We start from the raw sequence: 230,686 nt of genomic DNA on the forward strand, positions 1-230,686 counted from the left end.
ACCAACATCTGATGGAACACCTTTGACTACTTCACCAGTTGCTTTATTGATAAAGACAAAGTCATTATTAGTCGAATTACCAGGGTTCTTGAGATCTGAACCAACCGTAATATTAAACTTAGGTGCACTGTCTCCATAAGATGAAGAAGCATCATTAACCTTAACTGTGGTATCAGCATCACCAGGGGTAGTGTCTTTCGCTGAAATAGTATAAGTTCCAGCAATAAAGTCATCTGCACTGAAGATATAACCTGGATTAGCATTCTTGATCTTTTGTTGCCCTGCCGCATTAATGCTAATGACATAGTCACCAACATTCGTTGGAATACCAGTAATTGCCTTACCATTTTGGTCTGTAAAGCTAAAGTCTGAATTTGTTAGACCAGCGTCTTTAACTTTGTTTCCATATTTAGCAGTAAAGAATCCTTCTGCAATTTGATCACCATAGTTGCTATTAGCATCATTAGCAGTAACCTTCGTATTTGCATCTGCTGGATCAGTTGGTGCCTGTGTAATCATGAAGCGACCGGCAGTTGGCACAATCACATAGTTGGCGTTGTTGCCCACCGTAATCGTTTCAAAGTAACTACCAACATCTTCACCGGCCTGACGGCCAACCGTGTAATCCAAGTCAGTATCAGTTCCGACCAATTGCGTCTTGTCATAACTGGATCTTAACGTTGGATCCTTGGTCCCATAGACCTTGCTATCACTGCCTGCGGTTACGTCAATTTGCTTTGGCTTAACCGTAATGGTTCCAGCTGTGACTGAATCAATCTTGTAGTTACCATTAACGTTATTCAGTTTATCAATACCCGATTGATTTAGAACGACCGCGTAATTGCCAGCGGCTAAATACTTGCCATCGTTGGTGTATTTCGGATTCGTAATGGTGTAGTCGTCATTAGTTAAACCGGCACCATCCGTAGTCAGATCCTTACCAACCGTGATACTGAACGTTGGTTCATCATCACCATAGGTGATCGTCTTGCTATCCGTCGTAACGGATGCATTTTCATTACCCGTGGTGGATGCTGGCGTAATCGTGAAGCGACCGGCAGTTGGCACAATCACATAGTTGGCGTTGTTGCCCACCGTAATCGTTTCAAAGTAACTACCAACATCTTCGCCAGTCTGACGACTGACTGTGTAATCTAAGTCAGTATCAGTTCCGACTAATTGGGTCTTGTCATAACTTGAACTTAACGTTGGATCCTTAGTCCCATAGACCTTGCTATCACTGCCTGCGGTTACGTCAATTTGCTTTGGCTTAACCGTAATGGTTCCAGCTGTGACTGAATCAATCTTGTAGTTACCATTAACGTTATTCAGTTTATCAATACCCGATTGATTTAGAACGACCGCGTAATTGCCAGCGGCTAAATACTTGCCATCGTTGGTGTATTTCGGATTCGTAATGGTGTAGTCGTCATTAGTTAAACCGGCACCATCCGTAGTCAGATCCTTACCAACCGTGATACTGAACGTTGGTTCATCATCACCATAGGTGATCGTCTTGCTATCCGTCGTAACGGATGCATCTTCATTGCCCGTGGTGGATGCTGGCGTAATGGTTAATTGAGCGGTATCAGTCGCCGTAATATTGTAATTGGCATTCACCGCATCACCTGCAGTCAACGCAATCCCGACTGTCTGTGATCCAGCTTCAGTTCTACTATTATTCGTCAGACTATAACCTAATTGTTCATCGCCGACGGCGCCAGTAATGTTGACTTTACCGTCTGGAATAGAATGACTTGCGCCATCATAATCAAAGGCATCATCATCTACCGTAATTGTCGCGTTGGCTTTATCAATTGTAACCGACCCACTTGTCACATTGTCATTTGTCAACGTATAATTTTTAACAGCATTTTGAACAGTAGCTAAACCAGCAGCAGTTAAACTATAATCATAAGTTGCTGCATCCATACCATCCGTAGCAAACGTGACATCATTGCTGGTCAATGCAACCATAACTGTTGAACCACCGTCATCTCCAGTTCCAGCTGTAACTGAAACAGTAGCAAATAAACCAGTTTCAGCACTCGCGTTAGTACCATCGTAAGCGAAACTTGGTGTGCTTAACGTCGCCGTTGCGTTGGCCGCCGCAATTGTGTAGGTGCCTAAATACACGGGCGTAATTGCAAAATTTTTGGCAGCTGCCAACTTAGCTAAACCTGCATCACTAAATTCAATTTTGTAAATTCCCACATCTGTAGGATTAGCAACTGTTTTCCCATTCAGTGAATATGTGAAATCAGCGGATGTCCAAGCGGGTATCTGATCAAGTAGATTGGTACCTTCATTAGGTGTTAACGTGCCGCCGTCAGTTCGTGCAAAAACAACGCTCGGTACGTAGTCGGAAATAGCCGTGCCATCATAAACTTTTGTCGCTGTACCGCCTGACGTAACGGTTGCGGTGACTGGTGCGGCAGTAATTGTGTAATCACCTGAGTTAACGCTCAAAAAATCATACTGCGGGTTCGCCGCCTTAAAAAGTGCCAGGTTTTTCCCTGTAACATTAACAACACCAGGGTACTTCCCAACATCAGCCGATTTATAATAGATAGCATCGTTTTCTATGTCAGACGCATCTATATTGCTAACCAATACATTACCCTTTGAATCAGTAAGTACAAACGTTAAATTTTTATAATCATCCTGTTCACTAGTAGCACCATTATCTTGACCATCAAGACCATCATAAACCCGGGTACCCGAAACACTTGCCGTTACATTAGTTTTGTAGGTTAGCGTAATCGAAGTAACTGGATTACCACTGGCATCCGTTGCGATGACGTTACCATCTGCATCAAGTATAAATGAAACTTTTGTCGCAGGAACATTGACTGCATCAGTGGCGCCCAACGTGTAACCGTCAATGGCGACAGCAGTAGTTGCATTTGTCGTCAAATTATCTACATCACCATAATTGCCTGTAAACGTAGTGGTACCTGTTTTAATTGGGTTACCAAAATAATCTACGTAATTAACCGTGATTGATGCCTGATTAGCAACGTAGGTCACAACATCTGTTTCATCAGCTGCACCAGCTGCTACTGCCGGAATTGTTGTCATTGCAGCCGCAGTTGCCCCGTTTATGCTGACCATTGATGTATAGCCAGGTATCTGAGTAACATTTACTGCGTCATACCCTTTAGCAGTTTCTTTGGTTGCATCAATAGTTGATGCTTCTGTGGCCTGCTGGGTTTGAGTTGAAAAATTGCCAGTTGCACCAGTAGGTACATTATCATAGCTAACCGTTTGAGTCCCAGCGTTTTTTAAATAAGTAACCGTAATCTCATTAGTAGCGCTCGTATCAATATTGGTATTAACAACCGTCACAGGATCAGTAGCCGCACCAAATGTATAACCATCTATTGCCTTTGCCTGATAAATACCAGAAGTAGCTGTATTACTATCTAAAGTATTAGCACCTGCTCCAAAAGTAGAACCAACGTTAACGGTAATGGTATTGTCAGTTGAAATTGGAGCACCACTTTGATCTACGTAATGAACCACAACCGGCATTGTCACACGAGTTCCTGTAAATGCCGTAACTGTAGCCGTTTGTGTGCCTGCTGTACCACCAGTTGCACCAAATGCAGCCAATGACACTGCCCGACTTAACGTAGTAACAACGTTTCCAGTAGATTGAACACTTGTTGTATGAGCTGCATCCAAATAAGATGTGTAGTTCAACGTTCCCGTCACAGTACCCGTTGTTTCATCAACACTTGTAGGTGTCCAAGTCAATACATAATATTCGCCCTTCGTCACAGCAGCCGTCTGATTTGCACCCGGTGTAACATTAGCTAGCGGTGTCAATACCATATTTCCATTGGCGTCCGTTTGGCGAATTGTAAGATGATTCCAAGTCGTATCATTTTTGGAACTATCAACATAGAAATCACGACCAACAAAAGTTGTGCTCTTTAGTCCATCAATTCCTACATCAGCTGTCGTATTCGAGTTATTACCAGCATTTTGCGGGTCAACCGGCTGAATAATGATGCCTAATCCACCACCAGTGCCATTATAAGCAGTACTTGAATAACTACCAGTAAGCGTAAACTTTTGCGAGGTATCCACTTGGTTATCAAAAACATAAGAACCATTTTGTTCTTTGCCATTCGTCAGTGTAATTGTACCAGGAGTACTCGTTATAGCGGCTGCACCAGTAGTCTCAAATGAATCTGGAATATCATCTGCAGTCAGATTACTAGTAGCTGCATTCGCACCAGCGGGATTTGTGCCATCTAGACTACCTGTATTAACTGGATCAACCGCTTTTTCAGTTGCTGAGGGTGCTACTGCATCCGTAACCATTAACTGACGCAGTTCTATATGATGGAACAGCTTCTTTTGTAACAACATCGCTTGCCTTTGAACTTGTTGTTTCTGCTGAACTATTCTTACTTGAGGTGGCAACTGAACTGGTTACATTCGACGATTTGTTCTGATCGGATACAACACTAGAACTAGCAGCACTTGATCCATTTGAAGAAGTTGCTGAGCTTGTTGCAGAGGAACCTGTTTTCTGTGCTGTACTGCTTGACGCTAAAGCAGTTCTATCTGTTGAAGTAGCTGCCGAGCTTGCATTAGAACTCGACTTATCATTTGAACTACTTGTTACTGCATCAGTCTCACTACTCTTTGTTCCATCACTTGCAGCAGACTCACTCCCAGAACTTTCGGACGAAGAACTGCTGCTTGCAACTTCCGTTATCGGTGTTTTCGAGCTAGTATCTGCCTCAGTGGCAGCATATGCTGTCGGATGGCCAAAGAAAACGCCCGTTCCGAAAAACAAAACAGTTATGCCGGCAAACAGCCAACTTTTTCGCACTTTATACATCTTAAAATGTTCCTTAGCCTGTCCCGTATCCTGTAATAATTTCAAACGTTTCAATTTTCTTTGACGATTATTCATAACACACATCTCCCTATTTGTAAGGAATACTAAAATATCCCAAATGTAACTAATCTCATTATATCACCATTAAAATCAAAGTAGTCTAAAACGTTCTAAAGATTTTTTGTAAATATTCATATTTTAACCAAAAACCTAATCAAAACCGATTTATTACTCGTCAAAGAACTTTTTTATTTGAATTGAATGTCTATTTTTATCAGCAAGCGTTTCAAAAGATACTTATAAATACAAAAAACAGCTTATTATATAAAACAGTACTTTTTCTTATATGCTAGCTTGTTTAAATTGTAATCTTTCCAGCTACAGTATCAGTATTTAATACCATTTGGGAAAATTCTAAGTAAGAACAGATAAACTTTTGATAAAAGATTACCTGATTGCATGTCTCTAATTAAATTCTTTTCTATTTTGTTTGGCTGTCCCTATCTGCTCAATCAACAATTACCCCCAATTTTGACTCTTGAAATACAAAAAAGGAAACTCGAAATTCGAGTTTCCTTCATTTAAACTATTTCTTTTTTGCAGAAGTCTTACGACGTTTTGCATCTTTTTCACGTTCATTCGTACTTAAAATCTGTTTACGTAAACGAACATGCTTTGGTGTGATTTCGCAGTACTCATCTTCATTGATGAATTCCAATGATTCTTCAAGTGTCAAATGAGTTGGTGTTTTAATCTTAGCCATATCATCTGATCCAGCAGCACGGACATTGGTCAAGTTCTTACCACGGGTGATGTTGACAGAAATATCATTTTCACGACTATTTTGGCCAACGATCATACCTTCATAAACATCCAAGCCTGGGTCAACGAAAACTGTGCCTCGGTGTTCAACACCCATGATAGCGTATGTCGTTACTTTGCCAGAATTGATAGAAACCAAGGTTCCATTACGACGACCTGGATTCCACTTCTTGATAACTGGTAAATACTTAGAAAATGTATGGTTCATAATTCCGTAACCACGAGTCATTGATAAGAAATCAGTTGAATAACCAATCAAACCACGTGATGGTGCAAGGAATGTCAAACGAGTTTGACCATTATCAGTAGTTTCCATGTTCTGCATCTCAGCTTTACGTTGTGACAAGCTATCAATGATTGAGCCTGTGTATTCATCAGGGGTATCAATTTGAACTGATTCAAATGGTTCACAAAGCTTACCATCAACTTCTTTGTAAATAACTTCTGGACGAGAAGCTTGTAATTCATAACCTTCACGACGCAAAGTTTCAATCAAGATTGACAAATGTAACTCGCCACGACCTGATACAACCCAAGCACCAGGATCGTCGGTATCATCAACTCGCAATGAAACATCTGTATGCAATTCTGCCTTCAAACGTTGTTCCAATTGACGTGAAGTTACAAACTTACCTTCACGACCAGCGAAAGGTGAATCATTGGTTCTGAAAGTCATCTGTAAGGTTGGTTCATCAATTCGGAGTAAAGGTAATGCTTCTTGATGAGCAGGATCAGTTACAGTCTCACCAACGAAAATATCTTCCATTCCGGAAACAGCAATCAAATCGCCAGCTTTGGCTTCATTAATTTCCAAACGTTTCAAACCAAAGAATCCAAATAACTTCGTAACTCGGAAGTTCTTCGTAGATCCGTCAAGTTTCATAACTGTAACGTTATCGCCAACTTTAATTTTGCCTCGGAAAATTCGACCAATTCCCACACGACCAACAAAGTCGTTGTAATCTAACAAGGCAACTTGGAACTGAAGTGGTTCTTCACTATTATCAACTGGAGCTGGAATCGTTTTAACAATTGTGTCAAACAAAGGCTTCATTGTGTGTTTTTGATCGGCAGGATCTGCTGAATAACTAGAAGTCCCATTAAGGGCACTTGTATAAACAATTGGAAAATCAAGTTGATCTTCGTCAGCGCCTAAAGCAATGAATAGATCCAAAACTTCATCAACTACTTCGCTAGGCCGTGCACCTGGGCGATCAATCTTGTTGATAACAACAATTGGTGTCAAATGTTGTTCAAGGGCTTTTTTAAGCACAAAACGTGTTTGTGGCATAGTTCCTTCAAATGCATCAACAACTAATAGCACACCATCAACCATGCGCATGATTCGTTCAACTTCACCACCGAAATCGGCATGCCCTGGGGTGTCCAAAATATTAATCTGTCTGTCGCCATACTTAACGGCTGTATTCTTAGAAAGAATCGTAATACCTCGCTCACGTTCGATCGCATTGGTATCCATTGCACGATCCTCAATGTGGGTATGTTCATCCAATGTATCTGATTGTTTCAGCATTTCGTTCACCAAAGTTGTCTTACCGTGGTCAACATGGGCAATAATTGCGATGTTTCGAATATCATCTTGTCGTTTCAAAAGTGTTTCTCCTTTTCCTGGGTATCTCCATAAAAAAACTGCAACTAGTTTGTCACAGTCAGACTACCTAATCATATTTAGTATATCTTTTTGTGTATTTCTGGTCGACACTAATACATCATTTGATGATAGCATATCAACCGGTGTTCCGTCAACCTTTGTTACTAAAAGTTCAAGTGTTTCGCTCAAGATCTTCCCTGCTGCAAAATCCCATGGCATCAAATGGGAAATGTAACCGTTTTGCTTTCCAGTTAGCACCTGAATAAATTCCATTCCGGCGCTTCCAAGAATTCGAACGCCAGAACTCGCTTCATCGATTGCTTGCAAATTGTAGCAATCGTGAACCAACATTGGCCCACTCACACCTAGCAATCCTTCTCGTAAAGTAAGATTGGCCGGAGCTTTAAGTTCATGAGACTGGGTAAACACCCCAATCTCAGGACCACCTCCATAAATAATATCAGAGGTAACATCCATAATATAGCCCAGCACGCCCTTGCCGTCAATGTACAAGGCAATCATAATGGCAAAATTATCACGTTGTTTCACAAAGTTCAAAGTACCATCCAACGGATCAATAATCCATACGTGGCCATGCATGTCCTTGACATCGTCGCCTGATCCCTCCTCACCCAAAATTTGAGCTTGTGGATCAAACTTACGAATAAAACTTACTATTTTTTTCTCGTTGCTTTTATCAATGTTAGTTACCAAATCTTTACGACTAGTTTTTTCCGAAACAGCCAGTGGATCACGCATTTCACGTAACACATCCATTCGGAGTTCTTCAAGCCAGCCGCGAATGATTTGATCAGTTTGCTGTAAATTATTCATTTTAATCACCTATTTGTTTAATGGACCGATGCGTTTTGCATTAGAAGTTTGGGCAGCTTTAACAGCTACATATATATCAAAACCGGAAGATTGCAGAAACTTTTTCGTTAGTTGTTTTTCTTCAGCCTTGCTTTTGACTATTTGCTTAAATTCATGATACTGCTGCAAGAAAAGTTGCCGATCAATCCCGTTTAAGTATGCCGTCTCAACGGCAGTATACAAAGCCACGACGGTCGTGATCTCTTCAATTTTCCATTCTGGTTCTAACGGATACGCATAATTTTCGCTCAATACCGGATCTCCCTCTCATAAAACTGAATATTTTTATTCTACCGCAAAATAGACCAATTTAAAAACATTCTCCCCCTTTTAAAGCTAATCAAGTATGGTAAAATTATTTTGAAGAACTATTTGGAGGTTTTGACAGTGATTAAAATGAATGACATTACCCGCGATGGGGATCCCGTTTTACGCAAACGGGCTAAAAAAGCTACTTTTCCACTCTCTGCGGAGCAAAAAGAGCTGGGCAACAAAATGATGGAATATTTGATTAATAGTCAAAATCCTGAAATTGCCGAAAAATATAAACTACGTGCCGGTGTCGGACTGGCAGCACCACAGGCAGGCATTTCCTTGCAAATGGCCGCAGTTCTCGTCCCTGGTGACAAGGATCAACCGCCTCTGTTTAAAGAAGTGCTTGTGAATCCTGTAATTATCAGTGAATCTGTTCAAGTTGCCGCTCTTGAGGAAGGTGAAGGCTGCCTCTCCGTTGACAAAGAAATTCCCGGATATGTGCCAAGACATGACCGCATTACCATTAAATACCAAACCGTTGATGGTGAAGATAAAAAGATCCGTTTGAAAAACTATCCCGCAATTGTTTGCCAGCACGAAATTGATCATCTAAAAGGAACCCTTTTCTATGATCATATCAATAAAGAAGAACCTTTAAAGATCGATGATGACGCCATTTTAATTGGCTAATTAAAAAATCAGCGTTTAACAGGATTAATTCCTATTAAACGCTGATTTTTTTATTCTACACGATGTAAGTCTTCAATATATTCTCTCGTCGGATCATTAATCACATTTGCGACATCAACATGCAGATTTTCTTGATATAACCAAATATCCGTTACATAAAAAACTGGGAACTCATAGTCACTATGAATATGATGCTCGGCAGCATATTCTTCAATTGACTGATTAATTTGATGGCGCAGTTCTTCAAGTTGACTCTTTTTTAAATCGGTTTTCCCAAACGAAAATTCGAAGGCCAGCACACCGCGTCCCCAAATATCCGCCACCAATTTAGGTATTGCTTTAGGCTGTCCAGATTGGATAATATTTTTTTTCACTAGTGTGGCTGCCACTTTGGTCATGGCTAACCCCACATTCTTTTTACTGGTAGTTTGCAGCATCACTAGAGCTCGTTTTCGCTTAGAGCGTCGAACTGCTACCCAAATTATCAAACTAATCACAACGACAGCAAGTAAAACAACTAATATGATCATATTTAAGCTCCTTAATTTGCTACCTCCATTTTAGCATATTTCTTACTTAAACAACGACTTACCGCCCACCGATTCTATACTTATGAAGGCCAATATGCTAAAATAGTCTTGATAGTTATTAGTGACACCTGCATTCAAATAACAGGCCAACGAAATATTAAACTTTTTCAAAGGAGCTCACAATATGGTTTTTAAAGTGTTATTTCAGACAGCAGCAGAATCCACCCCAAAACGTGAAGCAACTAAAGCGATTTATCTTGAGGTACCTACTAAGGAAGATGCAATTCAATTGGTTGAAACCCACACCGATTATCACATTGAGTTTGTGGAACCACTTGAAGGTAAATTTTTGGAGTATGAACAAAAGAACCCCGATTACAAAATAACCACATTTTAAATTGTTATCAAAAAGATTCACGAGTAGTTTTCCTACTTGTGAATCTTTTTTTATCCATTAAAAAAGGTTCTGACAATATTGTCAGAACCTTCATTTTTTATTTATTTTACGGTACCAGCAAAACTTGGTGCAAAGTAGCTACTGATTGTTTCAATATCTACATTTTGACCAGGTTGTGGTGCAGCTACATATTGGTTGTTACCAATGTAAATAGCTACATGGTACGTTGCACCTTCTGAACCCCAGAATAAGAGGTCACCAGGTTGAGCTGCCGAAACAGACTTTTGAGTTACTTGGCTTTCAAGAGAAACTGTATAATGTGCTAAGTTAATCCCTTCGGCATGTGCATAGACATATGAAACTAATCCTGAACAATCCATACCACTTAAGCTAGAACCACCCCATACATATGGAATGTTGGCATTGGCTAATTTCACTGCCAAACTAACCACTGATCCAGATGTTAATGCTGAATTAGAAGTTTTGTTTGTGGTAGTTGAAGCGCTGCTTGCGACAGGTTTGTTACTTGTTGCAGCTGATGAAGCAACTGGCTTTGCAACTGCAGAAGAAGCTGGTGTTGCAACTGAAGCTGTACTTACAGGCTTAGCAGCTGTTGTGCTTGATGCTACACTACTTGGTGCAGCACTAGAACTTGCTTGTGAAGCAACGGATGGTGCTGGAGCACTCGATACAGCACTACTTGGTGTGGCATTAGAACTTGCTTGTGAAGTAGTAGATGTTGTTGAAGCACTTGATACAGCACTGCTTGGTGCGGCACTAGAACTTGCTTGTGAAACTGAGTTAGAACTTTGTGAAGCAACACTAGGAACTGCAGAAGATGGAGCTACACTACTGCTTGCAGAACTAACAGCTGTTGTGCTACTTGCAGAAGTTGAAGCTTGTGAACTACCCTGTGTGGATACTTCATTATTCGTTGAAACAGTATCACTAGCAGCTGAGCTCGTTGAACTTGAAGCAACAGTTGCTGAGGTACTTGTTGCAGCTGTCTCAGCTTTACTTGAACTAGCAACTGAAGCTGATGATGGTGTACTCTCCACAGAATTTTCTGCAGAAGTACTTGTTGATGATGTAGCAGCACTATATTGAACAGTAGCTGCAGAACTAGAAGCCTTTGCAGCTGTACTACCAGCAACAGGAACTTTTAATGATTGACCAACTAAAATCAAGTTATTGTTTAAGTTGTTTGCATTTTTAATTGAAGCAACCGAAACACCATTGTCTTGAGCAATTTGCCAGAGACTATCACCGGATTTAACGGTGATATTTATGTATTGTGAACTTGCTTTAGGTTGTGCCTGATCATTAGTTCCTGGAATCTCAACATTTTGACCAATCAGAATAATATGTGAATTCTGATCAATCTTGTTTAATGTCTCAATACTTTTAATTGAAACATTATACTTTTGTGAAATACCCCAAACTGTATCGTTTTGAGCGACCTTAACAGAATCGGCATTAACACTTTGTGTAGCTCCAGCAACGAACAAACCAGCCGCTCCAGCAACACCTGCGAGAACTATTTTTGTTTTTGTAGAATTACCATGTGATTTAACCATAAACACAACTCCTTCGAATTAGTTTCTAAACTATTAAATAATCACTTTTCATACATTTAGAATAAACTTATTAAATTAACTAGGTGTATTGTAGCATGATATTTCTTAAAAAAATAGCCCTCTTATGCGCATATTTTTTAGGTAATCTTGGAAACAATACATGAAAGCTTACTACGAAAGTTGTTAAGGTATCCGATTTCCTTTAAAAAAATTTAATCTTTTTAATCACCGAATCTCAAACAGAACGCCTGTTTTGTCTAGTGTTACAAACGTGTTACATAAATTTGCTTATATTACAGCATCCTGTAACATTACCATAACGGGCTTCAATTTTGAATTGAACTTTAAGTGCATAAATATTAGTAATCTAGCGAACTAATGTTTATATATTCATTACACTATAATCAAAACTACAAGCTTATTATGTAAATAGTTTCACTATTTATTCATTCCAACTAGCTTGAACCCGTTTGAATGCCGCCAATTTATTTGAAGCTTGGGTAATTGAACGCCCGACGACAATATAGTCAGAACCAAATATATGAGCTTTCTTTGGGGAAACAACTCGTTGTTGATCTTGATGACTCTGTCCAGGTAATCGAATTCCCGGAGTCACACACAAAAAGTCTTTTACGATGTTTTTGTGAATCATTGGTGCTTCTGGTGCCGCACAGATAACACCATCTGCGCCGTTACTTACGGCCAACCTGGCCAAGCTAAGAACTGACTCTTGTAACGTCAATCCAATATGTAATTCCTCGTGCAAAACTTTCTCAGAGGTTGATGTGAGTTGGGTGACTGCTAAAAGCTTAGGTATTTTTTTAGTACCCGCTCCTGAAACCAAACCGTCATGGGCAGCCTGAATCATTTTTGACCCACCAGCTGCATGGATCGTTACCATATCCACCCCAAGTTGACTTAAAATCTTAGCGGATTGAAAGACGGTATTGGGAATGTCATGCAATTTTAAGTCTAAAAAAATTTTATAGCCTCGGACTTTCAGCTGCGTCAGAATTTGATTGTCTTCCCGATAAAAAAGTTCCATCCCTACTTTTACAAATAAAGATTGCGATGTGGGAAACTGATCGATAAAGGCTAATGCCTCTTGACCAGTTTGAAAATCTAAAGCAATAATAATTGGATTCATCTGATAAAACTCCTTTCAAAAAAGTTCCTGGTTAACAGACAGTCAACAGGAATCCTTACGATCTCCTTTTGCCTCTCTGGGCCAAATTAAGAATCAGTTATATTTGATTTTTATTAAGCCTATCTATTTATTTAATGTCTGTCAACTGCTTAAATATAGAGTTTTTGAAACCCCTTGTAATTTATTTTAAAGACGTGCATAATCAATAATTGAAAAAATAAAGATTGGCAGCGATCAATCATTTTGGAGGAATTATTATGGAATCAACACTTGTACACCAAAGAACCACAACTTATCAAAAACACGTGATTGCTTCAACAGCTTCAGGCTTTGTCCTTGAAAACATGGATATCATGTTTTTATCATTCACCCTATCCTCCATCATCAGTGAACTACATATTTCTAGTGCTGCAGCTGGTTGGATTGGGACGATCACTAACTTTGGCATGTTAGTTGGTGGCGTTATATTTGGAATCTTAGCAGATCGTATCGGGAGAATTAAAACTTTCTCTCATACGATCTTTATTTTTGCTTTGGCCACTGGAGCTATGTATTTTGCCAATAATCTCGTCCTAATCTACATCTGTCGCTTTCTCGCCGGTGTCGGGGCCGGTGGTGAATACGGAATCGGCATGGCCATTATTGCTGAAAGCTTTCCTCGTCATCAAGTTGGCAAAATCACTTCCGTTGCTTCAATTGGTGGCCAAGTTGGCGCACTAGTTGCCGCGTTCTTGGCTGCTTGGATTCTTCCGAGCTTTGGCTGGCATACACTCTTTCTTTTCGGAATTGTGCCCGTCATCTTAACCTACTTTGTTAGACGGCACTTGAAAGAAAGTCCCAGTTTTCTTAACGCCCAACCTACTAAAAAAACCGACCATAACGGCCTTGGAAATGCCCTAAAAATATTATTCAAATCTCCACAAGCCACTCATCAAACGTTGAGCTTAATGGTTATGACTATTGTCCAAATTGCTGGCTATTTCGGCCTTATGACTTGGCTTCCTTCAATTATGCAAGCCCGTTTGCATTTAGGAGTTGGTAGTTCGTCGCTATGGATGATTTCAACCATTATTGGCATGAGTTTAGGCATGGCAGTATTCGGTCTCTTACTGGATAAATTTGGCCCTCGGTTAACCTTCGGGATCTTCTTGCTAATGGCGGCCGCATCGGTTTATCTGCTGCTTGCAGCCCAGAATATGCAAACCTTAGTCCTGTTCGGAACGGTCGTTGGGTTCTTCTCAAATGGAATGTTTGGTGGATATGGCGCGGTCATTAGCCAGCTGTATCCAACCGAAATTCGGGCTACGGCAAACAACATCATTATGAACGTTGGCCGCTGCATTGGCGGATTTTCATCAGTTTTGATTGGCGTCCTCCTTGATCACTTTTCCATTACCATTGTCATTTTAATGTTATCTATCCTGTATATCATTAGTTTTATCAGTATGCTATCCATCAAAAACTTACGGGTCTGCACTTTCTGGTATTGGTGAATAACTAATACCGGTTTTTTGTCTGTTTTGAAAATCAGAAAAATAAAAAAGGACATCTGTCCTCTTTGTGCTACGATTTAATCGCCAAAACAAATCGAAAAGAGGAAATTCAGATGTCCCTAACTAATTCTATCTTATGCTTATTCGAAATAACAGACCCAAACTTAATTGTCACTGGTATTTCTAAAGAACGGTGTTCCACAAACCAACGTATTCATGTCGTCCATGCAACTTTGTCTTATCAACTTTTAAAGTGCCCACATTGTGGCCATAAAAGCTTAATTAAAAACGGAACTCACATGAGTCACCTGCGTTTAGGAACCTTATCCGGTGGTCGTTACGAAATGCATTTAAAACGTCAAAGATACCAATGTAAAGATTGTTCAAAAACCTGTGGTGCTAAAACTAAGTTGGTTAATCGTAACGAAACTTTCACACATAATATCAAACATCAAGTGATCGTTTTGGCACGCGATATGTTGACGAGTAAAGAAATTGCTAAACTTTGTGGAATTTCGCCAAGCAGTGTTCAACGAATCCTAAATGCCAATATTCACTTAGCCTATCGTGTTAAACATCTCCCAGAGAATCTTTGCTTTGATGAATTTCGTTCCTGTAATCACTGGATGTCCTTTAATTGTTGCGATGCCGTTAGTCATCGCCGAATTGTTACTTTAAAAGATCGGCTAAGTAAAGATATCATTGACTACTTTGAAGCTCGTTTTTCGGTTCAAGAACGTGCCCAAGTTCAATCAGTGACGATTGACATGAATGCTGAATATGGCAGCTTCATTCATCGCTTATTTCCTAATGCGGCCACGATTATCGATCGTTTCCATATTATTCAACTGGCTGGGCGTGCCTTAGATAATGAACGCACGCAGACCATTCGTACTATCCAAGATAAGCATTCACGAATTTATCATATTTTAAAATCTCAATGGCGTTTATTTCATCTTGATGAAATAAAAGTTAATGATTCTAAGGCTGTTTATTTACGCGGAATTAACGAGTATATGACGCAACAAAACGCCATTGATTTAGCTCTAGACGCTTTTCCCAGATTTAGATCTGTGTATCAAACCTATCAAGGTATCTTAAGTGCCATACACCAAAAGGATGCTAATGCGTTCCAATCCTTACTTACTAACTACCAACCCACTAGTAATCAAATGGACATAACGATCAACACGTTTATCAAAAATGGTTCAGCCCTTCTAAACAGTTGTCGTTATCCATTTTCCAACGGTCCAATTGAAGGACTTAATCGTAAAATCAAGGCATTAAAACGTAACTGTTTTGGTTTTCGAAATATTGACAACTTCTTTATCCGGATTAGTTTAATTCATGAGTAAACAAAAAGCACATTCACCGAAGTGAATGTGCCGTTCAAAATCTCCACCAATACGATTTGACAGAGACCCAAACTTACGAACCCTTAAATAAACAGCAAATACAAAAATATGGTATTAGGATTAAATTCCTAGTACCATATTTTTTGTGTAAATTATGCTTTTTCTGTTTGTTTCTTGGCTGGTCGCCAAATTCCTAGAATCACACCAGCGACAACCGCACCAATCACAACTGCCAGAATGTAGAAGTACCAATGTGAAGCCAGTGGTGTCACCCATAGACCACCATGGGGAGCTGGAACACTAACATGCCAGAACTGTGTTAAACCACCACCGATTGCGGCACCAATGACACTAGAAACAATCACATGCAGTGGATCAGCTGTGGCAAATGGAATTGCTCCTTCAGTAATAAACGAAATTCCAAGCACCCAGTTGGAAATACCGGCCTGTCGCTCTTGTTCCGTAAACTTCTTTGGCCAAAAAGTTGTGGCAATGGCGGTTGCTAATGGTGGAACCATTCCGCCAACCATGACAGCTGCCATTAATTTTCCACTTCCAGTTGACGTATATGCCGCAATGGCAAAGGTATAAGCAGCCTTGTTGAAAGGACCTCCCATATCAATTGCCATCATGCCGCCAACAATCGTCCCTAGCAATACCTCATTTCCGGTTCCCATCCCGTTCAGAACATGGGTAATCCAAGCATTAACAGCTGCAAAAATAGGATTAATGATGAAGAACATTGCCACACCAACAATGAGCAAACTCAAAATTGGATAAAGTAACATGGGTTTCAGTCCTTCCAGACTCTTAGGCATGTTTTTGAAGACTTTTTTAAGCCAATTGACCACAATTCCGGCTAAGAAGCCGGCCAATAAACCACCAATAAATCCAGAAACACTTGTCGTTTTTACAATATTAGCAGCCGCCGTGTTGGCCATAAATCCACCAACAACTCCGGGCATTAGAGCTGGTAAATCTCCAATCGATTCAGCAATATAACCAGCTAACATGGGTACCAAGAATGCAAAAGCATAGTTTCCTAACTGATTAAAGAAAGTGAAGTAGATGCTGCCAGAACCCACAAAGCGTTCCAAAATAAACGAGAACGCCATGATGATTCCGCCACCCACAACGAAAGGTAACATGTGAGAAACGCCATTCATCAAATCTTTATAAATCTCGTTCCAAAGCCCACCTTTTTGACCATCATCGTCAGAAGTTGGCTCATCCCCGGCTGCCGCATGATAAACGGAAGCATTACCAGCCGTAATCTTGTCCAATAAGTCATCCGATTTATTAATACCATCAATCACGGGCCGATTTAAAAGCTTTTTACCATTGAAACGGCCCATGTCAACTTTCTTGTCAGCCGTGATGACGACCCCATCAGCGCGCGCGATATCCGCTGAGGTTAACCGATGTTTGACACCTTCAGAACCGTTCGTTTCAACTTTAATTTCAATATTTTTCTCTTTGGCTGATTTGATCAACGCAGCCTCGGCCATATACGTATGGGCAATTCCATTAGGACAAGCCGAAACAGCTACAATATATGGACGTTTCTCCGCTGTTTGAACATCAGTGGCTTTTTTAGCGGCCTCAGCCTTTTCATCAGCCGCATCCTGAGCCTCTTTAGCAGACTGCGCATCGCCAAATAATTGCTGTACTTCATCTGGGGTTTTTGTCTGTTTCAACTTAGCTACCAAATCTGGATTAATCAACAAACTCGACAAAGCTGCTAAAGCTTGTAAATGAGTATTATTAGCACCTTCTGGAGCTGCAATCATGAAGAATAACTGAACCGGTTTGCCATCGAGAGCATCAAAATCAAGTCCCTGTTCACTTTTAGCGAACAAAACGGTTGCCCGCTTGACCGCCTTGTCTTTGGCATGGGGCATCGCGATCCCATCACCAATTCCGGTCGTTGATTCTTGTTCTCTTTTTAAAATATCTGCTTTGTAAAGCGATTCATCATCAATCACACCCTGCTCAAAATACTTATGTACCATTTCATCAATGGCGTCATTTTTATTTTTCGCTTTTAAATCCATGATCATGACGTCTTTAAGTAGCAGTTCACGAATGTCCATGCTAGTACTTCCCTTCTAAAACTTCTCTATTTTTATCTGTGGCAGAATTTCATCAATTTTTTCTTTCGTGGCAATGTCGGCCGAAAATGCCGTCGCACTCCCCGACGCTAACCCGTACCGGAAACTTTTCACTGGATCATGAGTGGCATCAAATGTTCCTGTAAATCCAGCTAACATTGAATCACCTGCTCCAACTGAATTTTGGACGGTACCTTTGGGAGCTGCACTTCGATAACAATCATCTTGCGTCACTAACATGCCCCCGTCACCAGCCATCGAAATCATCACATTTTGGGCACCCATTTTGATAAGCTCCCGTCCGTAATGTTTAATCTCTTCCAAACTGGTTAACTCAACGCCAAACAAGTCGGCCAATTCATGATTGTTAGGTTTGACAACAACTGGATGCGTTGCCAAAGTCTTTTTGAGTGCTTCACCCGTTGTATCCACAGCATACTCTGCCTTTTGGGCCTTCACTTTTTGAATCAAGTCAAAGTAAAAGGTTTCTGGTAAACTACTTGGCACACTCCCTGAAAAAATCACCATATCTCCGGCTTTTAGCTCATCAAATTGAGCCACAAACGTTTGTTTTTCAGTCTCTGTGATTTTTGGACCTGGCGCATTTAGTTCAGTTTCTTGGTCTGCTTTTAGCTTAACGTTAATTCGTGTAGCATCCCCAATTTCCGTAAAATGGGCATCCAAGCCTAACTCTTGTAAACTTTGGCTTACAAATTTGCCTGTAAAACCGCCCAAAAATCCCCAGGCCTGATTGGCATACCCTAATTCACGTAAGATTCGTGAGACATTAATTCCCTTGCCACCAGGAAACTTATATGTTGTTTTTAAGCGATTAACTTCACCTAATGTCAATTGTGGAAGTTGAACCACATAATCAATCGAAGGATTCAAGGTCACTGTATAAATCATTTTTCAGCCTCCATAATTTGTTTTACCTGATCAAAATCCTGTAAAATAGTTTGATCAGTTTCATCTGTTAAAAGAACGCCATTTTCTAAATCAGCTATCTTAGCAAACGAAACCTCGTTTAGTTTGCTGGTATCTGCTAAAAAGTACCCAACTTCACTTTGTGCTAAAACTGCGCGTTTAACGGCCGCCTCATTTGGATCTGGAGTGGTAAATTCAAACTTGGGATGAACACCATTTACACCCATAAAAACACGGTTAAACCTGAAGTTCTTAATTGTTTCAACCACATCAGCACCCACAATGGCTTTCGTTGTGTTTTTCAACTCACCACCAACTAAATACGTTTTCACATTGATATCTGCCAATTCAGAAGCAAGTTGGACCCCGTTAGTCACAACCAAAACCGAATCTAGATTGTCCATAAACGGAATCATTGCTTCTGTAGACGTTCCGGCATCCAAGTACACAACCTCATTTACTTGGATCTGCTGAACCGCCAATTTCGCAATTTGCCGTTTTGCATGAACGTTTTTGGTTGATTTTTCTATGATGCCGGGTTCGGATTGCAGTGTGGTAATTTCTTTGGCCCCACCATGCACTCGCACTAGTTTACCCTGATCTTCTAATTCTTGTAGATCACGTCTAACTGTTGAGGTAGAGCTGTCTAATTCCTGGACTAAATCCTGTAGTTTCACAACCCCGTTTTTGGCTAACTGCGCTAATATAATTGTTTGTCTCTCTTCTGTAAGCACTTTCATCACTCCACCTTTGATAGAATACCACCAAAATCATTCAAGCTCAACCATAAAAGCTCATTTTTTTAAATTATTGTTCGATTTCCGAATCAATACTCTGTTTCAGATTCTTAGGCCGCTGTTTGCGGACGTTTACCCCAAGTAATTCAATAAAGAATGCCACAATCGGAATCCCGACAATTAATCCCCAGGTTCCAAACAACTCGCCACTCACAATTAAGGTCACAAAAGTCACAAAAATTGGTAGAGCTGTTGCGTTTGCCATCAGTTTTGGATGTAAGAAATAAGACTCAAATATGTGCACAATTACTACCAAAATAAGAACCTCAAAAACAGTCACAAAACCGTTTACTGAAAAGCCAATGACTGATAATGGAATTAGCGAAATTAAAACACCAGCTACTGGAATCAAACCGAGTACAAACACCATCAACTCCAAAACCAGAAGACTTGGCATTCCAATAATCCATAGGCCGATGGTCATTAAGATTGTGTTAATTGAACAAATGATTAATTGCGTTTCAATTACTGTGCCAAAAATATGAACAAACATTGCTGCTAATTTATAGATATTATTAAATAAATGTTTGTGGCGACTATTTAAAAAGGCCTGCCCAAAATGACACAAATGATTATAGGTCAAATTAAAAATAAAACTCAAAAAGACACCCATAATGACATGTTCAATTCCGCGTCCGACGTGCCCTAGTTTAATCAATCCAGTGAGGGCAAGATCTGAACTATGTTTCAAAACTGAAGAATTATGAATGGCTTTTTGAGCCCAAGTATACATTTGCTGATCAAAAACTGGATGCCGATCAATTGTTTTCTCAATTAATTTTGGCAATCCACTAAATTGATCTGCCAATACTGGTGCAGCCACTCCTACAATTGTCACAAACAAACCAATTACCAACACATAAAGTAAAATTGTTGCAATCGGTTGATTAATTGGCAATAGTTTTCGTAAATTTTTGGTCCCCACGTGCCCAAGAAATGAAAAAATGATCACAAATAAAATTAAAGAAAGAAACGGTTTTAACAAAAAAAGGACAATGATCACACCTACCAAAGTACTGTATAACTCAACATCCTCACTTTTAAAAAATTTAATAATGTGTTCCAAATATAATCCCTCCAACCACTGTTTGCTATTAACATATCATTAAATTACATAGAATAAAACCATAGTTCGTATGACTTAACAATAAAAAAAGGTCATACAAAAAGCATCTCAGCTGCAACTTACCCACGTAACCATACACGAGTTGCAAAAGAGATGCTTAAAATTTATATATATTTCCAGTCACTAGTTATTTTTTAATGGAGCTTCTAAATAATGGCTCTAAAGGCTCGTTATTAAAGATCATCTTAATAGCATTCCCCACTAATGGGCCCACTGACATTTCGACTAATTTATCAAATTGCTTTTCTTTGCCGATTCGAATTGTATCGGTCACAACAACTTTTTCTAATTGAGAGCTTTGCAAAATTTTAGGCGCTTGTTTGGAGAAAATGGCGTGGGTTGCACATCCATACACTTTTGTAGCTCCCGCATTTTTCAAAGCTTCGGCAGAAATGGTGATCCGTGTTCCCGTATCAATCATATCATCGACAACCACACAAGTCTTGCCCGCTACTTTACCAATAATTTCAGTTGGAATTTCATCTAATGATTCACTTGATTCAACGTTACGATTATCAATAATGGCAATCGGCGCCCCAAGTAAATCTGCCATTGTGCGTGCTCGGGAAACCCCGGCATGATCAGGTGAGACAACCACAAGATTCTCTGTAATTTTATGATCTGTAAAATAACTTGCCAGTAACGGGGCTGCTACCAAATGGTCAACCGGCACATCAAAGAATCCTTGAATTTGAGCGGCATGAAGATCAATTGTAAGTACCCGGGTAATCTTATCCATTTCCAACAAGTCTGCAATTAGTTTTGCAGTAATGGGCTCTCGCGAACGGGCCTTCCGATCTTGACGTGAATATCCATAATAAGGAATGACCACGTTAATTTCACTGGCACTCGCACGCCGGAGTGCATCCACCATAATCATTAATTCCATCAACATGTCATTTACAGGTTCTGAAATTGACTGAATGACGTATACCTTGGCGCCACGAATACTTTCATCAATATTCACCTGAATTTCACCGTCGCTAAAATGGTTAACGGTTGCCTTGCCTAAAGGAACGCCTACTTCGTGCGCAATTTTTTCGGCTAAAGGGCGGTTCGAATTTAACGCAAAAATCTTCATTCGTTGCTTAGCAGTTTCTGCTGTCATGACATCCTCCATTAAAAACTATCAAATTTATCTCATTCCTATTATTGCAGTCCTCGTTTAAAAGCGCAATACCTTAAGCCTTCATAAAACTTTGTGGAGTAATTCCATTCATCCCAATCATGGGGTCCACTTCTTGGCTTTGGGCCTTGGCTAACGTCAAAACTGTTTCTGATTCAGAAGCTTTTTTCTTAGGCTTTGTTACTCCTTTTTGGTCAGAATCGGCTGTTATCGGATTTGTTTCTGCAACTGGCTTTTCTCCAGCTTGTTTACCCTCGAAAACAGTGATTAACCGTTTTTTTAACGTTGTTTGCCGATTTACGGCCAAGTTTTGAACACATCTTTCAAAAGCTCTTTCATCCCCCAAAAGAATTAAAAGTGATTCTGCCCGCGAAACTGCGGTATATAACAAGTTTCGTTGCAGCATCCGTGAATACTGCTGAACCATTGGTAAAATCACCATTTTAAACTCACTACCCTGTGATTTATGGATTGATGTACAGTAAGCCAATGTGATTTGGATCCAATCCTTGCGCCCATAAGTAACTTCCGTTTCATCAAAATCAATTACAAGTTTATCTTGCTTATCAGTATTACCCTTATCCTTTGCAAGAATAATTCCTTTGATAATCCCCATATCACCATTAAAAACGTTATTCTCAGGGACGTTCACTAATTGCAAAACCTTGTCGCCAATGCGGAAAAGTTGCCCGCGAAATTCAACTTCCTTGGTCCGTTCGTTTTTCTTCGGATTTAAAATCTGCTGTAAAGAACTATTTAGCCGGTCAATTCCCGCAATTCCCCGATATATGGGTGCTAGAACCTGGATATCTTGGGCGGTAAATCCTTTTTGTTCAGCTTTTTTCACTACTTGCGTAATCACACTATCAACTTGGTTGGTCGGACATGGAATAAAGGAACGATCCTTTTGATTTTGACTGAAGTCAGCTGGTAAATGACCCTCTTTGATGGCATGAGCCAGCGGAATAATTGAGGATTGATCATCTTGACGATAGATCTTAGACAATTCAATTTTTGGAATCTCCTGACTTTGCAATAAATCATTAAAAATTTGACCGGCCCCAACGGATGGTAACTGATCTTTATCACCTACCAAAATCACTTTCATACTATTCGGAATTGCACGGACAAGGGTTCTAAACAAACTCGTATCTACCATGGACATTTCGTCCACAATCAAAAGGCCACCTTCCAGGTCCTTGGTCTCCTTATCCGGATCATCTTCGCGTCCCGTTAATCCCAACAAACGATGAATGGTGCTAGCAGGCAATCCGGTTACTTCACTCATCCGTTTAGCAGCTCGGCCAGTTGGTGCCGCCAATAAAACCGGAAATGGGGTATCATGATACTCATTAACATCTAACGAAACTTCATTCAACGTGGCATACGTCTTGACGATCCCATTGATAATGGTTGTTTTTCCTGTTCCAGGTCCACCGGTCAGCAAAAACATCTTCGCTTGCATGGCCTCTCTTAAAGCCTGACGCTGTGAGTCATCATACGTAATCTTAAATTGCTTCTGAGCTAAATCGATGACACCATCAATTTCTGAAGTTTCAAAATGATGGTTTTCCTTTGCATCCTGCAGCCGTTTAAGATGCTCAGCAATTTGCCATTCAGCTTCATATAAAGTCCGCAAGTATATGCGATTTTCATCCCCCACAATTTTGTTGTCTTTCGCCAGACTTAACAGCTCATCAGCAACTTTTTGCGGATCAACTGCCTGATTACGACTGTGTTCCAACAGCGACAAGGAAGCTTTTAGCAATGATTGGGCATCAGTATATGTATCTCCATTAGAATTACTCAGGTCACTTAAAGAAGTTAAAACAGCCCCATCAATCCTTGCTGGCGCATCAAACTCGATACCAGTTGCCTCCGCAATTTGATCGGCCTTTTTAAACCCAATGCCATCGATATCTTCAATGAGTTGATAAGGATTTTTATGAATAATGTCTAACGTTTGTTCCCGATAACGATTGTAAATACTAGCTGCTAGTTGACTTCCAAATCCATAGCCATTAAGGCCAATAATGATTTGTTCCATGCCATTATTTTCATTAAGCTTATTTACTAATTCAGTTTGCAATGTGTCTTTTAGTTTGAGTGGCGCCAGCACTTTCGGGTCACGGATGATTTTATTAATCGCATCCGTTCCAAGCAGCGCCACAATTCGTTCGGCGGTCTTTTTCCCTACGCCTTTAAAATCAGAACCAGATAAATAGGCCACCAGTCCCTCTTTCGTAGTTGGTGTAGCATTTTCATAATTAGTTGCCTGAAACTGCATACCGTATTTAGGATGGGTCACCGATTTTCCAACAAACCGATAGGCCTGCTCTTCTTTGATATCTCCAAAACTACCAGTAACCACAATTTCATCTTCATGCCAGTCAATATTTGTTTCACTAATTTTAATTAAAACAACTTTGTAAAAACTGTCTGGGCTCTCAAAAAAAATTGCGGAGACTTTCCCCACAACAAATTGTTCTGTTGGTTTCCCTGTAGCCTTGGAATCTTCATCAAATAAGTTGAGTGACTCATTTTGCATTACTTCTCATCCTTTGACTCATCACGAGTTTTAATGTATTTCTCGATATCCACTAATCGTTTCTGACCTTTTTCAAAATAGGCAGGATCTAATTTTTTTGCCTGTTTAAAATATTCGGTTTCTTCCTCATCCAAAACGAGGGCAATAATTCCCCGCTCAAACTGATATTGACCATTTTTAGGATCAGCCTTTAAGGCATCGTCATAATAAGTCGCTGCATGGGTAAAATCACCCATCGCCAAAAATATTTCACCAATTAGTCCGTTAATTGTCGGATCTTGCTTATGTTTATCCTGCGCCGTGATCGCGAATACCAGCGCATTTTTATAATCATCCTGAGCCATATAAGTCTGGGCAATCATCAAATAAGCCGAACTTTTTAATTCTGAATCTTGAACAACTTTAAATTGAGCAAAGGCTTTTTGAAACTCACCCGCTTCATAATACGTATTTCCTAATCCATAGTGTAATAAGCTTTCAGCTTTATCATCTTTCTGAAAAAGACCTAATGACTTCATATACAGCTCTTCAGCCTGCTCAAAACTCTTGGAAGTTGTTAAGAAAACGCCAAGATTATAATACTGATGATAATCGTCAGAGTTATCATCAATGGCTTTTACCAAGGCAGAGGCTGTTTTTTGCGCATCTTGTTTTGCTTGTTCTTGTTTTGAATCCTCATTTTCAGTCATGTTTTCCCTCAAATCATATCTGTGGCATCTGGTTTACGTTTAATATAACTCGTATCATTCCATTTTATTAATGAAAAAGTCTTTCCAGCATCTTTGGTTTCTAAAATTGTTGTACTTGTATTAGACAACCCACCGCGTTTCCGCAAGTCATGCAGATTAGCTCCCAAAAGCGTATTAACTAGCGCATTCAAAGCAGCTCCGTGGCTCACGATTAAGATATTGTCAGTTGACTTTTGATAAATATCGGTAATGCGTTTTATGGTAGGCGTCATCCGCTGAATTAGCTGTGGAAAAGATTCTCCCTGAATTGGTTGCGGATCATACTGATCAGGATGATTTCTAAAGTCATCAAATTCGCGTGGATATCGTTTTTGAACATCCGTAAACTTCATGCCTTCCATTTTTCCTAAATTAAACTCTCGCAATCGACTCGCAATGGTTAATGGTGTGGAATGCCCTTGAAGTTCATCTAAATCGTGCTGCAAAGTACTTCCAGTCACTCTTGCTCGGCGAACGGGACTCACATATAGATGTTGAAACGTGGTGGGACTCAGGTGATGAGCCAACGCATCAATTTCCACATAACTTTCTTTAAGTAATGGCGAATCGCCTCTTGCGCCTTGATAACGTCCTTCTAGATTCCACTGTGTTTTTCCATGGCGAATAAAATATAATTTGGTCACGTTTATCTTCCTTCTCATCTCTATAGCTAAAACTATTATGCCAGTGTCTGGAGAAAAATTCAAAAAATAGTGAGCAATTAGTGAGCGGATTAAGACGTTTAAGCTCTAAAAAATAAGAGCATTGGAAGCGGGATCGCATCCCGCCAGAAATGTTCTTATTTTTTGAGTTTGTCTTAAGAAACTGTCCTAAAAACAGTGAGTGCAATGAGACGATTAAGCTTTAAAATATAAGGATGGTGGAGCCGGGATCGCAATCCCGGTGGAAACATTCTTATATTTTAAAGGTTGTCTCATGAAGCTGTCCTCAAAATAGTGAGTGCAATGAGACGGGTAAGCTTTAAAATATAAGGATGGTGGGACCGGGATCGCAATCGCGGTGGAAACATTCCTATATTTTAAAGATTGTCTCATGAAGCTGTCCTCAAAAGTTGCATCCAAGGGGAAAATCATCTTAACCAGCTACCCTAAAATCAACAAAAATAAAAAGGCATCAGTCACCCAAAAAGCACTTGGATAACTAACGCCCATTAAAATTCAATTTTAGATATATTGTAACTCGCGGTCCTTACTGTAAGCAGCATCAATAATTCCGCCGCCTAAGCACTCCTCACCGTCATACAAAACAACGGCTTGGCCTGGTGTGATTGCGCGAGCGGGATCATCAAAATCAACGGTCATTTGTGTTCGATCCGCATTGAAGTGAACTGTAACATCTACATCCATCGCACGGTAACGGAACTTAGCTGTGCAACGGAATGAATCACCACGATCAGAAATATCATTTACGAAATGCAAATCAGATGCAACTAAACGGTCCGCATATAAATGCTCGTTATGGTAACCCTGGCCAACGTATAAAATGTTTTTCTTCAAATCCTTACCAATGACAAACCAAGGATCATTATTCTGACTGCCACCGCCAATTCCGAGACCTCGGCGTTGTCCAATGGTGTAATACATTAAACCGGCATGATCGCCCTTAACTTCACCATCGATCGTCATCATTTTACCAGCCTTTGCAGGTAAGTAGTTGCCAAGAAACTCTTTGAAGTTCTTCTCGCCAATAAAACAGATCCCAACAGAATCTTTCTTATTTGCAACGGCTAACCCAGCCTTTTCAGCAATCTTACGAACCTTAGCTTTTACCATGCCACCTAATGGGAACATGACATGATCTAATTGCTTATGAGTCAATTGGTTCAAGAAGTATGTTTGGTCCTTGTTCATATCCTCTGAACGCAATAAATGCTGATTGCCTTGTGCGTCACGCTCTAATTTTGCGTAATGACCAGTGGCAACATAATCGGCACCTAAACTAATCGCATAATCTAAAAAGGCCTTAAATTTAATTTCATTATTGCAAATTACATCTGGATTGGGTGTCCGACCTTTTTTATATTCATCCAAAAAGTACGTAAATACACGATCCCAGTACTCTTTTTCAAAATTAACTGAATAATAAGGAATTCCAATTTTTGAAGCGACTTTCGCCACATCCTTATAATCCTCAGTTGCCGTACAAAAACCATTTTCGTCAGTGTCATCCCAGTTCTTCATGAACACACCAACGACATCGTAGCCCTGTTGCTTGAGCAAATAAGCTACTACTGATGAATCAACACCACCACTCATGCCAACAACGACACGAGTCTTGCTATTGTCTGTCATCAAAAATCACCATCATTTCTATCAGATTCTGGAGAATCTACGATTGAAGGTCGCAACATCCAGTAACGCTTATTATAACAAAGTAAGCAAATTGAGCAAGCATTTAGCCAGCGGGTCAATTTTTTTATTTCTGAAAATATAAAAAAGCAGTAATTCAACTTGTGAACTACTGCCCCTATTGATTCAATATTAAGCCTTAATAAAAATTTCGCGTTTAACCATATCGTCTAAAATATAATGATATTGTTCTACTAGTGGCTTGTCATTTTCCTTTGTGAAAATATTAACCCGTTTTAATCCGTTAGCTGTTGTAACTGACATTTTAAAACCACTTAGATCTTTAGCAAAAACCACTCTTAACTTATTACCTTGTTTGTATGGTGAAGTTGGATCTAACGTCCGTTCATACACAAAGTTCCCGCCATTTGATACCGTAAACCCAACGTCACGTAACGTGTACTTCTTCACCTGAGGGCTCATTTGATAAGTATCTTTATCACCGTCAACTTTTACTTTTGTTAAAAATGCCATTATTTTACAGTCTCCTTTGATTTTAAACGCTGAATAATCTGAACTAAGTTACTAACCAAATAATCAACGTCATCACTCGTATTATATTTTCCAAAACTAATTCGAATGGATTCCGAGATTCGGGGTGAGTCTTTGCCAAACATCGCAATCAAAACATGGGAAGGTTCCAAACTCCCTGCTGTACAAGCAGAACCACCCGAAATCGCAATCCCATTTAGATCCAGATTGGTCTGCATAACATAGGTAGAAACACCCTTAATCCAAAGATTGAAAACATGCTGTAAATTATTAGGATCAAGCGACCCGTTGATTTCAAAATCAATGTCAGCATCGTTTAGACCTTTAATAATTTGCTGTTTAAAACCCATGTACTTCTTCTGCATACCTGTTTTAACTTCTGGCGTTAATAACGAAACAGCCTTCGCAAATCCAGCAATTCCTGGCACATTTTCGGTTCCGGCACGCCGTTTATCTTCCTGCTCGCCGCCCCTCAGAAAACTTGGAAAATTCACGCCATCGCGTTTATACAAGAAGCCAAGAAACTTGGGTCCATTCAGCTTGTGGGCAGAGGTTGATAACATATCAATATGATCACGTTTAACATCGATATCCAACAAACCATAAGTTTGCACAGCATCTGTATGAAACCAAGCCTGATGGTCCTTTAAAATCTCGCCAATCTCATGAATGGGCATATGACTACCAACTTCATTGTTCCCCATCATAATGGTTACTAAAATGGTGTCATCCCGCAAAGCAGCCTTAAACTCATCTAAATCAATTAATCCATTTTTATCAACTGGTAAATAAGTCACTTCATACCCAAGTGTTTCTAAATAAGCCAGTGTTTTTAAAACGGCCGGATGTTCAATCGCGGTTGTAATAATATGCTTGCCAAGTTTTTTTCGGGCAATTGCGGTTTGCATAATTGCGGTATTATCACTTTCTGTACCGCCACTGGTAAAAATAATTTCATCTTCATTGGCATTGATACTATCGGCAATAATTTGTCGACTTTGATCTAACGTCATCCGCGCCTTGCGTCCAAATGAATGCGTACTTGAGGCATTGCCAAAGTTATGACTCATTTCTTCAGTCATTTTTTCAACCACTTCGGGAGCCATTGGCGTCGTTGCGGCATTATCAAAATAAACTTGCTTCATGGTAATCCTACTCTCCTTTAAGACGCGCCTACTCATTGGTCGCGCCAGTCACTCTTATTTATTGAACAAGGCTAGTAACATCTTTGCAGATCGCTTACCAGCATCGATAATAAAATCATCGAATGAAACCCCTGCATTTTCATCGCCAACATCAGACATCGCTCGAATCACTACAAACGGCACCTTAAACTGATGTGCTACCTGGCCAATTGCGCTGCCTTCCATTTCACAACAGAGAGCATCCGGAAAATTCTTCAAAATTTCTTGAATTTTTTCGGAACTACTGATGAATTGATCACCTGTAACAATAAGCCCTTTTTTGATATTCAAACCAGTTTTTTCACCGGCTACTGCAACTTCATTAATCAAGTCTTTATCTGCATCGAAACGTGCAGGTTGGCCTGGTAATTGCCCTAACACATAACCAAACGCTCTTGCGTCCACATCATGGTAAAGGGTTTGTGTAGAGATAACAACATCCCCTACAGATAGGCCACTTCCAATTCCACCAGCTGAACCAGAATGAATTAAAGCATCTACTTTAAAATTAGTAACTAATAAAGCGGCTGTAATCCCAGCTTCAACCTTACCAATTCCGGAACGCACTAAAACGACTTCAGTGTCTTGGATAGTTCCCTCGTAAAAAGTAATGCCATTAATTTCTGTTTCTTTTTTGATATCTAAAGCACTGTGCAAGCTCTTAATTTCTTCTTCCATTGCACAAATTACACCATACTTCATGTTTCATCCTCATTTCACGAAAAATAATATTAAATAGACGATCACAATTGCCACGATTAATCCTAAAATAACCCAATTTAAACGTTTTCCAAGGTTACGACTCTTTCGTTCCGCCGTACTGCGAATATTTGGTTCTTCGGTTGAATCTGGCTGTAAATATTCATCATGCGTTCGCGCATAATCTTTTTCAACCTGCACCCGTTTTCGGTCCCGTTGGGTAAACTGATCCGCCTCAGCCTGCTTTATTCGTTGATAATCCTCACGAGTGAGATTATCTTGTTGCTTGTCATCCTTCACAGATTTCACCTACTTATTTAAACTTTGCCAGTAATAAATGGCCAAAACTGTTTTTGCGTCTTCAATAGAACCATCAGCAATGCCCGCCAGAGCCTCACTTAATGAAAGTTCAAACAGCTGTAAATGTTCATCTTTATCTTGGGGTAACTCGGTTGCTACCGGATGCAAATCAGTTGCCATGTAAAGAGTCATATATTCATTTGCAAATCCGGGAGTTGAATAAAACCCAGAAATACGTTTAAGCTCTCCGGCTTGGTAACGGGTTTCTTCATTTAATTCCCGAACCGCGGTCGTTTCTGCCGTTTCTCCATCCTCTACCTTACCAGCTGGAATTTCGATTGTAACCTTTTTAATTGGTGCTCGCCACTGTTTTTCAAAAATAGCTTTATTATCCTTTGTAATTGCCAAAACCGCAATCGCATTTTGATGTAAAACCACGTCTCGATTTGCTAAATCACCGTTTGGCAGTTTAACTGTTTGTTGATAAACATCAATAATTGCACCCTTATACCGCGACTCGTTTTTGACAACTTTCTCTTCAAAATTCATAAAATATCTTCTCTTTCGCTTAATTAGGCTTCTGGTTCACTATCATCAGGCAACACGCTAACTTTAACCGCCTGTAATCCCTTGGCACCCTGGACAACTAACAAGCTAACTTCATCGCCTTCATGCAAGTAACGGAACCCTTCACCTTCAATGGCTGAATAGTGCACAAAAACTTCTGTTCCATCATCTAAATTAATGAACCCGAATCCTTTGTCTTTATCGAAACTTTTGACTGTGCCGTGTTCCATACCAGAACCCCCTATTAGTCTAGGCTACGTTCTACTTCTTCTATCATCATACTGATTATTTTTAAAAAAGTAAATTAATTACCGTACAAATTTACTAAAACTGAACAAAAAATCCGATCCCAAATTTTGTCAGAATAACGCTTAAACAAAATTTCGATCGGATTTTGAAAATTTAAGGTTCTAAACCAGTTTCAACACTTTCAGGATAATTTTCTCGAACAATCTTAGCACAGCGTGCACAAAGTGCTGGATAAGCATCATCAGACCCAACATCGGTCTTTGTCATTCGGCATCGTGAACAAACAGAACCTTGCGCAACAAGTACCTTAACTGCCATTCCTTTGAATTGTTCAGCATCATCAGGAGCATCTTTTAAATCGTGAATTTCCAATTTTGACACGATCAGAATCAAACGAACATTCGTATTCAAATCGTTCAAAAGTTGCTTGGTATCACTATCGACGTACAGGTTAACCTGAGCTTCCATTGATTTACCAATCATCTTGCTATCACGGGCTTCTTCTAACGCCTTTAGCACATTAGAACGAATATCCTTGAATTGTTCCCAATTTTCAAAGATGTGATCTTGATTATCAAATTTCTGAACAGCAGGCATCTCTGATAATTGAACAAATTCTTCAGGCTCTTTCAAGTACTCCCAAATCTCTTCCATAGTGTGAGGCAGAATTGGGGTTAAGAGTTTCGTTAAACCAACTAGAATTTCATAAAAGACAGTCTGCACTGAGCGTCTGGTCTGACTCTTTTCAGGATCAATATATACAACATCCTTAGCAAAATCAAGATAGAACGCAGACAGATCGGTAATCACAAAATTCATCACGCGTTTGTAAATATTTAAAGAATCATATGCTTCATAATCATCAAGCAAAGTTTGAACCAATTTATTATACTTAATTAACATATATTGATCAGCTGATTCCAAATCTGCAAAGGCTACTTTATCCGTCTTTGGATCATAGTCAGTCGTATTAGCAATTAAGTAACGTAACGTGTTTCGCAACTTCTTGTAACTATCGGAAGTCTTAGTAAAATTATCCATTGAGACGCGCACATCTGATGAAGAATCTACAGATGCAACCCACCAACGAACAATCTCTGCACCCATTCGTTTAATAACTTCACTTGGCACGATTGTATTACCAAGTGATTTGCTCATCTTATGACCTTGGCCATCAAGAGTAAATCCTTGTGAAACCACTTGTTTATAAGGCGCATGCCCTGAAACAGCCACACTAGTAATCAAACTAGAATTAAACCAACCACGATACTGATCAGAACCTTCCAAATACAGATCTGCCGGATAAGTCAGGTAGTCACGCTCTTCCAGTACGCCTTGATGGGAAGACCCAGAATCAAACCAAACATCCATAATATCAGTTTCTTTAGTAAACTTGCCGTTTGGTGAATGTTCACTAGTGAAACCATCTGGAAGTAAGTCTTTAGCATCCCATTCAAACCAGATGTCAGAGCCATGTTTTTCAAACAGATCAGCAACATGACCAATGCTTTCCTTCGTCATAATTGCTTCACCATCTTCGCCATAGAAAATTGGCAATGGAACACCCCAAACCCGCTGACGTGAAATGACCCAATCGCCACGATCACGAATCATGTTGTAGAGACGTTTTTTACCCCAATCTGGTGAAAATTTCACATCATCAATCGCACTTAAAATCTGATCGCAAATTTTATCTACTGATGCAAACCACTGTGGTGTTGCACGGAAAATAACTGGCTTTTTTGTCCGCCAATCAAATGGATAACTATGTTTGTACGGCATGTAATCTAGTAAAAGGTTTGCATCCTTAAGTTTATCCAATGCAATTTTATTAGCATCTTCATAGAAAACACCTTCGAAATCTTTTCCGGCCTCTTCAGTCATGTAACCTTGATCGTTTACCGGCACTAAAATATCTAATCCATATTGCTTACCAACTCGGAAATCATCTTCCCCGAACCCAGGTGCCGTATGCACTAATCCAGTACCAGTATCTAACGTTACAAAATCCCCTAACATGACCACTAATTTACGATCAGGATAAAAAGGATGTTGCGTGAGCACTCGATCTAAATCTTTACCCTTAACCGTTTTAAGAATTTTAACGTTTTCCCAGCCAAACTTTTCAGAAACATTATCAACTAGTTCAGCCGCAATCACGAATTTACGTTTTTCACCGTCTGGTTGAACAACCGCATAATCAAAAGTAGCATCAATCGTTACACCTTCAGAAGCTGGAATTGTCCATGGGGTTGTCGTCCACACGACCAAATACGTATCGGTATCCAAAACTCCCTTGCCATCAACTACCTGTTCTGCAAAGAAAGCTGATGGTGACGTAACGTCATGATACTCAACTTCTGCCTCGGCCATTGCTGATTCGGAAGACCATGACCAAAATACGGGTTTCTTACCTTTAAAGATCAGACCCTTTTCAGCCATTTTTCCAAAGGTTCGAATTTCTTGGGCTTCAAATTCTGGATCTAACGTCAAATAAGGATTATTCCATTCGGCGGCCACACCTAAACGTTTAAAGTCTTCTCTTTGCATATTAACTTGCTTTAGGGCATATTCACGACAGAGCTTACGAAATTCACTCGTTGTTAATTTTTTCCGGTCATAGCCAGCCTTTTTTAATTGTTGTTCAATGGGTAGACCATGGGTATCCCAACCAGGTACATAAGGTGCTCGATATCCTGACATTGACTTGTAACGAACAATGATATCCTTAGAAATCTTATTCATGGCATGGCCCATATGAATATTTCCATTTGCATATGGAGGCCCATCATGTAAAACAAATGATGGTTTGCCTTCATTTAATTTCTGACGCTTTTCATAAACCTTATTTTCTTCCCAAACTTGTTCGCGTTTAGCTTCATTAACAGGTAAATTGCCCCGCATTTTAAACTTGGTTTTTCCCAAATTAAGGGTTTCTTTTATACGCATAACTTGTCACTCCTCTATTTTTTTGAATATAAAAAGACCTCGTCACAAGGGACGAAGTCTTCGTGGTACCACCCAATTTTAAAAACTTTAACAGTTTTTCTTAATTCAATAACGGCCTTTTAGCCGATCAAATCTACTAAAAATCGATTTGATGCCTCAGAGATGATATCATAAAATGTTTTCTGATTAGCCTCTCACCAATTTGCTAACTCGCTGCCAGTTGTCCATTTTAGACGTATTCTCTTCAAAGAAAAATTATTTATTTTTTGCGTTGACATGTAATCCTGAATCCTGATGAGAAGTTGTAACCTTATCATCAGGGAAAACCACCATAGTTTCTTGTTGAGTAGTATCCTTAACATCCGGTCTCTCATCAGGTTCAACAGATACTTCCTTTTCATGAGGTTCGATAATTTCTGCTCCATCCCCACCAGCAGGTCTACTTTCGCTAGTTGGGTCTATGGCAGGCGTAATATCTCCCGCATCTTCCTCATTGCTTGAGTTTACACTTGGAGCTTTAATCTTGTCAAGGGTTCCTGTATGCAACATTGCTTCTTTCAGGTCGCTAACTTGCACATCTTGGTCTTCCTTTAGAATACTATCCCACTCACTACCATTGATCATCTGCAGTTGTGAATCAACTAGTACTTGGACTCTTTGTCGATATAAACGTGCATTCTTTCTTAATTCATTAGTTGCTAAAATTAATTTTTTCGCTTTTTCGGCCTGCTCATCAATAACAGCCTCAGCGCTAACCTTCGCCTTTTGGACAACCCCATCCGCTTTCTTTTGGGATTCTTCCATGGTTAATTCGGCTTCACGCTTCGAACTACTTTTAACTTTATCGGCAGCATCTTGAGCTACTAAAATTGATTTGTTAAGTGCTTCTTTCATATCATCAAAATACTCAAGCTTAGTTTGGGCATTTTCAACTTCTTTTTCTAAAGCCGAAATTTTGTCTAAAGCCTGGCGATATTCAATGGCAACTTGTTGGATGAAGCTATCCACTTCGGTGGGATTATATCCGCGCATTTTATTCGAAAATTGTTTATTCTGAATATCAACCGGATCTAAAGACATACTAGTTCCTCCATTATTTTTTCTTTTTACTTCTTATAACTGAAAGTAAGACTCGAATTTTACTCTTTTTTGTTTTACCTTCAATACTGTCAAGTCGAATTCGACCATAGCCACGAACCGATAATAAATCATTTGCAACTAATTCAAAATCAGGACGTTGATGTGGTTTCCAATTTAACGTAACTTTTCGTTCTTCAATAAGCTCTTTGGCATGATTTCGTGAAATATGAAAGCCTTCTGCAACCACCGCATCTACTCGAACCGATGCAACCGTTGTACTGCCAGATTCCCAATCATTTTCCGGTTTGATGACCTCATCCAATGTTTTCTCAACCAATCGAACTTTAATATTTCCGATCTTACCAACTTCAGATAGAAAAAAGTCACTCATTTCTGATTTTACAAAGAATTGCCAATCTTCACCATTAGAAATAATATCCCCGAATGTATTCCTTTCGACACCCATATTGGCAAGTGTCCCAAGCACATTGCGATGGTGAATCACCGCAAACTTGGTTGGATACTGAATCTCCAATAGGGTCACATTGAAGTCCTGTAATTTGGGAACAAAATAATCCGGAAAAATGAGTGATCGACTCATTTCTGCACCCGGATATCCGCCATAACTTTGAACTTTTATTTCATCCAACCGATTTACTAAAGTGGTCAAAATAAATTGTTCTCTCGGATTAAGAAAATTGGTTAGGATGGACCGATACTGATCGCGAACTTCTTGGATCCATCCTGCGGCCTCTTCCACAAATGGGGCTTCCTCAGGACGAAAATGTTGCATAATATTGTCCATTTTTACTTACCTCTTGAAAGCATTCAATACCTATTAAACATCTTTATCTTTTAGGTAATAAATGTTCAGTCCTAAAAGAATCTGCTAAGTGCAACAAGGCCGTATTGAGCCATTTCCAGCACCAATATTGCCACAACTGGTGAAAAATCCAACCCCAAAAATGTGGGAATAAACTGGAATAACTTTAAATATGGCAAACACATTTTTGCCAGCCATTGCCCTAGTTTTGTTTGATAGGCTCCTGGGAACCATGACATTAAAACGAAGACAAAAATTAACAGCATATATAACTGAATAAGTTTACTTAGAATCGAAAGTATAAATATAAAGATCAAATGTTTTACTCCTTATTTAGATCATTGTTGCTTAGATCTCCATTTTGAATGTTTGAATACAGACTACCATTTATTTCAAAACTATTTGGGGTACATAAAAATATCTGTGTACCCACCTCTTCGATTGAGCCATCGATGGCAAATAATGTACCCGAAAGAAAATCAACAATTCGTTTCGTTTGATTATCATCAATCCGTTCAAAATTTAGAATTACGGCTTGCCCCGAAATTAATTGCTTAGCTGCCTCCTTGGCATCACTAAAAATACGCGGTTCAAATAACGCAATTTGACTTTTAGAACCCGAAATATCGTCCATGGTATTCACCCTATTATCTGTCGTTGTATCCGCATTACTTATAGAATCATGATCCGATGCTGTCTGATCAGTTTCATCATCTATGCCGAACAACTTGTTGAATCGATCGCTTAATGCCATACAGAACGCCTCCTAATTGACGCTGTATCAAATAACTGGGACAAAACGGTAGTCTTGTTCCCAGTTTTAAATTGCTATTTAATTATTTACGACGACGCTTAAAGAATGGTGGTGTATCTACGCCCTTGTCGGAATCATTGTCAGAATCATTAAAAACCTTGAAATCTTTCTTTTCAATATCTTTAAATTCATCATCGTCTTCAACTGATGTTGGACGAACACCATTTGTATTATTCTGACGTAATTGCCAGTCACCAAACGGATCATCTTTTTTTGTTGCTTTTTTCTCTTGTTTTGGTGCCTCACTATTAGCAGATGGTTCACTAAATGATGGTTTTGATGTTACAGACGAATTTGTGTTTGAAGGTGCATCAAAACTTGTTCTTGCTGTTGCTCGATGAAGAGAATGGTCATTCTTCTTTTTATCAATTCCAGTTGCAATAATCGTAACTCGAACTTCATCTTTCATATTCTCATCAATAGACGTACCAAAGATGATATTAACATCATCTGTAGCAGCTTTTGCAACAATCTCTGAAGCAGCTTGTGCTTCAAAAAGTGAAAGATCAGGGCCACCGGTAATATTTAACAGAACTTGTTCTGCACCATCAATTGAAACTTCTAATAATGGTGATGAAATTGCTTTTTTAGTTGCTTCCTCAGTACGATTTTCACCGTTTGCAGAACCAATTCCCATAAGTGCTGAGCCTTGGTTAGACATCACTGTTTTAACATCAGCAAAATCAAGGTTGACATAGCCTGGAGAAGTAATTAAATCAGAAATACCTTGAACGCCTTGACGGAGCACATTATCAGCTTCGCCAAATGCTTCCATCATTGGTGTCTTTTTATCGACCATTTCTAATAAGCGATTATTAGCAATGATGATTAAAGTATCCACTTGCTCTTTCATCTGTGCAACACCTTCAGCAGCAAAACGAGCTCGCTTAGGTCCTTCAAAACTAAATGGTCGTGTCACAACACCAACCGTTAAAGCACCTGTTGCTTTAGCTAGCTTAGAAACCAAAGGAGCAGCACCAGTACCTGTACCGCCACCCATTCCGGCAGTTACAAACACCATATCTGCGCCTTCAAGTGCAGAAGAAATAGTTTGTTCACTTTCTTGAGCCGCTTTGCTCCCGACTTCAGGAGTTGAACCAGCACCCAAACCTTTAGTCAATTTCGGTCCTAATTGAATTTTTGTTTCTGCTTTAGATTGTTTCAAAGCTTGTACATCAGTGTTAGCGACGATAAATTCAACGCCCTTTACACCTTCAGCAATCATGCGATTAACGGCATTACTACCACCGCCACCAACACCAATTACTTTGATATTTGCACCAGCATTTTGTTTATCATCCATTGTAAATTCCATCCCTTTTTCCTCCAGTATTTTTAAAAGTTAATCAAAGAATTCGCTGAACCAGCGTTTTATACTAGCAACCATTCCACTAAAAGAAAATGATGATTCTTTTTGAGGTTTGGTTTTTTTAGCTCGTCTAGGAGTCGTTTGTGTATTGGGTTCTGTCTCTGTTTCTTCATCAGTATCCGTTGAATCATCAAATGTCTGCTGTTCAGGAACAGATTTTGTACCCGCGACCATTGCACTTTTTGCTAAGAAATCAACCTCACTCAACGAAGCTTCATAATTTAGTAAAGCAAACGCTTGTGCGAAGGCTGGATGTCTCAAGCCCATTGGTTCAGGAACATATATCTTCACATTCGTGTTAAAGATATCAGCTGCTAAGCTCTGGATTCCAGGAATGGCAGCTGCACCACCGGTAATGACAACTCCACCCGGCATATTCAAGGCATCAATGTTCTCAAGATGATTATAAGCGTTGTTTAAGATTTGTTCTAGTCTAGCCTCGATAATCTCGGCTAAATATTTCTCTGTAACCTGACTAGGTGCTGACTGTCCCACAACTTCCACAGGAAAGGCATCATCACTGGCTCCTTCAGCAAACGCGTAACCATACTCACGCTTTAACTTTTCAGCATTACTTAATGATGTATTTAAAACAACTGAAATATCTTTTGTAACAAACTGACCGCCTTCTTGATCAACGTATGTATACTTCAAATGATGATCATGAATGATTGACGTTGTTGTTTGTCCAGCCCCCATGTCAATTAAGATCGTTCCAAAATCCTGCTCACCATCGTTTAAGACAGTTCTTCCTAAAGCTAATGGATTTAAAACAAGGTCTGTTAAGTGTAATCCGGCCTGCTGAATTGCCCGTTTTGTATTATGAATAATAGTCTTGGGTCCTGTTAAAACGGTTCCGTTCATCTCTAAACGAACACCAACCATTCCACGAGGATCTTTAATGCCATCAAAGCCATCAACCACAAATTCATCGGGTAATACATCAATCACTTCTTGTTCTGGAGGTAAACTGTGCACAGAAGCCGCGTTCGCCACATTAACCACATCTTCATTCGTGATTTCTCTGGACGTCTCTGCAATCGCAATCATACCACGACAAGGCTCAATTTTTAATAAATTTGCTGGAATTCCAGCTACTACTTCGTGAATCTTTAAATTTGCTTTATTTTCTGCAACTGATATTGCTCTCTTAATAGCTGCTGACACCTTGTCAATATCGACAATCACGCCACGGTTCATTCCATCAGAGCGTTCGCTTCCCACTCCAATAACACTCATTTGCCCATTTACGTATTCAGCAACAATGACTTTTATTGAGGTGGTTCCTATATCAAGTCCAACATAAATCCCTGAATTATCCATAATAAAGGAACCTCCTAAACATACCTATTTTAGACTTTTGTATATACTCTCAAGTTTACCATAACTTCAATGCATTTAAATAGTGTATCCTTTTAAAAAAATGAGAAAATAAGCTAAAAAGTGACTTAAATTCAATTATTTATTCATTTTTCTCAATTTGTTGCTTGTACCGTACTCGTCGAACTGCTGGAAGTATTTCCAGAACTAGAACTATTTGATGTTTCATAACCACTATTGGACGAGCTAGAACCGCTCGTTGAAGAACTTCCATTTACGGTTGAAACAGAATTTTTACTTGTGCTACTGTTATTGTAAGAATTTTTAACTGTTTCATCTGATTTATTCTTAAATGGATAAGAATAAGCGCCTACCTCTAAATCAATAACTCCACTTTGTTTCATGTCCGCTGCCATTTGAGGATAATACTTCATTTTAGCTGCAAAGGTGGGTAAGATTGCATAAACTTCATTTCCATCATTCATATATAAATGAAGTCGGTTGGGATTATCCTTACTCGGCGCATAATCGATTTCTGAAATTCCACTGCGGACAACCGGTGGTAACTGTTTAAATTGCGTTAATAAGGCATTTAGGACACTCGTTTTGTGAAAATTCTTAAAAACTGGATAATCACCAGACGGTTGCGTTGTTGACTTCTTTATAACTTTGCCGTTATCCAAAATTGTGTAGTACTTCTGATTTCTAAACACCAATCCGGCCACCATGTTTTCTTTAACCGTAATTTTTAAAGTGTTAAAACCATGACGGTGGACCTGATAACTTAATAATTTAGGCTGTTTTTTGTACACTTGTTTAGATTTATCACGATTACCCATTAAATATGGAAAAATCCAATCGTTTTTATGAATATTTCCAATTTCTTTTATCTGCGCAGTTGAAAAATGTGTATTTCCAGACACCTTAATTGTCTCTACCTTGCTTAATGGAGAAACTAAATAGCCACCGACAATTAAGACAATCAGCGTTCCCCCAAAAACAAAAATTCGTTTCTTACGTGAATTTAAGAATTTAAAGGAATGGTGTTGAGCCTTTTCAGTCTTTTTTTGGTTTTGATTTCCAGAATTTTTTTGAACACGTTGGGCCTTCTCCCATGGTGTTAACTTACGTTCGGTTTGAGGAGTTTTCGTTTTCTTTTTTCCAAACACGATTGCCACCTCATTTTCTACTTTTTAATCACAGATTCGAGCACATTCAGAAGATCATCTGCTGCATGTGGCCGTCCCATTTTCTTAGCAGCAGTACCCATTTTAATTCTAAGATTTTCATCAGTCATCAAAGCATCTGCAGCTTTCAATAAACTTTCACCGTTCAATTTTGACTCTGGTAACAGTTCTGCCGCGCCATTCTTAACCAAACTATTGGCATTTTTTGTTTGATGATCATTTGTCACATATGGGCTTGGCACCAGGATTGAAGGAATCCCCAGAGCTGTAATTTCTGCCAAACTTGTTGCACCTGCACGCCCCAGGATTGCCTCTAAGTCTGGTAAAAGTTGAGGCATTTCTGCAATATAAGAGCGTACGACACAATTTTTGCCGAGTGCGTTAGGATCAATCTGTGCCATGATTTTTTTATAGTGGACACTTCCTGTTACAAATAAAACTTGATAATTTCTTTGCTTAAGTTGTGGTAAAGCTTCAACCGTGGCTGAATTAATTTTTTCTGCACCACGACTTCCACCAAAAATTAATAACGTTGGTACATCACTTTGCAATCCATATTCTGTAAGGGCGTCATTAGGCTTTATACGGGAAACTTGGGTTGCCCTTGGATTACCTGTAAAAACAACTTTTTTAGCCGGAAAATCTTTTCGCGCATCCTCAAATGAAATCCCAATTTTTGTCACAAAATGGCTTGAAAATTTATTAGTAACACCCACGACACTATTTTGTTCGTGAATAACGGTTGGAATATGCTGGAGGCTAGCTGCAAACACCACTGCACCACTTACATAACCACCCGTTCCCACAACAACATCCGGATGAAATTCTTTGATCATTTTATGAGCATCACCAACACTTTTTAAAAAAAGGCCAATGGTTTTGACATTTTCTAAAGAAAGCGACCGTTTAAATCCTTGAATCTTAATTGTCTTAAACGGAATGTTTTGTTCAGGGACAATCCGGCTTTCCAGCCCTTTTTCCGTTCCAACATACAAGATTTCCGAATCAGGCTCACGTTTTCTTAAAGCTTCAATGAGTGCTAAAGCTGGATAAATATGGCCACCTGTACCGCCACCTGAAATCATTAAACGCATGCCTAATTCCTCTTTTCGTTTTGAAGATCGTTAACAGCAGTAATAAATTCATCGCCGCGAATTTCGAAATTCTTGTATTGATCCCAGCTTGCATTGGCCGGAGATAGTAACACAATGTCATTTGGCTCACTTAACCGATAAGCAAGCGGTACTGCGTCGGCAACTTTATCCGCAAATTTAATTACTGGAACACCCGCTTTTTTGGCTGCATCTGCCAATAAATGACTGGTTTCACCAATAAGGACAATCGCTTTTACATGATTTTTAAAATCTGGCACTAATTTTTCAAATGTGTAACCTCTGTCTAATCCACCAGCAATCAAAACGATTGGTTGCTTAAAAGATCGTAAAGCTACTTGAGTTGCTTCAATATCTGTTGCTTTTGAATCATTATAAAAAATTCTCTTTTTAAAGGTCGTAACATATTGTACACGATGTTTAACACCTGAGAAAGTTTTCAGCACGTCGACAATTGCTTCGGTAGAACAGCCACTTAACTTGGCAACTGCGATGGCCGCTAAAGCATTTTCAATATTTTGTACACCTGGTACTTTGATATCGTCAGCAGCCATAATTTTTTCATTACGGAAGTAAAGAAACTCACCGCGTTGATAGGCACCATTTTCACTCAAATCTTTTCGTGAAAATGGTACAACTTGTGCCTTCGTTTGTTGACTTAATTGTTGCCATTCAGGATTATCCCAATTAATGACAAAATAGTCCTCTGCCGTTTGATTTTTAGTAATATGCATTTTATCGCGAACATAGTTGGCTCGAGTACCATGCCAATCTAAATGGTTAGAAAAAATATTTGTAATTACGGCAATATGAGGCTTTAGGGTGGTGACACTTGCCAACATAAAACTAGATAACTCAGTTACCATTGTGTCTTCTTTATGAAGTTTTTGAACAACTGTCGTAGCTGGAATGCCAATGTTGCCGGCCAGATAAGCATGTCCTGCTTTGCGATCTCGATCCAACATCAATTGAATCAAGGTTGTGGTTGTGGTTTTTCCATTACTGCCAGTAATTCCAATCATTTCACCATCCAAGACCTGATAAGCTAATTCTGGTTCTGAAATAATTGGAATATTCTTTTCGAGTGCGCCCTTCACAATTGGATTAGAATAAGGAATTCCAGGATTTTTTACAATTAATTCAAAGCCTTCATCTAAGAGTGTCAATGGATGACCACCCGTAACAACTTTGATACCATTTTCTAATAATTCCTGGGCATCTGGATTCTCATCAAATGGTTTCGCGTCATTAACTGTTACCAGTGCCCCTAACTTTTGTAACAATTTTGCGGCGCTTACACCACTTTTTGCTAAACCAAGTACTAATACCTTTTTATCCTGATAATCCTTAATATCCTTCATGATTTTTCCTTTCACCTTAAATTTAATTAACCTAAAATACCAATCAAAGCAATTACTGCTCCGATTAAGCCAACAATCCAAAACACAATATCAACTTTCCATTCACTCCATCCCAACATTTCAAAATGGTGATGAATTGGACTCATTTTAAAGATTCGATGACCAGTTAGTTTAAATGATAAAACTTGCAAAATAACACTCGCAGTTTCACAGACAAACACAATTCCAATTAACAATAATGCGATCTCATGATGCACTAAAATTGAAACAGCAGCTAGTGCACCACCCAAAGCCAAGGAACCCATGTCACCCATAAAAATTTTAGCAGGCTTATGGTTAAAAATAAAGAATCCAACTAAAGCTCCAATAATTGCTAAGCAAAAGATCAAAACATCAAATTGGTGCTGAACGCCAGCAATGATGGCATACGCACCGAATGCAATGATTGCCAATCCACTTACCAAACCATCTAATCCGTCAGACAAATTAACGGCATTGGAAAAACCAACTAACCAAAAAGCTACAAAAACAACGAACCAAGCACCCATGTGCCAAGAACCGAAGAACGGCACATTTAATGATTGAGAGAATCCCTCATTGTGATAAACAAAAAAGAAAATAACTGCTCCGACAACTTGTCCAAGAAATTTTTGCCAAGCTTTCAATCCTTCATTCTGCTTTTTCATGAGCTTAATGCTATCATCCCAAAAGCCCAGCAGCCCATACATGATTAGAATAAAAACTAGAATTAAGCCGGTCGCATTCATCTGATGAGTAATTAAATCAAATAAAAGGCTGCTTAAACTAATTGCAATGATAAAAATCAAGCCACCCATCGTTGGTGTACCCGATTTTTTTTCATGCCATTTTGGACCCTCTTCACGAATCATTTGCCCTTCATTACGATTCCGAAAATAACTAATAAATGACGGCATGGCAACTACAGTAATTAAAAAACTGACAACTGGCGTTCCAATCTGCGCTATCCAATTCATAATAAACTCCATTCTTTTTTACTTTTGTTTTAATTTAACTGTGAGTGTTTGCCTATTTTGAACAATTGTCCCACTCTTGATTGATTGAGATTTCACAAAACCAGTCCCTGAGAATTTAGCTTCCAAACCAACTAAATCAGTTAGTTTAAGTACGTCATTACGCGACCACCCAGACAAATTAGGCATTTTCATTTGTCCACTCGTCAAAAGAATCACGCGTTGCCCCGCTAACATTTCCGTACCTGTCACAGGCGACTGTTGTGTGACTGTACTACCTGTACCCATCACCGTTGCGGCAATATTTTGCTTGCCCAAATCTTTAACAGCTGTATCAGACGCTTCACCAACCATATTGGCAATTTTTACTTTCCCAGAAACTTGATTCTTGGCAGTTGAATTATTTTCACCAAGTGCTTGTTTCATAACTGGACTAAAAATTTCATTTAAAAGTTGAGTTGCTGTCTTTGTTGCAGGCAGCGTTGGTTGTTTCATCGTGATATACATAATATATTTTGGATTTGATGCTGGTACCATTCCGACAACCGAGTAAAGGTAACTATCATTGCCATTTAAGTAAGTCCCACCAGAGCCAACCACTTGTGCGGTCCCAGTTTTAGCAGCTACTTTATACCCTGGAATTTTAAAATCTTGACCAATTCCATAACTCTTATAAACAACATCCTCCATCAGCTTTCGCACTTTTTTAGCCGTTGAGCTTTTGACTGGTTTGCCAAGGTTCTCTGTTTTCATCTCGTCGGTTACTTTACCTGTATCGGTATCTACAACTTTTTTAATATATTGCGGTTTGACCATTTTGCCATTATTAGCAATTGCCGTAAAACCCTGCAGCATCTGCATATCCGTTACATCAATTCCTTGACCAAATGCCGTATCGGCCTGGTCAATTGGGTATGTAAATTGCATACTTCCACTGGCTTCTCCAGCAAGGCCCGAATCTGTACTCTTTAAAAAGTTAAATCGATTGATATATTTTTTCCACGTTTTGGCACCCATTTTGCGCTCCAAATGAGCCATTGACACGTTACTAGAACGCGCAAATCCTTCTTCGTAGGTAATTAACCCCCAACCGGAAGTTTGCCAGTCAGGCACCACTTGATTACCAATGGTATAAGTCCCTGACTTGTATTTTTCCTTCGCATTAAAGTGGCCACTATCGATTGCTGCAGCAGCTGTAAATACCTTCATGGTGGAGCCGGGTTCAAAAGTATCTTGAACTAAAGAATTACTCCAAGCCTTATTAATGCCACTCTTGGTGGTGGGATTAAATGTTGGTCGCTGTGAGGTCGCCAAAATGGCACCCGTTTTGGCATTCATAAGTGTGGCAGTCATCGACTTTGCATGCACCTGGTCTTGAACCTTTGTCATTTCCGATTCCAGCAAAGTTTGAAGACGGGTATCTAACGTGGTATAGATATTTTGCCCATTAACCGCTGATTTTTCTTCTTGAGACGATGGCAGTTGATAGCCGAATTTATCTTTTTGAATGGAACGTTGTCCATCTGTTCCAGTTAGCTTATTATTAAATGCGCTCTCAATTCCCATCACACCCTTTAGTTGTGTGATGTCAGAATCTTTTTTTGTAGCCTGTGATGTAATGCCAATTAGATTAGATGCAAAAGTTCCATTTGGATATAAACGAGCTTCTGACTGGATAAAATTAATTCCGGTTAGCTTATAGGATTCAATTTTTTCTTTGGTGGCAACAGAAATGTTTTTTCCTGCTGTTCCAAATTCGACTTGAAACGTATTTTCATTAGTTGGATTTAAGGCTGCAAGCGCCTTTTTTTCACTAATTGGTAAATACTTTGCCAGTACTTTGGCCGTCTTTTTTTTGTCAGTTACATAAAGTGGCTTTTTATTTGCGCCAACCTGATTTTTGTTCAAAACTGCATAAACAGAATACGTACTTGTATCTTCCGCAATTGGTTGACCCGAAGCATCCAAAATAGATCCTCGCTGAGCCTTTAAAACTTTATTATCCGTATACAAACGACGGGCCTGTGAACTCAAATTGATGTGTTCTACAGTCCCGCCAATTGCGATATAGGAAAAACGTAGAATTAAAATTACGAACAATGCAATCGCTATGAAAAAAAGCCATTGACCGAACGATCTTCGATTTTGGCTTGATTTGTTATGGTTGTTCTTTTTTAAACGTTTTTCTTTGTTGTTCATTTATCAACATTCCTTATATTCTGAGTTGTTAGGCTTAAACCATATTGCTTTGCAATTTTATTCAAGCGTGAACGACTAGAAAGCTGATTCACTTCCTGTTTCAAATTACTATTATTAGAAGTTACTTTGGTTACCTGTTCTTGCGAACTAGATAACTCGTGTTCAGCACCTGATAATGATATTTTACCAGAAATCACAAAAATCATTAAGCCTGTCAAAATTATACCGCAGAATGTCATTAAAATTTTCTCAAATTTTGAAAATGGTAAAGATTTCGGAATAACGACCGCTTTTGCCTTATGTAAAGTGCCCTCTTTTAAGTCCGGTACGTGCCGTTTTATCGGCTTATGAGCCGGAAATGCTTCTGCTAAATTATTTTGTGCCATTATAAATCAGTCCCTATTTTATTTTTTCAATAACTCGAAGTCTCGCACTATGAGCACGATGATTTTGTTCTAATTCGTCTTTACTAGGTAAAATGGGTTTTCGGGTCGCCAATTTAAAATGTGGTTCAAGTTCTTTAGGAATAACGGGTAATCCTTGAGGAAGATCTGGTAAATTTGCATTTTCCTTAAAAATATTTTTAACTAAGCGGTCTTCTAACGATTGAAATGTAATTACGCTAATTCGCCCACCGACTTTTAATAAATCTAGCGCCTGTTCTAAAGAAGTTTCTAGAACGCCTAATTCATTATTGACGGCAATTCGAACCGCTTGAAAAACCCGTTTAGCAGGATGACCACCAGTCCGTCGAGCAGCTGCTGGAATTGCTTTTTTGATAATATCAACTAATTGACCAGTTGTTTGGATAGGTGCCACAGCCCGTTCACGTTCAATTTCACGAGCAACTTGCTTTGAATAGCGCTCTTCTCCATAACGGAAGAAGATTTTTACTAAGGCCTCATATGACCATTCGTTAACAACCGTTTTGGCTGTGAGCTCCGCAGACTGATCCATTCGCATATCTAATGGTGCATCATGCTGATAACTGAATCCCCGTTTAGCATCATCCAATTGCGGTGAAGAAACTCCCAAATCGTAAACAATGCCATCAACTTTTTGAACCCCAAATTCTGCTAAATCTTTTGTTATATTTTTAAAATTATCCTCAATGAAAGTAACTTGCTTGCTGTCTAAATACTTTTTTAAATGAGTTTGATTATATTCAATAGCTGCAATATCTTGATCAAACGCATATAAATGACCCTTTTGACTCAACTGACTCAAAATTAACTGACTATGGCCACCGCCGCCAAGCGTGCAATCGACATAAATGCCATCTGGATTAAGATTTAATTCAGCAACCGCCTGGTTCAGTAAAACAGTTGTGTGTTGAAATTCACTCATTTTTCCACTCCTATAGGCCAAAATCAATTAAATTTTCGGCAATATCATCAAAGTTTTCTTCAGTATCTGCCGTAACTGCATTCCATTGTGCTTCATCCCAAATTTCAAATCGGTTTGATACCCCAACTAACACACATTTCTTAGTAAGTTTTGCATGTTCACGCAATTGTTTCGGAATATTAATTCGCCCTTGTTTATCAAAATTACATTGTGTCGCATCTGCAAACAAAAATCGGACAAATGCTCGATTATTTCGTTTATTTAGCGGTAATGCTTTTAATTTATCTTGAATCCTTTGCCATTCTTCAAGTGGATAGCCAAACAGACAGCCATCTAATCCACGAGTAATCACAAAATCAGATCCTAAATCTTCTCTAAACTTAGCCGGAACAATTAGTCGTCCCTTGGTATCAAGTGAATGTTGATATTCGCCCATGAACATACTAATTGCCCCTTTCTTTTCCTTCTCAATCACAAATTCAGTTTACCACTTTGTACCACTACCTACCACCAATTTACAAAACATTTTTAAAATGCTTACAAATTATTATAAAAGTGATAATTTGATCCTTTTTTATTTAGACTAAAGTTGTTTACAAATCCTATTATAGCAGCAATCACGTCCATTTATACTAAAATGTGGTGGCTGGTGGGGAATAATTATCTAGTTTTGGGCATTTAAGCAAAAAAATAAACAATTTTAAGAGTTAATCAAAAAAATTTGAATTGTTAAAAATTACACGTTAGAATGGTTAATAACATTTTAGAAAGTGGTGTCGTATGAAAAAGAAGAAAAGTACATTCCAAAAAGTCACAATGGTTGTTGTTTGGGTCATGATTATTACAATGGTTGGTTCAGTAGTTTTAACAGCTTTATCATCATTAAACCTATTGGGTTAAAAAAAGAAACTCCAATTTTAAGTGGCGTTTCTTTTTTTGTGATTAATTATGGCTTATATGTCTATCGCAGCATCTTATTCCCTGATATCACTACAAAGATTTCAAAGAATCTGACAAAAAAATAGCTATGATTTTTGTGAAAATACATTTCACTTTCATCATAGCTATTTTTATTTTTATTTCATTCATCTTTTTTTGTAAATACTTGCCGCGGTTTGCTTCCTTCTTGAGGACCAACCACACCATTTGCTTCTAATTGATCCACAATCCTAGCTGCTCGATTGTAACCAATTCTAAATCGACGCTGTAACATTGACGTGCTCGCTTTTTGCATATCTGTCACTAAAGCTACTGCCTGATCATATAATTCATCTTTTTCATCATGCTTAGCTTGATCCTCGGATGCTGCTTCTTCGTCAGTCACAATCAAAGATTCGTCATACGAAACTTTCTGCTGGCCTTTTACATATTCAACAATAGTTTTTACATCCTTATCCGAGATAAAAGCTCCTTGAACTCTTTCCGGTTTGCTTTTCCCCATTGGATAATACAGCATATCGCCGCGTCCCAAAAGTTTCTCGGCTCCATTTGAATCAATAATGGTCCGTGAATCCGTACCACTTGCCACAGCAAACGCAATTCGTGAAGGAACATTGGCTTTAATTAGACCAGTAACCACATCTACAGACGGCCGTTGCGTGGCAATGATCATATGAATTCCGGCCGCTCGGGCTAACTGAGCAAGCCTGATAATTGCATCCTCCACCGCATTTTGAGCAACCATCATTAAGTCGGCCAATTCATCGACCACCACAACAATATAAGGCAGATGAGGTCGGTTCTTCCCATCTTTTTTATTTTCTTCACTAATGTATTCATTGTAGGTTTTAATATTTCGTTGATTAGTTTCAGCAAACAAGTCATAACGATGCTGCATTTCTGCAACAACTTTATGCAACGCCCGTGCTGCTTTTTTGGGCTCTGTCACAACCGGTGTTAAAAGATGAGGAATATCCTTATAAACTCCTAATTCCACTTTTTTCGGATCAATTAGAATAAATTTCACTTGATCTGGTCTAGCGTTCATTAGCAAACTCGTAATGATCACGTTAATCATCACGGACTTACCACTACCAGTTGCCCCCGCAATCAGTAAATGTTGCATCTTAACTAAATCTGCTAAAACCAAGTTTCCAGAAACATCCCTTCCAATCGGAACTTGCAGAATTGAATCTGGATGTGGAGGTTGAGATTCGACCACATCCCGAAATGATACTGTGGAGACCTCCGTATTGGGAACTTCAATTCCAATCAGTGATTTTCCAGGAATTGGCGCCTCAATTCGAATATCCTTGGCTGCCAAAGCTAAGGCAATATCATCAGAAAGGCCCACAATTTTGCTTACTTTCACACCAATATCTGGATGCAATTCGTATTCAGTTACTGATGGTCCCAAATTCACACTTTTAACCGTAGCTTTAACGCCAAAACTGGTCAATGTTTGCTGGAGAATTTTAGTGTTTTTTTGAATCGTTTTATATTCTTGGCTTTGATCTGTTTTGGGAATCGTTGTTAAAAGATCTGTGGATGGTAACTGATAATTAGGATTCTCTAACTCTTCTGTATTTTGGAAAGCCGATTCCGGTTTTGTATCTTTTTCAATCTGTTTTTTAGTCTGCGGTTGTTCATGTTCTGAAGCGATTCTAATTGCCGGTTGCCCATTTGCTGGGGTTGTTTTTTTAGTCTGCTCATCCATTAAGTCCTTACCGGAAACTAATGGCGTATCGTGCTTCTTTTCCGACTGTTGTGGCTTTGCTGTTCGAGTATTTTTTACACTTTGTTGGCTCCTTATTTTAATTGCCTGTACCAGGTTCTGTGTCAACGTTTTGCCTGAAATAATTAGCCTTCTAAACGTTACCGCTATCGTTTGAAGTACCTTATCCATAGGAATTCCAAAGAAAATTGCAACGCCCAACGCAACTACTAACCAACCTAAAATAAGACTACCAATTTCAGAAAAACAAAATTCAGTGGCTGTATACAAAATACTGCCAATCATTCCCCCACCAACTGGTTCTCCAATCGAAGCATACTTAAATGCATCCGAAAGTGAATGCCATGTCGTCGAAATAAAATGATTATGTTGATTCATTTGTTCAAAAAATCGAGTGGTAATTATTAGAATTGCGCCAATATAAACTAACGCAATTCCAAACACAAATCGAAAACGCCCCTTTAGCTTTGGCTCTTGGCCGGTAAATAATAAAACAGCCCCATACAATCCGAACAACAAAATCAAAACTTGAAAGGCATCACCAACAAATAAACGAAAAACATTCGCAAAAAGAACTCCAATATAACCTAACGAAAAATAACCTAATAATGCCAATAAAACGAAAATTCCGCCTAAAAAATGTTTAGATTGGAGAAATTGTTGCCAATTGCTCTTTCTTGAACGCTTTCGTTTTCGCTTCGTCGTTGTTCTTTTCCTTTTAGCCGCCAATATTTGCCCTCCTTTCGCCAAGTTTGCAATTTTGAAATAGCTTATTTTAACTTGTCATTCTCATAGTGGTGAACTCTTTGAAGACCTGGAAATGCTTGTTGACGCAGCGCTTCGTAGATAACAATCGCCACACTATTAGACAAATTCAAGGCCCGAATATGATCATCATCTTGAGGAATTCGAATCGCTTTTTCAGGATATTGCCGCATAAATGGTTCCGGCAATCCCGTCGTTTCTTTGCCAAACAAGAAGTAATGATCTTTATCATCAGCAGTATAGTCCACATCAGTATAATCATGGTCCGCAAATTTAGAAACTAAGTATAAATAATTTAGATCTGGTACAGAATCAATAAACTCGGGTAGATTTTCATGGTAAACAAGATCAACATCTTTCCAGTAATCTAATCCGGCCCGTTTAAGATGTTTATCATCAACAGAAAATCCAAGTGGTTTAATTAAATGAAGGACCGTGTCAGTTCCAGCACATGTTCGGGCAATGTTCCCCGTGTTGGCTGGCATCAAGGGTTCAAAAAGCACAATATGGTTTGTCATTTTTATTCTCTCTCTCATAATTAATAGTTATCTAAAGGCTATCATACTGCTATAAATTTCTTCCAACAACAAAAAAAGCGTAGACACTCGGTGTAGGCACGGCGAGCTTCTACGTTAAATGAAGTACAACTTGCTAATCGCCAACGATTTCCCGATGTCAATTAACAACCGATTTCTTAACTAAATCCTAACACCATAATTCAAGATGTGCAACCTTCTCAGACCCAGTGTTTAAGCGATCGTTCCCTTTAATAAAGTCACATCCACAGTAATATGATTCAATTGCGAAGCTTGCGCATTTTGAATCATTTCGGGGGTTGCTCCCCAATGTAAGGGGGTCATTTGAATCAAGTCGGACAATAAGTCATCCTCAAATTTAAACGTATAAGTAAGCTGCTTGGTTTGGGCATGCGGAAAATGTTTTTCAAAAAGGCTCACAACCTGATCATTTTGGTAATCAGCATGTTGACTATCCTTTTCATACAACAACTGACGCAATTCACCTAAATAATTTGAATTAGGCACAATTTTCAAAACTTGCCCACCTGGCTTTAGGACTCGTTGAAATTCTGCATATGCTGAAGGTGAGAATAAATCCAGAATAGTTGTAAATTTATCATTGGTGAAAGGCAAATTAGCTAAATCTGCAATACAGAAAAATGCACTCGAATTTAATTGAGTCGCCAAGTTAATTCCCGCCGTTGAGATATCAAAACCAACTGCTGTTGCTCCCTCAGTCATTGAAAGAGTTTTCTTTAGGGGTGTGCCTTCACCAGAGCCTACATCCAAAATAACTTCATCTTTATCTATGTTTTTCGCAAACTCCTGGCAAATCGGATCAAACAAACCGGCTGTTAATATCCTTCGTCTGGAGGCCAGCATCGCATCATCATATTCACTAGTAACGGCGTGATTTAAAAAGTAGAGAGTTCCCTTTTTTGAAATATCGATGGCGTGCTGATTTGGGCAGATAATGCTACCAGATTCAACACGATCATAAGTATCGTGACACACGGGGCAACGAAACAGCGATAAATTGTTTTGAATAAATTGAATACCCTTTTCTCTTTTTTTCATTTTCTGTTCATCCTCATTTTAATTAAAATTATCAAATAACTAACCTTTTAAGCATAACATGGACACGTTTACTGAAGTATTTGAAAAACAAAAAATCCTAAATTTACTAAAGAAAAACGTTAGTAAATTTAGGATAGAATATTTTATTATCAATCAGGTGTCTCATAACCACCATTTTGTTTTTTATACCAATGAAATAGATGCGTTAAAAGCACTTTAGAAACAGCATAGACCGGGATCCCAAAGATAACGCCCAATACTCCAAACATCCGTCCTGACGCCAACAAGACAATCAGAATTGTAACTGGATGAATGGCTAAATTCGTTCCAAGAATTAATGGTGAAAGGATTCGGCCTTCAATAGTCTGTTCAATTGCGAATACAATCAAAACCTTAACTACCATCCATGGCGATATGAAAGCCGCTAATACAAGCGAAGGAACCATCGCCAAGAAGGACCCCAGATAGGGAATCAAATTTAGAATACCAGCTGCAATTCCCAAGGTTAAAGCAAATTTCAGCCCAATGATTAAATACCCAACAAAGAACATAATTGCTACACAAAAGGCAACAATTAATTGACCTCGAATATAGCCACTCACCTTTCCGTTAACTTCATCAAGAATTGACACAAACCCTGCACGTTTCTTAGTTGGTAAGAAATGCGCCAAATATTTAGGTAATTGATGACCATCTTTTAATAAATAAAAAAGGATAAACGGCATTGTAATCAAGCCCACCACAATTTTTGTAACTGAACTAATTACGCCTCCTACTGATGTAAAGGTATGATTAGCTGCATTGCTTACCCAACTAGAAAGTGAGCTCGTAGCAGAATCACTAACCTTTTGAAATTCCTTTTGGAACTGACCAAACCGCGGATCATTCAACCAGGTATCCAACTGATTAGTCAAATGATTCCAATAATCAGGCCAATTCTTCAAAAAGTCGGTCGCCTGACTTCGGATGACCGGAATTAAAGACACGACGCCCAAAACTAAAAGTGCAATCACAACTACAAATAGTCCAATAATTGTCCATACTCTCTTAACATGAAACTTGTTCTCTAACCAATCAACAACTGGATTAAATAAGTAAAATAATACGCCAGCAAGGATAACAGGAAATCCCACAATATCAACAAAGTCATTAATTGGTTTAAAAAACCAGGTGACTTTTGAAAATACAAAGATTATTAGTAAACATAATAAAACAATCATTAAATTGACGATAATTCGATTATTTAAAACGAGCTTTGTAAACCATGAACGCCAAGTATCTTTTTCCGTTTTCAAAGAATCACCACACAATCATTAAAATATATAGGTTATTTTATCATCAACCGAAAACTTAGGGAACTTTTCCGGAGAAAGATAAATTGCACTTTCCAGAGGTGTTTCTGGAATTGGTGTAAAGCACAGCGTTACGTGACCTACTCCTTGCAAGTTTGCATTCACTAATTCACCACAAAAAGTAATTGTGTAAGTTGTGTCATGAATCTTAATTTGCGATCCCCGTTTTAAATTAAATTTAGGATGATCGTCTTCAAAGTCTTGAATAACTGCCACACTTTTAAGGTTACTAGTCGCTTCTGGGCCAAATAAAATCGCAATTGGATCACTTTCTACAATGGCATTAGGACCTATTTCTATAATTTTGGACGTAATCGTCATAAAATACCCTCTTCTCAAATAAATTCTTATTTTTATTGTAGCATAGTCATCTTCATCAAATAAAGAAAATGGAAGCGTGCCCAGCAATTCTTAATTTTGTGCTATACTTTTGTATTAGAGAATACAAGGAGGTTTTTATTTTGAAAGAATCATTTTTTGTTGGTACGTATACAAAAAAAACTAGCCAAGGCGTTTATAAACTAACCTTAGACACTGAAACAAACACACTGAGCAAGGCCGAATTAGTGGCAAAAATTGGTAATCCTACTTATGTCGCCAAATCCAAGCGTAATTTTCTTTACACCGTTGATCAAAAGGGTGCTGATGGTGGCGTGGCAGTCGTTGATCTCAATACGACCCCTGCTAAAATTATCCAACATGCTGTAACTCCTGGTAATTCACCTGCTTATGTTGCAGTTGATGAACAACGTCAACTTCTTTATAGTTCTAATTATCATTTAGCAACCGTAACTGTTTACAAAATTGGCGAAGATGGCCGTCTTAGTCAAACAGATGTTGTTGCACATTCTGGAAAAGGTCCTAAACCTGAACAAGCAGATGGTGCTCATGTCCATTTTAGCGATTTGACACCAGACAATCGTTTGGTTGTTTGTGATTTAGGAACCGATGAAGTTTATACCTATGATGTTTCAGATGACGGAAAGCTCACAGAAGTGACCCGTTATAAAACCAAGGCCGGTTTCGGGCCCCGTCACATTGTATTTACAAAAAATGGTTCAACAGCTTACTTAGCTGGTGAACTTGGTAGTGCAGTAGAAGTTTTAAATTATGATGAACAAAATGGTGAGTTTACCCATTTGCAGACAATTAGTACAATTCCTTCAACTTGGCATGCACATAACGGAGCAGCTGCGATTAAACTGAGTCAGGATGATAAATTCCTTTACGTTTCTAATCGTGGATATAATTCTTTAGCTGTTTTTGCAACCAGTTCCGATGGTTCCTTAAAACTAATTCAAAATATTTCTGTAGAAGGAGATTTCCCTCGTGATTTTGCCTTAGACCCCACGGAAAGTTTCATTGTGTGTGCCAATCAAAATACAGATAACTTAACGTTATTCTCTCGTTCAAAGGAAAACGGAAAACTTACTTTATTAGAAAAGGACATTCCATTACCTGAAGGCGTTTGTGTTTTGTTTGAATAACTAGAATTTAATAACGGACAGGAGCCACAAATGATAATTAAAGAAGTAGCTTTAGAAAATTTTACAAATGTGCCGAAAGCCATTCGTGCTGGTGCCAACCGAATTGAGCTCTGTGACAATCTTGCCGTTGGCGGAACAACTGTCAGCAAAGGGGTTATGGCAGAAACTCAAAAGTATGCCAATGACCACCATATCCCCGTCATGGCCATGATCCGACCACGCGGTGGCAACTTTGTTTATACAGATACTGAATTAAAAATTATGGAAGCTGATGTTTTTCAAGCACAAGAACTTGGCATAGACGGGGTTGTTTTTGGTGCTTTACACAAAAACGGTACTTTGGATACGGATGCTCTTGAAATGTTAATTGCGGCTGCAGGCGGAATGCAAATCACTTTCCATATGGCATTTGACGCGATTCCAAAAGCAAAACAGTCTGAATCAATCGATTGGCTTGCTGAAGCTGGAATTGACCGTATTTTGACACATGGCGGTGATTTAGATACTCCAATTACAACTCATTATGCCGATCTCAAACAAATAATTAAGGATGCTCACCAACGATTAATCATATTACCAGGTGGTGGCATCACTTCGCGTAATTTAGCCGAAGTTACTGATGAGTTAGGAGTTTCCGAAGCTCATGGTACTCGCATTGTTGGACAACTTTAAAAAACACCAAAATAGCGGAATAGCTTGCAACCAATTGGTTGAGCTATTCCGCTATTTAATTTATTTCATAAATAATTGTAAAAAATATTGAGCAATATTGAAATAGATCAGAACACTAGTTAGATCACTGAGGGTCGAAATAAACGGTCCACTTGCTACCGCTGGATCAACCCCTATTTTTTCCATTCCAATTGGAATTAAACTTCCGGCTAAGTTGGCCACAAAAATTGCGCCAGCCATCGCAGTCCCAACAACTGCCCCAAGAAGAAAGTTTTGTTTCCATACACCAACCATAACAAACACACACAGTCCGGTTACAATACCAATAATAATTCCTGTAGCCACCTCGTTTAAAATCAAACGGGCAATTTTTAAATGACTGTTGGTAGCCAAACGACGAACCGCGACGGCTAAGCTCTGAGTCCCTGCATTCCCGGCAGTTCCTGTAATTAAGGAAATAAAAATGGCAAGCACACTTACTTGGGAAAGTAATCCCTCAAAATGGTTAATCAGCGTTGCAGTTAGCATCCCTAGAAATAACAAGGTAATTAACCACGGCAACCGTTTTAAAGCAGTTTGAAAGGGGTTGTGCGAAATGGTTTCAGTATCCACACCAGCTAAATGAGAGTAATCTTCAGCAGACTCTTCATCAATAACATCAATAATATCATCAACTGTGATAATCCCAACAATTTTTTCAGTTTCATCCACAACTGGGATCGCAACAAAATTATAATCACGGACCTGTTCAGCAATGGCCTCTTGATCCTCATTAACATCTACAGCTAACACACGGGTAGCCATAATATCAGTTACTTTCACATCATCCGGATGCGTAATCAAATCTCGAACAGACAATACGCCTACTAATTTGTTTACGTCATCTGTGACGTAAATGTAGGCAATAATCTCCGCATACTGAGCCTCTCGCTTCACGTGTTGCATAGCCGTTCCTATGGTTTGATCTTCATTAACCGCGATAAACTCGGTAGTCATTAAGGAACCGGCCGTTTCATCTTCATAATGAATCAATTTCCGAACCTGATTAGCTTCATCAGTATGCAACAAGCCCAAATACTTTTTGCGCTTAATTGGACGAATATTTGTGAAAATGTCTACCACATTATCCGTATACATCTCAGTTAATAACCGCGACACATATGAATCAGACATTTCATCCAGATACTTGCCCATTTCTCCGGGATCCTCTTCAGTATCATCAAAAACATTGGCAAGCTCTTCAGGAGATATAAACGTGTAAACCAATTTCCTTTGTTCAAAATCAAACGCAGAAAACAATTGGCTTTGTTCATACCCATGAAGGCCTAGAAAAATTTTGCGAAAACCTTTTCGATTTTTTTTATTTAACGTTCCAGATAACTGCTTTTTTAGTTCTTCTAATTCTTCTGCCATAACTAGCTCTCCTCAGCATCATAGCTTTCGGGATTCTTGTTCCAAATATGCCGCCATATCTTTTGGCAAAGGTGCCATTACTTCAATTTGTTGATCTTTAAATGGATTAAAAAAAGAAATTGAAGAACAGTGCAAAGCTTGGCGTTGCATATAGCCACTGCAACTTCCTCCATATAACACATCACCAACTAATGGATGATCAAGGGTTGAAAAATGAACCCGAATCTGGTGAGTTCTGCCAGTATGTAATTGCACTCGTAGTAAAGTGGCATCACGTAAGGACTTAATTACCCAATACTCTGTAATTGACCGCCGCCCCTTTGAATCAGCCGGAACCTCGCGTCGAATAAAGGATCCTGGTTCACGCACAATTGGTAAATCAATTAGGCCATGCTTTTGTTGAAGATGTCCCATCACAACTGCCGTGTAAAGTTTTTTAATTTTATGTTCTTTCAATTCTCTGTCTAACACCGAATGAGCAAAATGATGTTTGGCAAAGATAACTAAACCAGAAGTATCGCGATCGAGTCTTGTTACAACATGCGTAACCTGACTCTCATAGCCTTGCCGCTGATAATACCCCTTCACGCGATTTACAAGGGTATCATTCGAATACACGCGTGATGGCACGGTTGCCATGTATGCCGGTTTATTAACGACTAAAAAATGTTCATCTTCATAACAAATTTCGATTGGTTCATTTGAAACAGCAACATTATCGTTCGCAATCTCAGGTGGCAGCGTAATCGTTAATTCATCACCAGTCACAACCTCTTCTGATGCCCGAACCGAATTGCGATTAAGATCAATGTTACCACCGTGAAATTTAATATCTTTCAATAAAGTTCTTGAAACCCCTTTTTGATACAAAAAAGTTCGGATCTTCTCCGGACTTTCGACTTCAACTCGCCAACTAATCTTCATTTCCGTCACCGATAAATGCATTATGAACACGATTCCAGAATCCAATATGACGATATTTAGCAAAATTGATTTTTTGTTTACCAATTCGATACTCGATTTGTTCAATGGGCGAATTCACGACATCGACTTGATCAGCGGTAAAATTAAAATTGCCTCCATGAGCCGGTCGAATGGTCACCCACTCATCTGGGGCCATAATAACGGATGCTCCCAAAGTTCGAAATACCCGATTGTTAATAGAAGCAATTTCAGCCATTTGAAGAACTTCAAGATGCGGATGAATAACAGCCCCACCAATGGACCGATTGTAAGCCGTTGATCCTGTTGGCGTTGAGATACAAAGTCCATCCCCACGAAAACGTTCAAATAATTGATCCTTAATATAAACATCGGCAACCAACGTTGAGGAAATTTTTTTAATTGTAGATTCATTGACAGCTTGATAACGAATCGGCTTTTTTTCTCCAACTAGCGTGACATCGATATCTAAAATTGGATATCCCACCGATTCACCAGTGTCTGCTTGGATCGCCTTAACGAGATCATCTAGCTCATAATCCTGCCAATCAGTATAAAACCCCAGGTGACCCGTATGAACTCCAATAAAACGCACATGAGCCAATTGGGTTCTATAATGTTGAAAAGCAGACAAGAGCGTACCATCGCCGCCAACTGTGACCACAATGTCTGGTTGCTCATTGTCGACAGTAATTTGCGCTTCTTTTAATTTACTAACTAATTGCTTGCCAACATTTTCGGCATTATTTGCTTGCGTGCTATAAACCGCTACTTTCATTTACTATCAGTCCTTATGTGAGCCATAAATATTATGATCCGAACGATCTCTGGAAAATAATTTTTGGGCTTCTTGAATTTCTTCTCGAATTTCTGACATCTCTTCATCCAGTGAAAAAGCCGCTTCTGCCGCTCTTTGAAGCCGATCACTTAATTCTTTTGGAAATTCACCTTGGTACTTGTAATTCAAAGAATGCTCAATTGTAGCCCAAAAATTCATCGCCAAGGTCCGAATTTGAATTTCTGCCAAGATCTTTTTTTCTCCAGAAATTAACTGAACTGGATACTCCACCACAATGTGATAAGAACGATAGCCACTTGGCTTTTCATTATTAATGTAATCGCGTTCTTCAATAATTGTTAAGTCGGTTCGCTTTCGAAGAAGGTCAACAACTTGATAAATATCTTCGACAAACTGGCACATAACACGCACACCAGCAATATCTTGCATATCTTGCTCAAGTCGATCTTCACGAACTTGGCGGCGAACCATTTTTTCTTTAATACTAGAGACAGGCTTAACCCGGCCTGTTACAAATTCAATTGGACTTTGTTGATCATCATTTTGAAATTGTTTTCGAATCCCTCGTAATTTTATTTTTAATTCATCAACGGTTTGTTTGTATGGTAATAAAAATTGTTCCCAATTGTCAATCACGTAATTTGCCTCACTTTTTTAAAACACTACCGTCAATTTTAGCATAAAACCGGCGTTTAATCTTCTCAAATGCTATTCTGGTTATTCGATCCCATTTTTGATTCGCTTTTCTTTACCTTAAACAATCAAATGAGCTAAGATACAGCTGAACTTGAAATTAATAAAACAATTTATTTGATATTTTTTGAAAATTTGGTAAAGTTTATACTGTTGTCTTATTAAGGGTAACTTAAAAATAAAATTAATTTTTGCAATTTTAATGGAGGAGAGTTTAATGCTTGATGTCTATTTATTCGTGACACCATGGGATGAGCAATGCATCCAATCTGAAAAAGTCATGATAGATTTTGTCCAGAATGTGGATCAAAAAGTGAGTTTTCAAATCATTCCCATGCTAAACATGCAAATCATTCAGAGCTATTTGCATAACACTAAAAACAAGTCTTATGACTCTTATAATCGTCTATCAGAAGATATGTACAATATGATTTTAGATTACAAGGCGGCCCTTTTTCAATGTAAACGTCACGGCCGCAATTTCTTAAAATTAATTCAACAAGAAATTAACAGTAATCACTTACCGTATTCTAAACAACTCGGCTCTGAAATTGCCGAAAGAGCAAAACTAGACCTAGAAATGTTTGAAAATGATCGACGTTCAAAATTAGCAAGAGACGCATTCAAAGCTGATCAAAGAACCGCTTCTGAAATGAACGTTGCCATTTCCCCAGCAGCAGTCATCTTTAACGATGATGGTGACGATTGTGGTATTCTTGTAGAGGATTTTGATGACAAAACATTACAGCAAATTTGCCAAGATGATGCATGTCCGCTCTCTTCTGCTATTAGTTTTTCACACCCATCAGTTTCATTTCCACATGTGTTATAATTTTATTCGCAATACTAAATAAAGAGCTTCTTAACAATCGCGATACTTATCGTTCTTGCTAAGAAACTCTTTATTTTTTACAATAAATTTTCAAATTCGTTTAAACGCTGTTCAAATACATCAAAAGCATCCTCTAAATATTGCTTCTGTGACATATCGACTCCTGCCCTCTTCATCACATCTAAGGGAAAATCTGAGCTTCCTGATTTCAAATACGTCAAATAGTTATCTTTTGCATGTGGTTGATGAGTTGTAATGCCCTTAGCCAAGGCCGAAGCCGCTGCAAAACCTGTTGCGTATTGATACACATAAAAATTGTAATAAAAATGAGGAATCCTAGTCCATTCTGACTTTATTTGGGAATCATTAACAACATCGTCACCGTAATATCGATGGTTTAATTTTCCGTAGTAGTCGGACATCATTTCTGCAGTCAAGGCTTCCCCACGGGCGTCTGCTTCATGAATAAATTGTTCAAATTCAGCGAATTGTGTTTGTCGATAAACGGTCCCCTTGAAATCATCCAAATAATGATTCAAAACAAACAGTTTAATTTGAGGATCATCATATTTATCCAATAAATATTGAGTTAAAATATTTTCATTAGTTGTCGATGCAATTTCAGCAACAAAAATTGGATAATCACCATATTGATAGGGTTGATTATGCGTCGTGTAATAGCTGTGCATACTATGCCCCATTTCATGAACCAATGTGAATAAATTGTCCAAATCATCTTGCCAATTCAACAACATAAATGGATTTGTTCCATAGACACCAGAAGAATACGCCCCACTTCGTTTCCCTTGGTTTTCAACAACGTCGATCCAGCGATTCTTGAAAGCTTCATCAACATGACTTACATAATCATCACCCATGATTTGAAGGGCAGCCTTTGCTTCTTCTTGAGCTTCCAAATATGTGTAATTGAGGGGCGATTTTCCAGTAATTGGTGTATATAAATCATACATATGTAATTCTTTTAAATTAAGAATTTTCTTTCTCAATCCAACATAGCGATGCAGCAAATCTAAATGCTGATTTACCTCAGTTACCAAATTCGTATAAACTGTTTCAGGAATCGCGCTTTCGCTCATTGCCGCCTGACGTGCACTCTCATAACCTCTGATTTGCGCATTAAAATTATGAACCTTAACCTCTCCAGCTAATGTCGTTGCGAAAGTATTTTTAAATTGTTCATACACCGCATAGAGCTGTTTGAAAGCTTGTTTACGCACAGATTGATGAGTAGATTGTAAAAGTGTGGAATACATTCCCTGAGACAGCTGAACGGTTTCTCCAGCTGTATTTTTCACAAATGGAAATTTAAGATCTGAATTGTCCAAAATTCCAAATACATTCTCAGATGTCTCGAAAATGGAACTCGCACCAGCCAAAATTGCTTCCTCTTTGGTAGAAAGAACGTGCTTTCTTTTTAAATTAAGAACGTCGAAATAATGCTTATAGGGCTTAAAATCAGCATTATTATTTTGAAAATTTGCCAATGTAGCCTTAGGAATCGCTAAAATTTCAGGTTCTAACCACGCTAGCTTTGCAGATACCTTGGCCACTAAATCATTTACTTGATCTTTAAGCGCCTGATTCTGATTATTTGACGTGTCTTGATCATTCTTTAACTCCGCATAAACATAAATACGTTCCAATTGATTTTCAATTTTAAGCTCACTTTGTATTGCTGTTAACAAAGTCGCTCCGTTGTTTGCTAAATTTCCAGACGATTCCAGTAAAGCATCGACTTGTGGAGACAATTGTGCGATCGCTTTTTTTAGCGCTGATTCATCTTTGAAAATTGTTGAAAGATCCCATGTCAATGCAACTGGAACTTCGCTACGTTTAGGTAATTGCTTGATCTCTGCCATTTATTTTTCCTCCATGCTGTTAAATTAGTTTTACTGTAACATAACTAGGCCGGAAAAAAATTAAGTTTTTGAGTTAGATCTCTGTACCAACAAGGTAACTTGTTTATTCGGTAACACTCATGATCAAGTTGAACAACCTCATTTGAAAGTAACTCTGCTAAAAATTGCTGGAAATTCATTTCCACATTAATTTTCTGACGAGCAACATTTGGGAACTTTAGCATTGAACTGCCACTTATATATTCAAACCAGGCAAAGAATTCTTGATACGAAAATGACCGTTTTGAACTAACTTGTGTGAGTTTAACTAAAAAACGAACTTTGATTTCCAAAGGTGTCGTCACTCCTGTCGGAAACTCAAACAACCGTCCATGTATCAACCACGGGCAACCAGCCAAATTTAAATGATGTAAGTAACAAAAATTTTGTACTTTACGCAAACGTGGATCCGTATACCTGCCCAACAACCGCCTTTGCAACTCAAGAGCCTCTCGATATGCATGATAACTTTTCAAGACATCATATTGATTATCTTGGCGAAATAGCTCATTAAACGCTTTTTTATCGGGGACAAAATTATAATCTACCCACCTTATTTTTCCAAATAAATCTTGTGTAAGGTGATGTTTTACTAAAAATTGATCATTTGTGGGATTATAAAAAGAAATAAATAGATTAAGTGATTTTTGAAAATACGAGAATTTAGAGAGCTTTTCTAGCGTTAATTTTCTAGCCAAATAAGTTGGCCCCAGAATCCACCAAACCTTATATCCGTGTTCATAATACCCACGTGTCCTTTCAGAAAGCTTTTCTAACGATATGGGACTACATTGAAACTCAATTGCAGTCCAATGATGATGCCAATTCACTAAGATATCCGGTCGCTGATGTAACTCTGGCAAATACGCCTCTAGTTTTACGGCTAAATGATTTTTCCGGCACCAATTGAAAATCCTCGTTTTTCCAGTCAAATGAGCTTGTGTTTCGCCTTCACTAAAAACTTCACAATCGGCACCCGCATGATGTGCAAAATGAGATAACCGCGTTTGACCGTGTCTCAAAATGACAAACTGACCACATCCAGGACAAGTATATTTGCTCTCACGGGTAGCGTCTATTGCCAAAACACTATGATCATCTTTGTTTGCAACAAACATCGTACCATCTCCCTCCATAATTAAAAATACGCAGAAAGATAGTTGTTTTTCCAAAGAATAAAAAATGATCTTAGCTAAAAAGCCAAAACCATTTTGTAAATGTTCTATTTAAAATAGTGTCTCGTTAATTCAAGAGCGCTTTGGCTCATAATCTCTTTTCCATGTTCATGCAAAACATCAGCAGTTACATCCGATGCATCCGCATATTCATAAGCAACTGCAAGTTCATTTTTGACTGTCTCCGGACTAGACTCATCAACGAAGAAGATTAAATCTAAATAGTAATTGTCTCGATATTTGAATAGGTTAGACGCTGCACTTTCAAGATGTAAAACCCGAGCAATCTCCGGCATACTCTCAAAATTTGGTAATTTCAGGACAAACTCTTGAGTATTTGTGTCCGGATCATTAAGATAAGGATCTAAATCAGCTGGACTAGCATCTTTCTTTGGCTCCTGCTTCTTCTTTTTACCATCATCATCATGCTGGACCAACTGGTGTTTGATAAATTCAGAAACATCATCTTCATTATTCATGTTAAAAGTATTATTATCCGCATTCACTTTTGAATTACCCTTCATATCAGAATTTTTACTAATAAAAAGTTCTAATCCATTTTGGTTAGGTAATACCTGGAAAGTAACGGCATCATTTTCCTGAAATTGATGATCCGTATCAACCTCTTGTAAAATACTATAGAAAAAATCTTCTATTTGTTTATGACTTCCTAACAAATCAAGGACAGTAATGCCACGTTCACTTAAATCATCATTACCGATCACAACTCGAATTGTATCATCATTTATTCGTTCCATTTCCATGGGTCGCACCCCCAACCTCTCGTTACTTTTATCTGCTGTGAGTCACAACAGATTCTAACTAAAAAAATAGATTCATGGATATTATCCCACAAATCTAGCTTTTTGCAATTAACCTGCCTTTTATTCTAAAGATCAGCCAAACGTTGTGCCTCCCGAAGTTCATAAGCACGAACATCGCGTGGTAAGAATCGACGAATTTCATCTTCATTGTACCCAACCTGGAGACGCTTTTCATCCAGAATAATCGGTCTTCTAAGCAAGCCAGGATTCTTTTGAATTAATTCGAAAAGTTTTTGTAATGGTAATTCATCAAGATTTACGTTTAGTTTTTGATATACTTTAGAACGTTTTGAAATAATTTCTTCCGTTCCATTTTCTGTCATTCTTAGAATGGATTTAATTTCATCCATTGTTAATGGTTCGGAAAAAATGTTACGTTCCTTAAAAGGAATATTATTTTCTTTGAGCCATGCACGCGCTTTTCTACAAGATGTACAACTCGGTGAAGTATATAAAGTAACCATATTTTTCCTCCTTAACAAATCAAACCAAATTAAGCTTTTAATAAGCAAGTTCGATCTCTTTACAATGACTATTATAACCCGTAACGCTTGTTAAAGCCATAGTTTTTGCAAATTTTTTCCTTACTTTTTGTAAATATTTATAATACACTATTTTATTTTGTGTCTAATATATCGTCAAAACATAACATTTCGCTATATAACGTCAATTTATTCAATAAGTCTTCTTAATTAAATACTTATTAAAGACAATAATTATACATAATAACGATTAAGCAATAAAATCAGATATTTATTCTAAAATTCAAGCTATACCAATTCAAGCTTCTATGCATTAAACTTGATATTCTCGGAGTTTGTGTGCACGTTCCACTTGAACGCCTGTTCCCGCACTATCCTGTGCCTCCTGCTTTAATTGCTCCAAATTACCTGTTTGGGGAAGATGTGTTAATAATAACCGTTTAGCATGCGCTTGGTTCGCTAATTTGCCAGATTCTGTTGATGTCATATGCCATTTTTTCCCAGTTTTATTCGCATAAAAATTCGTATCCGTCATCAAAAAATCAGCATTATGCGCAAATTTAGCCAGCTCGGAAAAATATGCCGTATCAGATGTAAATACCAAAACTTTTTGTGAGCTTCTTTCAACAATTCTAACTGCAAACGCAGGAACTGGATGATGAGTCTTCATAAAAGTGAGTTGCAAAGGCCCTAAGTTTAATGTTTGATCGTCAGTGTATGCTTTACCGACTGTTGACTCCGGCCAAGTCAAAGCTCCAAAATTTAACGGATCCTGAGTGTGCCCATAAATTGGCAAAACTGGTTCCCTCTTATTGCCATCTCTTAATTGCCAAAAATATTGAAGCACACCAACATCTGCCGTATGATCATGATGATAGTGAGACAATAAGACTGCATCCAGTTGCAATGGATCTAAAACCTCTTCTAGTGTAAGTAATGCTTCACTTCCACAATCCAAGAGTAAATTATAATCACCTGACTGAATCAGATAAGCACTTGTACCAACATCATTCCATGGATATCCTCCATAATAACCTAAAACTGTTAATTTCAATTTATCTTCTCCTCTCGTACCTTTATTTCCAGATTATGCTTTCTATCATATATTCGCAAGAAAATCGTCGTTCCCTACGTTTAATTTAACATATTATCCCTAAAAAAAGAAAACCTTTTCATAATTTTTAACGAACAAGGTATAATGAAAGAGTAAGAAGAACAGAGTACTTGAAAATATTCTTTTATAGATACAAAATAAATGTAGCAAACGAGGGAGAGATTAAAATGCTTAATAAAATTTCATCCACTTTTGGAAGTTGGCCAATTATTAATCAAATTAAAAAAAATAACCCAGAACATGAATTCGTCACACTTTCTAGTTCATCTATAAAGAATGACTTTCAATTGTTGGATATTTCAGATAAATCATCTGTTTTTGCTAATCCACTAATTTATAACGTTACATTTCATGAAGGTAGCTCAAAGTGGAATGGTTTTTATCGATTTGCATTTATGACCCTTTCAAAAGAAGAAATTAAGGTCCTTAATGCCAAAATCATGCGTTTTATTGCAGCAGGTCATCTGCCCTTAGGATTGAACGATATTTTTCTTTTACAACCTGACAAAAAACCTAATGAGCGAGTTTTACTCACTATTTGGCAACTAGACTCCGACTATTCATTCTGGCGGCGTTCTGAAAGTTACCAGCCTTTCAAAATCTATAGTGACAGTGGAGCTTATAACTATCACGATACAAATTATAGGGCCTATCAATTGCACAGCCTGCAATCATAGTTATTTTCAAACCAATTTTTACAAAGAAAATGCTAAGTAAATTTTAGGCAATTGTCTAAAGTTACTTAGCATTTCTTTGTTTTATTTAACTTTCAATGTCATTGCATTAATAGCCACGATAATGGTGCTTAGTGACATTATAACAGCTCCTACCATTGGATCCAACATGAAACCAATCGGTGCTAATACACCGGCGGCCAGTGGCAGAGCAATTAAATTATAGCCCGCTCCCCACCATAAATTCTCCATCATCTTTCTATGTGTATTTTTAGCTAATTTAATGAAGCTAACAATATCCATAGGATCACTCTTGACTAAGATAATATCAGCTGACTCAATAGCAACATCTGTCCCAGAGCCAATAGCAATTCCAATGTTAGCTTTGGCTAAACTTGGAGCATCGTTGACACCGTCCCCGACCATCATCACTTGGTCTCCTCGATTTTGATACTCACCAATGATTCGTTGTTTGTCTTCTGGGTGTAATTGAGAGCGGTACGTTGTAATACCAAGCTTATCTGCTACAACTTTGGCAGTCTCATTGTTATCACCAGTTATCATGACCGGTTCAATATTCATATCTTTAAACATTTGAATTGCTTTTTTAGAACTAGATTTAATTTGATCTCCCTCAGCAACCATACCTATAACTTTCTCACCTGTAACTAAATAGGCAATCGAGTTTCCTTCACTAGCCCATTTTTTAAATGAATCAGCATCGTAAGTTATTTTTTGTTCTTTTAAATAAGTTGCAGACACAAGTTTGTAGACTTTACCCTCAATGGTTCCTTGCAAACCTGCTCCAGTAATTTGTTCAATATCTTTAGCTTGAGATACTGTTATTTTTTGTTGCTTAGCCTCGTTTAAAATTCCAACTGCCATGGGATGGCTTGAACCATTCTCCAATGTTGCCATCAATTTAAGGACCTGGACATCACTCAAATTGTTTTGGTAACTTTCGTAATGACGAACTTTAAATAAGCCTTCCGTTAAAGTTCCAGTTTTATCCATCAAAACATATTTAATTTTGTTAATTGACTCCATCGCATCCCGATTACGAATTAATAACCCATGATTGGCCGCTAGAGCCGTGCTACGGGCTGTAACTAATGGAACTGCTAATCCAAGCGCATGAGGACAAGCAATGATCAGAACGGTAACTGTGATGGATAACCCTACTGATAGTCCTCTAAGTGATGTCCATGTGATAAAAGCAATTATACCGATAATTAAGGCTGCATAGAATAGCCAGCCTGCAACTCGATCTGCAGTATTTTCGATTTTTGATTTATTTTGTTGTGCATCAGAAACCAATTTTTGGACCTGAGCAAGATAACTAGTTTCGCCTGTCCCCGTTACTTTAAATTCAAAAGTTCCGTCACCGTTAATTGATCCACCAATAACCTGGCCTTTGACGTCTTTTTCAACTTGCTTTGCTTCACCTGTAACCATTGCTTCGTTAACTGTTGATTTTCCCGAAACTATAATCCCATCTGCCGGAATCTTTTCTCCAGCACGTACTTGTAAAATTTGTTTATTTTGGATATCAGTACTTTTAATGTCTTGCACTTTCTCGTTCTCAACCAGATGAGCCTTATCCGGCAATAACTTTCCCAATGCATCTACAGCACTCCCCGCATGACTAATGGTATTCATTTCAACCCAGTGCCCTAAAAGCATAATGACAATTAAAGTTGATAATTCCCAGAAAAAGCTTTCTTTTTGTGGTTGAATATTTAAAATATCGTTGGCAATAAATGCATACATACTATAAATATATGAAACTGAAATCCCCAAAGCAATTAACATCATCATTGCCGGTTTATGTTCTTGCATTTCTCCTTTTGCACCGCTGAAAAATGGTTTTCCGCCGTAGAAGAATAAAATCGTAGCCAAAATTGCAACAATCCAATTAGAACCAGTAAAACTAAACTGAAAAGGCAGTTTCATTCCCATCATTGGACTCATCAAAATAATTGGAATTGTTAATACTAATGAGACCCAAAATTTTTGTTTCAAATTTCCCATATGCATCATATGACCACCATGATTCATCATGTCATGATCCATACTCATTGTGTCATTTTTTGAATGATTCATTCTGTTGTCTCCTCCTTTGGAATACAATTACATGCGACTTGATCTGGCGCTGTTTGTTCTTTAGCAGTGAGCGCATCTTGAAGTTTCTGTATATCACTTTTACTCAACTGAATTTCTTGGATAAGCTCCGCTAAAACTTTCCCATTTTTCATTGCACACATATTTTTAAAGAGCCTTGTCGCTTCTTCCTGCATAGCAGTCCGCTCGGCAATCGCACATTGGTAAGTATTTGTGTGTCCTTCTTTTGTCGCTGTTAGCATTCCCTTTTGCACTAACCGACCAATCAAGGTTTTAACTGTTGAAGCTTTCCAGGTTCGTTTTTTTACTAGTAAATTTATAATCTCACTACTAGTTGCCTTTTCCAGTGTCCATACTATTCGCATCACTTCCCATTCAGAAGTGGTGATAGGTAAATCATTAGCCATTATAAGTCCTCCGTTTACAAATGTAATCTACAATTAACAGACTACATTTGTAAACGATAATTGTCAAGGAAGAAGTTCATTTGTTTTAGCTTTTTGTGATATGATTAAAACATTAACTTGTGAAAAGAAAGGTTCATTATGAAGATTAAAATTAACCGCACAATCCTTATAAACATCATTCTCGATTTATTATTTGGCATTTTTTTCCTTTACTACCTAAACAGCAGTGCAGGAAATGTTTCTTCTGGTTACCGTTGGTTAATCACAGCCTTTGCCGCTTATGATTTTACAAATGTGATTATGAGTATCAGAAAGATTGTTCTCGAAAACAAAAAAAAATAATTATAGAGACAAAAAAGGAGAATTCATTTTGAATTCTCCTTTTGCATTTAATAAATAAGAACCAAGCCAAACAAAAAGACAGTATTAGAAGTTGCTTAACTTCTAATACTGTCTCTGGCGGTTCATCAACAGGATTTGACAAAGAGACTTAATAAATAAGTATTTTGTATTTTAAGATGCTTAATCTTTAATGCTGTCTTGGACGGTTCATCAACAGTCTTGGCAAAAAGCCTTGAGTATTAAAAAAAAAAAACGATCAATTTCTCTTTTTGAATGAGAAACAATCGCTTATACAGTATGCTCTAAACCAAGGCGGTAACCGGATTTGAACCGGTGATGAAGGTTTTGCAGACCTCTGCCTTACCACTTGGCTATACCGCCATTTGAACCAAATAAAAAAGCTCACACTGAGCTTATATGCCGCCGGTGGGGGTCGAACCCACACTCCCGGTAAAGGGAACTGGATTTTGAGTCCAGCGCGTCTGCCAATTCCGCCACAGCGGCATCTCTTAATATTATCCGGTTAAATTAAGTTCAAAGTAAGAACTTCTAACCTCAAGGATAACTAAAAATCATCCTTAGGGCGGTAGGTGGGAATCGAACCCACGCGTGCCGGATCCACAAACCGGTGCGTTAACCACTTCGCCACTACCGCCAACAATGGCAGGGATAGTAGGAGTTGAACCCACATCGACGGTTTTGGAGACCGCAGTTCTACCATTAAACTATATCCCTATTATAAAAATGGAAGGGAGTGGATTCGAACCACCGAACCCGAAGGAGCGGATTTACAGTCCGCCGCGTTTAGCCAGACTTCGCTACCCTTCCATAATATGGCGCGAGACAGAGTCGAACTGCCGACACACGGAGCTTCAATCCGTTGCTCTACCAACTGAGCTATCGCGCCAAAAAATGACATATTTAATATTCATTTCAAACGGTTCCAACGAGACTCGAACTCGTGATCTCCTGCGTGACAGGCAGGCGTCCTAAACCAACTAGACCATGGAACCAATAATTTAAATGGAGAGTACAGGGCTCGAACCTGTGACCCTCTGCTTGTAAGGCAGACGCTCTCCCAACTGAGCTAACTCTCCATAAAAATGACCCGTACGGGATTCGAACCCATGTTACTGCCGTGAAAGGGCAGTGTCTTAAACCACTTGACCAACGGGTCATAACATAATTAAAACGGAGAGTAAGGGATTCGAACCCTTGAGACGGATAAATCCGTCTACATGATTTCCAGTCATGCTCCTTCGGCCAGCTCGGACAACTCTCCATATCCAAAACCAAACTCCGGCAGGCGGGCTCGAACCGTCGACAACCTGATTAACAGTCAGGTGCTCTACCAACTGAGCTATGCCGGAATATTCGCATGGCAACGTCCTACCCTCGCAGGGAGCGATCCCCCAACTACTCTCGGCGTTAAGAAGCTTAACTTCTGTGTTCGACATGGGAACAGGTGTATCCTTCTCACTATCGTCACCACACTTCTCCGATCCACTTACGCGGCTCGTGTGAAAGAAATTTATTCTCTCAAAACTAAATAATATCGAATCCTTCTCTTGAGAACACCACTTTGTGGTTAAGTCCTCGACCGATTAGTATTGGTCCGCTCCATGTATCACTACACTTCCACTCCCAACCTATCTACCTGATCATCTCTCAGGGGTCTTACTTCCATAAATGGAATGGGAAATCTCATCTCGAGGTGAGTTTCACACTTAGATGCTTTCAGCGTTTATCTCATCCATACGTAGCTACCCAGCGATGCTCCTGGCGGAACAACTGGTACACCAGCGGTATGTCCATCCCGGTCCTCTCGTACTAAGGACAGATCCTCTCAAATTTCCTACGCCCGCGACGGATAGGGACCGAACTGTCTCACGACGTTCTGAACCCAGCTCGCGTACCGCTTTAATGGGCGAACAGCCCAACCCTTGGGACCGACTACAGCCCCAGGATGCGATGAGCCGACATCGAGGTGCCAAACCTCCCCGTCGATGTGAACTCTTGGGGGAGATAAGCCTGTTATCCCCAGGGTAGCTTTTATCCGTTGAGCGATGGCCCTTCCATACGGTACCACCGGATCACTAAGCCCGACTTTCGTCCCTGCTCGACCTGTCTGTCTCGCAGTCAAGCTCCCTTGTGCCTTTACACTCTGCGAATGATTTCCAACCATTCTGAGGGAACCTTTGGGCGCCTCCGTTACTCTTTAGGAGGCGACCGCCCCAGTCAAACTGCCTACCTGACACTGTCTCCCGCCACGCTTAGTGGCGCGGGTTAGAGGGTTCATACAACGAGGGTAGTATCCCACCAACGCCTCCATCGAAACTAGCGTTCCGATATCTACGGCTCCTACCTATCCTGTACAAGTTGTACAAACACTCAATATCAAGCTACAGTAAAGCTCCATGGGGTCTTTCCGTCCTGTCGCGGGTAACCCGCATCTTCACGGGTATTATAATTTCACCGAGTCTCTCGTTGAGACAGTGCCCAGATCGTTACACCTTTCGTGCGGGTCGGAACTTACCCGACAAGGAATTTCGCTACCTTAGGACCGTTATAGTTACGGCCGCCGTTTACTGGGGCTTCATTTCAAAGCTTCGCCGAAGCTAACTCATTCACTTAACCTTCCAGCACCGGGCAGGTGTCAGCCCCTATACGTCATCTTACGATTTTGCAGAAACCTGTGTTTTTGATAAACAGTCGCCTGGGCCTATTCACTGCGGCTGATCTTGCGATCAGCACCCCTTCTTCCGAAGTTACGGGGTCATTTTGCCGAGTTCCTTAACGAGAGTTCTCTCGCTCACCTGAGGATACTCTCCTCGACTACCTGTGTCGGTTTGCGGTACGGGTAGTTAAACTCTAACTAGAAGCTTTTCTCGGCAGTGTGACATCAGAAACTTCGCTACTTAAATTTCGCTCCCCATCACAACTTGTCCTGAAAAGATAAAGCATTTAACTCTACCTAAGACTTGTTGCTTGGGCACACTTATCCAACTGTGTGCTTTTCTTAGCCTCCTGCGTCCCTCCATTGTTCAAACAAGTTTAACTAGTACAGGAATCTCAACCTGTTATCCATCGTCTACGCCTCTCGGCCTCGACTTAGGTCCCGACTAACCCTGGGTGGACGAGCCTTCCCCAGGAAACCTTAGTCATTCGGTGGACAGGATTCTCACCTGTCTTTCGCTACTCATACCGGCATTCTCACTTCTAAGCGCTCCAACAGTCCTCACGGTCTGCCTTCATCGCCCTTAGAACGCTCTCCTATCACGCCACCTTACGGTGGCATCCACAGTCTCGGTAATATGTTTAAGCCCCGGTACATTTTCGGCGCAGAATCACTCGACTAGTGAGCTATTACGCACTCTTTAAATGATGGCTGCTTCTGAGCCAACATCCTAGTTGTCTATGCAACTCCACATCCTTTTCCACTTAACATATATTTAGGGACCTTAACTGGTGGTCTGGGCTGTTCCCCTTTCGACGATGGATCTTATCACTCACCGTCTGACTCCCGGACATAAATCAATGGCATTCGGAGTTTATCTGAATTCAGTAACCCTAGATGGGCCCCTAGTCCAAACAGTGGCTCTACCTCCATGATCCTAAGTCCGAGGCTAGCCCTAAAGCTATTTCGGAGAGAACCAGCTATCTCCAAGTTCGTTTGGAATTTCACCGCTACCCACACCTCATCTCAGCACTTTTCAACGTACACGAGTTCGGTCCTCCAGTGCGTTTTACCGCACCTTCAACCTGGACATGGGTAGGTCACTTGGTTTCGGGTCTACATCTGCATACTCAGTCGCCCTATTCAGACTCGCTTTCGCTACGGCTCCGTTTCTTCAACTTAACCTGGCATGCAAACGTAACTCGCCGGTTCATTCTACAAAAGGCACGCCATCACCCATTAACGGGCTCTGACTTCTTGTAGGCACATGGTTTCAAGAACTGTTTCACTCCCCTTTCGGGGTGCTTTTCACCTTTCCCTCACGGTACTGGTTCACTATCGGTCACTAGGGAGTATTTAGCCTTGGGAGATGGTCCTCCCGGATTCCGACGGAGTTACACGTGTTCCGCCGTACTCAGGATCCTGAACTGAGGGATTTTCATTTTGCCTACGGGGCTGTCACCCGCTCTGGCCAGTCTTCCCAGACTGTTCGGCTATGAAAATCTTTGGTAACTCAAATGTTCGGTCCTACAACCCCAGGAAGCAAGCTTCCTGGTTTGGGCTGTTCCCCTTTCGCTCGCCGCTACTCAGGGAATCGATTTTTCTTTCTATTCCTGTGGGTACTGAGATGTTTCAGTTCCCCACGTCTACCTCCAACCACGTTATGTATTCACGTGGCGGTAACAACGGATTAATGTTGTTGGGTTTCCCCATTCGGAAATCTCCGGATCAAAGCTTACTTACAGCTCCCCGAAGCATATCGGTGTTAGTCCCGTCCTTCATCGGCTCCTAGTACCAAGGCATTCACCATGCGCCCTTTATAACTTAACCTAACTTTATCAAAGATAAAGTGGTTTTGAGTTTAGCGATTATTTTTGAACTAATCTTGTTTTAAAACTCTATAAAACGCAATGTTCTCGGTTTAATTATCTGATAATTAAAATTAGAAAATTTTTCGATATTATTTAGTTTTCAAAGAACAAATTCGACGGCTAAGCCGTCAATGGAGAATAGCGGGATCGAACCGCTGACCTCCTGCGTGCAAGGCAGGCGCTCTCCCAGCTGAGCTAATTCCCCAAAAATGTACCTATGGGCCTAAATGGACTTGAACCATCGACCTCACGCTTATCAGGCGTGCGCTCTAAACCAGCTGAGCTATAGGCCCGTTCGCGCTTATACATTTGAGAGTAGACCTCTCAAAACTAAACAAAGTTTCGACATATGTGTAGGTTTCCGTTTCTAAATATCCTTAGAAAGGAGGTGATCCAGCCGCAGGTTCTCCTACGGCTACCTTGTTACGACTTCACCCCAATCATCTGTCCCACCTTAGACGGCTAGCTCCCGAAGGTTACTCCACCGGCTTTGGGTGTTACAAACTCTCATGGTGTGACGGGCGGTGTGTACAAGGCCCGGGAACGTATTCACCGCGGCATGCTGATCCGCGATTACTAGCGATTCCAACTTCGTGCAGGCGAGTTGCAGCCTGCAGTCCGAACTGAGAACGGTTTTAAGAGATTAGCTTAACCTCGCGGTCTCGCAACTCGTTGTACCGTCCATTGTAGCACGTGTGTAGCCCAGGTCATAAGGGGCATGATGATTTGACGTCGTCCCCACCTTCCTCCGGTTTGTCACCGGCAGTCTCACTAGAGTGCCCAACTTAATGCTGGCAACTAATAATAGGGGTTGCGCTCGTTGCGGGACTTAACCCAACATCTCACGACACGAGCTGACGACAACCATGCACCACCTGTCATTCTGTCCCCGAAGGGAACGCCTAATCTCTTAGGTTAGCAGAAGATGTCAAGACCTGGTAAGGTTCTTCGCGTAGCTTCGAATTAAACCACATGCTCCACCGCTTGTGCGGGCCCCCGTCAATTCTTTTGAGTTTCAACCTTGCGGTCGTACTCCCCAGGCGGAATGCTTAATGCGTTAGCTGCAGCACTGAAGGGCGGAAACCCTCCAACACTTAGCATTCATCGTTTACGGCATGGACTACCAGGGTATCTAATCCTGTTCGCTACCCATGCTTTCGAGCCTCAGCGTCAGTTACAGACCAGACAGCCGCCTTCGCCACTGGTGTTCTTCCATATATCTACGCATTTCACCGCTACACATGGAGTTCCACTGTCCTCTTCTGCACTCAAGTTTCCCAGTTTCCAATGCACTTCTTCGGTTAAGCCGAAGGCTTTCACATTAGACTTAAAAAACCGCCTGCGCTCGCTTTACGCCCAATAAATCCGGATAACGCTTGCCACCTACGTATTACCGCGGCTGCTGGCACGTAGTTAGCCGTGGCTTTCTGGTTGGATACCGTCACTGCATGAGCAGTTACTCTCACACACGTTCTTCTCCAACAACAGAGTTTTACGACCCTAAAGCCTTCATCACTCACGCGGCGTTGCTCCATCAGACTTTCGTCCATTGTGGAAGATTCCCTACTGCTGCCTCCCGTAGGAGTCTGGGCCGTGTCTCAGTCCCAATGTGGCCGATTACCCTCTCAGGTCGGCTACGTATCACAGCCTTGGTGAGCCTTTATCTCACCAACTAGCTAATACGCCGCGGGTCCATCCAGAAGTGATAGCCGAAGCCATCTTTTAAAAATAAACCATGCGGTTCATTTTATTATGCGGTATTAGCATCTGTTTCCAGGTGTTATCCCCCACTTCTGGGCAGGTTACCCACGTGTTACTCACCCGTTCGCCACTCACTTTATAGTTGAAATCATCTTCGATGCAAGCATCTCTAATTCAATCAACGAAAGTGCGTCCGACTTGCATGTATTAGGCACGCCGCCAGCGTTCATCCTGAGCCAAGATCAAACTCTCATATTATACTTGAGTTTTTACAAGCTCATTTGTTGTTTCATTGTTTAAAACGAATTGACTTCGCAAATGTTTGCTTCAAAATTTTCATTTGAAGACCCTACACATTTTACTTTGTCGAAACTTTGTTCAGTTTTCAAAGGTCTACTATGTCGCGATTGGAAGCGTTAAACGCCTCAACACAATTATTTAACTTTATCATCAGTTTTCTCAAAAGTCAACAACCAAATTCAACTTTTTTATAAAACGTTTGAATGTCGTTTTCAAATCTTTCCCTCAAAAAACGACCTTTAATAGCATATCAGGATTTCTGTTTCTGGTCAAGCCCAAACCTTTAAATTTTATTGAACTGATTCGTTCAACCGCCGTCACATAACGTATCCATCAAAAAAACTTTTTTTAATAAAGAAAAAAGCAACAACTCATTAGAGTCATTGCTTTCAAATTTGCTTAGCTTAATTGTTTTGTTCAATTTTCCGCTTTAGTTTATCCGGTTTTGCAACCAGTGCAAACATACCTGCAAATATTCCAAAGTAATATGTTAATAGCCGCCAGAGCAGCATTGCCAATACCAACTTACTGTTACTGTGGATAAAACTAGAAAACAGAACATCAAAACTATATTCAGCACCACCTGATCCTCCTGGAATCGGGAATATTGAAATCACCATCACAATCAAAATATGTAGTGACGTAACCATCACAACATTGATTCCGGAATATCCTAGAGAAAGCATAATATAGTATGGAACAAGATAATAAAATAGCAATTGGAAAAATGTCATAACGAATACTTTAGCTAACAACTTCCACTGTGTCTTTATTCGAACACTCTCTTTATAAAAAGTATCAACTTTCTCATCAATTGTTACTTGCCATCGTTCAAAACGCTCTTTTTTTACAAACCAACCTATAGGAATCATGATCCAACTAATAAGCTTTTTTGTAAATCCATGCCAATACATAACCAATAATAGGCCAATAATAACCGTAAGATGAATTAAGAATCCAAATACAACGAATAGCGATAAATAACTCATTTTTTCTGCAAGAAAATGGAATCCAATTAATAAACTAACCATAAAGTTAATTACAATCATCGCTTGAAAAACGACAAACTTCATCAAAAGAACCGAGCTTGCTCTTCCTGCCTTGACACCACTTTGCATCAAAGCGATTAATTGAGCGGGCTGTCCACCCGAAGAAAATGGCGTTATCCCATTAAAAAGTTGTTCGATTAGAGGAATCCTAATGGCATCCCTAAAAGAGAATCGGTCTCCATTACTAGTTACAAACATCTTCGTAATGAGGGCTTCAATCCCAAAATATAGTAGCATGCAGATCACTGCAACAACTAACCATTGCCAATGAATATGAACAATATCATGCATTAAATTATGCATATTCACATTACGTAACGAGAACGCAAAAATTGCAATTCCCAAAGCAAGCATAATAGCAAGAGCAATTTTATTTCGTTTTGACATTGTCCTAGCCCTCTCTTACCTGACTCAAATAAAATCCGTGCCAAATGTTGGCTAAATGATCTTCTGAATACTGTTCGGAAGCCTGATTAGATTTTGCATGTAATTTCTGTAATGCCTCTGGATGAGTTGTAAGATAACTAATCTGTGTTTGCATATCCTCAACATTTTTTGCCGATACATAGTATCCGTCAATAATCGCTTTATAAAGATCAAGATCTCTCAATAAAACAGGAGTCCCACAACTAAAGGCCTCCAGCACTGACATTGGAAACAGCTCATTGTATGAAGGTAATAGAAATAAATCGGCCACATTATAGTAATTAACTAACGCAGCACGATCAATGATTCCGGTAAATTTCAGGTTTGCAGGTGGATTATCAACTACTTTTTTAAGCTCCGCATAACCATCTGTCATTCGCCCAAATGAAAATCCACCTGCCCAAATAAACTGAATTTGAGGATTTTGCTTAGCAAGTTCAATAAAATCCTTAACACCTTTACGTTCTTGAACTTGGCCAATGCCTAAAATGACGAACTTGTCCTCATCAATTTTCATTTGCTGACGTAAAAATTGCTTTTTGTCTGCATCCATTTCATAAAATTCGCTCTTATGCACAAAATTAGGAATATAGCTAATCTTCTCTTCAGGAATTCCGTAAGCCGTTAATTTAGGAATAAAAGTCGGATTGACCACCACTATATGGTCCATCCGCTTATAAAACGCAATAATATATTTATAAAAAATTCCCCGAAATGGTTGTGGAATTTTTAAACTACCATCAATCGTTTCCGGAAGAAAATGTACATAGCCAATTTTTCTTCCCCTGCCCGGCATGAAAGTCGATAAATAGAATTGCGGATCAATCGTATGATAATGGCTAATTTCTGAACGACTGTACTTATTAATTCGCACTTGAAAGTCATTTGGAAAATGAGTTTTTAGTAATGAAATTAATTCTTCATAGGCACTGCCAACCCCTTGGCCTTTGACTTTTGTTGCTGAAGAAAACATATTAATTCGAATTTGCAAATTTATTCCTCCTTAGTCCGAGAAATTTGAAGATTCTTCCCGATCTGCATACAGCACTAATGCATCTTTATAAAACTCAACAACCCGTTTACCAAACTGATCTGCAGAAATATCGTATAATTTTCTTTCCCGCGGCTCTGGGTCTTCAAAGCTTGCTGGATGATTCAAATAATTTTCAGCAAAATGAACAAATTGTTTTTCTGTTTCAAATGTGACTCCAAGCGACGGATCGTCTAATAAACTGTCTGTATATGGACTAGACTTTACCACCACTTTTAAGCCTGCAGCTATTGCTTCAATATAAGTCAATCCCTGCGACTCAGAGTCGGACGCGGAAACAAATAAATCTGCCATCTGATAAAAACGATAAACAACGTCATTATCAATCTCACCCGTAAACTGAATATGATCTGCAACACCAGTTTCTTGTGCTTGTTGTTCAAGCTTCTCACGTGCTGGTCCATCCCCTACAATTAAAAGCAAGCTGTTTGGAACAGCTTTTAAAATTTTAGGGAAATTTTTTATAACTTCTTGAATGTTTTTTTCATATGCTAAACGACTTAAAGAAAGAATAATTTTCTTATCTTCCGAAAATCCGTATTTTTTTCTCCAGTCAATGTCTTCATGTTGTGCATAGTGGTTCACGTTCACTCCGGTAGGAATTACGCGGATTGGTGCTTTCACACCATACCCATTAAGAGATTTTATCACTCGTTCACTTGGTGCAATCACGCCCATTAGATGGTAACAGAATGCACGCATGGCCATTTTAACGTGATATGGTCGCAGTAAATGCCCATTTGCCACATAATGCAAATAGTCCTCATACATTGTATGGTAAGTGTGGACACATGGAATATCTAAGCTTTTAGCGACAGCCTTCCCAATCCACCCCAAAGAAAACTCAGTTTGAGTATGAACAATGTCTAAATTTAACTCTTTGGCGATTTGAGAAGCCTTAAGTAACCCACTTACAGCTATTCTACGGTCAGTAAACGAAATAAAAGGAACACTCGCAAATCGAAAAATGTTTCTTTCATACACCTTTTTATTAGCCTTAGGATCTGTTGTCGTGAAAATGTATACCTGATGACCTTGTTTTTCTAGTTGCTCACGTAATGTTTTAATAGAAGTAGCTACTCCGCTTACCTGCGGGTAATATGTATCCGTAAAAATTCCGATATTCACAAGTATCCTCCTTAAAAACGCAAACTTATTTAAGTTTAATTATATTGGTTTCATACGTGTTATGCAAATAACACTAGTATATAATCCCGTTAGCTATTCAAAGGCCACTCTCCGACATTTATGTTTCAATCCTCGCGTGCCCATCAAACGCTTCCAGTATACCAAAAAATCTCTCAGGATCTGATTCATCCTAAGAGATTTTAAATAAATTTAAATTCAATTATTTAATGGCATCATTAACCATTTTAATAACATCGTCGTTAGTTTCAGCTTCAGTAACAGCCTTATTAGCTAACTTCTTCATTTCTCTGGTATCTAAGCGTTTCATTAATGAACGAGTCTTCAAGATTGAAGATGAGCTCATTGAGAATTCATCCAAACCAAGACCCATCAAAATTGGAACAGCGGTTTGATCTCCAGCCATTTCACCACACATACCAGTCCATTTACCTTCTGCGTGAGAAGCATCAATTGTCCGTTTGATTAAACGTAACAATGATGGATTATATGGTTGATAGAGATAAGCTACTTTTTCGTTACCACGGTCAGCAGCAAATGAGTATTGGATCAAATCATTAGTACCAATACTAAAGAAATCCACATACTTAGCTAACTTGTCTGCAATAACTGCAGCAGCAGGAATTTCCATCATCATACCAACTTGAATGTTTTCACCGATCTTAGTACCAGCCTTTACCATCTTTTGTTTTTCATCTTCAAAAATAGCTTTAGCTTTCTTAAACTCAGCAACAGTTGCAATCATTGGGAACATGATGGCCAATTTTCCGTATGCAGATGCACGTAATAATGCGCGCAACTGGGTTCGGAATAAATCGGTTCGATCAAGACTGATTCGAATAGCACGATAGCCTAAGAATGGGTTCATTTCTTTTGGAAGTGGCAAGTATGGTAACTGCTTGTCTCCACCAATATCCATTGTCCGGACAACAACTTGTTTGCCCTTCATACCTTCTACAACGGCCTTGTATGCTTTAAACTGGTCATCTTCACTTGGAAGCTCACTAGCATCCATATACAAGAACTCAGAACGAAATAGGCCAACTGCTTCAGCGCCATTATCAACAACACCCTTAATATCATCTGGTGTTCCAATATTAGCTGCTAAGTCAAAGTGAACGCCATCTTTGGACAAAGTTTTTTCGTCACGAAGTTTATCCCACTCAAGTTTTTGAGCCACAAAATCTTTTTGCATCTTGTTATATTTAGTAATTTGATCAGCATCAGGATCAACAATTGCTGATCCATGAATACCATCAATAATAACAGTATCGCCAGATTTAATTTCTGTCGTCGCCTTTTCACTTCCAACAACCGCTGGAATTTCAAGTGTTCGAGACATGATAGCTGAATGTGAAGTTCTTCCTCCAATATCAGTAATAAATCCTTTAACATACTTACGATCAAGCTGAGCAGTATCGCTTGGTGTTAAATCATGCGCCACGATAACAACTTCAGAATCAATCAAAGCTGGATTAGGTAACTTAACACCTAATAGATGACTCATTACACGCTTTGTGACGTCTCGGATATCTCCGGCACGTTCTTGCATGTACTGGTTATCAGTCATAGCTTCAAATGTTTCGATAAAGCCATCTGTTACATCCTTCAATGCTTGTTCTGCATTAACAGAATCGTTCTTGATCTTGTCTTCAATATTCCCAATCAATTCAGGGTCGGAGAGAATCGTAATGTGTGCTTCAAATACCTCGGCTTCATCCTCTCCAAGATTTTCAGCAGCTTTACTTTTGATTAACTCTAATTCTGATTTAGATGCGTCTAAAGCATCATGAAGACGCTTAATTTCGGCATCTGGATCATCAATTGTTTTCTTATCAAATGACAGATCAGGGTCGACAAGCATGTATGCTTTCGCAATTGCAACGCCATCACTGGCAGCAATTCCCTTCAATTCTTTTGTCATTAGTCAGAAAGTCCTTCCTTTTTCATTGTGTCTGCGAGTGCTTCAATTGCTTCTTTTGCATCATCGCCGTCAGCAGAAACTGTTACATCAGCATTCTGACCAACACCCAATGACATTACACCCATAATAGACTTCAAATTAACTGCCTTGTCTTTGTATGTTAATTTGACATCAGCATTAAATTTGCTAGCTGCCTGTACTAATAAAGTAGCTGGACGAGCATGAATACCTGTTTCTGCAATAATATGAAAGTCACGTGTTTCCATTATAATCGATCTCCTTTAAAATATATAAGATTTGGTAAGGGCTTTCTTTTCATAGAAAAAATAAATAACCATTTATTCTTTAACAAATAATTAGCCTTTCCCATTGATAATAGCAATTTCTGGAAATTATTACAAGCCCTTTCACGAATTTTAAATAAAATTAAGATTTACCGTTTTCATCACCTTCAAAATGGTAGACCACTTTTCCGTTTTTTTGAGCTTTACCAATAATTCTTTTCCGTTGCTCATACTTCATATAAATAGGTTGAAAAGCTGGAAATTCATCAGCTTCAACTGTTAATTCCTTTATACTACCCTGCCGAAGCTGCTCTAACAGGTTCGAAAAGTCTCGTGCCATTTAACCACCTACCTTTTTTAATAAATCTAGTTTAGCCGATATCCTTCAAAAGTTCAAACATTGGCACTCATGTCATTAAAGTGCTAATATAATTTTGTGGGCAGTAAAGTGCCTGGTAATGCAATTCTATCAGGCATAGTTTTTTAAAACAAATTGCTTGCACAAATCATGAAGCGAGTTATAATGTGTTCATGGTCAAAGTTGGTCAAACTTTTTAAAGCTTTGACTTTGCGAAAGGAGATCGCAAGATGTTATGTCAAAATTGTCGTAAAAATGAAGCAACGATCCACCTGCACGTTAATGTTAACGGTCAGCAGCGTCAGATCGATCTTTGTCAAAATTGCTATCAACTTCTAAAACAACAAGAAGGTAATAATTTTGGAAATGGAGGTGCTATGAATATGGCACAAGACCCATTCGGATTTGGAAATCTAGATGACATTTTCCGTGCTATGCAAAATGGTAACGTTGAAAATGCTCAGAACTTTAACCAACAAGTTCCCCCTACCCAACCAAGTGGTCCCACTGATAATAATAATGGTGGTACCCGCCAAAATGGCCAGGGTGGCTTGCTAGCTCAGTATGGTTTGAACCTAACTGATTTAGCAAAACAAGGAAAAATCGACCCAGTAATCGGCCGTGATTCAGAAATCTCAAGGGTTATTGAAATATTGAATCGACGGACGAAAAACAATCCAGTTTTAATTGGTGAAGCAGGTGTTGGTAAAACAGCAGTTGTGGAAGGCCTAGCTGAAAAGATTGTGGCAGGCGATGTTCCTCAAAAATTAATTAATAAGAAAATTATTCGTTTAGACGTTGTATCACTCGTTCAAGGAACTGGGATTAGAGGTCAGTTTGAACAACGAATGCAACAACTTATGAAAGAAGTTGAAAAAAATAAGGATGTTATCGTCTTTATTGATGAAATTCATGAAATTGTTGGTGCTGGTAATGCAGAAGGTGGTATGGACGCCGGCAACGTTTTGAAGCCTGCTTTGGCTCGTGGCGATTTCCAACTTGTTGGAGCTACAACTTCAACCGAATATCGAGACATTGAAAAAGATGCCGCCCTTGCTCGTCGTTTACAACCCGTTCAGGTTGATGAACCAAGCGTTGAAGCATCTATTAAGATTTTAAAGGGAATTCAAAAGAAATACGAAGATTATCACCATGTTCATTACACAGATAAAGCTATCGAAGCAGCCGCAAAGCTGTCCAAGCGATACATTCAAGATCGGTTCTTACCGGATAAGGCAATTGACTTACTCGATGAAACTGGTTCTAAAAAGAATTTAACAATTAATACTGTTGATCCCAACACAATCCAGCAAAAGATTGATAATGCTGAAAAGTATAAACAGGATGCAACAAAAGCAGAAGATTACGAAAAGGCTGCTTACTATCGTGATCAAGTTGCCAAGTTAGAGAAATCAAAATCTGGCGCATCGAAAAAAGATGAAATTCCAACTGTTACAGAAAAAGATATGGAACAAATCATTGAAGAACAAACTAACATCCCAGTTGGTGAACTTCAAAAACGTGAACAAGAACAACTCCAGAATCTTAGTGGCGATTTAAGTTCAAAGGTAATTGGACAAGATGAAGCTGTCAACAAGATTGCCCGGGCCATCCGTCGAAACCGAATTGGTTTAAATGGGACTGGTCGTCCAATTGGTTCCTTCCTATTCGTCGGCCCTACCGGAGTTGGTAAAACAGAATTAGCTAAACAATTAGCTAAGGAACTCTTTGGATCTGAGGATTCCATGATTCGGTTTGACATGAGTGAGTACATGGAACCACATTCAATTTCTAAATTAATTGGTTCACCCCCTGGCTATGTTGGCTACGAAGAAGCCGGCCAATTAACTGAACAAGTTCGTCGTCATCCCTATAGCTTGATCCTCCTTGATGAAATTGAAAAGGCTCATCCGGATGTTATGCACATGTTTCTGCAGATTCTTGACGATGGCCGTTTGACTGATTCACAAGGTCGAACAGTAAGCTTTAAAGATACAATCATTATCATGACTTCGAATGCTGGAAGTGGCGATGCGGAAGCTGATGTTGGTTTCGGTGCTGCTGCCAAGGGCAAAACTCATTCCGTTTTAGACAAGTTAGGTAATTACTTCAAGCCAGAATTCCTAAATCGGTTTGATGATATTGTAGAATTCAATTCACTCACAAAGGAAAATCTAATGAAGATTGTTGACTTGATGGTTGGCGATGTCAATAAAATGTTAGCCGTTCAAGGCTTACACGTTCATGTGACAGAACCAGTTGAAGAGAAATTAGTCGAATTAGGTTATAATCCAAAAATGGGTGCCCGACCATTACGTCGTGTCATCCAAGAGCAAATTGAAGATCGAATTGCTGATTATTATCTTGATCATGCGGATGCAAAGAACCTGGTTGCAAAAATTACAGACGGCGAGATTACGTTGACAACAGAAGATAACACTCCTGCTAAAACAACTGAAGATTCAAAAGCCTAATAAATCAAATTCAAAGAACCAAGTCAACTTATGACTTGGTTCTTTTTTATAGCTAAAAAAAGGAGACCGGAATTTTTATTTCCGGTCTCCTTTGGTTTATTTAGATGAAGAAGATGATGAGCTCGAACTACCACTATCATCACTACTACTGCTACTAGAACTTTCACCCTTTAATTCAGGTGCATCAGTCTTATAGAGATCCTCTGTTGACTTTCCCTTGTTTTCTTTTAATAGACTTGTTGGTTTCTTATTTTGCGCTTCACTTAATTCCTTCAGTGCAGCAGACTTTTTATAATTATAATCCGATTTATCTACGGTCTTAAACCAGCTTTGTTTAGAGAACCGAAGTAAATCACCATTAATCACCGAATCAGATAACGACAGTTCTTTATTGACGTAATCCTGAATCTTATCAACTTCTTTTTTCTCAGTTTCCGTCTTATCGGTAATCTGTTGCCCAGTCTTAGTAAAGTACAGGTCATTCCCATACTTGGTATACTTCGGTGAAACAAAGTCCCCATCTCGGAAGGAAACGATTTGATTACGATCCTTTGAAAGTAGGTCTTGTCCAAACTGAATGGCACCAGGATCATTAATTCCCATCAGATTCATTAGTGTTGGCATGACATCAATCTCACCACCATACGTGTGATTAATACCGCCTTTTAAACCAGGCATGTGAATCATAAATGGCACTTTTTGGAACATGGCTAAATTGTAATTATCAATTTGTTTCAGATTCAAGATTTTAGCAATCGCCGCTTTGTGGTTATTCGAAATTCCGTAATGATCCCCATAAAGGACTAACATACTATTCTTTTCCAAACCGGATTTTTTCAGATAATTCATTAATTCACCAATTGATTGATCTAAATAATGAGCTGTTTGTACATAAGGATCAACCGTTGGATCACCAGTATCCCATTCTTTAATCGATGCATCCTTCTTCGAAATTAAATAAGGATAATGGTTCGAAACCGTAATTAGTTTGGCATAGAAAGGCTGCGGTAGCTGTTCAACATACTTAACTGTATCTTTCAAAAAGAGCTTATCCTTCATCCCGTAGCCACTCACATAGCCTGGTTTGATATCGTAATACTCCTTACTGAAGAAATACTGATAACCAAAGGACTTATACGCGTTATCTCGATTCCAGAAACTAGGAACATCCCCATGGAATGAAGCAGTTGAATAACCATTCTGATCTAAAATGGCAGGCATACTCTGGAATGTATTGGTAGTTCCATCCATAACCATTGCTGAACCCTCTGCTAATCCAAATAAGGAGTTTTCAAGCATCATTTCTGCATCAGATGTTTTTCCTTGTCCGACTTGATTAAAGAAGTTATCAAAGCTTAGCGTATCATTCTCGTGATACAACTTATTGAGGTTTGGCGTTATTTCTTGACCATCCCATTTTTTATCAATTACAAATTGTTGCAAGCTTTCCAAATGAATAACGAAAACATTTTTGCCCTTTGCAACCCCTTTGTATTGAATGTTAGATGAAATATGATTATCTTTTAAGAATTTTTGAACCGGTTTTAATTGATTGTTAGACGCTTTTGATTTCTGCTCACTATTTTGATACGTTTTAATCGCATCATACGCAGTATAGGTTTGAAGCCCCAAATATTTAACAATGTAATTATTATCAAAGGTTCTTGTTAAAAGTCCTGAACGATTACTGTACGCCATCCCCAAGTTTACGCCAAACACACCAACTGATAAAATTGTTGTGGCCACGGCATAACGTATCTTAAAGGGCGTCGTATCAATTTTAATAAATCGAATTGCCAGTAATAGAATTAAGAAGATCACATCCACGAACACTAAAAAGTCAGTTCCGCGCATGATTCCCATTAAACTCTTGCCAAGGTTGTCTGAAGTAGCCCCAGATCCTTTAATCAAATTAAACGTAATAAAATCTGAGAACTCTCGATAATACAAAATATTAGCAAACAACCAAGATGATAAAATTGCATCAACTAAAATCATCCAACAATAAGCCCATTTCCCCCGAAAATATAACCCAATTCCAAACAGTAATAATGCTGTAGCAATTGGTGAAATGGCTAAAATTAATTCTTGCATACTTCCCTTGACGCCCAAACTAAATTTAGTCTGGTAAGCCATATAGGATTTAATACAAAATAAAATAACGGCGAACAAGAAAAATCCAAACCGGGTATTTAGTCCCCGGCGAATTTTATGCCACGCTTGACTCATAGTTGACCCTCCATTGCAAATTCACAAATTAAATTTAAACGTTAAATAACACTCATAAACTAAATAAGTATAACTAAAAAATAGCTTTTTTAATAGTCCCATCCCATGCATTCCAAGAGATTTTAATGAACTTTTAAGTTCCTAGACCATCTGAAAAGACTAATTGCGCGTTTTGTTTGAGCAAAAAAGGCAAATTCAATAATAAAATTGAGTTTGCCTTTAGTTATTTAACCTTATAGCTTAGCCGTTAGTTTTACATCTGGATACTTTCCTGTAAACCAACGCTCTGCAAATTCATTTTCAAATAAGAATAACGGGTTACCTGCCCGATCCTTTACTAACAAATTACGTGAAGACGACATTTTCTCGTCTAATTGCTCAGGATCAATCCAACGCGCAATCTTTTTACCCATTGGCTCCATTACAACTTCTGAATGATACTCATTTAACATCCGGAATTGGAAAACTTCAAACTGAAGTTGGCCAACGGCACCCAGAATATAATCGTTTGTATTATAGCTTGTGTACAGTTGCACAGCTCCCTCTTGAACTAACTGTTGAATTCCCTTATGAAATGACTTTTGTTTCATCACATTTTTAGCTGTAACTCGTACAAATAGCTCTGGCGTAAACTGTGGTAATTTTTCAAATTGGACTTCATGTTTACCCGCGTAAATTGTGTCACCAATTTGGAAATTTCCTGTATCATACAATCCCACAATATCTCCGGCCACAGCCTTTTCAACTGTATGCCGAGCATCCGCCATAAATTGTGTGGAATTTGATAATCGAATCACTTTTCCAGTTCGCTGCAAAGTGACATCCATCCCGCGATCAAACTCGCCAGAACAAATTCTGACAAAAGCAATTCGATCACGATGATTTGGATTCATGTTAGCTTGAATTTTAAAAATGAAGCCAGAAAATTGTGAATCATCTGGTTTAATAATTTCATCAGCCCGGTCCTTGTGTGGTGCTGGAGCTGGTGCATATTTCAAATAAATATCTAAAAAGGTTTTAACCCCAAAATTAGCTAGGGCAGATCCAAAGAAGACTGGCGTTAATTTTCCAGAAGCAACTTGGTCCTCGTCAAACTTATTTCCAGCTTCACCCAGTAATTCCATATCGCCGACAGCATCTCGGTAAGTACTATCTTCAGTCAAAGGATGATCACTTGATAGATGACCTTCCTCATCCAACGGCAAATAGCGATTGCCATCTGCATCTTTTCGGTATAAAACAATCCGCTTATTATAGCGATCATATAGACCTTGCAGGCCCTTACCCATGCCAATTGGCCAATTCATTGGGTAAGCATCAATTCCTAAAACTTCTTCAAGTTCATTAACCAAATCCAATGGCTCACGACCATCACGATCCAGTTTATTCATAAAAGTAAAAATTGGGATTCCCCGCATCTTACAAATTTGAAATAACTTTTTAGTTTGGGGTTCAATTCCTTTTGCAGAATCGATAACCATGACAGCCGAATCCACCGCCATCAATGTTCGATACGTATCTTCAGAGAAATCTTCATGTCCAGGGGTATCCAAAATATTGATCCGTTTATCACCGTAATCAAATTGCATCACGGAACTCGTGACTGAAATCCCCCGCTTTTTTTCAATTTCCATCCAATCAGACTTTGCGTAACTGCCTGACTTACGGGCTTTTACCGTTCCGGCTTCCCGAACAACTCCACCAAACAGTAATAGCTGTTCAGTAATGGTCGTTTTTCCAGCATCCGGATGGGAAATGATGGCAAAGGTCCGTCGTTTTGCGACCGCTTGATCTAATTTTGTTTCATTCATAAATAATTTCCTACTTCCTAATTGCATTCACAATATAATTTACTACTTTTCGGGATGCGTCACCACTATTAATCGCACAGAAACGTTTATAGAATTCTTGAAAACGTCGATTATTTGTCATATCTGGATTTTTTAAAGCCTCGTTCATTTCACTAAACAGATCGGTCTCATTATGCACAATTTTACCTGGTAATTCGTGTTCGTAATCCAAATAGAACCCCCGCAGCTCATTTTTATACATCTCATAATCATAAGGATAAAACAAAATTGGGCGTTTTAAATACGCAAAATCAAAAAACACCGATGAATAGTCCGTGACCAGCAAATCTGAAACTAAATACAGGTCACTAATATTTGGATAGTCAGAAAGATTTAATACACAATCCTTAAATTCCAAAGTATCGATCTGATTGGCAATTAAATAGTGCATCCGTAAAATTAAAATTGTTTCTTTCCCATAACGTTCCTGAAAATCTTTTAAACTAAAAGGTAATTTAAAGGTATATTTACCAGTTGATATATAGGAGTTATCTCGATAGGTCGGTGCATATAACACAACTTTTTTATTCGCAGGAATTCCCATTGATTGTTTCAACTGGGTAATTTGCTCTGGTGTTGCTTGAAGCAACTCATCATTACGCGGATAACCTAGCTTAAGAACTTGATTTTTATATCCAAAGGCAGAACGAAAAATGTTAGTTGAATAATCGTTTGGGCTAATTAAGGCATCCCATCGATTCGCCTCACGGGTGAAATTACGATGATAAGAAGCTGTATCAGTTCCAGGCATGGTAACCTGCTTAATATCCAAACCTAATTTTTTTAAAGGCGTTCCATGTCACGTTTGTAAATAAAAAGTAAATTTCGACTTTTTTACCCATGAAGGATACCGCGCATTACTAACCCAGCATTGTGCACGACGCATCAAATTTACCCACTTCGCACTATTACGAACAACATATCGGATTCCATGTTCCCGACAAAAGGCCTTTAATTCAGGATAAATTGCCCAAACGAGATTATAACTTGGATAAAACTCTTTAAAAACTCGATAAATAGCCAACGGACTGTCTGAAACCTGACGACCACCAAAGCTTTCAAAAACAATTGTCGGCTTAACAAATGGGGATCGACTCCGCTTAAATAGTCGCTTAATCCATAATAACTTAAGCTTCGTAGCAAGTACACCGCTAGCGCTTAATAAGCGTTGAGTTTTATTTACCAAACTTTGGGTGATTGTCGAAAATTTTGAACTTTTTTCCAATCGCGTCAAACTGATTACATTATCGTACGATTTCTCCAAGAAAACTGTTTGCCCATTTGCGTCAGTTGCGAAATCTTTACTAAGATCAAATTCACTGATCAAGCCTACTTGTTGATGAATATGGCTCCCCTCAAAATCATACGCAATTTTCAATATATATTTTTGATTCACTTTCAAATCAGTCAATAAAAGTTCAAACACAAACAAATCTGAATAAGTGCTAATGTTGTTCGTTAATCGAAAACTATTGTTCTGATTATCAGTATTCCCAACGGTAATCACAATATTTTTCATCACTTGATCACCAATTTTTGGGGCACCAACTAATCGAATTCGATCGCTTAATCGTTGGACATTGTGAAGTTCAAACACAGCATCCTGATTTTTTTCAGTGAGTTCAATATTTGTGAATCCAGAAAAATCGCCTGAAATTTTTTGAAAAGTCGTCAGATCAATTTGCTTGGTTTCTATATATTCATTTTCAATTTGCACAGTTTCAAAATGATCTGCAACCTGCCATTGTAAATACACTTCCCAAACAAATCTAGTTTGACCAGGAAAATGACCTTTTAACTGATGAAAAGTTAGGGGAAACTCTAAGATATTTTCTTGCAAATTTATTTGGTCAATTGTAAAACTTTCCAATGATTCTTGTTCAATAAAAATAACGCGTAAATTTTTAGCCTGTTGGGTAAGCCCAATCAATTCAACTTCAAATTGCTGCATTTCTTGCTGTGCTTGAACATCGGATAAAATTGCTCGCATATTTGGTTTTCCCCTTCCTAATAGTTAAAAGTTGTGAATGTTTGTAAATAGCCTGACATCAATTCATTACTCTTTAGATCAATAAATATGCCCGTATGTTGTGAGTCATCTACTAATTTACGAATTTGCTCACTATAAAACTCAAAAATATTGGTATAGGGCCGCCATTCAACGTAATCATGGACACTATATTGCGGGTTCTCCACTTCAATTTGCACAACGTTCCGGCGTTTGCTACCTTCAATTTGTTCTTCTAGAATTCTTCCTCGGTTAGCAAATACACTATCACTTGCAACTGTATAAGTTCGCATTTGAGCTGGTTTAACCGAACAATGATATAGTTGTTGGTCAGTTGTATTTAACACGGTGTAATTAATTGGTTTGCTTTCCAAAAATCCAACAATCTCCCGATTACGGGCCTGCTCGTCAAAGCTAAATTGATACTGCAATTTTCCCTGATTAAATTGTTTGATTGTCCTCAACTTTGAATTTTGATAATGTTTTTCATACTCTAAAAAATGATGATCAAAATAGCGTTCAACAGTTTTTTGATTAGCCAGTTGAAATACTTTTTTTGTGAAGGCATCTTCTGATCGATTGGTAAATGGTTTTAATTCACTGTCAATTCCAGATTGATTTTCTACCAGGTCAAACCAATTAACAATTTTTAATTTTTCTTGTGTTCCCAACAAAACTTTATTTAGATTTTCAATTGTCTTTACCGCCGTTTGAAAATTTAAAACCATCACTAAAACTGTCACCTGAATTTGATTACTTAATAATTTTTGAATTGTCTGAAGCAAGTGTGGATTTTCAGCTGATAAGTCATCTGAAACTAGAATTAATGCATTTTTCATAAGCAGCCCTCTCGTATTATATATTTTGAAACTTTGTTTCTTACTATTCACTACTTAGATGCTGCGTGATATTCTCTAATTGTTCATTGGATTTAGGTCCAACTGGTATAGGCTTTCTCCCCTTGTAGTTTATCTACGTTTTAAGCGTGCCGCCCAGACAATTCGAAACACCGCAAACCACAAGCTGTAGCGATTAGAGTGATTCGTGTTCACTCGCGTGACACGCAGCTGAATCACTTAATCTAGTCTACTTATATTGCGAGGATGCCCGTTAGAATTGGAATTAGGGAACATCACGCAGCACCTAAGCTTATCCAATTAATTCACAATGAAAGGAGGTCCTTATCCTATGAATTTATATTTAGGTATTGATGTTGGTAAAAATAAATTAGACTTTTGTGCTTTAGATTCGGATCAACGTTGTTGTTTTCAAGGTGAAACTACTAATGATCTCAATGGCGCCATTAAGATCAAACAGACGGTCCTAACCGAAACTCAAACGCATCATTATGAAAAAATCACAGCTGGTATGGAAGCTACTTCTGTTTATAACTTTCATCCAATGACTTTTTTGGCCGAAGATAGCGAGTTACAAGCCTTAGGCTTATCGGTAATTACCATTAATCCCTACACATCACATCACTTTAGTCAGCTCTTTAATGACGGTAAAACTGATGCAATTGATGCCAAGCAATTAGCCGATTTATTGCGTGTAGAACCACTTGGAACCCCTGTTGCTCGCCAAGAAAATTATGTTGCGCTGCAACGTTTAACCCGTGAACGCTATCACTTGGTTAAACAAATGACCGATTCAAAAAATCATTTTTTGAACAACCTCTATTATCGTTGTAATACTTTAGAACGAGAGTTACCCACCTCAGTTTTTGGCTCAGCTATGATGACCCTAATTACTGATGAAGAGTTAACCTTGGACGAGGCAGCGGCGCTACCTCTTGATGAATTAGTGACACATCTTCAACAGTTAGCCCACGGTAAATTTGGTGATGCCGAAGCCGTTGCTAAAGCCATTAAGAAAGCAACTCGTTCTTCTTATCGTCTATCAAAAGTCGTAACAGATTCTGTTGATGAAATCTTAGCGGTCTATGCTAATGAAATTCGGATGTTAAAAAAACAAATCCAAGTTTTGGATAAAACAATTACACAGATATCTACTCAAAACACAGATATCAATTGTTTAACTAGTGTTCCCGGTATTGGTCCAGTTTATGCGGCCGGTATTGTGGCAGAAATTGGTCAAATTGAACGTTTTCCGGATGAAAGCCATATTGCCAAGTATGCAGGTCTGGCTTGGTTACCACATGAATCAGGTACGAGTGTTCGTCAAGCTACGCCACGAACTCGTAAGGGTAATCAATATCTTCGTTATTATCTAGTTGAAGCTGTCAATTCGATAAGACGTTATGATATTACTTACCAACGCTATTACCACAAAAAATATGAAGAGGTACCCAAGTATCGTCATCGTCGAGCTATTGTCTTGACGGCACGAAAGCTTGTGAGATTGGTGGAAGTCTTGCTTAGAAACCATCAATTTTATATACCACCCAAAGTGGTATAGCCTTCGAGTTTACGATACTGAGTCCCTTCTTAACCCGCTAAATTAACTGTTTTAGTGGGCTGGGGAAGGTATACTCTCAAGAACTAATTAATAATAAAAACAAAGTTTTTTACATACTTGACTTATCACCACAAGGCTTATTTACTTTTTCATATTTGGAATGGATTAAAGCGCCTTTGAGGTAATAAAAAAAACTGGGGTCTTTCCCCCAGTTTTTCTGTCTTTATTTTTGTGACTCGTTTTTACTACCAAGACCCAAATCACGTTTGATCTTAGTGGTTGAAATTCCCTCCGTACGAGGAAGATATATAACCTTACAGTAGTCCTTCAAAAAGTCGAACTTACCTTTCCAGTCATCACCCATAACAAAAGTATCAATATGACGTTCTTCAACATCTTTGATCTTTTGATCCCAACCTTTTTCCGGAATCACTTCGTCCACATAACGGATAGCTTCCAAAATATACTTGCGATCTTCATAACTGGTATAAGCTTTCTTGCCCTTTAAAGCATTGAATTCATCCGTTGACACACAAACCGTCAAATGATCACCCAGTGTTCTGGCTCGTTTTAGCAAACGAATATGTCCCTTATGAATTAAATCAAAAGTGCCATAAGTAATTACCTTTTTCAATGTTCATTCTCCTAATATTTTAATATTAAATCCTTCATCATATTACCACATATAAGTTAATCCATTCCAGTAAAACCAGCATATCAAGACAATGTTAAATCAAAATAAATTAATCATCATTATTCAAAATCCAAATATGATAAACAAATCCAACAATCACCTTGACTACCGCATAGGTTGGAATTGCGAGGATCATTCCCGGAATTCCTGCGATTTTTCCAGCCGCAAGTAAAAGAATAATAATAGTTAACGGGTGGACCTGTAAGCTTCGTCCAATAATATTGGGATAAATTAGGTTTCCATCCACCTGTTGCACGATTAAAACAACTACCACTACCCAAACAACTTGCATCGGATCCTTTGTCAAGGCTACTAGCAACGCTGGAAAGATTCCAATATACGGTCCAATATAGGGCACAATGTTGGCAATCCCGGCGACCACGCCCAATAATAACGCATATGGTTGGCCAATAATCATGTAACCAATTGCCGTAAATGTCCCGACAAAAAGGCATTCCAAGACTTGTCCAGAGATATAAGAAGACAAGGTATCGCTCATTTTATCGAAAAGTTCCATAATGGTATCTGCATTTTTAGCTGGTAATAACCGTTTGATGGTTGGCATCAACTTCCAACCATCTTTTAGCATGTAAAACAACATAACTGGAACCGTAATTATAACGATTGTAACCGAAGTAACGGCCGAAATCAGGGCTCCAATACTACTTGTCATTGTCGTTAAAATTGATTCTGCGTAAGTACCGATTGAATTATTCATCTTTTGAATGTAAGGATCCAAATCAACGTTTTTGGTCCAATCTGAATGCTCAATCAGATGTTGCAAACTCTTCTGAACATTGCTGGCAATGGTTGGAAGCCCTGCAATTAATTGTCCAACTTGATTAATTAATCTAGGAAGCATCCATCCCAATGCACTACCAATAACAGCAATTAGGAGCAAAAAAACGATCACAACCGCCCAAGTATGGCTGATACGAAATTTTTTATACCTGACTTTTTCAATCAATTTAACTAATGGATTAAGTAAATAAAATAGGAACCCTGATAAAATAATTGGGACAAACACCGTTGAAATAAACATACCAATGGGCGCAAATAAAAAATTGATTTTTGTACATACATAAACTAAGGTAGCCACAATTAATAACTCCAGTGACCAAAACAAAAGCGGAGATTTTTTAATCTTATCAAACATAGCATGACTTCCTTCTTTTGAAATGAAATATAATAGCTAAGCCTATATTATGACGACTATTTTATAACTCTTTCATCACGATGCATTTCATTTTTATCGTTCACAATAAGCCCATTATAAGCTATTCGCTTTAATTTAACTTCTAATCTGTAAGGATTTCTGTAAAATACTCTCTTCACGCGTCCCTTTTATAACCCTCCTGATACGTAAACTGGCAATATTCGAGAAACTCAAACATTGCCAGTTAGCTTTATATACAGAATTAAAATCTTTGACCGATCTAATTCGTTATTACGACCAAAATTAACGCCGGTTATTATGATTAACAAGTTCCAGATAACGGTTGTACCAAATGTTAATAAATTCATCAGAAAATGGTCCGGTCCCTTGATCGATCCAATCCGTTAGCGTTAAAACACTAGATTGAATAATCTGTTTGGTATCTTCAGAATAGTGCCATCGCTGACTAAAACGCTCATATTCATCGACATCCAATAATTTTCGATCCCCATTTGGATAAACTTTTACATCCAAATCATAATCAATATATTTTAAAGCTTCCTCATCTAACACATATGGAGAAGCCAAATTGCAGTAGTTTGATACGCCGCCTTTACGAATCATGGTAACCACATTAAACCAATAATCTTTGCGAAAATAAACAATGGCCGGCTCACGCGTTACCCAGCGTCTCCCATCATCTTCAATTACAAGTGTGTGATCATTGCATCCAATAAACTCGTCCTCATTGTTTTTTAACACCATTGTATCTCGCCATGTACGGTGTAAACTACCATCGTGTTTATAGCTTTTGATCGCAATATAGTCCCCCGCTCTGGGTTTCTTAGACTTGCGATTCATTTATGACACAGCTTTCTAATTCCGAAGGTTTTAAAACTTAGAATTCCATTTACCATTATATCAAAAAAGCTACCTTAACAAAAGAACGAGTCCTAAAGTATGTGTCAAGTTTTCCTAGGTGCCTTATAATCAACCAAATATTTATACACAATAATTAGTTTGAAAATATTTTTGCCATTGCTCCGATAGGGCTACTTGTTGGGGCATCAACTGGTATTTTACCTGAAAGAACTCCAATATGCTTAGAATGGTGCTTGTTGCTCAGCTGAGCTGAACTCAACGTCTTCAATGATTCCGTAGCGATCTCAATCGTTAGCTCTTGTAACTTTCTTAAACCACCACGTAAGTATTTATCTAGCTTACCGTTTACCCGAGCTTCAATTAATTTCAACATAGCCTCAAGGCCCTTTTCGGACCATACTTTGCCTTGCTTTTTCATTCGATACGTGTACGCTCTGTGTGAGCTTTCAACGGATCCCAATTTGCCGACCCTCATGAAGCCACGATCGTGTGGAGACTTTATAAACTGCCAATTTCTTGCCAAATATTGTCTTAGGACCCTTAGGCTCTCAAGTTCCTTATCAGTTTTAATTTGCGACTCAAATGTATCTAAAATAACGTTTAACTGATTCTGATCATACAGGCTAACGCTCTTAACGGCCTTATCAACCAATGGATTAAATAAACCAAAGGTTTGTTTAATCTTTTTGACAAAGTGATACCGATCGATAGTAAATTCAACTCTTTGAGCACTCGGAACTATTTCTCGCATACTTTTCGGGTTATACCCTGGGCCACCATCACTTGCTGTAAACACGGTCATTTCACTGATTTTATAATACTTCTCAATGTAGTCAGTTACTCGTTTTTGAACCTTTTTTTGATTGATACCAACAAACTCAACTTTGTTTGATCTTGTTCCATCTAATCCTGATTCAAAAACAATGTAATGGTGGACGTCTTGTCTTCGTCGATTAATTTTGTGTATCTCAAAGGCATCGCCTTCAACCACTAAGTTTTCAACTTTTCGTTTCTTAACTAGTTTCTCTTCGGACGATTTTTCTTCTGTCTTCACGGTATCTGCCATGTCTCTGATAATTCGGTCTACTGACCAGGCACTAATATCCGTCTGACTTGCCAGATTGATCATTGCGGCCGTATTTCTCATCGTTGTCGTTTGCCCAATTTTGGCAACGACACTTTTAAAATAAGGTGAAATTCTTTTTCTTTCTTCCAACTGAAGTTGTTCATCCAACGGGAAGTAATAACTTCCATTGGGTCGAAGATAACATCTTCTTTCAAAATTCACGGCGCCAAACATAAACTCAATTGTTCTGGCCTGTCGATTAATGAATGTATTTTCTGCCGGAATTGATGGAACGAGTGTTTCATCTAATTGCCTCAGATATTCAGCTACAACCAGCTGGAATGACTTCCTAAGATGAAGAATTACCTGCTCCTCTAAATCAAATAAACTGTCTAAATTTCCCAATGATTCAATAAAATCTGCTAAAATATACATGAAAGACCTGTATCCCTTCCTTTAATCTTCGTCGATTAAAAGGCTACAGGTCTTTTTCTATATATTCAACTCAAAATGAATATTCCTAGAATTTTATTGACCATCTAGGAAAACCTTACACTAACAGTCCTAAATGAACCGTAAGTTTGAAAAGATAACTTTTAATTTACATAAATAGGGATTGTTAATAAGCCCCTTGCATTAAGTTTTGATAAATTTGAGCGCATTGCCGTGGTAACGCCGTTTTTTTGACGTGATAGTTGCTTAACATCACCACGGCATTTTTACCATCACGACTAATCATCACACCACTTTCTTCGCCATATCCCACACCGTGACTCCAATAACTAGTTAGATTCTTTGTATAAAGGCCGCCGCCATAATTTCTAGCACCTACCCCTTCATGCAGAATTGCCGTACTCTCCGCAGTTAAAAATCGCGCTCGCAGAATTGCTCGTAAGACTTTATAAAAGTTTCCGGTACTCATATAAACATTCCCAGTACCCAATTCATTATGCTGACTCGCGACTGATTCATGGTCCACCTTTTGATAATTAATCGAATTATCTGAGAACGGTACATTATGATAGGGTGTTGATAACTGGTTGGCTTGATTGGCCTGCATCACAAAACCCGTATGCTGTAATTTCAATGGCGCAATAATATGACGTCTAAACAACTGATAATAGGGTTGTCGCGTAACTTGCTGTAGAATTCCCGCTAACAAGGTGTAGTTTACTGGCTGATACGACCATTTATTATTTTCATCAGCGACAAATTGAACGTGCTTGGCTGAATAATCGGCCACTTGCTGACTAGATAATACTTGTTTGGATAACTTATGAATTCGCAGTCCAGTCTGCATATCCAACATCGATCGAATCGTAATCTGCGAAGCTCCTGGAATCTCTGGATAAAATTTATCTAAGTGGTCTGCAAACTGCAAATTGCCTGCTTGTATTTGTTGCATAATTAACATCGCGGTCATCGATTTTTGCATTGATAGAATTTGGTATTCCGAATTAGCCGTATTTAACGCCTTTTTGGAAATGTTTGCATAACCGTACCCTTGATTATATATTTGATGCCCATTTTTAATAATTAAAACCGTACCCACAAATCGTTTTTCGCCCACAATTGGCTTTAACAATTGTTTGAGTTTTTTCGTTCGATGATTCAAACGGGGCTGCTTCACCACAACTTTCCGTGGGATAAATGTTTTAGTAACTGATTTGTGCGCAGATTCCTGTTTAGCGGAACGAAAGTAGCTTACTGGATATCCTTCTTGTGCCATCCGATAACTATAGTATGCAAAACCGGCTCCACCAAGAATCACTCCTAAAAAAAAAGTAATTAAAATAGCCTGCCAAAAATGTTTTTTCATGTTTCTTTACTCCCCCATAGCCGTTAACTCTGTTCCGAATCGGTTTGTTGTTCAATTAAACCGTTAATTGCATCGATTTTGAAACCTTTTCCGTACAAGGTTCTTTTAGTCCGTAACTTACGTTGTGAAAAATTATAACGGCGATTTCGACGCCAAACTTTAGCAAATTCCATATTTAGCTTTTCGTTCTCTAGCTCTGGATCAGCCTCAAAATGAGTTTGATCAAGAATTTGCGTAATGATATCTCCGGAGAATCCTTTTGTCATCAGACCTTGGTAAATTTTTTGTCTCATTTTGGATAGTGGTTCCCGCTGATAATGATGCGCCAACTTTTTAGCAATTTCAACACCATTCGTTACCTGATCCTCATCTGAGTATTCAGCTAGTCCGCGTTCAATATCATTTTCTAAAACCCCTTTTTGGCGCAAATTTCGTTTAATCACAATGGGCCCTTTATCAGAAGTGCGGGCCATCGTCCGAACATAACTTTCTGCATACTGCTCATCATTTACTAAATTTAAGTCTCTTAATTTAGCTAAAGTGGCTTGAATTGTAGGTTCAGGAATTTCTTTTTCTCGTAATTTTTTTTGAACTTCTTGCTCCGTTCGCAAATGACCTGACAAATAGGCTAAGGCCCGTGAGTACGCTTTTGACACATCGTCAGCAGCTAAAATTTCTTCGCGTAATTTTTTATCGACTTCCATTCCTTTAAAAATTCGGAATTTAATCATCACATCTTCACTAATTGGGAACGCATAGTGATCATCAATAAAAACGTTATAACGTTCTTTCCGTTTTTGGGTGGTAATTTTTGTAATTTTGGGAAGTGCCTCTTTTTCAGCCATTTTGAACCTCCTTGTCTATGGAAACCATTCACTAAATTTCATTTCTCTGCTATAATTCTCTAGGACTTATTAGGTTGTGTCCTTGGCCTGATTTGGAATATTTTTACTAATTAACGCAAACGTGTTTAAAAGAGCAGCGGTCTCCGCTTAGCTACGATAGTCAAACGATTCCTAACCCGAATCATTTAACTATCTAGGCTATGCTCAACCGCTAACCGCTCTTTGAAACACTCTACACGAGAGTGAGGCCCACACCATGCCAACTGCAAAAGTTGTTTTTGCAACCATTACCGGTAACAATGAAGATTGTGCCGACATTATCACCGAAGCTTTAGAAGATTTAGGCGTTGAAGTCGATGAATCCGAAATTTCACAAACTGACGCCGACGAATTCAAGAACTTCGACATTTGTGTCGTCGTCCCCTATACCTATGATGAAGGTGAATTACCAGAAGAAGGAATGGACTTCTATGAAGAACTTCCCGAATTGGATCTATCCGGCAAAATCTTCGGTGTCGCCGGATCCGGCGATGTTTTCTATGAAGAATTTTACTGTGTTGCCGTCGATAAATTTGCCCAAGCCTTTCAAAAATCCAGGGCAACTCAAGGCGCCAAACCTGTAAAAATCAACTTAGCACCTGAATCTGAAGAAGACTTAGATCACCTAGATGCCTTTGCCAAGGAATTGGTAGATAACTACACCGCAAGCCAAAAGTAGAAAAAGATTGAAACCTATCTAACAGACGTTTCAATCTTTTTTTGTACCTTGCTTTCGAAAAATAATCCATTTACTAAATACATAATTAACGATTACGACAACAATATTATCTACCAACTTCATCAAAATTGCGTTCTCACGCAGCAATGAAACTCCTACCCACATGATCACAACTTCCATAAAATAGGTTAACAACCGAAAGAAGAAAAAAGATCCCAACTCCCGCCAAAATGCGCGCCACGTTGAATAGTTCGAACTAAAAACCCAAACTTTATTGGTAAAAAACGCAACCAAAACAGATGCAATCCAGGCAATTGCCGTCCCGACTTGATAGTTCCAATGCATATACAAGTCTAAAAAGGTAAAGACCCCAATATTAACAGCTGTAGTTAGTGCGCCAAACACCAAATACAAAATAATCGATTTATATTTTTCAATGAATGCTTTCACGACAAATTAACTCCGATTATCATTTAATTTTTTGGTTAAGAAATCCAAAATACGTTTTGCCGCATGGCCATCACCGTATGGATTCTTGGCAGTTGCCATTTTTTGATAGGCTGCTGAATCATCCAAAAGTGCCTCCATGGCGTTTTTTACCGTTTCAGGATCAGTTCCCACCAACTTTAAGGTTCCAGCTGTAACTCCTTCTGGACGTTCCGTTTCATCCCGTAATACCAAAACTGGTTTGCCAAGCGATGGTGCCTCTTCTTGAACACCACCGGAATCAGTCATAATAAAGTAACTGTGAGCAGATAAATTATGGAAATCGACAACATCTAATGGATCGATTAAATGAATCCGGTCGTCATTACCTAAGATTGCTTTCGCAACTTGTTGAACCGCGGGACTTAAATGGACGGGATAAATCACTTCTACATCAGGATGCGAATCCACAACCTGTTTAATCGCTTTGAAAACGCGTTTCATCGGTTCACCCTGGTTCTCACGGCGATGCATTGTTAACAAAATTAACCGGTGATCAGGCGCTACTAAATCGAGAACTTCATGATGATAGTCATCACGAACGGTTTCTTTTAACGCATCAATTGCCGTATTCCCAGTTACCACGATGTGATCGGCTTGATGATTTTCTTTCAATAAATTTTGCTGACTTAACGTTGTTGGTGCAAAGTAAAAATCTGCCAAAACGTCAGTTAGTTGCCGATTCATTTCTTCTGGAAATGGCGAATACTTGTCCCACGTTCGGAGCCCAGCTTCTACGTGTCCCAAAGGAACTTGATTGTAAAAGGCACTAATACTTGCCGCAAACGTAGTGGTTGTATCGCCATGCACCAAAATCACATCTGGTTTTGCTTCTTGAATAATGGTATCTAATTTATTCAAGACACGTCCGGTAATCTCACTCAGCGTTTGGTTTGGTTTCATGATATTTAAATCATAATCTGGTTTAATCTTAAAAATATCGAGAACTTGATCAAGCATTTCTCGATGTTGCGCAGTCACCACCGTAATTGGTTCAAACTCGCTACTTCGTTTATTCATTTCTAAAATAATTGGAGCCATTTTGATTGCCTCAGGACGGGTTCCAAAAATGGACATGACGCGTAATTTTTTCAAGATAAGCCTCCGTGTTTTTTCATTCTATATAAATTAGTATAACGCGTCAAACCCGAATATTTAAGTGTATGTGTCAAGTTTTAGTAGGTTGTACTTCTAATTAGATTTTATTTAAGCTTTTACCTGCTTTTTGTTCCGTTCCGGCGCTGATGTGGGGCCGTGTGGGTCGCTTGCGAGCTAACTTCTGTCCCTCATCAGGCCAGAAGTGGATCTCTCCAGTCTTCCCATGTCTCTAAGCGATAAATCGCCAAGTGACATCGACACACTCTTTCATCAACGCCTCCACTACACCTATTATTCAGGTTTTACGAAATAATCTTCACCAAATTACCCATAGCACTACTGGTTGCTGCATCTAGGTGAAGACTACCATGCTTGATTCCTTGATGTTGCGTAAAGGGTTGCTTAAGAAAATGACTTGCAGATATGTTAACTGGTTTGACGTTTATTGGTGAGGCGGCGGGGACATTTAACATTGCCGCTTCCAGTTGACCATTAATTTCACTCGTAATCACATTGACCATTGCTTTTAAGCCAGGTATACTCCAAGAACGACCTTGATGCTTTAATCGGTACGTAAAACGACGATGGTTACTTTCACAACCACCCAAGCACACATTTTCAGCCGTTAAGCTGCGCTCAACAGCTGGTTTTAAGTAATTCCAATTACGCTTCAAATAACGCCGTAAAAGTTGAATTGACTCAAGACTATCTGTATCGCTAGCTATTGATTCACAAGTATCAAGAATAACCTGAATTTGGTCACTATCCCAATTATGAACAGCCTGAAATAACATATTTTGTAGTTTCTTAGGCATCATGCTTAATCGCTTACGAATTTTTCGATTCAAGTGATAACAATCTAAAAAATGTTCATGTTTTTTTGCCCCAATTGCTAATTCATCAAAGCAGGATGGTTCATAACCACTGCCATTATCGCTACCGGTGATCACCGTAGTGTGTTGTAAATCATAGTTTTGACTTAAATAATCTTGTGCTTGCTTAAAAACTACTCGGCGGTTTAATCCTGTAAACACATGCCGGTTTAGCGTCTGTCGGCGCTGGCCATTTTGGGTAATGCCTTCCGTTAATTGAAGTCGGTGCACGAAGATATTCTTATGGTGGTGTTTAGCCTTTATGGCGACACAAAAGGCATCACCTTCTAGATATAAATAAGGAACTTGACGTTTCTTTGCTACAGTTACTAACGTGGTTTCTTCACGCTGCTTTTCACATTGCGTACCTGCTGTTTGATAAAGTTGACCAACTTTCTGATGACTGATAGAAAGTGGGGTTAAAAGGTTAACAGCCAAAGCTGTTGTCCGTAAAACACTATGTGAAGCTAGCTTGGCAACCTTTTCGACCATTAAGGGTGAAAATCTACTTCGTGGAATTAACTGCAAATAACGATCTAAAGGAAATACATATTTTTTATCAGTTAGTTTCACTAACCGGCGTTTGAAAGTCACGGCCCCACACATAAAATTCAAAGTTCTTTCGCGCTTGCCCACAATTTCTTGGTATTCTGTTTCGCCAATTAGAAGATCATCAAGATCTTCTAACGCCTGGCCTAAGGCAGTGGCAATCAACGTCTGACACTGCATCATTAAATTTTGTTCCGCATCAAATAAATTATTACTATCCTTTAAAACTGTCATGATTTCTGTTAATATTTGAGACATGAAGACCGTTACCTCCTAATTTTTGGCTGCTATACCTAATTAGAAGATTAACGGTCTTCTCTTGTTTTGAAAAGACTTTTTTTCACTTTCCTACTAAAACTTTACACTAACTATTTAAGTCCCAAACGATTTTTGATAGCAAACTGCAAAACTTCAAGCACCCCATAAATAGAAAATTCGCAAATTATCAAATTCTATTTTTTAGAATTTGAAATTTGCGAATCTTTTATTTAACTTCTGTTTTTGGTTTTCCTTGTAATTTAAATAGTGAATTTAAAACAACCGCCACAATACTTGTCACCACAACCCCATTACCAAGAATTAAATACAATTCGGAAGGTAAGGCTTGAAAAATACTTGGAACACTGGAAACACCCAAGCCAGCGCCAATGGAAACTGCAGCAACAATTAAATTACGACTATCGTCAAAATCAACATTTTTTAAAATCCGAACACCCTGTAAACCAACCGTGCCGAACATCACTAACATGGCTCCACCTAAAACTGGTGTGGGCACAACCGTTGCCAAGGCACCAACTTTTGGTAACAAGCCCAAAATTAATAAAAATACTCCAGCAAAGTAAATTGGTTTTCGCGTTTTAACACCAGAAAACTGCACAACCCCCACGTTTTCTGAGAAAGTTGAATAAGGAAATGTGTTGAAAATTCCACCCAAGATCTGCGCAATTCCTTCTGCACGATAGCCTCGTTTTAAGTCATCCCCGGTCAAATGCCGATTGGTCATGTCTCCTAATGCAAAGAACACACCGGTCGATTCAATCATGGTAGTCAACGCAATCAAAATCATGGTTAACGATGATGACCATTCAAAGTGTGGCACGCCAAACATAAAAGGTTGGGGAATTCGGAACCAGCTACTTTGGGAAACACTGCTCAATTGAATCATCCCAAGGGCACCAGCCAAAGCCGTCCCAGCTACCAGGCCAATTAAAATGGCAATTGATTTAACAAAGCCACGCCCCCAAACGTTAAACGCAATGATCACTGCCAGCGTGAAACCACCAACAAGCAAATTCTTCGGTGAACCAAAATCACGAGCACCAACTGTCCCGCCACCTAAATCAGTGATGGCAACTGGCATCAACGTAAACCCAATCACCACAATTAACGAACCGGTGACAACTGGTGGAAAGAGTTTTCGCATTTTGGAAAAAACCCCACTCATTAATAAGACAAATACTCCGGAGGCGATGATCGCACCATACATTGTGGTGATCCCGAGCGTTTTTCCGATGGTCCCCAACGGCGTGATGACTTGAACCGCACAGCCCAAAACTACTGGTAATCCGATTCCAACCAAACGCGTCCTGTGCACTTGTAATAACGTGGCCACACCACACATGAATAAATCCATCGAAATTAATAGTGCCATTTGCGTCGCTGAAAAATGCACGATTGCACCAATTAGGAGTGGCACCATCACATCCCCAGAATACATGGTCAGTAAATGTTGCAACCCTAAAATTGCGGCGTGTCCGTTCGAGGTATCGTCCTCTTGGGGAACTCCCTTTTCTGCGTCAAAATCAATCTGTTCTTGTGCCCATTCTTCCTTTGAAACCAACACGTTACCTCCTGTTGAATCCATATATAACCACTATCACGGCAAAACAAAAACGATGTCCGCAAATAGAAGACATCGTTTGATGAGTTTATTGCGTATAGTCCAGAATTTACGGTTCTGGGTAGAAACTTGCCGACCATATTACGGCATTTATATATGCATTTCGTTTTTAATTACTAAAGTACTATAACACTGAATTTTTATTGCTTCAACGTTTGTTAACAGATATAAAAACGGTGTCATCCCAAATAGTAATCGGATCACACCGTTCAAAAAATTATTTAGCTGGTTCCTTTACTTTAACACTTTTGACTTCGTAACCTAACTTGGTAACGACCTCTGCCAAAGCATCTGCATTGTTGATCGTTTCGTCAAAATCGATCTTAGCTTTACCAGCATTAAAGAGAACTTTCACTTTTTCAACACCTGGTTGTTTTTCCAAAGCCCCTTGAATCTTTTGTAAACATGATGGGCAAGTTAATGCACCTAATTGTAAAATTGCTCTTGTCATAATTAATTTCCTCCTATTTCCTTTGATTAACTTTATGAATTCATTCTAAAGCCATTTTGCTACTTTAAAATTGATTCTCATCAAGTTTTTGAAACTTTTTTTAATTTATTTTGTTCGAGCTGGTTGATACCGAATTAAACGCATCGCATTAAAGATGACAACTAAAATACTGGCTTCATGCACGAACATCCCACTGGCCATGTAAATATAACCAAAGATTAACCCAATCAGCAGGAACACAACCGTGCCAATCGCAATCACAATGTTTTGCCGCGTATTAGCAACCGTCTTTTTTGCCAAGCCATAAGCGTGAACTAACTCTTGGAAACTAGATTGCATCAGGACAATATCAGATGTTTCAATCGCGACATCCGTGCCGCCACCCATTGCAATTCCGATGTCAGCAGTCGCAATCGAAGGACTATCGTTAATTCCATCACCCACAAATGCCACTTTACGGCCTTCTGCTTTCAGCTGTTTCACAAACGTCACTTTATTTTCCGGCAATAAATTGGCATGAACTTCATCAATGCCAAGTTTCTTGGCCACATAGTTTGCGGTGATTTCATTATCACCAGTTAACATGACGAGCTTCTTGATTCCCAACCGTTTTAATGCTGCTAAGTTCTCCTTAACGTTATCACGAATGACATCCGAAACACCAATAATTTGTTGAACTTGCTGATCGACCGCCACAATCACCGTCGAACTTCCTGTTTCTTGCAACTCTTTTAAATCAGTTGCTTGGTTTGGGGTTAATTGAACGTGATTAGCAGCCATCAATTTAAGATTCCCCACCAAAACTTGGTGCTGCTCAATTTCAGCCTCAATTCCCTGACCTTTAACGGTATTATTTGAAGCAATCGTTAGGTTTTGATAGTCAACATTATTCTGAGTCGCATAGGTCGTAATCGCCTTGCCTAAGGGATGATCGGATTGACTTTCTAGTTTGGCAGCCAAGGCTAATCCCTGAGTTTGATCAGCTGCATAATTTTTAATTGCAGAAACTTCTGTGTTGCCTTTAGTTAAAGTTCCGGTTTTATCAAACACTAAAGTATCGACTTTAGCAAAGGTGTCAACAACTTCACCACCTTTGATCAGTACGCCATTTTTAGCACCGTTCCCGATTCCGGCCACGTTGGAAACTGGTGCTCCAATGACCAAGGCTCCAGGGCAACCAAGCACCAGCACAGTAATTGCCAGCTTGAAATCACGTGAGATAAGTCCTACCAGGACAGCTAAAACTAACACTGCTGGCGTATAATACTTCGCAAATTGATCAATAAATTTTTCGGCATGTGATTTGGTATCTTGCGCATCCTCAACCAGTTCAACAATCTTCGCAAAGGTGGTATCATCCCCCACTTTGGTAGCCTTGATCTTCAAAGTTCCGTTATCTAAAATTGTTCCGGAAAAAACACCATCGTCAACTTGTTTCGTAACTAATTTAGACTCGCCAGTAACACTCGCTTCGTTTAAATAGCCAGAGCCTTCCACAATGTCGCCGTCAATTGGCACCTGACCACCGGTCTTCACAAGAACAACGTCACCTTCATCAACATCATCAACGTCCGTTGCAATAACTGAGCCATCATCTTGAACCACCTCAGCGGTAGTTGGTGCCATTTCTGTCAATGTTTTAATAGATTCACGAGTTTTCGCTAACGTTTTGGCTTCCAAAAAACTACCAAACAAAAACAAGAAAGTCACGATGGCAGATTCATTAAACTCTTGAATCACAAATGCCCCGATTACTGCAATACTTACCAATAACTCAATCCCAATGACCCGTACTTTTAAAGCTTCAACCGCCCGGATGATAATCGGTGTTGCCGCGATGATCGAGGCAATTACAAGGGCTGCCGTAGACAATCCTTGTGAACCCATCATTTCTCCCAGAAAACCAATAACGATTAACGCTGCTGAAGTCCATGTAATTGGATTGATATTTTTTTGGACGACCTGCTCAAATTTCATCATATTTTTTATCCCCTTGTCTTATTGAATAAGTTTAATATACCTGGAAAACGAGGCTTTGAAATTGACTGGGATCAAGTTCCCCAATTTTTATGAAATTTAAGTTTCTTTCAGTTGACGGCCACTTGCTTATACACTGGTTTTATGGCAAAATACGAAAGGTAACTTGTCTCCGTGGCTCAACTGGATAGAGCAATCGCCTCCTAAGCGATAGGTTGCGAGTTCGATTCTCGCCGGGGACATTTTTTATTGTTTAACACAGACAAATTTCTATTAAAATAAGCAAGGGCATCATCGATTTAATGCGATGATGCCCTTGCTTTATCCATTTTTTCTAATGCTATTTGTGATAAAAAATCGCCTCAGCTCCAGTTTCCAGGCTGCCACCCCAGAAGACTAACCCTTCAGTGATATCTCATATTTAGTTATTTTTATCGACTAATTCACTTTTTTTAATTCCGGTGACAGCTTCCATTCCTTCACGGGTAACAATCAGTTGTTTACCAAACTTACGAATGGTGCCTTCAGGAAAACGTTTTGGATATTTATTATAAATCGTCCGCACGTAATCTTTTTGTTTACCCCACATTACACTGGCTTCATGACTACCCATGTAGTCTTCGTCATTTAAATCAAGTTTCAGCTTCTTCATTTCTCTCTTCCTCTCTTACACTTGCTGTATTTCTTTAATCCATAAAATTGCAAACACGCCGGATCCCAAATGGGCACCAACCACTGGACCGATCTGTCCCGTTTCAACAGCGGCGACATTTGCCAATTTAGATTGAATGCTTTGTTGCCACTTCTCAATTTCTGGTTCGTTATTTGTCCCACATAAAAACACCCGAACCTGATAAGGTAGATTTTTTGTTTCATTAATAAAACGACTGACAATGTTGGCCCGAGAATAAAACGACTGACAATGTTGGCCCGAGCTCGCTTCATAGAGCGGACTTTATCAACAGCCTCAATATTAAACTTCTCTTTGTTAAGCGCCAAAATCGGTTTAACTTTTAGTAAGGAACCAACAAAAGCAGAACTATTTCCTAAACGACCACTGTGAGCCAAATTCTTTAGATCATCTACGATAAAGTACTCCCCGATTGTTGCCCTCAACTCTGTCACTTTGGCCATAATATCTTGGGTTGATTTCCCCTCGGCCGCCATTTTAGCCGCTTGAATTACTAAATAGCCTAATGGCTGGACAGCAATCTGGGCATCAACCACATGGACCTTTATTTCTGTAACGCTCGCCGCGAACGCGCGTAAATTATTGGTAAATCCACTGATCCCGCTAGATAAATGAATGCTGACCACTTCTTCGTAGCCAGCCTCTGCCAAATTATGATAAAGTTCTTCCATAACTCCCATAGATGGTGGTGCCGTTGTCGGAAAAGTTTTCTCTGTTTTCAAACGTTTATAAAATTCTGCGTCACTAATATCGATTCGCTCACGATATTGTTGGTCACCAAAAGCCACCGAAATTGGTGCCACGGTGATATGCAATCTATCGCAAATGTTTTGGGCAAGATAAGCAGTACTGTCAGTTACAATTGCAATTTTAGTCAAATTCTTCACTTCCATATTTTGAGAGTGCCTCAAAAAATAACTAGCGAAAAACTAGTATTTTTTAGGCACGTTAGTTAGTGATCAAAGTATACCCTGTAACTCCACTAAATAACCTTCATATGTTCAACTTAATCTCGCAAATACTTGTACATCGGACTTATCGCTGCACTTTTTCCGTGACAAGCAAAATCGAATTGTCACAATTACTAAAACGTTATCATTAATTACTTCACATCATTGACTACCCTCCATAGAGACTACTAGCTCCCACTCCGAAAGTCAAAAATTCAAGCTTAACCTTACCCAGATTTTAGACACAAAAAACAGAATCACCATAGATCAGCGATTCTGAATTTAAACTTATTTATTTGGAAACGTACATACCCTTCCAGTTCCAAGGAACACCGGCTGTATTGTAAACATACCCTTTGACTTTAGTATTGATCAATTGGGGAACAACGCCATTGTATAATGGGGCATTTCCTTGATCGTTCATCAAAATCTTTTTGGCCTTAACCATGTCTTCCCAACGTTTTTGCGTGTTATTGGCATCAGCATTATTAGCCTTATCGATCAACTTATCGTACTCTTTGTTGCTCCACTTACCATTATTGAAGCTGTTCGTTGATGTAAACAAGCCCAAGTCAGAAATTGGATCCGAGAAGTCAGCTCCCCAGTTTGTAATAACCAACTGGAATTGTCCCTTTGCGGAACGTGCTAAACGAGTCTTATAAGGGATTGTCTGCACATTAATCTTCAATCCAGGCAATTTTTCTAACTCTGTTTGTAAAAATTCTGCAGTCTTTTTAGAAGATTCCGTATCGTCAGCCATCAACGTATACGTCATGCTCTTCTTGCCTTCTTCTTTCAAAGCTTTAGCCCATAGCTTTTTGGCTTGCGTCAGATCGTAGTTGGTTCCATTCCCAGTTGAAGCTTCTTTTGCGAAATCTTCACCCGTCTTAGGATTCTTAGCTAATCCATCCGTCACAAACCCTTTTGGTGCCGTTGAGCCATCAGCCAACACATTATTTACTAATTGTTTCCGATTAATTGCTAAAGACATTGCCTTTCGAACATCTACGTTCCGGAAAGCCTTAATATTCTTGTAATTATACTCGAGATAAGAGTTTCGAGCTTCACGGCCTAAGAAGAAAGCCTTGTTACTCTTCATATTAGCTACTTGGGTTCCAGTTAAAACCGTTTGATCCACTTGTTTACCCTGGAAAAGGTTCAACCCAGTTTGGCTGTCCTTAACCACTTGATCATTAATCTTGGATAGGTAAACGTGTTTCTTATCCCAGTAACTCTTATTTTTAACTAACGTCCACTTGTTGTTCGTTCCGGTCCAACCTTGAAGCGTGAACGGCCCATTGTATACCTGATACTTACTTTGGGTTGCGTATTTATCACCATACTTTTCGACCACTTTTTGATCTTGTGGGAAGAAACTTGGGAATCCCATTAACAACTTAAAGTAAGGGATGGCCTTTTCAAGGGTAACGGTTAATTTGTAATCTCCATCAGCCTTGATTCCTAAACTGTTAACCGGCTTTTTGCCAGCCTGAATCTTGTCCGCATTTTTAATTCCACTGTATAGGTATGCGTATTGTGAACCAGTCTTCGGATTATTGATGCGTCGCCATGAGTACACGAAATCTTTTGCGGTAACCTTATCGCCGTTACTCCATTTAGCATTCTTGCGAAGTGTAAACGTATAGGTTTTTCCATCTTTAGATTCTTTAGTCTTCGTTGCAACTCCAGGAAGAATTTTATTATCCTTACCTAAACGATACAAACCTTCACCAACGTTATTCATGGCGTCAAAACTAATTTGGTCAGTGGCAATGGAAGGATCAATCGAAGGTAACTCCGAAGTTTCCGTCCAATTAACAACCTGTTTATCAGCAAGATTGCCTTTGTTTACTCCATTACTGCTTGAAGAATTACTATTCCCACAAGCTGCCAATAATAATAATGGCAAAGCCACTAAAAATGTGACTGAGCTTTTCTTTAATTTCATAAATCATCCAACTCCCTATGTTTTAAATCAAATTATGAGAAACAATCTAATTTGAATTTAATGTTAAATATAGCTCATTGTCGGGAGCCTGTCAACATGAAAATTAAATAAAGATTAAAATAATTAGTTTAACTGTGATTATTATGAGAAAAATTAAATTTAGGCAAAAATAAAAAGCAACAATATATTTAAATATCGCTGCTTCACTATTTTAAAAATTATGCTTCAATCTTCTTTGCTTCTGCAAAACGAACAATCACGCGACCATGAAGATCATGTAGTTCTTCACTACGAGAATCATCAACACTATCAGCGTCAATATCAATCAAAATTGAGTTTTCATAAACTTTGCCGACCTGACCATCGAAATCAGTTGGGAGTAGAGCAGTTTTCTTAACGTGAACCTTGTCGCCAACATCAAATGGCTTTGGTTCCTCCTCTTCCTCTTTTTTATCGGCTCTATTATTGCCTCTTTTATTTACTTTTTTATCAACTTTTTTATCTGCAGGTTTTTCAACTTTTTTATCTACTTCTTTTTCTGCCATGACCAGCATCCTTTCCTAGGGCGTATCTTTTCATTATAAAGCCTTTCGCCTAATTGGTAAAGTCAGACGTTAGAAACTTCGTTGACCATTCATTAATTTAATCGTTTTTCGCCAAGTTAAGCTGTGACGTTCGTTCTTATTTAGTTTCTTGTAATAAAGTTGTGCTTCAGGGCCTTGGCCCCACATTGCAAGTGCTTTGTAATTCCGACCATTCTTACCTTTGACATTGACTAACTTGAAGAAGAAGCCAAATCCCCAACGTTTGTCAGATAAAGAATAGCTACCTTTATAGTAATATTTGAAGACCATATTTTTACCATATGTTCTCTCCATTACGGTGTGATGCAAGCCAACCATCGAAGTCTTTTTAATATTTAAACCTGTTTTTTTAGTTAGATACCAATTACCACGCATTGCATATGGGACAGGAACTCGGGAAGCGGCCTGAGTTTCCGTATTATTAGCTAATAGAAACACACCCATCGCCATACTTACTATTAATAAAAATCGAATTACTTTTTTCATCAAAACCGCCTCCAAATTTGTTACATTAATATTACAGCTTCTTTACAAGCTCATCATAGAACATTCCTGATTCGATTGCAATCTTTTTTTAAATTACTTTAAGAAACTGCGAAACCCTTAAGGAAAAGTTAACGAAAAACCGCGTTCTGACGGGTTTTATTCCATTATAAATTGCGATACAATTAAAGCATTGATCAAATTAGGGAAGTGGTTCAATGACAATATTTAAGTATGTACCGTTTGTAATACTTTCGGCAATTGTTGCAATTTATAACATTCAAAAATTACATCAGAAACCGTCTCTAACTTCTGCAATTGTGCGGCTTAGTTTCATTGCTTATGCAGTTAGCGTGTTCTACCTGATCTTCACACCTGGCACTTATTCGTTTGGTTCCGATGCCGTCTTTCAGGCTATCGCGATTGGTTATGCTAAAGTTGTCGTGGTTCCTTACCGCGATTATGGGATGCAAGCTATGTTAAACATCATCATGACAATTCCAATGGGGATTTACCTATATATCTTTGGTCATAAAGATCGTCCCCTTTTAAATGAAGTGTTGTTTATCGCTGTGGGAATTGCTTTATTTAACGAAGGTGGCCAGTTTGTTTTAGACCAGCTTATTCATATCAACCGAACTGTTGATATTATGGATGTCATTCATAATGCCCTCGGTGTAGTCATTGGCTTCTACTTGATGACACCGTTCAATTTCATTTTAAAGAACGAAAAAAAAGGCCTTCAGAAGAAGAAATCCTGAAAGTCATTTTATTATCCACATCATTTTATAACTTTAATCTATCTCAAAGGCAGTAATCCAAATTGATAAAATATCTTCCGTTCATAGTAATGTCACTTGTTGTAGTTCTCATCACTATTAAAAAAGTAGTTAGCGCACCATCCAATTTTTCCAAATTAGTATGGCTAAGCCTCATTGTTTACGTGATAAGTGTCTTCTGGCTAATTTTAATACCCAAGGATACGACATTAGAATCTATGTTACCCTATGGTGCCAAACTCATCGGCCACGCAATAGTAATCGCTAAACCTTATTCTGGCTTGGCTGATTCATCAAGAGAAAATGTCATTATGACCATTCCCGCCGGAATTTATTTATACCTATTTACTCGTCATCATCACTTAAACATACTTGAAGTGATCTTAATTGCTTTAGGAACAGGAATATTCAATGAAAGTATCCAGTTCATTTTAGATCAAACATTTCGAATCAATCGAGTCGTCGAAACTATGGACGTTTTAGACAATTCACTCGGTGTATTTTTAGGGTATTACTGGTTACGAATTAGCTTCATTGTTCAAGCTCACACAAAAATCTAACCATTGAAAGATCACCGAAAATATTTTAGTTTTAATGTACTTCAAAACTACTCCAAGAATGCAAGATGGCTTTTAAAGAAATGCATCTCCAGGCGAGAGTTGATAAAGAGCAAAATTAACTCAAATAGACTAGATTGGTTAATCTGTATTTGATACAATTTCAAGACAATTTTTAAGAACACTAGGATTATCTATAATAATTAAGCACAATTGTTTACGAGCCCTTGTCATATTTTCAAATAATGTTTTTATTGCAGAATAGTATGTTTTAGGACCAGTCAAACGACCATTCTCGTAACTAAAATCTGGCCCCACAAATACAGCCACTTTATCAAATTCTTGTCCAATCACTTCATGCGAGTTGGCATATTTTAATTTCATAAACTTATCATTATATTCGGGATCATATTTTGAGGTTGTAGAAGTAATTAATTTCCAACCATTTGCTGCTAACACATTACTGTATAAAATAGCGTCATTTATAAGTTTGAAGTATTGTAAAAACACATTGTCAATATAAACATCATTTTTATTCCTATATTTTTTCCGATCAAAAAATTGTAATATAAAAGAAGCCACTTCTTTATTCGTACGAATCTTTTCGGATAATTTACAATAATTATTTTTAGATATAGAATGTGTATTACTTAAAAGCTCAAAATTCTCCTTTCCTCCCTCCATAGCTTGTAAATATTGTTCCGGATCCCCACAAAAAATCAACTTACCTTTATAATTAGAAAATTTAGTCAACAATCCACTGAGATAATTCCGTCTAACACGTTGAACTTCATCAATAATAATCAAATTGTATCGTGCAATTAGCGTATTTATATCTTTCGATTGAAACGATTTTATAGAAATAATATTCCAGCCCTTACTATTTAAAATTAATTGTCCATCATTCAAATTCCCACAATGAACGATTAATACCTTTTGGCCTTCACACATTTCAGTTCTTGCAATATCATATGCTAACAATGTCTTTCCCGTTCCAGCCTTACCTTCTACAACAAAAGTTCCCCCTAAACTTCGAACAATATATTTTTTTACATTTGTTTGTTGTTGAGTAAGAAAATATGCTTTATTTAAAAATTCTTGCGGTGAATTAAACGGCGATGTCAAATACGCACTTGGATTAAATAATTCATCTAAATTACTTATTCGTCTACTATTTGCTTCAATATACTCAACTATTTGGGATGTGTCACTATCTATAAGTTTGCCTGAATCTGCCAATCTATAAATCTTTTTATCCGAAGACACATACGTAAAAAGGTCAATTTTCTTGTAATTAGGAATAGCGGATAAATAATATTTATTTTTAATTAATTGTTTACCTATTTTTTCTTTACCAATATTTTCACTTTTTAATTCAATATTTAGAATATCACCATTTTTACAAAAACGTAATAAATCAAATTCTTTATTTATTTGTGGTATTTTATATCCAATATAAAAATTACTTAAGTTCAAGTTCTTAGGCAAATCACTTACTAAAGAAGATATATCATTAATCTCTCTTCCCCGGAACTTAATTCCCAGATAGTGTTGATATTCCTCAAAAATTTCATCATTTAACCCTTGCACACCAATAGATTTTAAATCAACCGGTCTTAACATATCAATATCTCCTCGTAGTATTCTAAAAAATATTTAGTTTAATCATTTAATAGTGTTCTAAACATAAAACTTAAAAACCCATGATGATAAGCAAAAAAGATCAAATTAACAATAAAATTTGATCTCCACGTTAAATTAGTTTCCCGCATTCACATTAGCATTCTGCACACTACTGTTAGAACTGGAACTAGTAGCAGATGTACCTAACGCAATGTTTCCGGTTGTTGCATGATCTAAACCAAGGTTCTTCCGGTTCAGGTTCGTTACACGCTGTAACTCACTCTTAGCCATTAATTCCATACTCTGCCCATTCACAGTACCACCAGTTCCTTGTAGATGGGTCTGTGAAACTGTCTTTCTAGCACCACGATAATTTTGTGCAATCGCAGTTAAATCGCTAAACGTTAAATCGGTCTTCATCTGTGCTGAAATTGAATCCAAGAAATTCTTATTGAGTAAAGATGATATTGAACCCGCCTTGCCCATAATCGCCATAATCACTTCGCGTTGCCGCGTTTGACGGCCATAATCGCCATTGGGATCATCGTAACGCATTCGTGAATAAGCCAAAGCCTTCTTACCATTCATATGTGTAGATTCACCCTTTGTAAAGGTATACCCGTCATACTTAAAGCTTAAAGTAGGTGTCATTGTGACCCCACCAACTGCATTAACCACTTTTTCCATACCGCCCATATTCATAACCGCATAGAAATCAATTGGCACATTTAACATTTCTTGTACCGTTTTAATTGCAGTTCCAGAGCTTCCAAACGAATAAGCCGCATTAATCTTCGATGGTGATTCACTTTCATACCCTGGAATCGTTACACCCGTATCACGGGGAATACTTGTAATGGTCGTCTTATCCGTCTTAGGATTCATCGTAATCAGCATCATCGTATCTGTCCGTCCTTTGTAAGAACGTCCCAATGCACCTGTATCAGTTCCCATTAACAAAATTGAAATGGGACGCTTGCTTTGAATCTCAGAACTAGCATTCCGATCCTTCTTAATTCCAGCACTTTGATACGTATTATCAACCGCATGTTTGATATTATAATATTTCCTTGCAGCATACGCTCCCACCGAAACCAGCAGAATCAAAATAACTGTCAAAATAACGTTTCTTACTGTATGGTTCTTTTGCTTAGACTCATGTTCATGTCTCATGCCACGCCTCCTGAAAATTAACTATTATTATTGTATGCCTATGCTTCACGAAATTCACTAAAAATTCACAATCTTAACTTTTACATATATGTACAACTAGTAATTACTTATTACTAGTCTATACTAAACAACTATTTATCAATAATCACCATCATTTGTTGCAAAGCCTCTTGCCACGTTGGAATCTTAAAACCAGTTGCTTTAGTTTTTTCTAAAGACAATACTGAATGAGCTGGCCGCGTTGCTTTTTGTGAATACTCTGCAGAAGTTACAGGTTTCACTTGTGTAGTTGTATTTTTCAAAATTTCTGTAGCAAATTCAAACCAACTAGCCTGATTATCATTACTCAAGTTGTAAACACCATAAGGAACCTTGTTTTCAACTGCATACAGCATAAACTCTGCTAACGTTCTCGTCCAGGTTGGACGGCCGACTTGATCATCTACAACCGTAATCACATCATGTGTTTTCGCTAAATTCAACATAGTATAAACAAAGTTCTTACCATATTTTCCGAATACCCATGAAGTTCTGATGATATAGTATTTACTCATCGTTTCACGAATTGCTTTTTCACCTAAGTTCTTAGTACGACCATATTCACTTTGGGGATTCTGTTGATCCATTTCTTTGTACATTCCTGTATTTTGACCATCAAAAACATAATCCGTACTAATATAAACAACCGTTGTTTCCACTGATTCGGCGGCTGTCGCAACATTTTGTGTGCCTGCCACATTAACCATTTCATCAGCTGACTTACCGGGTTCTTCTTCAGCAGCATCAACTGCCGTATAGGCAGCACAATGAAAAACTAAATCGGGTTTATGCAGTCCAAAATAATCACTTACCATTTTAGCATCAGTGATATCAAGCTCTTTAGAACCTGTAGCCGTATAAATAATCCCCTTTTCATCCAATAAAGTTCTTAGTTCCATACCAAGCTGGCCATTAGCACCTGTAATTAAAATATTATTCATTCTGAATTACTCCTCTTTAAACTTTTCTTTCTATCAAAAAAGCGGGTTACGCACCCGCTAAAACTTATTGACCATTCTTAGCATACTTATTCTCAACATCCTGCTTTTCATCTTTCCACCAATCTTCGTGATCAGTGTACCATTGAATTGTTGCTTGCAAGCCTTCTTCGAAATCGGTAAATTCAGGCTTCCAACCAAGTTCAGTACATAACTTGCTTGAATCAATGGCATAACGCATATCATGCCCAGGACGGTCTTTAACATGGTCATAAGCATCAGCCGGTTGGCCCATACCTTTGAGAATCATTTCAAGAACTGTCTTGTTGTCCTTCTCACCGTCAGCACCAATTAAGTAGGTTTCGCCAAGTTTTCCCTCATTGAGGATCAACCAAACTGCGCGTGAATGGTCATTTGTATGAATCCAATCTCGCACATTTTTACCTGATCCATAGAGTTTTGGCCGAATGCCACTCAAGATATTAGTGATTTGGCGTGGAATAAACTTTTCGATATGTTGATATGGGCCATAGTTATTCGAGCAATTTGAAATTGTCGCCTTTAGTCCAAAGGACCTTACCCAAGCCCGCACTAATAAATCCGAACTAGCCTTAGATGAAGAATATGGACTGCTTGGCTTGTATGGTGAATCAGGTGTAAACTTCTCACCAACGCCTTCACCATGGCCTGGTAAATCTTCACGTAAAGGTAGGTCTCCAAATACTTCATCAGTTGAAATATGATGATAACGCACACCGTACTTACGACAAGCTTCAATCAATGTATAGGTACCAATAATATTGGTCTGAATAAATGGACTAGGATCGATCAACGAATTATCATTGTGACTTTCCGCTGCATAATGAACAACTGCATCCGTATTTTTAACCAGCTTATCAACTAATTCAGCATCAGCAACATCACCGACAACTAACTTAACGCGATCTTTAGGGAGTCCGGCTAGATTAGCACGATTTCCAGCATAGGTAAGCTTGTCTAGAACCGTAATTTTAACATCAGGATGGTTATTCACCACATAATGCACAAAATTAGATCCAATAAACCCGGCACCACCGGTAACAATAATATTTTTCAAATTAGGCATTTTCCTAAATCTCCCCATAAACAAACGGATTATTTTTTTCGAATTCAGTAAATGTTGGTTGGTTGGCATCCTTTTCTGAAGTGATAGCCTGATCAAAATCAATTGGCCATTTGATTCCTAATTCGGATGTTTTAAACGAGAAACCACCATCAGCCTCCGCATTGTAATAATTATCACATTTGTACAAGAAATTAACATCATTAGTTAAGGTCACAAAACCATGGGCAAAGCCTTTGGGAACCAGTAATTGACGATGGTTACTTGCGGATATGATGTATCCTTCCCATTGTTTATATGTAGGTGATCCCTTACGCACATCAACAATCAAGTCCAAAACGGCACCGGTAACGACACGAATTAATTTTGTTTGGGCAGCTTTACCGCGTTGAAAATGCAAGCCGCGTAAAACACCAGCTTGAGAAGACAAAGATTGATTATCCTGAATAAAGTCGAAATTAATGCCCGCCTCTTTAAAATCACGATCAGAATATGTTTCTGTAAAGAAACCGCGCTGATCACCAAAAACAGCTGGTTCGATAATTTTGACATCTTGTAACTTTGTTGTGGTAACTTTCAATTTTCCCATTAGTTGTCCTCCTGAATTAATCGTAACAAATACTGACCATAATCATTCTTCTTTAATGGCTGTGCCAACTTATAAACTTGCTTCTTATCAATATAACCCATCCGATAAGCAACCTCCTCTAAGCAAGCCACTTTCAAATTTTGCCGTTTTTCAACTGTTTCAATAAAGCCCGATGCTTCATGTAAAGAATCATGCGTACCAGTATCAAGCCAAGCATAACCTCGTCCTAATAATTCGACATCAAGCTGCCCACGTTTGAGATACTCTTTATTAACATCTGTAATCTCTAATTCGCCACGTGGTGATGGTTTTAAGTTTTTAGCAATATCCACAACTTGATTATCGTAAAAATACATGCCAGTAACTGCGTAGTTGCTTGCGGGATGCGCTGGTTTTTCTTCAATTGATTTTACGTGATGATTCTCATCAAATTCAACGACTCCAAAACGTTCTGGATCATTTACTTGATACCCAAATACTGTTGCTCCAGAGGCCTTCTGTGCAGCTCGTTGAACTAATTCAGATAAGCCACTACCATAGTAAATATTATCACCTAAAATTAAGCAAACTGAATCATCACCAATAAAATCTGTTCCCAAAACAAACGCTTGAGCTAAACCATTAGGCTCTTCCTGCACTTTATAAGATATATTAATTCCAAATTGCGAACCATCTCCCAGTAACTCAACAAAACGAGGTGTATCACGTGGTGTTGAAATGAGCAAAACATCCTTAATACCCGCCAGCATCATTGTTGATAATGGATAATAAATCATTGGTTTATCATAAATTGGAATCAATTGTTTTGAAACTGCTTCCGTGATTGGATACAATCGTGTCCCAGAACCACCCGCTAAAATTATTCCTTTCATTTCGATATTTCTCCTCTTGTTTATTATTTTCAATATAAAAATACAGCTCAAACAACTTTTTATTAATCGCGATTATTGCTAAAAATGTCATCTAAAAATTTACAATTTTTCACATACCAATAGTTTTATTAACAACAAATTTAACTACCCAGATTTTTTAACTTTACTAATAACTGTTTCATATAACTTTCCCAGCTATATGATTTTACTTCTTTATGTGCTTGAATACACAGAACTTTGTACGACTCAAAACTTTCTGAAAAAATCGCAGTAATTGCTTCTTCAATTTTCTTGGAATTATTATCACAATACTCGCCAAAAGCTAGTTCTGTACCAAATGTTTCACGGAAACTACGGTAATTAGAAGTAATAACCGGGGTATAATTATACATCACGTCCAAGGCCGCTGAAAATGCTGCCCAATGTGGAGTCGTATTAATAAATATGGTCGCACTCGAAACAATTCTATAGTATAGCTCATTATCATCTTTGTTAGATTTGTTCAAATATCCTCTAAAGTGAACACCTGACAGATTTAATTTACTAATACTTCCTTTAATTTGATGCTCAGACACACCAATTACGTCCAATTCTAATTTGGGATACTTTTCTTTTAAATTAGATACAGCCTGAATTAGTGGGATCAGTCCAGGAAGGTATTTTTTTGATCCAATGAAAACTATTTTTTTTCCTTGAAATTTTCTTTTCAGATTTTTCAAATTTAATGTAACATTCTCTGAATTAATTACATTACCCAAGTAAAAAATATTTTTATTTATATACTTTTTTTGCATATATCTCGCAACATCTGGAAACAACACAAAAACACCATTTGCGGAGTTTATAATCTTATATTGTTTGTTTATCTCTTGTCTTTCAAAAATATCAGGATTCCGGTGTTCAAAGTATTTAATCAAATATTCATACGTCCAGTCACAAAAAAGAAACACCGGTTTGGATGTATATTTTTTGGGATGATAGCTAAAACTTAAAGAAATAAAGGCATCAGTTTTGGGAAATCTTTTTATTGATTTTTTCATTTTATAATTAACAAATTGTTGAAAAAATGGTGTGCGTTCAAAAGTATACGTTGACTGATGGAAAAAGATCCTAATAAATTTAAGCAAAATTCGATTCCATAAACCTCTTATAACTCTATTAGGTTCGACATTAACTCTATTAACCTTAATATTATTTTTTTCTAAAGTGCGAGTAAAGTAGTAAGGTACATTTGACCATGTTTCTAAAGAATTTGCATCTCCATATGTATACACAGTAATCTCTTTGAACATCTTCAGGCCACTCCCAAAATTTATTTTTTTAAAACAAAAAATGCATATAAGAATCCAAATCATAGGCTTTCCAAACAACTAATAACAAAAAAAGTCGTGTGTATAAGTTAAAATAACATTAGTGCTCCGTCATCTGGAACACAAATATAGTAAGATCAACTAAACACAAAAACAAGTAAAAAGTCTCTAAAAGTTCAACTCAAATCTTAGATTTTTATGTCTTGCCTTTATTATTTATTTAAAGCATCTATTATCAAACAAATATCACTTTCCGAGTTTTCAAGATCATCATAGGCCAACGATCGATATTTTTTAAATAACTTTGCATCTATAAATGAATAATCGATTTTCAATAATTTATCAATTATATTTTTTTTGAACCGAAACTTAATAAATGAGAGCGTCAAGAAGTTTGTGTAAATAACAAGAAGACTTCTTCGTATCATTTTGTCTAGCTTAAAACATTGATTCTAAAGTATCTTGGCACTGCTTAAAGCCATTATGAGCTCTGCCGAAGTATTTCTCGTTGTACTCTAAGATAATTGTCGCAAGGAAACGGTCAAGTGCTGATTCATTTGGAAATTGTTCTTTGACTTTTGTCTTGCGCTTCAGCTTTTTATTGAATGATTCAATAATGTTCGTTGAGTAAATTGTTCTGCGAATACTCGGAGGAAATTCTAAGAAGGTTAGTAAATTAGACGTACTGGCTAAATTTCTAACCATTCGAGGATACTTTGACTCCCAATGATCGATAAAACGATTTAAAATTAGCTGGGCTTCATCACGTGTTTTTGCTCTGTGGAGTTCTTTGAACTCATTAACGACCTCTGCACGGTCGTTTACGCGAACTTTCTGCATGATATTCCGTGACATATGGATCAGACAGCGTTGAAATTTAGCTTGAGGATAATTGTGGTTAAGCGCTGAATCCAAGCCAACTAAGCCATCTGCGATGACTAACTGGACGTGTTTAATACCACGACTGACTAAACCAGTTAGTAATTCGGACCAAACTTCTGAATTTTCCGTTGGTGCAATACAGTAATCTAAAATTTCTTTATGACCATCTGCTTTAATACCTAAAGCGACATAAACCGACTCTTTTTGAACCGTATCACGACGTAAGGGCACATAAGTTGCATCAAGGAAAAGACAGACGTAGTCTGTCGAACTAAACCGCCGCTGATGATAAGCAGTCACTTGATCCTCAACAATGGCTGTAATGTTGGAAATCGTAGTGGGTGAATAATGAGTTCCATACATCTTTTCGATTAAGTCAGCTATTTCTCGAGTTGTAATTCCTTTTTCGTATAACTGTATAATCGTCGTTTCCAGTGCATCTACTCTTCGAGAATAAGGTGGGATTAAGTTAGCCTTAAACTCGCCCTTGCGATCACGTGGGACACAGATACTCAGCTTTCCATACTCTGAATCAATTTGACGAAAATATTGGCCATTTCGAGAGTTACCAGAGTTGAAACCTTGACGATCATAAGGATCGTAGCCTAGAACAGAAGTTAACTCGGCTTGAAGTAACGTATTTAATGTATCCTGCAGTTGTTTTCTAAAAACTTCTTTTAAATCACCATGAGATAGTAGTACATTTGCCAATTCTTTGTTAAACTGATTCATAGGGGAAGACCTCCGTTGATTTGGTTTAGACGCTTATAATCATACGGGGAAGGTCTTCCTTTTTTCAATACTCATTTACACAAAATATTTTACACTCTCTAATAAATTTTGCTGGATTTCCTGCGACAATAGAAAACGGAGGTACATCCTTAGTAACAACGCTGCCTGCTCCAATTACTGAACCCTTTCCAAGGGTAACGCCTGACAATACCATTACATGAGAACCAATCCAAACATCATCTTGTACTATAATTTTTCCTTTTGTTTCTGCTTCTCTTGAAGCCCCTAAAAATTTAACTTTTATAGGAAAAGTCAAAAAATGCCTATAATTATGATTTCCTCCTAGAATAAAATCTACATGATCTGCAATTGAACACAGACATCCAATCTGTAATGCTTCTTCCGGGTCTCCCCAATAATGAATGTTTAATTTTCCATAAGTATAATTACCAACTTTTACTACATTCTTTGGAAAAATGTTTCCAGCAATTGTTTGATTTAATCTATTTTCATTTCGCCATATTTTTTTAAAAAAATATAATCTAAACAAATATATTAATTTATTTTTCACATTAATTCTCCTTTGCTATTCGTCGCAAATTTTTTATGGATTTTTGTAAGCCATTTTTATTGGTCCATAAGTAAATTACAAATGCTATTGCATAGCTAATCAACGATACTTGTAATGTCTGATTCCAGGTTACTCCCACAAATAGGGCCACCATCAAATTTTCGCCTAATATAGATCGAATAAATGGCACATTCAATTTGTGTGAAACAAGTCCTTCGCCTAGTGAACTTCTAAAAGCCAAAACAATAATTATAGAAAAAACCATAAAATTCAAGCTATGAAAAGCAGAAATATCTAGTAAAATAAAAAACAAACTTAAAGCCACTGAAATACAATTTATCATCAATAACTTACTTTCTAATCTCAAAGATTTCATAAAGGTATTTGTAAGCAACTCAAATTTTCCTTCATAAAAGCATATGGGAAATAGCACTGAAAGATAAGTTAAACTTTGTGCATATTTTGGTAACCAAAGTGGTAGTATAACGGAAATTGGATAATATAAAAACAAAAACAAAAACAAAAATACAAGCGTAATCGTTCGTAAATTTATATAGGTGTTTTTAAAATGTTTTTTATTTGATCGTTTCAATAGTGGAAAGAGGACCAGACTAACAGCTGAAATAAATGTCATTGCAAGATTCGAAATACTCAACGTTAATGAGACCTTTCCAAACGCCACGACACCCCAGAACTTTTCGATTGCAAACCGAATAGAACCAACGTATGTGTCAAGTTTTCCTAGGTGCCTTATAATCAACCAAATATTTATACACAATAATTAGTTTGAAAATATTTTTGCCATTGCTCCGATAGGGCTACTTGTTGGGGCATCAACTGGTATTTTACCTGAAAGAACTCCAATATGCTTAGAATGGTGCTTGTTGCTCAGCTGAGCTGAACTCAACGTCTTCAATGATTCCGTAGCGATCTCAATCGTTAGCTCTTGTAACTTTCTTAAACCACCACGTAAGTATTTATCTAGCTTACCGTTTACCCGAGCTTCAATTAATTTCAACATAGCCTCAAGGCCCTTTTCGGACCATACTTTGCCTTGCTTTTTCATTCGATACGTGTACGCTCTGTGTGAGCTTTCAACGGATCCCAATTTGCCGACCCTCATGAAGCCACGATCGTGTGGAGACTTTATAAACTGCCAATTTCTTGCCAAATATTGTCTTAGGACCCTTAGGCTCTCAAGTTCCTTATCAGTTTTAATTTGCGACTCAAATGTATCTAAAATAACGTTTAACTGATTCTGATCATACAGGCTAACGCTCTTAACGGCCTTATCAACCAATGGATTAAATAAACCAAAGGTTTGTTTAATCTTTTTGACAAAGTGATACCGATCGATAGTAAATTCAACTCTTTGAGCACTCGGAACTATTTCTCGCATACTTTTCGGGTTATACCCTGGGCCACCATCACTTGCTGTAAACACGGTCATTTCACTGATTTTATAATACTTCTCAATGTAGTCAGTTACTCGTTTTTGAACCTTTTTTTGATTGATACCAACAAACTCAACTTTGTTTGATCTTGTTCCATCTAATCCTGATTCAAAAACAATGTAATGGTGGACGTCTTGTCTTCGTCGATTAATTTTGTGTATCTCAAAGGCATCGCCTTCAACCACTAAGTTTTCAACTTTTCGTTTCTTAACTAGTTTCTCTTCGGACGATTTTTCTTCTGTCTTCACGGTATCTGCCATGTCTCTGATAATTCGGTCTACTGACCAGGCACTAATATCCGTCTGACTTGCCAGATTGATCATTGCGGCCGTATTTCTCATCGTTGTCGTTTGCCCAATTTTGGCAACGACACTTTTAAAATAAGGTGAAATTCTTTTTCTTTCTTCCAACTGAAGTTGTTCATCCAACGGGAAGTAATAACTTCCATTGGGTCGAAGATAACATCTTCTTTCAAAATTCACGGCGCCAAACATAAACTCAATTGTTCTGGCCTGTCGATTAATGAATGTATTTTCTGCCGGAATTGATGGAACGAGTGTTTCATCTAATTGCCTCAGATATTCAGCTACAACCAGCTGGAATGACTTCCTAAGATGAAGAATTACCTGCTCCTCTAAATCAAATAAACTGTCTAAATTTCCCAATGATTCAATAAAATCTGCTAAAATATACATGAAAGACCTGTATCCTTTCCTTTAATCTTCGTCGATTAAAAGGCTACAGGTCTTTTTCTATATATTCAACTCAAAATGAATATTCCTAGAATTTTATTGACCATCTAGGAAAACCTTACACTAACAATCGGTACATTTTTAATAATAAAAAAAGAAAACGTCTCCAGACTTATAGAGATGTTTTCTTGTACGATTTTTTAAAAAATTTAAAAAAATTAGGGAAATTTTAAATCAATTTACCCACTTTTTCCATCCGATAAGCTGGGTGAAATACAGGTCCTAAAAACTTATTTAAGTCAAAACCATTTTGAATGGCAGCTGTATCAAATTTCTTTGCTAAATGAACTGCATCGCTCACGCTTAGACCATTTGCTAAGCCACCGGTAACGGCAGCCGCAAACGTGCATCCCGCTCCGGCATTCCGATCAGTGGTTTGTTTCTTGGCACTAAGGGTTTCAAAAGTCTTGCCATCATAAAAGACATCCGCAGCGTCATCACTTTTAAGCCCCTTGCCGCCTTTAACAACCACGTTTTTAGCGCCTAACTCCTGAATCTTCTTGGCAGCTTGTTTCATCTCATCCAAATTGTGCAAAGTGCCCATCCCAGATAAAACGCCAGCTTCAAATAAATTAGGCGTTGCTACATCAGCCAGTGGCATTAATAAATCACGAATCGCGTTAGCCGCATCTGGATTCAACACATCCGTTTCACCCTTACAAATCATTACGGGGTCGATCACCACATTTTTTAGATGATGATCTTTAATCGCATGATACGCAATTTCAACAGTCTCTTGATCACCAAGCATCCCCGTTTTCATTGCATCTGGATTGCCACCGCTAAATACGGTTGCCAATTGATCTTTAATAAGCTGCGGTGCCACTTGATTCACATGGTGACTCCAGTCAGCTGGATCCATCGTCACAATACAGGTTAAAGCAACCATCCCGTAAGTGCCGAATTCTTCAAAAGTTTTTAAATCTGCTTGCATACCACCAGCAGCACTTGTGTCACTGCCAGCAATAGTTAATGTTTTTAAAGGTGTTGTCATTTTTATTTCTTCCTATCATTTCGTTCAATATTCTTATGCCGCATTCCCTTTTTCTTAGAATGCTTATTATGTTTCGCATGCTTTTTTGGTTTGCCGCCAATATAAGCTGGTTTGGTATTCTTAGGTTTAGCCGGATACTTTTTAGTTACTTTTTTAGGTGTAACTGCGGGCATCATCACAACGGTCGCGTTTGGATCAACTTCCGATTTTGACTCATCACTTTTTGCTTCATTCGTTGCTTCAGCTGGGCGCTCTGGCTCAACTTCTTCAAGCTCATCCGTCAGTTTACCATGCATGAGATACAGGGGCTTGAAAGTTGTTTCTGGAAGCAATTTACGCAAATTACGTAAATCATGATCATTTCCCATATTGACAATCATTCCGGTATTTCCCATTCGTCCCGTTCGTCCGGTTCGATGGGTATACGCAATGGCATCTTGTGGTAAATCAAAATTAATCACGGCTGGCAAGTTGGCAATGTCCAGTCCGCGAGCTGCCATTTCGGTCGTCAACATCAATTTTGCTTCACCTTTTCGGAACTTTCGCATGGCGGTTGCCCGCTCCGTTTGGACTTGATGACCAGCCAATTTCACACTCGACACATGTTCATGTTTCAACTCAGCAGCCACATGTTCTAAGGTCGACACATGATTAGAGAAAACTAATCCCTGAAAATGCTTGAGTTTTGCCAAACGCCGTAAATAAACGACTTTCTTATTATCAGCAACCCGAACCAACCCATGAATTACTTCACCTTGTGTCTTATCTGTCTGGCGCACATCAAACTCTTCAATGTCCACGCCAAAGATTGTTTCAAGTTCCTTAGGGGTATGCGTTTGAGTTGCCGAGAAAAAGCCTAACTGCACATCCGTTGGGGAAGCCATCACAATTTCACGAACTTCATCTAACGTATCGCCAGTTAACAGTTCATCCGCTTCATCCACAATAATCGTTTGAATATCTTTCAACTTCAACCGACTTTCATGAATTAGTGACAACATTCGACCTGGAGTTCCCACAACAACCTCTGGATGCTTTTTCAAGCGTTCAATCTGACGTTGCATGTTCGCACCACCAGTTAGAGAAGTCGCCTTGATTTTGTTAACAGCTCCCCACTGACGAAAAACGTCGGTAGTCTGCACAGCCAGTTCTTGTGAAGGTGACAATACCAAAATCTGAGTGCCATCGCCAGGAACAGTCTTCTCTAATAACGGGATTGTGAAAGCCAATGTCTTACCAGAACCAGTGGGCGCTAAACCAATCACCGAACGATCCTGTTTCAGGGACTCATAAACTGCCATTTGAATTTCGGTAGCCGTTTTAAAACCTTGTTGCTGAAAAAATTGTTCAAATTCCTTATCCATTTTCAATTCCTATCTGTCTATTTGAGCATCATCCGGAAAAACAATTTTGCCGGATTGACGTAAATTGTATAGTAACTTGGTAACATTTTGGCTTAAATCAAGCCATGTCCAATAATCATGATCATTTTTCTCATTCTGGGGATCATTAATCACCCGGGCAAAATCTTCAGCTTCTGGAATCATGGGATTGTCTGCAGGCTTCGTACCAATTGACGTTTCCTTGCCCGTCTCATCTCGTAAGCTCACTTTTTCTAATTCAGCGGGACTATCCATCACGATCGTATCTTTTAACCCATAAATTTCTGAACTCAAATATGAATTGCTAGTCTTACCAATATTTAAAGTGACGTCAAACTCTGGATAACGCAGAATTGCGACTCCCTTACCGTCAACTCGTGTTGAGATCAGCGTTGGGTAATAAGCAACGTCATCAGGCATCCCAAACCAACCAACCGCATCATAGGCCACATACACGCCGAGATCTTGCAAAGCGCCACCCGCAAACTTCAGTGTAAAGACGTTCGGTGTTTCGCCAGCTAGAACAGCATCATAACGACTTGAATACTTCATGTAAGTTAAGGTTGCCCCCTGAACGCGGTCAAGCATCGCAACTTGCCCCTTAACAACTGTAAAGTTTTGTTGATGAACCTGTCGGGCTGCTTCAAACAACCGTGCTTGCGGATGCTTTTCAAGTGTCTCTCGTAAAACTTCCATTTGTTTGATGTTTGAAACAATCGGTTTTTCAACGATCACATACTTATCATTTTCAATTCCCATCTTAGCTTGTTCAAAGTGCAAGCTATTCGGCGAAGCAATGTAGATCGTGTCAATTGCGTCGCTTTCGAAAAAGGCGTTTAAATTATCAAAAAAGACAGTTGCCCCATTCTTTTCACCAAATTTTTTTGCTTTTTCAGTCGTTCGCGAATAAACCGCTGTTAATTGATATTTTCCGGTCGCATGGGCCGCTTCTACAAATTGCTGTGTAATCCAATTGGTGCCAATGATTCCCAGTTTAATCATGATTTGCCCTCCAATTTTGTTTACTTCCTATTCCATTTTATCAGTGTTAACAAAGTAAGTATATTTAAAAGCCGCCACTTTCTAAAAATCGGTAAAATTTAATTAATTTTACGTGTGTTTAACAAGTACAAATGCTATTATTTAAGTGTAAGCAGTCATTTGAAAGGATGCGATGAAAATGAAGCCTAAGAGTATTGCCCTAGTGGTTGCTTCATTTCTAACTGGTATATTAACTTCCAAAAAGCTACACAAACAAGACCTTCCGGATCCAGACAATCCGTTATTTTTTGTCGGTTCTTGGAATTATCGGACAAATAGTTCCAATCGCATCCACACTGTTGAAATTCGTCCCAATTTTGACCTTCTTATCGATAAGCATCCGGTAAAAGTTAAAGTCGAAAGCTGGGATAAATATTCCATCACCTTTCTAGATAATTATGGTTACCATATTCGCATTCGGGCTAACGAAGAACGCCCTGTTTCAATTTATGACGAAACTGAAAATGAAACCTACCCAATCCTATTCAGTAACTATAAAATTACCAAAAATCCTTAAACAAGTAAAAGCCAGCATCTGTAATCAGATGCTGGCTACTTTTTTAATTAATTTCCTGCCAAGTTTGTCGTTTACCAGTAAATACAGAAGTCGCAAAACTAGATTTTTGACCATCCACCTTTAAATCAGCACCATCACTATATTGCACAAATTCAGTTTGCGCATTGAGTTTTTGTTTTCGCAAGGCAGCTAAATTTTTCACAACAAGCCATTGGCGACTGTCTGAAAGGTACGGCGTGATCATTTGTTTAGAAATTGTCGGCGTTGTCCAAATCACACAAGGCGTTGCATAATAATTAGCTAGATTACGAGTCAACTCCTGCAACTTTCTTCCCTGTTTAGCTTTGTTAGGGGGATTATTTGCGTAGTCACCATAGTACGCCACTTGAATTGCAATCGGTAAATTACCAACTTTGTAGCCAACTTTTTCTTCAAAATATTTAGCTTGATCCTTAGCCGACTTGCTAAAACTAAACATTAGGTAAACACCGATCTTCAAATCAGCTCCTTGAATCCGATCATAATTTGCGGAGAAATTGTCATCAAAATAAGTCGTGCCACTAGTCGTTCGCAAATAAGCAAACGACATGCCGGCCTTTTTGACACCCTCAAAATCCACAAACCCATCTTGTTGAGAAACGCTAATTCCTCGAATCGGATATTGTCGTAAAGTTTGAGCTTGATGCACGTGCCACAAATGCCATCCGGTAATTCCAGAGCCAATCACGACAATAATCAGAAGAATCCAGAGCCATTTTTTCCAGTTAATCTTTCGTTTGTGTTTATAGGTATTACTATAAATCGGTTTGATATTTTTGCGAGCCAAATCAATTCATCCCTAACCGTTGCTTTTTATTCATTGTACACCAAATCAATTTAAGCTGAATTAGGGTCCTCTCTTCAACCCACGGTTAGTGTAAGGTTTTCCTAGATGGTCAATAAAATTCTAGGAATATTCATTTTGAGTTGAATATATAGAAAAAGACCTGTAGCCTTTTAATCGACGAAGATTAAAGGAAGGGATACAGGTCTTTCATGTATATTTTAGCAGATTTTATTGAATCATTGGGAAATTTAGACAGTTTATTTGATTTAGAGGAGCAGGTAATTCTTCATCTTAGGAAGTCATTCCAGCTGGTTGTAGCTGAATATCTGAGGCAATTAGATGAAACACTCGTTCCATCAATTCCGGCAGAAAATACATTCATTAATCGACAGGCCAGAACAATTGAGTTTATGTTTGGCGCCGTGAATTTTGAAAGAAGATGTTATCTTCGACCCAATGGAAGTTATTACTTCCCGTTGGATGAACAACTTCAGTTGGAAGAAAGAAAAAGAATTTCACCTTATTTTAAAAGTGTCGTTGCCAAAATTGGGCAAACGACAACGATGAGAAATACGGCCGCAATGATCAATCTGGCAAGTCAGACGGATATTAGTGCCTGGTCAGTAGACCGAATTATCAGAGACATGGCAGATACCGTGAAGACAGAAGAAAAATCGTCCGAAGAGAAACTAGTTAAGAAACGAAAAGTTGAAAACTTAGTGGTTGAAGGCGATGCCTTTGAGATACACAAAATTAATCGACGAAGACAAGACGTCCACCATTACATTGTTTTTGAATCAGGATTAGATGGAACAAGATCAAACAAAGTTGAGTTTGTTGGTATCAATCAAAAAAAGGTTCAAAAACGAGTAACTGACTACATTGAGAAGTATTATAAAATCAGTGAAATGACCGTGTTTACAGCAAGTGATGGTGGCCCAGGGTATAACCCGAAAAGTATGCGAGAAATAGTTCCGAGTGCTCAAAGAGTTGAATTTACTATCGATCGGTATCACTTTGTCAAAAAGATTAAACAAACCTTTGGTTTATTTAATCCATTGGTTGATAAGGCCGTTAAGAGCGTTAGCCTGTATGATCAGAATCAGTTAAACGTTATTTTAGATACATTTGAGTCGCAAATTAAAACTGATAAGGAACTTGAGAGCCTAAGGGTCCTAAGACAATATTTGGCAAGAAATTGGCAGTTTATAAAGTCTCCACACGATCGTGGCTTCATGAGGGTCGGCAAATTGGGATCCGTTGAAAGCTCACACAGAGCGTACACGTATCGAATGAAAAAGCAAGGCAAAGTATGGTCCGAAAAGGGCCTTGAGGCTATGTTGAAATTAATTGAAGCTCGGGTAAACGGTAAGCTAGATAAATACTTACGTGGTGGTTTAAGAAAGTTACAAGAGCTAACGATTGAGATCGCTACGGAATCATTGAAGACGTTGAGTTCAGCTCAGCTGAGCAACAAGCACCATTCTAAGCATATTGGAGTTCTTTCAGGTAAAATACCAGTTGATGCCCCAACAAGTAGCCCTATCGGAGCAATGGCAAAAATATTTTCAAACTAATTATTGTGTATAAATATTTGGTTGATTATAAGGCACCTAGGAAAACTTGACACATACAACCCACGCAAAGTTTTTATATCCACGTGGGTTTCTGCTATAATGATACGGCTACTACAAAAAGAGGAGACCATGATCATGCAACCAGAAAACGATGGTTTAAAAAAAGAAGTTGGCACCTTTGCGGCCTTAGCAACCGTCATGGGAACGGTCATTGGCGGTGGCGTCTTCTTTAAAGTGGCAAGTGTCGTTAGTGCCACACAATCAGCGGGGCTCACCATACTGGCCTGGATAGTCGGCGGCCTTTTGACCATCTGTGCCGGACTGACCAGTGCTGAATTAGCGGCCGCCATCCCACTAACTGGTGGTGCCGTTAAATATCTCGAATATACCTATGGAAAATTACCTGCCTATCTATTTGGCTGGGCACAGAGCTTAATCTATTTTCCGGCCAACATCGCGGCCCTTTCGATTGTGTTTGGTACCCAAGTCGTGGACCTTTTCCATTTGAGCTCACAAACTAGTTTGCCAATCGCACTGATCGCCGGATTATCCATTACCTTGATCAACTTTCTTGGTGCCAAGGCTGCGAGTCGGTTACAGTCCTGGACATTGATCATCAAGCTTATTCCGATTGTCGTGATTGTGATTGTGGGACTATTAACGCCAGGTACCGTAGCCCTTCATTTCATCCCAACCCACCTCACTTCCCATTCCGGTTTAGCGGGCGCCTTTAGTAGTGGCCTGTTAGCAACCATGTTTGCTTACGACGGCTGGCTCGGTGTGGGTGCCATTGCTGGTGAAATGAAGAATCCAAAAAAGGATTTGCCGCGCGCCATTGGTTGGGGCCTGGCTCTGATCACAATTATTTATACACTCATTAATTTAGTTTTCTTAAGAACGCTTCCGATTTCAGATATTGCTGGAAATTTAAATGCTGCCTCTGAATCTGCCATTCATCTGTTTGGCACAATGGGTGGCAAACTAGTCACAATTGGCATTTTAATTTCAGTTTACGGAGCAATCAATGGCTACACCATGACTGGTATGCGGGTACCGTTAGCCATGGCCGAAGAAAAGACGCTACCTTTTAGCAAGTTTATTCGTAAGGTTGGTCGGAATTCGGGCTCTCCATACGGAGCTGGAATCCTTCAATTTGCGATCGCAGCGTTCATGATGTTGTTAGGAAGCTTTGACTTATTAACTGATATGCTGGTATTTGTCATGTGGATTTTCAGTCTTCTGCTTTTTATTGCCGTGTTCATCCTTCGCAAACGCGAACCGAATTTAGAACGCCCTTATAAGGTACCCGGATATCCGGTGGTCCCTGCGATTGCCATTATTGGTGGGATTTTCATCTTAGTCACTACAATCGTGACAGAATTTTGGTTAGCAGTTGTGGGAATTTTGATTACATTGCTGGGAATCCCCGTTTACTATCTGACTACTCGGTATTATCGAGGAAAATAAAAACAGATTAGTTTTATAGAAGCTTGACCCTTGTTGGCCAGCTGCCTTTGTAAATTAATCTGTTTTTTAATCATTCATTTACAACTAATTCGTTTAATTCTTCAATAATTTGTTGGACCTCGCCTAAATCATTAGCAGTAGCACCACTAGAGAGTGGGTGATCACCGCCATGATGCTTTTTGGCAATATCAATGATAACTGTTCCTTTAGAACGCAAATTAACATGATATTTACCATCTGATTTTTCTCTAAATATCGCCCAAATTTGGATAGTAGATATTCTCCCTATCACTGGAATAACAGCATCTAGCTCGCCTGAGGATAGTCCAAATTTTTGGATGATATCACGCTTTAAAATGATATGACCAACCCCACTATCTTCAATTTCTAAGTTTTGTAAGGCATAGGCCACCATTTTTGCTACATTAGGAGAAATATCATCCTCATGTCGATTAACAGTCGGTGCATCAAAACCGAATTTCAGTAATTCAGATGCAACCTGCAGAGTATATGAACTTGTATCATCATACAAAAAACGCCCTGTATCACCAACGATTCCAGCATATAAACAACGTGCTCCATCTTGCGTAAGATGTAAATTACCCTTGGATTGGTAAATTAAACAATAAATCATTTCCGAAGCACTTGAGAAAGATTCATCCGACCAGTTAATATCCGCAAAAGCATCCACATTAACATGGTGATCAATTTTGATCGTTTGTGCGCCTCGGTCCCAACGCATATCTGAAATACGATCGCGGCTGCCTGTATCTACAATAATCACTAAAGTATCCTGATATATTTGATCAGCAACATCTTGCATCGGCCCAATCCAGTCAAAAAGTGGTTCATCTTTACCAACTGTATAAATATTCTTTTGAGGATAAGAGACTCTTAGCGCTTGAGCCAACCCAATTTGACTGCCAATCGCATCAGGATCTGCATCCTTGTGACGATGAATGATGATCGTTTGATACTTTTCAATGGTCTTTAAAATTTCATGAATGACAGCTTCATTATCTTTTTTCAATTAAGGCAGCTCCTCGTTTGGACACTTAATTTTTCACTACATAAATGTAACTAATATAACTGCTATAATACGACCACCTTCAATATTTAGCAAAAAAATAAATCAAACCCATTTAACGCCAAGTCCAATTGGCTTTCATAGGATTGATTTATTTTGAATTAATTTTGTGTTATTCCTCAACATTTCGAGCAAAAGTTTCAGCAATTAACGTTGGATTAATAACTCCTTGACCCGTTAATGACCAAGGAGAACCTGCTTGATGTGTTATTCGACTTAATCCCGCAGCAGTTTTCTCGCCATAATCATCCAGAATTTCGGAAAGCAATCCGGATATTTCAGAGTTTGCTTGAATTTCACTAAAATCATCAAACGCGGTATCATCCAGACCGTTCGCAACAATTCCTCTTTGACCATTAAACTTTTTATGAACTTCTTCTACCACTGGTCCATAGGGCATTGCCAATATCCGCGATGTAAACAACTTACCGTGCGTTCTTACAGCATATCTTCCAAAAGCAAAATACAATAACTTAACAACTTTCATTTGAGTCAATTCTTCGACATTTAGATCTTCTTGAGCCTGAAAATAATTAGTCACACGATACCAATTTGTTAATTGAATCGCGGTAAATTTAGGCTTTGGTGCAACTGCCATAATAACTTCATCACTTGCTGTATTCAAATAATCTTTCACTTTTTGAACGACAACTTCTGGTAATGTGTCATCATCAACAATTAATGTATTTAAAAAATGATCATCGTTCATCAAAGCTTTTAATATTTTGTTATTAGATTTAGAAGGAAATGCACCAGTTTCATATAAGGCAACGGTATTAGGACTCCAACCAAGCAGTTTTGCAAACTCGCGCTGTGACAATCCAATCTTAGCTCGATATTTTTTGATCTCCTCAGGTGAAACCAATCCCTTGTCATCACGATACATTTGATTAGCAATCTCAACGGCTTGATCGTCCAACTTAGTATCGTCAATCAATTCGTTAGTTTCACTATCAAAACGGGCAGGTGCGGTAACTTCATACTCATGACCATGTATCATAAATGTATTTGTATAATCCTTAATATACGTATTCGTCATATCATCTTACCTCCTGAGTTAATTTGATATATGAAAACTAATGAATTTTACCATGTTGTTATCATTAATAAATTTAAACTTAATATAATAAACTTCTCCGTATTCTGCTTTATAAACCCAAACAAATTCGTTTAGTCGGTCACGATCTTCCTCATGTTTTTGAAAATCGGTAATGGACAATTGATTAACAATTACTTTAGCCAAAGAAGATGTAACAGCTTGAGTGTGACTTGCACGACGATTTACAAGAATAAATTGATTTTTAGAGATTAAATATTTCAATCTTGCTAGAGCTTCGCTTGTGTTCAAACCATTAACTCCCTCTCTCACTCATGTATAGTATATCTTAAAATCAGTAATCTTGCTACTAAAAAGTAGCGCATCTATAAACAACTAGTAATAAAATAGTTTTCAAAAAAAATAAATCAATCCCACTTATTGCCAACTAAAAAACTGGTTTTGTAGAATTGATTTATTTTTATTTATTAGTCTTTTACTAACACTGTGACACTTTCCACATGGGGCGTTTGTGGGAATTGATCAACTGGAACAACTGGTTGATCTACGTGGTACCCATTATCCATAAAGATTTGTACATCCCGGACTAAGGTTGATGGATTACAACTGACGTACACAAACCGTTTTGGCTGCATTGCAGTAGCTGCGGTAATGAACTCAGGTGCCAAACCCTTTCGAGGCGGATCAACCACGATAACATCTGGTTCTAAGCCATCATGTTGCCATTGGTCCATCTGGTCTTCAGCCTTACCTGTAAAGAATTTCACATTATGAATCTTGTTTAATTTGGCATTAATCTTAGCATCTTGGATTGCTTTGTCCACGACTTCAACACCATAAACAGTTTTCGCATGCTGAGCCATCGCTAACGAAATGGTTCCAATTCCACAGTACGCATCAATGACAGTTTCTTTCCCTGTCAAACCAGCCTTTTTAATGGCAAGGTCATAAAGCTTTTCGGTTTGCACTGGGTTTACCTGATAGAATGAATCAGCGGAAATGGCAAAGGTTAGCCCCAGCAATGTATCATGAATAACACCGCTGCCCCAGAGAAGTTTTTCTTCTTTACCCATTAAGACGTTAGTTTGTGCCGCATTAATATTTTGAACGATACTCTTAACTTCTGGTAATTGTTTGCGAATTTCTTCCACAATCTCGAAGTTCATTGGAATTTTCTTTGCCCGGGTGATCAACACAATCATCATTTCGTGTGAATAATGACCACGACGAACCATAATTGTTTTGATAACGCCGGTATGATTGGTTTCATTATATGGTTCAGTATGATATTTACGTAAAATATCTCTGACCACAATAATTGCCTTATCAATTTCAGGGTCCTGAATATAGAAGTTTTCAATCGGAACTAACTCATGGCTATTCCGACGATAAAAACCGGTTGTCAATTGACCGTTAACTCGGCAAACAGGAATCTGCGCCTTATTCCGATATCCATAAGGTTTATCCATTCCAACTGTTGGACTCACTTCAATCGAATTAAGATGGACTTTATAGAATAATTCCTGAATTTGATGTTGCTTGAATTCCAATTGTGCTGGGTAAGCTAAATGTTGTAAAGGTGCAATTCCTGTCTGCGTATACTGGGCATCCTTAATTTCAACCCGATTAGGGCTCTTGGATTTCCATTCTTCAACCCGTCCAAACGCATATGTTTTGGCAACTTTTGTAACTTTCATCACAATTTCTTCACCAGGTAAACTGTTAGCAACAAAAATTGGAAAACTATCAATTTTTGCGACTCCCATTCCTTGATAAGTTAAATCCATAATCGTGACGTCATACGTTTCATTTTTTGAAACTGGTGCTCTAAATTTCATATTTTTCCTCATTTTTCTTTTGTAAGTAAAATCCACAAAACCGTCCCTTTAAAACATGGTGCTAGTGACACGTCATCACTAATCTTCTCATCACGCCCAAGGACGGTTTTTTAATTATTTTTATTCTGGTTCTGTCTCTTTAGGCTCACCATCTTCTGGAAGTTTTTTAACTTGCTTAATAAAGTTCTCTTCAGCTTTTGAAACCTTTGGCTCAGTTAAATTGTATGCATCATCCGGAATCTTATCCAAATTTGCAAACATTTCAATATGCTTATGCAAATTTTTAAAGTCCATCGGTGCATCTCCACCATACTCACCATCAATATTGACCATAACACGATCGTTCACCGGATTAACCCGAACTTTTTTAGGCTTCCGATAAATAATGCGGGGATCATTGATATGATTACCGTTCAACGCTTTAACCATTAAATGTAAAAGTGAAACCAAGTTCGAAGCCTTAACGATGATCAGGGTAAACCGGCCATCATCTAACGAAGCATCCGGCACAATTTGTTCAAATCCACCAATTGAATTGGTTAACGCTAAGAAAAACATGGAAGCTTTTCCGCGAAAATGTTCGCCATCATATTCGATATCCATATCAACTGGTTTAACTTGTGGCAGCAACTCGGCACCTTTAACCAAATAAGCTAAATATCCAAAAATACTCTTCATATTTGAAGGCACATCATAAGTGAGTTCTGTTAATAAACCACCCGCAGCAATATTAATAAAGTAGTTTTCACCGGCTTTACCAATATCCATTTTGATACGCTGATTTTTCAAAATTACTTTAGCAGCAGCCACAGGATCTTCCCGAGGAATTTTTAAAGCCCGAGCATAATCATTGGTGGTCCCAGCTGGAATGATAGCCATCATTGGGCGGAAATGCAAGTCTGCAATCCCGTTAACAACTTCATTGATGGTGCCATCCCCACCAGCCGCGACGATTAAATCAAAGCCATTTTTGGCAGCGCGCCGGGCTTCATTTTGGGCAGAATTGGGTTTGGGGGTTGTTGCATAGGCACTAGCCTCAAAACCAGCCTGCTCTAAAATATTTAAGATATCGATCATGCTCTGTTTTAAAACTTCTCGTCCTGAAGTTGGGTTATAGATGACCCGAGCTCTTTTTTGCATGGTGTTGTTCCTCCGAGAGTGTTCCAAAAGGTGTTTAGGCTCCGAGTATAGCCTAGGTAATCGAATGATTCGCACTTGGAATCGTTTGATTACCGTAGCTAAACGGAGGGGGCTGCCTTTTGGGACACGTTTAAACTAATTTAATTACTAACGCCTTTACCGACTCTTCAATTCAGCCATCAAGATCTGATTGACAACTTTAGGGTTGGCTTGACCATGAGTTTGTTTCATAACTTGACCAACTAAGTACCCAACGGCCCGATCTTTTCCGTTTTTAAAGTCATCAACAGATTGCTGATTATCATCAACAACACCCTTGATAATTGGTGTTAATTGAGCAGGATCAGAAAGCTGAATCAATCCCTTGCTCTTAACCCAAGCAACTGGTTCTTCACCCTGAGTAATGGCTTTGAAAACTTTTTTAGCAATTTTTGTAGAAATTGTGCCATCGCTAATCATTTTGATCATGCCAGCCAAATTATTAGGCGTTAACTTTGTATCCTGCAAATCTACTTGTTGATCGTTAAGATAAGCATTCACATCACCCATTAAATAGTTGGCCGTCATTTTAGGATCGGCCCCATTTTTAACAGTTGTATCAAAAAAGTCTGACATTTCCTTTGTCTGCGTCAAGACCATAGCATCATAATCTTTTAATCCAAGTTCTTTAACGTAACGTTCACGACGTTTTCCTGGCATTTCTGGCATGCTTTCGCCAATTGATTTAATCCAGTCATCGCTAATCGCTAAGGCAGGCAAATCTGGTTCTGGGAAGTACCGATAATCATCAGCCCCCTCTTTAACCCGCATCAAAATTGTTTGACCAGATGCTTCGTCAAAACGACGGGTTTCTTGTTGAATAGTTCCACCAGACATCAAAACCTGTTGTTGGCGTTTTTCTTCATAAGAAAGACCTTTACGCACATAATTAAACGAGTTCAGGTTTTTAATTTCAGTTTTGGTTCCGAATTTGTCAGATCCATAAGGACGAATTGAAATGTTGACATCAACTCGCATAGACCCTTCTTCCATCTTCACATCAGACACACCGGTAAACTGAACCCGTTGACGTAAAGCTTCCAGATACGCATAAGCCTCATCAGGTGAGGCAATATCTGGCTTAGAAACGATTTCGATCAAAGGAGTTCCCTGCCGGTTTAAATCGACAAAAGAATAGCCATTGGGATTATGGGTATTTTTACCCGCATCCTCTTCAATATGCATTTCAGCAATTCCGACTTTTTTCTTCTCACCATCAACTTCGATTTCAATCCAACCATCATGAGCAATTGGTTTATCAGATTGTGTAATTTGATAAGCTTTTGGATTATCAGGATAGAAGTAATTCTTCCGATCAAAATGATTATGCTGTTCAATTTTGGCATGCAAAGCAAGCGCAGCCTTAATTCCAGACTCCACGACTCCTTTGTTTGTCGTTGGCAAAACCCCAGGATAACCCCAATCGATAACGTTGGTATTGGCATTCGGATCATCACCAAAAGCTACAGGAGAAGGACTAAAAATTTTAGAGTTCGTCTTTAATTCAACATGGACTTCAAGTCCAATTGTCGTTTGAAAATTCATTATTTGTCTCCCCCAATCTCTGGAGTTGCTTTGTGAAAGTCAGTTGCTTGTTCAAATGCATAACCGGCCCGATATAAAGTTTGTTCATCAAATGGTTTTGCGATAATCTGCAAACCAACTGGTAAGTCGTTACTAAATCCAGCTGGTAATGACATCCCAGGTAATCCAGCCATGTTGACAGGCACCGTCAAAACATCATTCATATACATTTTTTTCGGATCATTTGAATCTTCACCAATACCAAATGCTGGTGTTGGTGCAGTGGGTCCAATGATAAAGTCATGATCTTCAAATACTTTCTTGAAGTCATTGATCATTAACGTCCGCACTTCAGCAGCCTTACGGAAGTATGCATCATAAAAACCAGCTGACAAAGAATAAGTTCCTAACATAATTCGGCGTTTTACTTCATTGCCAAAACCTTCAGAACGGGAACGTACATAAACGTCTTCCAAGTTCTTCACATCTTTTGCACGATAGCCATAACGAATCCCGTCAAAACGTTGTAAGTTTGAAGAAGCTTCTGAAGAACTGATGATATAATATGCAGCAATTCCGTATTTACTATGTGGTAAAGAGACCTCATCAACTGTTGCACCAAGTGATTTGAAAGTACTAGCAGCATCTAAAACAGCTTTTTTGACGTTTTCATCCACGCCTTCACCTAAATATTCTTTAGGCAATGCCACGCGCATTCCTTTGACAGAGCCATCTAAGCCAGCAGTAAAATCTGGTACCGCCTTGTCAGAACTAGTCATATCATGGTCATCATGACCAGCAATGATGTTTAATAAAGCGGCATTGTCTTTAACTGTTCGCGTAAAGGGACCGACTTGATCCAAACTAGAACCAAACGCAATAATTCCCCAACGTGAAACTCGACCATAGGTAGGTTTTACACCAACAACGCCAGTAAATGAAGCGGGTTGACGAATTGAACCACCAGTGTCAGTTCCTAAGGCTGCTAAAACACCTCCAGCTGAAACAGTTGTTGCGGAACCACCTGAAGATCCACCAGGAACTTTACTCAAATTCCAAGGATTATGGGTGGTCTTGAAATAAGACGTTTCAGTTGAACCGCCCATTGCAAACTCATCCATGTTTGTTTTACCAATAATCACGACATCATTGGCTCGGAGTTTTTCAATCACGGTTGCATCATAAATGGGATTGAAATCTGCCAACATTTTTGAAGCTGCCGTTGTTTTTAAACCCTTTGTAACAATATTATCTTTGATGGCAATCGGAATTCCAGCCCAGAGATTATCTGCGTTGATTCCTTTTTCATCAACCGCTTTTGCAGTAGCTAAAGCAGCGTCTTCATCAATAGTAATATATGCATTTAATTTTTCGTTATCTGCTTTAATTGTGGCAAGGGTCTCTTTTGTTAATTGTTCTGAGGTGATTTCTTTGTTGACTAACTTCGTATGTAAAGTTGTCAAATCTGTGTCAAAATAATTCATCTAGTTTGCCCCTTCGCTTTCATCAATAATTGCGGGAACTCGAATGTAACCATCCTGAGTATCGGGCGCGTTTTTCAACAAGGCATCTTTCTGATGACTGTTAACTGCGACATCTTCACGCATCGTGTTAAATTGGTCTGTCACACTAAACGTTGGTTCTACGCCGTCTGTATCTACTTCACTAAGCGTATTGAACAGATCCATGATCTCGCCTAACTGCGTTGTGAACTTGCCTAAATCAGCATCATCGAACTCTAACTTAGCCAAACTGGCAACATGTTTTACTTGCGATTTATCAATCTTATTTTCGTTTGCCATGTGTTATCCTTCTTTCAAATCCATCAATTATTTTAACATATATTTACCTGGCTTATTTTGAACATCTTGTGCGAGACTGTTATTGCTGAACTCCGGCCTATCCGAAACGTGTCTAAAAGAACAGATTTTTCCGCTTGCCATGTTTCTTGCGGCTGTACTTCAGCCACAAGAATGGCTAACGTCCGAAGCATAAAAGATTTTCGGAACGAAAATCATCCACAATGCGGAGTAGTAGCTACGGTAATCAAACGATTCCTAAACCGAATCATTCGACTACCAGGCTATGCTCGAGAGCTAAACGCCTTTTTAAGACACTCTTTTTTTAATAACTTCCAAATACGTGCGTTGAGAAACTCTTTGCCGTACTTGAACGACTCAAGAAACTCTGCACACCATCTGTCGTTGAACTTACCGTAATGTCAATTTTAACACCACTTGGCAAATACTTTTCCGCCTGATCCGCTAAGAATTGCGTAAAACTATTGATCTCCGTTTCACTATAAAACTGTGTCGTGACCGCCACATTCATCCCTTGCAATGACCCATTTTTATATTGAGCCTGTGCCGTAATGCCACTTAAATTAGGGAAGAAGTTTTCAACCTCAGTCTTAAAGTTAGAAAACGCATTTGAATCATTACTATTAGGTGCCGTTTCATTAGTTTTCAGTGGGAAGACCACATTTTCAATATCAAGTGCCTTCCATTTATCAACTGAATCGCCGTTGTTCACAGAATAGCTCACAAATTTTCCACCAATCAAACTATCATTAGAGGCTTGTTTATAGATTGCAATGATAATTGGAACATCTTTGAGAGCTTTTTTCTTACGCAACCGTGCCAAAACCTCTTTAGCCATGGCTTTGCCTTCTTTTTCCAACGTCGCGTCACTAATATTTGTTTGATATTGAGATCCATAAGTGGTCTTTCGGTAATAATCGACTGAATTCATTGCCAAACCAATGGTAACGCCACTAAGCTTCATCTTGTTACCACTTTTTTGAATGTAATCCTGTTCTTCCAAGCTCTGCAAATAAATCGGATTACGACCAGTTGGCGTTGTGGATTTATTACTAGCCGGATTTAAACCATCTGGATTTGATTTAGACTTTCGATCCAACCAATTCTGTACAGTATTGCTATTCAAATATTGACCCTCTTGAAAAACATACTTTGAAGGCGAAAATTCGTTTTTCGAAATATCTTGCAAACCACCCTCAAAACTCTTCAGATTCATTAAGTTATCAGAATCTTCACTAGCCGTTATGCCCCGTGCTTTACTCGTTAAATACTTTCCGTTTTTAATCACACCAGCATATTGACTACTGTTAGTTTGCCCAGTTACCTGGTAACTTCCACTTTTGGAACTACTTGTACTATTTGACTTACTATTTGAGTTAGAACCCGTTTGACTACTGTTACCACACGACGCTAGCATCACCGTACTACATAATAAAGCGATTGCTATCAAACTTTTCCTTAGATTCACCGTGTATTTCCTCCGTTTCAATCATAATTCACTGTTGAATTATGAGGACTAGATCCAAAAACTGTCAAGGCTTTTCCTGTGTAAATACTATTTATTTCTTTAAAATTAAGATTTTTATTAATCCAACTTACTAATTGGGGCAAATGCTGCCAGTAATCGTTTAACCCCTTTATCTGGAAAAGCAATATCCAATTCTGCATCTTCACCTTTACCAGTTACTTTAACAACGGTTCCGGTTCCCCAAGCTTTATGCTGAACTTTATCTCCAGCTGCCCATCTCACTTTGTCAGCACCAGTTCCATCATATTTTTGGGGCTTAGCCTGTGGCCGCTGATAGGTCGTAGCCGTTGCCCGTTCCATCTTATGATCAAACGGATATGATTTTTGTTGATTGCTGTAACCACTTGGAGTTGCCCCCGCCGTTTGATTAGCAGATTTCAACACATCGGGATCGATTTCATCGATAAACCTAGAAGCTGGGTTGTTCTGAATACGGCCGTATAACATTCGCGAATAGGCATTTGAAATGTAGAGTTTCTTTTGGGCCCGTGTAATTCCCACGTACGCTAACCGGCGCTCTTCTTCCAACTGATCTTCATCCATTGCTGCTCGCGATAATGGGAAGATACCCTCTTCCATCCCAATTAGGAATACAACTGGGAATTCAAGTCCTTTGGCTGCATGCAAGGTCATGAGCGTAACTGCTGAAGGTTCTTCTTCCATACTATCCTGATCAGAAACTAACGCTAAATCAGCCAAAAAATCAGCTAAGCGCGTTTCGGCAGTTGTTTCTTCATCGTCTTGATGACTATCATCAAACTGCTTAGTAACTGTCAAAAATTCATCAATATTTTCAAGCCGAGTTTCAGCTTCTAGTGAACGTGATTTCTTCAGCTCAGCCCGGTAACCCGTTTTGTCCAAAACTTGCTCGGTCAAATCTGTAATCGGTACAAATTCAGCCATTTTCTTGAGATCTGTCATGATTGTAGCAAATGAATCAATCGCATTCTTAGCTCGTCCCCCAAGATCATTAGCAACTTCAACATTTTGGGCGGCCTCGAATAAGGACCAATGATTATAATTAGCAAAAGCGGTCAGTTTTTCAATTGAACTTGTTCCAATGCCACGTTTGGGCTCATTAATGATCCGCTCAAAACTCATGGAATCATCTGGATTGGCCAGCAACGTTAAGTAAGCCAAAACATCCCGAATTTCTTTTCGGTCGTAGAACTTATGCCCACCAACCATTGTATAAGGAATGCTTGATTTCAGAAATGTGTCTTCAACTGCCCGCGATTGTGCATTCGTTCGGTACAAAACCGCAAAGTCGCCAAATTGATAATTATTATCTTCCATTTGCTGTTTAATTTGTTGAACAATGAAATGTACTTCATCATTTTCACTCTGGCCCCGATAATAGGTAATATCCTCGCCATCGTCATTGTCCGTCCACAGCTTTTTAGGACGTCTCGTTGTGTTGTGTTTGATAACCGAGTTAGCAGCATCCAAAATTTTCTTTGTCGATCGATAATTCTGCTCCAGTAAAATTACCTGAGCATTTTTATAGTCTTTCTCAAAGTTCAAAATATTTTGCATGTCGGCACCACGCCAACCGTAAATACTCTGGTCGGCATCCCCAACCACACAAATATTTTGAAATCGTTTTGCGAGCATATTAACCAGGGTGTACTGGGCCTGATTCGTATCCTGATATTCATCCACGTGAATATAGTGGAACTTATTTTGATAAAAGCTCAGCGTATCAGGATCTTTTTGAAACAACGTAATTGTTTGCATAATCAAATCATCAAAGTCCAATGCCTGATTAATTTTCAAACGCCGTTGATATTCTTCATAAGCGGCTGCCACGACAACTTCAAACGGAGTTTTAGCATTAGCCTTATAATCGGCTGGTGTTAACAACTCATTTTTAGCGTTCGAAATGGCTCCCAATAATGATTTAGGATCAAACTTCTTGGGATCATAATTTAAATCAGCCACAATATGTTTCATTAAAGTTTTTTGTTCACTTGTATCTGCAATCGAAAACGCTCGGTTGTACCCAATTTTATCAATATTAGCGCGTAAAATCCGTACACACAAAGCATGAAATGTGGATACCCAAATATCTGATCCCGTTGCTCCCAACAGTTTAATTACCCGTTCACGCATTTCCTTAGCAGCTTTATTGGTAAAAGTAATTGCTAAAATATTCCAAGGATTAATGGCCTTCTCTTCAATAAGATACGCCACGCGATGCGTCAAAACCCGTGTTTTACCACTACCGGCACCTGCCATAATTAATAAAGGCCCTTCAGTTGCTTGGACAGCCTCTTGTTGCTTGTCATTTAGACCTTTTAATAACCTATTTTCGGGCAAAAGTTTCAATCCTCTCTATCCTAAATCATTTTCTCTTCTGAAAAATTCAATCAGTTCTAATTATACCAAAAACTGGCCAATACTTGACCGTCAAGACCAAAATAACTGCTACTTCTTAAAAATCACAAAAAAAGAATCAAGACGCTGACTCTCTATCTTGATTCTGAATCATTCAATTTATTGTTCTGCTTTACTAAAATCAATCACAGTTTTACGCCAAATCTCTGTGTCGTCAATTTGTTCTTGCGCTTGTTGTACCGAATTAGCTTCAACTAACACATATCCTGCGCGTGTCGCTTTTTCAGTTGTTTTGTTTTGCGCATAGACATGAAAATACCAATTATTCTTAATATTCCACTGAGTACGAATAGCTTCCATTTGATCTTTATCAAAATTAACCATAATTGTTGGTACAAAAAGCTTAATATCACTTAATGGCATTCCGGCAATTGCCCGCAAATGTTGATCAAACACGCTCACATTCGTTGCCCGATTAAACACGTAGCCAGGTCGGTGAATAGATGGCACAATCCGTTTGACATAAATGTCTTCACTATTAGTAATCGCAAATGAAATCTCAAAAACACCTACATAAGCAAGTGAATCAGCAATTTGATTGGTAATTCGTAATAACTCATTTTGAACGGCATCTGAAGTTGTGGCCGGCATAATAGTCTCAACTAAATGTTCTTCAGCATATACATTCTCAGCAATCGGAAAAATCTTCCGTTCACCATTCATCCCTTGGGCAACTGTTATTACCAATTCTTGTTTGGCATCCACTGTGGATTCCAAAATATAAGTTCGTTCGTTCAAAAGGTCGGCTGCTTGAGGAATATCTGTCTGGGTATTGATCCGCAACTCCGCATCACTTGTTAAACTTTTCTGAATTGGCTTCAAAATACTTGGATACCCAATTGAATTAATTGATTCATAAATATCACTTAAACTAATGATGGTGGCATATGGGGTTGAATTTAAATTAAGTTGATCAAAAAATGCGCGTTCAATTAAACGATCTTGTGTGACCTCTAATCCATTCGTCCCTTGCGGAATTTTGGTATATTGTTCAAGATACTTAATCGTTTGAGCATCTACATGTTCAGATTCATAAATCACAGAATCACATTTTTCGCCAAATTCCTGAAGCTTATCGCCGTCGTTCATTGCACCAACGATATGGACATCAGCTAATTGCATAGTTTCACTCACTTCATTAGGTCCGTACGCAATAACTCGTAGCCCTAACCGACGAGCGGCTGTAATTAATTGTGACCCATTAGAACTGTCCCCAATAATTCCCAATGTATTCCCAGGATATAGCGTTGCATTATTCGAAACTGTCATTTAACCCACCCATTCTCGTGCACCGTTCAACGTGCAGTTTTCTTTTAATTATTTCATTTCAATGATTGTCTTCACTTTTTATAGTACTGTTGTCAAGCGCGCTTGGCAAGTGCTTTTGTCGTTTTTAAACCGATTTTACAAATTGAACTTGTCCGTTTTCCAAACTAGCAATTTGTGCTAACGCTACCAATGGAATTTTTCGCTTTGTAATTAAAGCACGGCCCTTCTGGAATGTTTTCTCAATCACAATGCCAATTCCTTGAACTTTAATGTTTGCATCGTCAATAATCGTTAATAATCCCTCAACCGCTTGGCCATTAGCAAGGAAATCATCAATAATCAACACTGAATCATCCGGTTTGATAAAACGTTTGGCAATTGAGATCTTATTGGTTGTTTGTTTTGTGTAAGAAAAAACGTCTGCTGTATACAGATCATCTGTCAACGTCAGACTTTTATGTTTTCGTGCAAAGACTACGGGAACATGCATCGCTAACCCAGTCATCACAGCGGGCGCAATCCCAGAAGATTCAACCGTTAAAATTTTGGTAACTGGTTTATCCGCAAATTGTTTCGCAAATTCCTTACCGACTTCAAACATTAGTTCAGGATCTACCTGATGATTCAAAAAACTGTCCACCTTCAAAACATTGTGTGGCAGAACAATTCCTTCTTTACGAATGCGATCTTCTAATAACTTCACAACAATACCTCCGAATAATTTTTATTATTGATCATACTTTTCTAACTGGTAACTTTGGATTATTTCAATTAATTTGTTTGGGTACCCTGGATCAGTTGCATAACCAGCTGTATAAAGCGCCTGGGCAGCCGTTTTATAGTTTTTTGCAGTCAATACGTTCTTATACTGATTACGATTCCAGTTCGTCCCGTTTACAAATAACATGGTGTGGTCCTTCACAGAATCTTTCCAACTATTATACACCCGAAAACGAGCGGTTACGGTAATCCATTTACCATTTACAAATTCTTCCGTTTTCATTTCTTTGGTAGTCTGATAAATGGTCCCTTTCATCCCAAAATAATTATTATATCGTTCAGAAAGTTGACTAGTTCCCCAGTCGGACTCCAAAATAGCTTGAGCAATCGTAATGCTGGGTAAAACGCCGTAACTTTGATGCATCTCTTTTGCGTATGGCGCGATTGTTTGAATAAATTGTTGATGACTTTTTGTACTTAAATTAGTCGATTGTTGATTATTTGTAAACGAAATTCGTGGTACCAGTTGGACGGCCAAAACGACCACCAAACCAAAGATCAAAATCAGCGAAATAACTCCTGATAACTGAAGTTTGCCCCGTTTAAATAAAAAATTAGTCTTTTTTCGCTTTCTTTTTGCCAAATTTATTTATCCATCTTTCTACTTAACTTCTGAAATGCGTTTAAATCGTTCTTTCCCTAGTTTTGTGTATTTAAGCAATGGTGTTGAGATTAGGGGGACTAAAAATGCGGCTGCAATTGCCTCGGGAATCCCGTTAGTGCCTGCCACAAACAAAATATACGGCGTTAGAGCTTGAAAGTTAATGGCATGTAATACAGTTGCACCATTACCAAAAAATAAGGCAATACCGCCTAAAACTAAAATGGTATTCGTCAAAGAGCCGGCAATTCCACTAACAACCAGTGGTGCGGTAAGCTTAGACTTATCACGAACCAGACTTGAAAATAGCCATCCCGCAACCAACCCAATTAAAATTCGTGGTAATACTGAGATCAACGGATTCACCATCACGATATTTCCAAGAGCACTCGATGTTACTGTCAAAGCCCGAATCCAATCGACAATTCCCCATACACCGCCAATCAAAGCCCCATCGCCTGGTCCAAGCACAACCGCGGCAATAATGACGGTGATATGAATTGTGGTGATATTCAATGGTCCGACCGGTATATAGCCAATCATCGGAACATAATTTTGCAGAATAATAATTGCTGCAAACAAACCCAAAATACTGATTCGGGCTGCTGAACTGTTTTTCCCCATTTTTAGTCCCTCACAAGAATTCACAAGTGTTTTAATTTCTTAATTGTTAAAAATCATTATATCATGAATGTAGCGGAAAAATTAATCCTAACAACTTTACAAAGGAGTCATCAAATATTGGAAAATCTTTTAATTTTACCTCACAATTCAGAATTAGATGTAACTACATATGAAAAATTAGGTGTTAAAATCTTTACACCTGAGACTATTACCCCGAACGACTACGCAAAAATAACCATTATGCTTGGTTGGCAATTGCCGTTATCTGAAAAAATTCTAGCTGCCCCACACAGTGACCTGAAATGGATTCAAACGGTCAGCGCCGGCATTGATTATTTGCCCTTAACTGAACTGAAGGGAAAAAAGATTCTTGTAACCAACATGAGTGGCGTTCATGCGACCCCTATTTCTGAAACCGTGCTGCTGTACGCTTTATACTTTGCCCGTGATTTTCCAACCGTTCTAGCCAATGATAACAAGCATCAATGGGCCCAACACTCAGAGTTTGCTAATATCAAAACCTTAAATCAATTAACCTGGACTATTTTTGGAACTGGTCATATTGGTGCTGAGTTAGCTAGATTGTTGAAAGCTTTTCATGCCAAAACAATCGGCGTAAATCGAACCGGCCACACTGTTCCGTCATTTGATAAAACCTACGCTCAATCCGATTGGCAACAGGCTGTGGCCCATACGGATGTAATCGTAAATATAATGCCTCTAACTAACGAAACTACTCACTTTTTTAATGATCAGTTTTTCCAATCTCTTAATAACACTTATTTATTTGTCAATGTGGGACGTGGAAAGTCCGTTCAGACTTCTGCATTAATTCAAGCTCTCAAAGATCACAAACTTCAGCATGCTGCATTAGATGTTTTTGAGGAAGAACCACTTCCAAGTACGAGTCCTCTATGGAAACTGTCAAATGTTCTCATCACGCCACATTATTCAGCCGAAATGGCAGACCTTGGTAACGCCTGGCAGGCAATTTTCCTACCCAACTTAAAGGCCTTCGTGAAAACAGGTAACGTTATAGAAAATCAAGTTAACTTGTCCAATGGTTATTAAAGTTTTAAAAAAGGATTCCCGAGAATTGATAAACGTTGCAGTTTGTCAGTAACTCAGGAATCCTTTTTTTAGTTTTCTTCGTTTTGACGCGCATGACTATGTGAATATCCATAACTAAAGTAAACAACTAATCCGATAATTAACCAGATGCCAAACATCATCCAGGTGAATGAGGCCAACTGGAGCATCAGATAAACACAGGCTAGAAAAGAAACAATTGGGATAAACGGATAAAGTGGCACTTCAAACGATTTTGGTAAATCGCGGAACCGGCGATCCTTTCGCAAAAAGACGACTCCCAGCGAAACCATCGCGAAGGCAAACAAGGTCCCAATGTTGACTAACTCTGCAATTTTAGCTAACGGAATAACTCCAGCAAACACACTGGCAATAAAGCCTAATACCCACGTATTAATGGTTGGCACATGTGTTTTAGGATTTAGTTTGTGAAGGGCACTCGGCAATAACCCATCTCGGCTAATTGCAAAAATTAATCGCGTTCCACCATACAACATCACAATCAAAACGGTTGTCATCCCCACAACGGCACCCAAAGATACAATTCCGGCAACCCAGTCTTGGTGGATAAAATGCAACGCAAATGCCACTGGATCAGAGACATTTAGTTTGGTATAGTGCACAACCCCAACAAGCACTACGGAAAGTAAAATGTACAAGACAGATGCCACAACTAGTGACGACACAATCCCAATGGGCATGTCCCGCTTGGGATTTTTAACTTCTTCCGAGGCTGTGGAAACCGCATCGAAGCCTATATAGGCGTAGAAAGCCACTGCAGCGCCGCGTACTACCCCTTTCACTCCGAAAGGTAACATTGGACTGTAATTAGCTGGACGAATGTAGAACGCCGCGACAACGATAAATAAGATAATAACTGATATTTTCAAAATAACCATAACGGCATTAACTCGGGCTGACTCGCGTACCCCTTGAACCAACAGATAGGCAATAATCATGGTAATTAAGAATGCCGGTAAATCAAAAAGTGCGTGCGGACTTCCAGCAGTTCCGTACGCGGCTCGAAATATCTCAGGTAAGTGAATGTTAAAGCCCGCCAGTATATTTTGAAAATACGCTGACCAACTTACCGCCACGGAAGAAACGGCAAACAAATATTCTGAAATTAAGGCCCAACCTAGGATCCAAGCAATGAGTTCGCCAAATACCGCATAGATATATGTATAGGCACTTCCTGCCAGTGGGATAGTAGACGAAAATTCAGAGTAACATAAGGCAGCTAACGAACAAACAACCGCTGCAACTAAGTAGGATAGCCACACTCCCGGACCACTATACGATGCGGCAATAATTCCTGGTGTAATAAATATTCCTGCTCCTACAATGGCGCCTACTCCCATTGTGGTTAAACTAAAGGCTGTTAGTGTTTTATCAAGCCCCGTTTTATTAAACATATCCGTATTAACTTCTTTTCGGACAAACAGATCGGCAAATTTTCTTGTTTTAGGCATGTTTTAACTCCAATCGTAGTGGACTTTATTAAATATAATGTTTAATTCTAATCAATATCTAAGAAAATGTCAATTTTGCTTCTTAAATTTTAAATCAGTTTTAACATTTCTGTAAGCCAGTTGCTGTACCCCTGCTCACGATCAATCGCATGTCGTAAAACTAGAGAATGACCAAAATTTTGATCGATCTTCTTTTGCGTGGAAAACTTTTGTTTAAATTGAGTATTTAGCTGCTGTAATTTTTCTTCATGATACTTTTGTTGAGTTATAATCATCGGTTTTAACAAAGGTGATTGCGCATCATCAATAAAAAATAGTTTCAAAATAAACTCATCATACGTATTATCCAGATCTGATGGGCTTTTTAACCATGCATAAAAAATCTTTTGCCCTTTATTTGTAATAAAATATTGTTTTTTTTGAAGTTTCTGACCAACTGTTACATCCTCATGACCAATCAGTTTGTCTTCTTCCATTCGCTTCAATAATGGATAAATTTGACTGTGATTAGCATTCCAAAATTCCCCGATATCTGAATCAAAGGACTTCGCCAAATCATATCCGGTCTGCTTTTTAGTTTTAAGTAATCCCAATAATACATATTTAAGTCGGTTCTTTTGGGCCATAAAATATTCCTCCTTGACGTTTCAATAAAAAGATTGTAACATAATCAAGTTAACTAAAACATGTAATTAATTACATGATAGGAGGAAGCATTATAATGGATAAAACATTTAACACATTAGACGATTTTTTAGGTACCCACTTTATCTATACGTATGATAATGGCTGGGAGTACGAATGGTATGCTAAAAATGATCATACCGTTGACTACCGAATTCATGGTGGTATGTTTGCCGGACGTTGGGTAAAGGACCAAGAAGCAAATATTGTCATGTTGGTTCCCGGAATCTATAAGGTTGCATGGACTGAACCTACTGGCACAGATGTGGCTCTCGATTTTGTTCCTAACGAAAAGAAGCTGAACGGGACAATTTTCTTTCCAAAATGGGTTCAGAAACATCCAGAAATCACAGTAACGTTCCAAAATGAACACATTGACGTGATGAAGGCAGCTCGGGAAAAGTATGAAACTTATCCTAAGCTAGTTGTTCCGGAGTTTGCTCATATTACTTATATCGGCAGTGCTGGTCAAAACAATGAAGACGTCATTAGTGAAGCTCCTTATAAAGAATTACCAAATGACATTCGTGCTGGAAAATATTTTGACAAAAGTTATAAACGACTCAACAAATAGTTTGAATAAAAAAGCAAGGTAGAAATTAAATCCAAAAGTTTTAACTTATCACTGTTAAAACAATAACCGGATTAATTTCTACCTTGCTTTTTAAATACAAAAAAACACCTCTCCGCCAGAAGAAGTGTTTGAAACATTGAAAAAATAATCTTAACGTTTTGAGAACTGACCTGCTTTACGAGCCTTTTTAAGACCGTATTTCTTACGTTCCTTCATACGAGGGTCACGAGTTAAGAGACCAGCACGTTTCAAAGGTGTACGGAAGTCAGGGTCTACACCGAGCAATGCCCGTGCAATTCCATGACGAATAGCACCTGATTGTCCAGAGAAACCACCACCATTAACATTTACAAGTACGTCATAATTACCAGTTGTTTCTGTAACTTCAAATGGTTGGATAACAACTTGACGTAAGTTAGCAAATGGAATGTAATCTTCAATTGCTTTATCATTTACAGTAATTTTACCTGTTCCGGGTACAAGACGTACACGTGCAACAGAGTTTTTACGGCGACCAGTGCCGCGATATTGTGCTTCTGCCAAAATTCGTTTCCTCCTTAAATTAAGTTTGTGATATCAAGCTTTTCAGGTTGTTGAGCTTGGTGATCATGTTCTGAGCCAGCATAGACATGTAATTTGAGTCCCATTTTATGACCAAGTGAGTTATGAGGAAGCATCCCCTTAACTGACATCTCAATTAATCTTTCAGGAGTCTTATCACGAACTTCACCAGCAGTCTTAGTTTTTAAACCACCTGGGTGATTAGAATGGTGATAATAGAATTTACGTGTTGCCTTACGACCTGTTAATTTGATGTTTGCAGCATTCACAACGATGACATAGTCACCTGTATCAACGTTAGGTGTGAATGTTGGTTTGTTTTTACCGCGTAAAATAGATGCAACTGTACTTGCTAGACGTCCCAAAGGAATATCTGTAGCATCTACTACGTACCATTTGCGATCTACCTCGCCTGGTTTTGCTAAATATGTTGTACGCACTTGTAATTCCTCCAATTTCTGTTTTGTTTAACTCAACTTTATAATAAGTTTCCGGGGCCTATTTGTGGAGGTAAACAATACCAAATTTAATTTTACTAATTTACCCCACTAAAGTCAATAATCATTTGCTAAATTTCTCTGGATAATACACTTTTTTTAAATAAAGACCACTTGCTGGTGCTGTTCCACGTGCTTGATTGCGATCTTTTACCTTAAACAAACGCAAAATATCATGTTCCGGACGTTTACCACTGCCAATTTCAGTTAAGACGGCCACCATGATGCGCACCATATTATAAAGAAAGCCACTCCCATAAAATTCAAAAATAATCTCATTTTGAATTTTATCATAAACCGCCGTTGCTTCATAAATTTCACGAATGTTTGTTTTAGTATGACCACCAGCCGCACAGAAGCTTGTAAAATCGTGTTCTCCAATCAAATCAGGTAAAGCTGCCTGAATAGCCTTCAAATCCAACGAAAGCTTCCAGTGGCCCGTATAATTACGTTTAAAAGGATCGATAAACTCGCCTAAAGCAAGCCGATAGCGATACCGTTTTCCTTGGGTACTATATTGCGCATGAAATTCAGACGATATCTGCCGGGCATTCAAGACTTCAATATCTAATGGCAAAAGACTATTTAAAGCATGCAACATAGCATTATCTGATAGGGAAAAAGGAATATCAAAGTGAACTACCTGTCCTAGCGCATGGACACCGGCATCTGTACGTCCTGATCCATACACCTTAATTAATTTGGCTGGCTTTTTGGCAATTTTATTCACAGCTCGCTCTAAAGTTTCTTGAATAGTACGCTGCTTGGGTTGTTTTTGAAAACCTGCAAAATTAGTTCCATCGTAGGCAATTGTAATTTTATAACGGTACATAGAAATCTCCTTAAAGTAGTCGAAGCGCAAATACACCAATGGCCATTAATGAATAAACCAGAGTTGCCAATGTATCCCGAGTTTCCCATTTTAATAAGCGGTACTTAGTTCTCCCTGCTCCTCCTCGATATCCTCGTGCTTCCATTGCTGTCGCAAGGTCCTCAGCACGATTAAACGCACTCACGAATAAAGGAATCAGGATTGGAATTATTTTTTTTAACCGTTGAATAATATTTCCAGTTCCAAAATCAACACCGCGAGCTCGTTGCGCATTCATAATTGTTTCCGTTTCATCCATCAAGGTTGGCACAAACCGTAAGGCAATTGAAAGCATTAACGCAACTTCATAGACAGGAAAATGAATTTTTCTAAGCGGCATTAATAAAGATTCTAAGGCATCAGAAATCTGAATTGGTGACGTTGATAAGGTTAACAAGGTCGAGATTAAAATAATAAGTGTAAACCGCACAAAAATGTACGCTGCGTTTAAAATTCCCACACTCGTGATTGAAAAAATTCCCCAATGCCAATAGGTTTGACCACCAGTTCCAAACAGGATTTGAATCACCATGGTAAAGGCAATGATCCAAAGCAACGGCATGACACCATCCACAAATAATTTAAAATTAATTTTAGAAGCCAAAATACTTACAAACGCCACAACTGCCATTAATAGATAGATCCACCAGTTGTTTGCAAAGAAAATCACGATTACATATAAAAAGCTTAAAATTAATTTTGACCTTGGATCCATACGATGCACAAAAGAATCTAACGGAATATAGCGACCAAATAAAATTTTATTCATGAGTTTGGCCTCGTTTCTTAAAAAAGTCAGCAATATCATCAGCCAACTCAGATTCTGTTAACGGTAGTCGCGTAAATTGGAATCCTCGTTTTTGCATTTCAAAGGCAAATTCTGTGCTTGCGGGAACGTCCAATTGCTTTTCATGTAACCATTCAACGTTCGCAAAAACAGCACGGGGACTACCTTCTTTGACAATTTTGCCATGTTCCATCACGATCACGTGGTCTGCATAATTAGCAACATCTTCCATTTGATGAGTAACTAAAACGATTGTAAATTTCTGTTTTTTTTGTAGATCACCAAAAAGTTGCATGATTTCACGCCGACCACCTGGGTCTAACCCAGCTGTTGGCTCATCCAGAACCAAAACCTCCGGATGCATCGCTAGCACTCCTGCAATCGCCACTCGCCGCATCTGCCCACCAGATAACTCAAATGGAGAGCGGGAAAGAACCGATTCCGGTAAACCAACTAGGGTAATCATTTCTTTGGCAATCTTACTAGCTTCTTCAGCCGTGCTACCAAAATTTTCTGGCCCAAATGCAATGTCTTTTTCTACCGTTTCCGCAAATAATTGATTCTCAGGAAATTGGAAAACAATTCCTACTTTTTTGCGCAAGGGCTTCAAGTTCTTATTACTGGTTTCAGAAGTGATCGTGGTATTGCCAATCATGACAGTACCACCCGTAGGCTTTAATAAGGCATTTAAATGTTGCAGAAAGGTCGATTTTCCACTACCAGTGTGACCAATCACAGCGGTAACGGAATTGTCCTCAATTTTGGTCGAAATATTTTTTAAAGCTTGAAACTCAAATGGTGTCCCCGGTGAATAGGTGTAAGTTACTTCTTTAAAAGTGATTGCCATAACCAGTCCACCATTCCTTCCTCATCAAAATAAGTTTCGGGGGTCTTTATGTGACGTTGGGTTAATTCACGTTTTAGTCGTTGTGAATAAGGAACATCAAGTCCTAATTTCAATAGTAGACCACTATGACTATAAATTGTTTCCGGTGCCCCAGTGCTAACGATTTTGCCATCATTCAACACAATAATTTTATCAGCATCAGTAGTTTCATCAATTTCATGAGTAATGGACAACACCGTTATTCCTAACCGTTTTTTTAATTTTCGAATCACACCAAGAATTTCACGTCGTCCAACCGGATCCAGCATACTAGTTGCTTCATCCAAAATAATAATCTTAGGCTGCATCGCAATAACTCCAGCAAGTGCTACTCGTTGTTTCTGACCGCCAGACAATTGCTCCGGCTGTTTGCGGCGAAACTCACTCATATGCACTTCTGATAATGCTTCATCAACACGCGCTTGCATTTCATCATGCGGAACAGCCATGTTTTCTAGCCCAAATGCCACATCATCTTCAACGGTTGCTCCGACAAACTGATTATCGGGATTTTGAAAAATCATACCGATATTACTTCGAACCGTCCACACACTTTGCTCTGTTAATTTAGTTCCATCAACCCAGATATTCCCAAGTTTAAAATCAATCAAACCATCAAGAGCTTGTGCTAATGTACTTTTACCACTCCCATTGTGCCCTACAATTGCTACCCAGTCACCACTGGAAATTGTAAAAGACACATCATCCAAAGCAGGCTGGCTATTTTGAGTATATGCATAAGTTAAATGTGAAACCTTAATCATTTCATTCATTTGAGAACATTCCCTTGATAGTTATTTTTTCTATTTTAACATACCAAAACCTGCTACCTAGTATACTTTTACTTACTTATGTAGATACAAAAAAATCACTGAAAAGAAGTGATAGTTAATACTAGGTATTAACCGTGGGCTAGACTCGGAATAAATTCCAACATCATTGCACCCTACCACAACTTTTAGTGATAAATTTGTTAATTTAAAAATTTAAACATTCTTCTGAATATTTAGTCAACAAATTCCAAGATAACCATTGGTGCAGCGTCTCCGCGGCGAGGCATAGTCTTAAGAATTCGTGTATACCCACCTTTACGGTCAGCATAACGAGTAGCTAAATCATCAAACAATTTTTGAAGTGCAGAAGTAACTTTAACCTCATCAGCCTCTTCAGAAACGTCAGCAACTACATTACGAAGAAAAGCGGCAGCTTGACGACGTGCGTTTAAATCCCCACGTTTGCCTAATGTAATCATTTTATCGGTAGTTGACCGAACTTCTTTAGCGCGTGCTTCAGTCGTAACAATTTTTTCATTAACAATTAAGTTAGTGGTCAAGTCACGAAGCAAAGCCTTGCGTTGTGAACTATTACGACCTAATTTACGATAGCCCATGAATGGAAACCCTCCTTATAATTAGTCTTCATTGCGTAACGAAAGTCCAAGGTCAGTTAATTTAACTTTAACCTCTTCCAGGGATTTACGCCCGAGATTTCTAACTTTCATCATTTGTGCTTCAGTTTTGTCAGTTAGTTCCTGAACAGTATTGATTCCAGCACGTTTCAAACAATTGTATGAACGAACGGATAAATCAAGCTCCTCAATAGACATCTCTAACATTTTTTCTTTATGTGTTTCTTCCTTTTCGACCATGATTTCAGCATCTTTAGCTTCATCAGTTAAATTAACAAATAAAGCCAAATGTTCTGTTAGAATTTTTGCTGAAAGACTAGTAGCCTCACTAGGAGTAATTGAACCGTCAGTCCAAACATCCAAGGTAAGCTTATCATAGTCATCCCGTTGACCAACACGTGTGTTTTCAACTTGATAATTGACACGCTCGATTGGGGTATAAATGGAATCGATTGGAAGCACACCAATTGGCATATCATCCTTGCGAGCCTTGTTTTCATCAGCTGAAACATAACCACGACCTGTATCAGCTGTCAATATGGCATGAAAAGTCACACCATCGGCAACGGTACAAATATACTGATCTGGATTAAGAATCTCAACATCGCTGTCACCTTGAATGTCACCAGCAGTGACGGTAGCAGGACCCTTAACATCAATCTCTAAAGATTTTTCGTCATCACTTTCGATCTTTAAAGAAACCTTTTTAATGTTTAAGATGATTTGTGTGACATCTTCAACTACGCCTTCAATTGATGAAAACTCATGAAGAACGCCATCAATTTGAATGCTTGTAACCGCTGCACCCGGTAATGATGACAACAAAATACGACGCAATGAATTGCCTAAAGTTGTTCCATACCCACGTTCGAGCGGTTCAACGACAAACTTGCCGTAATTGACATTCTCATCAATTTTATGAATGTTTGGTTTTTCAAATTCGATCATTCTTATCTTTACCCCTTTCAAAACGCGTTGTGCATATTAATTCTGAATGCATCATGAAGTTATCCCTCAAAAAATTGACGCACTATACACGACGACGCTTTGGAGGACGAGAACCATTATGAGGAACTGGTGTGACATCGCGAATTGCAGATACTTCTAATCCAGTGGATTGAAGTGCCCGAATAGCAGATTCACGGCCAGAACCAGGGCCCTTAACAGCAACTTCAACGGTTTTCATACCGTGTTCCATTGCTGCTTTAGCTGCAGATTCAGCAGCTAATTGAGCAGCAAATGGAGTCGATTTACGACTACCTTTAAATCCAAGTGAACCTGCTGATGACCATGCAACAGCATTTCCTTGAGGATCTGTAATCATAACTAATGTATTGTTAAAAGTTGAGTGAATATGTGCCACTCCAGCTTCAATATTCTTTCTTACTCGACGCTTACGAGAAGTCTTTCTGGTTGCCAATATGCTAGCCTCCTTTATTTATTATTTCTTTCTTCCGGCAATTGAAACTTTTTTGCCTTTACGAGTACGTGCATTATTCTTCGTGTTTTGACCACGAACTGGAAGTCCACGACGATGACGCATGCCACGATATGAACCAATCTCTTGGAGACGCTTGATATCAAGACTTACAGACCGACGAAGATCTCCTTCAACACGATACTTATCAACTTCTGCACGAACTTTATCTTCGTCATCAGCAGCAAGATCACGAACACGAACGTCTTCAGAGACGCCAGCATCCTTTAAGATCTTTTGAGCAGTCGTATTTCCGATACCAAAAATATATGTTAAAGCAATCACGATTCGTTTATCACGTGGTAAATCAACACCTGCAATACGAGCCATTAAATTTCACCTCCAGCTTATTATTTTCCTTGACGTTGTTTATGTTTGGGATTTGCTGAGCAAATAACCATAACGCGTCCTTTACGTTTAATTACTTTACAATGTTCACACATTGGTTTTACTGATGGACGTACTTTCATGAATATTCCTCCTAAAAAACGTTAAACTTATCTGAAACGATAGGTAATACGACCCTTTGAAAGATCATATGGCGACATTTCCACAGTTACTTTGTCTCCAGGTAAAATTCGAATATAATGCATCCGAATTTTTCCAGAAACGTGTGCTAATATCTCATGACCATTTTCGAGTTCAACCTTAAACATCGCATTAGGTAAGCTTTCTTTAACCTTACCTTCAATTTCAATGACATTATCTTTTGCCACTAAATGTGCCTCCCATTTTTTACTGATTTTTTTACAAATTCATTTCGTTCAAGCGCTTATTGTCCTTTAAAAGTACTATAAGCTAAACCTGAACAAGTTTACCATAAGGTAATTTCATTTGCAAACAAACAAAATTGACCAATAATAACGAACAGGCAAGCATTAGATAGCTCGTAATACCTTTTGAATTTCTTGGTATACATCATTGATATCTTGATCACCATTAACTGTATATAATAACTTCTTCTCATTATAAAAATCAATGAGTGGTGTATTCAATTTTGTATTAACCTCGATACGATTTTTTACGGTCTCAGGTTTATCATCTTCACGTTGGTAAAATTCATGGTGACCACAAACATCACAAGTTCCTTCTACCTTTGGCTTATTGTACAACTTATGATAAGTTGCACCACAGTTCTTACAGATGAATCGACCTGACAGACGTTCAACTAGCACATTTGCATCAACATGAATATTGATAACCGCACTAATTGGTTTATTTAGTTTAGCCGTCATCGAATCTAATGCCTGAGCTTGTTCAAGATTTCTTGGGTATCCGTCAAGCATAAAACCAACATTTGTGTCATCCTCTGCCAAGCAATCTGCCACAATTCCATCTGTCACAGAATCAGGAACTAAATTACCTTGATCAATAAATTTTTTTGCCTCAATTCCCATCTCAGTTTCATTCTTCATTGCTGCTCGAAAAATGTCACCAGTAGAAATGTGAGGAATTTTAAATTCTTCAACTATTTTTTGTGCTTGAGTTCCTTTTCCAGCACCAGGTAATCCCATTAAAACAAGATTAAGTGTAGTCATCTTATGTTTGTCCTCCGTTTTTAATCGGTCTGTTTTGGTGTTCTAATGAATCCAACGTATTCACGTTTCATCATTAAGCCATCAATTTGACTGATAATTTCAATTGCAACACCAACAACAATTAGTAAGCTGGTTCCACCTAATCCAATTGATTCATCCAAATTCCAGAGGTCTTGCGCAATTAATGGAATCAATGAAACCAATCCCAAAAATAACGAACCAACAACTGATAAGCGAATCAACAAATGAGAGATATAACTCTGCGTTTCATGACCAGGCCAAACCCCAGGAATATAACTTCCCTGTTTCTGCAAATTCTCTGCCAATTTCTCAGGATTAACCTGAACAAAAGCATAGAAGAAAGTGAAAACAACAATCAGGAAGGTATATAGAATTGCACCATCTGTTGTCTGCATATTGAACACGTTTGACAAAACTTTGTACCAGGTATCTTGCGCATGATTATTCGCAAACGCCATCAAAATTGTTTGTGGCGTCGCGATAAACGAACTTGCAAAAATAACTGGAATAACACCAGCAACATTTACCTTTAATGGTAAATAACTACTGTCTGGAGCTGCAGCAGCACGGCGTGTGTACTGAATTGGTACATGCCGACTAGCCTGTTGAACCCAAGTAACAAATATAACAATGGCCAGAACTGCAATAATCAGAACTCCAACAAATATGAAACTACTCCACCATTCACTCCTTGGCGTGTCGACAAATTGTTCTTGATAGATTTGGTATAAACTCGTTGGTGTCCGAGCAATAATCCCGGCAAAAATTAGAATTGAAACCCCATTTCCAAGGCCTCGATCGGTAATCATATCACCCATCCAAGTTGCTAACATTGTTCCACCAGTTAAAATTAATCCAATTGTCATATAAGTTTGGACACCAGGATTTTGAACTAGGTTTAAACTACTTAAAGCATTAAACCCAGCCGTAATTCCGACTGATTGAACAAATGCCAAAACAATTGTTAAATATCTTGTAGCTTGATTAAGTTTACGACGACCAACTTCACCTTGCTTACTCCACTCAACAAACCTGGGCACAATGTCCATTTGTAAAAGCTGAATAACAATTTGAGCCGTGATGTATGGGGAAACTCCCATCGCAAAAATAGAATAATTGGATAAGCCACCACCACTAAAGGTATTTAAGATCCCGACCAATCCAGAGGAAGCAACACTTTGTAATGCTTTGGCGTTAATCCCAGGAACTGTGATATACGAGCCTAAACGATAAACAATCAAAACACCCAGTGTAAACAGAATTTTATTTCTAATATCCTTTACTTTAAAAGCGTTTTTGATAGTCGATAGCATTAAATCACCTCAGTTTTGCCGCCTGCTGCTTCAATTGCTTTTACTGCACTTTCTGAGAACTTGTTAGCTTTAACTGTAAGTTTCTTTGATAATTCACCATTACCAAGAACCTTGACACCAGTAAGTTCTTTCTTAACAACTCCTGCTTTGAAAAGTGCTTCTGGTGTAACTTCAGCACCCTCATCAAATGCATTTAAGTCATCAAGGTTAACGATCGCATATTCCTTACGATTAATATTAGTAAATCCACGTTTGGGAATACGACGATAAAGTGGCATTTGGCCACCTTCAAAGCCCAAACGAACCTTGCTACGTGCCTTTTGTCCCTTTTGACCACGTCCAGATGTTTTACCATTACCAGATGATGTTCCACGGCCAAGACGGTTGCGTTCGCGACGAGAACCTTCGCTAGGTTTTAATTCATTTAACTTCATAAGTTTCAGCACCTCCTAACTTATCTAATTATTTAACTTCTTCAACTTCGATTAAATGGGCAATAAGGAAAATTGCACCACGAGTCGCCTCATTATTAGGTAAGACAACTGAGCTATTAACCCGTCCCAAACCTAATTCTTTAACAATCTTGCGTTGCTTTGGGAGGCGATGTACCGCACTTTTAATAAGTGTAATTTTTAATTGAGCCATCATTGTTCCTCCTTATTCAGCCAAGTGCTCTGCCGAAACGCCACGTAAAGCAGCAATTTCATCAGCACTACGTAAACCCTTCAAGCCTTCAAATGTTGCACGAATTACGTTAACAGGTGTATTTGAACCTAAACGCTTACTTGTAACATCATCAACTCCTGCAAGTTCCATAACGGCACGAACAGCACCACCGGATGCAACACCAGAACCTTCTTCAGCAGGCTTCAATAGAATGCGTCCACCACCAAACTCACCGATGATTTCGTGAGGGATGGTTGTGCCAATAATTGGTACTTGGACCAAACTCTTTGTGGCATTATCAACAGCCTTACGAATAGCTTCTGGAACTTCTTGAGCTTTACCAGTACCAAAACCAACGTGACCATTTTTATCGCCAACAACAACTAAAGCAGCAAAACGAAGACGACGTCCACCTTTAACAACCTTTGTTACACGGTTGATAGAAACAACACGGTCTTCCAAGTCTAACTTTTCTGGATCGATATAATTCGACATGTACGGTATTCCCTCCTTATCTTAGAATTTAAGTCCGTTTTCACGAGCAGCTTCAGCTAATGCTTCAACTCGGCCGTGGTATAAATAACCGCCACGATCAAAAACGACCTTTTCGATTTTCTTTGCTGTTGCTCGTTTTGCAACTAAAGCACCAACAGAACTTGCTTGTTCAGTCTTTGAATCTCCACTAACTTCACTGTCCAATGTTGAGGCACTTGCTAGCGTTACACCCGCTACGTCGTCAATCACTTGAGCGTAGATGTTTTTATTTGAACGATATACATTTAAGCGTGGGCACTCTGCAGTCCCAGAAATCTTGTTACGAACACGCAAATGACGTCTTTGTCGTGTTTTATTTTTATCTGGTTTTGAAATCACAATTTTCACCTCTAGAATTTTTCTAACGATTAGCCTTAGGCAGCATTACTTACCAGTTTTACCTTCTTTAAGACGAACATATTCACCAACATAGCGAACACCTTTACCTTTATAAGGTTCTGGAGAACGAACAGCACGAATTTCTGCAGCAAAATCACCAACATGCTGTTTGCTAATTCCACTGATATTAATATGTGTATTGTCAGGGACCTCTAACTGAATATCAGCAGGGGTTTCCAATTCAACTGGGTTAGAATAACCTAAATTCAAAACTAATGTTTTTCCTTTAAGTTGTGCACGATATCCAACACCAACTAATTGTAGTTCTTTTTTGTAACCCTTAGTAACACCTTCAACCATATTATTGAAGTTGGCACGAGTTGCACCATGTAGGGCACGCATTTTATTATCATTACTTGGACGGTCAAATGTAACCACGTTGTCTTTAACAGTCATTGTGATTTCCATGCTAACAGTACGTGTTAACGTACCCTTAGGACCTTTGACAGTTACTTGATCACCATCGGTTTTAACTTCTACACCTGATGGGATTTCTACAGCTTTATAACCAATACGACTCAATTTAATGGCACCTCCTTACTTTTTAAAATTTTACCAAACGTAAGCTAATACTTCGCCACCGACTTTTTTAGCGCGGGCTTCTTTATCAGTGATTACACCTTCAGATGTTGAAATGATTGCAATACCTAAGCCATTCAAAACCTTAGGTACATCATCAGCTTTAACATATGAACGTAAACCTGGTTTGGAAATACGTTTTAAGCCAGTAATAACTCGTTCTTTATTCTTACCATATTTAAGGAACACGCGAATGATACCTTGTTTGTCATCATCGACATATTCGATGTTCTTGATAAAGCCTTCATTCTTAAGAATTTCAGCAATATCACGTTTGATTTTTGATGCAGGAACTTCTAATGATTCATGACGCACCATGTTGGCGTTACGAATACGTGTTAAGAAATCTGCAATAGGATCAGTCATAGACATTAATGTTTACCCTCCTTTTACTCCGATATAATTTTACCAGCTTGCTTTTTTCATGCCAGGAATTTGGCCTTCATGAGCTAATTCGCGAAGGCAAATACGGCAAAGATGAAATTTACGATATACAGAGTGTGGACGGCCACAACGTTCACAACGTGTGTAGTTCTGTGTCGAATACTTTGCAGGACGTTGACTCTTAATAACTAATGATTTTTTTGCCAAGTTAATTGCTCCCTTCGTTTACTTTTCGAATGGCATTCCCATTTGTGCCAACAATTCACGAGATTCTTCATCTGACTCTGCAGTTGTTACGATAACGATATCTAAACCACGAACATGGTTAACATTATCATAATCAATTTCAGGGAAGATTAATTGTTCACGAACCCCAAGTGTATAGTTACCACGGCCATCGAATGCTTTTGCACTGATACCATGGAAATCACGAACACGTGGTAATGAAACGTTGATTAACTTATCTAAGAAGTCATACATACGTTCACCACGGAGCGTAACTTTTGCACCAATAGACATACCTTCACGTAAACGGAAGCCAGCAATTGATTTTTTAGCTTTTGTAACCAATGGCTTTTGACCAGAGATTAAAGTTAATTCCTCAACAGCTTCATCAAGGTTCTTAGCATTTGTTGTTGCATCACCAACACCCATGTTCAAAACGATCTTATCAACCTTAGGTGCCTGCATAACTGAAGTATAATCAAACTTCTTCATGAGTTCTGGGGTAACTTCTTTAACATATTTTTCTTTTAAACGGTTAGACATGAAAAATTTTTCCTCCTTTCATGAATTATTTATCAATGGTTTCGCCAGATTTTTTAGCAAAACGTACTTTTTTACCATCTACTACTTTGTAGCCTACACGAGTAGGTTCATTTGTAGATGGATCAATTAACATCACGTTAGAAGCATCAATTGCAGCTTCTACATCAATAATGCCACCTTGTGGATTAGAGTTGTTTGCTTTTTGATGTTTTTTAACTTTATTTACGTCTTTAACAACAACGCGATTTTTATCAGCAAGGATTTTTGTAATTGTACCTTCCTTGCCTTTTTCTTTGCCGCTGATTACGCGAACTTTGTCACCATTTTTTACGAACATGTCGTGTTGCACCTCCTTCGATCCAATCCTTAATTACAATACTTCAGGGGCCAAAGAAACAATCTTCATGAAATCCTTGTCACGCAATTCACGTGCAACTGGGCCAAAGATACGTGTTCCTTGTGGGCTCTTATCATCTTTAATTAGGACTGCAGCATTTTCATCAAATTTGATGTATGAACCATCAGCACGATGTGCACCGTCTTTTGTACGAACGACAACAGCCTTGACAACGTCACCCTTTTTGACAACGCCACCTGGTGTTGCTTGTTTGACAGTAGCAACAATTGTATCACCAATATAACCAAATTTAACACGAGAACCACCTAAAACTTTAATTACTAAAATTTCACGTGCTCCAGAATTATCAGCAACTTTTAAACGACTTTCTTGTTGGATCACAGTTAGTGTCCTCCCTTCCATCTTTTGTATCAGAATACGAAATTAAATAACAAAATTAGAGAATAACTGCTTTCTCAACAATATCAATCAATCGAAAACGTTTTGTTGCGGACAACGGACGTGTTTCCATAATTTTTACGATATCGCCAACTTTAGCTTCGTTATTTTCATCATGTGCCTTATATTTCTTTGAATACTTAACACGTTTACCATAAACGGGATGCATCTTAGTAGTACTAACTTCAACGGTGATTGTTTTTTCCATTTTATCGGAAATAACTCGTCCCTGATATACTTTGCGAGAGTTACGTTCTTCACTCATCTGTTATATTCCTCCCTTCGTATTCTTCTACTTACTTAACTCTTTTTGACGTAAAACAGTTTTAATTCGAGCAATATTCTTACGAACTTGCTTCAAACGAGCTGTATTTTCTAATTGGCCAGTAGCTAATTGAAAACGTAAATTAAAAAGCTCGTCTTTATAATCTTGTTCCTTTTTAAGCATCTCATCAGTGGTTAATTCATTAATTTCTTTAGCCTTCATCTGATTCGCCACCTACTTCCTCGCGTTTGATGATCTTAGTTCTTACTGGTAGTTTCATTGAGGCAAGACGTAAAGCTTCACGTGCAGTTGCTTCATCAACGCCACCAATTTCGAACATCACTTTTTCACGTTTTACTGGTGCTACCCATCCTTCAGGAGTACCTTTACCATTACCCATACGAACACCTACACCTTTAGAAGTGTAAGACTTATGAGGGAAAATTTTAATCCAAACCTTACCACCACGTTTCATGTGACGGTTCATAGCAACACGGGCAGCTTCAATTTGACGGTTTGAGATCCAATGTGAATCCAAAGCCTGCAAACCATAATCGCCGAAAGTAACAGTCTTACCGCCCTTTGCGGCACCACGCATCTTACCACGATGTACACGACGGAACTTAACTCGTTTTGGTACTAGCATGACTATTTCCCTCCTTGTTCTTTAGAATTTCCTTTAGAACTTTTTACTTCTGGCAAGATTTCACCACGGTAGATCCAAGTTTTAACACCTAAACGACCGTATGTTGTACTTGCTTCGACCCAAGCATAATCAACGTCAGCACGTAATGTATGCAAAGGTACAGTTCCTTCAGAGTAATGCTCTACACGGGACATATCAGCTCCGTTTAGACGTCCTGAAACTTGAGTTTTAATACCTTTAGCACCGGCACGCATTGTCCGTTGCATAGATTGTTTCATTGCACGACGGAAAGCTACACGACCTTCAAGTTGAGCAGCAATGTTTTCGCCAACTAATTTAGCATCTAAATCAGGCTTCTTAATTTCAATAATATTAATATGAACTCGTTTACCTGTAAGTTCATTTAATTGTTTACGTAAGCTTTCTACTTCGGATCCGCCTTTTCCAATGACCATACCAGGTTTTGCGGTATGGATAGAAACGTTAACACGATTTGCAGCGCGTTCGATTTCTACATTGGAAACAGATGCGTCGGCAAGCTTAGTTGAGATGAATTTACGGATTTGTAAATCTTCACGTAAGTAGTTAGCAAAATCTTTTTCAGCATACCATTTTGCTTCCCAGTCACGGATGATTCCAACACGAAATCCATTTGGATTTACTTTTTGACCCACGCGTGTTCCCTCCTATTTCTCAGATACGACTACTGTAATATGACTTGTTCGCTTGTTGATTGGTGAAGCAGAACCTTTTGCTCGAGGACGGAAACGTTTTAACGTTGGTCCTTCATTAACATAAGCTTCACTTACAACCAAATCTTCACGATCTAAATCAAAGTTATTTTCAGCATTTGCGATAGCAGACATTAAAACTTTTTCTACTATTGGTGATGCGCCTCTTGGTGTAAATTTAAGAGTTGCAATTGCTTCTGCGACGCTCTTCCCTCTAATAAGATCGACTACTAAACGAACCTTACGAGCGGCAACGCGAACAGTCTTTGCAGTTGCATGTGCAGATGTTACTTGTTCAGCCATGATTCATCCTCCTTATTTAGCAACTGTCGTCTTCTTATCATCGGTACCATTACCATGACCATGGAATGTACGAGTAGGCACAAACTCACCAAGCTTATGACCAACCATGTCATCCTGGATATAAACAGGGACATGTTTTCTACCATCATAAACAGCAATTGTATATCCAATAAAGCTTGGAAAAATTGTAGAACGACGTGACCATGTTTTAATTACAGACTTTTTATCTTGACCCTTTTGTGCATCAATCTTTTTCAAAAGATGCTCATCTGCAAATGGTCCTTTTTTTAAACTACGACCCATTATGAAACCTCCTTTAGGGAAATTTGACTAAATATTACCTAAGCGACCGCGCTTACGACCACGAACGATAAATTTATTCGATTTGCTACGTTTGTTACGTGTTTTCTTACCAATTGTCTTCTTACCCCAAGGTGAAAGAGGAGATGGAAGACCAATAGGTGCCTTACCTTCACCACCACCATGTGGATGGTCGTTAGGGTTCATTACAGATCCACGGACATGTGGACGTTGACCAGCATAACGCGTACGTCCTGCTTTACCAACGTTAACAAGTTCATGTTCCTCATTACCAACGGCTCCAATAGTTGCACGGCCAGCAGATAGAATCATACGAACTTCTGAAGAAGCTAAACGTACAAGTACATATTTGCCTTCCTTGCCAAGCAACTGAGCTGAGGCACCAGCAGAACGAGCTAATTGACCGCCCTTGCCAGGTTTTAATTCAATATTATGAATAATAGTACCAACGGGAATCTCTGATAAAGGTAATGTATTTCCAACCTTAATATCAGCATTAACTCCAGATTGAACCTTGTCTCCAACCTTCAATCCTTTTGGTGCAATGATATATGCTTTAGTACCATCATCGTAACCAATTAAGGCGATATTAGCAGTTCGATTTGGATCATATTCGATAGCTTTAACTGTTGCAGCAACATCGTCCTTGATTCGTTTGAAATCAATAACACGGTAATGACGCTTGTTACCACCGCCACGATGACGAACTGTCATCCGACCAGAGTTATTACGTCCAGCCGTGTGTTTTTGAGATTCGAGTAACGATTTTTCAGGAGTCGTCTTGGTGATTTCGCTATAATCAAGCTGTGTCATGCCACGACGAGCATTTGTCGTTGGTTTAAATTTCTTAATCCCCACGTGTTTTTCCTCCTATAATTTTTTTATTATTCTTCGTCGAATAATTTGATTTCTTTTGAGTCAGCAGACAAAGTAACAATTGCCTTACGACGTTTCTTGGTATAACCAGAATAACGTCCCTGACGCTTCAACTTTCCTTTAACATTCATAATGTTAACTTTAACAACCGTAACGTCAAAAACGTCTGCGACAGCCTTTTTAACTTCTGTCTTGGTTGCATGAGTATCAACATCAAATGTGTAGCGCTTGTTGTCCATTTCAGCCATTGATGCTTCAGTGACTACTGGACGTAAAATTACATCACGAGATTCCATTATGCGAGAGCCTCCTCTACTTGAGAAAGAGCCTTTTTAGTGATAACTAGCTTGTCGTTATTGATAACATCTAATACATTAACACCACTTGGTGAAACGATTTTGATGTTTTCAAGATTACGAGCTGCACGAGCAGTTGCTTCATTATCTTCTTCAAGGACTAATAATGCTTTCGTCGAAACTTTTAAGCTGTTGAGTGATTGAGCAAAAGCTTTTGTTTTTGGTTGGTCAAAGCTATAGTCATCAACAACTAACAAACTGTCATCCAATACCTTTTGTGAAAGTACTGACTTCAGTGCTAAACGACGCATTTTCTTTGGCAATTTGTAAGCATATGAACGAGGTGTGGGACCGAATACGATACCACCGCCGCGCCATTGTGGCGAACGGATTGAACCTTGTCGTGCTCGACCGGTTCCCTTCTGACGCCATGGCTTTCTTCCACCACCACGAACAGCACTACGATTTTTAACAGCATGTGTGCCTTGGCGCATTGATGCACGTTGCATAATCACAGCTTCAAAAATCACATTGTCGTTTGGTGTGATACCAAAGATGTCAGAATTTAATTCAACTTCGCCATTCTTTGTACCATCTTGTTTATATAAAGATACGCTTGTCATTTAATTTAGTCCTCCTTTCTACTTTTTGTGTGGCTTAACTGCATTCTTAACAACTAAGAATGAGCTCTTTGATCCAGGGACATTTCCCTTAATCAGCAATACGTTATTTTCTGTATCTGCCTTTACGATTTCAAGGTTTTGAATTGTTCGTGTATTGTTACCCATTCGTCCTGGTAACTTCTTTCCAGGGAAAACACGGTTAATAATTGCACCGAGAGAACCTGGACGACGATGATAACGGGAGCCATGTGCCATCGGACCAATATGTTGTCCATCTTTTTTGATATTACCTTGGAAACCATGTCCCTTAGTAGTACCTGTGACGTCAACAATATCGCCTGCTGCGAATAAGTCAGCACTAATTGTATCTCCGACTTTTAAATCGTCCAGCGCAACATCTCTGACTTCATGGATGAACCGCTTAGGATTCGTATTTGCTTTTGCAACATGTCCTTGTTCAGGTTTGTTGCTTAGCACTTTGCGTTTGTCATCGAACCCTAATTGCACTGCGTTATAACCATCACTTTCAACGGTTTTAACTTGTAATACAACGTTTGGCGTTGTATCAACAACGGTAACGGGAACTAATTCACCGTTATCTGTAAAGACTTGGGTCATACCAATCTTTTTTCCTAAGATTCCTTTTTTGGTCATGAGTACACCTCCAATATATTTATCTTACTAAAATGTAAATCTAAAAATTAAAGCTTAATTTCAATATCAACACCACTTGGCAAGTCTAACTTCATTAATGAGTCGACTGTCTTTGGCGTTGGGTTAACGATATCGATCAAACGCTTATGTGTGCGCATTTCAAATTGTTCACGTGCCTTTTTGAATTTATGCGGTGAACTCAAAACCGTGTAGATTGTACGTTCAGTTGGTAATGGAATTGGACCAGAAATTGTGGCACCAGTTCTTTTTGCCGTCTCAACGATCTTGTCTGCGGATTGATCTAAAATGCGATGTTCGTATGCCTTTAAACGGATACGAATTTTTTGTTTTGCCATTGTGTTACCTCCTTCGTCTATTTTAAAAATGAGACTTGCTCCGTGAAAATTACCGCCACACCTCATGGCAAAGCGGCCGGGTGTGCCGCAACCTTTCACATCAAAGCTCCTTGTTTTCCTTGAATTAGCGGACAGAATTATCCCCTTAAAACTCAAGTACTTGTCCATACTACTCGATATAGCAGGCTTTTACAAGCACTTTTCGCTAAATACTTGTTAGTTCTACAAACTGTAATAAATTTGTAACATTGTATAAAGATGTTTTTCTCGTTTAAGAACCTTTATAATGGAAAATAAATTGGAGGAATTCTTAATGAAAACACCACAAGCTTTACTTATTATAGACTATACAAATGATTTTGTTGCGGACCAAGGTTCCCTAACAACTGGACAATCAGGTCAACTCATTGAACCTGAAATTATCAAACTAGCAAATAAATTTAAGCAAAACGATGATTATGTGATTTTTCCAACCGATTTACACGAAAAAAATGACGTTTTTCATCCCGAAACCAAACTTTTTCCACCTCACAATCTTGAAAATACATGGGGTCATGAACTTTATGGTCAAGTGCAAGGTTGGTATAACGAAAATAAAAGAAGTTCAAAAGTTTATTATTTCGACAAAAATCGATACAGTGCGTTTGTAAATACAAATTTAGATAATTTTTTACGCAGTCGACATATTGAAAAATTAACTTTAGTTGGTGTTTGTACCGATATCTGTATTCTTCACACAGCTATCTCTGCGTATAATCTTGATTATCAACTTAGAATTCCTGAAAATGGCGTCGCAAGTTTTGATCCTGTTGGCCACAAATGGGCAATGAATCATTTCAAAACATGTTTAGGCGCAGAAATTGTTTAACAAAAAAGAACCCTCCAAACAGTTTTGACTGTTTGGAGGGTTCTATTTATCTATCAAGCTTAATGATTAGTCCTTACTTGATGAACCACCATTTTTCTTGATAATATCTTCTTGAATTGACTTAGGAACTGCTTCGTAATGATCAAATGTCATTGTGAATGTTCCACGGCCCTGTGAAGCTGAACGCAATGTTGTGGCATAACCAAACATTTCTGAAAGTGGTACGAATGAATGAATTTCTTCAGCACCCGAAATAGCTTCCATACCTTCAACACGGCCACGACGAGCAGTAATTTGGCCCATGATATCGCCCATGTACTCTTCAGGGACACGAACTTCAACCTTCATAACGGGTTCCAAAATTACTGGAGCAGCTTTCTTAGCAGCATTATGAAGAGACATTGATGCAGCTACCTTAAATGCAGCTTCACTAGAATCGACTTCATGATAACTACCATCGTATAACTTAGCTTTCAAATCAACCAATGGATATCCGGCAAGAACACCGTTACCCAAAGCTTCACGTAAGCCTTGTTCTACAGCTGGGATAAATTCACGAGGAACAACACCACCAACGATGGCATCTTCGAATTCAAATCCTTTTCCTTCTTCGTTAGGCTCAAATTCAATCCAAACATCACCATACTGACCTTTACCACCGGACTGACGCACAAACTTACCTTGTGCAGAAGCTTTCTTTGTAAAGGCTTCACGATAAGCAACTTGTGGTGCACCAACCGTTGCTTCAACGTTAAATTCACGTTTCATACGGTCAATGATGATATCCAAATGTAATTCACCCATTCCGGCAATTAATGTTTCGCCGGTTTCAGGATCTGTTTCAGCCTTGAATGAAGGATCTTCTTCAGCAAGCTTTTGTAAAGCAACATCCATCTTGTCTTGATCAGCCTTAGATTTTGGTTCAACGGCAACCTGGATAACTGGATCAGGGAATGTCATTGATTCCAAATGTAATGGATGATCAGGATCAGTCAAAGAATCACCGGTTGTGGTATTCTTCAAACCAATTGCAGCTGCAATATCACCTGAGAAAACTTCTGGAATTTCTTGACGGTGATTAGAATGCATTTGTAGTAAACGACCAACTCGTTCACGTTTGTCCTTTGTAGAGTTCAAAACATAAGAACCAGATTCCAATGTTCCTGTATAAACTCGGATATAAGTCAAACGACCAACGAAAGGATCCGTAGCTACCTTAAATGCCAAAGCAGAAAATGGCTTGTCGTCTCCGGCAATCAATTCAACTGGTTTGTCTGTTTCTGGATCTATCGCATTGTATGGTTTAACATCCAATGGTGATGGTAAGTAGTCAACAACAGCGTCCAACATCATTTGGACACCTTTGTTCTTGAAAGCTGAACCAGCTAATACTGGGAAGAGTTCAAGGTTTAAAGTACCTTTACGGATAGCAGCCTTGATTTCATCCTTACTGATTTCTTCACCATCAAGATACTTTTCCATGATGTCGTCATCAATATCAGCTAATTGTTCGATCATTGCAGTCCGACGCTTTTCAGCTTCTTCTTTGTAATCATCTGGAACATCAACTGTATCCCATTCAGTACCTAACTTATCTTCATCGTAAAGATCAGCTTTCATTTCAACAAGGTCAATGACCCCTTCAAAGCTATCCTCAGCACCGATTGGCATTTGAATTGGTAAAGCATTAGCTTGTAAACGATCTCTAAGTGATTGAACAGAGAAATCGAAGTCAGCCCCAACTTTATCCATCTTATTTGCAAAAACAATCCGAGGAACACTGTAATCAGATGCTTGACGCCAAACTGTTTCAGTTTGAGGTTCCACACCTGCTTGAGCATCAAGGACCGTAACGGCACCATCTAACACACGTAATGAACGTTCAACTTCAATAGTGAAATCAACATGTCCTGGTGTATCAATGATGTTAATTCGGTGATCTTTCCAAGCAGCAGTCGTTGCAGCAGACGTGATTGTAATTCCACGTTCCTGTTCCTGTGCCATCCAATCCATTTGTGAAGCCCCATCATGAGTTTCACCAATTTTATGAATCTTACCTGTGTAATACAAAATCCGCTCTGTAGTTGTCGTTTTACCAGCATCAATATGTGCCATGATTCCGATATTACGAGTCTTTTCAAGTGGAAATTCTCTTTTGTTAGCCATATTAAAAAATGTTTCTCCCTTCAAGTGGATGGTTAAAGAGTCAAATTAGAAAAAATGACTACTATATGGGCTCCATATAATAGCCATTCGTTGTTGCTCCCAAACTAAATTGGCTAAGCAACAAGTGAAAAATTACCAACGATAATGAGCAAATGCTCGGTTGGCTTCAGCCATTTTATGTGTATCTTCACGCTTTTTAACTGAAGCACCTGTATTATTTGCAGCGTCCATGATTTCACGAGCAAGACGTTCTGTCATTGTGTGTTCACCACGAAGGCGTGAATAATTCACGAGCCAACGAAGACCTAAAGTTGATCGACGGTCTGGACGAACTTCAATAGGTACTTGGTAGTTAGAACCACCAACACGACGAGCCTTAACTTCAAGAACTGGCATAATGTTCTTCATTGCTTCATCAAATACCTCGGTTGGTTCGTTACCAGTCTCGGATTTGATAAGATCAAATGCATTATAGAGAATTTTTGAAGCTGTACCACGTTTACCATCTAACATTAAATGGTTAATTAAACGAGTTACTAATTTTGAGTTGTAAATTGGATCAGGTAATACTTCACGTTTTGATGCTGGGCCTTTTCTTGGCATTTAAACTACCTCCTTACTTCTTAGGTTTCTTTGTACCGTATTTAGAACGGCTTTGTTTACGATCTGTAACACCGGCTGTATCAAGAGCACCACGGATAACGTGATAACGAACACCAGGTAAATCCTTAACACGGCCCCCACGGATAAGCACAACACTATGTTCCTGAAGGTTATGGCCAATTCCTGGGATATATGCAGTAACTTCAATCAAGTTAGAAAGACGTACACGAGCATATTTACGTAAAGCAGAGTTAGGTTTCTTAGGTGTCATTGTTCCGACACGAGTTGCAACTCCACGTTTTTGTGGAGCTGGGTTAGCAACTGCTTTTTTCTTCATGCTATTGTAGCCATAATTCAAAGCAGGAGCCTTCGATTTAGAACCGTGTGAATGACGGCCCTTACGAACCAATTGGTTAATTGTAGGCATTGATTTGTTTCCCCTTCCAAATTTAAAATCTTTTTAGTTTAAGCACACACATCCAGGTGGTCCTTTTTTGATTATAAAAAAACGCGCCTAAACATCGCTTTGTACCACTTTTTCCAGTCAGCATGTCTGTCTAATACAGAACCTGTCCACAAAAGCACCTTTTTTAGATTATCATCATCCGCATAACTTGTCAATGATTTTTCAATAATGTATGTGTCAAGTTTTCCTAGGTGCCTTATAATCAACCAAATATTTATACACAATAATTAGTTTGAAAATATTTTTGCCATTGCTCCGATAGGGCTACTTGTTGGGGCATCAACTGGTATTTTACCTGAAAGAACTCCAATATGCTTAGAATGGTGCTTGTTGCTCAGCTGAGCTGGACTCAACGTCTTCAATGATTCCGTAGCGATCTCAATCGTTAGCTCTTGTAACTTTCTTAAACCACCACGTAAGTATTTATCTAGCTTACCGTTTACCCGAGCTTCAATTAATTTCAACATAGCCTCAAGGCCCTTTTCGGACCATACTTTGCCTTGCTTTTTCATTCGATACGTGTACGCTCTGTGTGAGCTTTCAACGGATCCCAATTTGCCGACCCTCATGAAGCCACGATCGTGTGGAGACTTTATAAACTGCCAATTTCTTGCCAAATATTGTCTTAGGACCCTTAGGCTCTCAAGTTCCTTATCAGTTTTAATTTGCGACTCAAATGTATCTAAAATAACGTTTAACTGATTCTGATCATACAGGCTAACGCTCTTAACGGCCTTATCAACCAATGGATTAAATAAACCAAAGGTTTGTTTAATCTTTTTGACAAAGTGATACCGATCGATAGTAAATTCAACTCTTTGAGCACTCGGAACTATTTCTCGCATACTTTTCGGGTTATACCCTGGGCCACCATCACTTGCTGTAAACACGGTCATTTCACTGATTTTATAATACTTCTCAATGTAGTCAGTTACTCGTTTTTGAACCTTTTTTTGATTGATACCAACAAACTCAACTTTGTTTGATCTTGTTCCATCTAATCCTGATTCAAAAACAATGTAATGGTGGACGTCTTGTCTTCGTCGATTAATTTTGTGTATCTCAAAGGCATCGCCTTCAACCACTAAGTTTTCAACTTTTCGTTTCTTAACTAGTTTCTCTTCGGACGATTTTTCTTCTGTCTTCACGGTATCTGCCATGTCTCTGATAATTCGGTCTACTGACCAGGCACTAATATCCGTCTGACTTGCCAGATTGATCATTGCGGCCGTATTTCTCATCGTTGTCGTTTGCCCAATTTTGGCAACGACACTTTTAAAATAAGGTGAAATTCTTTTTCTTTCTTCCAACTGAAGTTGTTCATCCAACGGGAAGTAATAACTTCCATTGGGTCGAAGATAACATCTTCTTTCAAAATTCACGGCGCCAAACATAAACTCAATTGTTCTGGCCTGTCGATTAATGAATGTATTTTCTGCCGGAATTGATGGAACGAGTGTTTCATCTAATTGCCTCAGATATTCAGCTACAACCAGCTGGAATGACTTCCTAAGATGAAGAATTACCTGCTCCTCTAAATCAAATAAACTGTCTAAATTTCCCAATGATTCAATAAAATCTGCTAAAATATACATGAAAGACCTGTATCCTTTCCTTTAATCTTCGTCGATTAAAAGGCTACAGGTCTTTTTCTATATATTCAACTCAAAATGAATATTCCTAGAATTTTATTGACCATCTAGGAAAACCTTACACTAACTCAATAATCGTTCTTGAACATCGCCTGCTATGACACCATTTAGTGGAATAACAAGTAAATTTAAAACGATCCCAAATCAACCGATTATAATTTAATGCACAAAAATGCTTTCAAACTTCGTATTTATAATTAACGGAGGTAATACTATGCTTATTCAAATTTATTTTTTTATAATCGGTTCAATCGTTGGCTCCTTTTTAACGCTCTGCACTGATCGACTAGCTATTCATCAATCAATCATTTCACCACGGTCGCATTGTTTTAACTGTCAGCATTTATTAGGAATTTATGATCTCATCCCCATTCTCAGTTACTGTTTACTTAATGGTAAATGTCGTTATTGCAAACAGGCATTTCCACCCAATTCATGTTTTACTGAACTCGCTTTGGGGTTACTTTACATAAAACTTAGCACTTTTATACATCAGCCGCTCACACTAATTTTCAATCTTATTATCACCACTATTTTAATTTATTTAAGTATAGACGATTTAAAACACACTTATGTGAATGGTTACTTAATTGGCATTTTAGGACTTCTCGGTCTTCTATATCATCCGACTAACATAACCCTCATCTTATTTTTATTGCTTTTAATAAGTGTTTTTTCTTCTTTTCAGTATTCAACCATTTTTAAAGGGCTTGGTGAAGCTGACTTTGAGCTTTTTATCGTTTTTACCATCCTTCTCGATCTACGAACCCTACCGCTTATTCTTCTTTGCTCGTCTTTAACATGTTTAATTTTTACCCTTGGTTTGCAAAAAATAACTCCTCGTCAAATTCCTTTCATTCCCTACTTAGTATTTGGCTATTTTTTGGCCACTGCGTAATTTTATGTACTCAAAAAGGCAGCCTTGATATGAAATCAAGGACTGCCTTTTTAATTCAACAGATCTAAACACCAATTATTTAGATGTTTCTGTATCCATTTCTTTTTGAACATCACTAAGTGACTTTGGTTCTGCCACTTTTCCACCAACAGCCTTAGGAATAATCTTACGATAATCAGGCATCCCTGTTCCAGCAGGAATGATCTTACCAATAATGACATTTTCCTTCAAACCAACAAGTGGATCATTCTTACCACGAATTGCAGCATCAGTTAGTACTCGCGTTGTTTCCTGGAATGAAGCAGCTGACAAGAAACTATTTGTTTCCAAAGCAGCTTTAGTAATTCCAAGTAAAACAGGACGAGCAGTTGCTGGAATGCCACCGGCAATCAAAGTCTTGTAGTTAGCATCTTTGAAATCATTGATGTCTAACAATGTACCAGGAAGCATATCAGTATCGCCGGGATCCATAACTCGAATCTTACGAAGCATCTGACGAACCATGATTTCCACATGCTTATCCAAGATTTCAACACCTTGCATACGATAAACACGTTGAATTTCACTCAACAAGTATGTTTCAGTTGAGAGAACATCACGAACTTTCAACATTTCCTTAGGATCAATTGAACCTTCATTCAATGCTGAACCACGATGAACAAAGTCACCTTCTGCAAGCTTCATACGAGCTGTAATTGGTAAAGTATAGGTCCGTGTATCAGTTTCACCCTTGATCGTAATATCTTTAGTACGCTCAGCAGGATTTTCTTCAATTGATTCAACGGTTCCTGTAACTTCAGTAATTTCAGCACGACCTTTAGGATTACGTGCTTCCACAATTTCTTGAATACGTGGAAGTCCTTGGGTAATATCTTCGTTACCAGCAACACCACCAGTATGGAAGTTACGCATAGTAAGCTGGGTTCCGGGTTCACCAATTGATTGAGCAGCAACAGTTCCGACTGCTTCACCAACTTCGACACGGTCACCGGTTGACATATTACGACCATAACAACGTTCACACACACCATGACTTGTGTTACATGTAAATGCTGAACGAATTGTAACTTTATCAACACCGGCATCAATAATCTTTTGGGCAGCATCTTCTTCGATCATTTCATTCTTACCAATGATCTTTTCACCTGTATCAGGATTATAAACTGACTTCTGCGTGTAACGACCTAAGATCCGGTCATACAAGGATTCAATCACTTCATTACCATCAACAATTGATGAAATTGTTAACCCACGATCGGTTCCACAATCTTTTTCACGGACAATAACGTCTTGAACCACATCAACCAAACGACGAGTTAAGTAACCTGAGTTAGCCGTCTTAAGAGCCGTATCAGTCATACCTTTACGAGCACCATGAGTTGAAATGAACATTTCCAAAACAGAAAGTCCCTCACGGAAGTTTGAAATGATAGGCAATTCCATGATTTTACCGTTAGGAGCAGCCATCAATCCACGCATACCAGCTAACTGAGTAAAGTTAGAAATGTTACCACGAGCACCAGAATCACTCATCATATAAATTGGGTTTTGAGGATCAAAACTCTCCATCAATTTTTGTTGAATGGCATCTTTAGCATCGTTCCAAATTCCCACAACTCGTTCGTAACGTTCATCATCAGTAATTAAACCACGACGGAACTGTTTCGTAACTGTTGCTACTTGTTTATGAGCAGCATCAACAATTTCTGGTTTTTCCTTCAAGTCAGTAATATCAGCAATTCCGACTGTTAAACCAGATTTCGTTGAAACATCATATCCAAGATCCTTCATACGATCCAAAAGCAAAGAAGTCTCTGTAACCTTATATTGCTTGTAAACTTGTGCAATAATGTCACTCAAAAATCCTTTTTTGAATGGTGAAATCAAAGGTTGATCCTTAATGAAGGCGTGAATATCTTCACCGGACTTCAAGAAGTACTTATCTGGGATTCCATCTACTAAGTTTTCGTCTGTAGGTTCATTCAAGTAAATTAAACCAGCTGGCAAGATATCGTTGAAAATTGCCTTTCCAACCGTTGTTACCAAGATTTGATGACGTTGTTCATCCGTAAATGGCTTTTTAGGCATGGAGCTTACCTGCAAACCAATTCGGGTATGCTCAGAAACATAACCATTTTGCATAGCTAAACGAATTTCATTAAGGTCTTTGAAGATCATGCCTTCGCCGTTGCTATTTTTACGTTCCATTGTTAACCAGTAGTTACCAATAACCATATCCTGAGATGGGGTTACAACTGGTTTACCATTTGCAGGTGCCAAAATATGATGAGCAGCCAACATAAGCAAACGAGCTTCAGCTTGTGCTTCATCTGATAATGGCAAATGAATAGCCATCTGATCACCATCAAAATCGGCATTGTAAGCTTCACAAACTAATGGATGCAAACGCATCGCTTTCCCACTAACCAAAACTGGTTCAAAGGCTTGAATTCCAAGTCTATGCAAAGTAGGTGCACGGTTTAAAAGAACTGGATGTTCTTTAATAACATCTTCCAAAACATCATAAACATCATCATCTTTGCGGTCAATCTTGCGTTTTGCATTTTTAATGTTTGAAGCCAAACCGCGGGAAACCAATTCCTTCATAATATATGGTTTGAATAATTCCAAAGCCATTGGAACTGGTAAGCCCATTTGGTTCATCTTCAATGAAGGACCCACATCAATAACGGAACGGCCAGAATAATCAACTCGTTTACCAAGTAAGTTCTGACGGAATCGTCCTTGCTTTCCTTTCAACATGTGTGAAAGAGATTTCAATGGACGATTACCTGGTCCAGCAACAGGACGACCACGACGCCCATTATCAATCAAGGCATCAACAGCCTCTTGCAACATCCGTTTTTCATTTTGAACAATGATTCCAGGAGCATTAAGATCTAACAAACGTTTCAAACGGTTGTTACGGTTAATTACCCGGCGATATAAATCATTCAAATCAGATGTAGCAAAACGACCACCATCTAATTGCACCATTGGTCGTAAATCCGGTGGAATAACCGGAATGGCATCCATTACCATCCAGTCAGGTTCATTTCCAGATTTGATAAAGGCTTCAATGATATCTAAACGACGGACGGCACGAGTCCGTTTTTGGCCAGAGACATCCTTTAATTCTTCTTTTAATGTTTTGGCTTCTTTATTAAGATCAACATCTTGAAGAAGTTCTTTGATTGCTTCGCCACCAATTTTGGCATTGAATTTATTTCCAAATTCACTTAATTTTTCTCGGTATTCACGTTCAGTTAGTAATTGTTTCTTTTCTAAAGGTGTTTTACCAGGATCAATTACGACGTATGAAGCAAAATAGATAATTTCTTCAAGAGCCCGAGGACTCATGTCTAAGACAAGGCCCATTCGGCTTGGGATTCCTTTAAAGTACCAGATATGTGTGACAGGAGCAGCTAATTCAATATGACCCATTCGTTCACGACGAACTTTTGATTTAGTAACTTCCACACCACAACGGTCACAGACGATTCCTTTATAACGAATTTGCTTGTATTTCCCGCAGGCACATTCATAATCTTTGGTTGGTCCGAAAATTCGCTCATCGAACAAACCATCTTTTTCAGGTTTTAATGTTCGATAGTTAATCGTTTCTGGCTTTTTGACTTCGCCGTATGACCAACTTCTGATCTTGTCAGGGGATGCGAGCCCAATTTGCATGCTTTCAAACTTATTGACATCGATCAAAGGATCGACCTCCTTCTTGATTTATGGAGTGCCTCAAAAGACGGGTAGTTTCTGTGCCTATCATCGTTTGTCTCTAAAACTCTGACTACTCACGTAATCAGTTCTACAGACATTCTAGATAGGTGGAGAAGTCGTCTTTTTAAACACGTTTATGCTAAACAATTAAATAATCACAACTTTAAATTTATTCAAGAACACTGATTATTTTTGATTTTTCTCTGTTTCAGCTTTAGTTTTGCTTGCAGAAGTTGTGTCTTCAGAGGCTGCAGCTTTTTTAGCTGCCTCTTTCGATTTATCTTTCTGTTCTTCAGCATACTTACTAAGGGCATCTACGTTAACAACATCATCATCGTCATCGTCCATGTCACGCAACTCAATTTCCTCATGATTCTTATCAAGAACCTTCATATCAAGACCAAGGGCTTGTAATTCTTTAACAAGAACTCGGAATGACTCAGGAACTCCTGGACGAGGAATTGGATCACCCTTCACAATTGCTTCATAAGTCTTCACACGACCAACCACATCATCTGATTTGTATGTCAAGATTTCTTGTAAAGTATATGCAGCACCATAAGCTTCAAGGGCCCAAACTTCCATTTCACCAAAACGCTGACCACCAAATTGTGCTTTACCACCTAATGGTTGTTGCGTAACTAATGAGTAAGGTCCGATTGAACGCGCATGAATTTTATCATCAACCATGTGGGCTAACTTCATATAGTGCATAACCCCAACGGCAATTCGTTGCTCAAATGGTTCACCTGTACGACCATCGTATAAGATTGTCTTAGCATCTGTTTGCATGCCAGCTTCTTTAACAGCATCCGCAATATCTTTATCGTTTGCGCCATCAAAAACAGGGGTTGCAACATGGATACCCAAATTACGAGCAGCCATTCCTAAATGTAATTCCAATACTTGACCAATGTTCATACGAGAAGGAACACCCATGGGACTCAACATAATGTCGATTGGTGTGCCATCTGGCATGTATGGCATATCTTCTTGAGGAATAACCACGGAAACAGTTCCTTTATTACCATGACGCCCAGCCATTTTGTCTCCAACTTGTAACTTACGTTTTTGAGCAATATAAACTCGAACCATCATGTTAACACCAGGTGAAAGCTCATCCCCGTTTTCACGAGTAAAGATCTTAACATCCTGGATAATACCACCGCCACCATGTGGAACCTTCAACGAGGTATCTCGAACTTCACGAGCCTTTTCACCAAAGATTGCATGCAGCAAACGTTCCTCAGCAGATAATTCAGTTACTCCTTTAGGGGTGACCTTACCAACTAAAATATCGCCATCTGCAACTTCAGCACCGATCCGCACAATTCCATCTTCGTCAAGATCTTTAAGTGCATCTTCACCAACGTTAGGAATTTCACGAGTCATTTCTTCAGGCCCAAGTTTAGTATCACGAGCTTCTGACTCATATTCTTCAATATGAATTGAAGTATAAACATCATCACGAACCAAACGTTCATTGATCGCAATGGCATCTTCGAAGTTATAACCTTGCCAAGTCATGAAAGCAACTAATGGGTTTTGACCAAGTGCTAATTCTCCACCTTCCATAGCAGGGCCATCAGCTAGAACTTCATCATTATCCACATGATCATTAACTTTTACAATTGGACGTTGGTTATAGTTTTTACCACCATTAGAACGGCGGAATTTCATTAATTTATAAGTGTCTAAAGCACCATCATCACGGCGAACTCGGATTTCACGTGCATCCACATATTCAACCGTTCCATCATGTTTACAAATCAAGGCAACTCCAGAATCATGAGCGGCTTTGTATTCAATCCCAGTACCAACTAATGGGGCATGAGGATCTAACAAAGGTACCGCCTGACGCTGCATATTAGCACCCATCAAAGCACGGTTAGAATCATCATTTTCCAAGAAAGGAATGCAGGCAGTTGCGACTGCAACTACTTGTTTTGGTGAAACATCCATGTAATCAACACTATCAATGTTGATTTCGATATTATCACTTTCATGACGAGCCATAACCACATTATCCACAAACGAACCATCATCATTTAATGGTGAGTTAGCCTGAGCAATAACAAATTGATCTTCTTCATCAGCAGTCAAGTAATCAATTTTATTGGTAACCGCATGGGTCGTCCATGAAACACGACGATAAGGGGTTTCAATAAAACCATACTTGTTAATCTTCGCGTAACTAGCCAAACTATTGATCAATCCAATATTTGGACCTTCAGGGGTTTCAATTGGACACATCCGACCATAATGCGTGTAATGCACATCACGAACTTCATATCCAGCACGATCACGAGTTAAACCACCAGGACCAAGGGCAGAAAGACGACGCTTATGCGTAAGTTCACCCAATGGATTAGTTTGATCCATGAATTGTGATAATTGAGATGACCCAAAGAATTCCTTAATGGAAGCCACAACTGGACGAATATTAATCAATTGTTGTGGTGTAACCGTATTGGCATCTTGAATTGACATCCGTTCACGAACAACTCGTTCCATTCGTGAAAGACCAATTCTGAATTGGTTTTGAAGAAGTTCACCAACTGAACGAATTCGACGATTACCCAAATGGTCAATATCATCTGTAGAACCAACACCCTCTTGTAATAAGAAGAAGTAGTTAATTGTTGAAATGATATCTGCAGGAGTAATGTGTTTGAGTTTAAGATCAATGTTGTCATTACCAATCATCGTCAACTCACGTTCTGGATCATTAGGATTGACAATCTTAATCGATTGGACGGTCATTGGATCTGTCACAACTGCTTCCGTAGAAGGTGTATATGTGACAGCCTTAAAGTCTTTTTTATCTAAATAAGGAGCTAAATCCTTCATAACATCTTTAGTTACAACGGTTCCCTTTTGAGCAATAACTTCTCCAGTATCTGGATCTGCTAAAGTTTCAGCCAAAGTCTGGCCAATCAAACGGGTCTTCAAACTTAACTTCTTGTTAACCTTGTAACGACCAACAGGAGCCATATCATAACGCTTTGGATCAAAGAAACGAGCTGTTAAAAGGCTACGTGAACTATCAGCAGTCTTAGGCTCACCTGGACGTAAACGTTCATAAACATCCTTTAAGGCTTCTTCAACACGAGAATCCTCAGCATTTTTATGCACATCTTTGTCTAAAGTATTGTCAAGACCATCAGTCTCGCCCAACATATCCACAATTTCTTCATCTGAACCAAAACCAAGTGCTCGGACCAACTCAGTCATTGGAATTTTACGAGTTCGATCAATTCGAACATATGCAATTTTTTTTGCATCTGTTTCGTACTCTAACCAAGCACCTCGATTAGGAATAACCGTGGTTCCATATACATCCCGACCATTTTTATCAGCAGTCTTAGTGTAATAAACACCAGGAGAACGAACTAACTGAGAAACAATAACCCGTTCTGCACCATTAATAATGAAAGTACCTTGCTCTGTCATTAATGGTAAGTCACCAAAGAAAACATCTTGAGATTTGATTTCGCCAGTTTCGTGGTTAGTTAAACGTAAAGTTACATGCAAAGGCGCTGAATAATTTGCCTCATGTTCACGTGCTTCGGTCTCTGTATACTTTGGTTCTAGTAATTGATAATCCACATATTCCAAAGAAAGATTTCCAGCAAAGTCATCGATGGGCATAATGTCATCGAACATATCCTTTAATCCTTCATCAAGAAACCATTGGTATGAATTACTCTGAATCTCAATCAGGTTAGGAAGCTCTAGCACTTCTTTAATTCGTGCGTAACTTCTACGAGTCCGGTGTTTACCGTATTTTACCAAATGTCCTGCCAAGTTATTCACCTCTCTAAAATATTCCGCAAACGGCCAATTCATATTACAATTTGATTACATTTAGCAAATTGTACTGTTTTTTGGCAAAAAAAAACCAAAAATAGCTCATTTTTCTGATAGCTATTTTTGCTTCTTTATAAGAAATACCACGGACAATAGATCGCAGCACTTCATTTCATTCACAGTTACAAACAAAGTTAATCATACCTATTTTGCTTAAGAATGTCAACTATTTAACTGCGTCTGTTTATTCAATTATGCAGTTGGTTGCTTCGAATCCACCTTAGGATTTTTCACAACAACTTGAATTTTACCCTGACGCGCACCAACCGTGATATTATCACCAATCTTAGCCTGTCCAGAAAGCATCAATTCACTTAACTTATCTTCGACTTGTGTTTGGAAAGCTCGTCGGATTGGACGGGCACCGTATTCTGGATCAAATCCAGCTTTCGCAACGACATCAATCGCAGCCGGTGTAATCTTAACGGTCATCCCCTGGTCCGCAACTCGTTTAAGAATTTGTCGCGACATCAATTTTACAATGCGATGGAGTTGAGGGCGAGTCAATGAATGGAAAATAATTGTTTCGTCAATTCGATTTAAAAATTCTGGACGGAAACTTTGCTTGAGAACTTCTCGAATTTTAGATGACATTGCAGCATAGTCTTGACTTGCATCTTTCGCACCAAAACCAACCGATTTCTCATCTCTGAGCGCAGTTGCTCCCAAATTTGACGTCATAATCAGAATTGTATTTCGAAAATCAACTTTGTGTCCTTTAGAATCAGTCAAATAGCCATCATCTAATACCTGTAAAAGAATGTTGAACACATCTGGATGAGCCTTTTCAACTTCATCAAATAGAACTACGGAATACGGCTTTTGACGAACTCGTTCAGTCAGCTGACCACCTTCATCGTACCCAACATAACCAGGTGCGGATCCGATCAAACGACTCGTACTATAACGTTCCATATATTCCGACATATCAATTCGAATCATGTTGTCTTCAGAACCAAACATCGCCTCAGCCAATGCTTTGGCCAGTTCGGTCTTTCCAACCCCAGTTGGTCCTAAAAACATGAAAGAACCAATGGGACGACCCGGATCTTTTAGGCCACTTCGAGCCCGTCTAATTGCTCTTGAAACCGCCGAAACTGCTTCGTCTTGTCCAATGACTCGTTTATGCAGAATAGATTCCAGATTAACTAATCGGTCACTTTCAGTCTTTTGCAATTGCGTCAACGGTACTCCCGTCCACTCTGAAACAACTTGCGCAATGTCTTCAGCTGTTTCCTTTAATTGATACTTAGGCTTTTTGTCATCTGTTTGGTCGGCTGCCTGAGCCTTTTCGATCTTGCTACGCAGCTTTTCTTCTTTAATTCTGATTTGCTGAGCTTTTTCAAAGTCTTGAACCTCAATGGCAGCTTCTTTTTCATTTGTCAAATCCTGTAACTTAGTTTCTGAACTTGATTTCTGACTTTTTCCCATGTGATCAATTCTAACTTTTGCGGCAGCTTCGTCCATTAAATCGATTGCTTTGTCAGGTAAAAAGCGATCACTAATATATCGATTTGACAATGAAACAGCTTGTTTAATTGCCTCATCCGTAATCTCTACGTGATGATGCTCTTCATATTTAGGTCGTAACCCGCGCAAAATCTGAACTGATTCTTCTGCAGTAGGCTCATCAACCTCAACTTTAGCAAACCGTCGTTCTAAAGCGGCATCGGTCTCAATATATTTTTGATATTCATTAAGGGTTGTTGCCCCAATTGTTTGCAACTCACCACGTGCTAACGCAGGTTTCAAAATATTAGAAGCATCAATTGCGCCTTCAGCCCCACCGGCTCCGATCAACGTGTGCAATTCATCAATAAACAAGACAACGTGCCCATCTTCATGAATTTCGTCAATTACTTTTTTCAGCCGATCTTCAAACTCACCACGATATTTTGTGCCTGCCACAAGTGAACCCATGTCAAGCGCCATTAATCGCTTACTAGCAAGATCTTCAGGGACATCACCATCAATCATTCGTTGCGCAAGCCCCTCTGCAATTGCGGTCTTCCCCACTCCGGGTTCGCCAATTAACACAGGATTATTCTTTGTACGCCGACTTAAAATCTGAATGACCCGTTTAACCTCTTTATCACGGCCAACCACGGGATCAATTTTACCTTCTTGAGCCATTTGTGTCATATTACGGGCAACGGAATCAAGGGTTGGTGTCCCTTGTGGCTTACTAGCGCCGCGCCGTGTTTGAGCCTGGTTTTGCCGTAATTGCGCTGAAGCACTAACACCAAGTTTGCGTAAAATAACCTTGCGCGTTTGAGCAAGATCCATATCTAGACTAATTAAGATTCTTGATGATAAAATATTTTCATCACTCAAAAGTGCCAGCAATAAATGCTCAGTACCAATTTTAGCAGCGCCTAATCGTTTAGCCTCATCACCAGCCAGCGCCAAAACTTCTTTGGCCTTTGGTGAATAAGGTAAATAATCATTAGCGCCCATATTTTTTAATGTCCCATATCCAGTAAAACGTTCAATTTCTTCCACAATATCTGTTTCGGTAACTGAAAACTGTTGAAAGACTTTATAAGCAATCCCATTTTTTTCTATCGCTAGGGCCAACAATAAATGTTCCGTTCCTACTGCTTGATGTTTAAAACGTTTAGCTTGTTCCTGAGAAATAGCCAATACGTTTTTTGCACTTGGTGTAAATAAGTTATCCACGCTAACACCCTACTTTCTTTTTAGCTTTCATACCGTAAACGATTTAAAACTGCAATCAAAATTCTTGCTCGTAACTGATCTTCTTCATCACGATCGCTCATCGCTAACGTTTTCTTATCAATCGCTGCCAAAACCAAATTGCCTTCCCGTTTATCAATTACGTCGTCTTCATATAAACTTTTTACAATCGAAATTGCATCACGCTGATTGATGGAGTCACCAATGACTTGAATAAGTGTATCTAAAACATCCAAATCATCAAGTAATTTGACTTTTTCAATCCGAATATAGCCACCGCCACCGCGCTTGCTTTCTACTACATAACCATTTTGAATCGTAAAACGAGTTTTAATTACGTAATTAATCTGTGAGGGTACAACATCAAACAAGTCAGCGATTTCCGAGCGCCGAATCTCAATTTCCTCTGAATCAGCTAAAATTTGTTTTAAATATTTTTCAATGATATCGGAAATATTTTGACTCATCTCGCACACCCTTTCTTACATCTCTGACTAATGTTGACTTTCATTATACGAAACTCTCATAAAAAAGCAAAGTTTTTTAACTTTCTCGCGGGATTGGGTCTCTTTAACTGTAAATTTTGATTGCAATCTAATTCAGTCTGCCCCTAAAAACTTTTTAAATCCAAAAAATGGATAATAAAAAATCGCGAAATCAAATGATCTCACGACTTTCTTATTATCCATTATCGGGAAAACAGGATTTGAACCTGCGACCCCCACGTCCCGAACGTGGTGCTCTACCAAGCTGAGCTACTTCCCGTTTTGGTAAATAACTTTAAGTGGTTAGTTTTAACGTCAGGGCACCTTTTCCACCGTTCAAGTGCTTAATCGGGAAGACAGGATTCGAACCTGCGACCCCCTGGTCCCAAACCAGGTGCTCTACCAAGCTGAGCTACTTCCCGCTCATATTATCAATCTAATTAAAATGCCAACATGTAAAAGTTACAGTTGGCATTTTAAACTTATTCAGTCTACTGATTCTAAACCAGCAAGCTTCCATAATATTGATGCACCCAGTAGGAGTCGAACCTACAACCTTCTGATTCGTAGTCAGACACTCTATCCAATTGCGCTATGGGTGCTTATTAATGCCGAGGACCGGGATCGAACCGGTACGGTCATCACTGACCGCAGGATTTTAAGTCCTGTGCGTCTGCCAATTCCGCCACCCCGGCAATGCTTGTAGTTAAACCTACAAAGCGGAAGACGAGATTCGAACTCGCGACCCCCACCATGGCAAGGTGATGTTCTACCACTGAACTACTTCCGCAAAGCTATTAAATTGGTGAATGCCGACTAGAGGATTCGAACCTCCGACCCCCTGTTTACAAAACAGATGCTCTGCCAACTGAGCTAAGTCGGCTAATCAATAATTAATAAAAGTTATTAATTAGAAGTGCGGGCGAAGGGACTCGAACCCTTACATCTTTCGATACAAGAACCTAAATCTTGCGCGTCTGCCAATTCCGCCACGCCCGCAATGCTTATATATTTGTAAATGAGCCGTGACAGTCTCGAACTGTCGACCCTCTGATTAAAAGTCAGATGCTCTACCAACTGAGCTAACGGCTCAATGGAGGATACAGGGCTCGAACCTGTGACCCTCTGCTTGTAAGGCAGACGCTCTCCCAACTGAGCTAATCCTCCATCACACGACAACTACATAATATTATCATTGACGCCCACTAATTGTCAATAACATTTTATAGTTGTCGCAAAAAAATTATTAATCAATTAAACGATCCCTAGGTTTTACTTAGTGATTTTTGTTAAACCACCCATATATGGAATTAGGACTTCAGGAATCGTCACTGAGCCATCCTCATTTTGATAATTTTCTAAAATAGCTGCTACGGTACGGCCAACTGCTAAACCAGAACCATTCAGCGTGTGCACGTACTGTAATTTACCATCATCATCCCGATATCTAATTTTGGCACGACGGGCTTGGAAATCTGTACAGTTTGAGCAACTTGAAATTTCCCGATACATATTTTGAGCAGGAATCCAAACTTCTAAGTCATGCGTCATTGCAGCCGTAAAACTCATATCACTGGTTGTTAAAGTAATCACATGATATGGCAATTTCAAAAGCTTCAATAAACTTTCGGCCTGATTCGTTAATTTTTCGAGCTCATCCCATGAATCTTCAGGTTTAGTGAATTTTACCATTTCTACTTTATTAAACTGATGCATCCGGATTAACCCTCGGGTATCTCGACCCGCACTTCCCGCTTCTGAACGGAAGGCTGGTGATAAGGCCGTTTCATTAATTGGCAGCGCATCGGCATCTAAAATTTCGTTACGGTGAAAGTTAACTAGTGGAACTTCTGCAGTAGGAATTAAGGTTAAATCACTGTCTTGAATTTCATATCCTGCATGAGTTTCCTTAAACTTAGGAAATTGACCAGTGCCAAACATAGATTCTTCATTAACCATGTATGGTGTGATCATTTCGGTATAACCCGCTTTAACATTTTGATCTAAGAAAAAGTTATACACAGCCCGTTCAAGTCTTGCACCCAGCCCAACGTAATAAACAAATCGGCTCCCCGAAACTTTAGCTGCTCGTTCAAAATCTAAAATGCCCAGCTTCTCACCAATTTCCCAGTGAGCCTTAGGTGTAAAGGCAAATTTGCGTGGAGTTCCCACTTTACGAAGTTCAACACTACCTTCTTCTGTCAAACTAATTGGAACTGATTTGTTAGGAATATTTGGCAAATGAGCGGCTGCATTCTGAACTTCTTCAGTTAAGGCCTGCAAACGCTGGTCCAGTTCTTTAATCTCACCACCGACTTTACGCATTTCCATAATTTTATCGTTGGCGTCTTCTTTATTACGTTTCAATTGAGAAATTTGATCTGAAACTTCATTTCTCGTTTTCTTCAAGTTTTCACTTTCAACAATTAAATTGCGCCGTTGTTGATCCATTTTTAAAAGCTTATCAATATCTTTTGGATCAATTCCTCTTGTTCCTAAACGTTCCTTAACATAATCTGTATTATTTCGAATTTCTTTTAAATCTAACATGACTAAAACCTCCCTAGTTTTAATTGCATAATAAAAAGCCTTCTCATCCCATCAATTGGGACGAAAAGACTTTATTTCGCGGTACCACCCAAGTTTGCTGTTACCAGCACCCTCAATTATGGTTAACGACCGCAGCCGTGTGAAATTGCTCACCCGTTTGAGCCTATCGGAGTTTCGATTGATAGCTTTCACTAATTCTATCTCGCTTTAAATCTACTTAAAAAAGGCTTTACGTTTATTATTTAATCCCATCATACCCGAAAATAGGTCAACAAACAACTAAATCTCGGCAATTTTTTTATCCACAATTTGAATGACTTTGTCGCGAGCCTTAGGATCCTCAACAAAATCAAACTGATCCCCATCGATCTGAATCTTGGGACTTTCATTATAATTGTCATACCACTCAACATAGCGTTGGTTCAAATCTTGATAATACTCATACAAACTTGGGTCATTATCAATTTGTTCATAGGAACGACCGCGTTTTTTAATCCGTGTCAACATCGTGTCAAACGAAATATTAATATCAATCAATAAATCGGGATTCTTTTTGTAATGAGTTTCTGGTAATTCTTCCATCATATTGGTTAACAAAGAATCATAAATTTGTACTTCTGTCTTGGTTGCGCGGCCTAAATCGGCATTTAAATGAAAAAGAAGTGAATCTTCATAAATTGAACGATCCATCACACTATTTTTAGTTTGAAAAGCTTCTTTGATTCCATCTAAACGACGATTCAAAAAGTAAATTTGCAGCAAAAACGCATAGCGCTTGGGATCTTTATAAAAAAGCGGCAAGATTTGGTTGTCATCAACTGATTCATAATAACCTTTTGTACCTAAATGTCGTGATAAAATTTCCGTTAACGTTGTTTTCCCTGCTCCAATTGGACCTGACAATGCAATCATTCGAAATACCCCTTTATTCATCTTTTAATACTATATATTGTAGCATGAACAGATTCAAAAACAATATATAGTTTAAAAATTCCCCGATTAGCCTAGTTTATTTTTATTACAGCATCTTGAATTATACACTTATTTCTTAGCTTTTCGAGCCTTTAAAATAAAATCAGGTTGCGTTAAATCAACTTCGTCCAAAGGAATCACATGAGTATGGTATTTAACTTTATAAAATACATACAACACAATAAAGATTGGCACACTGATGTAGCTAATCCCAATTGCTTTCCAGTTAAATGTCGCAAATGAGTGAAGATCCTGCCCAGCAATAACTAAGATACAGATTATAAAGGCAAAAATTGGGCCAAACGGGAACCATTTTGCATGATACCGCAGCTCTTCCACCTTATGTCCCTGTTTAATAAACGCGCGACGGAAACGGAAATGCGAGATGGCAATTCCTAACCAGGCGATAAATCCAGTTAAACCACTAGCAGCAACTAACCACATATAAATATGTGGACCCGCAATGCTAGAAATAAAGGTAAGTGCACCAACAACGGTAGTCCCAAGTAACGCCATCAATGGAATTCCTCGGTTAGTGGTTAAACTAAATGTTTTTGGCGCATACCCTTCCAGTGCCAGTGAGTAGAGCATTCTAGTCGACGCATACATCCCCGAGTTTGCCGATGAAATCACCGATGTTAAAATAACAGCGTTCATAACACTGGCCGCCCCAGCCAAACCAGCGCGTTGAAAGACCAAGGTAAAGGGACTAATCTTAACGTCACTTGCTGAAGATCCCAATAAATCAGGACTGGTATACGGAATAATACAGGCAATCACAAAAATTGCCAAAATATAGAACAAGATAATTCGCCAGAACACTTGGTTAATGGCCTTAGGAACACTTTCTTCTGGTGTTTCTGATTCTCCAGCTGTAATTCCAATTAATTCAGTCCCTTGAAATGAGAACCCAGCGACAACAAATACACTAAGAATCATAGGGATCCCACCGACAAACGGTGCTTTTTTATACGTGAAATTATTTAAATAGGTTGCGTGGCCGCCCATGATTCCAAAAATAACTGCCACCCCAACAATCAGGAAAATAATAACGGTAATAACTTTAATTAAGGCCATCCAATATTCAGTTTCACCAAAGGCTTTTACCGTGAGGGCGTTTACTGAAAAGATTAGTACTAACGCTACTACACTCCAGATCCACCCCGGAACATTTGGTAGCCAAAACTTCATAACAATTGAAACGGTACTGATATCCACGGCCAATGTAATGGCCCAGTTAAACCAATAATTCCACCCCATCGCAAATCCCAATGCGGGATCCACGTATTTCGTTGAATACGTTGCAAATGATCCTGAAACGGGCATATACGTGGCCATTTCACCTAAACTGGTCATCAAGAAATAGACCATAATTCCCATTGCGACATATGCCAATAAGGCCCCACCAGGACCTGCTTGTGAAATTGCTGATCCACTTGCCACAAACAATCCGGTTCCAATACTCCCACCGAGTGCAATCATTGAAATATGTCGTGTTTTCAATGAGCGATCGATGCTGTGATTCTCTTTTGCTGCCATAAACCTGTTTCCCCCTTGATTCTCGAATTAGAAAAGGTCTCGGCCAATCTTATTTTTAACCAACAAAAAAAGCCCTTTTGTATAACAAATCGCCATACAAAAAGACTTCCGATAAATTTCTCAGTCAAATCGTAGATAGCGCCCCGTAATGTTCTACAAACATTACGACAGTCCCTGACTTGTTAAACCAGGGCCCAACCCAAAGGTGAAAAAGTACCATCAAATTTCGGCCAACTCCCCTTTCACAACTCTTCATAGATGCTTTATCATCTTTGAGTTGTTACTTATGAATTTGGCAACCTCTTCTTTCGATATGATTTAATTATATACAAGCATACTTACTCTGACAACACCTAATCATCATTTAGATTGGATTCGGCATTTTCGATTTTTTTATTTAGTTCCAAAAAATTTGCTTGTAACTCTGCGTCTGACCCATTCCAATCAATTCCGGGAACAGTTGGTTCACCCATAATTTGGACCAGAATATCACTTAAACTTTGTTGTTTAAGATAGTTTCGCCACAAATTATCCGCATTTTGAAACGTTTTGTTCAAAACATTCTTGCCTCGTTTGGCAATTGGTCGGGCATCTGAAAAAATATTTTCAATGAATCCCATATCTGGATATGTTTTAATGGTCCCTTCACTAGCTTCCACAATATCTAATAATGAGATTTCGCTGGGATCTTTAGCCAGCCGAAAACCACCGTTATTTCCTGGAATTGAAGTAACCAATCCTGCCAACACAAGCTTCCGCATTATCTTTCGGAGATACGTTTCCGAACCTGTTAACCGTTTATGAATAACTGCCGTCGTTAATGGAATTCTCCGGTCCTGCGTGCACAATAACGCAATGATACATGCTGCCTGTTCAAACCCTTTAGTGAGTTGCATAATTACCGCCTTCTTTAAATCTTCGTTCTGTCAATTCATAATAAGTTTCTTGTTTCGGTGCAGGGTTCAAAACGCTCACTGGCAAGGTATGTTGCCCTGTCTGCTTAAACCCAAGGTGTTCTAAAAGAAGTTTTGAACGTTTATTTTCCGTGTAAGTACTCGCCAAGACAACATAGTCCCCATTCGTTTGAAAAACTTGTTGTAAAAGGTAACTAACTGCTTCCTTCATATAACCCTGACCCCAAAAGTCCTGATTCATCATATAGCCAATTTCAAATTTTTGAAAATCACGTTCCTGATGCTCATTACTAACTGAATACAATCCAATGCTCCCAATAACGGCTGCGCTTTGTTTTAAAGTGATGGCCCAAATATTTGTCCGCATAAGTTGCTGCAAAAAAAAATCGGTCTCAAACGAACTGCTAGAAACGCGAAACCCTGCCTGATCAGCAATTTCTTTGTTTTCAACAATTTCTTGAAGTTTAAACAAATCTCCCGACACAAAAGGTCGTAAATTCAGTCTCGGCGTTTTAATTTTTTTATCCACAGGTCTCTCCACCATCCGATCCAACGAATGCTTATCTAATTAAAGGATAACAGATTTCTTGCTTAGATAGGCAATTTTAATCAAAACTAATCGTGTCAAACAACTTTAATTTTGTTTGCGTTTTCGTAATGCCCTATAAATGTGATATAATTTTGATGTTTAAAAAAAGATTAAATCAAGATAAAATCCAATTTAATGGCTACTTAATCGGTTATGCTAAAGTAGATATCGACTTTTATTTTATATTGCTTCAGGAGGCAAATCAATGAATGAGGACCAAACACCCAAAAGATCCGAGCTGCACAACCACTTTAACGTTCCGCCAACCCGAACCGAAATGCATAAAGAATCGGAGAATGGTAACCAGAACAAACGGCCTAACCGTCCACGCCGTTCTCGGCGAAGACGTCTCATTTTTACAATCATTTGTCTTATTGTGGTAGCACTCGGCGTCTTTGCAGCCTACAAATGGTATGCTGCAAAAAAAGCCGCGAATTCCGTTTTCAACAGTGCGGATATTCAAAAAGCACGCGATGTTTCGGATGTCATTAAACAAAATAAACCCGTTTCAATTCTGCTCTTAGGCACTGATACTGGTGCCCTGGGTCGTAATTTTAGGGGTCGAACGGATACCATCATTATTGCCACTTTGAATCCTAAAAAGAAAAGTATGACTTTGACTAGTGTGCCACGAGATACGGCCATTTCCATTCCAGGATACACACAGTACGCACCCTCAAAGCTTAACTCGGCCTATTCATTTGGCGGCGCCGGAACCAGTATCAAATCAATTCAGCAATTATTAGATGTCCCCATTGATTTCTATGGCCTTGTTAATATGGGTGGCTTAGAAAAAATTGTCAATGGCGTTGGTGGTGTTACCATCACTCCTACCCTTAGTTTTAAATATGGGGCAGCTGATGTCACTAAGGGCAAGAAGATTCACTTAGGTGGAAAAGCAGCTTTAGATTATTCACGAATGCGTGATGAAGATCCAAAGGGTGATTACGGACGTCAGGTTCGCCAACGGCAAGTGCTAATGGCCATTGTTCGTAAGAGTGATTCTATAACCACTTTGCTCAGTCAAAGTTTCATGGATTCTCTAAAAAAACAAACTCAAACTGATTTAAGTTTTCACGAGATTGTGGCGCTATCCGCTAAATATCGGGTATCTACGCATCATCTTAAATCTACGCACCTGCAAGGCACCACGCAATTGATTAACGGGCAGGATTATGAAGTCGCTGATCAAACTGAAATGCAACGGGTAACAAACTTTATTCGTAACGGCTTAGACCTTAGTCATAAATCAACTGGAACGACAAATTTAGATAGCGTAACCACCGGAACTAGTGCCGATACCAATAGCTACACAAATGATAATACCCAATCCTCACAACAATCCGGAACAGGCACCCCTGGATATTAAGGTAACTATCAAAATGAACATCAACAAAAAATGGCTCAACCACGTAATTTATTCACGTGGTTGAGCCATTTTCATTATTCTAAATTATTATTTTCATTTAATTCAAAGCACTGCCAAAGATCCAACCAATCTCTTTACCATTGTAGTAACAACGGTAACATGGTGTTTTGTAATCTGTCCGATAGGCAACATTATCTACGGTAACTTGCTTCCCAGCATAATCTTTACTGTAATTCAGTCGTTTTACCGTATATTTACTTCCAGTCACATGATTCAAGAAGTCATGCGGTCCTGGCGCAGCTTTGACTGTCATGGTTTGTTTGGTATTAATGGATTTATACGTCACATGAACTGCCAAACCACCACCATATATCCAACCAATTCGTTTACCTTGGTAATAGCAACGATAGTATGGCGTCTTGGTCCCATCTCGATAAGCCACATTATCAATGGTAACGGTCTTACCTGCATACGTTTTTCCATAATGCAAACGTTTATTAGTATACATGCTGCTTGTGACGTGGTTATAAAAGTCGTTAGACGCTGCAACTTTCACATCCATAGTTTGATTAGTTGCGGAATAACTAACATGTTTGGCTAAACCACCGCCATATATCCAGCCAATTTCTTTACCGTTATAGTAACAACGATAGTAAAGTGTCCCGGTACCATCACGTTTACCAGTACAATCGATCTGAATAGTCTTTCCGGCGTAAGTTTTTCCATAGTGAAGCCGTTTTACCGTATATTTACTTTCAGGGACATGGTTATAAAAATCATGGCCTGGTGCCGATTTAACATCCATTGTTAACTTAGCGTTTGTATACTTCACATTCTTAAAATGGATTTCTTCATAGTACTTTTTAGTTAACTGATAAAATTCAGCCATTGTGTAGCCCTGGCCAAAATACTTTCTCCCGTTATTTATATAATACCCATAAGGATCCGTATGGCTTGAGCCACCAAAATGCTGAGCAACCTCTTTATGTGACCACACGGTGCCCTTACCATCGTAACAAGCATCATTAGGAGTTAAATTATATTTATTCAATAAGTATGCTGTATACCAAGCTGCATTGGAAATTTCATGAGCAAAAGCACTTTTAGAATGGACTTCAATCTGCTCAAATTGAACAAACTTTCCATTTCCAGGATACCCAACTCCCCAAGCCAAATAATTGGTATTCGCAATATTGATGATGTGATCGGCATCAACAAAACTATGCACAAAGGCATTATTATAATTAGCCTTCATATAAGCAATTTCGTTATAGATTGTGGAACTTGCGTTAGCCGTTTCGTGGACCACAACGCCTTCTGGTCTACCGTAACCCCAATCATATTTATACTTTGGAAAACCATTCCAAACTGAGGTCGTAATTCCGGCCGGCTTAATCTTCTTGGCACTAATGTAACTATTAACAGCCTCCGCTTTCACCGTTGGCGTTTTAACAATCAGTAAGCTCACAAATAAAGTTAGCGTTACTAAAAAAATGGTCATAATTCTTTGCTTCTGAATCTCTATCTCTTTCAAACTAATTCCTCCAATGTTATCTCCCCATATGCACAATTAACTAAATATGTATACTTTTATACTAACATGTATGTGTCAAGTTTTCCTAGGTGCCTTATAATCAACCAAATATTTATACACAATAATTAGTTTGAAAATATTTTTGCCATTGCTCCGATAGGGCTACTTGTTGGGGCATCAACTGGTATTTTACCTGAAAGAACTCCAATATGCTTAGAATGGTGCTTGTTGCTCAGCTGAGCTGGACTCAACGTCTTCAATGATTCCGTAGCGATCTCAATCGTTAGCTCTTGTAACTTTCTTAAACCACCACGTAAGTATTTATCTAGCTTACCGTTTACCCGAGCTTCAATTAATTTCAACATAGCCTCAAGGCCCTTTTCGGACCATACTTTGCCTTGCTTTTTCATTCGATACGTGTACGCTCTGTGTGAGCTTTCAACGGATCCCAATTTGCCGACCCTCATGAAGCCACGATCGTGTGGAGACTTTATAAACTGCCAATTTCTTGCCAAATATTGTCTTAGGACCCTTAGGCTCTCAAGTTCCTTATCAGTTTTAATTTGCGACTCAAATGTATCTAAAATAACGTTTAACTGATTCTGATCATACAGGCTAACGCTCTTAACGGCCTTATCAACCAATGGATTAAATAAACCAAAGGTTTGTTTAATCTTTTTGACAAAGTGATACCGATCGATAGTAAATTCAACTCTTTGAGCACTCGGAACTATTTCTCGCATACTTTTCGGGTTATACCCTTGGCCACCATCACTTGCTGTAAACACGGTCATTTCACTGATTTTATAATACTTCTCAATGTAGTCAGTTACTCGTTTTTGAACCTTTTTTTGATTGATACCAACAAACTCAACTTTGTTTGATCTTGTTCCATCTAATCCTGATTCAAAAACAATGTAATGGTGGACGTCTTGTCTTCGTCGATTAATTTTGTGTATCTCAAAGGCATCGCCTTCAACCACTAAGTTTTCAACTTTTCGTTTCTTAACTAGTTTCTCTTCGGACGATTTTTCTTCTGTCTTCACGGTATCTGCCATGTCTCTGATAATTCGGTCTACTGACCAGGCACTAATATCCGTCTGACTTGCCAGATTGATCATTGCGGCCGTATTTCTCATCGTTGTCGTTTGCCCAATTTTGGCAACGACACTTTTAAAATAAGGTGAAATTCTTTTTCTTTCTTCCAACTGAAGTTGTTCATCCAACGGGAAGTAATAACTTCCATTGGGTCGAAGATAACATCTTCTTTCAAAATTCACGGCGCCAAACATAAACTCAATTGTTCTGGCCTGTCGATTAATGAATGTATTTTCTGCCGGAATTGATGGAACGAGTGTTTCATCTAATTGCCTCAGATATTCAGCTACAACCAGCTGGAATGACTTCCTAAGATGAAGAATTACCTGCTCCTCTAAATCAAATAAACTGTCTAAATTTCCCAATGATTCAATAAAATCTGCTAAAATATACATGAAAGACCTGTATCCTTTCCTTTAATCTTCGTCGATTAAAAGGCTACAGGTCTTTTTCTATATATTCAACTCAAAATGAATATTCCTAGAATTTTATTGACCATCTAGGAAAACCTTACACTAACACTAACATCTTGACGAATCAGTGTGATATCGATATTTTTACAATTCTGTAACATTCAGTTCACAGTTCTTTGAACTTTAAGGTTTTTCCACAATTTATTTAATAGTTCGGCAATCAAAAATCCAATCGCGATTGAACCCGTAATTTCGATCACCTGTGTTAAGAAATGCACCCCTTGCGCAGTTTCGCCCAATGCCAGCGTCCGGATCATTTGATAGGCCTGCCCTTCTGGGACTAAAGGAACCAAACTAGGAATATTAAAAATTAACATAGGCATTTTCATTTTTCTTGCAGACACATCACTTAAGATGCCAATTGCCACAGCCGCCACTAAATTGCTTAAAGCTAACCCCAGGTCCAAACTGAATAATCCCCAATAAATCAACCAGGCAACTACTCCGATCAAACCTGCAACCACTAACGCGCGATGAGGAATATTGATGATAATGCCAAACCCGATTGTGGCGATAAAAGCAAAAAATATTTTAATAATCATAATCATTTGAATTCCCACCTTAAAAGAATCGAAAGACGAACGCAATCCCAAATCCAATTGCAGCAGCAGTCAATAACGCTTCGATTCCGCGCGCCGGTCCACTTACAAAATGGCCATTCAAAATGTCACGAACGGCATTGGTTAGCGGAACTCCGGGAACTAAAGGCATCACTGAGCCAATAATAATATCATCCACAGAATGTCCCATTCCAAGTCGCACCGTCAGTACCGCTAAAATGCCAATTAGAAGGGATGCAAAAAACTCACTAATAAATTTAATATTCAGATATTTGTTGATTATGTAGTAAATCGCAAATCCAATTGCACCAATCACTGACGTTAAACCAATGTCATAAAAATTGTTACAGAAGATCGCCATTAATGGGCCACTGACAAGTGCAGCTCCGATCACTTGTAACCAAAATGGAAAATAAGGCACAGCATTATCAAGCGTTTGAAGCTGCCCAAAAAATTCTTCCAATGTGATTTTGTGATCCGCGTAGTTCCGTGATAACCGGTTTACCCAACTCACTTTTTCCAAATCGATGTTTCGCCGACTCACACTGGTAACCTGGGCATTCTTTTTATCTGGAATCGACATAATAATTCCGGTAACCGTTGAAAAAACTTGTGCGTTCGGGAACCCTGAATTTGTTGCAATCCGCATGATTGTATCTTCCGCACGGGCCATTTCTGAACCACTCTCAATCATAATTCGTCCCGCTAACAAGCAGGTATCCACTACCAAGTCCGCTTTATCCACAACTATCACCCCATTAATTAATCAAGATCTATTATGCCATAGCACTGCAGACAAAACGACTATTAATTTGAGATCAACTCTCATTGGCCCCTCCAAGTTAAATTTGGACACAAAAAAAGCCAGGGACAAAATCCCTGACTTGATAAATTCTAATTTTAAATTAGTCTTTGTTTACGTTAACTGCTTGTGGTCCACGGTCGCTTTCTTCTACATCGAAAGTAACTGCTTGGCCTTCTTCAAGAGTTTTAAAGCCGTCGCCTTGGATAGCTGAGAAATGTACGAATACATCGCTACCGTTTTCGCGAGTAATAAAACCAAAACCTTTGTCTGCGTTAAACCATTTAACTGTACCATGTTCCATAATAGAAAATCCTCCTGAGTGCTTTTTGCACTAAATATTTTAATACTTGATCCGGTGCAAATTGGGGATATTTCTTTATGAAACAATCTTACCAAAATTACCTAACCAAAATACAAACTAATTGTAGCATATATTTTTTAAAAAAGCTAGTAAATTTAAAATTAAAACTTAAATTTTTAATTACCGATTCAAAAATGATTAAATAAACTTAATCTTCTTGAACAAAAACATAGTGAGCAGCCTTATAACTAATTTGCCGTTCATCTGTGGGCGATTCATTATCCAACAACTTAACTGTTGTTGGTCCCTCAAATGGGGCATGATGCACAACGTGAATGCGATCACCAATATCTAAATCAATCTCATCTAAATAATTTAACAGTTCGTGGTTATCAATAAATCGATCCACTTTAACCGTTGCTCCCTCTTTGACATCAGCTAAGAGCGTATGACTATCTTCTTGATAGTTTCCTTCTTTATCTGGAATCACGCCACCATGGGGACAATGCGTTGGATAACCAAGAAACTTATCAAGCGAATCTAATAAGTGGTCACTGGTTACATGCTCCAAAACTTCCGCGTCACTATCCACTTCGGATAACTTGTAGTTTAGTTTTTCAACTAAGAAAGTTTCCCACATTCGATGTTTACGAACCATGATTTCCGCAATTTGAATTCCTTCTTCAGTAAGCGAGATTCCCGCATACGGGGTATGTTTCGCAAGCCCCTCTTCTACTAGCTTGGTTACCATTTCAGTAACTGATCCGGCTGCAATGTTTAATCCCATTGCAATTTGTTTATTTGATATTTTCTTAGATTTTCCACCTAACTCAAAAATGATCTTGAGATAGTCTTCCTTCATCGGGGTCACTTCATTCACCTCATTATTATTAATACTACTTTTATAACTCATCTTGCTCGGAATTGCAATTAAGGTATCCCGAACTTTTATTTTACACTTTTTATGATAAAGGTCTATACTTAATTTGTAAACAATTATCTAAGGAAGGTCTATTATGAGTAATTCAGTATCAATCACAGAACTAACTGCACCAAATCAACTCAAAGCCGTTACCACGTTTGCAAAGTTCTATATCAAACTTTACAAGTCAGAAAACCTTGAGATTATTTCTTCATATGTTCCCGCTGGTTATTTGAGTGACATCAACGCCTTCATTGCGCGGAATCGTTACCTAACCAAAGAGGAACTGCTATCCATCAGTATTGAAGCTTCCCGGGCAGATTACATTCAAGTAATCGCGCACCTTGGCCAAAGCTTCACTCCTAATGGTGCTCCAGAAATATCATGGAATGACTGGGAAATTTCTCATCACAAACATCTTGTGGTAGAAAGCTAGTCAGCAACATCCATTAAATATCATGCCGGTCGCGCGTAAATAGCTCATTACTTTTTCCACGAAAAACTTCAGCCTGTAAAGTCACGTGATCCACGTGATATTTTTTTTGCAATAAATTCTCTAAATCACGGTAAACAGGCTCCACATCACTTAATAATTGATCGTTTAAATTAATATGTGCAGAAAACATAATCCGATTTTCATCAATTTGCCAAGCGTGAATATGATGGACATTGACCACTCCAGGCTCTTTTAACATATCACGTTTCATTGCCTCAAAATCAAGATTTGGAGCCGCCTGCATCAGAATATTAATTGATTCTTTTAACACAGGCCATGTTTCCCATAAAATATAAAGCGAAACTAAAATCGTCACAATTGGATCTACAAGGTCAATCTTCCAAATTTGAATGATAATGGCACCAATGATAATTTCAAAAGACGACAACGCATCACTCAGAATATGAAGATACGTCGCTTTTATGTTTAGATTATCCTTTGCCCCTTTGCTTAACAACAAAGCCGACCCAAAATTTGCAATTGTCCCAATGATGGCCACAATCAGCATAATGCCACCATTCACTGCCTCTGGGTGAAACAGACGGCGGACACTTTCCCCCATTAAAACTACGGATACTAAAATTAAAAATATTGAATTGATAAATGCTGAAATGATTTCGGCTCTTCGATATCCAAATGTTTTTGAATCATTTGAATTCTTGAGCCCGATTCGACTCGCTACATACGCCAAAACAACTGATGCAGAATCGCCGAGATTATGAAAGGCATCAGAAAGAAGTGCTAAACTACCAGAAAGCATCCCTCCTATTAACTCAACCACTGTGATCAAAGCATTCAAAATTGTAACAAGTAGGAATCGTATCCCGCTCATATTTGAATTATCATGCATCGTAAAACTCCCCTTCAGCCATAATTATCAACCAAAATAGGTGAGTAAGCAAGTCCCGTTCATTATACAAAAATAAGGCCTCCGAATTTTGGGTCTGCACTTTCTGGTATTGGTGAATAACTAATACCGGTTTTTTGTCTGTTTTGAAAATCAGAAAAATAAAAAAGGACATCTGTCCTCTTTGTGCTACGATTTAATCGCCAAAACAAATCGAAAAGAGGAAATTCAGATGTCCCTAACTAATTCTATCTTATGCTTATTCGAAATAACAGACCCAAACTTAATTGTCACTGGTATTTCTAAAGAACGGTGTTCCACAAACCAACGTATTCATGTCGTCCATGCAACTTTGTCTTATCAACTTTTAAAGTGCCCACATTGTGGCCATAAAAGCTTAATTAAAAACGGAACTCACATGAGTCACCTGCGTTTAGGAACCTTATCCGGTGGTCGTTACGAAATGCATTTAAAACGTCAAAGATACCAATGTAAAGATTGTTCAAAAACCTGTGGTGCTAAAACTAAGTTGGTTAATCGTAACGAAACTTTCACACATAATATCAAACATCAAGTGATCGTTTTGGCACGCGATATGTTGACGAGTAAAGAAATTGCTAAACTTTGTGGAATTTCGCCAAGCAGTGTTCAACGAATCCTAAATGCCAATATTCACTTAGCCTATCGTGTTAAACATCTCCCAGAGAATCTTTGCTTTGATGAATTTCGTTCCTGTAATCACTGGATGTCCTTTAATTGTTGCGATGCCGTTAGTCATCGCCGAATTGTTACTTTAAAAGATCGGCTAAGTAAAGATATCATTGACTACTTTGAAGCTCGTTTTTCGGTTCAAGAACGTGCCCAAGTTCAATCAGTGACGATTGACATGAATGCTGAATATGGCAGCTTCATTCATCGCTTATTTCCTAATGCGGCCACGATTATCGATCGTTTCCATATTATTCAACTGGCTGGGCGTGCCTTAGATAATGAACGCACGCAGACCATTCGTACTATCCAAGATAAGCATTCACGAATTTATCATATTTTAAAATCTCAATGGCGTTTATTTCATCTTGATGAAATAAAAGTTAATGATTCTAAGGCTGTTTATTTACGCGGAATTAACGAGTATATGACGCAACAAAACGCCATTGATTTAGCTCTAGACGCTTTTCCCAGATTTAGATCTGTGTATCAAACCTATCAAGGTATCTTAAGTGTCATACACCAAAAGGATGCTAATGCGTTCCAATCCTTACTTACTAACTACCAACCCACTAGTAATCAAATGGACATAACGATCAACACGTTTATCAAAAATGGTTCAGCCCTTCTAAACAGTTGTCGTTATCCATTTTCCAACGGTCCAATTGAAGGACTTAATCGTAAAATCAAGGCATTAAAACGTAACTGTTTTGGTTTTCGAAATATTGACAACTTCTTTATCCGGATTAGTTTAATTCATGAGTAAACAAAAAGCACATTCACCGAAGTGAATGTGCCGTTCAAAATCTCCACCAATACGATTTGACAGAGACCCCGAATTTTAATCGTTGGTCTTATTTTATAACCTTAAAATTATTATTAACGGTAGCTTCAATGATCGGATGCTGCTGAAGATAATCGGCAATTAATTCTGACATGGCTTCCGTATTTTCGCGAATAATTTTTGACTCGGAAAACATAGGATAATGACCACCACCAACAGCCCGATACTTATTCAAAACAATTTCAAATGGGTCATTGGCTTCAATGGTATGCCCCTTACAGCTTAATTGGGTAACCCGTTTACCAATTGGTTTGGAGATATCTAATGTGTAGTCAATGCCTTCATACATATCATAATTATAATGACGTTTTTTGGGCGATAGATACTTTGGATTTACCATCAATTGATTATGGCCATCCAACGTGAAATACTTGGCGCTCACTTCCAATGCCGCCCGCAGATCTGCTCCGGAAACTCGCAGCACTGCTAGTGAGTTAGGATAAATATAATTTGTAACCACTTCACGCATCGTAATTTGGCTACCAAATCCGGTTGCCTCATCATTGAACAAGGCCGTCGCCGAAATGGAAGTTCCTGTAGCTGCCATTTGAACTTTTTGAATAAACTCAATAAATGCCGACTCTTCAACGCGCGCCCGAAAGGGATTGTTAATTCTCATATCTCCATGAACTTGACCCAGTGGTTGATCCAACCAAGTCTGCGTGTCAGTTTCAACATCTGACATAATGGCCCTTAACTTTTTATGTACTGGTGCTTTTGCAGCCGAACATAATTCAGCCGTAGCATCCACCACCATGTGGGGACGACTTGGATCAATTTTTAAAACGATTTTGCCAACCGCTGCTCCGCGATGACCGGCTTGCACAATCGGCACACCAAATAATTTAGTTGCAATTAATCGATGTTGATGGGCAGAAATTAAAGCATCAATGCCTTTCACCGTTTTCAGAAGTTCATAGCCAACGTTCTCGCCACGAAGCGATTCGGTTTCTATCCCCGATTTCAAATCGCGTTCAAAACCGCCATGATAAACAACAATCACAACATCGGCACGTTTTCTTAGCCACGGAACATAACGTTTAGCAGTATCAAGTACCCTGTTGAATTTAAGTCCCTTAATATGTACTGGATCTTCCCAGAAAGGAATGTAAGCCGTTGTTAACCCCAAAATGGCGATCCGAACTCCATGAATTTTTAAAATTCGATAAGCGCCATCACCAATTGGTTCATCATTGTCATTTAAAATATTGGCTGATAGCATCGGATAATCTGTACTTCGAATAGCAGCGTTTAGATAACTCATTCCATAATTGAACTCGTGATTACCTAATACCCCAATATCATACCCAATCGCATTGTACGCTTTAAGCAGGCGTTGCGGTGCGGACGGATTACTAAATTTAGCCAAATATTCGGTTAACGGTGACCCTTCTAAAACATCTCCCGCATCAATAGTTAAAACGGGATCTGTTGTTTTTTTGCGTTCATTTTCAATAATACTCGCCGCTTTTAAAAGACCAAACGGCAAATTGGAATGGCGTTTCACAAAATTAGTTGGGTACACGAAGCCGTGAACACCACTTGTTGAAAGTAACGTTAAATTAAATGCCAAAATCTCGCCTCCTGCAAAACTTTTGATAACTTAAATTCTACCACAAACTGATCTCATCGCGTTGGTTTTTTAAGATGAAACGAACTATAACAATGTTTTTTACATAAAAATCCCCTATTTTGTAATTTATCATCCACTATTAATTGACCCCAACCCGCTGAAATTCTATACTTACGATATTACAAATACGAAACGAGGAATTTTTAAATGACCTATCAAGTCGATTTCAAAACTGTTTCAACAGTGGGACTCGAAAGCTCACCAGTTGCAAAAGCTCTGGCTGGCTTACGCGCAAACGAAGCTCGCTATTACTGGAACAAATATAAACATATTTTTACCACCGTTCCTGCCGACGGGGATCCCGAAACCGTTGCCTGGATAGAAAAAATTCTTTTAGAAAAAGACATGAAGTTTGCGGATAAACCATTGGAAACCACAACTTTTGAAGTCGATAACATCAAAATGGCCTATATTTTTTACGAAAACGGTCTTGCGGTCAATGTGATGTATAGTTTAGATCCAGCTGGTAAGCGCGCCGTTGGGTTTAAACTCTCGGACGGAATGGCTATTCCTAAAGAATTTGAAGACAAATTTAAATTTGCCCATCAAAAATCGCGTTTAGCTGGAACGATTCGCGGATCCTACTTTGTAATCAAAGGTACTTATTAGTATTAAAAAGGCTTCAAACGAAGAAAATCGTTTGAAGCCTTTTTTAGTCTTAAATTATTTTAATGGCGACTATGCCGACCTTGCGCGTCAGTCTCTACATATCTTGCGACCAAATCGTAAAACTTATTATACAACCAACGGGCGATTGCCAACCATGCAACGGCTAAGAAGAACGCCGCAAAGACATCGGAAGGATAATGGGCACCAAGGTAAACTCTGGAGTACATAACTAACACAACCCAAATGATCAATACAATCTGACAAACCTTTTGCACCGTTTGTGAATTGATTTGGCTCACAAAGAACCAAACCAAGAAAAAGACGATTAGCACAGCGCCAAATGTATGCCCACTTGGAAAACTAAATCCCGTTTCAGAAATTACTTGATTCCATCTTGGCCGGGGCCGTTGGGCAATTTCTTTGAAGATATAAGCCACCACATCGCCACCACCCAGGGTAGCTAACGTCCAGATTGCATCAACCCGCAGCCGCATGAACCATAAGACGGCAGCAATAATAACGGCATAGACAATTGCAAATTTTGGTTCCGCAATCGTCGTAACGGCCTTCATGATGTCAGTTACGAACGTAGGCATGCTGTTTTGAACAATACTAATGATTCCTGTATCGAATCGCAAAAGCAAAGCAGAGTTGGCTTTTACAGCCGCTAGTAATAAAGCAAAAAGAAAGCCCGAAGTCCAGGCATATTTAGCAGAAATTGAGTTTTGATTTTTTAACATGAGTCGCTCCAATTATTTATTTTGATTCCATTCAGCTTTAAATTCTTGTAGAAAATCTTCTAATACCGCTGTTCGATGTTGCGCAGCTTGTTTAGCAGCGCTGGTATTCATTAAATCTGCAAGCTTTAAAAGCTTTTCATAAAAGTGGTTAATCACCGTTTCATTCTGACGATATTCATCGTGAGTCATTTTTTGCCGGGGAGCAATCTTCGGATCATACATGATATGGCCATGGGCCCCGCCATAATAAAAAGCCCGGCCAATCCCAATTGCACCAATCGCATCCAGACGATCCGCATCCTGAACAATCTGCCCTTCAAGGGTTAATTGGTAATGATGTTCAAGATTCTTCGAAAATGACATGTGTGTAATGATTGCAAAGATTGCGTCAATATCAGCTTGGAAAACCTGATGGGCTTCTAAAAATGACCTGACTTCGTTTTCTGCCTTGGTTTGATCTGCTACAATTTTTTCATCAATTACATCATGCAACTCCGCACTTACCAGAACGACAAAAAGACGCCCTTGTGCACTGCCTTGAGCCAAGCGCTGGGCCATTTTTACAACCCGTTGAATGTGAGCATAGTCATGTCCCGTTTTGTCATCACTTAGCTTTGAATACACAAACTTATCGACTGTCTTAAGAATCTCTTGTTCTTTTTCAGTTATTTTTTCCATGTTTACCCCGCGTACTCAACCACTTGTAATTTACGAACAACTGTCACCTTCACCTGACCAGGGTAGGTAACTTCTTGCTCAATTTGATCTTTAACATTGCCAGCCAGCTTCTCAATACTCTTATCGGAAGTTTGGTTAGGCTTAACAATTACTCGAAGTTCACGGCCCGCCTGAATGGCGTAGCTTTCCTGAACTCCAGGATATTGGTTGGCAATTCCCTCTAAACTAGAAATTCTTTGTAGATAGTCTGCAGCAGATTCACTACGAGCACCCTGGCGCGCACCAGAAATGGCATCGGCAGCAGCCACTAGATCAGAAATAACATATTTAGCTTCTACATCCCCATGATGAGAAGCAATTGCATTAATCACAACCGGATCTTCATGGTATTTAGTTGCAAGCTCTACACCTAATTCCACATGGGTAGCCTCAACATCACGGTCAATTGCTTTTCCAATATCATGCAAGAGCCCCGCCCGTTTCGCTAGGTTTACATCCTCGCCAAGTTCAGCCGCAAACACACCTGCTAGATTGGCTGCTTCGATCGAGTGATCCAAAATATTCTGGCCATAACTGGTCCGAAAATGCATTCTCCCAATCAACTTGATTAAATCGGGATGCATATTTTTAATATTCAACTCATTAATTGCTTGCTCACCGAACCCACGAATGAGTTCATCCACTGATTTCACAGTTTGATTTACAATTTGTTCAACAATGTCCGGATTAATCCGATTTACTTGAACAATCTGCGTCATTGCGCGTTTGGCAATTTCACGACGCATGGGATCATACCCATTCAAGGTAATCATCCGTTTTTGATCATCAATATTAATATCAATCCCTGTCAAAGCCTCTAAGGCCCGGACATTTTGACCAGAATTCCCGATAATTTTACCAAGCGCCTCATTGTTAGGCACTTCCATGGTTCGGTTAGATGAATAAACATGGGACCGAATCCCACTGTGCTCAATGGCGTGAGAAATTAGATTTTTGGCTTCCTTTTCGCTACTGCTCTTATATTCAGTTTCTGTGTTTCGAACAACTCGTTTTTCTTCTTCTTTTAAGTCCCGAGAAGTTTGATCTAAAACGTAATCTTTTGCCTTAGCTTTGCTCATTTCGGCCGTTTCTTCTAAGGTTTCTTCCCGTTTGCCGATTAAGCCTTCTGCCTGTTGTTTTATTTCTTTTAGTGCTGACTTATCATCTTTTAAAGCGTCTTGTTTGCTCTTAAAGTTATCAGAACGCCGGTTTAAAAGATCCTCTTTTTCTTTCAAAACTTGATCACGTTGATCCAACCAGGTTGCCTTACGCTCATTATCTTTCACATCAGTTGTGATCTCTTGATCAATTGACTCTTGGTAAGCTAAAGTTTCAGCACGTCCTTTTTTATGTTCTTTTTGGGCGGCAGCTTTCCCTTCTGCCTCAGCCTTGGCAAGCGTCTGTTGTGCTTGTTCATGGGCTATTTTCAACTGTCGCTGATGTTCAATTTTACGAATTTCAAACCCAATTGCAACAGCAATCAGAAGGATAATAATACTCACAACAAACATCTTGGTTGCCTCCCATTTTAGAATTTAATCGTTAATTTCATATCTTTCATTATATCACACTGTCACAAATTGCTTCTCGCTTTTCCAGACACCCGATTGCCTAATAAAAGGCATCAAAAAAGCACCTTTCAAGAACCTGCTCAACTTGAAAAGTGCCTGGGGGATAGATCTAAGTACCAATCTAAAACATAAAGTTTCAAGGTACATATTGTTTCAATTACGATTCCTTACCTTTCCTAGGATTCAGTAGGAAGAGTAGTCAAGCGTATTTGTACGCATCTAATTAAAAAATCTTTCACAAAACTTTCTTCTTAAAAACGTTGCAACATGATAAGCATCGGTCCATCCAAAAAATCGGCCGATATTTGCAGGTATTACTTGGTACGAAGATCGAACCCTACCCCAAACAAAGAGTAGCATCTTTGAAACTAAGTCACAAGCAAAAAGACATAAAATATCAACTATCTTAATCTTCTGCATACCAGCTGTGATACAAATCTTCAATAATCTTGGTTGTTTGCAGTGTAATAGCCGGTTTCATAATCGGACTTAATTGTTTACCGTTTAAAATTTGTTCAGAAACATGATTAAATTCATACACAAATTCACTCGCCTGGGGGTGCGCAAACTTCTGCGTTTTATCGCCAACTGTCAATTCATAATGATCTGTTTTCCAATAATTGGGAACCTTTAATGATCCAGTTGTGCCCCAAAATGTCATTTGACTAGGCACTTGATCAGTCGTTGTCGTTATATAAACGCTCGCCAGAACTCCCGAACTCAATCTAAAGTTTACTTGGACTTGGTCATCCGCCTGCGACCCAACTTTACTAATTTGACCCTGATAAGCTGTAATATCGCTTTCCAAAACCAGTTGAAGGTACTCTGCAGAATATGAAGCACTGCCATAAAAAGCACCACCACCTACAGACACATCATGGAACCAGGGAATTTTTTCAATGCCTGGATGTGATTCTTGAATCGTGACCCCTTGAATATCTCCAATCGCATGTTTAGTTACGAGCTGCTGTCGAACCTGATCGGTAATTGGTAAAAAGGCCGCCTTTTGAGCTTCCATGATGAAACAATGTTGCTTTTTAGCCAATGCAAATAGCTCTTGTGCTTGCGCGAGTTTTAAAGTAAATGGCTTTTCCAAAAGAACATTTTTATGATTGTTCAAGGCCAGTTTGGCGCCATCATAGTGACCGGCATTCCAAAGTGGAATGTAAATCACGTCAATATCAGGATCCTTACAAAGTTCTTGATAACTCCCATAGGCTTTTGAAATGTTAAACTGACTTGCAACCACTTCGGCCTTTTCTAGTTTACGTGCTGCAATTGCCACCACTTCACTATTAAAAGACTCACGAATTCCTGCAATAATTCGGGGAACAATGGAGGCGGCCCCCATAATGCCATATCGAATAATTTTTTGTGTCATGTTATTGCCTCAAACTTAGTCCTTCTTTGGCTCCTCGTCTGAATCTGGATCGTTAATCATGCGCCACTCACCTTCGCCAGCTTTGGAAATATCATTCACAAAGCCAGTTACCATTTGTGCGCGTTCCATATCTTTTTCAGATAAAACGTTCAAACCTTTTCCAGTCGTCATTGGAATTCCAAGTTCGAACTGCTCTTTACCCATTTTTCCTTCTGTAAAGGCAACGACCCAATCCTTGGTATCAATTTGTGTATATAAGAAGAACAGTGAAAAACCGTCTGCCAAATATGCAGGTACAGCCCAAACATTTTCGCCAACTTCTTGCATTTCATTACCGTTGAAATTGTATTGACTGGCATTATCTTTTGTAATTCCGTGATTTAAAACCAACAGCATTTGTTCAAACTTTTTATCACCTAATGATAATTCTACATCTTGGAAATCTTCATCCTCATTACTCATTTTAATTACCCCATTACTTTCTATTTTTCTTGATTACATTGATTTTATAATAAAACAAAGGTAAAAGATACCGCAACGATTAGAAAAAAGCCGAATCCAGACATTCATCTGAATTCGACTCCTATTTTTTATATTTAAGAACCTAAGCGTAAACTGGTTCGGTTGTTACAATTGGTTTTTGCATATGATCATACATATGATCGCCAATCTTTTTGGTGCCCACTTTTTTAAATCCATGACGCGCATACAGACGCTCGGCAGCGGGGTTTGCAAGATCCACGTTCAAGCCAATAATGGTATCGCCATCCTGACGAACAAAATCAGGCAATGCTTTTAGCAATCTTCCGCCAATGCCTTGGCCTTGATACTCAGGGTCAACAGCAATGGAATCAAGATACCATTCATCTTTAAATGCTTCTAAATCAGGATCCAAAACATCCCCATCAAAAATATTTGCTTTAAGCGTGATTCGATCAATAATTGCATCCAAATCTTCTTCATACTGGTCTGGGTAACCAAACGCTACCCCAACCACTTTGCCTGTGGTCGTTTCTTCTGCCACAATCGTTGTGGCCTTTTCACCAGTGTAAGCATCCGTTTGGTAAGCTCGTTGTAACACGCGCATCCAAACAGGGTCAGGAACATCATCCAATTCATCAAGCTCCATCTCATCATAAATAATATTAATTAATGGCGCTATCTGACCGGCATCATCTTTATCAGCTTCACGTATAATTATCACAAAAATCCTCCTTTAATCTATTTACTAGATTACGGTATGCCGATAAAAAAGTAAAGCTGTCTGTTCCAATGCAAGTATAAGTTTACAAAAAGATAAGTATCTAAAGTTTGAAAGTATAAAAATTCATCTAATTAACTGGTAAAAAAGATTAACAGTTTAAATTCCGTCTTCCAGCAAATTTGGGCTGGAACGTAGTGGGCACGACTTAGAGCTGAAATTCACATCTCTAAGCTCGGCCTTTATCTAAGCAAAAATCGCTAAGATAAATAACACTACTGAGCCCATTTGCTTCCAGACTGATTCATACGCTGTCGATTCTTGTAGCAAAAATAGCCGCAAAAATTCGCACCTCGTTCCAGGCCAAGTAAGCCGGAGAACGGCAAGTAATCTAATTTCGGTGGGCTAAAATGTTTAATAACAGTTACTAGAACTACTTCTATATTTTCAATCTTTAGTAAATATTCTAAACTGGTTGCATGCCACTATTTACCAAACATCTCATAATAACCTACCGCAGCAATTGCCTGTGCTGAACGAATTCGGCCCTGCTTGATCAACCGTTTTAAATGATCATAACGAATCAGTTGGCTATTCACAAACTCATCCGCATCAAAATGTTGCGCAATCTTTTTAGCTGGATCAATCTGAGCCACAATTAATACAACCTTCTCTGTTGAAAAACCTTCTGAAGCCGTAATTGTCGTCAGCTCTCGCACTTGGGTTGCTTGATAGCCCGTTTCTTCTAATAATTCCCGTTTAGCTGCATCTTCCGCCGTTTCGTTTGGATTAATTAATCCTGCTGGTAAAGACAAGCTTTCTGCATTAATTCCTACACGATATTCTGTATTTAACAAAACATGCTGATCCGGTGTAAATGCCAAAATCGTAACTGCCGGTTGATGCACAATCACATCTCTGTTTACCACCAAACCATCTGGCGTTTCAATTTTTTGTTTATCTAATTGAAAAATTGGCCCCTCATATACTTGTTTTTGAGCTACGATCTTTCCTGATTTACCTTCATTTTTAAACATGTTTTAATTGCTCCATATCTTCCGGAAGTTTCACTTTAAACGTCTGTTCTCGATCAGTTAACGGATCCGTAAATGTCAGAGATTCAGCATGCAGAGCCTGGCGAGTGATGCCCATATCTAGCGGACCCCCGTATAGTTTGTCACCTAACAGTGGATGACCCAAAATGGTAAAATGAACACGAATTTGATGCGTTCGGCCAGTTAACAGCTCTGCTTCTACTTCAGCAAAGTTTTCATACTGATGAATCACCTGAAAACGCGTTTGCGCTTGTTGCCCATCTTCCGAAATTTCGCGATGAATCCCGTCAGCCGTTTTAGCAATTGGTTTATCAATCAGCCCTTGTTTTTCAGTCAATCTTCCCGAAACAAACGCCCGATACTTTTTTTGAATCGTGTGCTGCTCGATTTGTGGCGATAAAACGCTAGCTGCCAACCGATTTTTCGCAATTAGCATCACGCCACTTGTGAACCGATCCAACCGTGTAATCACATGGGGAACCAAATCTTGACTCCCTTGATTTTTCAAATGGCCCTTCACCCGATTAACGACCGTGTCATCCCGGTTACTGGGACCGGGCACCGACGGCAGACCAGCGGGTTTATCAATCACCAGCCAATTAGCATCTTCGAAAACTACGGTCAAAGGTTCAAAACTAAACGGCACATTGGGATCTGATTTTTCTTTAGGCAATCGCAAATTCAAAATGTCACCAGATTCAATAAAATCTGCCGTTGTCTTCTTCTGCCCATCAATCCTCAACATTCCTGATTTCTTAATGGAACTAATCAGTCGATGACTAAACCCCTTGGAAACCAAAAAGGCCTTAATTTTCAATCGCTCTGAAGTTGCGTTTTGCATTGTCATAATCATAATAAACTCTCCATTATTTTGAAGCCTTGAGAACATGGCGCATCGACTTGCTTAGACGTAAGTACGCCACAAAATGATACACGATTCCTGCCAGTAATAAAAATGTTCCTAGCCAAATCGAAAAAAAGGTTGCCAGAATTGCCAGGCCGTATATTGAAACACTTCTAATCGGATCAAACTTAATTGCTTGATAAAAATGTTGTTGATCTTGTTTCATTTTGGTAAGTTCTGAATGATGCCGAACATAGGTATACAGCCAGGCAAACGTCAATGAGATAAATAACGCCACCAAGTCATAGTAGATAAACGCCACCCGCATATCGGCCACGTTGCCCACAGTTAGAGAGTGAGCAACTAACGCCGTTGGATAATCAATCAAGGTCACAGAAAAGAGCATCACTAAATTAATGACATTCAAACTCGTATTTGTCAGTTTTAACGTCTGAAAAAAATCATGATGAAACAGCCAAACTGTGCCAATGTACAAAAATGAAACGATATAAGCAAACATCGTGGGCCACTGTTTAACTAATGCAGCTAACAAATGACCGGCACGGTATTCTGGAACGTTAAAGTCCAACACCAAAATTGTGATTAAAATTGCATAAACCCCATCACTAAAAGCCTGCATGCGATCAACTTTCATACGCCAAACCTCCCCACTTTTAACCGTTACTAAGATTCTTTAATTATATACTAGTTTATCAGGGACAGGAATGGAACTAGTTGAAACAAAAAAAGGATCCTACTATTATGTAGAAATCCTCTTAACATTCATTTTCACAATTAAATATAAAAATTAGTTAGTTCATTTTTGCGCAGATACTGGACTCCCCATTTTGAGACTGGCTGCTGCGTAGTTGGTTTAAATTGCCAATTCAACAAGATTGTAATCAATTCATCATTGCTAAGCTGGGCAGCCATTCTTGCAACTCGCACGGTCTGTCGATCCCAAGAGCAGGCCTGCTCATTGGTTTGATCATAAATGACATCCGTTAAGAAACCAAGGTTGCTCACTAAATTTCCTTGATTGTTTAAATCTCGATCTTTAAACCAGCGTAAAACTTGAATGCCATCACCAGAAAGTTCCACTGTCTGGTGATCTAATTTGGAAATTTCATCTAAAAACTTAGCATTGGACATTTGCATTAAGGCGCGAGCGACTCTAATTTCTTCTTCGTTGTAATTACTTAGCGCTCCTTTGTCATCCTCAATTGAATTCATGATACGATTTAAATGCCCGAACGTTGTAAAAAAGTTTACAGGTTTGGGTTGCTTTCCTTTGAGCTGCTTTTCAATCCAACTAATAAAGTATTCATGTTTTTTCATAACAAGTCGCCCTCCTTTTCAATTCTGGCTTTTTCAACTTGTATTTATCTTACCCAAAAAATGTGTCAGCAACATTACCAAGTGTTGAAACTGAGATTAATAAAAGCTTACATCGCTGTATTAGTTTATTTTTATTTAAAATATATTTGCATTTTAGGGTGGTTTAAGATTACAATGATAATAACTTATTTTTTAGGAGGAACATCATGCGATCACCATATAACTCATTTGCAAAACGCCGTCCAGTTGCTGGTAAGCGTGAACGTCGCCGTCGTCAAGCACGAATCGTTGCTATCCAACGTTTCGCTAAAGGCAAGACTGAAAAAATTGCTGATACATCTAAAGTTAAATAATAGGCTTTTTGCCATTTTTAAAAACAACTGCCATTTGGCGGTTATTTTTTTTACAATTTATTTCAATTAATTTTCAATTTAGACTTGACGAAAGTTCGTCGACGGAGTAGATTAAAAGCATATTATAAATAAATGAGAAAAGCTATGAAAAGAAAAGTAAGAGAAATCGCCATTGTTTAGCGAGCGTCGTTTGGTGCAAGGACGTCAATGAATTTCTCAAGCTATCATCTTTGAGCGATGCTTACGAAGTTTGAGTAGGCACTGGGGGCTCCCATTATAGAGCTAGGGTATCGATCTGCAGGTCCGTACTCGAAAAGGCAGAATCAGTGATGATCCTGTAAACAAAGGTGGTAACGCGTTTAAGACGTCCTTGTTGGAATTTATATTCCAGCAGGGACTTTTTTTATGGACTTTTCTAATGGTTAACTCATTTTAAATTTTAAATAAATTGAGGAGTGGTTATATGTTAGAAGAGAGAAAGTTAACTAAAAAGGATTACGTTGTGGTAAGTTCGATGTTATTTGCATTATTTTTTGGAGCCGGAAATTTAATTTTTCCCCTTCACCTGGGACAATTAGCAGGATCACATTGGGTACCTGCCGCTTTGGGTTTTCTGGTAACCGGTGTCCTTTTGCCGCTATTATCCGTTTTGGCAATCAGCATTACCCGTTCGGAAGGCGTTTATGATATCGGAAAACCACTTGGAGCTGGGTTTGCTTTAATCTTCATGATCCTAATCCATGGGACGATTGGCCCACTGTTTGGCACACCCCGGACTGCCACCGTTTCTTACACAGTTGGGGTAGCTCCACTCATTCCTGCCCACTTTCAAACTTTAGGACTCGTCATTTTTTCGGCAGTGTTCTTTGGACTCGCCTTCTTCTTATCGGTAGAACAAAGCAAAATTGTCTCTAATGTTGGTAAACTACTGAATCCGATTTTTCTACTTTTATTAGCCTTTGTTTTCTTCCTTGGCTTCAGTAATCCCATGGGAAGCCCTGCTACGCAATCCGTTACCGCTGCTTATAAAACCGGCGCGTTCACAAATGGATTTTTACAAGGTTACAATACTATGGATGCCTTGGCCGGTCTCGCATTTGGTGTCACCGTTGTTACGGCTATTAAATATATGGGCAAGAAAAACGCGAACGGTATCGCGATGGTCACTGCCAGAGCTGGCTTGTTCTCAATGGGCTTTGAAGCGATCATCTATGTTGCCTTAATTTTATTAGGAGCAATGTCACTTGGAAAATTCAAGCTCAGCGCAAATGGGGGCGTGGCTTTTGATCAAATTGTTAATCATTACTTAGGCGTTGTTGGTCAATCAATTTTGGCCGCTTTGATCACCCTAACTTGTTTGACAACTGCCATTGGTTTGGTTGCTGCTTTCGCTCAAGACTTTCATAAACACTTTCCCAAAATCAGTTACAAAACTTGGTTAGCATTCACGAGTGGTGCGTCATTTTTAACCGCTAACCTCGGCTTAAATCAAATCATCTCATGGTCAACACCAGTTTTAATGTTTCTATATCCTTTAGCAATGGCCTTGATTTTGTTGTCCGTCTTATCACCACTGTTCCATCGCGACCCAATTGTCTATAAATTTGTCGTTACGTTCACAGTAATCCCTGCTCTCTTTGACATGATGGCTGCTTTCCCACCTGTAGTAAGTCAAAGTGCCTTGGGTAAGCTCATGGGAAATTTCCAACAGAGTTACCTGCCACTTGCCCAATATGGCTTAGATTGGCTCTTACCAGCTTTACTCGGCATGGTAATCGGCGTTGCTTGTCATCTTTATAAGCAACATGCAAACGCCAAAGTTCAAGTACCTCAAGAAAACGAAAACTAATCAAAAAAAGCACTTCATACATCAACCTAAGCCGATGTATGAAGTGTTTTTGAGGACAATTCTACAAAGCAAACCACAAAATGTAAGTGCGCCTCTGGCGGGATTACGATCCCTCCGCCGTCACACTTACATTTTGAGGTTTAAACGCTTTGTTTCACTCACTGTTTTTGAGGACAGCTCGGCAAGTCAAAAGGCAGAAAATAAGTACGCTTCCCGCGGGATTGCGATCCCGCCTCCGTCACACTTCACCTGCCTTTTTCCACTAAGCTTGAGGACAGCTCCACAAAACAAGTCCAATGACATAAGTGAACCTCACAACGGGATGCGATCCCGCCTCCGGTCCCCTTATGTCATTGGGCTTTAACGTTTTGTTGCACTCACTTAACTACCAACTAGCCTTCCGCACACCTGGAATTTGACCCTTATGTGCTAAATCACGGAAGTTTAGTCGTGATAAACCAAACTTACGCATATAAGCATGTGGTCGACCATCGAGATGATCACGACGATGAATCCGTGTTGGTGAAGCATTTCTTGGTAACCGACTCAAACCTGCGTAATCGTGATTCTTGCGAAGCTCTTCACGAAGTGGCGCATAGTGCGCAACAGTTGCTTCAATTTTTTGTTCCTTAATAATTTTTGATTTCTTTGCCATTTATTTATGCAATCCCCTTTCTTTGTTTTTTAGCAGCTTTAATCACACGTAAAGCAGCTTTTCTTGTCTTCAAACTTGGACTCTTTAAGCGTCGATAAGCACTTGCTGTATCCATTGCTTTTCTCATAATCTCAACTTCCTCTTTCCGTTAATCGTAATGGTTACTATTTAAACACATTTTAGTGACTTTTCCAAACATTTAGTTTCAAAAAGAGATTCAACCACTTTATTTAGTTGGTTGAATCTCCTTTATTTTTCGGCAGTGTTCGAGAGGACACCCTCATCTGCTTGGATCACATCAATAAATTGTTGACCATATTTTTCTAGCTTTTGACTACCGACACCTTTAACCTCTGCCATTTCACTCAACGTCTTCGGTAACAATTCACACATCGCCCGCAACGTTTTATCTGAGAAGATCACGAATGGTGGTACCCCCTGGCTCTCGGCTAAATTGCGTCGTAACATCCGAAGTTTGGTAAACAGTTCACTGTCCTCAAGGATATTAGTTTTGACGGGAACCGCCATTTTGCGAAAGACCTTCTCTTCGCCCTGCAAAACCCGCACCCCAGCAAGAGTTAATGACAGCACCGGATATTGACCGTTAGACGCCTGCAAATAGCCAGCGGCCGCCAAGAAATCAATGAGTTCGGTTAATTGCTTTTGTGACTTATTCTTCAACAAGCCATACGTACTTAATTGATCAAAATTAAATTGTTTAATCCGTTGATTCCTAGATCCCGCTAAGACCTGGGCAATCAATACTTTTCCAAAATTTTCATGCATCCGTTTTACACAAGAAAGAACCTTTTGCGCTTCAACCGTAATATCTTGGGAATCCCGTTCGTCCAAACAATTACTGCATTTTCCACAAACTGGTCCGTCTTCCCCAAAATAATTCAAAATGTATTGTTGCAAACATTCTTGGGTATTGGCGTACTGAGTCATATCTTGAAGTTTTTGATACTCACGCCGTTTATTATCATCATCCATTTCAGATTGATCAATAAAGAAGTGTTGGATTTGCACATCATGCAATTTAAATAACAAAATGACATCACTTGGTAGACCGTCACGTCCTGCACGGCCAGCTTCTTGATAATAAGCTTCTAAACTTCCCGGAACCTGCGCATGAATGACAAAGCGGACATTACTCTTATCAATTCCCATTCCAAACGCATTGGTCGCAATCATCACCCGATCCCGATCATAAAGAAAGTCTTCTTGATTCTGGCGCCGATCATCTTCAGACATGCCACCATGGTACATCGTGACGCTCACCTTATGCTTTTTAAGCAGTTTGGTAAGCCGTTCCACTTCTTTACGCGTACTTGCATAGATAATGCCAGCTTCGGTTTTGTTGGCTTTCAAGTAATCCAGCAAAAACTGATCGCTATTCTGATCTTTAATAACCTGAAAAGAAAGGTTCTCTCTGGTGAAATCCGTCTTCACTTCTTGATCTGCTGGAATATGCAAGCGTTCTTTGATATCCTCAGCCACTTTAGGAGTCGCTGTGGCCGTTAATGCTACGACAGTGGGATTCATCGGTAATTGAGCCAAAGTATCCGTCAACCGTAAGTAACTGGGGCGAAAATCATGACCCCACTGGGAAATACAGTGAGCTTCATCCACTGCCACCAAGGAAATCTCCAAATCCTGGAGCTGATATAAAAAACTACTGGAATCCAAGCGCTCAGGCGAAATATACAAGAGTTTCACTTGGCCACTCGCTGCTTGTTGGAATCGTTGTCTCATTTCATTTGCGCCGATACTACTATTAATAAACGTTGCAGGAATTCCGTTTTCATTTAATGCGTCAACTTGATCCTTCATTAACGCAATTAATGGTGAAATGACCAATGTAATTCCGCTAAAAAGCATTGCTGGAATCTGATAACAGAGGGATTTCCCACCACCAGTTGGCATGATTGCGAGAACACTTTGCTTATTCAAAATTTTTGTAATTACTTGTTTTTGACCATTGCGAAAGGAACTATAGCCAAACTTTTCTTTTAGAATTGTTTCTGGTGTCATACATTGCCATTCTTTCTGTAAGATCTTTATATCTATCTTAACGGAAATTCACTCAAATTGATAATAAAATTCTGAGTATGTGTTATATAAGTTAATACGCAAACGTGACGGAAAGGCTTTATTGAGTTATGATATTGTTACTTAATCTAATTATTTGAAAAGAGGTTGATCCCATGTCCGAAACAAACAACTCTCCCAAAGTTGACGAACTGACCAAGAAAAAAGAAGCCCTTGAAACTGAAGTGATTAAAAACCAGCAACTTATTAATAATTTATATAGTCGCTTCGAAGTTTTAAATCGTCAAGAAACTGATTTAAACAATAAAATCAGCAACGAGACTGATGAACTTAAGCAGTTGGATGCTGATTTAGAAGCTAAAAAATTAGTGCTTCAAAATAAGAATCTTGATCCTACCCAATATACCGATCTCCAACAACAAGTTGCCGATTTAAATGTTGATAAACAGAATCTTCTCAAAGATTATCAAGAACTAAGAGATCGGCCTCTTACAAAACGCATAAGCAATAAACTTCCAGAACGTCACTACCTTCCAAAAGAGTAGGTCGTTCTTTTTTATTCCTCAACTTTCACCTTTTAAAATTTTGGACACAAAAAAAGACGATCATTACGATCGCCTTTTTGATTTAGGATAAATTATTTAATTAGATTTCGCGACGACGACGGATACCTGCTAAACCGAATAATGCAGAAACAGCACCGAGTAAACCAACTACGGCTACTGAGCTATTTGCTTCATCAGTTTGTGGTAATGTCGTTGAAGATGCAGCCTTTGTAGCTGCTTTGCCAGCAGATACGGATGAAGAAACCACTCCGCCTTTAACGCTAGCAACAGGAGCAGCAACACCACTCTTGCTTCCACCATTAACACCAGCAGCAACGCCTGACTTGCTTCCGTTAACGCCTGTAGCACCAGGGCCAGCAACGCCAGTCTTGTTACCGTCAACGTTACCAGAACCATTACCGTTGCCATTAACATTAGAGCCTTTATTAGCATCAGCCTTAGCAACTCATGTTACCTCCGCTATACTGCTAAATAAATTAATTATATCAGTTATGTATCCATAATAAACCCATTTTCTAATTTATTTACCTGATATCGTAATTTCAACTAATAATGTCCGTCAGTATGTGTCAAGTTTTCCTAGGTGCCTTATAATCAACCAAATATTTATACACAATAATTAGTTTGAAAATATTTTTGCCATTGCTCCGATAGGGCTACTTGTTGGGGCATCAACTGGTATTTTACCTGAAAGAACTCCAATATGCTTAGAATGGTGCTTGTTGCTCAGCTGAGCTGAACTCAACGTCTTCAATGATTCCGTAGCGATCTCAATCGTTAGCTCTTGTAACTTTCTTAAACCACCACGTAAGTATTTATCTAGCTTACCGTTTACCCGAGCTTCAATTAATTTCAACATAGCCTCAAGGCCCTTTTCGGACCATACTTTGCCTTGCTTTTTCATTCGATACGTGTACGCTCTGTGTGAGCTTTCAACGGATCCCAATTTGCCGACCCTCATGAAGCCACGATCGTGTGGAGACTTTATAAACTGCCAATTTCTTGCCAAATATTGTCTTAGGACCCTTAGGCTCTCAAGTTCCTTATCAGTTTTAATTTGCGACTCAAATGTATCTAAAATAACGTTTAACTGATTCTGATCATACAGGCTAACGCTCTTAACGGCCTTATCAACCAATGGATTAAATAAACCAAAGGTTTGTTTAATCTTTTTGACAAAGTGATACCGATCGATAGTAAATTCAACTCTTTGAGCACTCGGAACTATTTCTCGCATACTTTTCGGGTTATACCCTGGGCCACCATCACTTGCTGTAAACACGGTCATTTCACTGATTTTATAATACTTCTCAATGTAGTCAGTTACTCGTTTTTGAACCTTTTTTTGATTGATACCAACAAACTCAACTTTGTTTGATCTTGTTCCATCTAATCCTGATTCAAAAACAATGTAATGGTGGACGTCTTGTCTTCGTCGATTAATTTTGTGTATCTCAAAGGCATCGCCTTCAACCACTAAGTTTTCAACTTTTCGTTTCTTAACTAGTTTCTCTTCGGACGATTTTTCTTCTGTCTTCACGGTATCTGCCATGTCTCTGATAATTCGGTCTACTGACCAGGCACTAATATCCGTCTGACTTGCCAGATTGATCATTGCGGCCGTATTTCTCATCGTTGTCGTTTGCCCAATTTTGGCAACGACACTTTTAAAATAAGGTGAAATTCTTTTTCTTTCTTCCAACTGAAGTTGTTCATCCAACGGGAAGTAATAACTTCCATTGGGTCGAAGATAACATCTTCTTTCAAAATTCACGGCGCCAAACATAAACTCAATTGTTCTGGCCTGTCGATTAATGAATGTATTTTCTGCCGGAATTGATGGAACGAGTGTTTCATCTAATTGCCTCAGATATTCAGCTACAACCAGCTGGAATGACTTCCTAAGATGAAGAATTACCTGCTCCTCTAAATCAAATAAACTGTCTAAATTTCCCAATGATTCAATAAAATCTGCTAAAATATACATGAAAGACCTGTATCCTTTCCTTTAATCTTCGTCGATTAAAAGGCTACAGGTCTTTTTCTATATATTCAACTCAAAATGAATATTCCTAGAATTTTATTGACCATCTAGGAAAACCTTACACTAACTGTCCGTCACCGAATCTTTTTAGTTCTTCGTTTTAACGTTTAATAAAAAAAGCGTAATGACCACATTTACTGAGTGATCATCACGCTCTATTATCATTTAGCAATTAATTCAAATGGGCTTCTCTAGAACTCAAGAAATCATTTAAGGCTTGCTCTAAATCAATCTGGTTTTCGTTTGCCAAGCTGCTTAGCCACCAAATGCTTTCTGCAATTTTATAATTCAAGGTCGGCTCGTCACTAGAATCAGGCCAACTTCCTTGTTTATCCATAACTAATCTACCAACTAAGCCAGCATCCGTTAAAAAAGCCAAGGCATCCTGTTCTGTAGACCATGGTTTGCCATCTTGTTTACTTTCCAATTTATGATAAGCTGTGCGGATTTTTCCTGAACGATCAGACAATTCCTTAATATCCATAATGATTTCTCCTCGTATTTTAAAAAATACAAGGATCACAAAAATGTGTAATCCTTGCATCCCTATCTAATTCTTATTTCTGCGCATCTTCAATCACTACGGTTTTAATTGTGATATCTTCATTGGGTTTATCTTGATAGTCGCGCGCGGCGTTGCTGATCTTTTCAACAACATCTAATCCGCTGATTGTTTGGCCAAAGACCGTATGATGATGATCCAACCATGGTGTGCCGCCTTGCTTATAAGCTTCAATAATCTCACTCGGATAGCCAGCTTGTTTCATATCGGCTAACATGTCGGCTTGCACGTTTTCATTAGAGACAATGAAGAATTGGCTGCCATTCGTGTTTGGCCCCGCATTTGCCATGGACAAGGCGCCCTTTAAGTTAAACACCTCGTTAGAAAATTCGTCTTCGAATTCTTTACCGAAACTACTTTGACCACCAGCACCGGTACCAGTAGGATCGCCGCCTTGAATCATAAAATCAGGAATAACTCGATGAAAAATAATCCCGTCGTAGTAGCCCTGGTTAGCAAGTGCAACAAAGTTTTCTACCGCCTTTGGGGCTTGAGCAGGGAAAAGTTGAATCTTAATGTCCCCGAGGTTTGTTTGAATCGTTGCTTTAGGACCAGCAACATTTTCTAAATCAAGTTGTGGATATGTCATGTTGAATCTCCTTTTAAGTTTAGTGATTAATTTTAATTTTGTTTAACGAACAACCTATTTTCGCAGCTAAGCTAACCGCTGTCAAATTTAACTAATTCATGACTATTTTTTGGGCTTGTTGGTTTTATTGGGATTGTTGAGCTTGTCAGGCTTTTTATTTTGATCTGTTTGTCTTTCATACGGCTGCCTTGAAAAAGGCTGTCTTGAAAAGCCCGCTCCCATTGTTGACTGGTCAAAACCACCGTCTTTAAAGAGGTCGCGCATTTCTTTTGCCATATCCTCCTGCCAGTTCGGATTGGTCTGTCTTTGCTTCATATATTTATGGCTAATCTGACGCTGTTTTTTCCGATATTCTCGTAAATCTGTGTTTGAAAAATTTAAATATTTGTTCTGATCTGCCTGTGGCAAACTGGGAACTTCTTTTAAGTCCGTTTGATCATCTCTATTGAAGATGAAGGAAATTACAGGCAGGGCTAAATAACACCAAACAGCCCAAGTTGGTTTGAAATAAGCCAGAATCAAAACAACCACATTGATTATCCCAAGAAAATTACTGTGATTTTGATAAACTTTCCTGAAAATTCTCTGCACATCACTTTTTTCACTATACTCTTGGTGAACGACTTCAAAACTGACCAGCATGGATAATCCGCTCACAATAAACGTTAAAATTCCGTAAGCCATGACCGTATGTCGATTCGTATCCACTGTAATCAGTTTGGTAAAAATGGGAATCAGCGATAAAAACGCTAGAAACACGAACTCAGAGACGAACACCTTATTGTTGATTGTCTTTGCATCACTATATAAAACCGAGTGTTGATACCAAATGTTGGCAATATAACAAAAGCTAATGAAGAAGATCCCAATTGCTTTTCCAAACTGCAAGTATTCACTTAGCGAGTCATGTTGTGGCATTGGTAACTCCAATACCATAATGGTGATAATGATCGCAATCACCGCATCACTGAACGCATCTAGTCGTTCCTTTAGTTTTTCCATCATAATTATTCCTTCTATATAATCATTTATTCATTGGTTCCGACATCCTGAACTGCCAACTGATTTTCAACATACTCGCGATACAGCGGTAAAGTATCAATTAACTCTTGATGAGTCCCATGACCACTAACCTCTCCATGTTGAATAAAGTAGATTTGATCCGCATCCACAATCGTACTCAATCGATGGGCAATCACAAGTGTTGTCCGGTTAGCCATTAATTTTTCAAGCGCTTTTTGAACCATCATTTCTGATTCGGAATCCAAACTAGCGGTGGCCTCATCAAGCATCAAAATCTTGGGATCCCGCAAAAACGCGCGGGCAATGGCGATTCGTTGGCGTTGACCTCCGGAAAGCTTAGTCCCCCGTTCACCAACTTGTGTATCTAATCCGTGCTCCATTTGGGTCACAAAACCTTTAGCATAGGCCAAATCAAGCATCCGCCAAAGTTGATCATCAGAATATTCACCTTGTAAACCATACGTCAGGTTGTAGCGAATTGTTCCGCTCATCACCGCCGCATCTTGACTAACTAACCCAATTTGGTTACGCCATTCAGTCAAATTAATATCTTTAATCTCGGTATCACCAATCTTTATTTTACCGCTAGTAGGTTCATAAAAACGTTCTAGCAAACTAAAAATTGTTGTTTTTCCACCCCCGGAAGGCCCGGCAAACGCAATTACGGTATCAGGTTTCGCTGAAAATGAAATATCTTTTAAAACATCTTTTTTATCACTATACGAAAAATTAACGTGTTCAACAGACAGAGTCTTTCCCTGAGCGCTGGCTGGTTTCCCTGGTTTTTGCACCTCTTCCGTCACTTGAAGCAGCTCATGAATACGGGCCGTCGAGCCACTAGCCTTGGCCATGTTAGTGAAGAACTGACTCAAAATTGCAAACGGACCAATCATCTGCGTGAGGTACAGTAAGAAAGAAATGATGGTACCAAACGACATTGTGCCAGCTGTCACCCGACTAACACCATAAACTAGCGTACACACAATTAAAGCCATCATGGCCATTTGTGTGATGGGCTGGGTCACAGAATCATAAATGGCTTCTCTAAGGCCAATTTTATATAGTTTATTGATTTTCTTATATCCAGAAGACCGCTCCGCATTTTCAGCGGTAGAAGCTTTCACCAATTCTACAGTCCCTAGGGTTTCACTGACCCCACCATTAAATTCAGCCAACGCATCTTGTCTTGCGAGCGCAATTTTATGCGATCGTGAAATAACAGGCATAATACACAAAATAACCAATGGTACGCCCACAAACATGATTAACGTCATTTTCCAATCCATTATAACCATAAACACTAAGGCCCCAACTAACTGCAAAATGGAAGTAATCATGTTTGGTAAAGAATTGGCAATTAAATCTTTCACTTGCGAGGTATCATTGACCAATCTGGAAGTAATTTCACCAGATTTAGTTTCATCAAAATAGCCAACTGGTAAGGATAAAATCTTATTCCATAAAAACCGGCGTAATTTGCGAACTACATCTTCGCCAAAGAATCCTAACACGGCTCCTGAAACGGCGCTAATGACCGCTCCCAAAATACACAACACAATGATAATTATCACTAGTTTGGTATTAATCGAATGATGCAATTGATTAACCAGTTTTTGGGCAATTTTGGGCACGATCAATTGCGAGCCTGTGGCAATGATGCCTAAAAGCACACCAACAATTAATTGCCAGAAATGCGGTTTAATTTGTTTAACCAGACTTGCGAAATCTTTAAAATTAAATTTTGTTTGTTGCGTTTTTGCAGACTTATCTGTATTTTGCATCGCTTTATCTCCATTATGTCGCGTTGATTTAGTTTAAAAGTGGCGGTTACCCCAGTTTTTGGGATTAAACCCTTCTGGTGATTTGAAAAATTCCGTCCAGTTTTGGCGATTATCCCACTTTGATGAATTATCATTCAAATTCTTCAATAACTTTTGTAATAACACAACAAACTGTTGCTGTTCTTCATCAGATAAATTTTCAAAAAAAGAATCAGATAATTCATTTTTTAGCTTTCGGGAGTTAGCTAATGATTCACGTCCCTCATCAGTTAGCGAAATAAACGTTACTCGTTTGTCCTTAGGTGAAGCAGCTTTCTTAACCAAGCCACTTTCTTCCAGCTTACTAACAAGCACACTTGCCGAGCTAGGACGAATATCTAATTCTTCCACAATTTGGGAATTCGTTAAGGGCTCTTTGGCCAATAGCAATCGTAAAACTCGTAATTGTCCACGCTGATTAGCCTGCGGGGTATTGTCTTCCTGGCTACTACGCACAGCAGCTGCGACGAAAAATCTTTCTTGAAATAAATTGCCAAACAGACTAAGCAATTCTTGCGACATTTCTTGCATACTTGTTCCTCTTTTTTTAGTTAGTTTAAAATTTCTTTAACAGACGAAATCCATTGTACTTACTTAGTTAGAGCACGTCAACACCAAACTAACTACGCATAGTCACTTCATTTGCAAAATTATGGTCACCCTCTTACTATTTAGGAAAAGAATCCTAATCTCAAGAAGGTGGTTTTCATTGCTAAACTTTTTAAACAATTCAACGATTTCCCTTAATGGAAGAAAGTCACACCATCATTCTGCAAAAAACGCAATCTCATTTCACGATTACCTACCTATTAATGGCATTCAACAATGGGTCAGTATCGACGGCCAGCAAAAAACTAATCCCATCCTGTTTATTATTCACGGAGGACCAGCGTCTACCTATTCAATGTTTACAAAAGCCACTCAACTTTTCTCCACCCACTTTACTGTGGTGCATTGGGATCAGCGCGGTGCTGGAAAAACTTACTTGAAACAACCAGTTGTACCTAAAAATTTACAAACACTCGTTGATGACGGGCTCGCCCTTACCAAACAACTAAAGCATGCGTTTCCTAAGGCACCGATTGTGTTGCTCGGGAGTTCAATTGGGAGCATTATTGCCAATCTGATGTTGCAACAAGGTGAAAATCTTTATGCCGCCTATATCGCGACTGAACAAATGACCAGCCGTTCCCACCAAGTTGCGTTTAACCACCTTTTATCTGAATCCAAAGATCATCTTCTTAAAAAATCGTGGTTAAATAAGCTCCCTTATGATGCTGGTACCTGGTCCGCTAAACAAATTGCCCAATTCAATGTTTTCTCAGCTCTGCAGCAAACTGATGTGCCGAACATGGTAACCGATCTATTTATTAAAAATTTGCTGCACACCTATGGACTGAATGTACGAGATTGGTCTGCATTTTGTCGTGGCCTTTTGGCAAGCCGGCAGGCCATTCAACCGGAGTTAGACAGTTTTGACTATCGCCGCCTTTTATCAAAAACTGACGTCCCATTTTTTGTTTTCCAAGGTAGCCATGACCCAATCACGCCAGCAGCGGCTACGCGAACCTATTTCAATCAGGTTCAGGCCCCAGATAAACAAATGATCATTGTTCCCAACAGCGGTCATCTTTGTTTTTTTGCCAATCCGCAATTTTTCTTGGATAAGCTTGTTAACGTTGTTTTACCTGTTCTTGATTAAAAATTGAAAACGAAGAGTTTCACCTTTAGTCCTCAAAAAAACTGCTCTTAATAACGTTTCTACGTTATTAAAAGCAGTTTCTTTTATTGTTTAGTTGTGACTCCAGCAATCTTGGAAACTTTTACATCCTTATCTAGTAATCCCGCGGAATAAAAAGTATCGGCGATTTTTTGTTGTTGTTTCACAATCTTGGTTGTCATGGATCCCATTGAATAAGAGCGGCGATCAACCATCTTAGTCACAACCGCTTTAGACAGATTTAGGGATTTCATCATCATCGTAATTAGTTTTGTCTTGTGCGTATTAGCCCAATTCATATCTTCAGACATATACTCAGTTAAGTACCCCGACGCATCGGTATTATTCTTGGCAAAGCTTGCCATCGCCACAATAAAGTCGCGATTATAGCTAATTCCACCTTCTCCAGTGGTTAATAACTTGGCATTTTGTTGCACCTGCGCTTGTGAGGTGTACGGATCCCAGGTTGCCCAGGCATCGACCTTTCCTTTTGAAAAGGCCACATTCGCCGCTGATTGGTCCATATTGACCCAGGTAATGTCACTCGC

The 230,686-nt window shown here is 38.8% G+C and carries 218 protein-coding genes, 23 tRNA genes, 3 rRNA genes, 2 pseudogenes, 2 riboswitches and 2 other annotated features (2 of these 250 cut by a window edge); of the genes and pseudogenes, 32 read left to right on the top strand and 214 right to left on the bottom strand.

Annotation, left to right across the window (positions count from 1 at the left end):
• The 5 genes from ADU73_RS00490 to ADU73_RS00510 all read right to left on the bottom strand — a co-directional run.
• Nucleotides 1-4,332 carry the 5' portion of an MBG domain-containing protein gene (locus ADU73_RS00490; protein WP_062913069.1) on the bottom strand. It extends 1,113 nt beyond the left edge of the window, so the window shows 4,332 of its 5,445 coding nt (coding positions 1-4,332); it begins with the start codon at nucleotides 4,330-4,332; the stop codon falls past the left edge of the window.
• Nucleotides 4,298-4,933, bottom strand: a complete 636-nt coding sequence (locus ADU73_RS00495; RefSeq protein ID WP_062913070.1) for a KxYKxGKxW signal peptide domain-containing protein — start codon at nucleotides 4,931-4,933, stop codon at nucleotides 4,298-4,300. The genes ADU73_RS00490 and ADU73_RS00495 overlap by 35 nt, the downstream gene beginning before the upstream one ends.
• 511 nt (nucleotides 4,934-5,444) lie before the next feature.
• Nucleotides 5,445-7,292, bottom strand: a complete 1,848-nt coding sequence (gene typA, locus ADU73_RS00500) for a translational GTPase TypA (protein WP_062913071.1) — start codon at nucleotides 7,290-7,292, stop codon at nucleotides 5,445-5,447.
• A gap of 63 nt (nucleotides 7,293-7,355) precedes the next feature.
• Nucleotides 7,356-8,132 carry an inositol monophosphatase family protein gene (locus tag ADU73_RS00505; protein ID WP_056986342.1) on the bottom strand — a complete coding sequence of 259 codons (777 nt, stop codon included), beginning with the start codon at nucleotides 8,130-8,132 and terminating at the stop codon, nucleotides 7,356-7,358.
• A 3-nt stretch (nucleotides 8,133-8,135) separates the two neighbouring features.
• On the bottom strand, nucleotides 8,136-8,417 hold the full coding sequence (locus tag ADU73_RS00510; RefSeq protein ID WP_056986339.1) for a UPF0223 family protein: 282 nt from the start codon (nucleotides 8,415-8,417) through the stop codon (nucleotides 8,136-8,138).
• Nucleotides 8,418-8,552: 135 nt separating this feature from the next.
• Between ADU73_RS00510 and def the strand changes: the two genes are divergently transcribed.
• Nucleotides 8,553-9,110 (top strand): peptide deformylase, encoded by a 558-nt coding sequence (def, locus tag ADU73_RS00515; protein WP_100077779.1) that lies wholly within the window; start codon nucleotides 8,553-8,555, stop codon nucleotides 9,108-9,110.
• 50 nt (nucleotides 9,111-9,160) lie between these two features.
• On the opposite strand, the gene ADU73_RS00520 is transcribed toward def, so the two are convergent.
• Nucleotides 9,161-9,640, bottom strand: a complete 480-nt coding sequence (locus tag ADU73_RS00520; RefSeq protein WP_046872404.1) for a hypothetical protein — start codon at nucleotides 9,638-9,640, stop codon at nucleotides 9,161-9,163.
• 184 nt (nucleotides 9,641-9,824) lie between these two features.
• Between ADU73_RS00520 and ADU73_RS00525 the strand changes: the two genes are divergently transcribed.
• Nucleotides 9,825-10,037, top strand: a complete 213-nt coding sequence (locus tag ADU73_RS00525) for a DNA-directed RNA polymerase subunit epsilon (RefSeq protein ID WP_046872403.1) — start codon at nucleotides 9,825-9,827, stop codon at nucleotides 10,035-10,037.
• A gap of 101 nt (nucleotides 10,038-10,138) precedes the next feature.
• Here the strand turns inward: ADU73_RS00525 and ADU73_RS00530 are convergent, their stop codons facing one another.
• Together ADU73_RS00530 and pyrF are read right to left on the bottom strand one after the other, a co-directional pair.
• Nucleotides 10,139-11,614 carry a peptidoglycan endopeptidase gene (locus ADU73_RS00530; protein ID WP_056986338.1) on the bottom strand — a complete coding sequence of 492 codons (1,476 nt, stop codon included), beginning with the start codon at nucleotides 11,612-11,614 and terminating at the stop codon, nucleotides 10,139-10,141.
• Between the two features lie 442 nt (nucleotides 11,615-12,056).
• Nucleotides 12,057-12,761 carry an orotidine-5'-phosphate decarboxylase gene (gene pyrF / locus ADU73_RS00535; protein ID WP_062913072.1) on the bottom strand — a complete coding sequence of 235 codons (705 nt, stop codon included), beginning with the start codon at nucleotides 12,759-12,761 and terminating at the stop codon, nucleotides 12,057-12,059.
• Nucleotides 12,762-13,018: 257 nt separating this feature from the next.
• Between pyrF and ADU73_RS00540 the strand changes: the two genes are divergently transcribed.
• Together ADU73_RS00540 and ADU73_RS00545 are read left to right on the top strand one after the other, a co-directional pair.
• Nucleotides 13,019-14,254 carry an MFS transporter gene (locus ADU73_RS00540; protein WP_062913073.1) on the top strand — a complete coding sequence of 412 codons (1,236 nt, stop codon included), beginning with the start codon at nucleotides 13,019-13,021 and terminating at the stop codon, nucleotides 14,252-14,254.
• A gap of 113 nt (nucleotides 14,255-14,367) precedes the next feature.
• A complete protein-coding gene (locus tag ADU73_RS00545; protein WP_063697918.1) occupies nucleotides 14,368-15,609 on the top strand; it encodes an ISL3 family transposase in 1,242 nt (413 codons plus the stop codon).
• 152 nt (nucleotides 15,610-15,761) lie between these two features.
• Here the strand turns inward: ADU73_RS00545 and ADU73_RS00550 are convergent, their stop codons facing one another.
• The 30 genes from ADU73_RS00550 to mraZ all read right to left on the bottom strand — a co-directional run bounded on the left by ADU73_RS00550 (nucleotide 15,762) and on the right by mraZ (nucleotide 47,827).
• Entirely contained in the window at nucleotides 15,762-17,702 is a 1,941-nt protein-coding gene (locus tag ADU73_RS00550; protein WP_062913074.1) for a PTS fructose transporter subunit IIABC, read from the bottom strand.
• A 15-nt stretch (nucleotides 17,703-17,717) separates the two neighbouring features.
• Nucleotides 17,718-18,629 carry a 1-phosphofructokinase gene (pfkB, locus tag ADU73_RS00555; protein WP_046871834.1) on the bottom strand — a complete coding sequence of 304 codons (912 nt, stop codon included), beginning with the start codon at nucleotides 18,627-18,629 and terminating at the stop codon, nucleotides 17,718-17,720.
• The gene (locus ADU73_RS00560) at nucleotides 18,626-19,387 is read right to left on the bottom strand and encodes a DeoR/GlpR family DNA-binding transcription regulator (protein WP_062913075.1); all 762 of its coding nucleotides are present in this window, start codon (nucleotides 19,385-19,387) and stop codon (nucleotides 18,626-18,628) included. The genes pfkB and ADU73_RS00560 overlap by 4 nt, the downstream gene beginning before the upstream one ends.
• 67 nt (nucleotides 19,388-19,454) lie before the next feature.
• Nucleotides 19,455-20,510, bottom strand: a complete 1,056-nt coding sequence (locus tag ADU73_RS00565; RefSeq protein ID WP_062913076.1) for an AI-2E family transporter — start codon at nucleotides 20,508-20,510, stop codon at nucleotides 19,455-19,457.
• 187 nt (nucleotides 20,511-20,697) lie between these two features.
• Complete coding sequence (locus tag ADU73_RS00570) at nucleotides 20,698-21,678, bottom strand: ribose-phosphate diphosphokinase (RefSeq protein WP_056986044.1); 981 nt, start codon at nucleotides 21,676-21,678, stop codon at nucleotides 20,698-20,700.
• A gap of 73 nt (nucleotides 21,679-21,751) precedes the next feature.
• Nucleotides 21,752-24,244, bottom strand: a complete 2,493-nt coding sequence (gene recD2, locus ADU73_RS00575) for an SF1B family DNA helicase RecD2 (protein WP_062913077.1) — start codon at nucleotides 24,242-24,244, stop codon at nucleotides 21,752-21,754.
• A complete protein-coding gene (locus ADU73_RS00580) occupies nucleotides 24,244-24,933 on the bottom strand; it encodes a tetratricopeptide repeat protein (protein ID WP_056986046.1) in 690 nt (229 codons plus the stop codon). The genes recD2 and ADU73_RS00580 overlap by 1 nt, the downstream gene beginning before the upstream one ends.
• An 8-nt stretch (nucleotides 24,934-24,941) precedes the next feature.
• Nucleotides 24,942-25,616: a histidine phosphatase family protein gene (locus ADU73_RS00585; protein ID WP_046871828.1), complete on the bottom strand. Its 675-nt coding sequence runs from the start codon at nucleotides 25,614-25,616 to the stop codon at nucleotides 24,942-24,944.
• Between the two features lie 540 nt (nucleotides 25,617-26,156).
• Nucleotides 26,157-27,284, bottom strand: a complete 1,128-nt coding sequence (gene mnmA, locus ADU73_RS00590; RefSeq protein ID WP_046871827.1) for a tRNA 2-thiouridine(34) synthase MnmA — start codon at nucleotides 27,282-27,284, stop codon at nucleotides 26,157-26,159.
• A 189-nt stretch (nucleotides 27,285-27,473) separates the two neighbouring features.
• Nucleotides 27,474-27,815, bottom strand: a complete 342-nt coding sequence (locus tag ADU73_RS00595; protein ID WP_046871826.1) for a DUF1831 domain-containing protein — start codon at nucleotides 27,813-27,815, stop codon at nucleotides 27,474-27,476.
• Nucleotides 27,815-28,978 (bottom strand): cysteine desulfurase family protein, encoded by a 1,164-nt coding sequence (locus ADU73_RS00600; RefSeq protein WP_046871825.1) that lies wholly within the window; start codon nucleotides 28,976-28,978, stop codon nucleotides 27,815-27,817. Before ADU73_RS00600 ends, ADU73_RS00595 begins: the two co-directional genes overlap by 1 nt.
• A gap of 54 nt (nucleotides 28,979-29,032) precedes the next feature.
• Nucleotides 29,033-29,719 carry a 5'-methylthioadenosine/adenosylhomocysteine nucleosidase gene (locus tag ADU73_RS00605; protein WP_046871824.1) on the bottom strand — a complete coding sequence of 229 codons (687 nt, stop codon included), beginning with the start codon at nucleotides 29,717-29,719 and terminating at the stop codon, nucleotides 29,033-29,035.
• A gap of 9 nt (nucleotides 29,720-29,728) precedes the next feature.
• Complete coding sequence (locus ADU73_RS00610; RefSeq protein WP_052694532.1) at nucleotides 29,729-30,016, bottom strand: hypothetical protein; 288 nt, start codon at nucleotides 30,014-30,016, stop codon at nucleotides 29,729-29,731.
• A gap of 9 nt (nucleotides 30,017-30,025) precedes the next feature.
• Complete coding sequence (locus ADU73_RS00615) at nucleotides 30,026-30,565, bottom strand: NUDIX hydrolase (RefSeq protein ID WP_046871822.1); 540 nt, start codon at nucleotides 30,563-30,565, stop codon at nucleotides 30,026-30,028.
• A gap of 23 nt (nucleotides 30,566-30,588) precedes the next feature.
• On the bottom strand, nucleotides 30,589-30,813 hold the full coding sequence (locus ADU73_RS00620) for a cold-shock protein (RefSeq protein WP_046871821.1): 225 nt from the start codon (nucleotides 30,811-30,813) through the stop codon (nucleotides 30,589-30,591).
• Nucleotides 30,814-30,985: 172 nt separating this feature from the next.
• Nucleotides 30,986-33,781, bottom strand: a complete 2,796-nt coding sequence (ileS, locus tag ADU73_RS00625; RefSeq protein WP_062913078.1) for an isoleucine--tRNA ligase — start codon at nucleotides 33,779-33,781, stop codon at nucleotides 30,986-30,988.
• 44 nt (nucleotides 33,782-33,825) lie between these two features.
• Nucleotides 33,826-34,038, bottom strand: a binding site (T-box leader).
• A complete protein-coding gene (locus ADU73_RS00630; RefSeq protein ID WP_046871819.1) occupies nucleotides 34,037-34,861 on the bottom strand; it encodes a DivIVA domain-containing protein in 825 nt (274 codons plus the stop codon). It overlaps the preceding feature by 2 nt.
• 13 nt (nucleotides 34,862-34,874) lie before the next feature.
• The gene (locus tag ADU73_RS00635; protein WP_046871818.1) at nucleotides 34,875-35,666 is read right to left on the bottom strand and encodes a YlmH family RNA-binding protein; all 792 of its coding nucleotides are present in this window, start codon (nucleotides 35,664-35,666) and stop codon (nucleotides 34,875-34,877) included.
• A gap of 71 nt (nucleotides 35,667-35,737) precedes the next feature.
• The gene (locus ADU73_RS00640) at nucleotides 35,738-35,950 is read right to left on the bottom strand and encodes a YggT family protein (RefSeq protein WP_056986057.1); all 213 of its coding nucleotides are present in this window, start codon (nucleotides 35,948-35,950) and stop codon (nucleotides 35,738-35,740) included.
• A gap of 56 nt (nucleotides 35,951-36,006) precedes the next feature.
• On the bottom strand, nucleotides 36,007-36,438 hold the full coding sequence (locus ADU73_RS00645; protein WP_046871817.1) for a cell division protein SepF: 432 nt from the start codon (nucleotides 36,436-36,438) through the stop codon (nucleotides 36,007-36,009).
• Nucleotides 36,439-36,520: 82 nt separating this feature from the next.
• Nucleotides 36,521-37,813, bottom strand: coding sequence for a cell division protein FtsZ (gene ftsZ / locus ADU73_RS00650; RefSeq protein ID WP_046871816.1), 1,293 nt, complete (start codon nucleotides 37,811-37,813; stop codon nucleotides 36,521-36,523).
• Between the two features lie 27 nt (nucleotides 37,814-37,840).
• Entirely contained in the window at nucleotides 37,841-39,190 is a 1,350-nt protein-coding gene (ftsA, locus tag ADU73_RS00655) for a cell division protein FtsA (protein ID WP_062913079.1), read from the bottom strand.
• 152 nt (nucleotides 39,191-39,342) lie between these two features.
• A complete protein-coding gene (locus ADU73_RS00660; RefSeq protein WP_052694531.1) occupies nucleotides 39,343-40,356 on the bottom strand; it encodes a cell division protein FtsQ/DivIB in 1,014 nt (337 codons plus the stop codon).
• A 17-nt stretch (nucleotides 40,357-40,373) separates the two neighbouring features.
• Nucleotides 40,374-41,468 (bottom strand): undecaprenyldiphospho-muramoylpentapeptide beta-N-acetylglucosaminyltransferase, encoded by a 1,095-nt coding sequence (gene murG / locus ADU73_RS00665; RefSeq protein ID WP_062913080.1) that lies wholly within the window; start codon nucleotides 41,466-41,468, stop codon nucleotides 40,374-40,376.
• Between the two features lie 2 nt (nucleotides 41,469-41,470).
• The gene (murD, locus tag ADU73_RS00670; protein ID WP_062913081.1) at nucleotides 41,471-42,847 is read right to left on the bottom strand and encodes a UDP-N-acetylmuramoyl-L-alanine--D-glutamate ligase; all 1,377 of its coding nucleotides are present in this window, start codon (nucleotides 42,845-42,847) and stop codon (nucleotides 41,471-41,473) included.
• 26 nt (nucleotides 42,848-42,873) lie between these two features.
• Entirely contained in the window at nucleotides 42,874-43,842 is a 969-nt protein-coding gene (gene mraY / locus ADU73_RS00675; RefSeq protein WP_226996038.1) for a phospho-N-acetylmuramoyl-pentapeptide-transferase, read from the bottom strand.
• Between the two features lie 18 nt (nucleotides 43,843-43,860).
• Nucleotides 43,861-46,038, bottom strand: coding sequence for a penicillin-binding transpeptidase domain-containing protein (locus tag ADU73_RS00680; protein ID WP_062913082.1), 2,178 nt, complete (start codon nucleotides 46,036-46,038; stop codon nucleotides 43,861-43,863).
• Nucleotides 46,035-46,424 (bottom strand): cell division protein FtsL, encoded by a 390-nt coding sequence (gene ftsL, locus ADU73_RS00685; RefSeq protein WP_062913083.1) that lies wholly within the window; start codon nucleotides 46,422-46,424, stop codon nucleotides 46,035-46,037. The genes ADU73_RS00680 and ftsL overlap by 4 nt, the downstream gene beginning before the upstream one ends.
• A gap of 13 nt (nucleotides 46,425-46,437) precedes the next feature.
• Nucleotides 46,438-47,385, bottom strand: coding sequence for a 16S rRNA (cytosine(1402)-N(4))-methyltransferase RsmH (gene rsmH / locus ADU73_RS00690; protein WP_046871809.1), 948 nt, complete (start codon nucleotides 47,383-47,385; stop codon nucleotides 46,438-46,440).
• Nucleotides 47,386-47,395: 10 nt separating this feature from the next.
• Nucleotides 47,396-47,827, bottom strand: a complete 432-nt coding sequence (mraZ, locus tag ADU73_RS00695; protein WP_046871808.1) for a division/cell wall cluster transcriptional repressor MraZ — start codon at nucleotides 47,825-47,827, stop codon at nucleotides 47,396-47,398.
• Between the two features lie 338 nt (nucleotides 47,828-48,165).
• Here mraZ and ADU73_RS10285 point away from each other — a divergent pair, with 338 nt between their 5' ends.
• Complete coding sequence (locus ADU73_RS10285) at nucleotides 48,166-48,285, top strand: DUF4044 domain-containing protein (RefSeq protein ID WP_081036066.1); 120 nt, start codon at nucleotides 48,166-48,168, stop codon at nucleotides 48,283-48,285.
• Between the two features lie 181 nt (nucleotides 48,286-48,466).
• Here the strand turns inward: ADU73_RS10285 and ADU73_RS00705 are convergent, their stop codons facing one another.
• From ADU73_RS00705 to ADU73_RS00725, 5 genes are all read right to left on the bottom strand, one after another.
• Nucleotides 48,467-50,791 (bottom strand): FtsK/SpoIIIE family DNA translocase, encoded by a 2,325-nt coding sequence (locus ADU73_RS00705; protein WP_414477503.1) that lies wholly within the window; start codon nucleotides 50,789-50,791, stop codon nucleotides 48,467-48,469.
• 38 nt (nucleotides 50,792-50,829) lie between these two features.
• Nucleotides 50,830-51,342: a tRNA (cytidine(34)-2'-O)-methyltransferase gene (locus ADU73_RS00710; protein WP_046871805.1), complete on the bottom strand. Its 513-nt coding sequence runs from the start codon at nucleotides 51,340-51,342 to the stop codon at nucleotides 50,830-50,832.
• Between the two features lie 231 nt (nucleotides 51,343-51,573).
• Nucleotides 51,574-52,419 carry a methyltransferase domain-containing protein gene (locus ADU73_RS00715; protein ID WP_046871804.1) on the bottom strand — a complete coding sequence of 282 codons (846 nt, stop codon included), beginning with the start codon at nucleotides 52,417-52,419 and terminating at the stop codon, nucleotides 51,574-51,576.
• 149 nt (nucleotides 52,420-52,568) lie between these two features.
• Complete coding sequence (locus tag ADU73_RS00720; protein ID WP_080945552.1) at nucleotides 52,569-53,639, bottom strand: AI-2E family transporter; 1,071 nt, start codon at nucleotides 53,637-53,639, stop codon at nucleotides 52,569-52,571.
• Between the two features lie 93 nt (nucleotides 53,640-53,732).
• Nucleotides 53,733-54,092, bottom strand: coding sequence for a PTS glucitol/sorbitol transporter subunit IIA (locus ADU73_RS00725; protein WP_046871802.1), 360 nt, complete (start codon nucleotides 54,090-54,092; stop codon nucleotides 53,733-53,735).
• Nucleotides 54,093-54,232: 140 nt separating this feature from the next.
• Here ADU73_RS00725 and ADU73_RS00730 point away from each other — a divergent pair, with 140 nt between their 5' ends.
• Together ADU73_RS00730 and ADU73_RS00735 are read left to right on the top strand one after the other, a co-directional pair.
• Entirely contained in the window at nucleotides 54,233-55,258 is a 1,026-nt protein-coding gene (locus ADU73_RS00730) for a lactonase family protein (protein ID WP_056986052.1), read from the top strand.
• Nucleotides 55,259-55,291: 33 nt separating this feature from the next.
• Nucleotides 55,292-55,930 carry a copper homeostasis protein CutC gene (locus tag ADU73_RS00735; protein ID WP_046871837.1) on the top strand — a complete coding sequence of 213 codons (639 nt, stop codon included), beginning with the start codon at nucleotides 55,292-55,294 and terminating at the stop codon, nucleotides 55,928-55,930.
• A 60-nt stretch (nucleotides 55,931-55,990) separates the two neighbouring features.
• Here ADU73_RS00735 and mgtE read toward each other — a convergent pair whose 3' ends face one another.
• From mgtE to yjbM, 4 genes are read right to left on the bottom strand one after another with little or no spacing between them, the layout of a single operon-like run.
• Nucleotides 55,991-57,343, bottom strand: a complete 1,353-nt coding sequence (gene mgtE, locus ADU73_RS00740) for a magnesium transporter (protein WP_046871800.1) — start codon at nucleotides 57,341-57,343, stop codon at nucleotides 55,991-55,993.
• An 18-nt stretch (nucleotides 57,344-57,361) separates the two neighbouring features.
• A complete protein-coding gene (locus ADU73_RS00745) occupies nucleotides 57,362-58,267 on the bottom strand; it encodes an RluA family pseudouridine synthase (protein WP_046871799.1) in 906 nt (301 codons plus the stop codon).
• Nucleotides 58,257-59,063, bottom strand: a complete 807-nt coding sequence (locus ADU73_RS00750) for an NAD kinase (RefSeq protein ID WP_046871798.1) — start codon at nucleotides 59,061-59,063, stop codon at nucleotides 58,257-58,259. The genes ADU73_RS00745 and ADU73_RS00750 overlap by 11 nt, the downstream gene beginning before the upstream one ends.
• Before the next feature lie 6 nt (nucleotides 59,064-59,069).
• Nucleotides 59,070-59,720 carry a GTP diphosphokinase gene (gene yjbM / locus ADU73_RS00755; RefSeq protein ID WP_046871797.1) on the bottom strand — a complete coding sequence of 217 codons (651 nt, stop codon included), beginning with the start codon at nucleotides 59,718-59,720 and terminating at the stop codon, nucleotides 59,070-59,072.
• Between the two features lie 274 nt (nucleotides 59,721-59,994).
• On the opposite strand from yjbM, the gene ADU73_RS00760 reads away from it, so the two are divergent.
• On the top strand, nucleotides 59,995-60,609 hold the full coding sequence (locus ADU73_RS00760; protein ID WP_046871796.1) for a DsbA family protein: 615 nt from the start codon (nucleotides 59,995-59,997) through the stop codon (nucleotides 60,607-60,609).
• 77 nt (nucleotides 60,610-60,686) lie between these two features.
• On the opposite strand, the gene pepF is transcribed toward ADU73_RS00760, so the two are convergent.
• The 5 genes from pepF to ADU73_RS00785 all read right to left on the bottom strand — a co-directional run bounded on the left by pepF (nucleotide 60,687) and on the right by ADU73_RS00785 (nucleotide 66,063).
• Nucleotides 60,687-62,489, bottom strand: coding sequence for an oligoendopeptidase F (gene pepF, locus ADU73_RS00765; RefSeq protein WP_062913084.1), 1,803 nt, complete (start codon nucleotides 62,487-62,489; stop codon nucleotides 60,687-60,689).
• 44 nt (nucleotides 62,490-62,533) lie between these two features.
• Complete coding sequence (locus tag ADU73_RS00770; protein WP_080945547.1) at nucleotides 62,534-63,664, bottom strand: competence protein CoiA; 1,131 nt, start codon at nucleotides 63,662-63,664, stop codon at nucleotides 62,534-62,536.
• A gap of 86 nt (nucleotides 63,665-63,750) precedes the next feature.
• Nucleotides 63,751-64,467: an adaptor protein MecA gene (locus ADU73_RS00775; RefSeq protein ID WP_056986055.1), complete on the bottom strand. Its 717-nt coding sequence runs from the start codon at nucleotides 64,465-64,467 to the stop codon at nucleotides 63,751-63,753.
• Between the two features lie 125 nt (nucleotides 64,468-64,592).
• Complete coding sequence (gene spxA / locus ADU73_RS00780; protein ID WP_056986056.1) at nucleotides 64,593-64,991, bottom strand: transcriptional regulator SpxA; 399 nt, start codon at nucleotides 64,989-64,991, stop codon at nucleotides 64,593-64,595.
• A 331-nt stretch (nucleotides 64,992-65,322) separates the two neighbouring features.
• Nucleotides 65,323-66,063: an MBL fold metallo-hydrolase gene (locus ADU73_RS00785; RefSeq protein ID WP_046871792.1), complete on the bottom strand. Its 741-nt coding sequence runs from the start codon at nucleotides 66,061-66,063 to the stop codon at nucleotides 65,323-65,325.
• A gap of 227 nt (nucleotides 66,064-66,290) precedes the next feature.
• Here ADU73_RS00785 and ADU73_RS00790 point away from each other — a divergent pair, with 227 nt between their 5' ends.
• Nucleotides 66,291-66,800 (top strand): hypothetical protein, encoded by a 510-nt coding sequence (locus ADU73_RS00790; protein ID WP_056986581.1) that lies wholly within the window; start codon nucleotides 66,291-66,293, stop codon nucleotides 66,798-66,800.
• Nucleotides 66,801-66,881: 81 nt separating this feature from the next.
• Here the strand turns inward: ADU73_RS00790 and ADU73_RS00795 are convergent, their stop codons facing one another.
• Together ADU73_RS00795 and ADU73_RS00800 are read right to left on the bottom strand one after the other, a co-directional pair.
• On the bottom strand, nucleotides 66,882-68,900 hold the full coding sequence (locus ADU73_RS00795; RefSeq protein WP_046871790.1) for a heavy metal translocating P-type ATPase: 2,019 nt from the start codon (nucleotides 68,898-68,900) through the stop codon (nucleotides 66,882-66,884).
• On the bottom strand, nucleotides 68,897-69,325 hold the full coding sequence (locus ADU73_RS00800) for a CopY/TcrY family copper transport repressor (protein ID WP_062913085.1): 429 nt from the start codon (nucleotides 69,323-69,325) through the stop codon (nucleotides 68,897-68,899). Before ADU73_RS00800 ends, ADU73_RS00795 begins: the two co-directional genes overlap by 4 nt.
• Before the next feature lie 138 nt (nucleotides 69,326-69,463).
• Between ADU73_RS00800 and ADU73_RS00805 the strand changes: the two genes are divergently transcribed.
• Nucleotides 69,464-69,667, top strand: coding sequence for a hypothetical protein (locus ADU73_RS00805; protein WP_056986582.1), 204 nt, complete (start codon nucleotides 69,464-69,466; stop codon nucleotides 69,665-69,667).
• A 310-nt stretch (nucleotides 69,668-69,977) separates the two neighbouring features.
• On the opposite strand, the gene ADU73_RS00810 is transcribed toward ADU73_RS00805, so the two are convergent.
• From ADU73_RS00810 to ADU73_RS00915, 22 genes are all read right to left on the bottom strand, one after another.
• Nucleotides 69,978-70,048: transfer RNA gene (locus ADU73_RS00810), tRNA-Cys, on the bottom strand.
• Nucleotides 70,049-70,085: 37 nt separating this feature from the next.
• A tRNA-Leu gene (locus ADU73_RS00815) sits at nucleotides 70,086-70,171 on the bottom strand.
• A 78-nt stretch (nucleotides 70,172-70,249) separates the two neighbouring features.
• Nucleotides 70,250-70,322, bottom strand: a tRNA-His gene (locus ADU73_RS00820).
• Between the two features lie 6 nt (nucleotides 70,323-70,328).
• A tRNA-Trp gene (locus ADU73_RS00825) sits at nucleotides 70,329-70,402 on the bottom strand.
• Between the two features lie 10 nt (nucleotides 70,403-70,412).
• Nucleotides 70,413-70,495: transfer RNA gene (locus tag ADU73_RS00830), tRNA-Tyr, on the bottom strand.
• A gap of 6 nt (nucleotides 70,496-70,501) precedes the next feature.
• A tRNA-Phe gene (locus ADU73_RS00835) sits at nucleotides 70,502-70,574 on the bottom strand.
• 31 nt (nucleotides 70,575-70,605) lie between these two features.
• Nucleotides 70,606-70,680: transfer RNA gene (locus ADU73_RS00840), tRNA-Asp, on the bottom strand.
• Between the two features lie 11 nt (nucleotides 70,681-70,691).
• Nucleotides 70,692-70,764: transfer RNA gene (locus tag ADU73_RS00845), tRNA-Val, on the bottom strand.
• 7 nt (nucleotides 70,765-70,771) lie between these two features.
• Nucleotides 70,772-70,844, bottom strand: a tRNA-Glu gene (locus tag ADU73_RS00850).
• A gap of 15 nt (nucleotides 70,845-70,859) precedes the next feature.
• A tRNA-Ser gene (locus ADU73_RS00855) sits at nucleotides 70,860-70,949 on the bottom strand.
• Nucleotides 70,950-70,964: 15 nt separating this feature from the next.
• Nucleotides 70,965-71,037 (bottom strand) — tRNA-Asn (locus ADU73_RS00860).
• A gap of 6 nt (nucleotides 71,038-71,043) precedes the next feature.
• A 5S ribosomal RNA gene (gene rrf, locus ADU73_RS00865) occupies nucleotides 71,044-71,160 on the bottom strand.
• 91 nt (nucleotides 71,161-71,251) lie between these two features.
• Nucleotides 71,252-74,174 (bottom strand): 23S ribosomal RNA (locus ADU73_RS00870).
• 173 nt (nucleotides 74,175-74,347) lie between these two features.
• A tRNA-Ala gene (locus ADU73_RS00875) sits at nucleotides 74,348-74,420 on the bottom strand.
• Between the two features lie 13 nt (nucleotides 74,421-74,433).
• A tRNA-Ile gene (locus ADU73_RS00880) sits at nucleotides 74,434-74,508 on the bottom strand.
• 88 nt (nucleotides 74,509-74,596) lie between these two features.
• Nucleotides 74,597-76,174, bottom strand: a 16S ribosomal RNA gene (locus tag ADU73_RS00885).
• The 16S, 23S and 5S rRNA genes sit together here with 13 tRNA genes alongside, the layout of an rRNA operon.
• Before the next feature lie 446 nt (nucleotides 76,175-76,620).
• Nucleotides 76,621-77,652 carry a lysylphosphatidylglycerol synthase transmembrane domain-containing protein gene (locus ADU73_RS00890; RefSeq protein WP_062913086.1) on the bottom strand — a complete coding sequence of 344 codons (1,032 nt, stop codon included), beginning with the start codon at nucleotides 77,650-77,652 and terminating at the stop codon, nucleotides 76,621-76,623.
• Nucleotides 77,653-77,656: 4 nt separating this feature from the next.
• Nucleotides 77,657-78,664, bottom strand: coding sequence for a glycosyltransferase family 4 protein (locus ADU73_RS00895; protein ID WP_100078153.1), 1,008 nt, complete (start codon nucleotides 78,662-78,664; stop codon nucleotides 77,657-77,659).
• A gap of 30 nt (nucleotides 78,665-78,694) precedes the next feature.
• Entirely contained in the window at nucleotides 78,695-79,870 is a 1,176-nt protein-coding gene (locus ADU73_RS00900; RefSeq protein WP_046871842.1) for a glycosyltransferase family 4 protein, read from the bottom strand.
• Nucleotides 79,871-80,090: 220 nt separating this feature from the next.
• Nucleotides 80,091-81,812, bottom strand: a complete 1,722-nt coding sequence (gene ptsP / locus ADU73_RS00905) for a phosphoenolpyruvate--protein phosphotransferase (RefSeq protein WP_056986370.1) — start codon at nucleotides 81,810-81,812, stop codon at nucleotides 80,091-80,093.
• Complete coding sequence (locus ADU73_RS00910) at nucleotides 81,812-82,078, bottom strand: phosphocarrier protein HPr (protein WP_046871844.1); 267 nt, start codon at nucleotides 82,076-82,078, stop codon at nucleotides 81,812-81,814. The genes ptsP and ADU73_RS00910 overlap by 1 nt, the downstream gene beginning before the upstream one ends.
• A 160-nt stretch (nucleotides 82,079-82,238) precedes the next feature.
• Nucleotides 82,239-82,436, bottom strand: a complete 198-nt coding sequence (locus ADU73_RS00915) for a hypothetical protein (protein ID WP_062913087.1) — start codon at nucleotides 82,434-82,436, stop codon at nucleotides 82,239-82,241.
• Between the two features lie 248 nt (nucleotides 82,437-82,684).
• On the opposite strand from ADU73_RS00915, the gene ADU73_RS00920 reads away from it, so the two are divergent.
• Nucleotides 82,685-84,928, top strand: coding sequence for an ATP-dependent Clp protease ATP-binding subunit (locus tag ADU73_RS00920; protein WP_056986369.1), 2,244 nt, complete (start codon nucleotides 82,685-82,687; stop codon nucleotides 84,926-84,928).
• Nucleotides 84,929-85,024: 96 nt separating this feature from the next.
• On the opposite strand, the gene ADU73_RS00925 is transcribed toward ADU73_RS00920, so the two are convergent.
• The 4 genes and pseudogenes from ADU73_RS00925 to ADU73_RS00940 all read right to left on the bottom strand — a co-directional run bounded on the left by ADU73_RS00925 (nucleotide 85,025) and on the right by ADU73_RS00940 (nucleotide 91,854).
• Nucleotides 85,025-87,157, bottom strand: coding sequence for an LTA synthase family protein (locus tag ADU73_RS00925; RefSeq protein WP_046871847.1), 2,133 nt, complete (start codon nucleotides 87,155-87,157; stop codon nucleotides 85,025-85,027).
• 233 nt (nucleotides 87,158-87,390) lie between these two features.
• Nucleotides 87,391-88,968 (bottom strand): peptide chain release factor 3, encoded by a 1,578-nt coding sequence (locus ADU73_RS00930; RefSeq protein WP_046871848.1) that lies wholly within the window; start codon nucleotides 88,966-88,968, stop codon nucleotides 87,391-87,393.
• A 10-nt stretch (nucleotides 88,969-88,978) separates the two neighbouring features.
• Nucleotides 88,979-90,997: pseudogene (locus ADU73_RS00935) on the bottom strand (CDP-glycerol glycerophosphotransferase family protein).
• Nucleotides 90,998-91,014: 17 nt separating this feature from the next.
• Complete coding sequence (locus tag ADU73_RS00940) at nucleotides 91,015-91,854, bottom strand: hypothetical protein (protein ID WP_046871849.1); 840 nt, start codon at nucleotides 91,852-91,854, stop codon at nucleotides 91,015-91,017.
• A gap of 349 nt (nucleotides 91,855-92,203) precedes the next feature.
• Between ADU73_RS00940 and ADU73_RS00945 the strand changes: the two genes are divergently transcribed.
• On the top strand, nucleotides 92,204-93,433 hold the full coding sequence (locus ADU73_RS00945; protein WP_062913088.1) for an IS110 family RNA-guided transposase: 1,230 nt from the start codon (nucleotides 92,204-92,206) through the stop codon (nucleotides 93,431-93,433).
• Between the two features lie 223 nt (nucleotides 93,434-93,656).
• Here the strand turns inward: ADU73_RS00945 and tagD are convergent, their stop codons facing one another.
• The 6 genes from tagD to recX form a co-directional block, all read right to left on the bottom strand.
• The gene (gene tagD, locus ADU73_RS00950; RefSeq protein WP_062913089.1) at nucleotides 93,657-94,067 is read right to left on the bottom strand and encodes a glycerol-3-phosphate cytidylyltransferase; all 411 of its coding nucleotides are present in this window, start codon (nucleotides 94,065-94,067) and stop codon (nucleotides 93,657-93,659) included.
• A 109-nt stretch (nucleotides 94,068-94,176) separates the two neighbouring features.
• Nucleotides 94,177-95,283 (bottom strand): AI-2E family transporter, encoded by a 1,107-nt coding sequence (locus ADU73_RS00955; protein WP_056986464.1) that lies wholly within the window; start codon nucleotides 95,281-95,283, stop codon nucleotides 94,177-94,179.
• A 303-nt stretch (nucleotides 95,284-95,586) separates the two neighbouring features.
• Nucleotides 95,587-96,144, bottom strand: a complete 558-nt coding sequence (locus ADU73_RS00960) for a DUF402 domain-containing protein (protein WP_046872086.1) — start codon at nucleotides 96,142-96,144, stop codon at nucleotides 95,587-95,589.
• Nucleotides 96,145-96,298: 154 nt separating this feature from the next.
• Nucleotides 96,299-97,666 (bottom strand): ISLre2 family transposase, encoded by a 1,368-nt coding sequence (locus ADU73_RS00965; RefSeq protein ID WP_046872291.1) that lies wholly within the window; start codon nucleotides 97,664-97,666, stop codon nucleotides 96,299-96,301.
• A gap of 184 nt (nucleotides 97,667-97,850) precedes the next feature.
• Complete coding sequence (locus tag ADU73_RS00970) at nucleotides 97,851-99,050, bottom strand: serine hydrolase domain-containing protein (protein WP_052694544.1); 1,200 nt, start codon at nucleotides 99,048-99,050, stop codon at nucleotides 97,851-97,853.
• Nucleotides 99,051-99,073: 23 nt separating this feature from the next.
• Entirely contained in the window at nucleotides 99,074-99,895 is an 822-nt protein-coding gene (gene recX, locus ADU73_RS00975; protein WP_062913090.1) for a recombination regulator RecX, read from the bottom strand.
• A 256-nt stretch (nucleotides 99,896-100,151) separates the two neighbouring features.
• Here recX and ADU73_RS00980 point away from each other — a divergent pair, with 256 nt between their 5' ends.
• Entirely contained in the window at nucleotides 100,152-100,613 is a 462-nt protein-coding gene (locus ADU73_RS00980; protein WP_046872084.1) for a flavodoxin, read from the top strand.
• A 30-nt stretch (nucleotides 100,614-100,643) separates the two neighbouring features.
• Here the strand turns inward: ADU73_RS00980 and ADU73_RS00985 are convergent, their stop codons facing one another.
• The 6 genes from ADU73_RS00985 to ADU73_RS01010 form a co-directional block, all read right to left on the bottom strand.
• Nucleotides 100,644-101,063: a GtrA family protein gene (locus ADU73_RS00985; protein WP_046872083.1), complete on the bottom strand. Its 420-nt coding sequence runs from the start codon at nucleotides 101,061-101,063 to the stop codon at nucleotides 100,644-100,646.
• A 6-nt stretch (nucleotides 101,064-101,069) separates the two neighbouring features.
• Nucleotides 101,070-102,194, bottom strand: coding sequence for a non-hydrolyzing UDP-N-acetylglucosamine 2-epimerase (wecB, locus tag ADU73_RS00990; RefSeq protein WP_046872082.1), 1,125 nt, complete (start codon nucleotides 102,192-102,194; stop codon nucleotides 101,070-101,072).
• Nucleotides 102,195-102,499: 305 nt separating this feature from the next.
• A complete protein-coding gene (locus ADU73_RS00995) occupies nucleotides 102,500-103,876 on the bottom strand; it encodes an ISLre2 family transposase (protein WP_056986623.1) in 1,377 nt (458 codons plus the stop codon).
• 226 nt (nucleotides 103,877-104,102) lie between these two features.
• On the bottom strand, nucleotides 104,103-105,425 hold the full coding sequence (locus tag ADU73_RS01000; protein WP_062913447.1) for a nucleobase:cation symporter-2 family protein: 1,323 nt from the start codon (nucleotides 105,423-105,425) through the stop codon (nucleotides 104,103-104,105).
• A gap of 111 nt (nucleotides 105,426-105,536) precedes the next feature.
• A riboswitch (purine riboswitch) is annotated at nucleotides 105,537-105,636 on the bottom strand.
• 99 nt (nucleotides 105,637-105,735) lie between these two features.
• Complete coding sequence (locus ADU73_RS01005; RefSeq protein WP_046872508.1) at nucleotides 105,736-105,969, bottom strand: heavy-metal-associated domain-containing protein; 234 nt, start codon at nucleotides 105,967-105,969, stop codon at nucleotides 105,736-105,738.
• Nucleotides 105,970-106,074: 105 nt separating this feature from the next.
• Nucleotides 106,075-107,946: a heavy metal translocating P-type ATPase gene (locus tag ADU73_RS01010; protein WP_056986291.1), complete on the bottom strand. Its 1,872-nt coding sequence runs from the start codon at nucleotides 107,944-107,946 to the stop codon at nucleotides 106,075-106,077.
• Between the two features lie 168 nt (nucleotides 107,947-108,114).
• On the opposite strand from ADU73_RS01010, the gene ADU73_RS01015 reads away from it, so the two are divergent.
• Nucleotides 108,115-108,188: transfer RNA gene (locus ADU73_RS01015), tRNA-Arg, on the top strand.
• Between the two features lie 179 nt (nucleotides 108,189-108,367).
• Here the strand turns inward: ADU73_RS01015 and ADU73_RS01020 are convergent.
• The 5 genes from ADU73_RS01020 to ADU73_RS01040 form a co-directional block, all read right to left on the bottom strand.
• Nucleotides 108,368-108,598, bottom strand: a complete 231-nt coding sequence (locus tag ADU73_RS01020) for a helix-turn-helix domain-containing protein (protein ID WP_046872509.1) — start codon at nucleotides 108,596-108,598, stop codon at nucleotides 108,368-108,370.
• A complete protein-coding gene (locus tag ADU73_RS01025) occupies nucleotides 108,595-109,515 on the bottom strand; it encodes a DegV family protein (protein ID WP_158510929.1) in 921 nt (306 codons plus the stop codon). The genes ADU73_RS01020 and ADU73_RS01025 overlap by 4 nt, the downstream gene beginning before the upstream one ends.
• A gap of 364 nt (nucleotides 109,516-109,879) precedes the next feature.
• Nucleotides 109,880-111,535: a peptide ABC transporter substrate-binding protein gene (locus ADU73_RS01030; RefSeq protein ID WP_046872511.1), complete on the bottom strand. Its 1,656-nt coding sequence runs from the start codon at nucleotides 111,533-111,535 to the stop codon at nucleotides 109,880-109,882.
• A gap of 218 nt (nucleotides 111,536-111,753) precedes the next feature.
• Nucleotides 111,754-112,080: a preprotein translocase, YajC subunit, yajC gene (locus ADU73_RS01035; RefSeq protein WP_226996039.1), complete on the bottom strand. Its 327-nt coding sequence runs from the start codon at nucleotides 112,078-112,080 to the stop codon at nucleotides 111,754-111,756.
• A 69-nt stretch (nucleotides 112,081-112,149) separates the two neighbouring features.
• On the bottom strand, nucleotides 112,150-112,605 hold the full coding sequence (locus ADU73_RS01040) for a DUF2715 domain-containing protein (protein WP_046872513.1): 456 nt from the start codon (nucleotides 112,603-112,605) through the stop codon (nucleotides 112,150-112,152).
• A 215-nt stretch (nucleotides 112,606-112,820) separates the two neighbouring features.
• On the opposite strand from ADU73_RS01040, the gene ADU73_RS01045 reads away from it, so the two are divergent.
• Both ADU73_RS01045 and ADU73_RS01050 read left to right on the top strand, forming a co-directional pair.
• Complete coding sequence (locus ADU73_RS01045) at nucleotides 112,821-113,363, top strand: VanZ family protein (RefSeq protein WP_046872383.1); 543 nt, start codon at nucleotides 112,821-112,823, stop codon at nucleotides 113,361-113,363.
• 89 nt (nucleotides 113,364-113,452) lie between these two features.
• Complete coding sequence (locus ADU73_RS01050) at nucleotides 113,453-113,941, top strand: VanZ family protein (protein ID WP_141306346.1); 489 nt, start codon at nucleotides 113,453-113,455, stop codon at nucleotides 113,939-113,941.
• A gap of 138 nt (nucleotides 113,942-114,079) precedes the next feature.
• Here the strand turns inward: ADU73_RS01050 and ADU73_RS01055 are convergent, their stop codons facing one another.
• From ADU73_RS01055 to ADU73_RS01120, 14 genes are all read right to left on the bottom strand, one after another.
• On the bottom strand, nucleotides 114,080-115,561 hold the full coding sequence (locus tag ADU73_RS01055; RefSeq protein ID WP_062913092.1) for a DNA/RNA helicase domain-containing protein: 1,482 nt from the start codon (nucleotides 115,559-115,561) through the stop codon (nucleotides 114,080-114,082).
• Nucleotides 115,562-115,696: 135 nt separating this feature from the next.
• Complete coding sequence (locus tag ADU73_RS01060; RefSeq protein ID WP_046872381.1) at nucleotides 115,697-116,734, bottom strand: LCP family glycopolymer transferase; 1,038 nt, start codon at nucleotides 116,732-116,734, stop codon at nucleotides 115,697-115,699.
• A 131-nt stretch (nucleotides 116,735-116,865) separates the two neighbouring features.
• Nucleotides 116,866-117,714: a dTDP-4-dehydrorhamnose reductase gene (gene rfbD / locus ADU73_RS01065; RefSeq protein WP_062913093.1), complete on the bottom strand. Its 849-nt coding sequence runs from the start codon at nucleotides 117,712-117,714 to the stop codon at nucleotides 116,866-116,868.
• 64 nt (nucleotides 117,715-117,778) lie between these two features.
• Nucleotides 117,779-118,816, bottom strand: coding sequence for a dTDP-glucose 4,6-dehydratase (gene rfbB / locus ADU73_RS01070; protein ID WP_046872379.1), 1,038 nt, complete (start codon nucleotides 118,814-118,816; stop codon nucleotides 117,779-117,781).
• Nucleotides 118,817-118,820: 4 nt separating this feature from the next.
• A complete protein-coding gene (gene rfbC, locus ADU73_RS01075) occupies nucleotides 118,821-119,393 on the bottom strand; it encodes a dTDP-4-dehydrorhamnose 3,5-epimerase (RefSeq protein ID WP_192868929.1) in 573 nt (190 codons plus the stop codon).
• 8 nt (nucleotides 119,394-119,401) lie between these two features.
• Nucleotides 119,402-120,274 (bottom strand): glucose-1-phosphate thymidylyltransferase RfbA, encoded by an 873-nt coding sequence (rfbA, locus tag ADU73_RS01080; RefSeq protein ID WP_062913094.1) that lies wholly within the window; start codon nucleotides 120,272-120,274, stop codon nucleotides 119,402-119,404.
• A 140-nt stretch (nucleotides 120,275-120,414) separates the two neighbouring features.
• Complete coding sequence (locus ADU73_RS01085) at nucleotides 120,415-121,566, bottom strand: glycosyltransferase (protein WP_046872376.1); 1,152 nt, start codon at nucleotides 121,564-121,566, stop codon at nucleotides 120,415-120,417.
• A 456-nt stretch (nucleotides 121,567-122,022) separates the two neighbouring features.
• Complete coding sequence (locus ADU73_RS01090; RefSeq protein WP_010492178.1) at nucleotides 122,023-123,198, bottom strand: IS256 family transposase; 1,176 nt, start codon at nucleotides 123,196-123,198, stop codon at nucleotides 122,023-122,025.
• A gap of 64 nt (nucleotides 123,199-123,262) precedes the next feature.
• A complete protein-coding gene (locus tag ADU73_RS01095) occupies nucleotides 123,263-123,769 on the bottom strand; it encodes a CatB-related O-acetyltransferase (protein ID WP_062913095.1) in 507 nt (168 codons plus the stop codon).
• A gap of 1 nt (nucleotide 123,770) precedes the next feature.
• On the bottom strand, nucleotides 123,771-124,451 hold the full coding sequence (locus tag ADU73_RS10460) for a hypothetical protein (RefSeq protein ID WP_158510930.1): 681 nt from the start codon (nucleotides 124,449-124,451) through the stop codon (nucleotides 123,771-123,773).
• Between the two features lie 99 nt (nucleotides 124,452-124,550).
• Nucleotides 124,551-125,918 carry an ISLre2 family transposase gene (locus ADU73_RS01105; RefSeq protein WP_046872291.1) on the bottom strand — a complete coding sequence of 456 codons (1,368 nt, stop codon included), beginning with the start codon at nucleotides 125,916-125,918 and terminating at the stop codon, nucleotides 124,551-124,553.
• 226 nt (nucleotides 125,919-126,144) lie between these two features.
• Nucleotides 126,145-126,969: a bifunctional hydroxymethylpyrimidine kinase/phosphomethylpyrimidine kinase gene (gene thiD, locus ADU73_RS01110; protein ID WP_046870710.1), complete on the bottom strand. Its 825-nt coding sequence runs from the start codon at nucleotides 126,967-126,969 to the stop codon at nucleotides 126,145-126,147.
• 2 nt (nucleotides 126,970-126,971) lie between these two features.
• Nucleotides 126,972-128,333 (bottom strand): DEAD/DEAH box helicase, encoded by a 1,362-nt coding sequence (locus ADU73_RS01115; protein ID WP_062913097.1) that lies wholly within the window; start codon nucleotides 128,331-128,333, stop codon nucleotides 126,972-126,974.
• Nucleotides 128,334-128,342: 9 nt separating this feature from the next.
• Nucleotides 128,343-129,353: a Gfo/Idh/MocA family protein gene (locus ADU73_RS01120; protein WP_046870712.1), complete on the bottom strand. Its 1,011-nt coding sequence runs from the start codon at nucleotides 129,351-129,353 to the stop codon at nucleotides 128,343-128,345.
• A gap of 178 nt (nucleotides 129,354-129,531) precedes the next feature.
• Here ADU73_RS01120 and ADU73_RS01125 point away from each other — a divergent pair, with 178 nt between their 5' ends.
• Nucleotides 129,532-129,909, top strand: coding sequence for a DUF4828 domain-containing protein (locus ADU73_RS01125; protein ID WP_046870713.1), 378 nt, complete (start codon nucleotides 129,532-129,534; stop codon nucleotides 129,907-129,909).
• Between the two features lie 43 nt (nucleotides 129,910-129,952).
• Here ADU73_RS01125 and ADU73_RS01130 read toward each other — a convergent pair whose 3' ends face one another.
• Nucleotides 129,953-130,735, bottom strand: a complete 783-nt coding sequence (locus ADU73_RS01130; protein ID WP_062913098.1) for a GH25 family lysozyme — start codon at nucleotides 130,733-130,735, stop codon at nucleotides 129,953-129,955.
• A gap of 209 nt (nucleotides 130,736-130,944) precedes the next feature.
• Between ADU73_RS01130 and ADU73_RS01135 the strand changes: the two genes are divergently transcribed.
• Nucleotides 130,945-132,312: an ISLre2 family transposase gene (locus ADU73_RS01135; RefSeq protein WP_046872291.1), complete on the top strand. Its 1,368-nt coding sequence runs from the start codon at nucleotides 130,945-130,947 to the stop codon at nucleotides 132,310-132,312.
• Nucleotides 132,313-132,447: 135 nt separating this feature from the next.
• On the top strand, nucleotides 132,448-133,779 hold the full coding sequence (locus tag ADU73_RS01140; RefSeq protein ID WP_226996040.1) for an APC family permease: 1,332 nt from the start codon (nucleotides 132,448-132,450) through the stop codon (nucleotides 133,777-133,779).
• 70 nt (nucleotides 133,780-133,849) lie between these two features.
• Here ADU73_RS01140 and ADU73_RS01145 read toward each other — a convergent pair whose 3' ends face one another.
• From ADU73_RS01145 to ADU73_RS01210, 14 genes are all read right to left on the bottom strand, one after another.
• A complete protein-coding gene (locus ADU73_RS01145) occupies nucleotides 133,850-134,809 on the bottom strand; it encodes a DHH family phosphoesterase (protein ID WP_052694453.1) in 960 nt (319 codons plus the stop codon).
• 169 nt (nucleotides 134,810-134,978) lie between these two features.
• On the bottom strand, nucleotides 134,979-135,905 hold the full coding sequence (locus ADU73_RS01150) for a type II TA system antitoxin MqsA family protein (protein WP_046870715.1): 927 nt from the start codon (nucleotides 135,903-135,905) through the stop codon (nucleotides 134,979-134,981).
• A gap of 18 nt (nucleotides 135,906-135,923) precedes the next feature.
• Nucleotides 135,924-136,214 carry a type II toxin-antitoxin system MqsR family toxin gene (locus tag ADU73_RS01155; protein ID WP_062913099.1) on the bottom strand — a complete coding sequence of 97 codons (291 nt, stop codon included), beginning with the start codon at nucleotides 136,212-136,214 and terminating at the stop codon, nucleotides 135,924-135,926.
• A 176-nt stretch (nucleotides 136,215-136,390) separates the two neighbouring features.
• Entirely contained in the window at nucleotides 136,391-137,761 is a 1,371-nt protein-coding gene (rlmD, locus tag ADU73_RS01160; protein WP_062913100.1) for a 23S rRNA (uracil(1939)-C(5))-methyltransferase RlmD, read from the bottom strand.
• A 120-nt stretch (nucleotides 137,762-137,881) separates the two neighbouring features.
• Nucleotides 137,882-138,901: a diacylglycerol kinase gene (locus ADU73_RS01165; protein WP_062904135.1), complete on the bottom strand. Its 1,020-nt coding sequence runs from the start codon at nucleotides 138,899-138,901 to the stop codon at nucleotides 137,882-137,884.
• Between the two features lie 156 nt (nucleotides 138,902-139,057).
• On the bottom strand, nucleotides 139,058-140,485 hold the full coding sequence (gatB, locus tag ADU73_RS01170; protein ID WP_062913101.1) for an Asp-tRNA(Asn)/Glu-tRNA(Gln) amidotransferase subunit GatB: 1,428 nt from the start codon (nucleotides 140,483-140,485) through the stop codon (nucleotides 139,058-139,060).
• Entirely contained in the window at nucleotides 140,485-141,948 is a 1,464-nt protein-coding gene (gene gatA / locus ADU73_RS01175; protein WP_046870720.1) for an Asp-tRNA(Asn)/Glu-tRNA(Gln) amidotransferase subunit GatA, read from the bottom strand. The genes gatB and gatA overlap by 1 nt, the downstream gene beginning before the upstream one ends.
• Nucleotides 141,949-142,266, bottom strand: coding sequence for an Asp-tRNA(Asn)/Glu-tRNA(Gln) amidotransferase subunit GatC (gene gatC, locus ADU73_RS01180; protein ID WP_046870721.1), 318 nt, complete (start codon nucleotides 142,264-142,266; stop codon nucleotides 141,949-141,951). It abuts the gene before it with no gap.
• A gap of 322 nt (nucleotides 142,267-142,588) precedes the next feature.
• Complete coding sequence (locus ADU73_RS01185; protein WP_046870730.1) at nucleotides 142,589-143,701, bottom strand: CamS family sex pheromone protein; 1,113 nt, start codon at nucleotides 143,699-143,701, stop codon at nucleotides 142,589-142,591.
• A gap of 168 nt (nucleotides 143,702-143,869) precedes the next feature.
• Nucleotides 143,870-146,131, bottom strand: coding sequence for a DNA helicase PcrA (gene pcrA / locus ADU73_RS01190; RefSeq protein ID WP_062913102.1), 2,262 nt, complete (start codon nucleotides 146,129-146,131; stop codon nucleotides 143,870-143,872).
• A gap of 177 nt (nucleotides 146,132-146,308) precedes the next feature.
• Nucleotides 146,309-147,478 carry an ATP-grasp domain-containing protein gene (locus ADU73_RS01195; RefSeq protein WP_046870723.1) on the bottom strand — a complete coding sequence of 390 codons (1,170 nt, stop codon included), beginning with the start codon at nucleotides 147,476-147,478 and terminating at the stop codon, nucleotides 146,309-146,311.
• Between the two features lie 124 nt (nucleotides 147,479-147,602).
• Nucleotides 147,603-148,181 (bottom strand): xanthine phosphoribosyltransferase, encoded by a 579-nt coding sequence (locus tag ADU73_RS01200; RefSeq protein ID WP_046870724.1) that lies wholly within the window; start codon nucleotides 148,179-148,181, stop codon nucleotides 147,603-147,605.
• 24 nt (nucleotides 148,182-148,205) lie between these two features.
• Entirely contained in the window at nucleotides 148,206-148,841 is a 636-nt protein-coding gene (locus tag ADU73_RS01205; protein ID WP_046870725.1) for a glycoside hydrolase family 73 protein, read from the bottom strand.
• Between the two features lie 18 nt (nucleotides 148,842-148,859).
• The gene (locus ADU73_RS01210) at nucleotides 148,860-149,483 is read right to left on the bottom strand and encodes an ECF transporter S component (RefSeq protein ID WP_046870726.1); all 624 of its coding nucleotides are present in this window, start codon (nucleotides 149,481-149,483) and stop codon (nucleotides 148,860-148,862) included.
• Between the two features lie 117 nt (nucleotides 149,484-149,600).
• Here ADU73_RS01210 and ADU73_RS01215 point away from each other — a divergent pair, with 117 nt between their 5' ends.
• Nucleotides 149,601-150,554, top strand: a complete 954-nt coding sequence (locus ADU73_RS01215) for an NAD(P)-dependent oxidoreductase (RefSeq protein WP_056986158.1) — start codon at nucleotides 149,601-149,603, stop codon at nucleotides 150,552-150,554.
• 68 nt (nucleotides 150,555-150,622) lie between these two features.
• Here the strand turns inward: ADU73_RS01215 and ADU73_RS01220 are convergent, their stop codons facing one another.
• Entirely contained in the window at nucleotides 150,623-152,044 is a 1,422-nt protein-coding gene (locus tag ADU73_RS01220; RefSeq protein WP_046870727.1) for an amino acid permease, read from the bottom strand.
• Between the two features lie 89 nt (nucleotides 152,045-152,133).
• Nucleotides 152,134-152,670, bottom strand: coding sequence for a PadR family transcriptional regulator (locus ADU73_RS01225; RefSeq protein WP_062913103.1), 537 nt, complete (start codon nucleotides 152,668-152,670; stop codon nucleotides 152,134-152,136).
• Nucleotides 152,671-152,765: 95 nt separating this feature from the next.
• Here ADU73_RS01225 and ADU73_RS01230 point away from each other — a divergent pair, with 95 nt between their 5' ends.
• The gene (locus tag ADU73_RS01230; protein ID WP_056986156.1) at nucleotides 152,766-153,302 is read left to right on the top strand and encodes a phenolic acid decarboxylase; all 537 of its coding nucleotides are present in this window, start codon (nucleotides 152,766-152,768) and stop codon (nucleotides 153,300-153,302) included.
• 150 nt (nucleotides 153,303-153,452) lie between these two features.
• On the opposite strand, the gene rpsI is transcribed toward ADU73_RS01230, so the two are convergent.
• The 35 genes from rpsI to rpsJ form a co-directional block, all read right to left on the bottom strand.
• A complete protein-coding gene (gene rpsI, locus ADU73_RS01235) occupies nucleotides 153,453-153,845 on the bottom strand; it encodes a 30S ribosomal protein S9 (protein WP_046871325.1) in 393 nt (130 codons plus the stop codon).
• Between the two features lie 14 nt (nucleotides 153,846-153,859).
• Nucleotides 153,860-154,303 carry a 50S ribosomal protein L13 gene (rplM, locus tag ADU73_RS01240; RefSeq protein ID WP_046871324.1) on the bottom strand — a complete coding sequence of 148 codons (444 nt, stop codon included), beginning with the start codon at nucleotides 154,301-154,303 and terminating at the stop codon, nucleotides 153,860-153,862.
• A gap of 121 nt (nucleotides 154,304-154,424) precedes the next feature.
• Nucleotides 154,425-155,192, bottom strand: a complete 768-nt coding sequence (gene truA / locus ADU73_RS01245; RefSeq protein WP_046871323.1) for a tRNA pseudouridine(38-40) synthase TruA — start codon at nucleotides 155,190-155,192, stop codon at nucleotides 154,425-154,427.
• Nucleotides 155,193-155,202: 10 nt separating this feature from the next.
• Nucleotides 155,203-156,000 carry an energy-coupling factor transporter transmembrane component T family protein gene (locus ADU73_RS01250; protein WP_080945512.1) on the bottom strand — a complete coding sequence of 266 codons (798 nt, stop codon included), beginning with the start codon at nucleotides 155,998-156,000 and terminating at the stop codon, nucleotides 155,203-155,205.
• Entirely contained in the window at nucleotides 155,993-156,865 is an 873-nt protein-coding gene (locus ADU73_RS01255; RefSeq protein WP_046871321.1) for an energy-coupling factor ABC transporter ATP-binding protein, read from the bottom strand. The genes ADU73_RS01250 and ADU73_RS01255 overlap by 8 nt, the downstream gene beginning before the upstream one ends.
• The gene (locus ADU73_RS01260; RefSeq protein WP_046871320.1) at nucleotides 156,841-157,677 is read right to left on the bottom strand and encodes an energy-coupling factor ABC transporter ATP-binding protein; all 837 of its coding nucleotides are present in this window, start codon (nucleotides 157,675-157,677) and stop codon (nucleotides 156,841-156,843) included. The genes ADU73_RS01255 and ADU73_RS01260 overlap by 25 nt, the downstream gene beginning before the upstream one ends.
• Nucleotides 157,678-157,910: 233 nt before the next feature.
• Nucleotides 157,911-158,294, bottom strand: a complete 384-nt coding sequence (rplQ, locus tag ADU73_RS01265) for a 50S ribosomal protein L17 (protein WP_046871319.1) — start codon at nucleotides 158,292-158,294, stop codon at nucleotides 157,911-157,913.
• Nucleotides 158,295-158,315: 21 nt separating this feature from the next.
• Nucleotides 158,316-159,260, bottom strand: a complete 945-nt coding sequence (locus ADU73_RS01270) for a DNA-directed RNA polymerase subunit alpha (protein ID WP_056986231.1) — start codon at nucleotides 159,258-159,260, stop codon at nucleotides 158,316-158,318.
• Nucleotides 159,261-159,342: 82 nt separating this feature from the next.
• A complete protein-coding gene (rpsK, locus tag ADU73_RS01275; RefSeq protein ID WP_046871317.1) occupies nucleotides 159,343-159,732 on the bottom strand; it encodes a 30S ribosomal protein S11 in 390 nt (129 codons plus the stop codon).
• A 21-nt stretch (nucleotides 159,733-159,753) separates the two neighbouring features.
• Complete coding sequence (gene rpsM, locus ADU73_RS01280; RefSeq protein WP_046871316.1) at nucleotides 159,754-160,119, bottom strand: 30S ribosomal protein S13; 366 nt, start codon at nucleotides 160,117-160,119, stop codon at nucleotides 159,754-159,756.
• A gap of 20 nt (nucleotides 160,120-160,139) precedes the next feature.
• Entirely contained in the window at nucleotides 160,140-160,259 is a 120-nt protein-coding gene (rpmJ, locus tag ADU73_RS01285; RefSeq protein ID WP_011668476.1) for a 50S ribosomal protein L36, read from the bottom strand.
• Nucleotides 160,260-160,286: 27 nt separating this feature from the next.
• Nucleotides 160,287-160,505, bottom strand: coding sequence for a translation initiation factor IF-1 (gene infA / locus ADU73_RS01290; protein ID WP_046871315.1), 219 nt, complete (start codon nucleotides 160,503-160,505; stop codon nucleotides 160,287-160,289).
• Nucleotides 160,506-160,667: 162 nt separating this feature from the next.
• On the bottom strand, nucleotides 160,668-161,327 hold the full coding sequence (locus tag ADU73_RS01295) for an adenylate kinase (RefSeq protein ID WP_062913104.1): 660 nt from the start codon (nucleotides 161,325-161,327) through the stop codon (nucleotides 160,668-160,670).
• A 20-nt stretch (nucleotides 161,328-161,347) separates the two neighbouring features.
• Complete coding sequence (secY, locus tag ADU73_RS01300) at nucleotides 161,348-162,661, bottom strand: preprotein translocase subunit SecY (RefSeq protein ID WP_046871313.1); 1,314 nt, start codon at nucleotides 162,659-162,661, stop codon at nucleotides 161,348-161,350.
• Nucleotides 162,661-163,095 (bottom strand): 50S ribosomal protein L15, encoded by a 435-nt coding sequence (rplO, locus tag ADU73_RS01305; RefSeq protein WP_046871312.1) that lies wholly within the window; start codon nucleotides 163,093-163,095, stop codon nucleotides 162,661-162,663. The genes secY and rplO overlap by 1 nt, the downstream gene beginning before the upstream one ends.
• A gap of 28 nt (nucleotides 163,096-163,123) precedes the next feature.
• Nucleotides 163,124-163,306 carry a 50S ribosomal protein L30 gene (gene rpmD / locus ADU73_RS01310; RefSeq protein ID WP_046871311.1) on the bottom strand — a complete coding sequence of 61 codons (183 nt, stop codon included), beginning with the start codon at nucleotides 163,304-163,306 and terminating at the stop codon, nucleotides 163,124-163,126.
• A gap of 12 nt (nucleotides 163,307-163,318) precedes the next feature.
• Entirely contained in the window at nucleotides 163,319-163,822 is a 504-nt protein-coding gene (rpsE, locus tag ADU73_RS01315; protein ID WP_046871310.1) for a 30S ribosomal protein S5, read from the bottom strand.
• Nucleotides 163,823-163,843: 21 nt separating this feature from the next.
• On the bottom strand, nucleotides 163,844-164,209 hold the full coding sequence (rplR, locus tag ADU73_RS01320; RefSeq protein ID WP_046871309.1) for a 50S ribosomal protein L18: 366 nt from the start codon (nucleotides 164,207-164,209) through the stop codon (nucleotides 163,844-163,846).
• A gap of 36 nt (nucleotides 164,210-164,245) precedes the next feature.
• The gene (rplF, locus tag ADU73_RS01325) at nucleotides 164,246-164,782 is read right to left on the bottom strand and encodes a 50S ribosomal protein L6 (RefSeq protein WP_046871308.1); all 537 of its coding nucleotides are present in this window, start codon (nucleotides 164,780-164,782) and stop codon (nucleotides 164,246-164,248) included.
• A gap of 30 nt (nucleotides 164,783-164,812) precedes the next feature.
• Nucleotides 164,813-165,211, bottom strand: a complete 399-nt coding sequence (rpsH, locus tag ADU73_RS01330; RefSeq protein WP_046871307.1) for a 30S ribosomal protein S8 — start codon at nucleotides 165,209-165,211, stop codon at nucleotides 164,813-164,815.
• 33 nt (nucleotides 165,212-165,244) lie between these two features.
• Nucleotides 165,245-165,430 carry a type Z 30S ribosomal protein S14 gene (locus tag ADU73_RS10290; protein WP_074693903.1) on the bottom strand — a complete coding sequence of 62 codons (186 nt, stop codon included), beginning with the start codon at nucleotides 165,428-165,430 and terminating at the stop codon, nucleotides 165,245-165,247.
• A gap of 18 nt (nucleotides 165,431-165,448) precedes the next feature.
• A complete protein-coding gene (gene rplE, locus ADU73_RS01335; protein ID WP_046871306.1) occupies nucleotides 165,449-165,991 on the bottom strand; it encodes a 50S ribosomal protein L5 in 543 nt (180 codons plus the stop codon).
• Nucleotides 165,992-166,016: 25 nt separating this feature from the next.
• Nucleotides 166,017-166,328 (bottom strand): 50S ribosomal protein L24, encoded by a 312-nt coding sequence (gene rplX, locus ADU73_RS01340; RefSeq protein ID WP_046871305.1) that lies wholly within the window; start codon nucleotides 166,326-166,328, stop codon nucleotides 166,017-166,019.
• Nucleotides 166,329-166,361: 33 nt separating this feature from the next.
• Nucleotides 166,362-166,730: a 50S ribosomal protein L14 gene (gene rplN / locus ADU73_RS01345; RefSeq protein WP_046871304.1), complete on the bottom strand. Its 369-nt coding sequence runs from the start codon at nucleotides 166,728-166,730 to the stop codon at nucleotides 166,362-166,364.
• A 55-nt stretch (nucleotides 166,731-166,785) separates the two neighbouring features.
• Nucleotides 166,786-167,052, bottom strand: a complete 267-nt coding sequence (gene rpsQ, locus ADU73_RS01350; protein ID WP_046871303.1) for a 30S ribosomal protein S17 — start codon at nucleotides 167,050-167,052, stop codon at nucleotides 166,786-166,788.
• Between the two features lie 27 nt (nucleotides 167,053-167,079).
• The gene (gene rpmC / locus ADU73_RS01355) at nucleotides 167,080-167,274 is read right to left on the bottom strand and encodes a 50S ribosomal protein L29 (RefSeq protein WP_046871302.1); all 195 of its coding nucleotides are present in this window, start codon (nucleotides 167,272-167,274) and stop codon (nucleotides 167,080-167,082) included.
• Complete coding sequence (gene rplP, locus ADU73_RS01360; protein WP_046871301.1) at nucleotides 167,264-167,698, bottom strand: 50S ribosomal protein L16; 435 nt, start codon at nucleotides 167,696-167,698, stop codon at nucleotides 167,264-167,266. Before rplP ends, rpmC begins: the two co-directional genes overlap by 11 nt.
• 2 nt (nucleotides 167,699-167,700) lie before the next feature.
• Nucleotides 167,701-168,372, bottom strand: coding sequence for a 30S ribosomal protein S3 (gene rpsC, locus ADU73_RS01365; protein ID WP_046871300.1), 672 nt, complete (start codon nucleotides 168,370-168,372; stop codon nucleotides 167,701-167,703).
• Between the two features lie 12 nt (nucleotides 168,373-168,384).
• Nucleotides 168,385-168,732 carry a 50S ribosomal protein L22 gene (gene rplV / locus ADU73_RS01370; RefSeq protein WP_046871299.1) on the bottom strand — a complete coding sequence of 116 codons (348 nt, stop codon included), beginning with the start codon at nucleotides 168,730-168,732 and terminating at the stop codon, nucleotides 168,385-168,387.
• 12 nt (nucleotides 168,733-168,744) lie between these two features.
• Complete coding sequence (gene rpsS / locus ADU73_RS01375) at nucleotides 168,745-169,035, bottom strand: 30S ribosomal protein S19 (protein ID WP_046871298.1); 291 nt, start codon at nucleotides 169,033-169,035, stop codon at nucleotides 168,745-168,747.
• A gap of 27 nt (nucleotides 169,036-169,062) precedes the next feature.
• The gene (gene rplB / locus ADU73_RS01380) at nucleotides 169,063-169,911 is read right to left on the bottom strand and encodes a 50S ribosomal protein L2 (RefSeq protein ID WP_062913105.1); all 849 of its coding nucleotides are present in this window, start codon (nucleotides 169,909-169,911) and stop codon (nucleotides 169,063-169,065) included.
• A 26-nt stretch (nucleotides 169,912-169,937) separates the two neighbouring features.
• Complete coding sequence (rplW, locus tag ADU73_RS01385; protein ID WP_046871296.1) at nucleotides 169,938-170,225, bottom strand: 50S ribosomal protein L23; 288 nt, start codon at nucleotides 170,223-170,225, stop codon at nucleotides 169,938-169,940.
• The gene (gene rplD / locus ADU73_RS01390; RefSeq protein ID WP_046871295.1) at nucleotides 170,225-170,848 is read right to left on the bottom strand and encodes a 50S ribosomal protein L4; all 624 of its coding nucleotides are present in this window, start codon (nucleotides 170,846-170,848) and stop codon (nucleotides 170,225-170,227) included. Before rplD ends, rplW begins: the two co-directional genes overlap by 1 nt.
• Before the next feature lie 18 nt (nucleotides 170,849-170,866).
• Nucleotides 170,867-171,502, bottom strand: coding sequence for a 50S ribosomal protein L3 (rplC, locus tag ADU73_RS01395; RefSeq protein WP_046871294.1), 636 nt, complete (start codon nucleotides 171,500-171,502; stop codon nucleotides 170,867-170,869).
• A 47-nt stretch (nucleotides 171,503-171,549) separates the two neighbouring features.
• Complete coding sequence (rpsJ, locus tag ADU73_RS01400) at nucleotides 171,550-171,858, bottom strand: 30S ribosomal protein S10 (RefSeq protein WP_046871293.1); 309 nt, start codon at nucleotides 171,856-171,858, stop codon at nucleotides 171,550-171,552.
• Nucleotides 171,859-172,171: 313 nt separating this feature from the next.
• On the opposite strand from rpsJ, the gene ADU73_RS01405 reads away from it, so the two are divergent.
• Nucleotides 172,172-172,726, top strand: a complete 555-nt coding sequence (locus tag ADU73_RS01405; protein WP_046871292.1) for a cysteine hydrolase family protein — start codon at nucleotides 172,172-172,174, stop codon at nucleotides 172,724-172,726.
• Nucleotides 172,727-172,792: 66 nt separating this feature from the next.
• Here ADU73_RS01405 and fusA read toward each other — a convergent pair whose 3' ends face one another.
• The 4 genes from fusA to ADU73_RS01425 form a co-directional block, all read right to left on the bottom strand.
• A complete protein-coding gene (gene fusA, locus ADU73_RS01410; RefSeq protein ID WP_062913106.1) occupies nucleotides 172,793-174,892 on the bottom strand; it encodes an elongation factor G in 2,100 nt (699 codons plus the stop codon).
• 132 nt (nucleotides 174,893-175,024) lie between these two features.
• Nucleotides 175,025-175,495, bottom strand: coding sequence for a 30S ribosomal protein S7 (gene rpsG, locus ADU73_RS01415; protein ID WP_046871290.1), 471 nt, complete (start codon nucleotides 175,493-175,495; stop codon nucleotides 175,025-175,027).
• A gap of 13 nt (nucleotides 175,496-175,508) precedes the next feature.
• A complete protein-coding gene (gene rpsL, locus ADU73_RS01420; protein WP_046871289.1) occupies nucleotides 175,509-175,922 on the bottom strand; it encodes a 30S ribosomal protein S12 in 414 nt (137 codons plus the stop codon).
• 266 nt (nucleotides 175,923-176,188) lie between these two features.
• Nucleotides 176,189-177,556 carry an ISLre2 family transposase gene (locus ADU73_RS01425; protein WP_062913107.1) on the bottom strand — a complete coding sequence of 456 codons (1,368 nt, stop codon included), beginning with the start codon at nucleotides 177,554-177,556 and terminating at the stop codon, nucleotides 176,189-176,191.
• A 271-nt stretch (nucleotides 177,557-177,827) separates the two neighbouring features.
• Here ADU73_RS01425 and ADU73_RS01430 point away from each other — a divergent pair, with 271 nt between their 5' ends.
• The gene (locus ADU73_RS01430; protein ID WP_052694487.1) at nucleotides 177,828-178,511 is read left to right on the top strand and encodes a prepilin peptidase; all 684 of its coding nucleotides are present in this window, start codon (nucleotides 177,828-177,830) and stop codon (nucleotides 178,509-178,511) included.
• Between the two features lie 75 nt (nucleotides 178,512-178,586).
• Here ADU73_RS01430 and rpoC read toward each other — a convergent pair whose 3' ends face one another.
• The 18 genes from rpoC to ADU73_RS01520 form a co-directional block, all read right to left on the bottom strand.
• A complete protein-coding gene (gene rpoC / locus ADU73_RS01435) occupies nucleotides 178,587-182,228 on the bottom strand; it encodes a DNA-directed RNA polymerase subunit beta' (RefSeq protein WP_062913108.1) in 3,642 nt (1,213 codons plus the stop codon).
• 201 nt (nucleotides 182,229-182,429) lie between these two features.
• Nucleotides 182,430-186,050, bottom strand: coding sequence for a DNA-directed RNA polymerase subunit beta (gene rpoB, locus ADU73_RS01440; protein ID WP_062913109.1), 3,621 nt, complete (start codon nucleotides 186,048-186,050; stop codon nucleotides 182,430-182,432).
• A gap of 255 nt (nucleotides 186,051-186,305) precedes the next feature.
• The gene (locus tag ADU73_RS01445) at nucleotides 186,306-188,792 is read right to left on the bottom strand and encodes an ATP-dependent Clp protease ATP-binding subunit (protein ID WP_056986283.1); all 2,487 of its coding nucleotides are present in this window, start codon (nucleotides 188,790-188,792) and stop codon (nucleotides 186,306-186,308) included.
• 20 nt (nucleotides 188,793-188,812) lie between these two features.
• Nucleotides 188,813-189,277 (bottom strand): CtsR family transcriptional regulator, encoded by a 465-nt coding sequence (locus tag ADU73_RS01450; RefSeq protein WP_046871285.1) that lies wholly within the window; start codon nucleotides 189,275-189,277, stop codon nucleotides 188,813-188,815.
• A 224-nt stretch (nucleotides 189,278-189,501) separates the two neighbouring features.
• Nucleotides 189,502-189,575 (bottom strand) — tRNA-Pro (locus ADU73_RS01455).
• A gap of 68 nt (nucleotides 189,576-189,643) precedes the next feature.
• Nucleotides 189,644-189,717 (bottom strand) — tRNA-Pro (locus ADU73_RS01460).
• A 106-nt stretch (nucleotides 189,718-189,823) separates the two neighbouring features.
• Nucleotides 189,824-189,897, bottom strand: a tRNA-Arg gene (locus ADU73_RS01465).
• A gap of 7 nt (nucleotides 189,898-189,904) precedes the next feature.
• Nucleotides 189,905-189,990, bottom strand: a tRNA-Leu gene (locus ADU73_RS01470).
• Between the two features lie 23 nt (nucleotides 189,991-190,013).
• Nucleotides 190,014-190,085, bottom strand: a tRNA-Gly gene (locus tag ADU73_RS01475).
• 20 nt (nucleotides 190,086-190,105) lie between these two features.
• Nucleotides 190,106-190,178, bottom strand: a tRNA-Thr gene (locus ADU73_RS01480).
• A 34-nt stretch (nucleotides 190,179-190,212) separates the two neighbouring features.
• Nucleotides 190,213-190,294, bottom strand: a tRNA-Leu gene (locus ADU73_RS01485).
• A gap of 20 nt (nucleotides 190,295-190,314) precedes the next feature.
• Nucleotides 190,315-190,387, bottom strand: a tRNA-Lys gene (locus ADU73_RS01490).
• Nucleotides 190,388-190,389: 2 nt separating this feature from the next.
• Nucleotides 190,390-190,462, bottom strand: a tRNA-Val gene (locus ADU73_RS01495).
• 105 nt (nucleotides 190,463-190,567) lie between these two features.
• A complete protein-coding gene (gene serS / locus ADU73_RS01500; protein WP_046871284.1) occupies nucleotides 190,568-191,845 on the bottom strand; it encodes a serine--tRNA ligase in 1,278 nt (425 codons plus the stop codon).
• Between the two features lie 279 nt (nucleotides 191,846-192,124).
• Entirely contained in the window at nucleotides 192,125-192,757 is a 633-nt protein-coding gene (locus tag ADU73_RS01505) for a deoxynucleoside kinase (protein WP_056986455.1), read from the bottom strand.
• A gap of 129 nt (nucleotides 192,758-192,886) precedes the next feature.
• Nucleotides 192,887-194,356 carry an amino acid permease gene (locus ADU73_RS01510; RefSeq protein WP_046871282.1) on the bottom strand — a complete coding sequence of 490 codons (1,470 nt, stop codon included), beginning with the start codon at nucleotides 194,354-194,356 and terminating at the stop codon, nucleotides 192,887-192,889.
• Between the two features lie 128 nt (nucleotides 194,357-194,484).
• Nucleotides 194,485-194,669, bottom strand: a riboswitch (Lysine riboswitch).
• Between the two features lie 40 nt (nucleotides 194,670-194,709).
• Nucleotides 194,710-195,252 carry an Rrf2 family transcriptional regulator gene (locus ADU73_RS01515; RefSeq protein ID WP_046871281.1) on the bottom strand — a complete coding sequence of 181 codons (543 nt, stop codon included), beginning with the start codon at nucleotides 195,250-195,252 and terminating at the stop codon, nucleotides 194,710-194,712.
• Nucleotides 195,239-195,799, bottom strand: coding sequence for a GNAT family N-acetyltransferase (locus ADU73_RS01520; RefSeq protein ID WP_046871280.1), 561 nt, complete (start codon nucleotides 195,797-195,799; stop codon nucleotides 195,239-195,241). Before ADU73_RS01520 ends, ADU73_RS01515 begins: the two co-directional genes overlap by 14 nt.
• A gap of 265 nt (nucleotides 195,800-196,064) precedes the next feature.
• Between ADU73_RS01520 and ADU73_RS01525 the strand changes: the two genes are divergently transcribed.
• A complete protein-coding gene (locus ADU73_RS01525) occupies nucleotides 196,065-197,228 on the top strand; it encodes an LCP family protein (protein ID WP_046871279.1) in 1,164 nt (387 codons plus the stop codon).
• 97 nt (nucleotides 197,229-197,325) lie between these two features.
• On the opposite strand, the gene ADU73_RS10295 is transcribed toward ADU73_RS01525, so the two are convergent.
• The 6 genes from ADU73_RS10295 to ADU73_RS01555 form a co-directional block, all read right to left on the bottom strand.
• On the bottom strand, nucleotides 197,326-198,762 hold the full coding sequence (locus tag ADU73_RS10295) for a GW dipeptide domain-containing protein (protein ID WP_081113849.1): 1,437 nt from the start codon (nucleotides 198,760-198,762) through the stop codon (nucleotides 197,326-197,328).
• A 125-nt stretch (nucleotides 198,763-198,887) separates the two neighbouring features.
• On the bottom strand, nucleotides 198,888-200,255 hold the full coding sequence (locus ADU73_RS01535; protein WP_062913110.1) for an ISLre2 family transposase: 1,368 nt from the start codon (nucleotides 200,253-200,255) through the stop codon (nucleotides 198,888-198,890).
• Between the two features lie 179 nt (nucleotides 200,256-200,434).
• Complete coding sequence (locus tag ADU73_RS01540; RefSeq protein WP_062913111.1) at nucleotides 200,435-200,881, bottom strand: threonine/serine exporter family protein; 447 nt, start codon at nucleotides 200,879-200,881, stop codon at nucleotides 200,435-200,437.
• A 13-nt stretch (nucleotides 200,882-200,894) separates the two neighbouring features.
• Nucleotides 200,895-201,638, bottom strand: a complete 744-nt coding sequence (locus ADU73_RS01545) for a threonine/serine exporter family protein (protein WP_046871277.1) — start codon at nucleotides 201,636-201,638, stop codon at nucleotides 200,895-200,897.
• 160 nt (nucleotides 201,639-201,798) lie between these two features.
• Nucleotides 201,799-201,999: a cold-shock protein gene (locus ADU73_RS01550; RefSeq protein WP_046871276.1), complete on the bottom strand. Its 201-nt coding sequence runs from the start codon at nucleotides 201,997-201,999 to the stop codon at nucleotides 201,799-201,801.
• A 208-nt stretch (nucleotides 202,000-202,207) separates the two neighbouring features.
• On the bottom strand, nucleotides 202,208-202,870 hold the full coding sequence (locus tag ADU73_RS01555) for a metal-dependent transcriptional regulator (protein WP_046871275.1): 663 nt from the start codon (nucleotides 202,868-202,870) through the stop codon (nucleotides 202,208-202,210).
• Nucleotides 202,871-203,015: 145 nt separating this feature from the next.
• Here ADU73_RS01555 and ADU73_RS01560 point away from each other — a divergent pair, with 145 nt between their 5' ends.
• On the top strand, nucleotides 203,016-203,357 hold the full coding sequence (locus ADU73_RS01560; RefSeq protein ID WP_052694486.1) for a hypothetical protein: 342 nt from the start codon (nucleotides 203,016-203,018) through the stop codon (nucleotides 203,355-203,357).
• Nucleotides 203,358-203,370: 13 nt separating this feature from the next.
• Here ADU73_RS01560 and ADU73_RS01565 read toward each other — a convergent pair whose 3' ends face one another.
• Nucleotides 203,371-204,267 carry a cation diffusion facilitator family transporter gene (locus ADU73_RS01565; RefSeq protein ID WP_062913112.1) on the bottom strand — a complete coding sequence of 299 codons (897 nt, stop codon included), beginning with the start codon at nucleotides 204,265-204,267 and terminating at the stop codon, nucleotides 203,371-203,373.
• A 229-nt stretch (nucleotides 204,268-204,496) separates the two neighbouring features.
• On the opposite strand from ADU73_RS01565, the gene ADU73_RS01575 reads away from it, so the two are divergent.
• Nucleotides 204,497-205,738, top strand: a complete 1,242-nt coding sequence (locus ADU73_RS01575; RefSeq protein ID WP_226996041.1) for an ISL3 family transposase — start codon at nucleotides 204,497-204,499, stop codon at nucleotides 205,736-205,738.
• 88 nt (nucleotides 205,739-205,826) lie between these two features.
• On the opposite strand, the gene ADU73_RS01580 is transcribed toward ADU73_RS01575, so the two are convergent.
• Entirely contained in the window at nucleotides 205,827-207,389 is a 1,563-nt protein-coding gene (locus ADU73_RS01580; RefSeq protein ID WP_062913114.1) for a bifunctional metallophosphatase/5'-nucleotidase, read from the bottom strand.
• A gap of 207 nt (nucleotides 207,390-207,596) precedes the next feature.
• Between ADU73_RS01580 and ADU73_RS01585 the strand changes: the two genes are divergently transcribed.
• Nucleotides 207,597-208,058 carry a hypothetical protein gene (locus ADU73_RS01585; protein WP_046871272.1) on the top strand — a complete coding sequence of 154 codons (462 nt, stop codon included), beginning with the start codon at nucleotides 207,597-207,599 and terminating at the stop codon, nucleotides 208,056-208,058.
• Nucleotides 208,059-208,117: 59 nt separating this feature from the next.
• Here ADU73_RS01585 and ADU73_RS01590 read toward each other — a convergent pair whose 3' ends face one another.
• From ADU73_RS01590 to ADU73_RS01635, 10 genes are all read right to left on the bottom strand, one after another.
• On the bottom strand, nucleotides 208,118-208,798 hold the full coding sequence (locus ADU73_RS01590) for a phosphatase PAP2 family protein (RefSeq protein ID WP_062913115.1): 681 nt from the start codon (nucleotides 208,796-208,798) through the stop codon (nucleotides 208,118-208,120).
• 12 nt (nucleotides 208,799-208,810) lie between these two features.
• Nucleotides 208,811-209,476, bottom strand: coding sequence for an HD domain-containing protein (locus ADU73_RS01595; RefSeq protein WP_062913116.1), 666 nt, complete (start codon nucleotides 209,474-209,476; stop codon nucleotides 208,811-208,813).
• Nucleotides 209,477-209,478: 2 nt separating this feature from the next.
• On the bottom strand, nucleotides 209,479-211,026 hold the full coding sequence (gene rny, locus ADU73_RS01600) for a ribonuclease Y (protein ID WP_056985958.1): 1,548 nt from the start codon (nucleotides 211,024-211,026) through the stop codon (nucleotides 209,479-209,481).
• A 466-nt stretch (nucleotides 211,027-211,492) separates the two neighbouring features.
• On the bottom strand, nucleotides 211,493-212,467 hold the full coding sequence (locus ADU73_RS01605) for a Gfo/Idh/MocA family protein (protein WP_046871268.1): 975 nt from the start codon (nucleotides 212,465-212,467) through the stop codon (nucleotides 211,493-211,495).
• Between the two features lie 15 nt (nucleotides 212,468-212,482).
• A complete protein-coding gene (locus ADU73_RS01610; protein WP_046871267.1) occupies nucleotides 212,483-212,929 on the bottom strand; it encodes a hypothetical protein in 447 nt (148 codons plus the stop codon).
• A 142-nt stretch (nucleotides 212,930-213,071) separates the two neighbouring features.
• Nucleotides 213,072-213,671 (bottom strand): GNAT family N-acetyltransferase, encoded by a 600-nt coding sequence (locus ADU73_RS01615; RefSeq protein ID WP_056985959.1) that lies wholly within the window; start codon nucleotides 213,669-213,671, stop codon nucleotides 213,072-213,074.
• A 482-nt stretch (nucleotides 213,672-214,153) separates the two neighbouring features.
• Nucleotides 214,154-214,705, bottom strand: coding sequence for an NUDIX hydrolase (locus ADU73_RS01620; protein WP_046871265.1), 552 nt, complete (start codon nucleotides 214,703-214,705; stop codon nucleotides 214,154-214,156).
• Nucleotides 214,698-215,576: an RluA family pseudouridine synthase gene (locus tag ADU73_RS01625; RefSeq protein WP_046871264.1), complete on the bottom strand. Its 879-nt coding sequence runs from the start codon at nucleotides 215,574-215,576 to the stop codon at nucleotides 214,698-214,700. The genes ADU73_RS01620 and ADU73_RS01625 overlap by 8 nt, the downstream gene beginning before the upstream one ends.
• 13 nt (nucleotides 215,577-215,589) lie before the next feature.
• Nucleotides 215,590-216,222: a TMEM175 family protein gene (locus ADU73_RS01630; protein ID WP_046871263.1), complete on the bottom strand. Its 633-nt coding sequence runs from the start codon at nucleotides 216,220-216,222 to the stop codon at nucleotides 215,590-215,592.
• A gap of 140 nt (nucleotides 216,223-216,362) precedes the next feature.
• Nucleotides 216,363-216,905 carry a hypothetical protein gene (locus ADU73_RS01635; protein WP_046871262.1) on the bottom strand — a complete coding sequence of 181 codons (543 nt, stop codon included), beginning with the start codon at nucleotides 216,903-216,905 and terminating at the stop codon, nucleotides 216,363-216,365.
• A gap of 206 nt (nucleotides 216,906-217,111) precedes the next feature.
• On the opposite strand from ADU73_RS01635, the gene ADU73_RS10555 reads away from it, so the two are divergent.
• Nucleotides 217,112-217,258: a hypothetical protein gene (locus tag ADU73_RS10555; RefSeq protein ID WP_100077831.1), complete on the top strand. Its 147-nt coding sequence runs from the start codon at nucleotides 217,112-217,114 to the stop codon at nucleotides 217,256-217,258.
• Nucleotides 217,259-217,393: 135 nt separating this feature from the next.
• Nucleotides 217,394-217,633, top strand: a binding site (T-box leader).
• A gap of 88 nt (nucleotides 217,634-217,721) precedes the next feature.
• Entirely contained in the window at nucleotides 217,722-219,107 is a 1,386-nt protein-coding gene (brnQ, locus tag ADU73_RS01640) for a branched-chain amino acid transport system II carrier protein (RefSeq protein ID WP_046871261.1), read from the top strand.
• 385 nt (nucleotides 219,108-219,492) lie between these two features.
• On the opposite strand, the gene rpsN is transcribed toward brnQ, so the two are convergent.
• The 3 genes from rpsN to recQ all read right to left on the bottom strand — a co-directional run bounded on the left by rpsN (nucleotide 219,493) and on the right by recQ (nucleotide 221,796).
• Entirely contained in the window at nucleotides 219,493-219,762 is a 270-nt protein-coding gene (rpsN, locus tag ADU73_RS01645) for a 30S ribosomal protein S14 (RefSeq protein ID WP_046871260.1), read from the bottom strand.
• A gap of 4 nt (nucleotides 219,763-219,766) precedes the next feature.
• Entirely contained in the window at nucleotides 219,767-219,889 is a 123-nt protein-coding gene (locus tag ADU73_RS10465) for a putative metal homeostasis protein (protein WP_100077832.1), read from the bottom strand.
• 122 nt (nucleotides 219,890-220,011) lie between these two features.
• Nucleotides 220,012-221,796 carry a DNA helicase RecQ gene (recQ, locus tag ADU73_RS01650; RefSeq protein ID WP_046871259.1) on the bottom strand — a complete coding sequence of 595 codons (1,785 nt, stop codon included), beginning with the start codon at nucleotides 221,794-221,796 and terminating at the stop codon, nucleotides 220,012-220,014.
• Nucleotides 221,797-221,969: 173 nt separating this feature from the next.
• On the opposite strand from recQ, the gene ADU73_RS01655 reads away from it, so the two are divergent.
• Nucleotides 221,970-222,359, top strand: a complete 390-nt coding sequence (locus tag ADU73_RS01655; RefSeq protein WP_046871258.1) for a hypothetical protein — start codon at nucleotides 221,970-221,972, stop codon at nucleotides 222,357-222,359.
• Nucleotides 222,360-222,459: 100 nt separating this feature from the next.
• Here the strand turns inward: ADU73_RS01655 and ADU73_RS10300 are convergent, their stop codons facing one another.
• On the bottom strand, nucleotides 222,460-222,627 hold the full coding sequence (locus tag ADU73_RS10300; protein WP_080945507.1) for an LPXTG cell wall anchor domain-containing protein: 168 nt from the start codon (nucleotides 222,625-222,627) through the stop codon (nucleotides 222,460-222,462).
• On the opposite strand from ADU73_RS10300, the gene ADU73_RS10305 reads away from it, so the two are divergent.
• Nucleotides 222,599-222,883, top strand: coding sequence for a hypothetical protein (locus ADU73_RS10305; RefSeq protein ID WP_081113850.1), 285 nt, complete (start codon nucleotides 222,599-222,601; stop codon nucleotides 222,881-222,883). The two genes, ADU73_RS10300 and ADU73_RS10305, sit on opposite strands and share 29 nt — an antisense overlap.
• A gap of 116 nt (nucleotides 222,884-222,999) precedes the next feature.
• Here the strand turns inward: ADU73_RS10305 and ADU73_RS01665 are convergent, their stop codons facing one another.
• The 6 genes from ADU73_RS01665 to ADU73_RS01690 all read right to left on the bottom strand — a co-directional run bounded on the left by ADU73_RS01665 (nucleotide 223,000) and on the right by ADU73_RS01690 (nucleotide 228,949).
• Nucleotides 223,000-224,367, bottom strand: a complete 1,368-nt coding sequence (locus ADU73_RS01665; RefSeq protein ID WP_046872291.1) for an ISLre2 family transposase — start codon at nucleotides 224,365-224,367, stop codon at nucleotides 223,000-223,002.
• 229 nt (nucleotides 224,368-224,596) lie between these two features.
• The gene (locus tag ADU73_RS01670) at nucleotides 224,597-224,908 is read right to left on the bottom strand and encodes a MazG-like protein (protein WP_046871256.1); all 312 of its coding nucleotides are present in this window, start codon (nucleotides 224,906-224,908) and stop codon (nucleotides 224,597-224,599) included.
• Between the two features lie 73 nt (nucleotides 224,909-224,981).
• Entirely contained in the window at nucleotides 224,982-225,575 is a 594-nt protein-coding gene (locus ADU73_RS01675) for a peptidylprolyl isomerase (RefSeq protein ID WP_046871255.1), read from the bottom strand.
• Between the two features lie 102 nt (nucleotides 225,576-225,677).
• Entirely contained in the window at nucleotides 225,678-226,580 is a 903-nt protein-coding gene (locus ADU73_RS01680; protein WP_063510319.1) for a TMEM175 family protein, read from the bottom strand.
• Between the two features lie 23 nt (nucleotides 226,581-226,603).
• Entirely contained in the window at nucleotides 226,604-228,379 is a 1,776-nt protein-coding gene (locus ADU73_RS01685) for an ABC transporter ATP-binding protein (protein WP_062913117.1), read from the bottom strand.
• A 33-nt stretch (nucleotides 228,380-228,412) separates the two neighbouring features.
• On the bottom strand, nucleotides 228,413-228,949 hold the full coding sequence (locus ADU73_RS01690) for a MarR family winged helix-turn-helix transcriptional regulator (RefSeq protein ID WP_046872555.1): 537 nt from the start codon (nucleotides 228,947-228,949) through the stop codon (nucleotides 228,413-228,415).
• A gap of 178 nt (nucleotides 228,950-229,127) precedes the next feature.
• On the opposite strand from ADU73_RS01690, the gene ADU73_RS01695 reads away from it, so the two are divergent.
• Nucleotides 229,128-230,120, top strand: coding sequence for an alpha/beta fold hydrolase (locus tag ADU73_RS01695; protein ID WP_046872554.1), 993 nt, complete (start codon nucleotides 229,128-229,130; stop codon nucleotides 230,118-230,120).
• A gap of 83 nt (nucleotides 230,121-230,203) precedes the next feature.
• On the opposite strand, the pseudogene ADU73_RS01700 reads toward ADU73_RS01695, so the two are convergent.
• Nucleotides 230,204-230,686, bottom strand: a pseudogene (locus ADU73_RS01700) (aliphatic sulfonate ABC transporter substrate-binding protein); it runs 493 nt beyond the window's last position.

Source organism: Pediococcus damnosus (assembly GCF_001611155.1).
GTDB lineage: Bacteria > Bacillota > Bacilli > Lactobacillales > Lactobacillaceae > Pediococcus > Pediococcus damnosus.

Excerpts from the sequence above, each read along its gene's own strand:
- ADU73_RS00495 (WP_062913070.1), bottom strand. The coding sequence starts at position 4,933 with ATGAATAATCGTCAAAGAAAATTGAAACGTTTGAAATTATTACAGGAT.
- ADU73_RS00520 (WP_046872404.1), bottom strand. The coding sequence starts at position 9,640 with ATGATCATATTAGTTGTTTTACTTGCTGTCGTTGTGATTAGTTTGATA.
- ADU73_RS00525 (WP_046872403.1), top strand. The coding sequence starts at position 9,825 with ATGGTTTTTAAAGTGTTATTTCAGACAGCAGCAGAATCCACCCCAAAA.
- ADU73_RS00530 (WP_056986338.1), bottom strand. The coding sequence starts at position 11,614 with ATGGTTAAATCACATGGTAATTCTACAAAAACAAAAATAGTTCTCGCA.
- pyrF (WP_062913072.1), bottom strand. The coding sequence starts at position 12,761 with ATGAATCCAATTATTATTGCTTTAGATTTTCAAACTGGTCAAGAGGCA.
- ADU73_RS00540 (WP_062913073.1), top strand. The coding sequence starts at position 13,019 with ATGGAATCAACACTTGTACACCAAAGAACCACAACTTATCAAAAACAC.
- ADU73_RS00545 (WP_063697918.1), top strand. The coding sequence starts at position 14,368 with ATGTCCCTAACTAATTCTATCTTATGCTTATTCGAAATAACAGACCCA.
- ADU73_RS00550 (WP_062913074.1), bottom strand. The coding sequence starts at position 17,702 with ATGGACATTCGTGAACTGCTACTTAAAGACGTCATGATCATGGATTTA.
- pfkB (WP_046871834.1), bottom strand. The coding sequence starts at position 18,629 with ATGATTTATACAGTGACCTTGAATCCTTCGATTGATTATGTGGTTCAA.
- ADU73_RS00560 (WP_062913075.1), bottom strand. The coding sequence starts at position 19,387 with ATGAAAGTGCTTACAGAAGAGAGACAAACAATTATATTAGCGCAGTTA.
- ADU73_RS00570 (WP_056986044.1), bottom strand. The coding sequence starts at position 21,678 with ATGACAGCAGAAACTGCTAAGCAACGAATGAAGATTTTTGCGTTAAAT.
- recD2 (WP_062913077.1), bottom strand. The coding sequence starts at position 24,244 with ATGCAAAATGAGTCACTCAACTTATTTGATGAAGATTCCAAGGCTACA.
- ADU73_RS00580 (WP_056986046.1), bottom strand. The coding sequence starts at position 24,933 with ATGACTGAAAATGAGGATTCAAAACAAGAACAAGCAAAACAAGATGCG.
- mnmA (WP_046871827.1), bottom strand. The coding sequence starts at position 27,284 with ATGACAGACAATAGCAAGACTCGTGTCGTTGTTGGCATGAGTGGTGGT.
- ADU73_RS00595 (WP_046871826.1), bottom strand. The coding sequence starts at position 27,815 with ATGGCATTTTTAACAAAAGTAAAAGTTGACGGTGATAAAGATACTTAT.
- ADU73_RS00600 (WP_046871825.1), bottom strand. The coding sequence starts at position 28,978 with ATGAAGCAAGTTTATTTTGATAATGCCGCAACGACGCCAATGGCTCCC.
- ADU73_RS00605 (WP_046871824.1), bottom strand. The coding sequence starts at position 29,719 with ATGAAGTATGGTGTAATTTGTGCAATGGAAGAAGAAATTAAGAGCTTG.
- ADU73_RS00615 (WP_046871822.1), bottom strand. The coding sequence starts at position 30,565 with ATGAATTTTGAAGAGAAAGTTGTCAAAAACGAGTCGCGGTATAAGGGT.
- ADU73_RS00620 (WP_046871821.1), bottom strand. The coding sequence starts at position 30,813 with ATGGAACACGGCACAGTCAAAAGTTTCGATAAAGACAAAGGATTCGGG.
- ileS (WP_062913078.1), bottom strand. The coding sequence starts at position 33,781 with ATGCGTATAAAAGAAACCCTTAATTTGGGAAAAACCAAGTTTAAAATG.
- ADU73_RS00630 (WP_046871819.1), bottom strand. The coding sequence starts at position 34,861 with ATGTCTTTAGATCCGGTTGATATTCAGAATAAACAATTTTCGAATAAA.
- ADU73_RS00635 (WP_046871818.1), bottom strand. The coding sequence starts at position 35,666 with ATGGACAATATTATGCAACATTTTCGTCCTGAGGAAGCCCCATTTGTG.
- ADU73_RS00640 (WP_056986057.1), bottom strand. The coding sequence starts at position 35,950 with ATGCTGTTAATTTTTGTCTTCGTTTTAATGTCATGGTTCCCAGGAGCC.
- ADU73_RS00645 (WP_046871817.1), bottom strand. The coding sequence starts at position 36,438 with ATGGCATTAAGCGATCGATTCAACAAGTTGTTCGGCATAGATGATGAA.
- ftsZ (WP_046871816.1), bottom strand. The coding sequence starts at position 37,813 with ATGGAATTTACAATGGATGATAAACAAAATGCTGGTGCAAATATCAAA.
- ftsA (WP_062913079.1), bottom strand. The coding sequence starts at position 39,190 with ATGGATAATTCAGGGATTTATGTTGGACTTGATATAGGAACCACCTCA.
- murG (WP_062913080.1), bottom strand. The coding sequence starts at position 41,468 with ATGCGTTTAATGATTTCAGGTGGCGGTACAGGTGGCCATATTTATCCA.
- murD (WP_062913081.1), bottom strand. The coding sequence starts at position 42,847 with ATGAAGGATATTAAGGATTATCAGGATAAAAAGGTATTAGTACTTGGT.
- mraY (WP_226996038.1), bottom strand. The coding sequence starts at position 43,842 with ATGAATTGGATAGCGCAGATTGGAACGCCAGTTGTCAGTTTTTTAATT.
- ADU73_RS00680 (WP_062913082.1), bottom strand. The coding sequence starts at position 46,038 with ATGAACAACAAAGAAAAACGTTTAAAAAAGAACAACCATAACAAATCA.
- ftsL (WP_062913083.1), bottom strand. The coding sequence starts at position 46,424 with ATGGCACAAAATAATTTAGCAGAAGCATTTCCGGCTCATAAGCCGATA.
- rsmH (WP_046871809.1), bottom strand. The coding sequence starts at position 47,385 with ATGAGTGAATTTCAACACACAACTGTTTTACTGAACCAGGCGGTTGCT.
- mraZ (WP_046871808.1), bottom strand. The coding sequence starts at position 47,827 with ATGTTCATGGGCGAATATCAACATTCACTTGATACCAAGGGACGACTA.
- ADU73_RS10285 (WP_081036066.1), top strand. The coding sequence starts at position 48,166 with ATGAAAAAGAAGAAAAGTACATTCCAAAAAGTCACAATGGTTGTTGTT.
- ADU73_RS00710 (WP_046871805.1), bottom strand. The coding sequence starts at position 51,342 with ATGACAAACCATATTGTGCTTTTTGAACCCTTGATGCCAGCCAACACG.
- ADU73_RS00715 (WP_046871804.1), bottom strand. The coding sequence starts at position 52,419 with ATGAAAAAAAGAGAAAAGGGTATTCAATTTATTCAAAACAATTTATCG.
- ADU73_RS00720 (WP_080945552.1), bottom strand. The coding sequence starts at position 53,639 with ATGATTGTTTTATTATGTTTACTAATAATCTTTGTATTTTCAAAAGTC.
- ADU73_RS00725 (WP_046871802.1), bottom strand. The coding sequence starts at position 54,092 with ATGACGATTACGTCCAAAATTATAGAAATAGGTCCTAATGCCATTGTA.
- mgtE (WP_046871800.1), bottom strand. The coding sequence starts at position 57,343 with ATGGCAGAAGAATTAGAAGAACTAAAAAAGCAGTTATCTGGAACGTTA.
- ADU73_RS00745 (WP_046871799.1), bottom strand. The coding sequence starts at position 58,267 with ATGAAGATTAGTTGGCGAGTTGAAGTCGAAAGTCCGGAGAAGATCCGA.
- ADU73_RS00750 (WP_046871798.1), bottom strand. The coding sequence starts at position 59,063 with ATGAAAGTAGCGGTTTATAGCACGCAAGCAAATAATGCCGAAAATGTT.
- ADU73_RS00760 (WP_046871796.1), top strand. The coding sequence starts at position 59,995 with ATGCTTGATGTCTATTTATTCGTGACACCATGGGATGAGCAATGCATC.
- pepF (WP_062913084.1), bottom strand. The coding sequence starts at position 62,489 with ATGGCAGAGATCAAGCAATTACCTAAACGTAGCGAAGTTCCAGTTGCA.
- ADU73_RS00770 (WP_080945547.1), bottom strand. The coding sequence starts at position 63,664 with ATGGAGGGAGATGGTACGATGTTTGTTGCAAACAAAGATGATCATAGT.
- ADU73_RS00775 (WP_056986055.1), bottom strand. The coding sequence starts at position 64,467 with ATGGAAATGGAACGAATAAATGATGATACAATTCGAGTTGTGATCGGT.
- spxA (WP_056986056.1), bottom strand. The coding sequence starts at position 64,991 with ATGGTTACTTTATATACTTCACCGAGTTGTACATCTTGTAGAAAAGCG.
- ADU73_RS00790 (WP_056986581.1), top strand. The coding sequence starts at position 66,291 with ATGCTTAATAAAATTTCATCCACTTTTGGAAGTTGGCCAATTATTAAT.
- ADU73_RS00795 (WP_046871790.1), bottom strand. The coding sequence starts at position 68,900 with ATGAATCATTCAAAAAATGACACAATGAGTATGGATCATGACATGATG.
- ADU73_RS00800 (WP_062913085.1), bottom strand. The coding sequence starts at position 69,325 with ATGGCTAATGATTTACCTATCACCACTTCTGAATGGGAAGTGATGCGA.
- ADU73_RS00805 (WP_056986582.1), top strand. The coding sequence starts at position 69,464 with ATGAAGATTAAAATTAACCGCACAATCCTTATAAACATCATTCTCGAT.
- ADU73_RS00890 (WP_062913086.1), bottom strand. The coding sequence starts at position 77,652 with ATGTCAAAACGAAATAAAATTGCTCTTGCTATTATGCTTGCTTTGGGA.
- ADU73_RS00895 (WP_100078153.1), bottom strand. The coding sequence starts at position 78,664 with ATGTTTTCTTCAGCAACAAAAGTCAAAGGCCAAGGGGTTGGCAGTGCC.
- ptsP (WP_056986370.1), bottom strand. The coding sequence starts at position 81,812 with ATGACAAAAGAATTGAAGGGAATTGCTGCCAGTGATGGCGTTGCAATT.
- ADU73_RS00910 (WP_046871844.1), bottom strand. The coding sequence starts at position 82,078 with ATGGAAACACGTGACTTTCATATTATTGCAGAAACAGGTATTCATGCT.
- ADU73_RS00915 (WP_062913087.1), bottom strand. The coding sequence starts at position 82,436 with ATGGCACGAGACTTTTCGAACCTGTTAGAGCAGCTTCGGCAGGGTAGT.
- ADU73_RS00920 (WP_056986369.1), top strand. The coding sequence starts at position 82,685 with ATGTTATGTCAAAATTGTCGTAAAAATGAAGCAACGATCCACCTGCAC.
- ADU73_RS00925 (WP_046871847.1), bottom strand. The coding sequence starts at position 87,157 with ATGAGTCAAGCGTGGCATAAAATTCGCCGGGGACTAAATACCCGGTTT.
- ADU73_RS00930 (WP_046871848.1), bottom strand. The coding sequence starts at position 88,968 with ATGAATGAAACAAAATTAGATCAAGCGGTCGCAAAACGACGGACCTTT.
- ADU73_RS00940 (WP_046871849.1), bottom strand. The coding sequence starts at position 91,854 with ATGAAAAATGCATTAATTCTAGTTTCAGATGACTTATCAGCTGAAAAT.
- ADU73_RS00945 (WP_062913088.1), top strand. The coding sequence starts at position 92,204 with ATGAATTTATATTTAGGTATTGATGTTGGTAAAAATAAATTAGACTTT.
- ADU73_RS00955 (WP_056986464.1), bottom strand. The coding sequence starts at position 95,283 with ATGTTTGATAAGATTAAAAAATCTCCGCTTTTGTTTTGGTCACTGGAG.
- ADU73_RS00960 (WP_046872086.1), bottom strand. The coding sequence starts at position 96,144 with ATGAATCGCAAGTCTAAGAAACCCAGAGCGGGGGACTATATTGCGATC.
- ADU73_RS00965 (WP_046872291.1), bottom strand. The coding sequence starts at position 97,666 with ATGTATATTTTAGCAGATTTTATTGAATCATTGGGAAATTTAGACAGT.
- ADU73_RS00970 (WP_052694544.1), bottom strand. The coding sequence starts at position 99,050 with ATGAAAAAACATTTTTGGCAGGCTATTTTAATTACTTTTTTTTTAGGA.
- recX (WP_062913090.1), bottom strand. The coding sequence starts at position 99,895 with ATGGCTGAAAAAGAGGCACTTCCCAAAATTACAAAAATTACCACCCAA.
- ADU73_RS00980 (WP_046872084.1), top strand. The coding sequence starts at position 100,152 with ATGCCAACTGCAAAAGTTGTTTTTGCAACCATTACCGGTAACAATGAA.
- ADU73_RS00995 (WP_056986623.1), bottom strand. The coding sequence starts at position 103,876 with ATGTCTCAAATATTAACAGAAATCATGACAGTTTTAAAGGATAGTAAT.
- ADU73_RS01005 (WP_046872508.1), bottom strand. The coding sequence starts at position 105,969 with ATGACAAGAGCAATTTTACAATTAGGTGCATTAACTTGCCCATCATGT.
- ADU73_RS01010 (WP_056986291.1), bottom strand. The coding sequence starts at position 107,946 with ATGAAATTTGAGCAGGTCGTCCAAAAAAATATCAATCCAATTACATGG.
- ADU73_RS01020 (WP_046872509.1), bottom strand. The coding sequence starts at position 108,598 with ATGAAGAAGCTGAAACTTGATTTAAATGACGAAGACTACATGGGTAGT.
- ADU73_RS01030 (WP_046872511.1), bottom strand. The coding sequence starts at position 111,535 with ATGAAATTAAAGAAAAGCTCAGTCACATTTTTAGTGGCTTTGCCATTA.
- ADU73_RS01035 (WP_226996039.1), bottom strand. The coding sequence starts at position 112,080 with ATGGCAGAAAAAGAAGTAGATAAAAAAGTTGAAAAACCTGCAGATAAA.
- ADU73_RS01040 (WP_046872513.1), bottom strand. The coding sequence starts at position 112,605 with ATGAAAAAAGTAATTCGATTTTTATTAATAGTAAGTATGGCGATGGGT.
- ADU73_RS01045 (WP_046872383.1), top strand. The coding sequence starts at position 112,821 with ATGACAATATTTAAGTATGTACCGTTTGTAATACTTTCGGCAATTGTT.
- ADU73_RS01050 (WP_141306346.1), top strand. The coding sequence starts at position 113,453 with ATGTCACTTGTTGTAGTTCTCATCACTATTAAAAAAGTAGTTAGCGCA.
- ADU73_RS01055 (WP_062913092.1), bottom strand. The coding sequence starts at position 115,561 with ATGTTAAGACCGGTTGATTTAAAATCTATTGGTGTGCAAGGGTTAAAT.
- ADU73_RS01060 (WP_046872381.1), bottom strand. The coding sequence starts at position 116,734 with ATGAGACATGAACATGAGTCTAAGCAAAAGAACCATACAGTAAGAAAC.
- rfbD (WP_062913093.1), bottom strand. The coding sequence starts at position 117,714 with ATGAATAATATTTTAATTACAGGTGCTAATGGCCAGCTTGGTATGGAA.
- rfbB (WP_046872379.1), bottom strand. The coding sequence starts at position 118,816 with ATGCCTAATTTGAAAAATATTATTGTTACCGGTGGTGCCGGGTTTATT.
- rfbA (WP_062913094.1), bottom strand. The coding sequence starts at position 120,274 with ATGAAAGGAATAATTTTAGCGGGTGGTTCTGGGACACGATTGTATCCA.
- ADU73_RS01085 (WP_046872376.1), bottom strand. The coding sequence starts at position 121,566 with ATGTTCAAAGAGATTACTGTGTATACATATGGAGATGCAAATTCTTTA.
- ADU73_RS01090 (WP_010492178.1), bottom strand. The coding sequence starts at position 123,198 with ATGAATCAGTTTAACAAAGAATTGGCAAATGTACTACTATCTCATGGT.
- ADU73_RS01105 (WP_046872291.1), bottom strand. The coding sequence starts at position 125,918 with ATGTATATTTTAGCAGATTTTATTGAATCATTGGGAAATTTAGACAGT.
- thiD (WP_046870710.1), bottom strand. The coding sequence starts at position 126,969 with ATGACAACACCTTTAAAAACATTAACTATTGCTGGCAGTGACACAAGT.
- ADU73_RS01115 (WP_062913097.1), bottom strand. The coding sequence starts at position 128,333 with ATGGATAAGGAATTTGAACAATTTTTTCAGCAACAAGGTTTTAAAACG.
- ADU73_RS01120 (WP_046870712.1), bottom strand. The coding sequence starts at position 129,353 with ATGATTAAACTGGGAATCATTGGCACCAATTGGATTACACAGCAATTT.
- ADU73_RS01125 (WP_046870713.1), top strand. The coding sequence starts at position 129,532 with ATGAAGCCTAAGAGTATTGCCCTAGTGGTTGCTTCATTTCTAACTGGT.
- ADU73_RS01135 (WP_046872291.1), top strand. The coding sequence starts at position 130,945 with ATGTATATTTTAGCAGATTTTATTGAATCATTGGGAAATTTAGACAGT.
- ADU73_RS01140 (WP_226996040.1), top strand. The coding sequence starts at position 132,448 with ATGCAACCAGAAAACGATGGTTTAAAAAAAGAAGTTGGCACCTTTGCG.
- ADU73_RS01150 (WP_046870715.1), bottom strand. The coding sequence starts at position 135,905 with ATGACGAATACGTATATTAAGGATTATACAAATACATTTATGATACAT.
- rlmD (WP_062913100.1), bottom strand. The coding sequence starts at position 137,761 with ATGAAATTTAGAGCACCAGTTTCAAAAAATGAAACGTATGACGTCACG.
- ADU73_RS01165 (WP_062904135.1), bottom strand. The coding sequence starts at position 138,901 with ATGCAAAAAAGAGCTCGGGTCATCTATAACCCAACTTCAGGACGAGAA.
- gatB (WP_062913101.1), bottom strand. The coding sequence starts at position 140,485 with ATGAATTTTCAAACGACAATTGGACTTGAAGTCCATGTTGAATTAAAG.
- gatA (WP_046870720.1), bottom strand. The coding sequence starts at position 141,948 with ATGAATTATTTTGACACAGATTTGACAACTTTACATACGAAGTTAGTC.
- gatC (WP_046870721.1), bottom strand. The coding sequence starts at position 142,266 with ATGGCAAACGAAAATAAGATTGATAAATCGCAAGTAAAACATGTTGCC.
- ADU73_RS01185 (WP_046870730.1), bottom strand. The coding sequence starts at position 143,701 with ATGCTAGCGTCGTGTGGTAACAGTAGTCAAACGGGTTCTAACTCAAAT.
- ADU73_RS01195 (WP_046870723.1), bottom strand. The coding sequence starts at position 147,478 with ATGACAGTTTCGAATAATGCAACGCTATATCCTGGGAATACATTGGGA.
- ADU73_RS01210 (WP_046870726.1), bottom strand. The coding sequence starts at position 149,483 with ATGGGGAAAAACAGTTCAGCAGCCCGAATCAGTATTTTGGGTTTGTTT.
- ADU73_RS01220 (WP_046870727.1), bottom strand. The coding sequence starts at position 152,044 with ATGCCTAAAACAAGAAAATTTGCCGATCTGTTTGTCCGAAAAGAAGTT.
- ADU73_RS01225 (WP_062913103.1), bottom strand. The coding sequence starts at position 152,670 with ATGGCCCAAAAGAACCGACTTAAATATGTATTATTGGGATTACTTAAA.
- ADU73_RS01230 (WP_056986156.1), top strand. The coding sequence starts at position 152,766 with ATGGATAAAACATTTAACACATTAGACGATTTTTTAGGTACCCACTTT.
- truA (WP_046871323.1), bottom strand. The coding sequence starts at position 155,192 with ATGTACCGTTATAAAATTACAATTGCCTACGATGGAACTAATTTTGCA.
- ADU73_RS01250 (WP_080945512.1), bottom strand. The coding sequence starts at position 156,000 with ATGAATAAAATTTTATTTGGTCGCTATATTCCGTTAGATTCTTTTGTG.
- ADU73_RS01255 (WP_046871321.1), bottom strand. The coding sequence starts at position 156,865 with ATGGCAATCACTTTTAAAGAAGTAACTTACACCTATTCACCGGGGACA.
- ADU73_RS01260 (WP_046871320.1), bottom strand. The coding sequence starts at position 157,677 with ATGAATGAAATGATTAAGGTTTCACATTTAACTTATGCATATACTCAA.
- rplQ (WP_046871319.1), bottom strand. The coding sequence starts at position 158,294 with ATGGGCTATCGTAAATTAGGTCGTAATAGTTCACAACGCAAGGCTTTG.
- ADU73_RS01270 (WP_056986231.1), bottom strand. The coding sequence starts at position 159,260 with ATGATCGAATTTGAAAAACCAAACATTCATAAAATTGATGAGAATGTC.
- rpsM (WP_046871316.1), bottom strand. The coding sequence starts at position 160,119 with ATGGCTCGTATTGCAGGTGTTGATTTACCACGTGATAAACGAATCGTG.
- rpmJ (WP_011668476.1), bottom strand. The coding sequence starts at position 160,259 with ATGAAAGTACGTCCATCAGTAAAACCAATGTGTGAACATTGTAAAGTA.
- ADU73_RS01295 (WP_062913104.1), bottom strand. The coding sequence starts at position 161,327 with ATGACTACACTTAATCTTGTTTTAATGGGATTACCTGGTGCTGGAAAA.
- secY (WP_046871313.1), bottom strand. The coding sequence starts at position 162,661 with ATGCTATCGACTATCAAAAACGCTTTTAAAGTAAAGGATATTAGAAAT.
- rplO (WP_046871312.1), bottom strand. The coding sequence starts at position 163,095 with ATGAAGTTAAATGAATTAAAACCTAGCGAAGGTTCTCGTCGCGAACGC.
- rpmD (WP_046871311.1), bottom strand. The coding sequence starts at position 163,306 with ATGGCTCAATTAAAAATTACACTTATTAAAAGTGCGGTACATCGCCTC.
- rpsE (WP_046871310.1), bottom strand. The coding sequence starts at position 163,822 with ATGTCGAATTATATCGATCCAGAAAAGTTAGACTTGGAAGACCGTGTT.
- rpsH (WP_046871307.1), bottom strand. The coding sequence starts at position 165,211 with ATGTCTATGACTGATCCTATTGCAGATTTCTTAACACGTATTCGTAAC.
- rplE (WP_046871306.1), bottom strand. The coding sequence starts at position 165,991 with ATGTCTAACCGTTTAAAAGAAAAATATGTTAAAGAAGTTACCCCAGAA.
- rplX (WP_046871305.1), bottom strand. The coding sequence starts at position 166,328 with ATGTTCGTAAAAAATGGTGACAAAGTTCGCGTAATCAGCGGCAAAGAA.
- rpsQ (WP_046871303.1), bottom strand. The coding sequence starts at position 167,052 with ATGAGTGAAGAACGTAACTCTCGCAAAGTATATCAGGGACGAGTTATT.
- rpmC (WP_046871302.1), bottom strand. The coding sequence starts at position 167,274 with ATGAAGGCTAAAGAAATTAATGAATTAACCACTGATGAGATGCTTAAA.
- rplP (WP_046871301.1), bottom strand. The coding sequence starts at position 167,698 with ATGCTAGTACCAAAACGAGTTAAGTTCCGTCGTGTACATCGTGGTAAG.
- rplV (WP_046871299.1), bottom strand. The coding sequence starts at position 168,732 with ATGGCTGAACAAGTAACATCTGCACATGCAACTGCAAAGACTGTTCGC.
- rpsS (WP_046871298.1), bottom strand. The coding sequence starts at position 169,035 with ATGGGTCGTAGTTTAAAAAAAGGACCATTTGCAGATGAGCATCTTTTG.
- rplW (WP_046871296.1), bottom strand. The coding sequence starts at position 170,225 with ATGGAATCTCGTGATGTAATTTTACGTCCAGTAGTCACTGAAGCATCA.
- rplD (WP_046871295.1), bottom strand. The coding sequence starts at position 170,848 with ATGACAAGCGTATCTTTATATAAACAAGATGGTACAAAGAATGGCGAA.
- rplC (WP_046871294.1), bottom strand. The coding sequence starts at position 171,502 with ATGACCAAAAAAGGAATCTTAGGAAAAAAGATTGGTATGACCCAAGTC.
- rpsJ (WP_046871293.1), bottom strand. The coding sequence starts at position 171,858 with ATGGCAAAACAAAAAATTCGTATCCGTTTAAAGGCATACGAACATCGC.
- ADU73_RS01405 (WP_046871292.1), top strand. The coding sequence starts at position 172,172 with ATGAAAACACCACAAGCTTTACTTATTATAGACTATACAAATGATTTT.
- fusA (WP_062913106.1), bottom strand. The coding sequence starts at position 174,892 with ATGGCTAACAAAAGAGAATTTCCACTTGAAAAGACTCGTAATATCGGA.
- rpsG (WP_046871290.1), bottom strand. The coding sequence starts at position 175,495 with ATGCCAAGAAAAGGCCCAGCATCAAAACGTGAAGTATTACCTGATCCA.
- rpsL (WP_046871289.1), bottom strand. The coding sequence starts at position 175,922 with ATGCCTACAATTAACCAATTGGTTCGTAAGGGCCGTCATTCACACGGT.
- ADU73_RS01425 (WP_062913107.1), bottom strand. The coding sequence starts at position 177,556 with ATGTATATTTTAGCAGATTTTATTGAATCATTGGGAAATTTAGACAGT.
- ADU73_RS01430 (WP_052694487.1), top strand. The coding sequence starts at position 177,828 with ATGCTTATTCAAATTTATTTTTTTATAATCGGTTCAATCGTTGGCTCC.
- ADU73_RS01450 (WP_046871285.1), bottom strand. The coding sequence starts at position 189,277 with ATGAGTCAAAATATTTCCGATATCATTGAAAAATATTTAAAACAAATT.
- serS (WP_046871284.1), bottom strand. The coding sequence starts at position 191,845 with ATGTTAGATTTAAAAGAAATTCGAAATAATACAGATTATGTTAAGGAA.
- ADU73_RS01505 (WP_056986455.1), bottom strand. The coding sequence starts at position 192,757 with ATGATTGCATTGTCAGGTCCAATTGGAGCAGGGAAAACAACGTTAACG.
- ADU73_RS01510 (WP_046871282.1), bottom strand. The coding sequence starts at position 194,356 with ATGGCAGCAAAAGAGAATCACAGCATCGATCGCTCATTGAAAACACGA.
- ADU73_RS01515 (WP_046871281.1), bottom strand. The coding sequence starts at position 195,252 with ATGCAACTCACTAAAGGGTTTGAACAGGCAGCATGTATCATTGCGTTA.
- ADU73_RS01525 (WP_046871279.1), top strand. The coding sequence starts at position 196,065 with ATGAATGAGGACCAAACACCCAAAAGATCCGAGCTGCACAACCACTTT.
- ADU73_RS01535 (WP_062913110.1), bottom strand. The coding sequence starts at position 200,255 with ATGTATATTTTAGCAGATTTTATTGAATCATTGGGAAATTTAGACAGT.
- ADU73_RS01540 (WP_062913111.1), bottom strand. The coding sequence starts at position 200,881 with ATGATTATGATTATTAAAATATTTTTTGCTTTTATCGCCACAATCGGG.
- ADU73_RS01550 (WP_046871276.1), bottom strand. The coding sequence starts at position 201,999 with ATGGAACATGGTACAGTTAAATGGTTTAACGCAGACAAAGGTTTTGGT.
- ADU73_RS01560 (WP_052694486.1), top strand. The coding sequence starts at position 203,016 with ATGAGTAATTCAGTATCAATCACAGAACTAACTGCACCAAATCAACTC.
- ADU73_RS01565 (WP_062913112.1), bottom strand. The coding sequence starts at position 204,267 with ATGCATGATAATTCAAATATGAGCGGGATACGATTCCTACTTGTTACA.
- ADU73_RS01575 (WP_226996041.1), top strand. The coding sequence starts at position 204,497 with ATGTCCCTAACTAATTCTATCTTATGCTTATTCGAAATAACAGACCCA.
- ADU73_RS01585 (WP_046871272.1), top strand. The coding sequence starts at position 207,597 with ATGACCTATCAAGTCGATTTCAAAACTGTTTCAACAGTGGGACTCGAA.
- ADU73_RS01590 (WP_062913115.1), bottom strand. The coding sequence starts at position 208,798 with ATGTTAAAAAATCAAAACTCAATTTCTGCTAAATATGCCTGGACTTCG.
- ADU73_RS01595 (WP_062913116.1), bottom strand. The coding sequence starts at position 209,476 with ATGGAAAAAATAACTGAAAAAGAACAAGAGATTCTTAAGACAGTCGAT.
- rny (WP_056985958.1), bottom strand. The coding sequence starts at position 211,026 with ATGTTTGTTGTGAGTATTATTATCCTTCTGATTGCTGTTGCAATTGGG.
- ADU73_RS01605 (WP_046871268.1), bottom strand. The coding sequence starts at position 212,467 with ATGACACAAAAAATTATTCGATATGGCATTATGGGGGCCGCCTCCATT.
- ADU73_RS01610 (WP_046871267.1), bottom strand. The coding sequence starts at position 212,929 with ATGAGTAATGAGGATGAAGATTTCCAAGATGTAGAATTATCATTAGGT.
- ADU73_RS01620 (WP_046871265.1), bottom strand. The coding sequence starts at position 214,705 with ATGTTTAAAAATGAAGGTAAATCAGGAAAGATCGTAGCTCAAAAACAA.
- ADU73_RS01625 (WP_046871264.1), bottom strand. The coding sequence starts at position 215,576 with ATGATTATGACAATGCAAAACGCAACTTCAGAGCGATTGAAAATTAAG.
- ADU73_RS01630 (WP_046871263.1), bottom strand. The coding sequence starts at position 216,222 with ATGAAAGTTGATCGCATGCAGGCTTTTAGTGATGGGGTTTATGCAATT.
- ADU73_RS01635 (WP_046871262.1), bottom strand. The coding sequence starts at position 216,905 with ATGAAAAAACATGAATACTTTATTAGTTGGATTGAAAAGCAGCTCAAA.
- ADU73_RS10555 (WP_100077831.1), top strand. The coding sequence starts at position 217,112 with ATGCGATCACCATATAACTCATTTGCAAAACGCCGTCCAGTTGCTGGT.
- brnQ (WP_046871261.1), top strand. The coding sequence starts at position 217,722 with ATGTTAGAAGAGAGAAAGTTAACTAAAAAGGATTACGTTGTGGTAAGT.
- rpsN (WP_046871260.1), bottom strand. The coding sequence starts at position 219,762 with ATGGCAAAGAAATCAAAAATTATTAAGGAACAAAAAATTGAAGCAACT.
- ADU73_RS10465 (WP_100077832.1), bottom strand. The coding sequence starts at position 219,889 with ATGAGAAAAGCAATGGATACAGCAAGTGCTTATCGACGCTTAAAGAGT.
- recQ (WP_046871259.1), bottom strand. The coding sequence starts at position 221,796 with ATGACACCAGAAACAATTCTAAAAGAAAAGTTTGGCTATAGTTCCTTT.
- ADU73_RS01655 (WP_046871258.1), top strand. The coding sequence starts at position 221,970 with ATGTCCGAAACAAACAACTCTCCCAAAGTTGACGAACTGACCAAGAAA.
- ADU73_RS01665 (WP_046872291.1), bottom strand. The coding sequence starts at position 224,367 with ATGTATATTTTAGCAGATTTTATTGAATCATTGGGAAATTTAGACAGT.
- ADU73_RS01670 (WP_046871256.1), bottom strand. The coding sequence starts at position 224,908 with ATGGATATTAAGGAATTGTCTGATCGTTCAGGAAAAATCCGCACAGCT.
- ADU73_RS01675 (WP_046871255.1), bottom strand. The coding sequence starts at position 225,575 with ATGACATATCCACAACTTGATTTAGAAAATGTTGCTGGTCCTAAAGCA.
- ADU73_RS01680 (WP_063510319.1), bottom strand. The coding sequence starts at position 226,580 with ATGATGGAAAAACTAAAGGAACGACTAGATGCGTTCAGTGATGCGGTG.
- ADU73_RS01685 (WP_062913117.1), bottom strand. The coding sequence starts at position 228,379 with ATGCAAAATACAGATAAGTCTGCAAAAACGCAACAAACAAAATTTAAT.
- ADU73_RS01690 (WP_046872555.1), bottom strand. The coding sequence starts at position 228,949 with ATGCAAGAAATGTCGCAAGAATTGCTTAGTCTGTTTGGCAATTTATTT.